This window comes from Acidobacteriota bacterium (genome assembly GCA_003225175.1).
Classification (GTDB): Bacteria; Acidobacteriota; Terriglobia; order Terriglobales; family Acidobacteriaceae; genus Gp1-AA112.
Genome location: QIBA01000036.1, coordinates 1 through 171,918, shown reverse-complemented (window position 1 = coordinate 171,918; position 171,918 = coordinate 1). Strand labels below are relative to the sequence as shown.

143 protein-coding genes and 2 tRNA genes are annotated in these 171,918 nt (G+C 56.0%); 72 read left to right on the top strand and 73 right to left on the bottom strand.

Going from position 1 to position 171,918, the window contains the following annotated elements:
• The 10 genes from tuf to DMG62_07245 form a co-directional block, all read left to right on the top strand.
• The coding region (gene tuf / locus DMG62_07290; protein ID PYY23785.1) for an elongation factor Tu at positions 1-429 on the top strand (429 nt) is incomplete at its 5' end.
• 13 nt (positions 430-442) lie between these two features.
• Positions 443-775 carry a hypothetical protein gene (locus tag DMG62_07285; protein PYY23769.1) on the top strand — a complete coding sequence of 111 codons (333 nt, stop codon included), beginning with the start codon at positions 443-445 and terminating at the stop codon, positions 773-775.
• Positions 776-780: 5 nt separating this feature from the next.
• A complete protein-coding gene (rpmG, locus tag DMG62_07280; GenBank protein ID PYY23768.1) occupies positions 781-930 on the top strand; it encodes a 50S ribosomal protein L33 in 150 nt (49 codons plus the stop codon).
• 92 nt (positions 931-1,022) lie between these two features.
• Positions 1,023-1,098: transfer RNA gene (locus DMG62_07275), tRNA-Trp, on the top strand.
• A gap of 62 nt (positions 1,099-1,160) precedes the next feature.
• The gene (locus DMG62_07270) at positions 1,161-1,409 is read left to right on the top strand and encodes a preprotein translocase subunit SecE (protein PYY23767.1); all 249 of its coding nucleotides are present in this window, start codon (positions 1,161-1,163) and stop codon (positions 1,407-1,409) included.
• Between the two features lie 73 nt (positions 1,410-1,482).
• Positions 1,483-2,103, top strand: coding sequence for a transcription termination/antitermination factor NusG (locus DMG62_07265; GenBank protein ID PYY23784.1), 621 nt, complete (start codon positions 1,483-1,485; stop codon positions 2,101-2,103).
• Positions 2,104-2,263: 160 nt separating this feature from the next.
• Positions 2,264-2,701, top strand: coding sequence for a 50S ribosomal protein L11 (rplK, locus tag DMG62_07260; protein ID PYY23766.1), 438 nt, complete (start codon positions 2,264-2,266; stop codon positions 2,699-2,701).
• Between the two features lie 84 nt (positions 2,702-2,785).
• A complete protein-coding gene (locus DMG62_07255; protein PYY23765.1) occupies positions 2,786-3,493 on the top strand; it encodes a 50S ribosomal protein L1 in 708 nt (235 codons plus the stop codon).
• Positions 3,494-3,604: 111 nt separating this feature from the next.
• Positions 3,605-4,135 carry a 50S ribosomal protein L10 gene (rplJ, locus tag DMG62_07250; GenBank protein PYY23764.1) on the top strand — a complete coding sequence of 177 codons (531 nt, stop codon included), beginning with the start codon at positions 3,605-3,607 and terminating at the stop codon, positions 4,133-4,135.
• Between the two features lie 286 nt (positions 4,136-4,421).
• Entirely contained in the window at positions 4,422-4,808 is a 387-nt protein-coding gene (locus DMG62_07245; protein PYY23763.1) for a 50S ribosomal protein L7/L12, read from the top strand.
• 189 nt (positions 4,809-4,997) lie between these two features.
• Here the strand turns inward: DMG62_07245 and DMG62_07240 are convergent, their stop codons facing one another.
• On the bottom strand, positions 4,998-5,276 hold the full coding sequence (locus DMG62_07240) for a hypothetical protein (protein ID PYY23762.1): 279 nt from the start codon (positions 5,274-5,276) through the stop codon (positions 4,998-5,000).
• Between the two features lie 205 nt (positions 5,277-5,481).
• On the opposite strand from DMG62_07240, the gene rpoB reads away from it, so the two are divergent.
• From rpoB to DMG62_07190, 10 genes are all read left to right on the top strand, one after another.
• Positions 5,482-9,951, top strand: coding sequence for a DNA-directed RNA polymerase subunit beta (gene rpoB, locus DMG62_07235; protein ID PYY23761.1), 4,470 nt, complete (start codon positions 5,482-5,484; stop codon positions 9,949-9,951).
• A 134-nt stretch (positions 9,952-10,085) separates the two neighbouring features.
• Positions 10,086-14,276, top strand: a complete 4,191-nt coding sequence (gene rpoC / locus DMG62_07230) for a DNA-directed RNA polymerase subunit beta' (GenBank protein ID PYY23783.1) — start codon at positions 10,086-10,088, stop codon at positions 14,274-14,276.
• A 199-nt stretch (positions 14,277-14,475) separates the two neighbouring features.
• The gene (locus DMG62_07225) at positions 14,476-16,164 is read left to right on the top strand and encodes a 30S ribosomal protein S1 (GenBank protein ID PYY23760.1); all 1,689 of its coding nucleotides are present in this window, start codon (positions 14,476-14,478) and stop codon (positions 16,162-16,164) included.
• A gap of 7 nt (positions 16,165-16,171) precedes the next feature.
• Positions 16,172-17,452 (top strand): molybdopterin molybdenumtransferase MoeA, encoded by a 1,281-nt coding sequence (locus DMG62_07220; protein PYY23759.1) that lies wholly within the window; start codon positions 16,172-16,174, stop codon positions 17,450-17,452.
• The gene (moaC, locus tag DMG62_07215) at positions 17,452-17,955 is read left to right on the top strand and encodes a cyclic pyranopterin monophosphate synthase MoaC (GenBank protein PYY23758.1); all 504 of its coding nucleotides are present in this window, start codon (positions 17,452-17,454) and stop codon (positions 17,953-17,955) included. The genes DMG62_07220 and moaC overlap by 1 nt, the downstream gene beginning before the upstream one ends.
• A gap of 9 nt (positions 17,956-17,964) precedes the next feature.
• Complete coding sequence (locus DMG62_07210) at positions 17,965-18,714, top strand: hypothetical protein (GenBank protein PYY23757.1); 750 nt, start codon at positions 17,965-17,967, stop codon at positions 18,712-18,714.
• On the top strand, positions 18,711-19,187 hold the full coding sequence (locus DMG62_07205; protein PYY23756.1) for a molybdenum cofactor biosynthesis protein: 477 nt from the start codon (positions 18,711-18,713) through the stop codon (positions 19,185-19,187). The genes DMG62_07210 and DMG62_07205 overlap by 4 nt, the downstream gene beginning before the upstream one ends.
• Before the next feature lie 160 nt (positions 19,188-19,347).
• Positions 19,348-19,893, top strand: a complete 546-nt coding sequence (locus DMG62_07200; protein PYY23782.1) for a TVP38/TMEM64 family protein — start codon at positions 19,348-19,350, stop codon at positions 19,891-19,893.
• A 182-nt stretch (positions 19,894-20,075) separates the two neighbouring features.
• Complete coding sequence (locus DMG62_07195) at positions 20,076-20,915, top strand: hypothetical protein (protein ID PYY23755.1); 840 nt, start codon at positions 20,076-20,078, stop codon at positions 20,913-20,915.
• Positions 20,912-21,205: a hypothetical protein gene (locus DMG62_07190; protein PYY23754.1), complete on the top strand. Its 294-nt coding sequence runs from the start codon at positions 20,912-20,914 to the stop codon at positions 21,203-21,205. The genes DMG62_07195 and DMG62_07190 overlap by 4 nt, the downstream gene beginning before the upstream one ends.
• Before the next feature lie 101 nt (positions 21,206-21,306).
• Here DMG62_07190 and DMG62_07185 read toward each other — a convergent pair whose 3' ends face one another.
• The 4 genes from DMG62_07185 to DMG62_07170 all read right to left on the bottom strand — a co-directional run bounded on the left by DMG62_07185 (position 21,307) and on the right by DMG62_07170 (position 26,236).
• Complete coding sequence (locus tag DMG62_07185) at positions 21,307-22,512, bottom strand: ABC transporter permease (GenBank protein PYY23781.1); 1,206 nt, start codon at positions 22,510-22,512, stop codon at positions 21,307-21,309.
• Positions 22,513-23,041: 529 nt separating this feature from the next.
• Positions 23,042-23,959: a CPBP family intramembrane metalloprotease domain-containing protein gene (locus DMG62_07180; protein PYY23780.1), complete on the bottom strand. Its 918-nt coding sequence runs from the start codon at positions 23,957-23,959 to the stop codon at positions 23,042-23,044.
• A 274-nt stretch (positions 23,960-24,233) separates the two neighbouring features.
• The gene (locus tag DMG62_07175) at positions 24,234-25,223 is read right to left on the bottom strand and encodes an ROK family protein (GenBank protein ID PYY23753.1); all 990 of its coding nucleotides are present in this window, start codon (positions 25,221-25,223) and stop codon (positions 24,234-24,236) included.
• A gap of 188 nt (positions 25,224-25,411) precedes the next feature.
• Entirely contained in the window at positions 25,412-26,236 is an 825-nt protein-coding gene (locus tag DMG62_07170) for a bifunctional DNA-formamidopyrimidine glycosylase/DNA-(apurinic or apyrimidinic site) lyase (protein PYY23752.1), read from the bottom strand.
• A gap of 296 nt (positions 26,237-26,532) precedes the next feature.
• On the opposite strand from DMG62_07170, the gene DMG62_07165 reads away from it, so the two are divergent.
• From DMG62_07165 to DMG62_07155, 3 genes are all read left to right on the top strand, one after another.
• Entirely contained in the window at positions 26,533-26,925 is a 393-nt protein-coding gene (locus DMG62_07165) for a hypothetical protein (protein PYY23751.1), read from the top strand.
• 146 nt (positions 26,926-27,071) lie between these two features.
• Entirely contained in the window at positions 27,072-28,409 is a 1,338-nt protein-coding gene (locus DMG62_07160; protein ID PYY23779.1) for an adenylosuccinate synthase, read from the top strand.
• Positions 28,410-28,434: 25 nt separating this feature from the next.
• On the top strand, positions 28,435-29,301 hold the full coding sequence (locus DMG62_07155) for a DUF1009 domain-containing protein (GenBank protein PYY23750.1): 867 nt from the start codon (positions 28,435-28,437) through the stop codon (positions 29,299-29,301).
• A gap of 39 nt (positions 29,302-29,340) precedes the next feature.
• Here the strand turns inward: DMG62_07155 and DMG62_07150 are convergent, their stop codons facing one another.
• Positions 29,341-29,763 (bottom strand): DUF4440 domain-containing protein, encoded by a 423-nt coding sequence (locus DMG62_07150; GenBank protein PYY23749.1) that lies wholly within the window; start codon positions 29,761-29,763, stop codon positions 29,341-29,343.
• Between the two features lie 285 nt (positions 29,764-30,048).
• Between DMG62_07150 and DMG62_07145 the strand changes: the two genes are divergently transcribed.
• Together DMG62_07145 and DMG62_07140 are read left to right on the top strand one after the other, a co-directional pair.
• A complete protein-coding gene (locus DMG62_07145) occupies positions 30,049-32,058 on the top strand; it encodes a hypothetical protein (protein ID PYY23748.1) in 2,010 nt (669 codons plus the stop codon).
• A 5-nt stretch (positions 32,059-32,063) separates the two neighbouring features.
• Complete coding sequence (locus DMG62_07140; GenBank protein ID PYY23747.1) at positions 32,064-33,695, top strand: hypothetical protein; 1,632 nt, start codon at positions 32,064-32,066, stop codon at positions 33,693-33,695.
• Positions 33,696-33,736: 41 nt separating this feature from the next.
• Here DMG62_07140 and DMG62_07135 read toward each other — a convergent pair whose 3' ends face one another.
• Positions 33,737-35,206 carry a cysteine--tRNA ligase gene (locus DMG62_07135; GenBank protein ID PYY23746.1) on the bottom strand — a complete coding sequence of 490 codons (1,470 nt, stop codon included), beginning with the start codon at positions 35,204-35,206 and terminating at the stop codon, positions 33,737-33,739.
• A gap of 131 nt (positions 35,207-35,337) precedes the next feature.
• Positions 35,338-37,938 carry a DNA topoisomerase (ATP-hydrolyzing) subunit B gene (gyrB, locus tag DMG62_07130; protein PYY23778.1) on the bottom strand — a complete coding sequence of 867 codons (2,601 nt, stop codon included), beginning with the start codon at positions 37,936-37,938 and terminating at the stop codon, positions 35,338-35,340.
• A 635-nt stretch (positions 37,939-38,573) separates the two neighbouring features.
• On the opposite strand from gyrB, the gene DMG62_07125 reads away from it, so the two are divergent.
• Positions 38,574-39,458 carry a hypothetical protein gene (locus DMG62_07125; GenBank protein PYY23745.1) on the top strand — a complete coding sequence of 295 codons (885 nt, stop codon included), beginning with the start codon at positions 38,574-38,576 and terminating at the stop codon, positions 39,456-39,458.
• A 59-nt stretch (positions 39,459-39,517) separates the two neighbouring features.
• Here the strand turns inward: DMG62_07125 and DMG62_07120 are convergent, their stop codons facing one another.
• On the bottom strand, positions 39,518-40,669 hold the full coding sequence (locus tag DMG62_07120) for a hypothetical protein (GenBank protein ID PYY23744.1): 1,152 nt from the start codon (positions 40,667-40,669) through the stop codon (positions 39,518-39,520).
• A gap of 46 nt (positions 40,670-40,715) precedes the next feature.
• Positions 40,716-41,852 (bottom strand): tRNA (adenosine(37)-N6)-threonylcarbamoyltransferase complex transferase subunit TsaD, encoded by a 1,137-nt coding sequence (tsaD, locus tag DMG62_07115; GenBank protein ID PYY23743.1) that lies wholly within the window; start codon positions 41,850-41,852, stop codon positions 40,716-40,718.
• A 12-nt stretch (positions 41,853-41,864) separates the two neighbouring features.
• On the opposite strand from tsaD, the gene DMG62_07110 reads away from it, so the two are divergent.
• Entirely contained in the window at positions 41,865-43,289 is a 1,425-nt protein-coding gene (locus DMG62_07110) for a phosphohydrolase (protein PYY23742.1), read from the top strand.
• Positions 43,290-43,707: 418 nt separating this feature from the next.
• On the opposite strand, the gene DMG62_07105 is transcribed toward DMG62_07110, so the two are convergent.
• From DMG62_07105 to DMG62_07095, 3 genes are all read right to left on the bottom strand, one after another.
• Positions 43,708-44,310 (bottom strand): superoxide dismutase, encoded by a 603-nt coding sequence (locus DMG62_07105; protein ID PYY23741.1) that lies wholly within the window; start codon positions 44,308-44,310, stop codon positions 43,708-43,710.
• 92 nt (positions 44,311-44,402) lie between these two features.
• Positions 44,403-45,170 (bottom strand): hypothetical protein, encoded by a 768-nt coding sequence (locus DMG62_07100; protein ID PYY23740.1) that lies wholly within the window; start codon positions 45,168-45,170, stop codon positions 44,403-44,405.
• 2 nt (positions 45,171-45,172) lie between these two features.
• On the bottom strand, positions 45,173-46,000 hold the full coding sequence (locus DMG62_07095) for a hypothetical protein (protein PYY23739.1): 828 nt from the start codon (positions 45,998-46,000) through the stop codon (positions 45,173-45,175).
• A gap of 344 nt (positions 46,001-46,344) precedes the next feature.
• On the opposite strand from DMG62_07095, the gene DMG62_07090 reads away from it, so the two are divergent.
• Positions 46,345-47,352 (top strand): hypothetical protein, encoded by a 1,008-nt coding sequence (locus DMG62_07090; protein ID PYY23738.1) that lies wholly within the window; start codon positions 46,345-46,347, stop codon positions 47,350-47,352.
• A 108-nt stretch (positions 47,353-47,460) separates the two neighbouring features.
• On the opposite strand, the gene fabF is transcribed toward DMG62_07090, so the two are convergent.
• The 5 genes from fabF to DMG62_07065 form a co-directional block, all read right to left on the bottom strand.
• On the bottom strand, positions 47,461-48,705 hold the full coding sequence (fabF, locus tag DMG62_07085; GenBank protein ID PYY23737.1) for a beta-ketoacyl-[acyl-carrier-protein] synthase II: 1,245 nt from the start codon (positions 48,703-48,705) through the stop codon (positions 47,461-47,463).
• Between the two features lie 2 nt (positions 48,706-48,707).
• On the bottom strand, positions 48,708-48,953 hold the full coding sequence (locus DMG62_07080; GenBank protein ID PYY23736.1) for an acyl carrier protein: 246 nt from the start codon (positions 48,951-48,953) through the stop codon (positions 48,708-48,710).
• 216 nt (positions 48,954-49,169) lie between these two features.
• The gene (locus DMG62_07075; GenBank protein PYY23735.1) at positions 49,170-49,418 is read right to left on the bottom strand and encodes an acyl carrier protein; all 249 of its coding nucleotides are present in this window, start codon (positions 49,416-49,418) and stop codon (positions 49,170-49,172) included.
• 226 nt (positions 49,419-49,644) lie between these two features.
• Positions 49,645-50,958, bottom strand: a complete 1,314-nt coding sequence (locus DMG62_07070; GenBank protein ID PYY23777.1) for an amidohydrolase — start codon at positions 50,956-50,958, stop codon at positions 49,645-49,647.
• A 305-nt stretch (positions 50,959-51,263) separates the two neighbouring features.
• Positions 51,264-52,664, bottom strand: coding sequence for an amidohydrolase (locus DMG62_07065; GenBank protein PYY23734.1), 1,401 nt, complete (start codon positions 52,662-52,664; stop codon positions 51,264-51,266).
• 170 nt (positions 52,665-52,834) lie between these two features.
• On the opposite strand from DMG62_07065, the gene DMG62_07060 reads away from it, so the two are divergent.
• From DMG62_07060 to DMG62_07030, 7 genes are all read left to right on the top strand, one after another.
• Positions 52,835-53,284 carry a D-tyrosyl-tRNA(Tyr) deacylase gene (locus tag DMG62_07060; protein ID PYY23733.1) on the top strand — a complete coding sequence of 150 codons (450 nt, stop codon included), beginning with the start codon at positions 52,835-52,837 and terminating at the stop codon, positions 53,282-53,284.
• Between the two features lie 84 nt (positions 53,285-53,368).
• Positions 53,369-54,535 carry an abhydrolase domain-containing 18 gene (locus DMG62_07055; GenBank protein ID PYY23776.1) on the top strand — a complete coding sequence of 389 codons (1,167 nt, stop codon included), beginning with the start codon at positions 53,369-53,371 and terminating at the stop codon, positions 54,533-54,535.
• Between the two features lie 384 nt (positions 54,536-54,919).
• Positions 54,920-55,267, top strand: coding sequence for a hypothetical protein (locus tag DMG62_07050; protein ID PYY23732.1), 348 nt, complete (start codon positions 54,920-54,922; stop codon positions 55,265-55,267).
• A 264-nt stretch (positions 55,268-55,531) separates the two neighbouring features.
• Positions 55,532-57,508: a hypothetical protein gene (locus tag DMG62_07045; GenBank protein ID PYY23731.1), complete on the top strand. Its 1,977-nt coding sequence runs from the start codon at positions 55,532-55,534 to the stop codon at positions 57,506-57,508.
• Positions 57,509-57,648: 140 nt separating this feature from the next.
• The gene (locus tag DMG62_07040) at positions 57,649-57,843 is read left to right on the top strand and encodes a hypothetical protein (GenBank protein PYY23730.1); all 195 of its coding nucleotides are present in this window, start codon (positions 57,649-57,651) and stop codon (positions 57,841-57,843) included.
• 58 nt (positions 57,844-57,901) lie between these two features.
• Positions 57,902-60,643: a hypothetical protein gene (locus DMG62_07035; GenBank protein ID PYY23729.1), complete on the top strand. Its 2,742-nt coding sequence runs from the start codon at positions 57,902-57,904 to the stop codon at positions 60,641-60,643.
• Positions 60,644-60,818: 175 nt separating this feature from the next.
• Complete coding sequence (locus DMG62_07030) at positions 60,819-63,623, top strand: valine--tRNA ligase (GenBank protein PYY23775.1); 2,805 nt, start codon at positions 60,819-60,821, stop codon at positions 63,621-63,623.
• A gap of 46 nt (positions 63,624-63,669) precedes the next feature.
• Here the strand turns inward: DMG62_07030 and DMG62_07025 are convergent, their stop codons facing one another.
• The 3 genes from DMG62_07025 to DMG62_07015 form a co-directional block, all read right to left on the bottom strand.
• Positions 63,670-64,191 (bottom strand): hypothetical protein, encoded by a 522-nt coding sequence (locus tag DMG62_07025; protein ID PYY23728.1) that lies wholly within the window; start codon positions 64,189-64,191, stop codon positions 63,670-63,672.
• Between the two features lie 156 nt (positions 64,192-64,347).
• Positions 64,348-65,400 carry a metal-dependent hydrolase gene (locus DMG62_07020; GenBank protein PYY23727.1) on the bottom strand — a complete coding sequence of 351 codons (1,053 nt, stop codon included), beginning with the start codon at positions 65,398-65,400 and terminating at the stop codon, positions 64,348-64,350.
• A 90-nt stretch (positions 65,401-65,490) separates the two neighbouring features.
• Positions 65,491-65,769 carry a hypothetical protein gene (locus tag DMG62_07015; protein ID PYY23726.1) on the bottom strand — a complete coding sequence of 93 codons (279 nt, stop codon included), beginning with the start codon at positions 65,767-65,769 and terminating at the stop codon, positions 65,491-65,493.
• A 92-nt stretch (positions 65,770-65,861) separates the two neighbouring features.
• Here DMG62_07015 and DMG62_07010 point away from each other — a divergent pair, with 92 nt between their 5' ends.
• Both DMG62_07010 and DMG62_07005 read left to right on the top strand, forming a co-directional pair.
• Positions 65,862-67,958, top strand: a complete 2,097-nt coding sequence (locus tag DMG62_07010) for a M13 family peptidase (GenBank protein PYY23725.1) — start codon at positions 65,862-65,864, stop codon at positions 67,956-67,958.
• A 307-nt stretch (positions 67,959-68,265) separates the two neighbouring features.
• Complete coding sequence (locus DMG62_07005) at positions 68,266-68,637, top strand: hypothetical protein (GenBank protein ID PYY23724.1); 372 nt, start codon at positions 68,266-68,268, stop codon at positions 68,635-68,637.
• 21 nt (positions 68,638-68,658) lie between these two features.
• Here the strand turns inward: DMG62_07005 and lipA are convergent, their stop codons facing one another.
• Both lipA and DMG62_06995 read right to left on the bottom strand, forming a co-directional pair.
• Positions 68,659-69,588 (bottom strand): lipoyl synthase, encoded by a 930-nt coding sequence (gene lipA / locus DMG62_07000; GenBank protein PYY23723.1) that lies wholly within the window; start codon positions 69,586-69,588, stop codon positions 68,659-68,661.
• Positions 69,589-69,720: 132 nt separating this feature from the next.
• A complete protein-coding gene (locus tag DMG62_06995) occupies positions 69,721-70,080 on the bottom strand; it encodes a cytochrome C (GenBank protein PYY23722.1) in 360 nt (119 codons plus the stop codon).
• Positions 70,081-70,257: 177 nt separating this feature from the next.
• On the opposite strand from DMG62_06995, the gene DMG62_06990 reads away from it, so the two are divergent.
• Complete coding sequence (locus tag DMG62_06990; GenBank protein PYY23721.1) at positions 70,258-71,010, top strand: hypothetical protein; 753 nt, start codon at positions 70,258-70,260, stop codon at positions 71,008-71,010.
• 134 nt (positions 71,011-71,144) lie between these two features.
• Here DMG62_06990 and DMG62_06985 read toward each other — a convergent pair whose 3' ends face one another.
• On the bottom strand, positions 71,145-71,375 hold the full coding sequence (locus DMG62_06985; protein ID PYY23720.1) for a hypothetical protein: 231 nt from the start codon (positions 71,373-71,375) through the stop codon (positions 71,145-71,147).
• A gap of 378 nt (positions 71,376-71,753) precedes the next feature.
• Entirely contained in the window at positions 71,754-72,866 is a 1,113-nt protein-coding gene (locus DMG62_06980) for a hypothetical protein (protein PYY23719.1), read from the bottom strand.
• Between the two features lie 131 nt (positions 72,867-72,997).
• Between DMG62_06980 and DMG62_06975 the strand changes: the two genes are divergently transcribed.
• From DMG62_06975 to DMG62_06945, 7 genes are all read left to right on the top strand, one after another.
• A complete protein-coding gene (locus DMG62_06975; protein PYY23718.1) occupies positions 72,998-73,891 on the top strand; it encodes an RNA polymerase subunit sigma-70 in 894 nt (297 codons plus the stop codon).
• Positions 73,892-73,961: 70 nt separating this feature from the next.
• Positions 73,962-75,236: a hypothetical protein gene (locus DMG62_06970; protein ID PYY23717.1), complete on the top strand. Its 1,275-nt coding sequence runs from the start codon at positions 73,962-73,964 to the stop codon at positions 75,234-75,236.
• A 23-nt stretch (positions 75,237-75,259) separates the two neighbouring features.
• Positions 75,260-75,427 (top strand): hypothetical protein, encoded by a 168-nt coding sequence (locus DMG62_06965; GenBank protein ID PYY23716.1) that lies wholly within the window; start codon positions 75,260-75,262, stop codon positions 75,425-75,427.
• Between the two features lie 263 nt (positions 75,428-75,690).
• Positions 75,691-76,638, top strand: a complete 948-nt coding sequence (locus tag DMG62_06960; GenBank protein ID PYY23715.1) for a bifunctional methylenetetrahydrofolate dehydrogenase/methenyltetrahydrofolate cyclohydrolase — start codon at positions 75,691-75,693, stop codon at positions 76,636-76,638.
• The gene (locus DMG62_06955; protein PYY23714.1) at positions 76,635-77,291 is read left to right on the top strand and encodes a dephospho-CoA kinase; all 657 of its coding nucleotides are present in this window, start codon (positions 76,635-76,637) and stop codon (positions 77,289-77,291) included. The genes DMG62_06960 and DMG62_06955 overlap by 4 nt, the downstream gene beginning before the upstream one ends.
• A gap of 214 nt (positions 77,292-77,505) precedes the next feature.
• Positions 77,506-78,669 carry a peptidase S1 gene (locus tag DMG62_06950; GenBank protein ID PYY23713.1) on the top strand — a complete coding sequence of 388 codons (1,164 nt, stop codon included), beginning with the start codon at positions 77,506-77,508 and terminating at the stop codon, positions 78,667-78,669.
• Positions 78,670-78,763: 94 nt separating this feature from the next.
• Entirely contained in the window at positions 78,764-81,931 is a 3,168-nt protein-coding gene (locus tag DMG62_06945) for a hypothetical protein (protein ID PYY23712.1), read from the top strand.
• 94 nt (positions 81,932-82,025) lie between these two features.
• Here the strand turns inward: DMG62_06945 and DMG62_06940 are convergent, their stop codons facing one another.
• On the bottom strand, positions 82,026-82,511 hold the full coding sequence (locus tag DMG62_06940) for a Holliday junction resolvase RuvX (protein PYY23774.1): 486 nt from the start codon (positions 82,509-82,511) through the stop codon (positions 82,026-82,028).
• Here DMG62_06940 and DMG62_06935 point away from each other — a divergent pair.
• On the top strand, positions 82,380-83,780 hold the full coding sequence (locus tag DMG62_06935) for a hypothetical protein (GenBank protein ID PYY23711.1): 1,401 nt from the start codon (positions 82,380-82,382) through the stop codon (positions 83,778-83,780). The two genes, DMG62_06940 and DMG62_06935, sit on opposite strands and share 132 nt — an antisense overlap.
• A 30-nt stretch (positions 83,781-83,810) precedes the next feature.
• Here the strand turns inward: DMG62_06935 and DMG62_06930 are convergent, their stop codons facing one another.
• Complete coding sequence (locus DMG62_06930) at positions 83,811-84,335, bottom strand: CarD family transcriptional regulator (GenBank protein PYY23710.1); 525 nt, start codon at positions 84,333-84,335, stop codon at positions 83,811-83,813.
• Positions 84,336-84,674: 339 nt separating this feature from the next.
• On the opposite strand from DMG62_06930, the gene DMG62_06925 reads away from it, so the two are divergent.
• Positions 84,675-85,178, top strand: coding sequence for a transcription elongation factor GreA (locus tag DMG62_06925; GenBank protein PYY23709.1), 504 nt, complete (start codon positions 84,675-84,677; stop codon positions 85,176-85,178).
• On the top strand, positions 85,179-85,871 hold the full coding sequence (locus DMG62_06920) for a CDP-alcohol phosphatidyltransferase family protein (protein PYY23708.1): 693 nt from the start codon (positions 85,179-85,181) through the stop codon (positions 85,869-85,871).
• A 40-nt stretch (positions 85,872-85,911) separates the two neighbouring features.
• Here the strand turns inward: DMG62_06920 and DMG62_06915 are convergent, their stop codons facing one another.
• From DMG62_06915 to DMG62_06865, 11 genes are all read right to left on the bottom strand, one after another.
• Positions 85,912-87,759 (bottom strand): hypothetical protein, encoded by a 1,848-nt coding sequence (locus tag DMG62_06915; GenBank protein PYY23707.1) that lies wholly within the window; start codon positions 87,757-87,759, stop codon positions 85,912-85,914.
• A gap of 397 nt (positions 87,760-88,156) precedes the next feature.
• Positions 88,157-89,527 (bottom strand): L-serine ammonia-lyase, encoded by a 1,371-nt coding sequence (locus DMG62_06910; GenBank protein ID PYY23706.1) that lies wholly within the window; start codon positions 89,525-89,527, stop codon positions 88,157-88,159.
• A 143-nt stretch (positions 89,528-89,670) separates the two neighbouring features.
• Positions 89,671-89,835 (bottom strand): zinc ribbon domain-containing protein, encoded by a 165-nt coding sequence (locus tag DMG62_06905; protein ID PYY23705.1) that lies wholly within the window; start codon positions 89,833-89,835, stop codon positions 89,671-89,673.
• Positions 89,836-89,915: 80 nt separating this feature from the next.
• Entirely contained in the window at positions 89,916-90,761 is an 846-nt protein-coding gene (pucL, locus tag DMG62_06900; GenBank protein ID PYY23704.1) for a urate oxidase, read from the bottom strand.
• A 3-nt stretch (positions 90,762-90,764) separates the two neighbouring features.
• A complete protein-coding gene (uraH, locus tag DMG62_06895; GenBank protein PYY23703.1) occupies positions 90,765-91,112 on the bottom strand; it encodes a hydroxyisourate hydrolase in 348 nt (115 codons plus the stop codon).
• 14 nt (positions 91,113-91,126) lie between these two features.
• The gene (locus tag DMG62_06890) at positions 91,127-92,620 is read right to left on the bottom strand and encodes a bifunctional allantoicase/OHCU decarboxylase (protein ID PYY23702.1); all 1,494 of its coding nucleotides are present in this window, start codon (positions 92,618-92,620) and stop codon (positions 91,127-91,129) included.
• Complete coding sequence (gene allB, locus DMG62_06885; GenBank protein ID PYY23773.1) at positions 92,617-93,975, bottom strand: allantoinase AllB; 1,359 nt, start codon at positions 93,973-93,975, stop codon at positions 92,617-92,619. Before allB ends, DMG62_06890 begins: the two co-directional genes overlap by 4 nt.
• A 94-nt stretch (positions 93,976-94,069) precedes the next feature.
• On the bottom strand, positions 94,070-94,927 hold the full coding sequence (locus tag DMG62_06880; protein PYY23701.1) for a carbon monoxide dehydrogenase: 858 nt from the start codon (positions 94,925-94,927) through the stop codon (positions 94,070-94,072).
• Entirely contained in the window at positions 94,924-95,418 is a 495-nt protein-coding gene (locus tag DMG62_06875; protein PYY23700.1) for a ferredoxin, read from the bottom strand. Before DMG62_06875 ends, DMG62_06880 begins: the two co-directional genes overlap by 4 nt.
• A complete protein-coding gene (locus DMG62_06870; protein PYY23699.1) occupies positions 95,411-97,639 on the bottom strand; it encodes a carbon monoxide dehydrogenase in 2,229 nt (742 codons plus the stop codon). Before DMG62_06870 ends, DMG62_06875 begins: the two co-directional genes overlap by 8 nt.
• A gap of 99 nt (positions 97,640-97,738) precedes the next feature.
• Positions 97,739-97,831 (bottom strand) — tRNA-Ser (locus DMG62_06865).
• Between the two features lie 305 nt (positions 97,832-98,136).
• Between DMG62_06865 and DMG62_06860 the strand changes: the two genes are divergently transcribed.
• Entirely contained in the window at positions 98,137-101,064 is a 2,928-nt protein-coding gene (locus tag DMG62_06860) for a hypothetical protein (protein PYY23698.1), read from the top strand.
• A gap of 129 nt (positions 101,065-101,193) precedes the next feature.
• Here DMG62_06860 and DMG62_06855 read toward each other — a convergent pair whose 3' ends face one another.
• From DMG62_06855 to waaC, 4 genes are all read right to left on the bottom strand, one after another.
• Positions 101,194-107,037, bottom strand: a complete 5,844-nt coding sequence (locus DMG62_06855; protein PYY23697.1) for a hypothetical protein — start codon at positions 107,035-107,037, stop codon at positions 101,194-101,196.
• A gap of 266 nt (positions 107,038-107,303) precedes the next feature.
• The gene (locus DMG62_06850; GenBank protein PYY23696.1) at positions 107,304-108,338 is read right to left on the bottom strand and encodes a hypothetical protein; all 1,035 of its coding nucleotides are present in this window, start codon (positions 108,336-108,338) and stop codon (positions 107,304-107,306) included.
• Positions 108,197-108,778, bottom strand: a complete 582-nt coding sequence (locus tag DMG62_06845; protein ID PYY23695.1) for an isoprenylcysteine carboxylmethyltransferase family protein — start codon at positions 108,776-108,778, stop codon at positions 108,197-108,199. The genes DMG62_06850 and DMG62_06845 overlap by 142 nt, the downstream gene beginning before the upstream one ends.
• A complete protein-coding gene (gene waaC / locus DMG62_06840; GenBank protein PYY23694.1) occupies positions 108,775-109,824 on the bottom strand; it encodes a lipopolysaccharide heptosyltransferase I in 1,050 nt (349 codons plus the stop codon). The genes DMG62_06845 and waaC overlap by 4 nt, the downstream gene beginning before the upstream one ends.
• Before the next feature lie 784 nt (positions 109,825-110,608).
• On the opposite strand from waaC, the gene DMG62_06835 reads away from it, so the two are divergent.
• Positions 110,609-111,238 carry a hypothetical protein gene (locus tag DMG62_06835; protein PYY23693.1) on the top strand — a complete coding sequence of 210 codons (630 nt, stop codon included), beginning with the start codon at positions 110,609-110,611 and terminating at the stop codon, positions 111,236-111,238.
• Between the two features lie 34 nt (positions 111,239-111,272).
• Here the strand turns inward: DMG62_06835 and lpxK are convergent, their stop codons facing one another.
• The gene (lpxK, locus tag DMG62_06830) at positions 111,273-112,232 is read right to left on the bottom strand and encodes a tetraacyldisaccharide 4'-kinase (protein PYY23692.1); all 960 of its coding nucleotides are present in this window, start codon (positions 112,230-112,232) and stop codon (positions 111,273-111,275) included.
• The gene (locus DMG62_06825) at positions 112,229-113,533 is read right to left on the bottom strand and encodes a 3-deoxy-D-manno-octulosonic acid transferase (protein PYY23691.1); all 1,305 of its coding nucleotides are present in this window, start codon (positions 113,531-113,533) and stop codon (positions 112,229-112,231) included. The genes lpxK and DMG62_06825 overlap by 4 nt, the downstream gene beginning before the upstream one ends.
• Positions 113,534-113,720: 187 nt before the next feature.
• On the opposite strand from DMG62_06825, the gene DMG62_06820 reads away from it, so the two are divergent.
• Positions 113,721-116,192, top strand: coding sequence for a hypothetical protein (locus DMG62_06820; GenBank protein ID PYY23690.1), 2,472 nt, complete (start codon positions 113,721-113,723; stop codon positions 116,190-116,192).
• Positions 116,193-116,246: 54 nt separating this feature from the next.
• Here DMG62_06820 and DMG62_06815 read toward each other — a convergent pair whose 3' ends face one another.
• Together DMG62_06815 and DMG62_06810 are read right to left on the bottom strand one after the other, a co-directional pair.
• Positions 116,247-117,554 carry an amidohydrolase gene (locus DMG62_06815; GenBank protein PYY23689.1) on the bottom strand — a complete coding sequence of 436 codons (1,308 nt, stop codon included), beginning with the start codon at positions 117,552-117,554 and terminating at the stop codon, positions 116,247-116,249.
• A gap of 161 nt (positions 117,555-117,715) precedes the next feature.
• On the bottom strand, positions 117,716-117,997 hold the full coding sequence (locus DMG62_06810) for a hypothetical protein (GenBank protein PYY23688.1): 282 nt from the start codon (positions 117,995-117,997) through the stop codon (positions 117,716-117,718).
• Between the two features lie 172 nt (positions 117,998-118,169).
• Between DMG62_06810 and DMG62_06805 the strand changes: the two genes are divergently transcribed.
• A complete protein-coding gene (locus DMG62_06805) occupies positions 118,170-118,622 on the top strand; it encodes a hypothetical protein (GenBank protein PYY23687.1) in 453 nt (150 codons plus the stop codon).
• On the opposite strand, the gene DMG62_06800 is transcribed toward DMG62_06805, so the two are convergent.
• From DMG62_06800 to DMG62_06775, 6 genes are all read right to left on the bottom strand, one after another.
• Entirely contained in the window at positions 118,558-121,239 is a 2,682-nt protein-coding gene (locus DMG62_06800; protein PYY23686.1) for a hypothetical protein, read from the bottom strand. The genes DMG62_06805 and DMG62_06800 overlap by 65 nt on opposite strands.
• A 416-nt stretch (positions 121,240-121,655) precedes the next feature.
• Positions 121,656-122,972, bottom strand: coding sequence for a 23S rRNA (uracil(1939)-C(5))-methyltransferase RlmD (locus tag DMG62_06795; protein ID PYY23685.1), 1,317 nt, complete (start codon positions 122,970-122,972; stop codon positions 121,656-121,658).
• Entirely contained in the window at positions 122,969-123,664 is a 696-nt protein-coding gene (locus DMG62_06790; GenBank protein ID PYY23684.1) for a hypothetical protein, read from the bottom strand. Before DMG62_06790 ends, DMG62_06795 begins: the two co-directional genes overlap by 4 nt.
• A 182-nt stretch (positions 123,665-123,846) precedes the next feature.
• Positions 123,847-124,698, bottom strand: a complete 852-nt coding sequence (locus DMG62_06785; protein PYY23683.1) for a type III pantothenate kinase — start codon at positions 124,696-124,698, stop codon at positions 123,847-123,849.
• 126 nt (positions 124,699-124,824) lie between these two features.
• Entirely contained in the window at positions 124,825-125,616 is a 792-nt protein-coding gene (locus tag DMG62_06780; protein ID PYY23772.1) for a biotin--[acetyl-CoA-carboxylase] ligase, read from the bottom strand.
• Positions 125,617-125,905: 289 nt separating this feature from the next.
• Complete coding sequence (locus DMG62_06775; protein ID PYY23682.1) at positions 125,906-126,397, bottom strand: hypothetical protein; 492 nt, start codon at positions 126,395-126,397, stop codon at positions 125,906-125,908.
• Between the two features lies 1 nt (position 126,398).
• Here DMG62_06775 and rpmB point away from each other — a divergent pair, with 1 nt between their 5' ends.
• A complete protein-coding gene (gene rpmB, locus DMG62_06770; protein PYY23681.1) occupies positions 126,399-126,587 on the top strand; it encodes a 50S ribosomal protein L28 in 189 nt (62 codons plus the stop codon).
• A 368-nt stretch (positions 126,588-126,955) separates the two neighbouring features.
• Here the strand turns inward: rpmB and DMG62_06765 are convergent, their stop codons facing one another.
• A complete protein-coding gene (locus tag DMG62_06765) occupies positions 126,956-128,683 on the bottom strand; it encodes an ATP-dependent DNA ligase (GenBank protein PYY23680.1) in 1,728 nt (575 codons plus the stop codon).
• 154 nt (positions 128,684-128,837) lie between these two features.
• On the opposite strand from DMG62_06765, the gene DMG62_06760 reads away from it, so the two are divergent.
• Entirely contained in the window at positions 128,838-129,209 is a 372-nt protein-coding gene (locus DMG62_06760; protein PYY23679.1) for a hypothetical protein, read from the top strand.
• A 56-nt stretch (positions 129,210-129,265) separates the two neighbouring features.
• On the opposite strand, the gene DMG62_06755 is transcribed toward DMG62_06760, so the two are convergent.
• Complete coding sequence (locus DMG62_06755; protein PYY23678.1) at positions 129,266-130,309, bottom strand: hypothetical protein; 1,044 nt, start codon at positions 130,307-130,309, stop codon at positions 129,266-129,268.
• Positions 130,310-130,519: 210 nt separating this feature from the next.
• The gene (locus DMG62_06750; GenBank protein ID PYY23677.1) at positions 130,520-130,930 is read right to left on the bottom strand and encodes a hypothetical protein; all 411 of its coding nucleotides are present in this window, start codon (positions 130,928-130,930) and stop codon (positions 130,520-130,522) included.
• 144 nt (positions 130,931-131,074) lie between these two features.
• Here DMG62_06750 and DMG62_06745 point away from each other — a divergent pair, with 144 nt between their 5' ends.
• The 3 genes from DMG62_06745 (at position 131,075) to prmC (ending at position 134,117) form a co-directional block, all read left to right on the top strand.
• A complete protein-coding gene (locus DMG62_06745) occupies positions 131,075-132,070 on the top strand; it encodes a DUF1385 domain-containing protein (protein PYY23676.1) in 996 nt (331 codons plus the stop codon).
• A 110-nt stretch (positions 132,071-132,180) separates the two neighbouring features.
• Positions 132,181-133,257 (top strand): peptide chain release factor 1, encoded by a 1,077-nt coding sequence (gene prfA / locus DMG62_06740; protein ID PYY23675.1) that lies wholly within the window; start codon positions 132,181-132,183, stop codon positions 133,255-133,257.
• 50 nt (positions 133,258-133,307) lie between these two features.
• Entirely contained in the window at positions 133,308-134,117 is an 810-nt protein-coding gene (gene prmC / locus DMG62_06735) for a peptide chain release factor N(5)-glutamine methyltransferase (GenBank protein ID PYY23771.1), read from the top strand.
• On the opposite strand, the gene DMG62_06730 is transcribed toward prmC, so the two are convergent.
• From DMG62_06730 to DMG62_06715, 4 genes are read right to left on the bottom strand one after another with little or no spacing between them, the layout of a single operon-like run.
• On the bottom strand, positions 134,114-134,659 hold the full coding sequence (locus DMG62_06730; GenBank protein ID PYY23674.1) for a hypothetical protein: 546 nt from the start codon (positions 134,657-134,659) through the stop codon (positions 134,114-134,116). The genes prmC and DMG62_06730 overlap by 4 nt on opposite strands.
• The gene (locus tag DMG62_06725; protein PYY23673.1) at positions 134,656-135,525 is read right to left on the bottom strand and encodes a hypothetical protein; all 870 of its coding nucleotides are present in this window, start codon (positions 135,523-135,525) and stop codon (positions 134,656-134,658) included. Before DMG62_06725 ends, DMG62_06730 begins: the two co-directional genes overlap by 4 nt.
• Positions 135,526-135,528: 3 nt before the next feature.
• Positions 135,529-136,629 (bottom strand): hypothetical protein, encoded by a 1,101-nt coding sequence (locus DMG62_06720; GenBank protein ID PYY23672.1) that lies wholly within the window; start codon positions 136,627-136,629, stop codon positions 135,529-135,531.
• Positions 136,629-138,398 carry a hypothetical protein gene (locus tag DMG62_06715; GenBank protein ID PYY23671.1) on the bottom strand — a complete coding sequence of 590 codons (1,770 nt, stop codon included), beginning with the start codon at positions 138,396-138,398 and terminating at the stop codon, positions 136,629-136,631. The genes DMG62_06720 and DMG62_06715 overlap by 1 nt, the downstream gene beginning before the upstream one ends.
• Positions 138,399-138,841: 443 nt before the next feature.
• On the opposite strand from DMG62_06715, the gene DMG62_06710 reads away from it, so the two are divergent.
• The 7 genes from DMG62_06710 to DMG62_06680 all read left to right on the top strand — a co-directional run bounded on the left by DMG62_06710 (position 138,842) and on the right by DMG62_06680 (position 148,660).
• Positions 138,842-143,137 (top strand): hypothetical protein, encoded by a 4,296-nt coding sequence (locus tag DMG62_06710; protein PYY23670.1) that lies wholly within the window; start codon positions 138,842-138,844, stop codon positions 143,135-143,137.
• 296 nt (positions 143,138-143,433) lie between these two features.
• Positions 143,434-144,633, top strand: coding sequence for a hypothetical protein (locus tag DMG62_06705; GenBank protein ID PYY23669.1), 1,200 nt, complete (start codon positions 143,434-143,436; stop codon positions 144,631-144,633).
• Positions 144,620-145,018: a hypothetical protein gene (locus tag DMG62_06700; protein ID PYY23668.1), complete on the top strand. Its 399-nt coding sequence runs from the start codon at positions 144,620-144,622 to the stop codon at positions 145,016-145,018. Before DMG62_06705 ends, DMG62_06700 begins: the two co-directional genes overlap by 14 nt.
• Positions 145,019-145,120: 102 nt before the next feature.
• Positions 145,121-146,428 (top strand): hypothetical protein, encoded by a 1,308-nt coding sequence (locus DMG62_06695; GenBank protein PYY23667.1) that lies wholly within the window; start codon positions 145,121-145,123, stop codon positions 146,426-146,428.
• Positions 146,425-147,159, top strand: coding sequence for a hypothetical protein (locus DMG62_06690; GenBank protein ID PYY23666.1), 735 nt, complete (start codon positions 146,425-146,427; stop codon positions 147,157-147,159). The genes DMG62_06695 and DMG62_06690 overlap by 4 nt, the downstream gene beginning before the upstream one ends.
• 175 nt (positions 147,160-147,334) lie before the next feature.
• Entirely contained in the window at positions 147,335-147,913 is a 579-nt protein-coding gene (locus DMG62_06685) for a hypothetical protein (protein PYY23665.1), read from the top strand.
• A gap of 27 nt (positions 147,914-147,940) precedes the next feature.
• Positions 147,941-148,660 carry a thymidylate kinase gene (locus DMG62_06680; GenBank protein PYY23664.1) on the top strand — a complete coding sequence of 240 codons (720 nt, stop codon included), beginning with the start codon at positions 147,941-147,943 and terminating at the stop codon, positions 148,658-148,660.
• A gap of 20 nt (positions 148,661-148,680) precedes the next feature.
• Here DMG62_06680 and DMG62_06675 read toward each other — a convergent pair whose 3' ends face one another.
• The 3 genes from DMG62_06675 to DMG62_06665 form a co-directional block, all read right to left on the bottom strand.
• Positions 148,681-150,114 carry an amidophosphoribosyltransferase gene (locus tag DMG62_06675; protein PYY23663.1) on the bottom strand — a complete coding sequence of 478 codons (1,434 nt, stop codon included), beginning with the start codon at positions 150,112-150,114 and terminating at the stop codon, positions 148,681-148,683.
• Between the two features lie 43 nt (positions 150,115-150,157).
• Entirely contained in the window at positions 150,158-152,581 is a 2,424-nt protein-coding gene (locus tag DMG62_06670; protein PYY23662.1) for a phosphoribosylformylglycinamidine synthase subunit PurL, read from the bottom strand.
• 129 nt (positions 152,582-152,710) lie between these two features.
• A complete protein-coding gene (locus DMG62_06665; protein PYY23661.1) occupies positions 152,711-153,211 on the bottom strand; it encodes a hypothetical protein in 501 nt (166 codons plus the stop codon).
• A 279-nt stretch (positions 153,212-153,490) separates the two neighbouring features.
• On the opposite strand from DMG62_06665, the gene DMG62_06660 reads away from it, so the two are divergent.
• Positions 153,491-153,781, top strand: coding sequence for a hypothetical protein (locus tag DMG62_06660; protein ID PYY23660.1), 291 nt, complete (start codon positions 153,491-153,493; stop codon positions 153,779-153,781).
• 51 nt (positions 153,782-153,832) lie between these two features.
• On the opposite strand, the gene DMG62_06655 is transcribed toward DMG62_06660, so the two are convergent.
• The 3 genes from DMG62_06655 to DMG62_06645 all read right to left on the bottom strand — a co-directional run bounded on the left by DMG62_06655 (position 153,833) and on the right by DMG62_06645 (position 155,966).
• A complete protein-coding gene (locus DMG62_06655) occupies positions 153,833-154,447 on the bottom strand; it encodes a hypothetical protein (protein PYY23659.1) in 615 nt (204 codons plus the stop codon).
• Positions 154,448-154,719: 272 nt separating this feature from the next.
• On the bottom strand, positions 154,720-155,457 hold the full coding sequence (locus DMG62_06650; protein ID PYY23658.1) for a hypothetical protein: 738 nt from the start codon (positions 155,455-155,457) through the stop codon (positions 154,720-154,722).
• Between the two features lie 95 nt (positions 155,458-155,552).
• Positions 155,553-155,966, bottom strand: a complete 414-nt coding sequence (locus DMG62_06645) for a hypothetical protein (protein PYY23657.1) — start codon at positions 155,964-155,966, stop codon at positions 155,553-155,555.
• A 202-nt stretch (positions 155,967-156,168) separates the two neighbouring features.
• Here DMG62_06645 and DMG62_06640 point away from each other — a divergent pair, with 202 nt between their 5' ends.
• Positions 156,169-156,462, top strand: coding sequence for a hypothetical protein (locus tag DMG62_06640; GenBank protein ID PYY23656.1), 294 nt, complete (start codon positions 156,169-156,171; stop codon positions 156,460-156,462).
• A gap of 186 nt (positions 156,463-156,648) precedes the next feature.
• On the opposite strand, the gene DMG62_06635 is transcribed toward DMG62_06640, so the two are convergent.
• From DMG62_06635 to DMG62_06615, 5 genes are all read right to left on the bottom strand, one after another.
• Positions 156,649-158,484 carry an ABC transporter ATP-binding protein gene (locus DMG62_06635; GenBank protein ID PYY23770.1) on the bottom strand — a complete coding sequence of 612 codons (1,836 nt, stop codon included), beginning with the start codon at positions 158,482-158,484 and terminating at the stop codon, positions 156,649-156,651.
• Positions 158,485-158,697: 213 nt separating this feature from the next.
• Positions 158,698-159,984 (bottom strand): ABC transporter permease, encoded by a 1,287-nt coding sequence (locus DMG62_06630; protein ID PYY23655.1) that lies wholly within the window; start codon positions 159,982-159,984, stop codon positions 158,698-158,700.
• Positions 159,977-160,879: an ABC transporter gene (locus tag DMG62_06625; protein ID PYY23654.1), complete on the bottom strand. Its 903-nt coding sequence runs from the start codon at positions 160,877-160,879 to the stop codon at positions 159,977-159,979. Before DMG62_06625 ends, DMG62_06630 begins: the two co-directional genes overlap by 8 nt.
• A 345-nt stretch (positions 160,880-161,224) precedes the next feature.
• Positions 161,225-162,712 carry a hypothetical protein gene (locus DMG62_06620; protein PYY23653.1) on the bottom strand — a complete coding sequence of 496 codons (1,488 nt, stop codon included), beginning with the start codon at positions 162,710-162,712 and terminating at the stop codon, positions 161,225-161,227.
• Positions 162,713-163,019: 307 nt separating this feature from the next.
• Complete coding sequence (locus DMG62_06615; GenBank protein PYY23652.1) at positions 163,020-163,259, bottom strand: hypothetical protein; 240 nt, start codon at positions 163,257-163,259, stop codon at positions 163,020-163,022.
• A 185-nt stretch (positions 163,260-163,444) separates the two neighbouring features.
• On the opposite strand from DMG62_06615, the gene DMG62_06610 reads away from it, so the two are divergent.
• The 5 genes from DMG62_06610 (at position 163,445) to DMG62_06590 (ending at position 168,620) form a co-directional block, all read left to right on the top strand.
• Positions 163,445-164,293, top strand: a complete 849-nt coding sequence (locus DMG62_06610) for a 6,7-dimethyl-8-ribityllumazine synthase (GenBank protein PYY23651.1) — start codon at positions 163,445-163,447, stop codon at positions 164,291-164,293.
• Complete coding sequence (gene nusB, locus DMG62_06605) at positions 164,283-164,708, top strand: transcription antitermination factor NusB (protein PYY23650.1); 426 nt, start codon at positions 164,283-164,285, stop codon at positions 164,706-164,708. Before DMG62_06610 ends, nusB begins: the two co-directional genes overlap by 11 nt.
• 186 nt (positions 164,709-164,894) lie before the next feature.
• Complete coding sequence (locus DMG62_06600) at positions 164,895-167,399, top strand: glycoside hydrolase (GenBank protein PYY23649.1); 2,505 nt, start codon at positions 164,895-164,897, stop codon at positions 167,397-167,399.
• A 42-nt stretch (positions 167,400-167,441) separates the two neighbouring features.
• Positions 167,442-167,870, top strand: a complete 429-nt coding sequence (locus tag DMG62_06595; GenBank protein PYY23648.1) for a hypothetical protein — start codon at positions 167,442-167,444, stop codon at positions 167,868-167,870.
• A gap of 84 nt (positions 167,871-167,954) precedes the next feature.
• On the top strand, positions 167,955-168,620 hold the full coding sequence (locus DMG62_06590; protein PYY23647.1) for a DNA-binding response regulator: 666 nt from the start codon (positions 167,955-167,957) through the stop codon (positions 168,618-168,620).
• 127 nt (positions 168,621-168,747) lie between these two features.
• Here DMG62_06590 and DMG62_06585 read toward each other — a convergent pair whose 3' ends face one another.
• On the bottom strand, positions 168,748-169,140 hold the full coding sequence (locus tag DMG62_06585) for a hypothetical protein (protein ID PYY23646.1): 393 nt from the start codon (positions 169,138-169,140) through the stop codon (positions 168,748-168,750).
• 190 nt (positions 169,141-169,330) lie between these two features.
• On the opposite strand from DMG62_06585, the gene DMG62_06580 reads away from it, so the two are divergent.
• Positions 169,331-170,122 (top strand): enoyl-CoA hydratase, encoded by a 792-nt coding sequence (locus DMG62_06580; protein PYY23645.1) that lies wholly within the window; start codon positions 169,331-169,333, stop codon positions 170,120-170,122.
• Between the two features lie 90 nt (positions 170,123-170,212).
• Here the strand turns inward: DMG62_06580 and DMG62_06575 are convergent, their stop codons facing one another.
• Positions 170,213-171,514 (bottom strand): cation:proton antiporter, encoded by a 1,302-nt coding sequence (locus DMG62_06575; protein PYY23644.1) that lies wholly within the window; start codon positions 171,512-171,514, stop codon positions 170,213-170,215.
• A gap of 178 nt (positions 171,515-171,692) precedes the next feature.
• A partial coding sequence (locus tag DMG62_06570) for a hypothetical protein (GenBank protein ID PYY23643.1) occupies positions 171,693-171,918 on the bottom strand: 226 nt, incomplete at its 5' end.

Genomic DNA, 171,918 nt, shown 5'->3' with positions numbered 1-171,918 from the left:
AAGACGGTGGTAACCGGCGTCGAGATGTTCAAGAAGCAGCTGGATGAAGGTCTGGCTGGAGACAACGCTGGACTGCTGCTGCGCGGTATCGCGAAGGAAGACGTGGAGCGCGGCATGGTGCTGGCCAAGACAGGATCGATTACGCCGCATACCAAGTTTAAGGCCGAGATCTATGTGCTGACGAAGGAAGAAGGTGGACGTCATACGCCGTTCTTCAAAGGCTATCGTCCGCAGTTCTACTTCCGAACGACGGACGTGACGGGAGTCGCCGAGCTGCCGGCCGGCACAGAAATGGTCATGCCTGGAGACAACGTAGCGCTGACCATCGAGCTGATTACGCCAGTAGCTATGGAAAAGGGGTTGCGCTTCGCCATCCGCGAAGGTGGACGCACGGTAGGCGCGGGAACGATTAGCGAAATCCTGGCTTAGTCGGGAGGAAATTGTGGCAAGAGTTCTCAAGCAACAGAACTTCTCGGCGTTCGATCTTTCGAGGCTGCAGACAAATTTGTATGACATGAAGGTCGCCTGTGGCACCGACGAATACCTGGCGAGGTTTGTTGGTTGGGAGTCGCGGAAGGAAGATCAGGCCGAATTAGCTCTATTTGCCCTCCGGACCGATCAGGGTGAGGAGGTCCGGAAGCTGGTTTTCGAAGATGGCCGACGCATTGAGGATTCGCGGCGGCTCAAGATGTTGTTTGCGCTGATCTTCTCGTCCCGCGGATTTGATGTGCAGGAATTAATGCCAACTCCGCAAGAGTTGGAGAATGTGAAATAAGGATCATGAGAGAAATCATTACTCTGCAGTGCAGTGATTGTAAGAACCGTAACTATTCGACAACCAAAAACAAGAAGACGACAACGGGTCGCATCGAGATGAACAAGTTCTGCAAGTTCTGCCGCAAGCACACGTCGCATAAAGAGACGAAGTAGGCATTCGGCAGTCGGCGCTCAGTATTCGGCCAATGTGACAGAATGGTGTTACGCCGGACAGCCGAGAGCTGAAAGCCGAGAGCCGGTTTTGTAGGGGCGTAAGCTCAACGGTTAAACTGCCGGTCTCCAAAACCGGACTTGGGGGTTCGAATCCCTCCGCCCCTGCCAGAGATTTGTTGTAGCGCGAAGAAGGAAGCAGGTATCACGTGGGTAGTACGGAAATTAAGCGAGTGAAAGCCACAACGGTGGCGGACGACGACAATCTTGGCCAGCGGCTAAAGGCCTGGCCTGATCGCACCAAAGAGTTCCTCGACGACGTCCGCGCCGAGATGAAGAAGGTCAACTACCCCGGACGCAAGGAAGTTCAGGCGACGACCACAGTGGTCATTATTACTGTCTTCGTCTTTGCCGCTTATTTTGAAGTGGTCGATAAGGTGATCGAGTTCGGGCTGAGCCACCTGTTGAAGCTCGTCCGCTAGGAATAACGTAGAGGTGCGGGCCGGAGGATCGGCTGGAATTATGATGGCAGAAGAAACCAAGAGCGACGCAACGATGCAAGCGCCACCACCCGCTGAGGGCGTGCAGGCGTCTGAACAGCCCCGCAATCCCAACATGAAGTGGTACATCATCCACGCCTATTCCGGCTTTGAGCGCAAAGTGAAAGAGTCGCTCGAATCGCGCATTCAGGCGTTTGGATTGCAAGAGAAGATTGGCCGCGTGCTGATCCCTACTGAGGCTGTCACGGAAGTCCGAAACGGGAAGAAGTACACCAGTGAACGCATGTTCTATCCCGGCTATGTGCTGGTTGAGATGGACCTCACGGGATTCAGAGCTGGTGGCACGGGTGGCGAGGGTGATCACGTTTGGCAAGTCGTGAAGTCCACTCCGAAAGTTACAGGATTTGTTGGAACAGCGAACGATCCGACACCGCTCTCCGAAGAAGAAGTTAACCAGATCGTCTATCGAGTAAATATCGGAAAAGACAAACCCAGGCTAAAGGTCAAATTCGAGAAGAACGAATCAGTTCGTATTACCGATGGTCCATTTGCGAACTTCAATGGTGTCGTGGATGAGGTGAATGAGGATCGCGAGACGCTGAAGATCATGGTCACAATCTTCGGCCGTGCTACACCAGTAGAACTGGAGTTTGGACAGGTAGAGAAAGTGGCGTAGCAATCGGGTGATCGGGCCATCGGGTGCTCGGGTGAAGTAAGAAGCTTAACGCTTTTACTCATTCAATGACGCGATCACGCAATCCCGCGATATACGAGAATTAGTTCGAAATCCGGAAGAGTTGCATAACGAGAAATCCGAAGAAGCGAGAAATTGAACAATGGCACCGCCGAAAAAAGTACAAACACAAGTAAAACTCCAGATTGCCGCGGGCAAGGCTACTCCGGCTCCGCCCGTAGGCCCGGCGCTCGGTCAGGCGCAGATCAACATTATGGAGTTCTGCAAGCAGTTCAATGCAAAGACCAGCGGCAAGGACCAGGAAGGTCTGATCATCCCCGTAGTCATAACGGTTTACACGGACCGCTCATTTACGTTTATCACGAAGACACCGCCAGCTTCGGTGCTGCTGAAGCGAGCCGCGGCCGTGGCGAAGGGGTCGGGCTCTCCGAATAAAGACAAGGTTGGCAAGGTCACCGAGAAGCAAGTTTCCGATATCGCCAAGCAGAAGATGCCCGATCTAAACGCCGCAAGTCTTGACTCGGCAATCAAGACCATTAAGGGCACCGCCCGTTCCATGGGCATAGAAGTGGTAGCATAGAAGCTTGGTAGCTGCGCACGCGGCTACTCGTCGCAAACACTACGGTCATGCAGAACAGCGCATGTGCGGTGGGAGACAGGACAAATGAGAAAAGCAGGAAAGAACATCACTAAGGCCCGCGCGGCCGTCGAGTCCCGTCCTTACAAGCTCGACGAAGCAGTGCCTCTCCTCCAAAAGGTTAAATTCGCGAAGTTCGACGAGACTGTCGAAGTGACTCTCCGTCTGGGCGTCGATCCCAAGCACGCGGATCAGATGGTCCGTGGAACCGTCGTGCTCCCTCACGGACTCGGCAAGTCGAAGAAGGTGCTGGTCATTGCTACTGGCGAAAAGCAGCGCGAGGCCGAAGCCGCAGGTGCGGACATTGTCGGCGGCGAAGATATGGTCGAGAAGATCCAGAAAGAGAACTGGACTGACTTCGACGCGGTGATCGCGACTCCGGACACGATGAAGTCCGTCGGACGCCTGGGAAAAGTGCTCGGCCCGCGTGGCCTGATGCCTAATCCCAAAACGGGAACCGTCACGTTCGATGTTGCTGCTGCCGTAAAGGAAATCAAGGCTGGTAAAGTCGAGTTTCGCACGGATAAGACTGCGCTGATTCACGTTCCGGTGGGAAAGATCAGCTTTGAACCAAAGAAGCTGATCGAAAACGCCAGCACAGTGATATCGAGTGTGATTCGTGCAAAACCGGCTGCGGCGAAAGGGAAGTACATCAAAGGCGTGACGCTGTCCTCAACCATGGGCCCTGGAATCTCGATTGATTCCGCTCCCCTTGAGGCTGCCGCAAAGGCATAAGAATTTTGTGATTTGGTGATTTCGCGATTTTGCGATGGAAAATCACCAAATCGACCAATCGCAAAATCACCCCATCATCGAGTTCGATTGGGGGACTTAAGGATTTGAACGATGGCTGTTACAAGAGCGAAGAAGTCAGAACAAGTTGAGAAGCTGGCTGCCGACCTGAAGCAGGTCAACAGCATGATTGTCGGTACCTTTGGAAAGCTCACCGTGGCGCAGGATTTCGAGCTGCGTAAGACTGTGCGCATCGCCGGCGGCAGGTACCACGTCGTGAAGAACACGTTGGCACGTCGCGCTGCGCAAGGCACTGCCGTTGAAGAGGCCCTCAAGAGCGTGAAGGGTGTTACATCGATCGCCTACACGAGGGGTGATCCGGTGGCCTTGGCCAAGGCCCTCACGAAGTATGTGAGCGACAATCCGGAGTTCAGCTTTAAGCTGGGCGTCATTGAAGGCAAAGTGATCTCGATCAACGAGGTCAAAGCGCTCGCAAGCATGCCGGGCAAAGAGGAGCTTTACTCAAAGCTGCTCTTCCTCATCAGCGCTCCAGCTCAGCGTCTGGTCACGACATTGAGTGCCGTTGGTCGCGATCTGGCTGTCGTCGTGAATCAGGGCGTGATGGAAAACAAGTTTGCCGAATAACGGTTTCCCGCAATCGGGCGATCGGGCCGTCGGTGATCGGCTGAAGTAGCTTCGCCGGCCATTGCCTTTCGTGCAGAAATGAGAATTTCGCCATCGGATTCAGGAATGCTCAGTCTGGGGCATACCGGAAACCTGAATGCGGTTGGCAACTCCTCGGCGAGAGCCGACGAGCAGCAGTAACGGGAGACTAGTCGCGCGGTGCTCGGAGCGGTGTCGCTTCGCCCGATCACCCGATGACCCGATCATCCGATTTAAGGACAGTTTTAGGAATTCGAGGAGATTGAAAATGGCGGATATTCAAGCATTGGAAGATCAGATTGTTGGGTTGTCGCTGCTCGATGCGGCGGCGCTCGTTAAAAAACTGGAAGCTCGCCTCGGCGTATCGGCCGCGGCTGCTGCTCCAGTTATGGTAGCCGGTGGCGGTGCCGGAGCGGCCGCGGCTGCGGCGGCTCCCGAAGAGAAGACAGAATTCACCGTCGTTCTCACCGGTGTTGGCGCCAATAAAATCAATGTGATCAAGGCTGTACGCGAAGTCACCAGCCTGGGCCTGAAAGAGGCGAAGGACCTGGTTGACGGCGCCCCGAAGCCCATTAAGGAAGGCGTCAACAAGGAAGAAGCCGAGAACATCAAAAAGAAGTTCACGGAAGCTGGCGCTACAGTTGAAGTTAAGTAGGAATCGCACCGGATCGTCGCAAAACTGATGTCCCAGAGGCGCCTTGAATCGAAGGTGCAGGCTGGAGCATCAGTATTGCTAGACTCATTGGGCGAAGGCGATGAAAGTTCCGCCTTCGCCGCGTTTCCCCTCGATTTCTATCACAACTTAAGCACGTTTATGCCCACACTTGCCAAGCAGTGGGTAGTGTCAGCTATAATGTATTGATTCGAGGCGGAATTCGGATTTGATCAGAGGAGTGAGCAGCCCGGGCATAGGGTCCGCTGTCTCACGTTCCTCATTGGGATAGAGTTCGCGGGCGGCGAACTTCACACAGGCCTTAAGAACTGGCGCGGGAAACTGACAAAACACAATCTTTTTTGCGCTGCCATGGCGCCTGCGCAGAGCCCTGCTCTTGCGTAGGCGCTTTTCTGTCTGTTGTGCTGCTCCGCTCCTATATAGCTCAATTCCCCCGGTTTTCAAAATCATTTTTTTCTCGCCGGCGTTGAGGGGCGGGCCGGCAGAGAGAGTAAAGAAATTCGATGCATCTGACGCAAGCAGATTTGCCTGCGTCGATTCCCGCCCCGGCGACTGATACGAACATTCAAGGTGAGCTGACGCTCGCGGCAATCGCGTAGTGCCAGCCGAGTGACTGCGGAAACGCAGATCATTCAACAGCAGATCTAGGAGTCACATGCCGAATAATAACCACCCTGCCCGTCGCACTCGTCTTGACTTCAGCAAAATTCCAGCAACGATTCAGATTCCAAATCTGATCGAAGTTCAGAAGCGCTCCTATGACCGCTTTCTGCAAATGGACAAGCTGCCGAGCGAGCGCGACGACAGCGGACTTCAGTCCGTCTTCCAGTCCGTATTCCCGATCACGGACTTTCGCAACGTATCGCAGCTTGAATTCGTTGACTACGCTATTGGCAACTGGGAGTGCAAGTGCGGACACCTCAAAGGTCTCCACCACCTTCGCACCACCTGCCGCAATTGCGGAGCCACGGTTATTACCGACCCTTTTCATCCCGGCGAGGTTCTTTGCGGAAAGTGCGGCACCTACAACGCCAACACTCCCGATTTTTGCAACAAGTGCGGCGACCCGGTCGGCCTGCAGCTCAAGTACGACGTAAACGAGTGCGAGGAGCGCGGCATGACGTACTCTGCTCCTCTCAAAGTCACCATTCGCCTCACGATTTTCGATAAGGATGCTGAGACCGGGGCTAAGAGCATTCGCGATATCAAAGAGCAGGAAGTCTTCTTCGGTGACATTCCGCTGATGACCCAGAATGGCACGTTCATCATCAACGGCACTGAGCGCGTAATCGTCAGCCAGTTGCATCGTTCACCCGGCGTCTTCTTCGAGACCGCCAACAACCGCACTTACTTCCTGGGAAAGATCATTCCATATCGCGGTTCGTGGGTTGAATTCGAGTACGACCAGAAGAACACGCTCTACGTGCGCATTGACCGGAAACGCAAGTTCCTGGGCACGATCTTCCTGCGCGCCCTTGGTCTACGTTCGGATGAGGACATCCTTCGCACGTTCTACACCGTCGACAAGATCGCAGTCCGCGACAAGAAGATTTACTGGACACTGGAGCCGAACATTGAGCGTCCGACGAATCTGCTCGGCCTCAAGCTTGCCCACAGCATCAAGACCAAGGGCGGAGAAGAAGTCGCTCACTCCGGACGCAAGATTTCTTCCTCGGTTCTGAAGGAAATTCAGAAGGCGAAGATCACCGAGATCGAGATCGACAACACAGATCTCGAAGGCGCGTTCACCGCTGCCGACGTGGTGGACACCAGCAGTGGCGAAATTCTGCTCGAAGCCAATACTGAGCTGACTGCCGACAAGCTTTCGAAGATGATCGATGCCGGCATCACCGAGCTGCATCTATTCTTCCCCGAGCGCGATGACGTGGGCAATGTAATTTCAAACACACTCCGCCGCGATTCCGTGAAGACACCTCAGGAAGCGCTGATCGAGATCTACCGCAAACTGCGGCCCGGCGATCCGCCGACGCTCGACACGGCAACCTCGCTCTTCCATGGAATGTTCTTCGACGCCCGCAAGTACGACTTCTCGCGCGTGGGCCGTTTGAAATTCAACATCAAGCTGTACGAGAAGAACGATCAGACTTCGCTCGATCACCGCACACTTGAGCCTGAGGACTTCTACGCGACGATTCGCTACCTGCTGAAGCTGCGAAAGAGCATCGGTTTGGTGGATGACATCGATCACCTCGGCAATCGCCGGGTTCGGGCGGTTGGCGAATTGATGGAGAACCAGTTCCGAATTGGTCTGGTTCGAATGGAGCGCGCGATTAAGGAAAAGATGAGTGTCTACCAGGAGATGTCGACGGCCATGCCGCACGACCTGGTGAATGCGAAGCCGGTAATGGCTGCAATTCGCGAGTTCTTCGGATCGTCGCAGCTCTCTCAGTTCATGGATCAAACCAACCCGCTCTCCGAGATCACGCACAAGCGGCGTCTCTCGGCGCTTGGGCCGGGTGGCTTGTCGCGTGAACGTGCCGGCTTCGAGGTTCGCGACGTTCACCCCACGCACTACGGACGCATCTGCCCGATCGAGACGCCGGAAGGTCCGAACATCGGCCTAATCTCTTCACTTTCCTGCTACGCGCGCATTAACGACTATGGCTTCATCGAATCGCCCTACCGTCGCGTGAGGACCGCGCGCGTTCAGGACTTCGTTCAGGTTGTGAATAGCGGGGACAGCGAATATAGAGTAGGCGATCACGTTGAGCTGCATGAGCTGGAGAAGGTCAACGAGGAGTTGAAGGCGAAGAGAAAAAAGCCAGCGGATAACGAGCCGTTCTCCTTCTATCTGTCAGCCTGGGAAGAGGACCGTCACGTCATCGCGCAGGCCAACGTCGAACTCGACGACAAGGGCCGGCTCGTAAACGAGCTGGTCAACGCCCGTAAAGCCGGCAACTTCGTGCTGGTTCCACGCGATGAGGTTGATTACATCGACGTGAGTCCGAAGCAGCTTGTATCGGTGGCTGCCTCGCTGGTTCCATTCCTCGAGCACGATGACGCGAACCGGGCGCTGATGGGTGCGAACATGCAACGCCAGTCTGTGCCGCTGCTTCGCGCTGAAGCGCCGATCGTCGGAACTGGAATGGAAGGCGTCACGGCTCGTGATTCTGGAGCCGTGGTACTTGCCCGCCGTAACGGCATTGTGGATTCGGTCGACTCCGAGCGCATCATCGTGCGCGTCGAGGGTGAGCATCATCCCACGCAGTTGTCGCGTGAAGTTGGAAGCGACATTTATCAGCTCATCAAATTCAAGCGTTCAAACCAGAATACTTGCATTTCCCAGAAGCCGATCGTTGGTAAAGGCGATCGTGTGGTGAAGGGACAAGTGATCGCCGACGGTCCTTGCACCGACATGGGCGAGCTGGCGCTCGGACGAAACGTCCTGGTCGCCTTCATGCCATGGCGCGGTTACAACTTCGAAGACGCGATTCTGGTCTCCGAGAAGCTCGTGCGAGACGACTATTACACGTCGGTGCACATCGAGGAGTTCGAGATCGAAGCCCGCGACACAAAGCTCGGTCCCGAAGAAATCACGCGCGACATTCCGAACGTCTCGGAGTCGGCGCTGCGCGATCTCGACGAGAGCGGAGTGATCCGCATCGGCGCATCGGTGCACGCCGGGGACATTCTCGTGGGCAAGGTCACTCCCAAGGGTGAGACTCAGCTGACGCCGGAAGAGAAACTGTTGCGCGCGATCTTCGGCGAAAAGGCCGGAGACGTTCGCGATGCTTCGCTTACCTGCCCGCCGGGAATCGAAGGCACGGTTGTCGACGTGAAAATCTTCTCCCGCAAGGGACAGGAGAAGGACGAACGCGCGAAGGCAATCGAAGCCACGCAAATTGAGAAGCTGGAGAAGAATCTCGCGGACGAGATCCGAATTCTCACCGATGAGCGCCTCAAGCGTCTCGACAACATTCTTGGCAGCAAAGAAGTGCAGGCCGACCTGCACGACGAGCGCACGAACAAGCGCCTCCTGACCAAGGGTGCGATCCTCGACCGCGAAACCATTGAGCGTATTTCCACGCGCAACTTAAAGCGGATCAAGTACGACAACAAGGATCCGCGTGTAAACGAACAGATCGACGAGATCGAAGAGATGACCTCGCGCCAGATCGATGTTCTGCGCAAGATCGTCAACGAGAAGATCTCAAAGCTACAGAAGGGCGACGAACTTCCACCGGGCGTGATCAAGCTGGTGAAGGTTTACATCGCCATGAAGCGCAAGCTCTCGGTCGGCGACAAGATGGCCGGACGTCACGGCAACAAGGGCGTCATCGCGCGAATTCTGCCGGAAGAAGATATGCCCTATCTGCAGGATGGAACGCCGGTTGAGATCGTTCTCAATCCGCTCGGTGTGCCTTCCCGTATGAACGTTGGTCAGATTCTGGAGACGCACCTCGGCTGGGCCGGACACGACTTGGGCAAGCGCATCTCCAAGCTGCTCACGGAAAACTCGCGCGAAGAAACGCTGCGTCGCGAATTGCGGCAGATCTTCAAGGACACTCCGTACCTGAAGTCGATCGCTGACATCGACGATGAAACCCTGGTCTCGGTGGCTGAAGGGATGAAAAAGGGCGTGTTTTTCGGAACGCCGGTATTCGACGGCGCTACGGAAAAGGAAATCAAGTCGTTGCTCGATCAGTCTGGCCTGCCGACCTCCGGCAAGACCGAATTGTTCGACGGCATGACAGGTGACAAGTTCGAGCAGCCGGTAACAGTTGGCTACATTTACATGCTCAAACTGTCGCACCTGGTCGACGACAAGATTCACGCGCGCTCGATCGGTCCGTACTCGCTGATTACGCAACAACCACTTGGTGGTAAGGCGCAGTTCGGCGGACAGCGCTTTGGAGAAATGGAAGTCTGGGCGCTCGAAGCCTATGGCGCGGCTTACATCTTGCAGGAATTGCTCACGGCGAAGTCCGACGACGTCTATGGCCGAACGAAGATTTACGAGGCCATAGTCAAGGGCGAGGCCGCGATCGAACCCGGCGTGCCTGAGTCGTTCAACGTTTTGATTCGCGAATTGCAGTCGCTGTGCCTGGACGTGGAGCTGATCAAGGCGAAAGAGCGTCCGGCATTAGCGGCGGCAGCAGATTAACGGAGCGCCCGGGCGCCCTCGCCCGGCGCTCGGGAATGCAGTTTTAGGAAATACATACGGCATGCTCTGGCGTGCCACAACTCGGTTCTTCTGTCATTCTGAATTGGGAATGGCATAACGAAACGGAGGACACTTTGTACCGTTCGAGCCCGTTCGATCTCGGCAATAACATCACTGACTTCGACAGCATCCGGATCTCCCTGGCGTCGCCAGAGCGAATCCGGAGCTGGTCGCATGGCGAGGTCACCAAACCGGAAACCATTAACTACCGCACCTTCAAGCCGGAGCGCGATGGACTCTTCTGCGCCCGCATCTTCGGCCCCGTAACCGATTGGGAGTGTCTCTGCGGCAAGTACAAGCGCATGAAGCACCGCGGAGTCATCTGCGACAAGTGCGGCGTTGAAGTTACACTCTCCAAAGTCCGTCGCGAGCGTCTCGGCCACATCGAGCTTGCGTCGCCCTGCTCGCATGTTTGGTTCTTTAAGGGACTACCTTCGCGTATCGGCCACCTGCTAGATATCTCGCTGCGTGAACTCGAGTCGGTCCTCTACTTCGAGTCCTATGTAGTGCTCGATCCCGGCGATGCTCCCGTAAAGGAAGCCGAGGTCATCAAGGAAGAGACCAAGTTCCGCGAACTCGATCAGCAGTTCCGCGCTACCGGCTTCAAGGCAATGATGGGCGCTGAAGCGATTAAAGAGCTACTCAAGCGTGTGGAGATCGAGGAACTCTCGACCGAACTGCGCGAGAAGATGAAGCACGAGACTTCTCTTCAGAAGCGACTCAAGTATGCAAAGCGGTTGAAGGTGGTCGAGGCTTTCCGTAAATCGGGCAACAAGCCTCAATGGATGATCCTCGACGTGATCCCGGTCATTCCACCGGAGCTGCGTCCTCTGGTGCCGCTGGACGGCGGACGCTTTGCGACCTCCGATCTGAACGATCTGTATCGTCGCGTGATCAACCGCAACAACCGTCTGAAGAAGCTGATGGATCTCCACGCTCCCGAAGTGATTGTGCGCAACGAAAAGCGCATGCTCCAAGAAGCGGTGGATGCGCTATTCGACAACGGCCGTCGGGGCCGCGTGCTGCGCGGAGCTAACAATCGCCCACTGAAGTCGCTTTCAGACACGCTGAAGGGAAAGCAGGGACGCTTCCGCCAGAACCTGCTCGGAAAGCGCGTGGATTACTCGGGACGTTCGGTAATCGTGGTTGGTCCCGAATTGAAACTCCATCAGTGCGGCCTGCCGAAGAAGATGGCTCTCGAGCTGTTCAAGCCATTCATCTATCACCGTCTGGAGCAAACCGGACAGTGCACGACCATCAAGCAAGCAAAAGAAATGGTCGAGCAGCAGGAGCCGGCGGTATGGGACATCCTCGAAGAAGTGATTAAAGATCACCCGGTACTCTTGAACCGCGCACCAACGCTCCACCGTCTTGGTATTCAGGCCTTTGAGCCAGTGTTGGTGGAAGGAAAAGCCATCAAGATTCACCCGCTGGTGTGCACGGCGTTTAACGCTGATTTTGACGGAGATCAGATGGCGGTTCACATTCCGCTCTCTCCAGAAGCCCAGGTAGAAGCCAGTGTGTTGATGCTGGCGTCGCACAACATTCTGTCGCCTGCGTCAGGACAGCCGATCACCGTTCCCACTCAGGACATGGTGCTCGGTCTCTACTACCTGACCAAAGGCAGACCAGGAGCGAAGGGCGAAGGCCGCGCGTTCGCAACTGTCGAAGACGTGTTGCTTGCGCTTGAGGCCCAGCAAGTGGAGACGCTGAGCCCAATCCGTTTGCGCTACACCGGCGAGGTCATCGACCTTACCAATGCCTACGACGATCAGGACATCCTCCACACCGAACCAGCAAACTACGAACGCCAGTACCTGAACACGACGGTCGGACGGGTAATTCTCAACGATTCACTTCCCAAAGGCATGCCTTTCATTAACGGGCTGCTGAAGAAGAAGGGAGTCGGACAGCTTGTCAATTACGCGTACTTGCGCTTCGGTCTCGAGACGACGGTCAAGATGCTCGACGGTATCAAGCAGCTTGGCTTCAACTACGCCACGCGCGCTGGATTGTCGATCGGCATCGATGACATGGTCATTCCCGATGACAAGTACACGCTCGTCAAAGACGCCGAGAAGCGCGTGATCGACGTTCAGCAGCAGTACCTGGACGGAGCTATCACCAATGGCGAGCGCTATAACAAGGTCATCGAAATCTGGTCGGGCATTACGGAAAAAGTTGCCGACGAGATGTTCGACGTACTCAAGGAGCAGGACAAGGCTGGCGCGATCAATCCGATCTACGTTATGGCCGACTCCGGCGCTCGCGGATCGAAGCAGCAGATTCGTCAGCTCTCCGGTATGCGCGGACTGATGGCCAAGCCCTCGGGCGAGATCATCGAGACGCCAATTACCGCCAACTTCCGCGAAGGTCTGAACGTGCTGCAGTACTTCATCTCTACGCACGGTGCGCGTAAGGGTCTGGCCGATACGGCGCTCAAGACCGCCGACTCGGGCTACCTCACGCGTCGTCTGGTCGACGTGGCGCAGGACGTGATTGTCTCCGAGCAGGATTGCGGAACGCTCGACGGCATCTACGTCGGTTCCATTGTGGAATCAGGCGAGATCATCGAGCCCTTACGCGACCGCATCGTTGGCCGCGTGTCACTCGAGAAGATCAAGGACTACGAAGGAAACGTGATCGTCGACGTAAACGGTGAGATCACGGAAGATCTTGCGATTGCGATTCAGGCTGCAGGCATCGAGCGAGTCAAGATTCGCTCTGTGCTCACCTGCGAATCGAAGCGCGGAGTCTGCATCATGTGCTACGGACGTAACCTTGCCTCCGGCCGCATGGTCGAGCTTGGCGAGGCAGTGGGCGTGATCGCTGCGCAGTCGATCGGGGAGCCGGGAACGCAGCTCACGATGCGTACCTTCCACATCGGCGGTACGGCATCGCGAGTCTCGGAGCAGTCACGACTCGAAGCCAAAAACAACGGTTCGGTGCGCTTCATCAACCTCCAGACTGTGAAGTCGAAGTCCGGAGACCTGGTGGTCATGAACCGAGCTGGATCCATCGCGATCGTTGACGAGCGTGGCCGCGAAAAAGAGCGGTACTCGGTCGTGTACGGCGCGAAGCTCAAAGTCGGCGATGGCGATCATGTACAGCTCGGTCAGGTGCTGGTCGAATGGGATCCATACACCTTCGCGATCCTCACAGAAATCGGCGGCACGGTGCAGTTCAAGGACTTGCAGGAAGGGGTCACGCTGCACGAAGAAGTGGACGAGGTCACCGGACTCTCGCGTCACGTTGTGGGCGAGTCGCCGGACGAGAAGCGTCAGCCGGCGATCGTGATCAAGGGAGGCAAGAACACTCGGCGTTACCTCATGCCAAGCCGCGCGCACCTTATGGTGCAGGACGGCGATGAGGTCTATCCGGGCGACGTGCTGGCCAAGATCCCGCGTGAAACTACGAAGACCAAGGACATCACCGGCGGTCTGCCGCGTGTGGTCGAACTCTTCGAGGCCCGCAAGCCGCGCGAAACCGCCATTATCAGCGAAATTGATGGCGTGGTGAAGTTCGGCGAAGTGGCCAAAGGACAGCGCAAGATCTATGTCACTGCGGACAACGGAACCGAAAAAGAATACTCGGTTCCGCGTGGTGTCCACATCAACGTGCAGGAAGGCGAACGCATGAAGGCGGGCGAACCGCTCATGGACGGTCCGCTCAACCCGCACGATATCCTCGCGGTGCTCGGCGAGAAGGAATTGCAGGGCTACCTGGTGAACGAGATCCAGGAGGTCTATCGGCTGCAGGGCGTGAACATCTCTGACAAGCACATCGAGACAATTGTTCGCCAGATGATGCGCTGGGTGAAAGTCGAGGATGTGGGAGACACGTCGTTTCTGCTCGAACAGCAGACCGACAAATTCCGCTTCCGGGAAGAGAACGAGCGCGTAATCGCCAACGGCGGCCGCCCGGCAACGGGACGCCCGCTGCTGCTCGGCATCACCAAGGCTTCGCTCTCGACGGAGTCGTTCATCTCGGCGGCTTCGTTCCAGGAGACCACGCGCGTGCTCACCGAAGCGTCCATTCAGGGCGCGGTTGATCACCTGCGCGGACTCAAGGAGAACGTCATCGTGGGACGCCTCATTCCAGCCGGTACCGGCATGGAGTACTACCGCAACGTGCGCCTCTCGCCAGAACTCGAGCAGGCCGCTGCCAAGGTACAAGAGGAAGTCTCGCAAGCCTACGCCGAAGCCGAGCGCGCATTGGAGATCATGCGCCAGGAAGGTGAAACGGAAGAACTGGCTGCAGAGTAGCCGCTGGCTGCTTGCTGCTGGCTAATGACGAAACATGGAAGCCGGGCATTCCTGCCCGGCTTTTCTTTTTGGCGCGGCACATAGTGGAGACGCAGCATGCTGGCTCTATACCCATGCTGGTTGTGCGTGCGTGTAAGCTAGCGGCGTTCGCCATTGCGTCGGTGTAAGCTTTAATGGCAGGCAAATTTTCAAATCAGTCATGTCCAATCCCAGCATTCCCGAATCCCAATTCAATTCCGATGCGAACGAATCCTTCGATGGATTGCTCTCGCAATACGAGCGAAGCCACCAGCGCAAACGTGAATCCGGCAACCAGGTGGAAGGCACAGTCGTCGCTGTTTCACCAGAATCCGTATTCTTCGACATAGGCTTCAAGACCGAAGGCATCCTGTCTCTGACTGATCTTCAGAAGACCGGCAAGGCCGTAAAACCCGGCGACAAACTCCACGTCACCGTCAAAGCACGCGATCCAGAAGGCTACTACCAACTCTCGCTGTTCAAAGTGATTCAGCCAACTGACTGGGCCTCACTCGAAAAGGCCTTCCTCGAGAAGGCCACCATTTCGGGAACGGTTACTGGTCTCATAAAAGGCGGTTTGAGCGTCGATATCGGAGTGCGCGCTTTCATGCCGGCTTCGCGCAGCGGAGTTCGCGATGCAGCTGAGATGGAGAAGCTGGTCGAGCAGGAAATTCGCTGCAAGATCATCAAGCTCGATGTTGCCGAAGAGGATGTTGTCGTCGACCGTCGTGCAGTCGCCGAAGACGAGGAGCGCATCGTCCGAGAGCGGCGTTACTCCGAAATGCACGAAGGTGACATCGTGCACGGAGAGGTACGTAGCCTCGCCGATTACGGGGCCTTCATCGATCTCGACGGAGTCGATGGTCTGCTGCACGTAGGGGAAATCTCCTGGAGCCGCATGAACAAGCCCGCTGATGTGTTGTCAGTTGGCCAGCAAGTCGAAGCCAAGATCATAAAAATCGATCCTGGGCCGCGGCGCATTTCGCTCAGCATAAAGCAACTCCAGCCGCATCCATGGGAGTCTGTACCCGGCAAATACAAAGTTGGCGAGCGCGTGCGAGGCGTCGTTACGCGTGTGATGGACTTCGGAGCATTCGTGGAACTCGAGCCCGGCGTGGAAGGATTGATTCACATCTCTGAGATGTCGTGGGGAAAGAAGGTCAGGAAGGCAAGCGATGTAGTGAAGCCGGGCGATAGCGTTGAGGCGGTAATCCTCGGCCTCAACCCGGCAGAACGACGAATCTCGCTCGGTCTAAAACAAGCTCTCGGAGACCCCTGGGAAGAGGCTGCGCAGAAGTTCATTCCGGGAACGGCTGTTGAGGGGCCAGTCACCAGCATCATGAACTTTGGAGCATTCGTCCAGGTTGCAGAGGGCCTCGAAGGAATGATTCACGTCAGCGAGATCAGCGCCGAGAAGCGTATCAATCATCCGCGCGACATCCTGAAGGTCGGGCAAGTTGTGAAGGCGCAGGTGCTCGCTCTCGACAAGGAGAAACGCCAGCTTCGCCTGAGCATGAAGCAACTCGTGCCAAGCAGCCTGGATGAGTACATCGCGGAGCACAAGGAGGGAGACGCTGTTACGGGCCGCGTAATTGAAGCGTCGGGCAAAGAAGCGCGGGTGGAGTTGGGGGAAGGCGTTCTCGCGACTTGCGCAGCCCCTTCAATCACAGGGCAAATACAGGAAACGCAGGCAGTAACCGGCGCTAACCTGTCGGCGCTCACCTCCATGTTGAGCGCGCGTTGGAAAGGAGTAGGGACAAGCGGGACCAGGAGCCAACAATCAGAGGCTCTCGCTGCAGGTCAAATCCGCAGCTTCCGGATAACAAAGATAGATTCAGATGCGAAGCAGATTGCGGTAGAACTCGCGTAGCGAATTCATGGCCACAAGCAAAGCTCAAATCCGGGTCGAGCGCATCCTAAGCTTTGACGAGGCGCGTGAGTGCGTATCTGGTCAGGCAGAGTCGCTGTATCAATTGCCGCGCCAAAGCGAACAGGTGCCGATCCTCAATTCGTTGGGCCGCACGCTGGCAGAGGAGATAATAGCCGACCGGGATTTCCCGCCTTTTCCCCGCGCGACTCGCGACGGATATGCCGTACTAGCGGAAGATACCCGATCAATTCCCGCCGAGCTAAGAATCGTCGGACAGATTCGCGCGGGTGGCGAACTACCTACTAATTTCGCGTGCCTTCAGCGCGGTCAAGCCGTTTCCATCATGACCGGCGCTCCTGTTCCTCGTGGAGCCGATGCTGTAATCATGGTGGAGCACGCGCAAAGCAATCGGGACGCGGTTCGGCTGCTGAAATCGGTCACAAGCGGAGAGAACATTGTGCCGCGTGGCTCCGAAGCTCGTGCAGGAAGTGTCTTGCTGAGCCCGGGAACTCGCATTGCGCATCCCGAGATCGCACTGGCGGCAGCGGCGGGTAGATCGAAGTTCAGCGTTTACTCTCGTCCTCATGTCGCGATCCTCAGTACTGGCGACGAGGTTGTTCCTATCGAATCCGCACCAGCCGATAACCAGATTCGTAACTCCAACAGCTTTTCTCTCGCAGCGCAAGTGATTGCCGCGGGTGGAGAGCCGGTTCAGCTTCCCATAGCCCCGGATGAGCCTACACGACTGCGCGAGCTGATTTCGCAGGGACTCGAAAGCGACTTGTTGCTACTCAGCGGCGGCGTATCATCCGGTGAGTACGACGTCGTAGAGGACGTGCTCTCGGATTTTTCTGCCGAGTTTCTGTTCACTGGCGTGCAGATCCAGCCAGGGAAGCCGCTTGTATTTGGACGGGCTCGTTGTCGTCATCCGTCGGAGCACTGGACGTACTTCTTCGGATTGCCTGGGAATCCCATCTCGACAATGGTCACTTTTGAACTGTTCGCAAGTATTCTGGTGCGAGCACTCTCAGGCGATACAGCGCACGACCCGTTGAGAGGAACAAAAGCGCGCTTGGGAAAAGAGCTCCGCACGAAAACGGGTCTCACGCGGTTCCTGCCTGCAAAGGTTTCGGGAAACTGGGATGATGCCACCGTAGAGCCTGTAAAGTGGCAGGGATCGGGCGATCTTGCAGCCTTCGCGCGAGCCGATTGTTTGCTCGTCATTCCTCCGGATAGTGAGCATTTCGCGCCAGGAGAGTGGATGACAGTATTACCTCTTCATAACTGATGCCCCGCACGCTGTCCCACTACGATCGCCGCGGACGTGCGAGAATGGTCGACGTCTCCGAAAAACTGCCCACGAAGCGTGAAGCTGAAGCTTCCGCGTTGGTAACGATGTCGAAAAATGTGATCGCCTCACTGCCTGCGAATCCTAAGGGCGATCCGCTCGAAGTCGCACGGTTTGCTGGTATTGCCGCAGCGAAGCGCACTTCGGACCTGATACCAATGTGTCACCAGCTTCCACTTACGTTCATTGATGTGACCACTCGCATATGCGAGAATGGCGTCGCTATTGCCTCGAAAGTAACTACCACCGCAAAGACGGGAGTCGAGATGGAGGCGCTGGTAGCAGCCAGCGTTGCCGCCCTGACGGTCTACGATATGTGCAAGGCGCTGGACAAAGGCATCGTGATAGAGCACATTCGGCTGGAAAAGAAGTCCGGAGGCAAGAGCGGCACGTTCACTCGAAAGCAGAGAAACTCTGATTCGCGACGGCCGGAGAGCGGATAGCAGCCAACTATGGCAGCCAACATTCGTGTCCTGCTGGTAGACGATAATCCGATGATCCTGGCGCTGCTGCGACGGGCAATCTCGACCTTCGCTACCGTGCAGACATTCCGAAATGCGGCGGAGGCTCTGATGCACGTTGTGGAATCGCCTCCCGATCTGCTCATTTCCGACTATTCCATGCCAGAGTTGAATGGCAAACAGCTGATCGAAAAAATTCATGGTCGAAGGCAGACATCGAAGCTTCCGGCGATCTTGATTGCGACAAAGAATGAGATCACTGAACAGCTTCGTTCTATGCACGATCAAGTCGAAGATCTAATTGAAAAGCCATTCTTCACAAAGGAGATCACCCGACGTATCAAGCGCGTCGTGGACAAGATCTCTCTCGAGAAGATGGCTCGGGAAGCTCCGGGGGAATCAGTAGTACGCGGCAATCTACAGCAGATGAACACGATGGATCTCTTTCAATCACTGGAGCTTGGACACAAGACCTGCCGACTTACACTCACCAACGCGAGCCAGCGCTGTGATCTCTATTTCAACGATGGGCAGATCAATCATGCGCGTTATGGTGGGTTGCAGGGTGACGAAGCTGTTTTCAAGGTACTCACTTGGACCGAAGGTCTCTTCGAAATTGATTTCAGCGCCAGCAGTTCGGAGCAGACCACCACACGCTCAACTCAGGCACTCCTGATGGAAGGGTTGCGCCTGCTAGACGAGGCCAGCCGCGATGCTGAAGAGAACGTGCTCGACGCGTGAAGCTCACTGCCGCCGTTCTCACCATCAGCGACTCTTCATTCCGCGGGGAACGCGAAGATCTTTCCGGACCCCGTCTCCAACAATGCCTGAAGGATGCTGGGTTTGAAATCTCGATAACGAAAACCCTGCCCGACGAAGCGCAGCAAATCGCAGCAGCACTGCGCATTGCGGCAAGTCAGGCCCGATTCGTACTCACTACAGGAGGCACAGGAGTTTCCCCACGGGACGTGACTCCGGAAGCCACTCGTAAAGTTTGTGATCGTCTACTCGACGGCGTGGGAGAACTAATGCGCGCAGAGGGGCTGAAGCAGACTCCATTCGCAGTGCTCTCGCGCGGAGTCTGTGGAACTATCGGCGTATCACTAGTGCTGAACCTCCCTGGAAATCCAGCGGGAGCAGAGCAGTCTCTGAAAGTGGTACTACCAGTGATACCTCACGCCCTCGATCTGCTGGCAGGAAAGACAGCACACTAAGTGCGAGTACCATCGCACCGCTAACTAAGCCGAGCTTTCAAGTTACAATGAGATTTCCTCCCATTTGAAAACCATCAAACACCTCCTTGCCCGTTACACGCATTTCGTGTGGTCAATCCTTGAGCCACTTGGGCCCTGGGGCATTCTCGCAGTTGCCTTCATGGACTCGGCGGCTATAGGGATCCCGCTGGATCCTGTCGTTGCCGGGTATGTTTATGCTCACCCTCCAAGCATTTGGCTGTACGTCTTCATGGCCGCAATTGGGTCGGTATTGGGAAGCTTGATCCCGTACGGGATTGGCCGCGCTGGAGGCGAACTGCTGCTCTTAAAACACGTCGATCGACAGCGGTTCGAGCGCTTACGAGATCGGTTCGAGAATCAGGAGTTCTTCGCCATGATGGTGCCGGCGATGCTGCCACCTCCCACTCCATTCAAGCTGTTTTTGCTGGCAGCCGGCGTTTTCGAAATGCGACCGCTCTTGTTCATGTCCGCCATTTTCAGCGGGCGAGTAGTTCGCTTTCTCATCCTTGGTTTCTTGGTAGTAAGGTTCGGGCCGGGAATCGTGAGCCTCATGACTGCAATTATGGCGCGGCATTTGATCTGGGTGATCTTGGGCTTCGTATTCCTGATCTGCTTGTTTGTGTATGAGTTTAAGTTCCGACGACCACGAGCAGCGCAGCGCGAAGGCCCGACACAGGCTCTCTAAATCTGCATCGTCACAATCAGTGATTCACCTCCGCTGCTCGCGTCTGCTGCTCCGCTTTTCGATTCGGACAAATACAACTGAATCCATCGCCGACGTTTTCTAACTATTCTTGACTCACCAATATACGTTTGTTCACGTCCGCGCGGCATCCGCGCTTACACAGAACCGAGAGGAGTTACTGAATGAAGGTCTCTGAGGTCATGACGACGGAAGTGGAAACCGTTCAGATGAACAGCACGTTGGAAGAAGCAGCCTCCATCATGAAGGTTGAAAACGTCGGGGCGATACCCGTGGTGGATGAAGACGATGACCTGGTCGGCATCATCACAGATCGGGACATCGTAGTGCGCTGTGTAGCCGAGGGCAAGGATCCCTCCGATACGAGCGTCGAGGAGGTGCTCAGTCACGAGCTGGAAACCATCGAGCCGGATGTGGATGTGGAGGAGGCAGCACGGCTAATGGCCGATAAGCAGATCCGTCGCCTGCCGGTGTGCGAAGACGGAGAGCTCGTCGGCATGATTTCAATCGGAGACCTGGCGGTAAAAGCCTCCCAGCCGGAAACTTCAGGCGCAGCTCTGCGTGAGATTTCTCAAGGGGTTAAGGGTGAGGCAATTTCGCAGCCTATGAGACGGGAAGCAGCAGATCGACTATCCGCTTCTGCGCACGAGGGCGGCTCACGTGCTCCACATGCTGCAACAGCAAACTTCAACGATGACGAAGACATGGATCTGGAGTTTTCCGAGGAGAAAGACCTGGCAATGTCGCAGACGCGTGAGCGCCATAACAACCGTCACCATCAAGCGTCGCAGGAGAAGAAGGGAGCAACTGCCGGGAAGAGTAAATTGCGTCCAATTTCTGAAGGGCGTCCCAAGCAGGATTTGGGCGTGCTTGGACAGAAGAAGCAGGGCCAGGGAATCTCGAATCAGCAAGCTCGCGATGAACTGAAACGCAACAATCGCGTAGTGGCGATTCGCGACGACGCCCAGACCGGCCGAAAGAGGCGCACTCGCAAGCTTGCATGAGAGCTATGAACGACTATAAGAAATACGGTGAATACACCGCCGCGCAATGTTCCATGGTGGAGGGCGCCAGAAACGCGATCGTGTATCTCGTGATCGGCGCAGGCATAGGAGCTTTGCTTTCCTTGTTTCTCGCTCCTAAATCGGGCCCAGAGTTGCGAAAGGCTATCCGCGATAAATTTGACGACGCGGTTCAGGGCTTAGGCGAGCAGACTGCCCGGCTCCGACGCCGTACAGGTCAGATTGGGCGACAAGCACGCGAAAAGATAAGCCCGATTCGAAATATGCGATAGTCCCCAAACTTAAGGGATGATCCTCTAGCGAAGCTCATCCCTCACGTTCTTTTTGCAGCCTGAGAGGGTACCAAGAGCAATCAGCAGAGCCTCGACTATGGTTACTCGTAACGAAGCGCCTCAACTGTGTCGAGTTGGGCAGCTCTGGTTGCGGGAACAGTTCCGAAGATGATGCCGACGCCCGAGGCTACGAGAATGGCGATTATCGCCGAAAGCCCCGAAACGGGAATGCGGTATTCGGTGAAGAATCGGACGGAAAATGGGACGGATAGTCCGATCACCGTCCCAAGCATGCCGCCGGTAAGCGAAATGAATACGGCTTCGGTCAGGAACTGCAGCCGGATCTCCTGACGCGTAGCGCCAACCGCCTTGCGAATTCCGATCTCTCGTATTCTCGAGCGCACGTTTGCGAGCATGATGTTCATGATGCCGACGCCACTAACCACAAGGGTGACCGTGGCAATCAGCAGCAGAACTACAGTCAGGGCATTGGCAGTTTGCGCCGCAACTGCCAGCAACTGAGTGAGATTCTCGACGTGATACACGGACTGGGCGCGATGCCTTGATTGGAGAACTTTGTGAATCTCCTCCGTGGCCTTAGGGACCTCGGTGGCATCACCCATTGAGAAGAAGATCTGCTTCACAGCGGCAGTGCCTGTGAAATATTTGGCCACAGTATAGGGAATCAGAATTGTGTCTTCCGCAATTTCCGATTGCCCGAAGGTCTCTACTCGCTCCTTAAAAGTGCCGATAATCGTGAACGGAAGATTGCTGATCTTGATAACCTGGCCCACCGCCGCGTCTTCGTTGCCATACAGCCGCCGTGCGAGCTGAACTGTGATCGCCGCTACTTTGGTGCGCGTCATCGATTCTTCTTCGTCGAAGAAGCGGCCGGAAGGGATCAACAGATTGCGCACGATCTCGTACTCGGAGGACACTCCAAGTACCAGCAGATCCCGCTGCTTGCCCTCCCCCACCGAAATGCGATCGTGCAGCTCCACCATTGGCGAGGCGGCTACGATATCTGGCACTTCCTGGCGAACCACCCGAACGTCATCTTCTGTAAGTTCGTCCTTCTGTACGGTGCTAAACGAGGAGTTGCTGCCACCCTCGTAGTAGGCGTAGATCATGTTGGCGCCAATCGCCTGAATTTGATTGAGGATGTATTGCTTTCCTGTAAGGCCAATAGTAACAACAAGGATGAGTGAAGCCGTCCCAATGACCATACCGAGCGCCGTTAGCGCAAATCGCACCTTGCTGGAGCGGAAGGAATCGACAGCGAGCTTAGCGATCTCGCTGAAGAGCATAGTCTTGGTGGCACTCTCCAAGGTCTGCTCGAAGGAGCGGATACGTTCTAGAGCGCTGTGGTGAGCGTGCTCGAGGGCGTTTTGCTCTTCGAGTTTCAGTTCTTCGGGGGACATTTCGCGGATACTGAGGAACCCGGCTGACACTACTCCAGCCATCCTAAACCCGGTGAACGCGACAAGTTTCTCCTGGGTTCGATGATTCCGTTGCTAAGGAGGGTTCGGGGAAGACAAACGCCGGAAAAAAAAACAACGAGGAAAAGGGGAAGATTCCGAATTGAAGCTCGAAGCTGTCGAATTCTGTCCAGAAATTGTAAATTCGGCTAAGGCAGGCAACAAACAAGGACCTTCCTGGATTTCCGCCTATCATTCAGAGAATAGAGCGCTTAGGTGGCATTTTCAACGCAGACAAAGAATTAGCAGGGAACCCACAGAGATCTTGCTCGCTTCTTGGCAGAGACAAAAGAACTGAAATTCAACTTTGGGTCGGCTGGAATGTGAAGCTTCGGAGCCGAAAGCCTTTTCGTCCTGCTTACCTCAGCCAAATTCCCCAGGTCACATCGATGCTCGTATGGGTAATCGCCGAAGCCATGAGGCGACGCCTTGCCATCCATGCTCTCCCATAGAAAATTCCAGCGACGGCTGCCAACAAGACATATCGCCAGTTAAATGCGCCGCTAGCGGTCCCGAGACGCTTATTAAAATGCGAGAGCCCAAAGAGTATCGAGGCGATAACGAGCGAGGCGTGCCTACCGCAGGAGCGTTCGAGAAGGTTCTGTACCAGCCCCCGAAAGAACAGCTCTTCCGGAATGGCGATAAAGAGGAACGTGAACGCCCACGCAGCAACTGGAAGCCAGAGACGCGGCATTGTCCAGTGCCAATGCAGGAAATGGAGAGATAATCCAAGGGCAATTGCGATCGGAGCGAGGAAAACAAACTCGCGCACTCCGATTACCACGTCGCTGAGGTTCGCTCTCAGATCGTAGCCAATACCTTCAAGTTGCCGTATCACGAGATACCCGTAGAGAGCCAGGTCGACCAGCACCAGCTTCGACAGTCCGCTAATGCCGGCATACGGCCATGCCGATTCAAACACCCGCAGGTCCACTGACAGTCCAAGCGTCACCAGGACAATAACGTCCTGCCACCCACCGCGTGCAGTTCCGTGCTGGCGGCGTGCCCACTCTAACAGCGCAGCTCCTGCCAGACAGATCAATAGGAATCCAAGTTGAATTCTCCAACGAAACTCGCGCGCGGGTAGTGCAAAGACTGCGTACGGCATGGCAAAGAAAGCCGCGAGAGAGACGCGCGAAAATGCAGAACTGAGAAGCACTCGTAGACGGTCCGCGATTCCAAAGCCAAAGAACCAGATTGGCATTACGAGCAGAGCAAAGCTGATATATGCGGAGAGAAGGTGCCCCTGGACGCGAGCCGCGAGTCCGCTGAGCATGACTAGTTTCCAGCCAATAGCGATAAGGACGACAAATATCGCGATTGCAAGGCGAAGCGACTTGTGAGTTGTGCTTGCGGAGACGCTCATCCCAAGCCATGAAGCAACGTGCTTCGGGTCGGCCTCGGCCGGTATTCGGTTTCCGCAGTGCGAGATATGATTCTTGTAACCATTGCGCGGTAAACCTCGGGGTCATGCAGTTGTAAGCAGAAATCCGGCTGAGGGCGGCCGATACCACCTTGCCTAATGGTGCTAATCGCATTGCCGGTGCTTTTCACATCAATGCCAATCTCGCTGCGCCAATTAGTCCCGCATCGCTTCCGAGCAATGCCCTCGTGATCATCGTGTGCTTGCGCGCAGGCAGCGTCTCATTTGGCACCGTGGCGACATAAACGTACGATCGTTTGCGCAGCTCCTCGAACATTGCCGGCGCAAACGCCTCCCATCCGCTGGCGAGTCCTCCGCCGAGTACATACATCGGTAGATTCAGTGTGTTGATCATGTCAGCTAAGACAAGACCAAGCACGCGTCCGACAATGTCGAATATCTGCTTGGCGGAGGCATCGCCTTGCAATGCGTATTGAAAGACAACCTTGGAGCTGAACTCGGGATTCTCGCTCATAGCACGCGCGAGCTCTGGAGCCTTCCCACTCGCGATCGCCTCGATCGCCATTCGCTTGACAGCCGTTGCCGAGGCGTACTGCTCAACACATCCGCGGTTCCCGCAACCGCATGGCACGCCATCCGGAAAGACTGTGATGTGGCCGCACTCGCCGGCCATGCCCGTCATGCCGTGCCAGACCTTGCCATCAAGCACGATGCCTGCACCAACGCCCGTGCCAAGCGTGAACATGCACATTGACTCGGCGTCACGGCCTGCCCCCATCCATTTTTCGCCCAGAGCCGCCGCGTTGGCGTCATTTTCGAGAATCACCTGACTATCAAGGCGCCGCTGAATCTCCTCGCGGACAGGATAGTTTTTCCAGTCGGGTAAGTTAGGCGACTGCAGCACCGTGCCGCTCTGCATATCGATGATTCCCGGCACGCCGATTCCCGTGCCAGCGAATTGCCCTCGACCGTCGAACTTCCTGCGGAGCGCGCGGATCGAGTCGCAAATATCGGCAACCACCAAATCACGACCACGTTTTACCTCCGTGCTGGTAGTGATTAGTTCGAGCTGCTTGCCACTCTCGTCGACAGCAGCAATGCGCATGTTTGTGCCGCCGAGGTCGACACCTATGGAGAAGCGATTCGGTTCAGGCATTTTCGTCTGGAACTGGATGCGAGCAAGACTTGAATTGTAATCTGTGGGGCATCTGGGGATCGGATGATTGGGTTATCGGGTGAAGTGAAAAACCGAAGTAAAGTCTGTCGCGCCAGCCTTGCCAGCCGAGTTTGCAGGAGCCATGATCGCACGGACCGGTTCCTACTTCACCCGATCACCCGATCCAATTACCTCTGGCATTTCGGGCAATAGTGCGTTCCACGTCCTCCCAGCACAAAGCGTTTGATCGGTGTCTTGCAGACAAGACATGGTTGGCCTGTCCGCAGATACACGCGATGTTGAAGCTGGAAAAAGCCCTCGCGTCCTTCCGCATCTACATAGTCTGAAACCGACGATCCGCCAAGCTTGATCGCCTCTTTCAGCACCTCTTTGATCGCAGAATGCAGGGCGTCGAGTTCCGCTCGAGTAAGCCTTGCAGCTTGCCGCTTTGGTCGAATTCCCGAGCGGAAGAGCGATTCATCGGCGTAAATGTTTCCAATACCGTGCAGTAGTTTCTGATTTAGCAGGGCAGCCTTGATCGGGGTCCTTCGTCGACGGAAGAGCTTGGCAAAATCATCGCAGCTGATCGTGAGGGGCTCGGTGCCAGGACCGGCAAAGCTCTCTTTCATGGCTACGCTCAATCGCCCAAACCGCCGTGGATCGACGAAGCGCAACTCGCGTCCTGAGGCGAGGGAAGCGATCGCATGAGTGTGTTTGGGCGTCGCTTCTTCTGGAGAACAGACGAGCATGCGTCCGGTCATTCCCAAGTGAACGATCCATTGACGCAAGGCCGTACCATTCTGGCCAATCCGAGCTTCCAGGTCGAAGACGATGTGCTTGCCAACTCGTCGCACCTGGACAATGCGCGTTCCTGTGAGCGCAGCGGAAATCTCCCGCGCAGAAGACTTAAGTGGCTCCCGATGTCTTCCTAACCAGACGGACTCAATTGCATCGCCTCGGACACGTTTATTCAAGCTCTGGGCGATCGTTTCGACTTCGGGAAGTTCCGGCACGAAATCAGTGTACTGCTTGCGAGTATCGTCATTACGTCGCGGTCAAATTCTATAATTGGCTTCCGCTGGTCAAAGGAAAGTTATGAAAGCCCTTCTCTCGTTCGCTCTCCTGGCACTCCTCAGCGCCCCGGGACGGTCAGTTGAACAACAACTCTCTACCTGAATTAAACGTTATTAGACACATATCTCTTTCCCCAAGCTATAGCTGTCGGTCGGAACAAGATTTTCAAAAGGGTTATGGATCCACAGCTCTTTACCTTTCGGCGTATTCGAGCCAAAGAAATTCTCCCGACTTGTTGTTCAATGGGGCCTGCAACTCTGAGGATTATTTTCAACGTTCGACAGCAGGTGACGACGTGAGCCTCATAGCCGATTTAGGAATAGTTTCACTCGAGGATGTCACTGCTTCTCGTGCCTTTAATTTGGAGCGCATTCGCTCGTTCGATTGCTACTCCAGATTTGTCGACGAGGCTAAAGTGCAGGCTCAGCACACTTATGCCTTGCTGATCAACAAAAGCGATGTGCGAGGGCTACTTGTGTTCTCAGTCGTCGATTATCAGCCTAACAAGCAGGTGAACCTAAGCTACGCAGTGAAGGAGTATCAGTTGCTGAATGTGAGGGCCCAGTCCAAAGGCTTCGATTCGTCCGCGGGAAACACGTCTTTGCTTTCCCACGCATTCACCTGGTAGCTCTAGAACCGCCCGATCCGATCTGTAGAGTATAATTAGGAGTACACACACCCATCGCGCCTCACGGCCGCGTCTCACATTCCAATTGACCCCGCTCCCAAGGCAGGAGCAGGTGTGTGTTCAGAAGCATCTTCGGGAGTTCTTCGTTGAAACGAGGCAATACAGCGGTTGTTGTGGGCGCCCAGTGGGGCGATGAGGGCAAGGGCAAGATCGTCGACGTGCTCTCGGAGAACTTTAATGTCGTCGCCCGGTATGCTGGCGGACACAATGCGGGTCACACCGTCATTATCGGCGGTAAGAAATTCGTGCTCCAACTCATTCCGTGCGGCGTGCTGCGTGAAGGTTGCCGCAGCGTGATCGGCAATGGCGTGGTTCTCGATCCGATTGCCTTTCTCAAGGAAGTCGACAGTCTGAAGGTATCGGGCCTCGATGTCGCCGGCCGTCTCTTCGTCTCGAATCGCGCGCACGTGATTCTTCCTTATCACCGCATGATCGAACTCGCTGCCGAGAACGCTCCGGGGCGCGTCAAGATCGGCACCACCTCCCGCGGCATCGGTCCTGCGTACGAGGACAAGATGAAGCGCGGCGGGTTGCGCCTGATTGATCTGCTCGACTCCAAGCTCCTGAGAATTCATATTGACAATGCCTGCCGAGAGAAGAACACGATCGCACATGCGCTGTTCAACACCGAACCACTTGATCCAGACAAGATCTACGATGAATATTCGCGGGCTGCCGAGCGCGTGGCTCCGTTTGTTACCGACACTGCGCTATTGCTCAATGATGCGATTGCGGCGGGCGAATCGGTGATGTTCGAGGGCGCGCAGGGTACTATGCTCGATATCGACCACGGGACTTATCCCTTCGTTACCTCGTCGAGTGCCACATCGGGAGGGGCGGTTACTGGCACTGGGGTCGCACCGAACGCGATCCGCTCCGTAGTTGGAGTGACAAAGGCCTATTGCACACGCGTGGGAGAAGGTCCGTTCCCGACTGAAATCAAAGACTCGATGGGCGATACCTTGCGCGCGCGCGGCAATGAGTATGGAGCGGTGACGGGGCGTCCGCGACGTTGTGGCTGGGTGGATCTGCCGCTACTGCGCTATGCCACGTCAATCAACGGCATCGACTGGATGGTGGTAACGAAATTGGACGTGCTCGATACGCTTGACGAGATTCCCGTCTGCGTTGGGTACAAACTTGGCGGTAAAGTCTCAGATAAGCGTATTCCTGCCTCGGCAGGAAGCTTCGAAAAGGTTGAGTGCATTTATGAAACCATGCCAGGTTGGAGGAACTCGACAGTGGGCACAAAGGAGTTCGCCAAACTGCCCCAGAAGGCGCAGGACTACATGAAGTATCTGGAGGAGAAAACCGGCGCGCGTGTGGGCATGATCTCCACTGGGCCAGACCGCGATCAGACGATCTTACTGGACGAATTCGCCGCCACACTCCGTGCGCAGGAGATGTCCGCGAAGCGGGCGTGAGCTCTTTGTGTTCAAATAACTCCGAATGTCTTCTGGACCCCTCGGTCTCATTGCCGGCAACGGCCGTTTTCCATTTTTGGTACTTGATGCCGCACGGGCAAAAGGCGAGCAGGTCGTAGTAGCGGCTATCAAAGAAGAAACCCAACCTGAGATCATCGAACGAGCCGCACTCGACTCCGGCATTCGAGTTCATTGGCTCTCTCTAGGCGAATTATCGAAGCTCATCGAGACTTTCCGGCGAGAAGGCGTAAGCCGCGCCATCATGGCAGGCCAGGTTAAGCACAAGCAGATATTCTCCAGCATTCGTCCGGATTGGCGACTCGCCAAACTGCTTCTATCCATTCGCACTCGGAACACCGACGCACTGCTTGGCGCTATTAGCAAGGTATTAGGCGATGAGGGAATCACGCTTCTAAGTTCGACCTTCTACCTCGAGCCCTTGCTGGCGCGAGCCGGAGTGCTCACGAAACGCGCACCAAATGAAGATGAACAGAAGAACGTCTCGTACGGCCGCGCCGTGGCACTCCACTTGGCGCAATACGATATCGGACAAACGGTCGTGATTGCCGAATCGGCGTGCATTGCGGTGGAGGCGATGGAGGGCACCGACGCGACGATTCTGCGTGCAGGCGAGATTATCCGCAGCCTGCATCACGAACACTCGCCGGATTCATTCCTAAGTCGCGCATTAACTGTGGTGAAGGTGGCAAAGCCAAAACAGGATTTGCGCTTCGATGTTCCAGTGGTTGGAGTAAAGACACTTCAAACCATGCGAGAGGCAGGAGCTACATGTTTAGCAATCGACGCGCAGAGCTGTCTGCTTTTGGACAGCGAACGCATTATCGAAGCTGCAGATGCGGCCGGCATCGCGATCGTGAGCTCAGACGCCTAGCGAGAGTCTTGCTTATTGCCTATCGCTTATTGCCGCTTTTTAAGACGAATGATCGTGCACAATCCGCCATCCTTCCGCCAGGCGCCTGCATAATAGCGTCGTTAATCCGTCGAGCTTCTTGCCGTCTTTCATCTCCAAGTGCCAGCGCGCAGTCACGAGCGCAGCGTCTTGACCGATGATTTGAATGTTCTCGTCCGTGAAGCTCAGTTTGCCCATCTCTGTTCCCGATCCTTGATATTTATCGCGATAGCGTTGCAATGTCGGCTGCCATCCACGAATGATCTTGTTTCCGGAGAAGAAGGTCACGTCGGGAGAGTGCCAGTAGCCCAGCATAAAACTTGTTAAATCGCCGCGATTCCACGCTGCGGTTTGTTCGTCCAGAATTCGCCGCAGGCCGGCGTCTGCCGTTTGAGTGTCGGCTAAAGGGCTTAGTAGAAGAAGCACAGCGATGATCCTGATCATGGTGAGGAGTATAGAAAACCGGCTCGAAAGCCTGCTTGGAATCGGTGCACTCAGGGCATCCGTGTATGTCAGGTCAACTCCGTTTTTTCAATCATTTCCACACACCATTGGCCTATCTCACTAGTAACCTCTGCCAGTGCCCATTTTGTTGACCTTTAAGGTAAGTTGCTGTAACTTCCGCTCGGGACCCCCCTTCTGCGCCGGAAACCGGCTGGAACCCGCCAATTCACGATAAGACAAGGCTGAAACACACAAGCAGGGAAACACTCGTTTCTGATAGGTAGCATGGTGCCCACAGTGGAAAAGGTTGGACGTTACGAGATTGTAGGCGAACTGGGCCGTGGCGCCATGGGACTCGTCTACCGGGCAGTGGACCCCAACATTGGACGACCCGTAGCGCTCAAGACCATGCGCCTCGACGTCCACGGCATGGATCACGACGAGATGCTGCGCCGCTTCCGCTACGAAGCCAAGGCAGCGGGGGCGATGAATCATCCCAACATCGTGATGATTTATGACGCGGACGAAGTCGATGGCCTCTTTTACATCGCCATGGAATACCTGGAAGGTCACACACTTCAGTCGCTGATGTCGGAGAAACGCATCATTCCGGGCGATCAGATCGTTGAAATCGCCAAACAGGTTGCTGCTGGACTGGATTACGCGAACGAGCGGAAGGTGATTCACCGCGACATCAAGCCGGCCAACATCATGATCACGCGCCAGAACGTGGCCAAGATCATGGATTTTGGTATCTCCAAAGCCGCGGGCAGCATGACGCATAGTGGCCAGGTGCTGGGCACTCCCAACTACATGTCACCTGAGCAAGTGAAGGGACTGGACCTTGACGGGCGGGCTGATCTCTTCAGTTTTGGCGTTGTGCTTTATGAAATGGCAACCGGAGAGCGTCCTTTCACTGGGCAAAACGTAACGACGATCATTTACAAGATTGTTCACGAGAACCCGATTCCGGCCAGCGAACTCGAGGTAACGGTCCATCCGGGCATCAGTTCTGTTATTTCGAAATGCCTCTCAAAGGATCCTGCTGAACGCTATCAGAGCGGCGCAGAGCTGGCGCACGATATGGAGAACTATCGCTCGATCGGCTCGGATGGAGAGATTACTTCAGTCCTACCGGACAACATTCGTGCGCAGGCTACACAGCCTGTCGGCATGTCGAGTGGAGTATTGCGAAGCGGCCCGCTATCTGTTCTCTCCTCCGGTTCATATGCGACCGGAGTTCAGCCAGCCCGGCTCGTGAGTTCGTCCGGCGCCATACCGGTAGTACCGCATCAATCGACCAAACTCGCCGGAGCAGCCGCTGCACCGCTAACGTCTGCTACCCAACTATGGGGAAAGAGAGCGAAAGTTGGGGGAATCGCAGTAGTTGTGTTCAGTGCTCTGGTGGCTGGCGCAACGCTGATTACAAATAAATATTGGAAGAAGCTGACTCAACAGCAAAGGCAATTTCAGTCTGCATCCCAGCCGAATTCCAAAATGGTTGACGTCGCGAAGAAGCCGGCACTGCTGAAGCCGGCTGTTGCTCATGCATCTCAGAAGAGCTCAGATCCCGCTTCAGACAGAATTCAGATGCGCTTCACTTCAAAGCCAGAAGGCGCAGTTGTTCAAATCGATGGGCTCTCGAGCGCAGCTTGGACTACTCCATTTACTGCTTCCGACCTTAAGCTCGGAGCGCACAACGTAGTATTCACCAAGCCCGGCTATAGCGAGGAATCCCGCAAGATCGAGTTGAACCCGAGCAGCTCGACATTTCGCATCAATTTGTCGCGAAGCATCACTTCAGTTTCGGTTACAAGCCAGCCCCCTGGAGCCGACATCGAGATCGATGGACAATCGGCGCACAAGCGCACTCCTGCACGCATTCCGGTTGCTGAGGGGCAGCATCGGATCGTGGTGCATCTGGATGGGTATCGCAACGCGCAGGTAACCGCGAAGGTCGTGAAGGCACAGATCTTTAGGTTTTCACCCGTGCTGAATCCTACAGACGCGCGGGAGGCGGGCAACTCGAGCCTCGTGGCGACTCGTTTTAGAAAGTTGTTCGGCGGGGGTATCCCTGCGGGAAAAGGCATGATAGATTTCGTCACCACGCCTCCCGGGGCGAAAATAATCGTAAACGGCAAAACAGTAGCAATCGCTACTCCGGCGCATGCCCCCTTCGCGCCGGGAGACTATCGTATTGAACTGCGCCAGTCCGGTTACAAGCCGGTCCAGCAAACCGTGCATGTAGAAGTCGGCAAGATCTCAAAGGTGGAAACAAAGCTGGATCCTCAGTAATTTTCATGAGTCGCATCATCATCTCGGCGCCTGACGGCAAGCGCGGCATGCTCGAACTGACGAAGCCACTCATCAGCATCGGGCGAGGTGCGGCTAATGACCTGGTACTGCCCGACAACAGCGTGAGCCGCTTCCATGCGGTGATCAAATGCCAGGACGGGCAGACATTCATCGCCGACCGTAACAGCACAAATGGCGTGGTAATCGAGGGGGAGAGGATCGTCGGTGAGCGAGAGCTGCATCATAACGACGTCGCGCACCTGGGCTCCTACGAACTGCGCTTTGAAGAAGTGAGGGACTCTGGAATTCTGATTAAGAGCGCCGACATTCCTCCGACGCTGAACGACGTTCTGCGCGGAGGCAGTCGTCGCGAAGGCCTCGCATCCCAATTCTCTGGGCAAATACCACAAGAACTGACAGACCAGATAAAACGTCTCGAGCGAGAAAACCATCTGCTCACGATGCTGTATGACGCCGGCATCGCTCTTAGCTCCAAGCTTTCCCTCGACGGCATCTCTGAGCAGGTCATGAACCTTGCGTTTCGCATTCAAGGAGTCGAACGCGGATTCATGATGCTGTTTAACGACAGCGGCGAAGTCACGCGACAGACTGAAGTTCGATATCGTAGGCCACAAACGGGAAGCGCCAGCCAACCGCACATCATTCTCAGCCGGGCGATCCTGGATCGGATTCGCACCGAGAAGAAGCCCATTCTGGTCACGGACGTCGCTACCGATGAGCGTTTTCGTGGTAGTGAAAGCATGCGCATTGCCGGTCTTCGTTCTGCAATGTGCGCTCCGCTGCTGGGCAGCGGAAAACTCTTCGGCATTTTGTACGTCGACAATCTCGAGAAGCCGCAGGCCTTTACTCAGGACGAATGGAATGTCTTTGCTCTCGTAGCTGCGCAGGCAGGCGCAGCCATCGATACTCTCTATGCGCATGAGCAGATTGCGAAGCAAGTAACTCAGCGCGCCGCCCTGGAGCGATTCCTGTCGCCCGAAGTCGTGGAGATGGTGGCGAAGAACCCGGAAGGCGTGCGGCTCGGCGGCATCAATCAGAAAGTAAGCATCATGTTCGCCGACATCCGCGGCTTCACTACGCTCAGCGAGAGGATGGAGCCGGAGAAGGTTGTCGAGATCCTGAACAACTACTTCACGCACGTGACCGACATCATCTTCGACCATGGTGGAACGCTCGATAAATACCTCGGCGACGGAGTGATGGCTCTGTTCGGCGCCCCACTGAGCAAGGGTAACGACGCAGAGAACGCGGTGCGTACTGCGCAGGCAATCCAGCGATTAGTGATCGAGTTGAATCGCGATGCCCCAGAGCGCCAATGGCCCGAGTTCGGAGTGGGAATAGGAATCAATACCGGGATTGTTACGGCAGGTAATATCGGATCGCCACGACGAATTGACTATACCGTAATCGGCGACACGGTCAACACGGCGGCGCGTCTGATGTCGAACGCGCCGGCAGGGAAGATCATCATCTCGCAGGCCACGGCAGCAGATCTGACTGAGAGTAGATTCGTTCTCACGGCCCTGAGCCCTCTCACCGTAAAGGGCAAGTCCGAGCCCATTCCGGTTTTTCGTGTGGATTGGGAAAACGAATTGGCCGCCACGCAGCCTAACTAGCGCTTGGTAGAGATCAGCATGCTGCGTCTCTACCAAAAGTATTACTTCCTCTTCCAGCGCAATCCATCCTTAGTGTCTTCAATGATTATGCCGGAATTTGCGAGTTGCTTACGCACCGCATCGGCTTTAGCGAAATCGCGCGATTTGCGTGCCTGCTGCCGTTGCTCAATCAAGGCTTCCACTTCAGTATCGCTGAGAGTTGATTCAACGACGGCTGCGCCGGCGGGCTTGCCTTCGGCTCGCGCCCAATGCAGCACCTGCTTGATCTTCTCGGCATCGTCATCGTTTAGCACAGAAAAGATCTCGTCGAAATCCGCCAGCGCCCGCTGCAGCGCCGGAACGTTATCGCGTAGCAGCTTGCCATTGTCACCGGCAGCATTTGCTTCTCGTACCATGTCAAAGACCGCGGCGAGCGCTTGCGCCGTATTCATGTCGTCATCGAGCGCCGCACGAACTTTTGCCCGCGCGGATTTTGCAAGGACTTCCATTTCCGGATTAGAACCCGCTGCAAATTTTCCGCTATCGAGACGCGCCTTGAAGTTGCGCAATCGCTCCACAGAATTGGCGGCCTGCCTGAGTCCATCAAAGGTAAAGTTGAGCTGCTTCTGATAGGGAACTGACGATAGCAAATAACGGATCGATGACGGCTTGTGTCCCTTCAGAATCAGGTCGCGTGGCGTGTAGAAGTTGCCGAGGCTCTTCGACATCTTCTGGCCTTCGACCAGCAGGAAACGCACGTGCATCCAGTAATTCGCGAAGGACTTGCCGGTAGCTGCTTCCGATTGCGCGATTTCGTTTTCGTGATGCGGGAAGATTAGGTCCTCGCCGCCAAGATGCACGTCCAGCGTGTCACCCAGATACTCCATGGCCATAGCGGAGCACTCGATGTGCCAGCCCGGGCGTCCTGGGCCAATCTCTGTTTCCCACTTCGCCTCGCCTGGCTTCGGAGACTTCCACAAGGCAAAGTCACGGACGCTGTCTTTTTCGTACTCATCCACGTCGACCCGGGCGCCATCGGAGATGGCTGTCATGTCCTTCTTTGAAAGCTTGCCGTATTGCGGGAATCTCGCGATGCGGAAATAGTAGGATCCATCGTCGGTCTTGTAGGCAAAGTCCTTCTTCTGAAGATGCGCAATCAGTGATGCCATTTTGGGAATGTGTTCCGTAGCCCGGGCAATCTGCTCCGGTTTCTCGAGCGAGAGCATCTCCATGTCTTCAAAAAACGCCTGTTCGTACCTTGCTGCATACTCGCGCACACCTAAGCGCTTAGCGGCAGAATTGCGAATGATCTTGTCATCGACGTCAGTGATGTTCATGACATGGTTGAGCGTATATCCGCTCTGCCGGAGGAAGCGGCGGAAGAGATCGACGAAGACAAACGTTCGAAAATTCCCGATATGGCCGTAATCGTAAACCGTAGGCCCGCAAGAGTACATCCGGATGTGTTTCTCTTCGACGGTTTTTAGCTCTTCGACGCGACCTGAAAGTGTGTTGAAAACTTGGAGCGCCATGCGTGAGATGGAGGCTGAGACAGAATCTTCGATTCTAGGGATGATTGCGAGGGAAGGTCAATTCGCGCGGCAGTGTGGTGTTATGCGCAGCGTAGAGACGCATGCTGCGTCTCTACGCTGCAACGTAAGACTCAGATGTCCAGGTTCTTCACATCCAGAGCGTTTTCCTCGATGAACTTGCGGCGCGCTTCCACATCTTCGCCCATCAGCGTGGTGAAGATCGTTTCTGTTTCCGCAATGTCTTCGAGCTTTACTTGCATCAGGCTGCGCACTTCGGGATTCATGGTCGTCTCCCAGAGCTGCGTAGAGGTCATTTCACCGAGGCCTTTATACCGTTGGACGTCGTAGTCTTTCTTGCCCTGGCTCAGCACATAGTCAAACAGCTCACGGGAAGACTGCTTCTCTACTGGCTCGACCGCCACCTTGCGCTTCGCAGTCCCTCTTTCCTGCCTGGCTGTTTCGGCTTCGAGTATTGGCGTTTCACCTTCCGCCTCGCCGGCTGCTTTGGTCTTCTCTGCACGCGGCGCGTGCTCGATGATGAAGGGCGGATCCATGTACGCGGCAATCTGCTTGTACTTGGAGATCATCTGCCGGTACTCGGGAGAGGTGACCAGCTCCCAATTAATCAGCCGCTCGGCGCCGTTGGAATCGACGAAGCTCACCAGCCAAGTATTGTGCTCTTCTTCGTGACGCGTTTCTACCGACTTGAGTCCCATTTCCTTCATCAGTGACTTAATTCGCTTTTCCACTTCTTTGACCTTTGAGGGAACGCTTTTTTCGGAACCCTCAAAATCTGCACGCGAGGTGAAGTCAATCTTCGGCAGCAGCTCGGTAATGCGTTCTTCGCGGAGATGCTTGTTGACCTTGTCGAAGAATCCGAGATACTCGTTAAGCTTGGTCATGAACTTTGTCAGCTCAGGACCTTCGAGCTTAGCTGCGCCTTCGCCGTAACGAATGGTCATGCCATCGGCCGCGCGGCGGACCATTACCTTCACGAACTCGCGATCGTCTTTGATGTACTGCTCGAACTTGCCTTTCTTAATGCGATAGAGCGGTGGCTGCGCAATGTATACGTGGCCACGCTTGATCAGCTCGGTCATGTGGCGGAAGAAGAACGTGAGCAGCAGCGTGCGAATGTGCGATCCGTCCACGTCAGCATCGGTCATGAGGATTACTTTGCCATAGCGAAGCCGTGCAGGATCGAAATCGTCTTTGCCGATCCCGCAACCTAGGGCCGTGATCATGGCGCGGATTTCTTCGTGTCCCAGCATCTTGTCGTAACGTGCCTTCTCGACATTCAGAATCTTGCCTTTCAGCGGCAGAATCGCCTGGAAGCGGCGGTCGCGTCCCTGTTTGGCAGTTCCGCCGGCGGACTCACCTTCCACGAGATAGATTTCGCAACGATCCGCACTGCGCTCCGAACAATCGGCGAGCTTGCCGGGGAGCCCTCCGCCATCGAGCGCGCCTTTACGGCGCGTTAGGTCGCGAGCTTTACGCGCTGCTTCACGCGCGCGGGCGGCTTCAATGGCTTTGTTGATAATGCGGCGCGCAATTGTTGGATTCTGTTCGAGAAAAGCCCCTAGGCGCTCGTTTACAAATGCCTGCACTGTGCCGGCGATATCTGAGTTGAGCTTGCCCTTGGTTTGTCCCTCGAATTGAGGCTGCGAGAGCTTCACGCTGACAACGGCAATGAGTCCTTCGCGCACGTCGTCGCCGGAGAGGCTTTCAGTGTCTTTGAGCAGGGCCAGCTGCTTGCTGCCGCCGGCGTAGTTGATCGTACGCGTTAATGCCGTTCTGAAACCGGAAAGATGTGCACCCCCATCGACCGTGTTGATGTTATTCGCAAAAGAAAAAACTGATTCGGAATAGCCGTCGTTGTATTGCAGCGCGATCTCCATGCCAACTCCATCGCGTTCGGCTTCCATGTAGATTGCTTTGTCGTGAAGGACCTGCTTCCCGCGGTTGAGGTGCTTCACGAATTCGGCGATACCGCCGGTGTATTTGAATTCTGCCTGCTTGGCCTCGCCTGTCTTGGAATCTGTGGCACGCTCGTCCGTTAGCGTGATACTAAGGCCCTTGTTGAGAAACGCGAGCTCGCGAAGACGCTGCGCCAGCGTGTCGTAGTTGTACTCAATACTCGAGAAGATTTCCTTATCGGGTAGGAAGTGCACCTTGGTGCCACGCTTCTTCGTGGTGCCAGTCTTTTTGAACTTCGTCGTTGGCAGTCCCTTTGTGTAACCCTGTTCCCAAACGAAACCGTCGCGCCAGATCTCGAGTTCGAGCTGATGCGAGAGTGCGTTAACGACGCTCACGCCCACGCCATGCAGACCACCTGAGACTTTGTAAGTTGACGAATCGAACTTCCCGCCAGCATGCAGAACCGTAAGTACTACCTGTGCTGCGGGAAGTTTTTCGCCGTGATACTCCATGTCGTCGACTGGAATGCCGCGGCCGTTGTCGACTACGGTGATGGAGTTGTCGATGTGGATCGTGACGTCTATGCGATCAGCATAGCCAGCCAGAGCTTCGTCAACAGAATTGTCGACAACTTCGTAGACGAGATGATGCAGCCCCATCTCTCCCGTAGATCCGATGTACATCGCCGGGCGAAGCCGAACAGCCTCTAATCCTTCGAGAGCCTTGATGGAATCGGCGGTATATTCGCCATTCGTGCCGCCATTGGCCTTTTTGGGCTTCGTTTCCTTGGCTGAGCTCTGCTCTTCTTCCACTATCTCTTGCGACCTGATCGCTGCTTCTTTCACTTGGGGACCCCATCTAAGCTGGTTTTAAGCCCTCTAAATCACGCGCTGAGGAGCGCGCCGAACCCGCTGAAGAGGCGGGAAGTTTGAGCCGGAAAATAGTTGATAATTCAGGGATTTATGGCCTTTTTCGACCTCCTCATTTTAGCATATCTGAGCGCCTGATTTCGAGTCGTAAATCAGCCTTGGGATCGCCCAAAGCCCTCGCCATTTTGTGTTGCAAATTGGAAAAATAGGGCGGAGTTTTCCACAGTTTTCCACAGAAATAACTGTTTTCAAATTCGGCACCTGTTGGTATTGTCCCAAACGAAAGTAACCAGTTACCGGATTACGTTGGTAATGAGGATTACTCATAACTCTTAGGGAGATTCCCATGAAAAAGTCGCTCCGTCTGCTGTTCGCCACTATCGTTATGGCCGCTGCTGTGGCTGCTGCTTCCACGAACAACACGAAGAGCCAGCTGGGAAGTGGCGCTGAACCCGTTCCGATGTGCCCTCCGGGCGTTTGCGCCCTCAACTAGTAACTAGTAGGTACTGGTTACTAACAGACAAGAATTTGGCTTGATGTAGGGCGGGTGAAAGGCTATCCTCCTCGCGAACAGGTGACCTATGCCCGCCCTCTCGCTTCAGTCGATCTTGATCTGGGCTGCCGCTCCAATCCTGCAGTCCTTGTGCATTTTTGCGCTCTATCGACGCAACCTGTTGAACCAATTCAGGTTCTTCGCATCGTTCCTGGCATTCCAAGTAATTAAGAACGGTGTCCTTTTTCTCTGCTACCACTATTCTTCGCAGCAATCGTGGACGTATTACGCGAGTTACTGGGTTGGTACAGCAATGGCGGATATGTTCAAGATCGCAGTTCTGTACGAGATCTTCTGCGCTGCCTTTAAACCGTTCGCCGGTTTACAGGATCTCGCTAAGGTCGTTTTCAAGTGGGCCGCAGCTTCCATCTTGTTGGTTGGATTCCTGGTATTTGTCACCACACCTGCCTCCCAGCCGATCAAATTCAACTGGCTGATTGTCGGCATCTACGACTTCGAGAAGATTGTGCGTCTGATGGAGTGCGCTCTGCTCCTGTTCCTATTCATGGGATCTCAGCACCTCGGCATGTCGAGAAAGAACCGGATATTCGGGTTTGCACTCGGGTTCGGCATTGACGCCTTCTTCCAATTGATTGTTTACAGTGCTGCCGCTACTTCTCACGTGAGTAAGCTCCACATGTGGGGCCAGTTGCCTCCAGTCGTTTACTTTGTGTCGCTTCTGGTTTGGGTGGGTTATCTCGTGCAACCGGAGCCTGCTCCCGAATCGCTGCATATTCCGGTCACTTCACCGCTGTTACGGTGGAACGAAGTTGCACTTGCACTGGGACACAGCGGTGGGCGCGTCGCACTCAACATGCCGACGGAACCATTCATGCCGAGCGTTGAGCGCATGGTTGAGCAGGTTATGCAGAAAGAGATGCTGGTCGAACGTCGCCAGCAGCGCGTCGTTTAGAGGTCCTGAGATTGTCATCAGAGAGGCCGTTCCGTCAGGAACGGCCTTTTCTATTCCAGCTATGCGCCTGTGACCACCATGAGGCTGAATACCGCGCTTGCTGCGATCAGGAAAATCGCGGTTACAGCTACGTGCCGACGAAACCGTGTAGCGCAGAAGTGCGGCCCAAGCAGGTCCGCATAGATTCCACCGACAAAAATAAGCAAAAATGGGATCGCCCAGATACCGGAACTGCCAGCGGCGAATTGTCCCGGCCACCAAGGAATCAGCAGGCTGACTATGAGAGCAGACGCATTCCCAAAATATCGTGCGCGCCTCCAAACCACAAATACAAAAACGCAGCTTACAAAAGCGAGGATCTCAAGGGTGCCCCCCGGGACGGCGAAGAGCGAGGTCATCCTCGCTGTCGTCAAACGGATATATTCCCGGTTTGGGAGAAGAGCAGCGGCCGAGAAATCTTGACTGTTAAGCCCGAAACACAACAGAAAAACAACCGCTCCAATGAAGCTGCTCACTACGAGAATCCCGAGGGTTGCTATTCTTCGCCCAGGAGCCAGATAGAGCATGAATACGGCGGCAAACGCCAAGCCTGCAAGCGCTGCGCTTACGTTCGCGGCGGCGGTTAATCCGATCGCGAGGCCGAAGAGTACAATTCGCGGCCGCCATTTCCGTGGTGGCGCGTACAGCGTATGAGCCACCCCGATCGCCGTATAAACGAGTCCGAAGAGTCCCCACGCCGCGAGAATTCCCGAGTTCACTGTCGCACTCGCCAGCAACATCGCTGCACTAGTGCAGTAGAGACCGAGGGCCACATAACCGCCTTCATTGCCAAAAATGCGGCGCGCCACCCACCACAAAGCAGCCCCGAGCCATGTGCCAAATACCACGAACGGCATTCTCACGAGCCAACGATTGGGAGCGGCATAGATGCTGAATGCCTTTTTGTTTCCAGCCCAGTTCTTCGCAAGCCACGGGAGCAAGCCAGCACATCGTAGTTCCAGAATGCTATCGCCGGGAATCAGAGGGGAACTGCTACCTGCAAGCTGTTGAGAAGACCACAGCGATTGTCCGGCCAGGGCACTGCGCGTTTCCGACATCGTGAGCGGTAAGTGCGAGACGAGCCACAGACATTGAATGATAAAGAGCATCAGCAGTGCCGCGGCTATCTTCTGCGCTTTTTGGATCTTAAACCGCGGTCTGCGGGTCGTCATCGAATTTTTTAATCTATCATGCGATATTGTGACGGCGATTGGCTGATTATCCGAGGGCAAGGGACGCCTGTGCTGAGAAGTGTTCCGCCGCAAACTCGTGCGCCAGTAGTTTCGGATAGGCAGCGGCTGCGATCATCGCCGCATTGTCGGTTGAAAGCACAGGGGATGGAAAGAAAACACTGATGCCCTCTGCCTCCCCGCGTTTGACGAATTCCGTTCGCAGGGTTTCGTTTGAAGCGACACCGCCGCTCACGATGAGAGATTCCACTTCCATGTCCTCAGCCGCTCGCAGAGTTTTCCCAACCAAATCCCTGATGACCGCATCCTGAAAGGACGCAATCAGGTCCAGCGTGAGCTGATCGAGGTGCGGCAGAAAGTCTTCGGGCCGCGGAGTAGAAGCCTTCGCGAGCGCCCGAGCGCGCTTCTCGATTGAGGCCTGCATCGCGTGCATTTCTACAAAACGTAGGACGGCCGTCTTTATGCCGCTGAAAGAGAAGTCATACCGCTGCGTTTGATCTTCTCCGCGAACCCTGCGCTTCTCCTGGGCTTTGATTTGCGATTGGGGCATCGCTATCGCGCAAGGGTTTCCGTGCTTCGCTAATGCCTCGATGATTGGTCCGCCGGGATAGCTCAGTGCGAGGAGCTTTGCCACTTTGTCGAACGCCTCCCCTGCTGCGTCGTCCAGCGTGTGGCCGACGCTGCGATATTGCCAAGTTCCCGCTTTGGAACGATGGACTGCATATAGGTGCGTGTGTCCGCCAGAGACCACAAGCGCAAGCGCCGGCAGAGAGAGGTCTCTGGTAGTGCTCTGCCGATGCTCGAGCAGAACAGCATGGATGTGTCCTTCGAGGTGATTGACGGCTATCACTGGTTTCGAGAGCGCAAATGAAAGCGCTTTGGCGTACGTGATACCTACCAGAAGCGATCCCGCCAATCCCGGACCCTGGGTTACGGCGAGGGCATCTACCTGATCTAGTCTGATTTCGGCACGGCTCAGCGCCTCGCGCACGACCGGAACGATCGCGCGTAGGTGCTCGCGCGAGGCGAGTTCCGGCACTACTCCACCATAAGGCATGTGAGTTGCGATCTGCGAGGCAACTACGTTTGAGAGCACTTGCTCGCCATCGCGCACGATGGCCGCGGCAGTTTCGTCGCACGAGCTCTCAATTCCAAGGATTAGCATCGTCGATTCCTTATGATAAAGGGCAGGAGCTGCGAAAGCAGAGTTGATAATCGTCTAATCGTGAAAACGTCGACACATTCCGCTTTGCAGGGACGAGCCGAGTCAGCGAAAGCCTCGGCCCTTGGGGTTGTACGGCAGCTCCGTGCTCGTGGCAATAGTGCGTACTTTGTTGGCGGGTGCGTGCGCGATCTGCTGCTTGGCCTTCCTCCTCAGGACTACGACATTACTACGAGCGCCCATCCTGAGCAGGTGATGGCACTCTTTCCGAACACTATCGGGGTTGGAGCTCAGTTTGGAGTTGTCCTGGTTGTCGTCGGCGCTGATCATGCCGAAAGCAACCCGATCCACATCGAGGTGGCGACTTACCGGAGCGACGTTGGATACAGCGATGGTCGCCATCCGGACGCAGTTCGATACTCCGAGACTGCGCGCGAGGACGTGCAGCGCAGAGACTTCACTATCAATGGTCTGTTGCTGGATCCCTTAAGCAGCGAGGTTATCGATTACGTTGGCGGACGTTCCGATTTGGAACGTAAGATCATCCGCACGATCGGCGATCCTCGCCAACGCTTTCGTGAGGACAAGCTGCGAATGATGCGCGCGGTAAGATTTGCTGCCCGTCTCGGCTACGAGATCGAACCGAGCACGATGACGGCTATTCAGGAGTTAGCGCGGGGGATTTATCAAGTAAGTCGTGAGCGCATTCGCGACGAACTGGATAAGATGCTCACTGAAGGCCACGCACGCCGCTGCTTTGAGCTGCTCGATGCGACCGGGCTCCTCGTGGAAGTATTGCCTGAGGTAAGCGCCCTTAAAGGTGTGGAGCAGCCGCCACAGTATCACCCTGAGGGAGATGTCTGGATTCATACGTTGATACTTCTGGAGGGCGTAGAGAATGGTTGCTCGAAGTCTCTGGCCTGGGGAGTGCTGCTGCACGATATCGGCAAACCGCCTACGTTTCGCGTCGCACCGGATCGCATTCGTTTCGATCAGCATGCCGAAGTGGGAACCCGGATGGCGGTAGAGATCTGCAGGCGCTTGCGATTCCCGAACGAAGTCACCGAGCAGGTGAGCGCACTGGTTGCGAACCATATGCGCTTCGCTGACGTAGCGAAGATGAAAGAGTCTACGCTTAAGCGATTCATTCGGTTGCCTCATTTCGAAGAGCACCTGGAACTCCATCGCCTAGATTGTTCAGCCAGCCACTGCGACCTCTCGTTATACGAGTTTGTGCGGGAGAAGCTGGAGAACACGCCAGAGGAAGAGATCCGGCCGAGACCACTCATCACAGGGCTGGATCTAATTGAGCAGGGCTGGAAGCCCGGCCCGCAATTTCGCACCGTGCTGCAGGCGGTTGAGGATGCTCAACTTGAAGGAGTGTTGCACACTCGCGAGGAGGCGATGTCGTTCGTGCAGACGAATTTCGAGAAACAGTAAAGCCGAACATGCAAGCAAACAAACTCCTGTGCCAGCAGCTCGTCTTGCATGCGCTAAATGCAAGCAATCGAGAGCTCTTGATCGAAATCACATTTCGTCCGTTACGAACTTGTAACAGCAGCTTTCAATTTTCATGCCTACGATTGAGTGACTTGGTAACTCGCTGGTGCCAACTCTCATCCGAATCAACGAATCATCAACACTTCCAATGTCTTCGGGGTAACGTTCATCATGCAGATGATCAGACAAGCGCGCAGACTCATGTATTCGTGGGTAAGGACATGGAGCCAGATTCTCCTGGGTGAGTTGATTGCACTGAGCCAGCCAAGGAGCGAATTCAGAAGATAAAACAGGGGTACAGAGGAAAAGGCCGCTCACAAGCTGAGCGGCCTTTATGCTTTCAGAGAAGGCTGCAGTCTTACTTAAATCGCTGGTTAACTCCATCCCAATTCACGACGTTCCACCAGGCTGCCAAGTAGTCGGGACGCCGGTTCTGATACTTTAAGTAATACGCGTGCTCCCAGACGTCATTTCCCATAATGGCATGATGACCATCCACAATGGGATTATCCTGATTGGCCGTGGAAATGATTTCCAGCTTCCCGGCTTTACTGCGTACCAGCCACACCCATCCGCTGCCAAAGCGCTTAACTCCGGCGTCATTAAATTGCTTTTGGAAGTCTTCAAAACTGCCGAATGTTTTCTTGATCTCCTCGCCAATGCGGCCTGTAGGAGGACCTCCGCCTTTCTGCTTCATGATCTGCCAGAACATCGTGTGATTCATGTGTCCACCGGCATTGTTGCGAACAGCGGCGCGAATATCTTCAGGAAGACTGTTGATGTCGCGCAGTAAATCTTCAATACTCTTGTTGCCAAGGTGCGGATGTTTCTCCAGCGCAGCGTTCAAATTGTTCACGTAAGCGGCATGATGTTTATCGTGATGCAGAGTCATGGTTTGGGCGTCTATGGTAGGCTCCAGCGCGGAATAGTCGTATGGAAGCGGCGGAAGTGAGTGCGCCACGGCTTTCTCCTTTATTTAACAAGTTCAGCCCGCGAAGGCCAACCGGCGATGATAAATCAATCGCAGAGTTGTCGTGCAGGTTTGGGTCGTGTTCAAGCTGCCTTATTGAGACGAGGCAACACTGCACCGATGCTCACAAGATCTTCAAGGATTCGGTTTGTTTCCGCTTGTGAGGCACCAGCACACTCGGCGATCTCCGCAGGCTGACGAGATCCATTTACCGCATGCATCACTGCGCACGCGAGGGCATCGAGCTGGACGACATAGATTGTGCCATGATGAGTTCTCGAAAACAGCAGCGTCGTTGAGACGAGTCGCGTAATTTCTGGAACCCGTCTTTTCCTCAGACTCTCAAATATCTCGGGAAGAGAAAACTGAAATTCGCGAATCACAGTTGACAGGCTGCGCTGCGGAAAGCTGCTCGCCGGAGTCGGTTCAGAAGCAGCAAGCTGTACAAAGAATGCGAACTCGTATTGCAGCAGCTCGGTCCACCAACCCTCGGATCGTTTTCCTTCGAATTCCGAGAGCACAAGGTCACCGACCGCTCTCGCTGTGACGAGCGATCCTAAAACACAGCTCTTCAGGATGAGATCAAAAGCTGGAGTTTCCATGAGGTTTGCCGGGGCGTGTTCGGATCCGAGCAAACGTGCCGAGTACCGAAATCCCCGATGAAGACGATCGCGGTAATACCGTCGCGCGAGAAAGCGCGAGAAGCGTTCTGCGCGCTCGGCTTCGTTCGCATCCAGGAAATCGACATCGTTGCTGCCAGATCGCAAGCCGGCATCGGTCAGATAGTGGATAACCTGATCCTGAAGATGGCGATCCGACGATTGACCGAATCCACGCTGCGTCGAAGACATGATTAGCTCGCTGCGGCAGTCGTAGTGAAGGCAGCCCGCGTGCGACACATGCTGTCCTCAAGTTGAGCGGCAGTTACCGTTGGAGAGAAGACGTCGACGGTCACAGCACGCAAATCGGGGGCACGCTCGGCGACCCAGCACGCAACGTCGAGAATCTCATCTGTTGGCGGAGTCGGCGCAATCCACGGGCCCTGCAAGTCACTGTTGTACTCGACGCCAGCGACGTGAATCTCAACCACACGATCCAGAGGGAAATCTTCTAGATATTGTCGAGGATCCGCGCCCCGATAGTTGGCGGCCAGCCATGTGTGCGGTACGTCGATAAGGAATCCACAACCGGTTTGTTCAAAGAATCGCCGCAGAAATTCAGCCTCGCTCATCTGCGCGCGCCGCACCGAAAAGAAACCGGGAATGTTTTCCATCACGAGAGGCGCGCTGACTGCGTCGCGCAGGATGAAAGCGTTTTCGCAAAAACGCTGCAGAAATTCTTCTGTATAGAGCGGAGGAAAAACATAATCGAGCGATCGCGCTCGCTCCTCCGTGTGCAGACATTGGAAGTGCTCGGCAATCCATGGGCCCTGGTAGCGCTGCTGCAGCTCACGCGCGCGCGCGAGTGCAAATTCGCTGAGCGGATCGGAAAGCTGTCCTAGATAGTCGTGCAGCAGGAGCGGGAATTGTCGCTGAATTTCCGGAAAGAATTCATCCTCCGCAGCCGGCGGATCTGCCATCGAAAGATGATCGATTAGCTCAAGATGATCCAGCGTAAATTGCGCAAGATGTGGATTGTAGAAGGTGCCGATCGAGAGCCGGTTTTGAGGAATTTGTGGCATGTGCACTCAGCAACCTAGAGACGCAGTCCGCCGCCACGGCGGACAGCGTCTCTAGCATGCGCTCAATCAGTGGCAGGTGGGAGCGACCTCAGTGCTCTCAACCAGCTTTAGGCCGTTGTGACAGGTCGGGGCCACCTCGGCGGTCTCAACCAGTCTTAAATTGGAGTGACTTGTCGGAGCTACTTCGCTGATCTCGATAATCTTCATTCAGTTTCTCCTTGTAATTCTCCGAATTGTGTTACAGCCAGTGACTAGATGCTTCAGAAGTCCAAACCGGTGTGCGAAATTCTCTCAGAGCGGCCGAATTTGGGCAAATTGAGCAGTTTTTACATCCCTGACTGGGATTGGCGGGATCTGGCGCCCGATACAATGCGGTTGAGATGGCTTCCAATTCGGCACCCGGTCCAACGAAATTGCCTTTCTATACCATCGTGCTGCTGCGCGAGCAGGAAATTGCTGAACAACTACAAATCGCCTTTCAGCAGCGATATCTGCCGGAGCACCTGTTTTACTGGCTGCCATCGTCGGTTCAGGCGTGGGTCGATCTGTGCCGTTCAACCGAATATGTAAACGCGAGTCGCGCACTCGAGGTGCTGAATCTGGCGGCTAGTGACCTGGGCCGACAGCTTCCTCACATTCGCACGCTCTGCGGTCTCGGATGCGGCGAGGGAAGCAAGGATCGCGTCTTGCTTGAGCAATTCGCCAACCAGGGCTATCTATTGAATTACGTGGCTGCCGATTTCAGTCAGCCGTTGCTCGAACTTGCTGCCGATCAGGTGGACGGAATTGTCCAGTCAAGTCTCGGCTGCAAGCTCGATATTTTCGATGAAGGCCATTTAGCTGCGGCGGTCGGCGCCGCCGAGAGCTTCGAGGGGCCCGTTTTGCTCTCAGTTTTGGGTAACACTCTTGGAGCATTCGATCCACACAACTTTCCCCGACGTCTGCGAACTCATATGCGCAGCCAGGACCGGTTCCTCTTTGATGGCGAGATGTTCAACGAGCAAACGCTTGCAGGCTACGATAATCCGACCAACCGGCGTTTTGCGTGGGGCCCGCTCACTGGAGTTGGCATTACGGAAAACGACGGCAAGCTGGAATTTTCTACTGCGGCAGCAGGTGACGGTCTGTTCGCAGTTACAAAGCATTTCACCGCGACCCGCGATCTGCGTGTAAACATCGGTGCTCATATCATTGAGATTCCCGAAGGAGAGACGCTGAGGATGAGCAGCTCGATCAAGTACGCGAATCGAGATGGTCTTCTCAGTTTAGTTGGGGACGCAGGATTCCGGATTGAATCTCAATGGGAGAGCCGCGATGGAAATTTCATACTCGCGTGCGCAGTGCGCTCTTAGACTTGCGGCAAAGGCAGCCTCGGCTGTCTGCTCTAACGAAGACGGCCGAGGCTGCTGTACCGCAGAGTTTGGTTCGACTTCTTTATTTTTGAGGACTAGTTGAAGATTCTAGCCAGCCCAGCGGCGGAAAATCAGCGAGCCATTAGTCCCGCCGAATCCAAACGAGTTCGAGAGCGCGATATTGACTTCGGCTTTGCGCGACTTATTCGGGATGTAATCCAAATCGCATTCCGGATCTGGATTGTCGAGATTAATCGTCGGTGGAAGCATCTGGTCGCGTAATGCCAAAACGGTAATTCCCGCTTCGAGGCCGCCGGCCCCCCCGAGCAGATGTCCGGTCATGGATTTGGTGGAGCTTACGGCAAGGCCGTTGCTGGCATGTTCTCCGAAAGCGTGCTTGATGGCTTTGGTTTCGAGCACGTCTCCCAATGGGGTCGAAGTGCCGTGCACGTTGATGTAATCCACCTGCTCCGGTTTGAGCTTGGCGTCGCGCAGCGCATTCAGCATCACGCGATACCCGCCTTCGCCTTCTTCGGCAGGTTGAGTGATGTGGTATGCGTCAGCGCTCATGCCGTAGCCGATTATTTCGGCCATGAGAGTCGCTCCACGTCGGCGGGCGAACTCCAGGTCCTCGAGAATCAGGATGCCTGCACCCTCACCAATCACGAAACCGTCGCGATCGATATCGAACGGCCGGCTTGCCTTTTCTGGACAATCATTTCGCGTAGAGAGTGCGCGCATAGCCGCAAACCCGCCAACGCCCATCGGAGTTATCGCAGCTTCGGTACCGCCGGCGATCATCACGTCCGCGTCGCCACGCGCGATGATTTTGTATGCGTCGCCTATCGAATGTGCGCTCGTCGTGCAGGCCGTGGCTGTCGCCTCGTTCGGCCCCTTGGCGTTGTAGCGAATGCTCACATGTCCAGCAGCAAGATTGATGATCGCCGCGGGAATGAAAAATGGCGAGATCTTGCGCGGACCGCCCTTGAGCAGGTTCGAGTGCTCGCGCTCGATGATGTCAAATCCGCCAATGCCGGAGCCGATGTGTACGCCTACGCGCTCGGCAATATCAGATGTGATATTTAAGCCCGACATCTTTACCGCTTCATCTGTAGCCGCCATGCACAGATGAATGAACCGGCCCATTTTGCGGGCCTCTTTTTTCTCGATGAAATTTAGTGGATCGAAGTTCTTGACCTCGGCGGCGATGGTGCAGGCGTACCCGCTGGTATCAAAACCGGTGATGGTCGCAACGCCGCTCTTGCCTGCCAGTAGATTCGTCCAAGCCTCCGCACTGGTGTTGCCCACCGCGCAAATCAGGCCCAATCCAGTGACGACGACCCTACGACTCAAGCTTACTTGCCACCTTTCGCGTGGGCGTTTATGTAGTCGATGGCGTTCTTTACCGTCTTGATCTTCTCAGCCTCCTCGTCAGGAATTTCAATGTCGAAGGCCTCTTCGAATGCCATCACGAGTTCGACAGTATCGAGCGAGTCGGCGCCAAGGTCGTCCACGAACGACGCGTTGGGGGTGACTTCACCTTCATCGACGCCAAGTTGCTCCACAATAATCTGCTTAACCTTCTCGTCTACTGCGGCCATTCGCGTTCCTCGCTCTTCTGGGATGTGACTGCAACCGCTACCACTTTTTGTTGGATTTCTTTTTCTCCTGCTCTATTTTTAACCGATCAATCAGCTGTATGGCCATGATCCATGCTTCGGACGGTTTCTATCTGATCGTCAGGAATTTCTATGTCGAAAGCCATCATCAACTTCAAACTTGAGGCCATCGAGAGAATCGTTCATCCGAATCGATTCCTATTGCTTGGCTATTTTGGAATTTTTCTCAATGTAGCTGACGGCGTCCTGCACAGTCTTGATCTTCTCGGCTTCTTCGTCCGGAATTTCGAGATCGAAAGCTTCCTCGAAGGCCATGATAAGTTCTACGCGGTCAAGCGAATCGGCGCCGAGATCGTCGACGAAAGATGCACTGGGTGTAACCTCGCCCTCTTCCACGCTGAGCTGGTCCACAATGATCTGCTTAACTTTATCTTGTACCCCAGGCATGCGAACTCCTCCTGTGTGCGCAACGTGCACATCACAAACTCCTCAGTCTATATGGCGCTGGGAAAAGCGCGCAAGACGAGGGCTATTTCACGGATGCGGAGGAACGGAGGAACGCAAGAGATGTAGGTTCAGGAAATCTGTCCGGGGGAGCCGCTCTCGAAAATTCTGCGGCTGCCATTCGAAACCGGCAGTTCTCCGTGCCTCCGTGTCTCCAGGGTGAAAAAAATTACCGGCTACCGGACTGCGGCGCGGGTGGCACCCCGCCGTACTGATCCCGCAAATGCGTCTGACGGTTCTCCATGGGAATGCTCCTGCCTTCGATGAAAACTTGTTTAACGTCGGTCTTCACATCCAGCGGATCGCCGTTGGCGATCACCACGTTTGCCGTCTTGCCTAGATCGAGCGAGCCCAGCCTATCCGAGACACCCCATATTTCTGCGGGATTAATTGTCACCGCTTTTAACGCTTCCTCATAGGGCAGACCAAAAGCCACTGAGTAACCAGCTGCATACGGCAAATTGCGATTATGTTCCACGCGATAGGAGGCAAAGGCGATCTTTACTCCCCGCTTAGCCAACTCCGCGGGCAATGAGTACACAGCGTCGTAGCGCTCGTCGCCGCGAGGAAAGTCGTAAATGGGACCAACAATCACCGGTACCTTCCAAGATGCGATCTCGTCCAGAATCTGCTGCGAATGTGTCACATGGTTCAGCACCACCTTGAGGTTGAACTCTTTGGCCAGACGCATGGCGTTTTCCAAGTCGTAGCCATCTCTTGCGCCGATGACGACGGGCTTTTGACCATGCAGATAGGGGAGCACAGCTTCTAGTTTGAGATCGCGCTTCTGACGCTCGCCTCCTCCACCGCGAGTTGCTCCTCCGCTACTGTCCGGCTTCCGATTCTCCGCCGACTTCAGCTTGGCTTCGTAATCCTGAGCGTCCATGAACGCCTGGCGCAACTGCGTCGTCAGTCCCATTCTGGTCGAGGGGAAACGGCCGCTGATACCTCCTCCACCGCCCTCCCCGCGTCCGCCGCGCCGGCGCTGGTCGCCGGAAAAGTTCAATGCCAGTGCAATGTCGCGAACCAGGATCATTTGATCGCGGTCCTTGCCATCGAGCTGAATGAAAATATCTTGCCCGGGGAGACTGTCTTCGGTTCCAGGAGCGACGATGGCATTCGTGATGCCATTTACACGCACCACAGGAATTCGCTGAGTTTCAGAATGGAACGCATCGGCGACGTGCATGTGCGGCATGATCTCGTCGCTCGGCTCGTTCATGTCGTTGCTCATCTGGTCGGCTTCGACTTCCACCAGTCCTAGATTGGTTTCCGAGTCGATGAGTCCGGGGTAGACGGTCATTCCGGTAGCGTCTACAACGGTCGCGCCGCGTGGAATGGCAGTTCCCGCTGGACCGACGGCAGTAATCTTCCCATCCTGCATCACAACCACGCCGTTCTCAATGACCCCGTGAGTGATGGTCAGCAGTTTGCCCCCGCGGATGGCGACGGGACCGGTGGCCTCAGCTTGTGAAGTGGCCATCTTTATTTTCTGTTTCGAAGCCTGCGCGAAGGACAGGCTCGCGGACAGTGCGACCACGAGTATTGATAACCATAGAAACTTAGGGAAGGGCAGCGCTTCAAGCCGTGCCATCCAACGCGCGCGAATGGATCCGGCTTTAGCCAGTGAGGTTATGTTTCTATCCGCCGCCGAAGACCTCGGGAGCCGAAGCGCAGTTATGTTTGGTTCTTCAACGCCACCGTCATAACCCGTGCTCCTCCCTGAAGCTGGTTCCCGGGAGACCCCTCTGATTCTTTTTAAGAAAATTGAATCATTCGTCGCCGTCATCAGTGCACCTCCGCTATGCCCATCTCGTCCAATTCATTGCCATCAAAATCCGAGCCTGACATCGGCGCATCTTTCCAGTGCGTCAGTCCCAGACCGGGAAGCGAATTGTCAAAGTAGACTTCGCCGTCGATGATCGTCTTCTCCACTTTGGCGTAGCTGGAGAGCGGATCTTTGTCCCAGATGCTCATGTCGCCGTCTTTGCCCACGTCAAGCGATCCCACGCGATCGTCCACACCGATGATCCATGCGGGATTCAGCGTGATCATCTTTAGCGCCTCTTCCTGCGTTGCTCCGCCGTAACGGATCACTTTGCCGGCATCCTGGTTCAGGCGGCGAACCACATCGTTCGAGTCGCTCTTGAGGGCAACGCGCACTCCGTGACGTGACGACATCACTGCGTTCCAAGGCTGCGCGTCCCAAGCTTCATCTTTGAAGCCCCACCAATCCGGCCAGGTTGCGATCGCGATTCCTTCCGCAGCGATTTTGTCCGCAACTTTGTAGGCCTCGAGAGCATGGTGGAAGGCGCGGATCTTGTATCCGAACTCGCGCGCCATCGCCATCTCAGTTAGAAATTCATCGGCACGGTAGCAATGAATCTGGACCAGGAGCCTGCCCCGCAGAACATCGGCCAAAGCTTCTAGCTTTAGATCCCGTTTTGGAGCACGGGCTTCTTTCTCACCTTTCTGAATCTTGGCGTTGTAATCATCCCAATCGCGCATGTACTCCTTGGCCTGCTGCAGCGCCTCACGCTGCACCTCGAAGTTGCCCATGCGGGTGGAAGGCGCCTGATTACGCGATCCATAGACGCGCTTAGGATTTTCGCCGCTCGCGAACTTGATCGAGCGCGGAGCATTCGGGAAGAGCATCTGATCGCGGCTCAGGCCAAACTTGTTCTTGATGACCACCGCCTGCCCGCCAATCATGTTGGCCGATCCGTGAAGCAGCAAGAGCGATGTCACTCCACCGGCCAGCGCGTGATACAGGCCTTTGTCGGTGTTGACGAAGGCATCGAGCATGTTCATCGCTGGCGTAATCGGGCTGCTGGCTTCGTTCACGTCGCCATCGAGAGCAAGGTGCGAATGGCAGTCGATCACGCCTGGCATTACGAACTTGCGCGCGGCATCAATGACCGTCGCTCCAGCAGGAGCGGCAATGTTTGTTCCTATTTGGGCAATCTTCCCATTGTGGACGAGCACACTGCCGTTCTGGATCACTCCATGAGTGACCGTCAATACAGTGCCGTTCTTGATGAGCAGATCAGGTTGCGGACTAGCAGGCTGTGCTGCCGGTGCCTGCGTAGCTCCAGGATTCTGCGAATCAGCGGAACCCTGCGCAGCAGCTGCATAAGTGAATACGAGCGCAATGAGACCCAGGCGTGACGCCCAGGAAAAGATTGCCATCGCGATTCTCCTTGATGACTTGTGAGGATTGGAATTAGACGACGAAGACACAGCAGGGTAAATGGACAAAGCGGCGATTAGCAAGAAGCGATTAGCAATTAGCTTTCGAAGAATCTGGCTTTTCTTGTAGCCAGTCGCTAATTGCTAATTGCTGCTTTATCCTTCCCGCTATGCGCGCGGTTGTTCAGCGAGTCACTCAAGCCTCAGTTACGGTGAACAACTCGATTGTTGGGACAATTGGCCTCGGGCTGCTCGTGCTGCTTGGTATCGGCAAATGCGATACATCCACTTCAGCTGACTACATGATCGATAAGTTGCTCGGCCTTCGCATATTTGAGGATCATGACTCCAAGATGAACTTTAACGTGCGCGAGGTCGGGGGAGCCGTGCTCGTCGTTCCACAGTTCACTCTCTTCGGCGATGTGCGTCGGGGAAAGCGCCCTTCCTTCGACGATGCCGCCCGTCCGGAACAAGCTCGTACTCTTTACGAATATGTGGTTAAGCAAATTCGGGAACAGGGGATCGATTGCGGCACTGGAGAGTTTCAGGCAATGATGCAGGTCTCTCTCGTTAATGATGGTCCGGTGACGATTCTGATCGACTCCGAAAAAGCTTTTTAATCCGCTAATGAACCGGCGCACTCGGTTCAATCCTGCCCAGTTTGTTAAATTGGAATTACTATGCGTAAGCTCTGGGAGAAATGGATGTTTGCGTGGGAGACCCATCTCACCACGCGCGACAGCAATCGCATCGTGCGTCCCCTGGAGTGGGGCATTGAGTGGACGCGGCAATGGCCGCAGGTAAACGGTAACTTTCCCGCCTCGCCTTCCGAAGATGACAACGCTCGAGCCCAGAGCTACTTTACCGAGTTGAATCGACGGATCGTAAGCGACAGCGATCGGTTTTTCAGTTATCAGACTCCCAGCGATTTCTATCTTGAAGAGCGGTTGCCGAAGCTCTTTCCCACCAACATGCGGCAGCAGAGGCAACTCGAGAAGCTTGAGAATATGTCGCGCACAGGCAAATTGCGTCCGGCACAGTTTTTGAGATTCACATCGCCGGTCCGTACACCCTATCCCGAAAATGACGTCGTCAATGCTCGCTGGTTTCCGGCATTCGATCGTAAAGGCAATCCCAGCAAAAAGGCGGTTATCGTCCTCCCACAATGGAACGCGGATGCTTTCAGCCACAACGCGCTGTGCGCGATCATGAATCTCTATGGAGTCTCAGCGCTCCGTCTTAGTAAGCCCTACCATGACATTCGCCGGCCCGCAGAGATCGAACGCAGCGACTACGCTGTTTCTGCGAACATCGGGCGCACGCTCGATTCGTGCCGTCAAGGAGTGATCGACATTCGGTGCTGCCTCGACTGGCTGGAGATGCAGGGCTGCCAGCGTTTCGGTATCCTCGGAACAAGCCTGGGATCGTGTTATGCGTTCATTGCCAGCGCGCACGATGCGCGGCTCCAAGTCAATGCCTTCAACCACGCTTCCACATACTTTGGCGATGTTGTCTGGACAGGACAATCCACGCGTCACATCCGCGCGGCTCTCGAGGATGTAATCGACCTCGAACGGCTGCGACAGCTCTGGCTAGCGATTAGTCCGGTTGCCTACATGAAAAAGTTCGCCGCACATCGCAAAAAAGTGCTCGTGGTCTATGCAAAATACGACCTGACGTTCTTGCGCGAGCTCTCAGAGCAGGTTGTGAAGCTTTTCCGCGACTATCAGGTCGATTTCAAAGCCGTAGCACTGCCCTGCGGCCATTACACGGTGGGAGAGATTCCGTTCAAGTTCCTCGACGGCTGGCATCTTGGTTGGTTCATCTATTCGGCCTTTAAGCAGCTGCAAGCCCAGCCATTAAGCTCCTAAGTTGCTAATCTTCTGAGCTCCTTCTGAGAGCACTTCACGTCCTCCCAAAGAATTCGGCTTCACGGACTACTGACCAAAAGGGCAGCAGACAATCAAAGCGCTGCTGCAAGAAATTCACTGCTAATTCACTGTTGTTCACTGCTCCCAAAATCGAGTTTCGCGGATTCTGGGCAGAATTCGATAACGTTCAGGTGAGATCCGGAAAAATTCACTGTTATTTTCGCTGTTCTTTCAGGTTGTGCCGTTGCAATGATAACGCGAACGAACGATCAGAAAACGCAGGATCAGCTCAGCAGCTCAGAAGCTGAGCAGCTCCGAAGGCTTCTTACAACTTCACTTTTTGCGGTCTCATCCGATTAAATTCGCACGCCATGGAGGGGAACCATGAAGCAGGCATGGGCATTTGCATTGGGAGCGCTGGGGCTGCTCGCGTTCGCCAATTACCGAAAATCCGGAACTCGGCACAAAGCTGAGCGCATCATTGAGCAGCCGAAGCCGCGGCGAGCGCGCAAGATGCGCCTGCGTCATCGAACGGTGGACGGATTACTCGACCTAAATTCCGCCACTTTGCTGGAACTTAAGGAACTTAGTGGAATTGGGGACGTCCTCGCCAACCGTATTGTCGACAACCGACCATATCTCACGAAAATAGATCTAGTCGGCCGCCGCATCATTCCTGAGGCGGTCTACGAGACGATCAAACATTCGATTACGGTCAAGCACGCGGCCTAGCAAGTCCAATTCGAGCCGGGGAGCGGTCGAGCGCGGTCGGTTCTCGGCTCTTGCCAGCCGGTCTAGAGGTATCCCAGTCGGGCTAGTCCGTTGGTAACTAAGCGATAACCCTCGCCACCTACTCAGGTACCCTTTTCATTGACTTAGCGCTTGGGACACAGTACTTTTCCACCACAGCACCCGTACGTTTTCCCGACTAGTACAAAGGACGCTTTTGTGGGTATCAAGATATTACTCGCCGATGACAGTGTCACCGCCCAGAACATGGGCAAGAAGATTCTGAGCGAAGCCGGCCACGATGTAGTCACTGTCAGCAACGGCGCAGCCGCCGCCAAGAAGATCGCGGAGGTCAAACCCGAACTCGTCCTGCTCGATGTTTTTATGCCTGGTTACAGCGGCCTGGAGCTCTGCGAGAAGCTCCGCAATTCTATCGAGACCGCCAAGCTTCCAGTACTGCTAACCGTCGGACGCATGGAGCCCTACAGTCCGCAGGATGGTGCTCGCGTCAAAGCCGACGGCGTAATCGTGAAGCCGTTCGAGGCCACAGATCTCACCGCCGCAGTTGAACGCTTTGCCCAGAAGGCCAAAGCGGCTCAGGATGAGCCACCTCCACGTCCCTACGCAAAGACCATAAAGATCGCGGCTCCTCCGGGATCGAGAGATGAGACCGGGAGAGAGAGCCAGAAGATTGCAATCGCGACGGGTGCGGGCGAGCAGCGAGTGTACGAGCAGACGATGCGTCTCGACGCCGCTCAGATCGCGGCTCTGCTCAACACAGCGACGCCGAAGAAGGAAGAACCCAAGAAAGAAGATCCGATCACGGCGAACATTCCAGCAGAACAATTGAGCGCCGCCGGGACGCCGGCTCTCGCCGCTGAAGAGTTCCGAATTGAGCCTGCGGCGACTGCGGATTTCGCCAAGGCAGAGGCAAGCACGCCATTCTTGGGAAACGAGCTGCTGCCTGAAAGGCACGCTGGCGCACCGCTGCCCCCACAAATTCCGTCTTACATGGCTCAGTATCTGGATCAATCGGCTGAAGATGCCGATACTGCTGTTACAGCGCGTCCGGCTGTAGGCCCTTCCGCTGAGTTCGACGCGGAAAAGACGATCGTAGTGCAAAGGGCTCCTACTCCGGGTTCCGGCTTCCCTGGAATCGAACAATCGTCGCCTACGATTCCCATTTCGGGCGAATTGCTTTCGCACCGTTTTCCTGGCGCGCCTCAGCCTCCGGTCGCATTGGTCGAGGGCTTGGAGCTGACTTCTGCTCCTCCGGTTCCCGATGTTGCCATACCACGGGAGAGCGCACTCGAAACGATGCAGAGCGCCGAGACTCCGACAATTATCCTGAAGGATCCGGCGCTGGTCACCGATCCGCATCGTGCCACTATGGATTTTCCGACGCAGTTCGGAACCGCTGATGCTCCGGTAGCGGATCTGACGATTCCAGCCGGAGCCGCCACCGCACCGATCGACGACTTCGAGGCGCGCCTACAGGCAGCGATGTCGAGCTACGAGCAGCGATCAGCGGATCTGCCGCTGCCAACTCCGTTGACTAATACGCCGCCGGGTCTGCATGCCGCGCCCGGAACCGATCTGCCAATTCCCGCTGAAACGCACGTGGAATTCATTCCAGAGTTGCCGGTCCCGATGCAGGCCGGCTCGCTTGAGGAAGAAGACGAGCCGTTCTTCGCCACGGCTCCGATTGGATCGACGGACCTTGCCCTTCCCGAGCCTACGCCAGCAGTAGAAGCGCCAGCTGAAGTCGTGGCCTCGGCTGAAGTTGTAGCCTCGAATGTAGTCGAGTTTCCTGCGTCTGCAATGGCTTCCGCCATCAGCGAGTCTCAATACGAAAAGGCTATCGAGGAGGCTGCAGCGGCCGTCGATGCGCATGCTCCTGAATTGACTGCGATCGCCAGCCAACACCCTGCGCCTTCGGAGACGCTTGAAACAGCCGAGGTCGTGCCGATGGCGATGGCCACAGCCGCCGCTGCTTCCGCGCCGGTAGTTGTGCCTTCGCATTCCAATCACGAAGCTGAAACGGAACTGGCTCGTGCACTTAAGGCTACCCTGGGCGAATCAGCCGTTGGTGAGGCCGCCCCCATTGGAGAATCCGAGGTTGAGCAAGCGCACTCGGCTAAAGATGCAAATCGTGTTGCTGCAGCCGTCGAGAGAGTCATGCAGCGCGAGCTTCCCGGCCTGATTTGGAAGATCATGGCAGAGCTCGATCTCACCAAGCGCTAAACCCACATTCCGTGACGGAACTTCATCCGATTCTGCCATTCGGCGTAAATTGTCTCATGCCCTAAGCAAGTGCACCCATTGCGAGAGAACCTCGTTTTGTAACATACTCTTCGGCGTTCCCCGGGAGGCCTTGCCCCGCTATGCTTCTCGTCGCCATCACCGTCTTTCCCTTTCTCTGCGCCTTGATTCTTTTCACGTACTTTTTCGGCAAGTTTGCCGGAAAATCGGACACGCCGGAGATCGCCGGCGCGATGCATCAGATGAATCAGGCCAGGATCATTCCTTTCCGGGAACCGCAGCCTGATAATGCGAGAGCCAGGGCTGCTGGAGCCTAGCCGTAGCGATAAGCCCCGGTTACGCCTAATATGATGGCGACGTTGTGTCGCTGATTGCGTGGCTAAAGTCTCCTCCATCTACTGCTCCTCGTGCGGCACGGAGATCAACTCTGGCGCAAGGTTCTGCCCCTCGTGTGGCACGGCGCAATCGCCAAGTTCCGACCCGTTGGCCACGGCTACTTCCACTCCGGCTTCATTTGGCAATGCAAAGCAGATAAGCCGGAGCACGCCTCGCTCCTCTTCATCGAGCAGTTCGATTTCACAGGGCCGCTTCTTGCCGGGAACGCTGCTCACCTCCCGTTATCGCATCATCGCGTTGCTTGGCCGCGGAGGTATGGGCGAGGTCTACCGTGCCGATGATCTGACACTCGCTCAGCCGGTTGCTTTGAAATTCCTTCCCGAAGCTGTCACGAATGATCCCGCGTCGCTGGAACGCTTTCGCAACGAAGTGCGGATCGCTCGCCGCATCTCGCATCCGAATGTCTGCCGCATTTACGATATATGTGAAGCAGACGGACTCACCTTCCTGTCAATGGAGTACGTCGATGGCGAGGATCTTGGTTCGCTGCTCCGCCGTATCGGACGCCTGCCTGGTGATAAGGCTCTGGAAATTGCGCGCAAGCTCTGCGCCGGTCTGGCCGCTGCGCACGACAAAGGTGTCCTCCATCGCGACCTGAAGCCTGCCAACATTATGCTCAACAGCCAGGGCGAAGTTGCGATCATGGATTTTGGGCTGGCTGAATTTGCCGAACTCATCACCGAGCACCAGGTCCGTCATGGAACTCCGGCATACATGGCTCCGGAGCAACTCGCGGGTAAGGAAGTCACGCTCAAGAGCGACATCTATTCACTAGGGCTAGTGCTCTACGAAATCTTCACGGGTAAACGCGCGTTTCAAGCAGACACGCTCGCGGAAATTGTTCGCACGCGAAGCGAGACTCCAACACCAGCAAGCCCGTCAAGTCTGGTGCGCGATCTCGACCCGGGCGTAGAGCGCGTCATATTGCGCTGTCTCGAGCCCGAGCCCGCAATGCGTCCGGTTACCGTGTTGAGCGTTGCAGCCGCGCTACCCGGCGGCGATCCACTCGCTGCTGCGCTTGCCGCAGGCGAAACACCGTCGCCGCAGATGGTGGCCGCCGCAGGTGAAGTCGAAGGACTCGCACCGCGGATTGCCGTGACCTGTCTCGCTGTACTGCTATTTGGAGTGATTCTCAGCTACTTTCTGGGTGTTCGCATAAGCATTTACGACAAGATGCGAACCGAGCAATCCCCCGAAGTGCTCACGCATCGTGCACAGGAGATCGCTGCCAGTGCCGGCTACACGACTCCACCGGCGGATACCGCCTACGGATTCGACAATGACGATCAATATGAGCAATATGCGAAGCAAAACGACAAGCCAGTTCCCAATTGGGATGACCTGCTGAAAAAGAGCCCTCCAATCCTGCGGTTCTGGTACCGCAGCAGTCCTCAGCTTATGGTTGCAACGGATTACAGAGAGAGTTCTCTGACTCCTGGAATCGTTACGGAAAACGATCCGCCGTTCACGGCCCCAGGCATGGTCTCGATCATTCTCGATCTGGACGGCAGACTGATTTCATTCGAAAGCATTCCTCCGCAGCGGGAAGACAGACCGGAAGGAATAAAGCCAGTGGATTGGAGTCCGCTGTTTGCCGCGGCTGGGCTCGATCCTAAAGCGCTCATATCCTCCCAGCCAATTTGGAACTCTCTCGCAAGCTCGGATACCAGGGCTGCCTGGACCGGAACCTGGCCGGGCAGCACGCGTCCACTGCGACTGGAAGCTGCCGCTCTGCATGGGAAGCCGGTATCGTTTTCGCTCTTCGGACCGTGGACGCCGGCATGGCGCCAGAATCCAGACCAGAGCACGAAGGCACAACAGGCCGGTGCCATTATTCTGGTTATTGTCGCCTGCACGGTGATGTTGGGAGCGATCTTCTTCGCTTACCGCAACTACCAGGTAAGGAGAACCGATCCTCGGGGTGCGCTCCGCCTTGTGTTGTTTGTCTTCGCGGTGCAAATGGCGCTGTGGATTTTTCGAGCGCATTTCACAATGAGCATCTCCACCTTCGGCGGCATCGTGATTGCGATCAGCACATCTCTTTTCTGGGGCGTGATGGTTGCGCTCGTGTATCTCGCATTGGAGCCATATGTCCGCCGCCGTTGGCCCCATAGCATCATCTCCTGGAGCAGGCTGCTTCTGGGCCGTTGGCGCGATCCGCTGGTAGGACGCGATGTTCTCTTCGGATTCGTGCTGGGAACTTTCTGGGTGATCGTGATCCAGTTATTCATCGCCTACTTGATTCGTATCGGTGCGGTCCCGCACATCGGGGACGCTGAGTTTCTGTTGGGTGTTCGCCGTACGTTGGGCGCAGGGCTGCTCCTCGTTCCCGCGGACATCCGCACAACACTGCTCTTCTTTTTCCTGATCTTCCTGCTGCGCCTCGTTCTTCGGAATGAGTGGCTCGCGGCGGGAGCGTTCGTAGTTCTCTTCAGCATCATGCAATCTCTGCGCGAAGAGTATTTTTGGGTAGCGTTGATCGTCTTCCTCATCATTTATTCGCTTGCTGCAATCGCACTAGTGCGCTTCGGTCTGGTCAGTTTAGCCGCAGCCCTCTTCCTAACCGATTTCCTGCTGAACGCGCCCATGACCGCCAACTTCTCCAACTGGTTTATCGGCTCGACGATCTTCGTTTACGCCAGTGCGACGGCTTTGGCGTTGATTGCGTTTTATACCGCGCTTGCGGGGCAGAAGTTGTGGAAGGAAGAGTTGTTCGAGTAAGGGGGCACTCGGCTCTCGGCGGTCGACTTTCGGGTATGGAATGGCATGGGAATTATCGCTGATATTCGTTCAAGCAGTCCTCTACAGACATTTGGTTCCCGCAAAGAACCCTGCTGAGTCCGGGCCGAAGGCCGATCTCCTGTTTCTTGCGTGTTATGGTTTAGGTACTGCCGTCATGCCCCACGAGCTTCCAAAAACCTATGACCCAAGCGCCATCGAGCCGCGCTGGGCCGAGTACTGGGTGAACGAGAGGCTTTTTCACGTTGAGACTCCGTCCAAGGACGCACCAGCGGCGTTCACGATTCTGCTGCCTCCGCCAAACGTGACCGGCAATCTGCACATGGGGCACATGTTCGAGCACACCGAGTCGGACATTCTTGTGCGTTGGCGGCGAATGCGTGGTGAAATCACGCTCTGGATTCCCGGTACAGACCACGCCGGCATTGCGACGCAGATGCTGGTTGAGCGACAGCTCGCAAGCGAAGGGACAAAACGCGCCGACCTTGGACGTGAGAAGTTCGTCGAACGCGTGTGGGAGTGGCGTCGCCTCTACGGCGGCAACATTCTCAAGCAGATGAAGAGGCTCGGCGATTCTGTTGACTGGTCGCGCGAGTACTTCACCATGAACGAAAACCTCAACCGTGCCGTGCGCGAGGTTTTCGTGCGTCTTTGGGAACAGGGACTTATTTATCGCGGTGAGTACATCGTGAACTGGTGCCCGCGATGCCTGACTGCGATCTCCGACCTGGAAGTGGTTCACGAGGAGCAGCAGGGCAAGCTCTACGAAATTCGTTATCCGTTGGCTGACGGCAGTGGCTCGATTCACATCGCTACCACGCGTCCTGAAACGATGTTAGGCGATGTTGCCGTGGCCGTGAGTCCAAATGATGAGCGATACCGCGAGTTGATTGGCAAGAAGTTGCGGCTTCCGCTGATCAATCGCGAGATCCCGATTATTGCCGATGAACTCGCGAATCCCGAATTCGGGACAGGTGCGGTGAAGGTGACGCCTGCGCATGATCCGAACGACTTCGTGATCGGCAAACGACACAACCTGCCGATGTTGAAGATCATGGACGAGCTCGCGCGCATCAACCAGAACGGTGCCACCTATGCCGGGCTCGATCGCTACGAAGCGCGCAAGCGAGTGCTCGCTGATCTTGAGATCCAAGGATTCCTGGTGAACGCCAAGGATCACGTGCTCTCGATCGGCAAGTGCAGCCGCAGCATGGATGTTGTCGAGCCCAGCCTCTCGATGCAGTGGTTCGTCAAGATTCAGCCGCTGGCAGACAGGGCGATCGCCGCGGTCATGAATGGTCACATTTGCTTCACGCCGGAGAATTACAAGACCGTCTACTTGAACTGGATGAATAAGATCTACGACTGGTGCATCTCGCGCCAGCTCTGGTGGGGACATCGCATTCCAGCCTGGTACTGCACGAATAACGGATGCGCGCATTCGAAGAGCGACTTGAACTCTCAGCCCATTGTGGGTCGCGAAGATCCATTCAAGTGCCCCGCCTGTGGCTTTGCCGTTGAGCAGGAAACCGACGTTCTGGACACCTGGTTCTCGTCGGCGCTGCTTCCGTTTACCTCGCTCGGCTGGCCCGAGCACACGCGCGATCTCGATGTGTTCTACCCGACGGCGCAGCTGGTTACCGGCTTCGACATCCTGTTCTTCTGGGTAGCGCGGATGATTATGATGGGCTGCCACTTCATGCAAGATATGCCGATGGGCGATGGCAGCAACCGTCCCGCTTCCGAGGCAGTTCCGTTTCGGGAGGTGTACATCCATGCGCTGGTGCGCGATGCAGATCGCCAGAAGATGTCGAAGACGAAAGGAAACGTGGTCGATCCCATCGACATCACGAACAAGTACGGCACCGATGCCGTACGTTTCACGCTCGCCTCCATGGCATCGCCCGGTACGGACATTGCCTTCAACGAGAGCCGCATTGAAGGCTATCGCAATTTTGCGAATAAGATTTGGAACGCTGCCCGCTTCATGTTCATGAACATCGACAAGGCAACCGAGGCGGGAGCATGGAAGCAGGAGGAACTCTCGTGGCTTGTGAGCGGCGCGTACAAACTGGATAGCTCAGCTCCGCTCGTGGATCGCTGGATCGAAGCGCGTTTTCAGCAGACGACTCAGGACATGAATGCCGCTCTCGGCCACTATCGCTTTGACGAAGCCGCGAATATGGTCTACCAGTTCTTCTGGGGCGACCTATGCGCCTGGTACATTGAGGCCGTAAAGCTGCGCTCGCATTTCTCTGGCGGCGCTCGGGCGCAAGCACAAGCTGCGCTCAATCAGCTAGTCAGGATGTTTGAGGGTTCGCTGCGGCTGCTGTCACCATTCATGCCATTCATTACTGAGGAAATCTGGCATGCGCTGTGGCAACAAAAGGCACCAGCAAAGTCCATTGCACTTACACGTTTCCCGCTTGGCGCCGAACTCGGCAAGGCAGACGTCGCGACTATCGATCAGATGGAGATCATTAAGCGGCTCATCGAGGGCATTCGCAACCGGCGGGCAGAACTGAAGGTTGCGCCAAAAGAAAAGATCACTGTGCGCATCTTTACGGAAGCTTCGACTCGAGCGCTGATCGATTCGAATCGGAATTTGATCGGACAAGGCGCTGACGTGGATCATATCGAATTCAGCCCTGAGAGCATGGCGAAGGTGCCAGGTGTGCAAACGACCAACGCCTTTGAGGTGCTTGTTGTCTATGAACGGAAGATCGATATCGCCGCTGAGCGCAACCGTCTTTCCAAAGAACTGGAAAAACTTGAGTCGGAACGCGGCAACACAGAGCGCCAGTTAAGCAACCAAGGCTTCCTCGCCAAGGCGCCAGCTACCGTTATCGAGGGCTTGCGCAGGCGCCACGCCGAACTGGAGCAACTCGTTCCCAAAACGAGGGTGGCGCTGCAAGAACTGGAAAAGAGTCCGGCGAGCGGACCTAACGGAACACACGGATAAGGGTCTACCTTCGTCCTGAAGAATTGAGGCTATCGAACTCCGGGGCTTAGCTCCGAACCCGCGATTCTGCCGCTTTCTTTTCGAGCAACGACAACGCATACGGCACGCTGAACAAAATCGGTGTGTAGATCAGGTCAGAGGCAAACGTTCCTCGGAAGAATGGAATCGCCAGCGTGTAGCACTGTACCAGCCCCGCAAGTGTCTTCGGATACATGTTCTGGAAGAGCCATGTAGCGAAGTTGCTGACCAGGAAGAACGAAATTGCAGAAGCAAGAGAGGCGCCAACCACGCGCAGAGGTTCGACTCTCCGAACGAGCGCACGTCCAATCACCATTGCCGCCACGTACCATGCCCACGTCACGATGTGATCGGCTCCGACGTGCATGCGGTAATGAACCGTGGTGAGATAGACGTCTGCCGAGGCCAGCAGAAGCAGTGGCGCGATCCACTCTCGCTTTGGACGCTTGGCGCCGAAGAACAGCAGCGCTGCGCCGAGCGGGGTGAGGTGCCAAGGATGCGGCAGTAAACGAACTACTACAGCCAGAACAATGAATAGATAAGCCAACATAGTGAGCCTCGCGCGAAGCTTTATTCTCCGTTTCGCCGCGGGAAACGTCAACTGTTTGGGTGGTGATCCGGAAGGTGCGGCGATTCTCGTCGCATCGCCAGTCTGGTTTCACCATAGGGATTCCTTGCCTGGCGGCTTGGAATAGCATCGAAAGCGTTACGGCTTCTCCTCACGGTTACCCATTCGCATCAGCACCACGTGCAGCTGTTCATTGAGAAACACATCGGCGCTCAGCGGAGGACGTCCGCGAGGCTCTCCGGGAATCTGGAAGCCAATGTAGCTGAAGCGCAGGTCGCGAAAGCGTACATCATAGCCTTGCTCCGGAGGCGGAAGGTGTTGGTTCTCAACGTAAGCAAAGCGCGCCCAATCGAGATATACGCGGCCTAAAAGCGAGCGCTTGGCCGCGAGCGTCGCCGGAGTCTCCGCCGGCTTGTACAGAATCTTGGCGTGCGCTAGCGGATCAAACGTGGTCGCGCCTAAATCAACTGGGACCTCGGCGTAGTAGTTTTCTGTTTCGACAATGCCAGCCCAGGAGAACGGATTCACAGCGTAAGGCATTGCCCCCGTTCTCTTGAGGACCTCCCCCTGGTAGTCGGCCGAATTGAGCAGCGTGATGGCCCTGCGGTGGTGATAGTCGCGCACCCACCATATTCCGCAGACTGCAAGCAGCGCGCAAATCGCGCTGCGGCGCCCACGAAACATCTCGCGATGAGCGCCGATCTCGCCGCTGACGAGTCCGAAGATTGCGGGGATCAGCAGACCAAGCAGCAATGCTGCAAGCATCACCGGCTCGAGGATGAAGACGATGTCCCACGAGTACCAGCGCCAGTTGAATGGCAGAAACGGCCGGACGCCGTAGTTGTTAGTGAAATCGAGCAGAATGTGGCTGAGAACGGCCAGAATCCCAAAAAGGAACAGCAATCCCCAGCGCGGCGCGAGGGGAGGAGATTTGCCGCGATTCACTCGCCAGCGATGAAATGCGTAGACGAAGCCGAGCACGATTGCAGAATCTACGGGTGCTCCGATGAAGGAATGGGTAAAACCGCGATGGGTAGCCATCGCTCTCACCGGTCCATCGAAACTCCAAAGTACGTCCACATCGGGGAATTCTGCGGCGAGAGTGACCATCAATGTCGCGTAACCGGTAGTCCGGTTGAGTCCTGCGCGTCCGATACATGCGCCGGTAAGAAAGTGAGTGATCGGTTCCATACAGGGACTTTCTCAGTAATCTAACAAGTCCCCGCAATTCGTGAAACTTTCGTTATGCGCAGGAGATTGGGACAGCAAACAAACCTAGAACTATTCCTGATACAGCGCAACTGCCAGCAGTGCGCCCGCGACGAAGGCGATTGCCAACACCGGCACAATGATCGCACTTGATTCCAGATGCGCGCGCGCCGGCGCTCGCCACAACCAGTGACGTTCAGTGCGCAGGATCAACGTCGGATCGCCCGGGTGCTCGATCTGCCATTGCGGTACAGCAATGAAGAAAGCTGCGGCTGGAATACAGAGAACCAGGATGAGCACCACCGATAGCGTTCGCCGGTTCACGCGAAAAAGTATCAAGCCAGCTCGCATACGTCTCGATAGCACTTTGGTGGGACCGGTCGTAAATCCGCGATTAGCGGTACACTGTTCGGTTTTAAATTCTTTCATTCACCGAGGTGGGAATGAAGCTTCGCCTGCTACTCATGCTGCTCGCCCTCGCATTTGCTGGCGTCTATTTGGCCGGACAAAGTGCACCGAAGCACTCCAGTTCGTCCCAGAATTCTTCTGGAAAGATACCGGAGATTCACGCGTTTGATCTGTCGGCCATGGATCGGACTGCTGACCCTTGCAAAGATTTTTACCAATTTGTGTGTGGCAATTGGGTCAAGAACAATGCCATTCCGCCAGATCAGGGACGCTGGGGACGTTTCAATGAACTCGCAGAGCGCAATCGTCTCATCGCGAAGGAGATTTTGGAGAGGGCGTCAGTTAACGATCTCAAGCGAGACTCGATCCATCAGAAGATTGGCGATTACTACCAAGCCTGCATGGACGAAAACGCCGTAAATCAGAAAGGCCTCAAGCCGCTGCAGCCGGAGCTGGATCGTATCAACGGCGTGAGTGATCGCGATAGCGCACTTGCCGAACTCGCGCATCTGCACGAACTGGGCGTGCGGGGCGCAGTGTTTTTCTTCACCTCAAACTCCGATCTGCACAATGCGAATAATGTAATCGCGTATGTGGATCAGGGCGGCCTTGGTCTTCCCGACCGGGACGACTACCTCAAGGACGATGCCAACTCCAAAGAGAAGCGCGAAAAGTATCTGGCTCACGTAACAAACATCCTCAAGTTGTCAGGCGATGGCCAGGCTGACACTGACGCTCAGAAAGTGGTGGCGCTCGAAACTAAGCTCGCCGAAGCATCTATGGATCGCATCGAACGGCGCAAACCTGAGAATCGCGATCACAAGATGACGCTGGCAGAATTCACCGCGATAACGCCGAACATCGAATTCACGCATTTCCTGAAAGGGACCACCGCGCCTGCTTTCGATTCGCTGAACGTTGCCAATCCCGAATTCTTCAAGCAACTGAACAATCTTGCGGATTCAGTTCCGCTGGAAGATTGGAAAGCGTACTTCCGCTGGCACCTGATCCATGAGTTTGCCGGAGTATTGTCTGATTCTTTCGTGCAGGAAAACTTCAGCTTCTATGAAAAATACCTCGGCGGTGCCAAAGAGCTCCAGGCGCGCTGGAAGCGCTGCGAGCGCCTGACCGACCAGCAGCTTGGCGAAGCGCTGGGCCAGCCATATGTGGCGCAGGAATTCACTCCGGCTGAGAAAGCTCGCATGTTGAAGATGGTGAACGCTATCGAAACGGCACTTAAACAAGACATTGAGAGTCTTGATTGGATGACTCCGGAAACGAAAAAGCAGGCGCTGCTGAAACTGGCCGCCATACGCAACAAGATTGGATATCCGAGCAAATGGCGCGATTATTCGAAGCTGAATATCGTGCGCGGCGATCTCCTTGGAAACGTGGAGCGCGCGAATACGTTTGAGGTGAATCGTCAGCTTGCGAAGATAGGCAAGCCACTCGATCGCACTGAATTCGGTATGACACCACCGACAGTGAATGCCTACTACAGTCCGGCTTATAATGACATTAACTTCCCAGCAGGAATTCTCCAGCCGCCATTTTTCGACAAAAGCGTAGACGACGCGGTGAATTTTGGCGCCATTGGAGTCGTGATCGGTCACGAACTGACGCACGGATTCGACGATCAGGGCCGCAAGTTCGATCCCGAAGGCAATCTGCGCGACTGGTGGACTCCGCAAGACGCGAAGGCCTTCGAAGAGCGTGTCTCGTGCATCGACCAGGAATATTCGTCTTTCGAGCCACTTCCCGGGCTACATGTTCGGGGCAAGCTGACATTAGGGGAAAATACGGCCGACAATGGCGGCATGCGTGTAGCCTTGCGAGCGCTGCACAACACTCAGGCCGCTGAAGGTAAGACTGGAAAAAGTGGCGCTCAGGAGGACAGCACTAAGACAATCAAAGGCTTCACTCCAGAGCAACGCGCGTTTATTGGTTACGGTCAGGTGTGGTGCGAGAACCAGACCGAGGCGGCTCTGCGTCAGCAAGTACAAACGAACCCGCATTCACCCGGACGCTTCCGCGTGGATGGCGTCATGCAGAACAGCGAAGACTTCGCCAAGGCCTTCAGCTGCCACAAGGGGCAGCCGATGGTCAGTGAGAACGCTTGTCGGGTTTGGTGAAGGTCGCCGGTAATCGATAATCATTTGGCAGTGAACCATGGTGCCCGGTCGAATTGGCCGGGCATTTCTGTTGCGGACGCGTTGAAATTTTTGCATCGTGCCAATTCCCTGCTTCATGGAATCCAGCCGGGAAGTTTTCCCGGAAGGAAAATTTCTTAACGTCAGGCCCGCATGGATACGGAAGATTCTGAAAACCTGAGGCAATTTGAGGGAATTCGAGAATCTGGCCATTGCATTTTTTCGATCATCCGTTCCCTGCAATCTGTCGATTTGCTCGTGCCCACTCGTCGTACGGGTAGGAGAGGTTATGCAATATCTGTTGCTGATCTACCAGACCGAATTGGAGTGGGAAAAGCTTGATCCGCCACAACAGGCGAGCGTTTACCGGGAGTACCGCGAGCTTATTCAGCAGCTCGCTGGAGCGGGAAAATTCATCGCTGGTGACGAGCTCAAACCTACGACAACAGCCACAACGGTACGGGTACGCGATGGGCATCAAACCATTACGGATGGTCCTTTTGCCGAAACAAAGGAACAACTGGCCGGCTACTTTCTGGTGAATGCCAGCGATCTCAATGAGGCCATTACTATCGCTGCCCAGATTCCCAGCGCACGCGACGGATCCATCGAGATTCGGCCGGTGGTAGCGCAAGAGAAGACGAGACAAGGGTCGCAATGAATCGACGGTCAACCCCAGCACTTATTGCATTAGCGAGGTTACCGCCACCAATCCCGTCGACTCTGCCTGTTCATGCGCATGATAGCTGGAGCGCACCAGCGGCCCTGACTCCACGTGGCGGAAGCCCATCTTGAGGGCTTCTTCTTTCATGAGGCGAAATTCATCAGGATGGTAGTAGCGCGTCATTGGCAGGTGATCGCGTGAGGGACGCAGATATTGCCCGATGGTGAGGATGTTGACTTTGATCGCTGCGAGATCGCGGAATACTTCAAGCAGCTCGTCCATGGTTTCGCCGATGCCGACCATCACTCCGGTCTTTGAGACCATGCTGGGCGCAAATTTCTTAACGTTTTCCAGCAGCTTGAGCGTGCGCTGGTAGCGTGCGCCGGAGCGCACGGCACGATAGAGACGCGGCACCGTCTCAGTGTTGTGATTCAGCACCTCGGGACGGGCTTCGAGAACAATGTTCAGTGCATCTTCGCGGCCCTGGAAGTCTGGAATCAGCACTTCCATCTGGCACCCAGGAGCTTGCAGTCTGATTTCGCGAATTGTATCGGCAAAAACCTTGGCTGCTCCGATATTGTCGTCATCGCGATTCACGCTCGTGATGACGGCATGTTTCAAGCCCAGTGTTGCAACGGCTTCGGCCACGCGGCGCGGCTCGTCGAAATCAATCGCTTTCGGCTTGCCTTTGGGAACCGCGCAGAATCCGCAACGGCGAGTGCACAAATTCCCAAGCAGCATGAAAGTCGCCGTGCGGTGGTTCCAGCATTCGCCGATGTTGGGACACTGCGCTGACTCACACACGGTGTGCAACTCGAGTTTGCGCGCGAGCTTTTTGAGCTCGTGATAGTTGTCTCCCATCGGCGCGCGCGCCTTCAGCCATTCAGGCTTGGGCTTCGGCACACGTGGCGCAAGATCGATTTGAACGAGTTGGGATGTCGCAGACATCGGTTGTCTTTATTGTACCTGTGGGCACTGTTGGAGCTGCTTGCAGGGGTGCAAGCGCAAACCCAAAAACTCACGCAGATGAACGCAGATTTGTGGATTCACGCAGATCAGATGGCGTTTCACGCGAGTACGCTACAAGGTGTGCAGGAACGCCATCAAGTCATTAAGCTGCTTCTCATCCAGTACAGCATTGAAGGGCGGCATGTTGCGGCGGCCCGTCATGATCGTCTCTCGCACATGTGGGTCAGTTGCCGGCATTCCGCTGGGAAGAGCTTGCTTGCGGAACATGCCAACAAGAGGCGGCCCTTGCAGTGGCTCCTCTTTGTAGGCGTTGTGACAGATGGCGCAGCTCGCTTGAAAAACCTCGCGTCCATGTTGCTCTTCGATGGTTAACGGGTGCCGGGAGGCGGAGGATGACGAATCGCAGGCTGTAAGGCTGAACGCGATGATGGAGAGTGAAGCGGCTAGTAGGCGCTTATAGTGGAGTCTCAATCATCTATTATCAACGGTGCAGCATGGGCTGCAAAGGAGTCACGTGGATGCGGCCGCCCTCGGCACGGTGTTTGCATCTGGAAACACGCGTTCTAAGGGTACCAGGATCAAGTTTCCTCAAAAGAATACGATTCGAACCAGAGTCAAAACCCGGCCGAGGGCGGCCGGATCCACGATATGGTGCTCTTTCCTATTACCGACGAAAAGCTCTCGGCAACACCCAGCGCGCCCTGGCCTGCGATTCAGTCACGGCTGAAGCAAACCGCGTCTGATTACTGGCTTGTTACGCAGCCTTCACACGCAGCTCTTGCCGGAGACTTAGCAGCGAGTCTACACGACGATTTATTCGGCCCGATTGATAAGACAGTCGCGCGTTCCATCGCGCTGCACGATACCGGATGGAGCATGGATGACGCCGAGCAGATTCAGCGCCTCCGGCTCCAGCCGAAGCAAAAGCCTTCAAGTTTTCTCGACGTCTCGGTCGATCGTTTTCTTCAGGCGTGGACTGGATCCATCGAGACTGCTGCGAAATTTGCTCCGATTGGCGGATATTTAGTGAGCCGGCATTTCGAGAGATTGTCGCTTTTTGCCGAGCAGAGAGCGGAAGCTCAGGTAGAAGCATTTCGCAAACGGGAAAAACAGCGACAACAGAAATTGAAGGCCAGGGTTGATCGAGATGAATCCTCTCTGGAAGGACTCGTCGATGCCCTGCAATTTTGCGATGCGCTTTCCCTGTACCTGTGTTGTGGCTCCTCACAAACCGTTAAGTTCGAGAAGCCGACAATTACGGTCACCCGCAAAGGAGACGAGTGCCGCCTCACTCCATCCCCATTTCGGGAATCCAAGCAGTTCAGTTTTTCCGCTTTGAGGCATCCGGTTGTGGACGGCAAAAAGGGACAATCGGGCGCCACGTTTTATCTCAACCTCTAACCATCTCCGAAGCTGTCCGTATATTAAAAATCAGCGCAAAAGCAAAGAGCCGGGCAGGTTCTCCCGGCTCGTCCTTGCATGTCCTGTCCGTCAGCCTCACCGCCAGCGGAGCGGAACAATCTTGTTTGACCGGATTACATCACCATGGCAAGGCTCTCGAGTTCGCGCTGCAGTACATCAATCGAGCAGCCCGATTCCTCGACGCGCGTAGCCGCATCAACGGCCGCATCCGAAGATACGCCGTAGCCACGGCCTGACAGAAACACGTGGAACAGCTCTGCCGCCTGCCATGAATCCAGCCCATTCTGCATTAGTTCGTTACGCAGAGCGGATAATTCGGCGATTGAGAACTTTTCCACCATCATTTTCAGGTCACCTCCGACCCTACTTTTGCTACCTGCAACATTAGACTCAGTTGGCTTGACATTTGTTGCAGATTCGTTTCCAGCTGGTCACGAAAGTAAGTATCTGTGGTGCTATGACTTAGGTTGCCTGCCTCATTACTTTCGTCCCGCTACCTCTTCGACCCGCATATTAACTGTACGTAAGCAACGCCAGCTCGGTTTCTGAAGAGCACAGCGAACAGCGGACAGGTTACAGTGGACAGGGCGGCATCTCTTGACTCCAGGCATCTCGGAAAACGCGTAACCGCAATGCCTTTCGAATCGCCGAAAGAGATTTCCTCCACGTCCTCCCTTCCGGTGCCCTGTCCGCTGTAAACCGTCCCGAATTTTCTGCGATTCTTACTGCAGTTTTCCTATTTCGGGACTGTAGCCGTTCACATCGGCAATTTTGCTGATATGAAGATCGAACCCAGTGCCCGGCAGCAACGACGCCAAAGTGAACAGCTTGAAATTCGGCGCGATCGTCTCGGACTGCCGATAAATACCGGGCTCGTTCTCGATTACCTCTCGATTGCCCTCGGTTCGATCCAGGAACTGCTGCGCGTCGGAAACCGTTGCCGGTTTGGCAGCGCGTTGAGTCGTGATGGCTTCGGCCGCGTAAGAACGCACCAGCTTTGGCCAATACTTCTCGAGCAATGCTGTGCTGGCGAAAAGGTCGGCCCATATGAGTCTTCCGCAAATCGCGACAACCACACCAACTGCGTGCTGATCGCGGAGCTGGCTGATCGAAGAGCTATAGGACTGCTCAACCGGAGCAGCTTGATCGGCGATAGCTTTGCGCACTCGTTCGTCGTTGAAGGTTTTTGCATAGGAGGAAGGAGGGTGTCCCGGCATGGCTGCAGGACTGCCGGCTAGCGCCCCAGCGATTGCGCCGTTCGCCTCACCCACCGAACTCCAGACCCGATGCTGATCCTGCGCGACCATAGCTTCCTTGCGCACGCTCGGCTGAGCCATCTGCGATTTCATCGTGGAGAACTGAGCCGACGTTTCCGTCCAGCGCCCTGGCTCGACGCAAAAAACTCCGAAATCTACGGGATCGCTCTCAGCCGGAATTACGCGATCTTTAGCAACCACTCGGTCCTGCTTTCCTCCAATGACAATCTCTCCCGCAAGCAGGATGAGCGGCCGCTTGGAATTGTTCACCAGAACGAGGGTGTTCACCTGCGCTCGGGATACAGGAATTCGGTGCTGCGGACCTCGAATAAGTCCGCTCGTGCGGCCACCCTCGGTGACGACAACCTCTCCGGATCGAATTCCCTCATCGAGGGTGATGAAGCGGCTGGTATCGTGAGTGATCGAAGTCACGACGGGAAAAATTGTGAGATTTCCGTGTGAGATTGGGTTTAAGACTTTGTAATTTGGACTTGCAGTGCCACCCCACACCAACGATGAACACGCAAATGTGACAACCAGAACCCCTAGGCCAAATCGGGAAAACGCAGACCGGGACATGGCTCTCCTCCGGTGGCGGGCAGAGGCTTTGGGGGCGAGCCCTGCGCGTCGATGAGAGAAGAACGTCGATGGAGCATGGGCTTGCAAAGAAATTTGCTACCATCCGCCTTGGCCACAAGTCTTGGTGAATCATGTCTGTAGTTCAGACCAGCAACGCCGAAGGGGTAACCAACACCCCGATCGATGCTCGCCTTGCGGCGGAGCTCTTTGCACGCAGCGGCGGCTCGGCTTATGCGCTCACTTTGGCGCAGTTTACGGTAATCTTGCACAACGTGGTGCACCGGACCGAAGGCATAGCTGGTGCCGGTAAAGAGCAGATCAGCGCGTTTCTTGGCACGCTCAAGCTTGATGAGCTTGCCTTGGCAAATGGCTGTGCCGTTGGTAATCAACACGCCTGGGATGTGTTTCTGACTAAGTACCGCGAATCGATCTACCAGTCAGCGCGCAGCATCACTCGCAACGAGACTACCGGACGCGAGTTGGCCGACTCGCTCTATGCGGAGCTCTACGGACTTGGTCCCATGGAGGATCGGCGCTCAAAGCTGGCGCTCTACTCAGGACGAGGATCTCTCGCCGGATGGCTGCGCATGGTGCTGGCGCAGAGCTACATAAATCAGATTCGTGCCGGCAAGCGTTTCGTCAGCATTGAAGAAGAGGAAGAAGAGCACGGGAGGCAATTTCCCGCAGCGCCGGGCCCGGCTGCGTCTGCGACAGACTCAAGAATTAAGGAGGCCACGGACGAAGTTCTCACGAGCCTTTCCACCGAAGAGCGTTTTCTGCTCTCCTCCTACTTTCTAGACGGACGACGGCTAGCGGAGATAGGACGAACACTGGGTGTGCACGAGTCCACAATCAGCAGGAAAATGGACAAGCTGCTCTCTGGAATCCGTAAGCGGCTTCGCAAGGGATTGGAACGGCGTGGGATGAGCCGTCGCCAGGCGGAAGAGGCTTTGGAGATAGATGTTCGTGATTTGGAGCTGGACGTGGCGGCGCGTTTACATCCGCCGGCGGAGAACAGCCCGTAATTTTGGCGTGCGCAGTTGCAAGATTTAAGTTTTTGCACGTTCCACTATCAACGATCAGAATTGAGGCAGCTTGGATCGGTTTAGTAACATACTGAAACAGCGGCTCGATGCAATGCAATCAGCGGAGGCCGCACACCCCTCGTCGAATGCCTTGATCGCGTTTGTTGAGCAGGCTCTGACCAGCGCCCAGCACGAAACTGTGCTGGCGCACCTTTCCGTCTGCCCGGAATGTCGCCAGGCAGTAGCGCTGGCGACACCGGAAGCGGCTGTGGCAAGTGCGGAGAAGGCGAGCGTCGGGCGCGCCTCTATTTTCGAATTTCCGATGGCAATGCGTTGGGCCGGGTTGGCGGTGGGATTGGCCGTAGTAGTGGGAGTTGGTGTGATCGCTTACGAGCGCGAAGCGGGTTCCAACCCGCACGCGACGCTCAAGCTTGCACAGGAGAAAGCCCCCAATCCTCCCGTGAATCCGGAACCGGGCGTTAAAGAAAACAAAACCACAGACAAGCCGGAATTGAACGACAGGTCCTCCGCGCCTGCGGTCCAGCTACATTCGACCATCGCTCAGAAACAGGAACTCAGGCGAGACCGGGCAACGAAGTCGGCGCCGCTTGCGGGAGCCATGCCGGGCGCACTTTCAACGTCTGCACCCTTCGTTGGCAGCAAAGACGAATACGACGCCCGCGCGAAGGCTCTTCCGCCGGCGCCTGAAGCTCAATTTGCGCTTAAGCGCGATCGAGCTTCCGTCGTGCAGGAAGCGTCCGCTGCCCCCGCACCACCGCCATCTACTTCTGTGACGGCTGACGCAAACGTAGCTCAGGAGTCGGGTGGCGTCGTTGCGGGGAATCCGTCGGGAAAGCCATATGGCGAGACCTCGGAAGTGGCTGGATCCGCGAACTCAGCTTCTACGCACACTCAATTCGTACCGGCCAAAGCTCTGAACGCCGCAGCGACTCCTGGATCTGTGGCAAAGACGAAGCGTGCTTACGGCATGCTGGGATTTGTGCACTGGACGATCTCGGCCGCGGGCAAGCTTCAACGCCGCGCGCTTGACGGCACCTTGACCGTTGTCGAACCCCTATCCGGGGCGATAATCCGCGCGGTCGCGGCCGAAGGTATCGAAGTTTGGGCAGCAGGCTTGCAGTTCGCTCCCACTCCCAAAAATGTGCAACCTCGTTCGCTGCTCTTTCACAGCTCAGATGCAGGAGAATCCTGGAAGACCATCGACGGCCCTTGGCAAGGATCCATCGAGCGAGTGAACCTTGCCGGTCTCGGCAGCCTCACAGTCGTCACTACAGATGGCACGTGGAGCACGGGCGATGGCGGGAAGAGCTGGAATAGGCCGTAGCGTCTGTCCGTTAGAATTCAACTATGCCCGTTTCGCAGCAACTTCTGGATATTCTCGTCTGTCCGGCCTGTAAGCAGCCCGTGAAGCTAACCGAAAAGCAGGACGGCTTGCGATGTGGAGCCTGTGGCCGCGTGTATCCGATCGTCGAGGATATTCCCGTCATGCTCGTCGAAAAAGCAAAGCAGGGTTGATAGCCCGGTCGCCGAGCTAGTCAGCAACGTGGCTCCGCCCCCTCGGCTCGTACAAGTCGGCAATCCCCTAGTTTGCAGTGATACGACTAACTCGGCATACTGCCAGATTTTTCAATTCGCATTGCGTTTCTTGCTTGAATAGATCGCGTTTATTCGTCAACGCTTGTACCGGCCGAGACTACCGGAACTACGCTGGCTCCTTGGTGAATACACGTTGGCTTTTGGATGAATACATAAGAGCTACTCGTTTAAACTGATCGTTCATGCCAACGGAGACTTCACACGCTCTAGCCGTCATACTCGACGGCACCAGGATCGCTGCGCAAATCAAAGAGGAAGTGGCTGCGCAGGTAAAGGAACTAGCGGCCCAAGGCATTCGGCCCGGCTTGGCGGCTGTCTTGGCTGGGAATGATCCTGCCTCCGAGATCTACGTTCGCAACAAGGTACGGGCATGCGAGCACCTTGGCATTTACAGCGACAGATTCATGCCGCCAGCTTCAGTGACAACCGATGAAATGCTCAAGCTCGTCAACGACCTGAATCGCCGCGATGACATTGACGGCATCCTCGTGCAGCTCCCATTGCCGCCGCAGGTGGATTCAAAACGAGTGCTGCTCGCGGTCTCGCCCGAGAAAGATGTTGATGGTTTTCATCCAGTGAACGTCGGGAATCTGTCTACGCAGCGTCCCGGGTTGATTCCCTGCACGCCCGCAGGAGTGATCGAGATCCTCAAGCGCAGCAACATCGAAATCTTCGGACGCGACGCAGTCGTGTTGGGCCGCAGTGACATCGTTGGCAAGCCGGTGGCGATGATGCTCATCAACAGCAACGCCACGGTGATGGTCTGTCACAGCCGCACGGTCGACCTTGCGGCACATACGAGACAGGCCGACATTCTCGTTGCGGCGATCGGCAAGCCAGCGCTGGTCACGCCAGACATGGTCAAGCCAGGAGCCGCCGTTATTGATGTAGGAATTAATCGCGTGATGGACAAGCAGAAGGTGCGCGAATACTTCGGCGACGATTCCAAGCGTCAGGAAGAGTTCGCGAAAAAGGGATCAACGCTGGTGGGTGACGTTCATCCGCGCGTTGCTGAAGTTGCCGGTGCTATCACTCCAGTGCCCGGCGGCGTCGGCCCGCTAACGATCGCGATGCTCATGTCCAACACCGTCAAGGCTGCGCGTTTGCGTCGCGGGCTACCGGTTCAATGAGTTTGCGCGTCGGTCTCACCGGCGGATTGGCGAGTGGTAAGACGACTGTTGCAAAAATGTTCGCAGACCGCGGGGCCCACGTGCTGTACGCCGACAAGGTTGGTCACGAGCTAATGGAACCCGGCGAACCTGTATACGAAGAGATCATTAAACTTTTCGGCAAGTCTATCGTCAATCCTGACAAGAGCATCAACCGCGCAACACTGGCTGAAATCGCATTTGGCAGCGGGCGAATCGAAGAGTTGAATCGGGTCGTGCATCCGGCAGTCGCAGCCCGGCTGGAGCGTTGGATAGAGGAGATGTCAGAGTTCGATCCACGCGCGGTGCTCATATTCGAAGCTGCGCTCATTCTTGAAGCGGGAATGGGAAAGCATTTCGACAAGCTGCTTGTCGTCAACAGCAATCCGCAGCAAAAACTCGAGCGTTTTGCGACTCGCACTGTCAGTACTGATAGCGAATTGGAACATGCTAGAGCGCTCGTCGAAGCTGAACGGCGAATCGGAGCGCAATTATCCGATCAGGAAAAGATCACAGCGGCAGACTATGTGATCGACAATTCCGGTGACTTTTCGCAAACCGAGCGCCAGGTCAGCAGGATTTACAAGGAGCTTCAACAGCTAGCAGCGCGAAGGGGAATTCACTCTTCGATTTAGTCCGTTGCATCAGATTATGTGGTTCCGGCTGCCCTCGGCCGGTACAAGGCTAGCGATTCCTATGTGTTGGAGTAACAGGACGAACTCGGCATTTTCAGCTTTTGCATGAAAGGGATCCTTTCGCTGTTACGACGCATGGGTTACGCAAACCTTGTGCCGGCCGAGGGCGGCCGAAACCACGTAACCTCAGATTGAGGTGACAAGCAGGTTTCTGATGAAAACGTTACGTCCACTAGTCTTTTCTGTTTTTTTGCTTCTTGGTTTTTATCTCGTTACCACACATGGAAATTTCGTTTTTCGCCTTCCGGTCGATAAGAGCTGGATCACGCGTCCCGATAAGGTTGAAATCACTGAGGCCGCCTCGCCCGCGAGTTTCGATCCTGAAGAGCAGAACAACATCAGCGTGTATCGCAAGGTGATTCCGACAGTAGTCAACATCACCTCGACCGCCGTTGCCTTCGACTTCTTCTACGGGACGGTTCCGCAACAAGGACAAGGATCAGGATTCATCATTAATTCGGATGGCCACATCCTCACCAACAATCACGTGATCGCCGGAGCACGTCAGGTCGAGGTCACGCTTTGGAACAAGAAGAAGTATCGTGCCGAGGTCATCGGCAGTGATCGCCAGAAGGATCTGGCAGTGATTCAAATTCCCGCCAAGGGTCTCTCGGCGGCTACTCTGGGCGACTCCCACAGCCTCGAGGTGGGACAAAAGGTTTATGCCATAGGAAATCCTTTTGGGCTCAGCGGGACTATGACTCGCGGCATCATCAGTTCCATCCGCTCGGTACGCGGACCAGAAGGAACGGGGATCGATGAAGCCATTCAGACCGATGCAGCTATCAACCCCGGAAACTCGGGAGGTCCGCTGCTGAACTCGCGTGGCGAGGTAATTGGTATCAACAGCATGATTCTGACTGGGGGTGCGGAACAGAGCGCAGGCGTAGGCTTTGCCATTCCCATTAACTCAGCAAAAGCCGTGCTCAATGACCTGGTACAGTTCGGGCGAGTCCGTCGTCCCAGTCTGGGAATCGCCGGATTGCTCCCAATTGGCCCCGAGCTGGCCGACCAAATGGGACTCGCTGCCGATTCCGGCGTGCTCATTCAACAGGTAGTTCCCGGCGGCGCTGCTGATAGAGCCGGCATACGTGGCGGTCGTGAAAGGGCCTATCTCGGGAATACGCCGATCTATATCGGCGGAGATCTCATCGTCCAGATCGATGACCAGGACATCGAGACGCCGCAGGACATCCAAAACGTACTGGACAATCATCACTCCGGTGATACTGTGAGAGTAACGGTCTATCGTGGCAAACAGAGACTCACGCTGAAGGTGACGCTTGACGAGCTGCGGGGAGCGCAGAGAGCAACCTAGGGCGCAATAATTAAGGAGCGGCGCGCGCCCTCGCGCGGGTTTTGAGGTTCGGTTAGGGCCAGTGAAATCCAAGAAGAAATAGTCACGGCTCGGGTTGGCGCGAGAGTTGCAGAAACACCCGCGCGAGCGCGGGCGTCGGCCCCTGTTCCAGGGAACTATCAGCCTCTCCTGTACAATTTCGCGGGTGACAATTCGCGCTCGTTTTCTTGTCTTTCTTCTCCTCGTCAGCTTCCTCGTTTCAGTCATAAACAGTCAACAGCTCGATCCCAAGCTCTATCAGGGGCTTCATTGGCGGCTGGTCGGTCCGTTTCGTGGTGGACGCACCGTCTCCGTCGCGGGCATTCCTGGCAATCCTAACGTCTATTACTTCGGCGCCGTTGGTGGTGGGGTTTGGAAGACAACTAACGGTGGTGTCACTTGGAATCCAGTCTTCGATGCCCAGAGCATCGCCTCGATTGGCGCCATCGCTCTCGCAGCTTCTGATCCGAACACTATCTACGTCGGCACCGGCGAGCCCGATCTGCGATCTGATCTCTCTCCCGGCAATGGAATCTATAAGAGTACCGACGCAGGCGTTACATGGCAGCACTTCGGGCTCGAGGACTCGCGGCAGATCGCGCGAATTGTGGTTGATCCGCACGATCCAGACATCGTGCTGGTCGCGGCGGTCGGGCATGCCTACGGTGCCAATCCCGAACGAGGAGTCTTCAAGTCAATCGACGGCGGCAACAGCTGGAAAAAAGTTCTGTTCATCGACAACACGCGAGGCGCGATTGACGTCACGTTCGATCCTGACGATTCGCGCACGCTGTATGCGGCTATGTGGCACGTGCAACGTCCACCGTGGAGTCAGTATCCACCCGATAACGGCAATGGGGCGATCTACAAATCAACTGATGCCGGCGACGACTGGACAAGGGTGGACGGGGGTGGACTGCCGGCCGGCGATTGGGGGCGCGTTGGGATTCGAGTTGCCGCCGGAACTGGTGGAAAGCGCATTTACGCTCTTGTGGATCACAAAGACTCAAAGCAAGCCGGCTTTTACCGCTCAGACGATGGCGGCACTAGCTGGTCCCGAATTGGGACCGACTCGCGTATTCTCGGCAGGCTTTGGTACTTCGGTGAAGTTGCGATTGATCCTAAGAACCCCGACATTGTTTACCTTCCGAACGTGTCGCTCTATCGTACGCAGGATGCCGGCAAGAGCTGGGAGGCGATCAAGGGCGCTCCCGGAGGCGATGACTATCACGCGCTCTGGATCGATCCTACGAATCCTCAGCGGATGATCACGGGTAGCGACCAGGGAGCGACGATCAGCGTCGATGGAGGCAAGAGCTGGAGCTCCTGGTACAACCAGCCGACGGCGCAGTTCTACCACGTGATTACGGACGACGAGTTTCCGTACCACATCTATGGTTCGCAGCAGGATAGCGGCACCGTATCCACCGCGAGCCGCAGCGATTATGGGAGCATCACATTCCGGAACTGGTACTCGATTGGCGCAGGGGAAAGCGGCTACATATCGCCCACTCCAGATGGCAGTACTGTCTATGGCGGCGACCCGTATGGTCCAGTGATGCGCTTTGAACGGCTCACCGGCCAAACGCAAGACGTATCGCCGCAACCCGTGCAGGCCTTCGGCACAGAGATCTTTCAGCGCAAGCTGCGCGCGACGTGGACGTCGCCAATCGTGATGTCACCGCGTGATCCGAACACGGTGTACTTCGGCTCGCAGTACCTGCTGCGGTCGACGGATCGAGGCATGAGCTGGCAACACATAAGCCCTGATCTCACGGGAGCCGATCCGAACGCATCACAGTCCGGGCCGCCAACGATTGAGAACGCGAAGACGCGGGGATACGGCGCGATCTACACCGTCGCACCTTCGACTCTTGACGGCAACGTGATCTGGACCGGCAGCGATACCGGCATGATCTATCTCACGCGGGATGATGGGAAGACGTGGGAGAACGTTACGCCCTCAGGGCTGAGCGACTGGAGCAAGATCAGCCTGATTGATGCTGGACACTTTGATGCGGGAACGGCATATGCGGCCGTGGATCGTCATCGACTGGATGACATGTCGCCGTGGCTCTATCGCACACATGATTACGGAAAGACGTGGACGAAGATCGTCGACGGGATCGCTCCAAATGCATTTGCTCGCGCGGTACGTGAAGATCAGATGAGCAAGGGCCTACTCGTAACGGGAACGGAATTCGGCGTTTATTTTTCGGTCGACGATGGTTCGCATTGGAACACGCTGCAGCAGAACCTTCCGAATACCCCTGTTCACGATTTGGTTATCAAGAATAACGATGTTGTAGCGGCGACTCATGGAAGATCATTTTGGGTGCTCGACGATATCTCGCCATTGCGCGAACTCGCTCAGAAGGCAGGTAGTACCAGCTACCTGTTTAGACCGGCGTTGGCCGTCAGAGTTCGCCGCAGCGTGAACAATGACACACCTCTTGCTCCGGAGGAACCGCAAGGCGAGAATCCTCCTGCAGGAGCAGTGATCTACTATCGGGCGGCTCCATCGCACCAGCAAGAGATCACGCTCGAAATCCTCGACCAATCGGGCCAGCTTGTGCGCCGCTATTCGAGCAATGCCAGACCATCCACTCCGCGTACACCTCCGCCATTCCCGGATTATTGGCTCCCGAGGCCGGAGACGCTCTCTGCCGAACCCGGGATGCATCGTTTTATCTGGGATTTGCGCTACGCTCCACCGGCAGCCGGTGGCGGATATGCGATGGCGGTCGCCAATATACAGACAGAATCGTTGCCGCGGGGCCCATTGGTCGTTCCGGGATCGTATCGAATTCGCCTTACAGTTGCAGGACAAAGCTACGAGCAGCCATTAGAGGTTCGTGTTGATCCCCGCGTGAAAGCGAATGCTCAAGACTACGCCCAGCAGTTCGCGCTCGCTAAGCGCATCTACGACTCCCTACGACAGAGCAGTCAAACAGTCCGCCAAATCGATGAGCGTCGCGCCCAATTGAAGCAGCAACCCAATCCCGAATTGGATCGAAAGCTCATAGCTATCGCCGGAGTCCCGCGTGGCGAGGAGGATGAAGAAGGCGCAGCCGCTGCTAATGCCGTCACACTGCGTCGAGTGAGCACATCGCTCTCGCATTTGCTCGGAGTTGTTGAGAGCGCCGACGCTCCGCCAACAAAACAAGCAGGTGACGCAACGGCGGAGGCACTTCGCCAGATGAATGACTTGATGGCGAAGGCGAGAGAGCTGGGTTTGAAGTAGAGACGCAGCACGCTGCGTTTCGACGATGAGCGTAGTTTCTCATGCAGTCGCGTCTTCCTGAAGCGCATGGTTGGAGGCGCAGCATGCTGCGTCTCTACCGGTGTCTCTGTGCCTCTGTGGTGAACTGGCTCTTTGCAGCGCGTGCATCGAGGAAGGACTGCAGGATCAGCACTGCCGCCATTTTGTCGATCACTTGTTTGCGCCGGGAATCGCGAATGCCCGTCTCATCGAGCAGACGATGGGCCTCAGCCGTGCTCAGGCGCTCGTCCCATAAGTGAACTGGGAGTAAGAACTCCTGCTCGAGATGTCCCGCAAAATCAGCCATCTTCTCTGCCTGCGTTCCGGTCTGTCCGCTCATACGCAGCGGGTTGCCTATTACTATCTCGCTGATTTCGTATTCCGCGAGGAGCTTTCGTAATGCCGCGAGATCGTACCTTCGATTGCGGCGATGCAATGTGCTGATCCCCTGCGCGGTAAATCCCAGCGGATCGGAAACCGCAATTCCGATGCGGCGAGCGCCAACGTCAAGTCCCAAAACGCGACCAGAGCTATGGGAAGTCGCATTTTCACTATGCACCATGCTGCGATTATAGGAGAGCTCGGCATCTTACCTTCATCGGAGATTGCGATGCCCTCAAAGCCGGACTGGAAAAACCGAGAAGCACAAGAAGGGCAGCGCGGCCCCATAGCTATCGAAAATCATGCTGCCAGTCCAACTGGTAGTGAGTTGCTCGACCTTGAAGAGGGCGTCCAAGGCGTCCACGAGGAGCTTCGCAAAGCCACTATTTCTCAAATCACGCTTACGCTGCTTGCTGCTCTTGCGATCTGCTACTTTGCGAAACTCGTGCTGGTAACTATTTTCACTTCAATCCTGATTGCTTTCATTCTGGAGCCTTTGGTTCGGGGCTTCGCAAAGATCCGCATCGCTCGAACCGTTGGTTCGGCTTTGGCGGTGTTACTAGTGCTGGCGATGTTTTATGGCCTGACGTACTTCTTCTACCAGCGAGCCGTCGACTTTGTTCATCAGCTGCCGAAGATGTCTGCGGAAATCAGAAAGGTGGTTGGCAAGTATCAGCAGAATGCGGTGGACATCCGCCAGAGTGCTCAGAACGTGATTCCACCCACGACGGATGACAAGAATGCTGTGCCAGTGAAGGTTCAGCAGGAGCGGGGACTTAGTTCCTTGGTCGGCGGCGCAGAGATCGCCGACTTGGGGGAAGTACTGCTTACGGTGGCCTTCATACCCTTCCTCGTCTACTTCATGCTGACTTGGCAAGAGCATGCGAGACGGTCGACAGTGCGGCTCTTTCCGCCCCAGAATCGGCTAACCGTGTATCAGACCTTAGGGAAGATCTCCGAGATGATGAAGGGCTTCATCGTCGGCAACTTCATCATCGGCTTATTCATGGCGGTCGCCACAGGAATCGGCTTTGCCTTTTTGCATTTGCCATATTTCTATTTTCTAGGCCTCATAAGCGGATTTTTGAGCCTGGTTCCGTACCTAGGTGTCATCCTCGCCATCCTTCCGCCTGTGGCGTCAGGAGCGGGAGTGTTGCATGGCAGCGGATTCGTAATAGTTGCACTGCTGATTTTTGGCCTGCACGTATTCTCAATGAACGTGCTCTATCCCAAGGTGCTTGGCGGGCGTCTGGAGCTTAATCCGCTGGCTGTGACGTTGGGGCTGCTTACCTGGGGCTGGATTTGGGGAGCGATGGGGCTGATTCTCGCCGTTCCGGTGCTCGGGTCGATCAAGATCGTGTGCGACAACGTGGAAGGGCTTCAGCCGTTCGGCCAATTGCTCGGAGAAGGATCAGAGCGTAACAAGCAAGCTAGGGAAGCTGGCAGGTAAAGTCCCGCCTTCGCAGCGGGACTCCAATTCTTACGCGTCAGCAGTCACTTCAGGGAATTTCAGCTTTACTTTGGCCAGCGCGCGATTCAGAAGCGCTTCCATTTCTGTCTCTTCCACGTTCCTGGCCATCGCCATCTCACTGACCAGCAGGTAGCGGGCGCGTTCCAGCATCTTTTTCTCGCGGAAAGAAAGAGCTTTGGTCTGGTTTAGCACCAAGAGGCTCTTGAGCACATAGGCCACGTCCAGCAGCGAACCGGTCCGCATTTTTTCGGAGTTTTCCTTGAACCGGAACTTCCAGTCGGCGTGGTTCTCGCACTTACTGTTGATCAGAATGTCGAGAATTTGGTCGATATCGGCGCTCTTAATGACTCGGCGAAGGCCAACGGCTGCCACGTTACTGAAGGGGATCGTAACTCTCAGATTGCTTGCCTTGATGTGCAGCTCATAATACTTCTGCACCATGCTGCCAATTGTCCGACTGCTGATCTGCTCTACTATGCCTACGCCGTGGTTGGGATAAACTACCTTGTCACCGATGTGGAAATCATGGTTCATTGAGGCACCTTTGGGCGGGGGAACCGGGGTACTGCTATATGTGCAAAGATACGCCCAAAGTGCCGTTAAGTCAATGTTTTCCACAGTGTTACGGACAAGATGATGCGTTTCTTGTGATAACGAGGCCGCCAATTTCTGACAGTCTAGTTAAGTCCTTTGGGATGAGTGAATGTCGGTGCGTCGCTTTGTTTATTGGCTGAGTCGCGGGGAGTATAATCGCTTGGAAATCTATCGATACTGCGTACGCCCCTCCCAGTGCGGAGGGTGAATTGTCGCTCAGATCGTCCTAATTCCTGATCCCCACCGTGTCGCTCGGGCGCGGATGGAACGGCGAGGTCCATGCCTGAACACGTAAAGAAGAAATTGCTGGAAGAAATTAAGGCTCTGGAGCATGAGCTTGCCCACGAGCTTCCAAAGGAAATCAAGAAGGCCGCAGCGCTCGGCGACCTGAGCGAGAACGCTGAGTACCACATGGCTAAGCAGCGCCAGGAGTTCGTGAACGCGCGCCTCGGCCAGCTCAAAAAACGCATGGGCGACCTGTCGCTGGTGAACCTGAGCAACATTCCCAAAGATCGCGTAGCGTTCGGCTCTATCATCGAGGTTTTCGACAATACGAAGGACGAGAAGATCGAATACACGCTGGTCACCAGCGAAGAATCCGACGTTACCCTCGGGAAGATCTCGACCACCTCGCCGATCGGGAAGAGTCTCATGGGAAAACGCGTCGGCGACGTCGTAGAGGTGGTAACTCCCACAGGCAAGCGCGAGCTGGAAATTCTGAAGCTCGCAACTATCCACGATCAGGAGCAGGCCGAAAGCAATGGCGCTTCGGGCGGACACTAGATGAGCTGGACCGGCGCATTCGGCCGAGGATGCGGGAAGCTTCTCTACGCCATCGTGCGTGGACTCTCACTCACGCGCATTTCGCCGAACATCCTTACGTTCACGGGGCTGGTCATCAACATCATTGCCGGCGTGCTTTTTGGATACGCGAGCGGCGACAGCCAGCCCAGGCTTTTCTTCTATGCCGGGCTAGTGATCCTCGCGGCCGGCATCTTTGACATGGTCGATGGCCGAGTTGCGCGCGCCACCCATCAAGTCACGACCTTTGGCGCGTTTTTCGACTCAGTGATCGACCGTTATAGCGACATCGCGCTCTTCTTTGGATTGCTTGTTTGCTACGCCCGCGCAAATCACTTTTTCTATGTTGTGCTCGTGGGAATTGTAATGACAACTTCAGTGATGGTCAGCTACACGCGTGCCCGCGCAGAGTCGCTGATCCCGAATTGCAAAGTGGGCTTTCTCGAGCGGCCGGAGCGAATCGTGCTGGTGCTTATCGGTGCTTTGTTCAACCGTATGGCTCCGGTGCTGTGGGTGATCGCAGTGCTGTCGACTATCACGGTCATCCATCGAATGTGGTACACGTACCAGCAAATGAAGCCGCTGACAGAGCAGGAACTGAAGACACAGGCAATTGCGGCCGAGTCAAAGCCGAAAGAACAGCGTCCCAAATTGAATCCCGCCATCTCTGCCTGATCTGAGTAGAGACTCAGAATCTTGCGCCTCTACGTCACCTTTACGGCAGCCCGTCATAACACGCACCAATTGGAGTTCCCGGGGGATTGCTCGGTGGCGTCTTCCACGGCGCGTTGGTGAAATCGAAGAAGTCCAACAGGTTCGACACGTACGCATCGCGCGCCGTCAAGGGCTTCAAGTTGAATCGCGTTTCCACGAATGCCAGCCATGATGTCGAATCCGTCTGTCGATGAGAGACGTAGTGTGGCCTGCTGAACGGGGAAATCACGATTGTGGGAACGCGGAATCCGAAGCGCGTGAAGTCCCCGTCGGGGTCAAATGGGGGAGTTCCATGCGTAAGGTGCGCGTTCGAACATCGTGGATCAGAAGCACTAATACAAATGTCCACCGGTTTAATGCCATCAGGGCTGGGTACATTCGTCGGAGGGGGCACGTGATCGTACAAACCGCCGCCCTCGTCGAAGGTGAGGATGAAGACCGAGTCCTTCCACGCTGAGCTGTGCATCAGCTCGTTGATAAAGTGGGCGGTGTCTTTCACGCCGGCTTGAATATTGTCGAGGACGCCGGGATGCTCGTCGTTGTCAGCGCGTTCGATGTACGCCACGGCGGGGAGTGTTCCATTCGCAACGTCGGTGTCGAACTGTGCAAGCTTGAATATGTGGGGGCTCGCGCCATTGGGTCCGAATCTACTCATAAAGCCTGTGAAGGCGGCGGCCGATGTGTACAGTTCGTCGCTGTAGATCTTCCAGGAAACTCCGGCGGCCTGCAGACGATCGAATATTGTCGGACCTTGGATGGTAGGTTCGCTTCCCGCCATGGGATACGCATATCCTCCCGAGGTTGCTCCAACGAGATAGTAGCGATTGGGATCGGTCCTGGCAGGCGCCGGAGCAAACCAGCGATCCGAAACACCGAACTGAGTGGCGAGCCAGTAGTGATACGCGAGATCCTGTGCCGTGTAGAAGCCCATGGCACGAATGCCTTGTTTGTCGGGAATTGTGGGATTCGTGCCGGGCGCTCCCGCCGTCGCACTGGCGGCGCCGATCACAAAGCCGTCCATCCGCGGAGTATCGGAGGATGGGTCTTCTGCGTTAAACGCCCAGCGGGAGACGATCCAATCTGCGCTCGTGTTCTCAATGCACATCGTCTTGAGATGAAAGGCGTAGATTGGAGTCGTGGGGAATCCCGCGGAATTCGGAGCTTTATTCATGGCTCCGCAGGGCTTAGTCCAGTCGGAGTTCGTGCTGCTGCAATCGTCCGGCAGTCCGTCCACTTCCGCGGGCAACCCGAACTTGGCCCGGTATTCGTTCAATTTGCCAAAATAGGTATCGAAGCTGCGGTTCTCCTGCGCCAGGAAGATGATGTGATTCACCGCCCTGACATCTCCCGGCGAAGTTGCAGGCGTTACCTGCACCGAAGCTTGCGCTATCGCTCTGGCTCCTTGAGCGCCGGTCACGGTTAGAACGAAGTTGACGGTTCCAACATCGTTCAAGGTGACAACGGTTGAGGTTTGTCCGGCGCCAACCATGACATCTTTCCCATTCTGGGTCAATGTGATGGAATTTGCGTTGCTCGTGGTCCACTGGAGTGTAACCGATTGTCCCGCCGTGACCGTGGTCGGAGTGGCGGTCAGAGTAGCTGTTGGTCCTTCAGGTGGTGGTGGAGCGGTTACGGTAACCGTTCCCGACGCAGTCGCAGCACTTGTTCCTGCCGCCCCTGTGGCCGTCAGCGTAAATGTCGCGGTCCCGACTGTGTTGAGTGTAAACTGCATTCCCGGCGACGACAGCGGATTACCATCGAGCCGAACGAGTGTCCCGTTTTGGGCGAGGGACACGGAAGTCGCATTCTGAGTTTGCCAACTCACAGTCACCTTGTCTCCCTGCTGCACCGTGGCCGGTGTCACCGTAATGGTTGCCGTGGGGTTCGTGGAAATTGGCGTAGGAGTTGGAGTGGGCGTTGGGTTCGGGTTCGGATTGGGATTTGGATTCGTTACGGGGTTGCCTCCGCCGTTATTGTTGTGACTGCCGCTCAATCCCAAACAACCTATTAGCAGCAGCAATGAAAGCGATACAATGAGTGCGCCCAGCGTACGACAGACTCGAAACCCAAACATATGGCCCTCTACCACCAGAATGTGACGTGCTGAGTTCTCGGATGGAGCAGCAACTTGGCAAGTTGCCAGTCGCGGGGCGCGCAGACGCCTTTGGTGCCAACTTTCCTTTTCTTCTGAGTGTGTTACGGCCCGATGAATGTGCGGGAAGAGTCGGTCAAATCGATGCCGCCTCCTAGCACTCGATAATGTTGAGTGCGAGTCCGCCGAGTGACGTTTCTTTGTAGCGAGATTGCATATCCTGGCCGGTGCGATACATTGTCTCGATTACCTGGTCCAGGGAAACTTTGTGTTCGCCGGTCTCGCTCATCGCCATTCGGGCAGCATTGATGGCCTTCACTGATCCCATAGCATTACGCTCGATGCAAGGAATCTGGACAAGTCCGCCGATCGGATCGCACGTCATCCCGAGATTGTGTTCCATGCCGATTTCGGCTGCATATTCAATCTGCGCGTTGCTGCCACTGAGCGCTGCGACTAACCCCCCAGCTGCCATTGAGCAGGCAACCCCAACTTCTCCCTGGCAGCCCACCTCCGCCCCAGAAATTGAAGCGTTCTCTTTGTACAAGATCCCAATCGCACCCGCAGTGAGTAAGTAGCGAAATATACCTTCAGGGGTACTGCCGCGAATGAAACGTAGATAATAGCGGCCAACCGCCGGAATAATGCCAGCCGCACCGTTTGTTGGAGCGGTCACGACGCGACCCCCCGCGGCGTTCTCCTCGTTGACCGCCATGGCGAAGGCGTTCACCCAGTCCATCGGGGCGAGCGGATCGGAGCTACTCTGCTTGCTGAGCTTTTGAAAAAGATGGGGAGCGCGGCGTCGGACCCTAAGGCCACCGGGGAGAATACCTTCTGTGCGCAACCCTCGATCGATGCAGGCTTCCATCGTTTGATGAATTTCGTCGAGTCGCTGCTTGATCTCTGCTTCACTTCTCCAAACCCTTTCATTCGCAAGCGCAATTTCCCACATTGAGATTCGGCGCTCTTCACCGATGCAGAGCAAGTCAGCTGCGCTCGAGAACGGATACGGTACTGCTCGTTTCACTGTCCCGATGGCATGACTCGGTTTTTCGCCCTCCCGGCTGATGAAGCCGCCGCCAACCGAGTAGTAGATCTGCGTATCGACTACAGACCCATTCGCTGCAAAAGCGGTGAAGCGCATACCGTTGGAGTGTCCTGGTAGCACCTCAGTGGTGCGAAAGACGAGGTCGGTACTTTCTTCAAACCTGATCGGATGACGATGCAGCAATCGAATCGTTCTGCCGCTGCGAACCTCGTTAACCAGAGACTCGATGTTGGCGGGATCGACGTCGGCCGGACACTCGCCGAGCAATCCAAGAATGATTGCGCGATCAGTGGCGTGTCCTCGACCGGTTAGTGCCAGGGAGCCAAACAACTCGATTCCGAGCCGTGAAACTTTTTCAAGATCTCCAGCTTGCGCGATGCGATCCACGAAATCGCGAGCAGCCCGCATCGGGCCTCCAGTATGGGAACTCGAAGGCCCTACACCAATCTTGAAGATTTCAAAAATGCTGGTTCTCACGACAGACGATCAGAGCTAGTTGCTGATCCCTTTAACGATTATTGTAGCTGCTTTGGAATTGAGACGAGGAATCACTCTCGGATTGGGGAAGGCCCCCGAATGGGACAACACATCCAGGCAGCGAGATCAGCCTGAGCAACAGCTCAGCTTTTTTTCGACGTCACGGCGAAAAACGCGGTGGCATCCTGGTGAACGTGTTGCGTGCCGCAGGTTGGGCAGTGCACGTCACCTTTCTCGTATTCGCTAAGAGTAAGAATGATTTCGAACGGCTTCTGGCAATCTTCGCAGAAGAATTCGTAGCGAGGCATACCGCACCTCCCGGATCACGGCAGAATCACAGCCCAGAAATTCTACACCCAGCTGATGCCCGATCTTTTCTCCTCGAGCCCTACGTTCTCCGTAGAGTTGCCTCGATCATACCGTACGGTTCGTCAGTCGGAACGAAAACCTCATTGCGATTATCGATTCCAAAGCGGGACACATCGAACGCCAAATGATGTTTGTTCGGCATTGACAGACGTATCTCGCTGAGTTGATCGCAGCGTTCCAGGGCGGCTTCGGCCATCGCATAAAGCGTGTGCTGCACAGATTCACTCACATGGTTCGCGAACGTCTCCAACAACGCCTCTCGGACCGTTGTCCAGCACAAGCCAAAACTAGCATCCTCAACCCGATAGTCCCACTCTGCCTTCACCACGGTTGCAAGTATGCGATCTCGAGTCTCCGGCAGAGTCGTAAAGCTATCCTTGAGGAACCCGTCAAAGGCGGAGCCTGCAGTTCTCATGACCAGGAGATCTTCGATTCCGGCTGAGAGAGTCATTCTTTCGCGACTTCCCGATGCAATAGCGGTACGACGCTCGTTGCCTCCCGAAATGAACGCTGTAGGGTGCGGCTTCGCTTCGGCTGGAATGCGCGACCAGTGATGTTCGGAGATGCTCACAGTCACCGCAGTGACCTGCGCATTGTTTGCGAGAAAGTGGGATACTAATCCCGTTCCGAAGTGTTCTATCTCGCCCACCGGATGCTGTGCTGCCAGCGCATACACGGTGTTCTTCATCGTGTCGGTGGGTAGAACCTTGCTGTTGTCTCCCTTCGTGTGCACGGCATCGAAGTCGCCCTCGAAGCGAATGTCTACAGAGATGTCTTTGATCTCGTGCTGCGCACCGCTTCGAGTAACACGCAGCAGGCGCACGCGCGACTTGCCATAGTTGTTGGCGATGAGTTCGAAGCTCATCGGCTAGCTGCCTCGATAAGTAGCGTATCCGTATGGACTAAGCAATAGCGGAACGTGATAGTGCTGCGCGGGATCGTGGATCTCAAAGATTACTTCTACCTCGGGAAAGAAGGAACCTCCCAGACCGGACAAATAGTGACCAGTCTCGAAGGTGAGCCGGTATTTTCCTCGCTGCAGCTTCGATTCCCCAAGCAAATCCATCAGTCGTCCGTCGCGGTTCGTCACTCCGCGGGCAAGCTCTCGCCATGTGCCGTCCGAGTGCAAATGAAGTGAAACCGGAATGCCGGCAGCCGGTTCTCCTCGCGCCGTATCGAGGACGTGAGTCGTAATCGGGCTGGAACGGTCGGTCATGTTATTTCAGAAGATCATGCCTCGATGAGCTTCTGCAATCGAAGTTGCGTGATCTTCTTCTGTTCACCGGCGGCGACCTGAAGCTCGCGTGCGGCATCATTGCTGAGTCGATCGGTCAGCAGCTCTAAGATCTCCTCAGCCGATTTTTCACTCGCGCACACGATGAAGATGTACCCGAAGCGCTCATAATATTCCTGATTGCGCCGTTGTAGCGCATTTCGGACTTGAAGCGAGGCCACCGCTGCTCGAGACTGCTCCTGTTGTGACCAGCGCCGTGCCTGTCCGCTACTGATGCTCTCTTTTTCTTCGCCGATCTGCGGATGACTAGCGAACGCTTCCTTCCAGTCATCAGGCGTCATTCGCTCGCAACTTGCCGCGTGCTGATCCGTCAGTTGCTTGAGATCCGCGAATGGCCGGTGCTCGGTCATTGCTACTGCCCATTTGAGCGAACCGCAGCAGTTCAGCAGGACGCTGCTCGCTGCGTAATCGGGCAATGCATTCAGCCAGCGCAAACGAGCCTTGGTCAGAGCGCATTTTTGGGGCACTCCGTAGACGCGCAGCCGTGCCACTCCCCCATCTGGATAGATGTTGAAGCGCACGTGAGTCGCTACCATTTGTCCTTCGACTTGGAAGCGATGAACAGAGTCTGCGCTAAGTGATGTGCGTGAGAGCAATTCACTCCATGAACAATTCGCGAGATCTGAGGCTCGGGATTCATGCGCGCAGATTTCCAGCGAGCAGCTCTCTGGGAAATTACCTTTGAAATATGAAGTGTCGACCTCGATTGCCTGAACCGCTCCTGCAACCCCGAGTTGAATTATTACCCAGTCGTGACCTGGGCCACGACGGCGTTTTGTCTCCCACCCATCGTGCATGCCGGAGCTGGGATCAGGCATGAGCAAGTTCTGTGGAGCGCTAAAGAATCTGTCGCTGCAATCCAGCACTCGCCCACCGTTCGTCAGGGCGGCAAGGTCGTTCAAGTCGGCGGAGTTGAGAGCACCTTCCAGTTTAGGAACAGCTTCTCCGAAGACGCGAAGCCGGGCCACACCGCCGTCAGGGTAGATATTTAAACGTACATGAGTGTAGCGATGAGGATCAGTTATGGTGAAGGTATTCTGACTGTCTCCCTGAAGCTGCGATCGAGAAAGCAGTTCAGTCCACGGCGTGCCACCAGCCAGGTCAACATTTGATTGCTCGATCGCGCAAGCTTCTAAGGAGCATGATTCCGGAAAGTTACCGCGGAAGTAGCTGGTGTCAACGACGATCTGAGAGATTACGCCTGATATTCCCAGTTGCAGAATGCACCAATCGTGTCCGGGAGTGCGACGACGGCGTGATTCCCAGCCGTCCATCCACTTGCCCCGATCACTGTATTTGTCCTCCAACCAAATCGGCTTGGCTGCTTTGATCAGATTTTCTTTGGGAGCAAAGAAATCGTCGTTCGCAGCAAGTACGCGGCCGCCAACTCGCTCCGACGCAAGGTCAAGGAAATCGGAGAATTCACTCATGCCTCTCCTCGACGCAAGACATGTCCTCGCTGCCCAAGTGGAAAGTCGCCGGAAGTATAGATCTCTTCCCCACGAAGAAAGGTCGATTGCACGATTCCAAAAAGAGTTTGTCCAGAATAGGGTGTGAGCTTGTGCCGAAAGAACATTTTTTCAGCTTGCACCTGGAACGACTGATCCGGATTCCAGACTACCAAGTCGGCATCTCGTCCGGCAGCAATTTCGCCCTTTTTCAACAATCCCGAAATCCGGGCGGGTTCTCGACACAGCCAACGTGCGATGTCCTCGATGCCGAATCCACGTTTGTGAGCACGAGTCCAAAGTAGCGGAAGCGTGAGTTGTAGCGAAGCGATTCCGCCCCACGCTCGCATGTAGTCTCCGGTATCCGTGCACTTCGTTTGTGGAGGCGCGGGAGAGTGATCGCTCGCAACAAAGTCGATCGTGCCGTCGCCCAAAGCTTTCCAGAGACGCTCTTGATTAGCAGTCTCACGAATGGGAGGCGCACATTTGTATTGAGTTGCGCCATCCGGAATTTCTTCTGCAGCTATCGTCAGGTAATGTGGGCAAGTTTCAACGGTAAGCTTCGTTCCACCAGCTTTAGCCGCGCAAATGATCGGCGCAGCTGCGGAGGATGATAGATGGACTATATGCACCCTGGCCTTGTACTCCTTCGACAGCCGAATGAGTAGGTCGATCGCCTGGTCTTCTGCTGTTGAAGGATGTGACGCGAGCCAAGTTGAATAGGACCGGGAATCTCTCCGGCTGATCCTCTGTGTCGCGTCTTCGATTGGACCGGGAAGTTCCGCATGCGCAAGCAGCAGCGCGTCGATCCGAGCCAATTCGGGGAACGCGAGCCGCAGCTCGGACTCACTAAGTGCCTCGAACTCTGGCACGCCTGAGGCAATTAGAAAGCATTTGAAACCGAATACTCCTTCTCCATACATACGCGAGAGTTCGGCCACATTTCCCGGAATCATTCCACCCCAAAAGCCAACATCGACAAACAACTTGCCCTGGGCGAACGCTACCTTCTCTCGAAATGCCGCAATAGTCGTAGTGGCAGGGATGCTATTGAGCGGCATGTCGATCAAGGTAGTTACACCGCCAGCGGCGGCGGCCATTGTTGCTGTTTCAAATCCTTCCCATTCCGTGCGGCCAGGCTCGTTAATGTGTACGTGGGTGTCAACGATTCCGGGCATGATCACTGAGTCCTCGAAATCGATAACCTCATCACACGGAATGGCTTTGTGCTCAATGATCTTGGCAATCACTCCGTCGCGCACCACGATCGCAGCCGCGCGGATGCCTTCAGGGAGCACAACGCGATTGCTGCGAAGCACGCGTTCGCTTGCCCTCACGGGCATGTCCTTGCAAAAGTTAACTCTCGCGCTGCAACGGCCACTCCATTAGCGAGAGACGCAGTTCCTGCGCTTTTATCCGGCTCTCCGGAACTCATAGCTGAAGAAGGAATTCTGCGAGCAGATTTTGCGCCACGCGCGTTCGATATTGGGCATTGGAACGGAAATCGTCAACCGGACTCATTTCCGCGGCGAGTTGCTCCTGTGCTTCTCTAATTCGAGAGGATCCTGCGCCGCCGAGTAACAACGCTTCAGTCTTCAAGCAGCGAAGAACGGTTGGTGCGACGCTCCCCAGGGCAACACGAATGTCACGGATTTTGCCATCTTCAACCTCAGCTGCTCCGGCGAAACAAACTTTTGAAATCGCCTGTGCCTTGCGGGTTCCCACCTTTCGGTAGTGCTGTCGCCATTGCTTGTTGCGGCGAGGCAGACGAATGCGAGAGATGATCTCGTCGGACGCCAGATCCATTTGCTTGTAGCCGGTATGAAAGCGCGAGTAGGGAACTCTTCTCACTCCGCGGTGTGACATGAGTTCCAACTCGGCATCGTACGCGAGCAATGCGGGAGGTGAATCCGCGGCAGGCGATGCATTCGCGATATTCCCTGCGAGCGTTCCACGATTCTGGTTAGCAATACTGCCAGTCTCACTCGCTGCTTGACACAGCAGCTGGAACTCACTTTGTAGAACAGCATTGCGCTGCAGCTCACTGTACCTCGTGAGAGCGCCGATCGTTACATGAGTGCTTTTGACCTCAATGCCACGCAGCTCCCTTACACGCATAAGATCTACAAAGTTTTTGCGATGCGCCAACTTACCTTGCTCGAGAAGCACCATCAAATCGGTGCCACCGGCAAAAGGCTTCCACTCGCCGGGTTCGGAGGACACCATTTCCAGCGCCTCGCCGAGATCTCGGGCCTGGCGCATTTGATAGCGTAGGAGATACGATTTCATTTGGCCACAGCCTGTGCCAGTCTTCCGGATGCTGTCTTGATCGCCTCAAAGATCCGTGTGTAACCGGTACATCGGCACAGGTTCCCCGCGAGGACATTTCGCAGGTCTTGATCGGTCGGGAGGGGATTGCGTTCGAGCAGAGTCCAAGACGCCACCACCATACCTGGAGTGCAAATGCCACATTGCGCGCCACCACACTCAACAAACGCCTCCTGTAACACCCTGGCTTTTTCGTTCTGAGCCAGTCCTTCGATTGTGATTACTTGGGTTTCTTGCACTTGCAGAATTGGAATCAGACAGCTATTGACGATCTCCCCGTCGAGCAACACCGCGCACGCGCCACACTCACCTTCGCCGCATCCTTCCTTGGTCCCCGTGAGATGCAGATCTTCACGCAATACATCAAGCAAGCGGCGCAAAGGATGAGCAGTTACAGACTGCGGCTTTCCGTTCACCGTAAACCGAACGTTCGGGCGGAGTTCTTCAGACAAGTGCAGCCTCCGTCGCTCGCATCAGCACTTCCGGCGTCGCCGGAATGCGGTCTATGGGTACTCCGATCGCATTTTCAATTGCGTTGACGATGGCGGGCGCGGGTCCGTCGATCGGCAGTTCACCTATACCCTTCGCACCTCCGGGACCGTGTTTGTATGGAACTTCTTCGAAGTAAACGCGAATCGGCGGAAGATCTGCTGATGTCGGCATGATGTAATTCGTCATCTGAGCGTTTACCATGCGCCCTTCTCGCCAGCAGACATCTTCATACAGCGCGTATCCGATGCCCTGCGCCACCCCACCCTCGATTTGGCCATGTGCCAGAATGGGATTGACCACTCGACCTACCTCCTGCACTGCAACAAAATCCTCGACTTGCGTCTCCCAGGTGCGCGAGTCGACGGAGACCTCGGCAACGTACACTGCCCACGCATAGGTCGCATACGCGTCCCCTTGATATTTCTCATCATCCCAAAAGATGCCCGCAGGAGTCGAGTACTTACTCTCAGCCTTGAGCATCCCATGCCGCTGAATGTATTGCCCGCAGGCCATCTTGAATTCCTCAGCCGAGTATTCGCGGCGCAATAGCTCACTGTGAACCAGGACCTCGCGAATTTGCAGACACGCCGACTCCACGAGCTTGCCGACAATCATGCAAGTCCGCGAAGCCACGGTTGGGCCACTGTTTGGGACCATCGAAGTATCCGGAGTGGCTACTTCCACTGCATCAATTTCGACTCCCAGCGCCTCTGCCGCGATTTGGCGAAAGACGGTGTTTGTCCCCTGTCCCATTTCAGTACTTGACGCGAGTACTCGGATCCTGCCCTCCTTGGTAACTTCTACGGCGAGGACCGAGCCCATGGAGCGTTCTCCGGATCCGGTGAATCCAGCGCCGTGCATGAACGATGCAAAGCCCATGCCGCGCTTGATTTTCGACGTCTGATTCTCGCGAGCAAAGCGTTCCTGCTTTAGGCGGTACTCGCTTAACTCCAAAGCTCGGTTCATGAGCTGCTCGAGATTTATTGGCTCGCGCACAATCTGGCTTACCGCAAGGCTTTCCCCTTCATGAACGAAGTTCCGTCGGCGAAATTCAGCCGGCGACATGTTGAGTCTTTTCGCGACTCGGTCCATGTGGCGCTCCAGCGCGAAGATACTTTGCGGAGCGCCAAAACCACGAAAAGCGCCATGCGGAGGATGATTCGTAGCTACAGCCTTGCTCCGAATGCGGACGTTCGGGCAGACATAGGGACCTCCTGCGTGAATTGTGCCGCGTGAGAGCACTACGGTTGAGAGCGTGCTGTAAGCGCCGCCGTCCACTGTAAATTCAATGTCCATCGCAAGCAGCTTGCCGTCGCGGCTCACAGCAGTGCGGTGGCGTGTCCGCGATGGATGACGTTTCGTTGTCGCCGCCATGTCTTCCGCGCGATCATAGATAATCTTCACCGGCCTACCGGCCTTCCTCGCCAGCAGCGCCGCATGACAAGCAATCACCGACGGATATTCTTCCTTCCCACCGAATGCACCGCCGGTCTCAGTCTGAATCACGCGAACTTTTTCTGAAGGCAAATTCAGAAGAAGTATGAGAGCCTTATGAACATAATAAGGGCATTGCATCGAGCCCCAGATCGTAATTCCCGATTCAGGACTGTACTGTGCAATCATCCCTTGAGGCTCAATGTAAAGCTGCTCTTGTGCTCCGGTGTGGTACTCGCCTTCAACGATGACGTGGGCTTTGGCCCACGCGCTGTCCACGTCCCCTTTCTCCACGAGCAAAGTCTTGAAGACGTTGTCACTGCCCCAGATGATCTCTTTTTTGGCCAAGGCATCGTCGATGTCGAAGATTGCCGGAAGCGGATCGATGTCGAGCGTCACGAATCGCCGGGCTTCTTCCAGCAATTGCTCGTCGCTATGCGCGAGGAGTAAGACAGGCTCTTCGGCATGATTAATTATCTTCTCGGAGAGACAAGGCTGATCGTCGGCAATGAGCGCGATTCGATTCCTGCCCGGAATATCAAGAGAAGTCACAATCGTGAACTCGTGCCAGGGAATCCGGGGATCAAACTGAATGTTGCGGATGCTTCCGCGGGCGATGGAGCTGCGGACGGTAACGCCATGCAGCATCTCGGGAAAGGAGAGATCGTCCACGTATCGCGCTTGCCCGGTAACCTTGCTGCGACCTTCAGTGCGGGGAAGAGAAGATCCAATCAGACGCTCTGTCATTCGGTCTCAGAGACTTTGCTGGCAAGTCATCGAAGAGGTGGAATGCATAATACCGCAGCAGGCTTACTCTTCAGAAATGGGCAATTTGAACGGGGAAACTGGCGGAGAGGGGGGGATTCGAACCCCCGATAGAGCTTTTGACCCTATAACGGTTTAGCAAACCGCCGCCTTCAGCCACTCGGCCACCTCTCCGGAGATTATGCGAGCATCGGCAGAAACATCGCATTCGCCGGGTAATCAAGCTGTTTGGATTATAACGGATGTCTAATACCGAGCTGCTCCTCAAGCTTAAAGCTCATAGCTCGTCGCACGCTTGCGTTTAAGTAACCTTCGGAGTGTCGGGAATACCCGGACAGGTTACCTGAATTGCCAAGGGCGGCCGCTTTGAGAGATGAACCCACGGCGCTGATAACTCGTACCCATTACAGGAACTTCGGAAAGATATTTGTTATATACTTCGACAACTCTCCCAGCAATCTGTACCCCGAGGCGCTTGCATGGAGCCGCGCGACCGACGACGACACGAGGACCCCACTCTGGGCGCCGGTCCCGCCGTCAAAGACGAGAGTTCGGGAACAGGAGCTCCTAGTCCGTTTGTCACTGGCGGCATTCCTACGGGCGCAGGTTCAGCAGCGGCTGCCCGCGCTGCCATCAACTCCTCGGCCATCCTTGAACCCGGTACTCTGCTCGGCGGACGTTATGAAATTATCGCCATGCTTGGGCTGGGCGGCATGGGTGCTGTTTATAAAGCATACGATCGCGACATCGAGCGCGAGATTGCCCTGAAAGTCATTCGTCCCGATCTGGCATCGAATCCCGAGCTCCTCCAGCGCTTCAAGCAGGAACTCCTTTTGGCTCGGCAGATTGCGCATAAGAACGTAGTACGTATCTTCGATGTGCGCGAATCCGGCGGCATCAAGTTCATCACCATGGAGTTCATCAATGGACGTGATCTCCGCGGCCTGCTCGCGCAACACGGCAAACTTCCCGCTGCCGAGGCGCTCGACATCATGCACCAGGTTTGCCTGGGCTTGGCCGCCGCACACGCCGAGGGTGTAATCCATCGCGATCTGAAGCCGGGCAACATTATGCGCGATCAGCAGGGGCGTGTAGTCGTCATGGACTTCGGTCTCGCTCGCTCGCTTGATGGCGGAGGCATGACTCAGACCGGCGCGATGCTTGGCACGATGGAGTATATGTCGCCTGAGCAGGCGAGGGCCGAGTCTCTCGACGAACGGTCTGACCTGTTCACGATTGGATTGATTCTTTACGAGCTGATTACCGGCCGGACGCCTTACGCGGCGGAGAGTGCGATTGCCAGCTTGCTGAAGCGGACACAGGAGCGTGCGGTCTCGATGTCAGAGGTTGATGCAAGCATTCCGCGATCAATCAGTGCCGTTGTCGCTAAGTGTCTCGAGACGGATCCCAAGAACCGCTATCAAAGCATCAACGAGCTAATCGCGGCGATCGAGGAGCTACAAGGGAAGCGTCCGTCGTCAGTTTTTGCTAAGCCGCTGCCCAGCGGCGTGAGTAAGCGGACAGTCGTGATGATCAGTGCAGCGGTGGCTGTAATCGCCGCGGCAATCGCAACTGGCGTTTGGTTCATCGGATCCAGATTATCTCCGACGACTCACAAGCCGGTCACAGTTTTGCTTGCAGATTTCGAGAACACCACCGGCGACTCGGTCTTCGATGGAACTCTCGAATCCAGCTTCGGCCTGGCGATCGAGGCGGCGCCCTTTGTAAATTCTTACGACCGTGGACAGGCACGGAAGGTACTAAAAGGCCCACTCAGCAAAGGAACAATATTGGACGAGGCGAATGCGCGCCTCGTCGCGGAGCGCGAAGGGGTCAGCGTCGTGATCAGCGGGTCGATTGGGAAAGCGGGAAACGGCTATCAGCTCACCTGCAAGGCGATTGATGCGCTCACCGGCAAAGTGATGGGCCAGAATAGTAGCGAGGCGGAAAACAAGGGTGCAGTACTCAGTTCGCTCGGTACGCTTGCCACGAATCTGCGCGACACGCTGGGCGACAATACGCCGGAATCGACCAAACTGGCGCAAAAGGAGACGTTCACTTCGGCATCGCTTGAAGCAGCGCACGCTTACAGCGTGGCCCAGGATCTGCGTTACGCCGGAAAGACTGATGAGGCAATCAAGGCATTTAAAAACGCCCTCGACCTCGACCCGAACTTCGGAACTGCATACGCAGGATTGGCAGCGATGTACTTCAATAAAGGACGTCGCGAGGAGGCCACTGAGTATTACAAGCTGGCGATGAAGCATGTTGACCGAATGACCGAGCGCGAAAAATTTCGCACTCGCGGCGGCTACTATCTCGCCAGCATGAATCCGCAGAAAGCTGTTGAGGAGTTCAGCACTCTGGTAGACCAGTATCCTGCGGACACTATGGGACACAGCTCTCTGGCCTATGGTTACTATTTGCAGCATGACATCAAACGCGCCATTGAAGAGGCACGAAAGGCGTTGGCGATTTATCCGAAAAATGTGCCGTATCACAGCAATGTCGCTTTATACGCCACCTATGCAGGGGATTTTCCTACAGCGGAGAAAGAAGCACGCGCTGCGCTGGAACTGAATTCGTCATACGCGAAGGCATATCTATCGCTTGGATTTGCGCAAATCGCGTCAGGAAAATATTCGGAAGCTGCGCAAAGCTATCAGCAGCTCGCAGCTGTGAACCCCTCTTTGGCGGCGACGGCTGAGGCGGACCTGGCTCTGTACCGCAGCAATCCCGGTGCGGCTTTGCCAATACTGCAAAAAGGCATCGCTCACGACCTTGCGGATACTCCGCAAAGAAGTGAAGACAGTGCGGCACAGAAATATGTCATGCTCGCTGAAGCGCAGCTCATGATGGGGAAGACTTCTGATGCGCTTGGGTCTCTGGACAAGGCGACTGCTCTTAAGAAGGACGCGGTGCTCTTCCCCGCAGCTCGCCTGTATGCTCAGGCGGGACAGGACGCAAAAGCTATTATCCTTGCGGGAATGTTGAGCAAAAATCTTGAGCCAGGTCCTCGAGCCTTTGCGAAGGTAATCGCGGGTGATATTGCTCTCCGACACAATCAACCGACCGACGCCATCAAGAATTTCCAGGAAGCGCAAGAGATATTCGATACATGGATTGGCCGATTTGATCTAGCTCGAGCTTACATCGCCGCGGGCGCATACACCGAAGCCGATAGCGAACTTTCGAGCTGCGTAAAACGCCGCGGAGAAGCGACCGATGTGTACGTGGATGTCGTGCCGACCTTCCGCTTCTTTCCTGCAACGTACTACTACCTTGGACGCAATCTCGAAGGCCTGAAGAGCGGCGGCGCCTCGGACGCATACAAGACCTTCTTGGGATTCAAGGTAGCCGAAGCGGAAGATCCAATGGTCGCAGACGCCAGCCGGCGAGCTCACTAAAAGGTTCCCAGCTGATAGTTTCCATTACCCGGGAGGCGACGCGCGCTCGCTCCACGAGAGAACAGGCCAGCGACAATGTGAGCCAGCTCCGCCCTGGGGAGGCCAGCCGGCACTTCGCTGATAGCATTCCTATTGTGGAACTGTCGCCACCGGATTCAAACCCACATCCGGCATTACATCCACGATTCCTGAGAATGTATTGCCACCCGTACTGAAGTCGCTCGTGACTTTGAAGTTCCACGGTCCGCTGGTTGCTATCCCCGACGTGTTGCTCGATGCCGTGTTCGTGAGCAGCGACAACGGGAAGCTCACATCCATTCCATCAACTAGAATCGTGACTGGCGCCGTCCCCAAAAACGCGAAGTTGTTGCAGCCCCCTGTGGCCTGGTAAATCGCCGCTGTGTTGACGCCGAATCCGGACTGTGCAATTACCAGATAATCCGTGCCAAGCGTCGTCGCATCGCCTGCGCATCCTGCGTCCGATCCCGCGCTTCCCGTTGCGGGATTCTGATCTGTGTCAAGCAGGAACTCCGCTTCGGTAGTTGAGGAATTAAATGTTGCTGGAGCAAAGCGAACGCTGAGTGTCACTGTGCCGTCGCTGAGTGTTGTGACTGTGCCAGACACTAAGTCCCCATTGGCAACACCAGCGTCGACAGGATCAATGGCTTGACCGGTGAAGAGAGCTGTCACCAGCTTCACGATGGTTGCGTACTGAGTCGTGTCGTTTAGCGATATCACGATGTTGTAGCAGCCGGAGGCGCCGTTAAGTCCACTCGTATCCCAGTTGAAGACAAATGCTCCTCGCGCTGGATCATAGGTAAAGGTGCTGTTCAATCCCTGGGGGATTGGGTAGAGCGTAATTCCCGGACCGGGAACAGATCCCGTGCACGCCTGATTTGGAATTGCAACGATGCTTGTCAGTGTGCTTACGTCCGTGATGGCGACTGGAGGTACGCTTCCGTCTGCCAGCGTCCAGGCAATCGGCACAGCCGAGCCCAGCGGGAAGTTGCCCGAGTTGCTTGGAGCTGCTGTCGTTCCCGCGGAGGCCAGTGGCGCCTGGAAGCCGGTGAAGCCGTAGATGACGAGATAATTCGTACTCGCCGTTGCCGGATTGCCGGACTCATCGACGGCATTCACCGTGAACGTTCCTGGTCCAATCGGTGTCGCCGTATAAGAATTAGCAGAGGGGTTGGCCAGACAGTCTACGAGATCGCCACCGCCAGCGTCGTTGCAAGTAAATGCCGGAGTGATCTGCGAGTTCAGAAGGAACGTCTGCGCAGGTGCAGGGCTGGTGATTATGATAACTGGCGTGATCTGGTCGATCTTCACCGGACCAAATGACCCATTGCCGGTATTGCCGGCGATGTCCATGCAGCTTCCCTGAATGTTCGTGTTCTGAGTCGGCCCCGCCAGAGCAGTGTTGCCAGTAGTCGATCCCGGTTTGGGACCAGACAGCGTATCGCTGCAGCTGAAGGAGACGGTTACCGGAGATTGGGCCGTCCAAGTACCTGCTATATACGGGGCATTGTTCGGTCCTGCTGTTGCGCTTCCTGTCACAACCGGTGGCGTCTTGTCGATGAGGATCGGCCCAAACGCGAGTGGCGCATTCATCGATACATTGCCTGCGTTATCAGTGCAACTGCCACTTGAGTTCACACCAGCCGCAGTGGTCTCTTGCGTAAACGTCTGCGAGCCCGTGGGCGAGCCAGGGGCAACACCTGAATTTGCGTTCGCAGCCGAGGTGTTGTCGACGCATGAGTAAGTAACCGTGACATCCTGATTGCTCCAAGTTCCTGCGATGTAGGGAGCCTGCCCGGCAGTCGCGCCAACCGAAAGGACCGGCGGTGTTTTGTCGATCATGATTGGACCAAAGGCAGTCGGAGCAGACACAGCATTCGAGGCGTTGTCGATGCAACTCCCTGTCAACGTTGTGCCTGAGGTCTCAGCGGTGAGCGTCGCTGCGGCCATGGACGTGAGCGGATCGAGCTGTGTCACTACAGCAATTACGCCAGCAGGCAGTCCGTTGATCACCGGATAAACCGCACCTGGGCCGGAGAAGTTGTCGGAACAGGTGAAGGTCACGGTGACGTTTTGACTCGTCCAAGTTCCGGGGGCATATGGAGTGCTTGGATTTCCTGCGGTCGCGGTGACAGTCGCAATTGTGGGCTTAGCCGTGTCAACCGTGATCTGCACTGACGGATCTGTGGAGAATGAAGAGCTTGCCGGTACACTCGTAGGTCCGTTGATGTAGGTTGCATTGGCGGTCGCGCTGAATTGATTCACCAAGCCGTTGCCGCCGGAGGTCGTACACGTATAGAGGAACTCCTGCGAGCTGTTGGATGCAATCAAAACGCCGGATGGGCTTGCAGGCGAGCAAGTGAGAACCGGTGTTGGGCCGCCACCACCCGGTATGGCGGTGAATGCCAGCACTGATGCCGTTACGTTGCTGGCTGCTGCCGGACCGATGTTCGACACAGTCGCCTTCACAGTGATCGAATCACCAGGATTTCCGGAGAGATAAATCCCGCCGTTGTCCGTATTTTGAGCCGTGATTCCCGTGACGGTGAATTTGTTGACGTTCAGCGTCAGGTTGGTCAGGTCGAAGCTCTGCTGACGCGGCACGACCTGTCCATTCAGTATTCCCGTAGGAGCGTCGGCAGCCTGTAGCGCCACAGGAAAGGCACCAGGAGCAGATGTCACAGGACCTGAAAACAATCCGGCAGGGTTCAGAGTGATATTCGTGGGCAACGTGCTTTGGGTGATGAAGGAAACTGGAGCGACGCCACCTACAAAAGTGGCCATAAAGCCGGCACCATTGTTGTAGTTCGTGCCGACGACGGCGACGGGAAGTGCAATCGTTGTGATCGTTAGTGAGGCTGCCGGCGTGTTCGTACCGGTATTTGCTCCCCCTGCGACCGCGACTGTCTTCACTGGCTGATCGGGCAAAGAGGTCGTCATGATCCCGAACACGCGCATCGTTACCCGGCCGGCTTCGCCTGGCCCTAGTGAGATCGTCGCATCTGGCTGAACGCCTTGCGTGTCGCTGCCATTATCCGGAACACCCGGACTGGTAGAGAGCGCCGGGTTCGGAATGCTGGCAATGGATTGGTTCTGCAGCTCCACCTTCAGATCGCAGGCGCTCGCTACTGGTGTGGGATAGGTCTTACGCGCGATTAATTGACACTTGCGCGTGTCACAGAGCGAACCGATCGCCTTCGCAAATTGCTTGGCTGTATAGCTCGAACTCGTGTTGCCTTTATTCGAGAGTTTGAAAGTGAAGTCAGTAATACCCCCACCGTCGGCGGGGTTCGTGATGTCCGGATTCGTGATATCCGGATTCGTGATGTCCGGATTTGTGATATCCGGATTCGTAATGTCCGGATTTGTGATATCCGGATTCGTGACTTGCACATTGACGATATCCGGATTCGTAATGTCTGGGTTGGTAATATCCGGATTCGTAATGTCGGGGTTGGTGATGTCAGGGTTCGTGATGTCGGGGTTGGTGATATCCGGATTTGTTACCGTCGGGTTGTAGACTTCGCTGTTCGTGATGTCCGGATTTGTGATGTCAGGGTTCGTAATATCTGGATTTGTGATATCCGGGTTGGTGATATCCGGATTGGTGATGTCAGGATTGGTGGAATCTGGGTTGATCGCTGTTGTGCTCTGCAAGCCGCCATTGATCGGAGTGCCGCCGATTCCCGTAATCTGGGCAACGTTGACACTTATGCTCGGAAACTTCAGCGACGACGTTACGAAGACAGTTCGGGAGACCGTTGTCCTCGGCAAGGCGATTACGTCGACAAAGTTCGCGCAATTGAATTGAGTGAAGGATGCGGTTGTGCCGGAGTTATCGGTCTGGCAGAGGCTAGCCCCAGGCGGGTTGAGAGGGATCACGCTGAAGCGATAAAACGTCTGCTGATTGGTTGTGTTCCTCGCGAAAACCGAAAATGCGCGTTGGATTGGTGCGTTGTTCTTGGTCGAATCCGTCAGCGGCTTGGTGTTCTCTTTTATGCCGACCATCAAACCTTGAGTAATACGAGACGCGTAGACATTCTGGTTGCGGGAACCAGCCTGTCCTGGCACGCAAGCAGGGCGTGTCTGCGTCGGGTCATATCCGCTTGTGCCCGGGCTAGAAAATCCCACTGGCGTGTACAGCTGCCAATTCTGGGTGCACACACCGTTGTTGCACACCACGGGCGGCGGACGAACGTCGCGATTGTCGGTCCAGGTAGTGTGGAATACCGCAGCGTTCGAAGGTTGGGTATTGAACAGCCAAGTGTTGTTGGGTCCAGGCAGCATAGTCAGTGCTGCGGTATCGATGTAGTCCCCGATGAATGGCTTGGTTCCTTGAGCAAACATCGGAAAGTTCGGCGGATTAAATTGCATTTGCTCAATTTGCCGCGAACCGGGACGACTACCGTACTTGTATTGCGAGATCCTGACGCTGGGGAATAATAGGTTCGTTCCCGTACTGAACTTTGCAGGATCAATGAGAGCTCCGCGCACATCGATCGTGTGGCGAATCTTCATGCCTGCGTCAGAGATTGTGGCGCTGAATACCTTCGCATAATTAGGGTTCGCGCCGTCGAGGTCGCTTCCCTGAATGGGAACTCGCTGTTCTACGAGATCGGACGTCTTGGCACAAACACTCCCTGTGGGGCACGTCAAAATTCCTTTGGTGTTGTCCTCGCGATTGTCGAGAAAGGCCAAGAGAATCTTGCCGTACGCAAAGGACAGCGAAGGCATGAGCTGATGACCAGGAACGTTCGCCGCCGTAGGATCGGCAATGTATGGTTTCGTCCAGGTTTGTGAGCCCCTAGCTAGCGTTGTGATCATGATTCGCGAAGCGCCCAGCGGGCCCATGTTGCGCTGCGAGAAGGCAAGCCAGACTCGTCCGGAGCCGTCAACTGCGGCCGCTGGCAAATCTGTCTCTCGAAAGGTTGCGCCATTCACGTCTTCATCAAATGCGGTGAAAGCCGGGAACGTATACGCCGTTCCGTTGCTGAACGTGCTTCCTCCATTCGTGGAATAAGCGTACTGAATGGCATCCGGCTGGTTAATCCTGTCGATCTGGCGCCAGAACACGTATACCGTGCCCGTGCCCGGATCGATACTAGCCACCGTTCCCTGACTCAGCTTGATGCTTTGAGCCAAGGATGTGGGATGGCTCCAGCTGGCTCCGCAATTCGTCGACGTGACGACCTTGATCTTTGAACTTGGATTAACGCTCGAGCCGGTGAACTGCGTATAGAACACGTAAACGTAGCCGCTCAGAATCGTCTTGCCATTGATGTTGCAGGTTGCAGTTCTTCCCGGCCGCGGCACGTCGACCGCAATCCAAGGTTTGTCGAGGAACTGCCCACTCGTTCCAGTATCCACCAGGTTCACGTTCAAGTATAGAAACGGACTTCCTGTCCCGTTCTTCTGCCGCTGGATAGCGCCGGCACCATTCCCTTTGTTGTTCTGGTCCTGAATGGTTGCCACAAAGACGCCACTGGGGGAATTAGTACCACGGTTAAAGACGAGACCGCTGTAATAGAAGAGCCCGTGTGTTCCAGCGCGCACAGTCGGATCTGTCGCGGTTGTGTAGTTGTGCAGCGTGGATGCCGGGCCAACTCCGCTGGTGTCCTGCGGAAATCCTGGCAGGAGCGTGCTGCTCCAGCTTTGCCCACCATCGAGTGAAGTGAAGATACTTACCCATGCGTCGCCGGTTTCCTTCCCCTGATCAGGAGGAAACGGAATGTCGACCGTGCGATAGTCGTTAGCTCCCGCCAGCAGATGCTGCGGGTTCCGAGTTGAAACCGCCATGGACGGTTCGTTCTGCCGTTGTAGGTAAGGATCACCCCCGATAGGCTGCGTGCCCGACACCATGTTGATGTTCTGTCCGGCTACTTGCGCGGACGATGACAACGATAAGACACACAGGAAAACAACAAACGCAGACAGACCCAGACAGCGTCGATTCATCAAAGATTCCTTAGCGGGATAAATTCACCAGGGCCGAGAGCAATTACTGCCTGGGAGCCGGGGGATGGCTCCGCGCGGTGTGGCTGGCCCGCAAGCCAGCAAAAATCCAAATCCCAAAATGTGGGGTCCAAGCATTCTGAGTTGGAGCGCAAAAGGAGTCAACAACTTTTCGGGACGGAAAGCTGTGAATTAGCAATGAAAACTCAACGGCTGCGCAACCTGTTTCACAGTAACTTTGGATTGTTACTGGCCCTACTTATCTCGGATTATGTTGCGCTTGGCCGCATTTGAGTAAGGCGGAACGTCATAGTTCCCCAAAATGCGCGGGCACGCATTTGTACGGGGATCCTGCGCTCGTCGTCCGAATACCACAGCCAGATCTTGCCCTTGCCCTTCTGTGGACCACTAAGGGCTTCACCAGAGACGCGAATCGTGCCGAAAGTTCCTGCCGGAGTTTTCACGGATTCGCGCGCTTCGACGGTCACTTCGATATCAGCGTTTTTGCCACCGTCACTGCTTGGGAAGGTGAACTTTGAATTGATTTGTAGCGGCTGTGAAGCGACGTAATACGGTGCCGCCAGAGTGTTCGATACGCAACTTTCAATGTCATTTTCCTCATGCTTCTGGTTCTTCGCGCGGAAGTTTTGCTCGTCGATGATGGCCTTTTTGTGAGAGTAATCGTAGCGAATTTTGCTTTCGACCCGACGGAAGCCCTCTTCTGTGTGCTTGATGAGTGACAGTGCGCAATTTCTCTGCGGATTGTAGAAGGTTTCAAGAAGGTCGTGAACGTGATATAGAAGCGCAACTGCTCCGGTGGAATCGGCATTCGCGATAATGTGATGCTCCCCGTTGACGTTGTCCAAGCGGAGCGTGGCCGTACCTGCCGTAACCAGCCGCCAGTCAACGCTATAGTTAAATGTGCCCTCCTGGAAGCGATACATCGGAGCCGGAGGATTGATCTTTGAGCCGGCAACCACTGCAGCGCCGGAGTTCTGATTCGGAACGCTCGTAGCCGCAGCCGAGGTGGATGGCCGAGTAGATGGTCCCGTTTGAAATCCGGTGGTGATGACCGTCGCGAGTAGTAGCCGGACAATCACGATGTGCTTCAGGAAAAGCGCTGTGCCGTGTCTATCGATCAGTTTTCCCTCGGACCGTCGCTCTAGACTCCCGCGCTCCCTGCTCGAAGCATTTTCACTGTAATGGCCAGCATCATTAGAACCGCGCCGATTAAAGCATTGTACTCGCGATGCTTCAAATACAACGCGCTCGAGAAGTTGGCGGTCAGACTCTCGCTTGACCACTGCGGCAGCAGCCGGGGAACGCGCTGAGCATAGAGTTCAAAAGCGGGAAATTTCGATCGCAGAAATGCCTCCTCGCTCCGAATTACTGGGACATAGATGGCTGTGAACATCATGGCCAGCAGAATCCATATCCACAGACTCCTCGCGGCCAAGGCGAAACCAATCCCGATGAGCATGGAGCCGAGATAGAGTGGATTTCGCGTGTAGCTGTAAGGCCCAGTTGTCGCGAGATCCTCGTTTTTTCTAAGTTGTCCGGAGGCGATGGCTCGAATCGCCAGCCCAGTGGCTACGATAAGCGAGCTAACCACAATTAGCATCGGGGTTGGCTGCGCGAGCCAAAGATATATCACAGCGAAGACGAACCCAAGCGGCACGCGAATGCGACGCGCAATTCGCGACCATCCGCTCGGCACAGCTTTTGCGGGAGCTTCACTATTCATGCCGGAACTCCAAGAAGTCCCAGAGCCGCTTCAGTTACCTGTCCCACAGTGATGGTCAGCAGTCCCGCTTCGGGCTTGCGGCGGCGACTGTGGTCTCTTTTGCTTTCAGGACTGCGCAGCACGACATTGCGCCCTCCGTAAGGACCATTTCGAGCCGGATCGGTCGGTCCAAAGATCGCAACTAAGGGTGTTCCCAGTGCAGAGGCAAGATGCAACGGTCCGGTATCGCCTCCGATGAAGAGCGAAGCACGGCGAGCAATCGCGATTAGCTGTGGCAGTGAGCACTCTACAACGCGTGCAAATTTCTCATTCTTTCGCACCACTTCCCGCGCCAGGTCCGTTTCGCCTGGCCCCGCATTCACGAGAACTGCGATGCCGTGTTCCCCAAGGGTTCGAGCCAATGCCGCATATCGTTCTGCCGGCCAACACTTCGCTCCCCAACCGGCTCCAGGATTAATGACTGCGAACAGACTTGAGGTTATTCCGGTCAACTGGTCAGCCCAACGCTCGGCCTCAGCAGAGACTGGAAATGATGGCGGGAGAGGATCGGTTACTCGTGCCACTGCCGCAGAAACAACTTCAGCCGCCTGATCGACAACATGGCGAGCCGCCGTGTGTGCTTTGACGTTGTACCACCAGCGTGCTGGCAATTCACGCGGATGCATAGCTCCTGCTATAACCCTGGCGCCACTCGCCTTTGCTAGTAAAGCCGAGCGGATTGCTCCCTGCAGGTCAATGACGTGGTCATAGCTCAGCTCGCGCAATCGAGAGCGCAATGCGCGCATCTCGTCGCGCGTCAGAGTCGAGAGCGGGCGTTCTCGCCATCGGCGCATGTGCACGCGATGCACCAGGTCCACCAACGGCTGTTCGGGAGAAATCGAGGCACTCAGGTCGGAGACATCTCGTGACGTTAGCAGAGGAGCCCAGCGCTCTTCGATCGCCCAATCGATGCGGCTCTCGGCAAACTGCGAACGTAACCCCGCGACGGCAGGCATCGCGTGAATCACATCGCCCATCGCGCTAAGTCGAACGATCAATATCCGCATTGCTGCTCTGTTGTCTCCGAGAGAGGCAATGTTAATTTTCTCATGCGAACGTGAGCTCCCAGGACCAAACTTCGGTGCTTATATACTGGCGAATGCGCACAAATTCGCATTTGTTAAGGCTGACTCTCGTCTTTTCGATCTCCTGCGGTACAGCCTGGAATCAAGCGACCTCCAGTTGGACAGTAAAACCCGAGTGGGTCCGTGCTCACGAAATGTTTCTTGCGAGTGATGCCATGCGGGGACGCGGCAGTGCGACGCAAGATGAATGGATTGCGGCCACGTACGTAGCTTCGGAGTTCGAGAAGTATGGCTTAAAACCCGGACTTGCCGACGGAACTTACATCCAACGCGCCGAACTCGTTCAGCCTCTCATAGAGCGTCCTGCACAAATCATCGTTTCCCATACCGGATTTACTTCGCTCGTCGAGGGCAAAGACTTCAGCCTTTTGCGAAGCAGCGGGGATAGCGTCTCTGGACCGCTGCAGAAACTTAATTCGGAGAACATAGCTACCGCGCAAATCCAACGTGGAGCAATTGTCTTGCTTGCCGACGATCTAAGCAGAGAAGGAGCCGGTTCCCTAAGGCGCGCATATGTCGCCGGCGCTAAAGCAATTCTGCGCGAAGATCCTTCGCTGAACTCCGATGCTCTGCAGCGGAATTTGCGCGAACGGCGGCCCGTAAATCCTCATGTTCCCAATGCAGAACAGTCTCTGGGTGGCAACTTCAGCATTATTGCTATTACGAAGGACGGAGCGGCAAAGATGCGAGCGCAAGCGCGAAGCTCATCCTGCTCTCTGCGCACCTGGATCATCTCGGAGTGGGACTGCCTGTCAATGGCGATTCAATCTACAACGGTGCTAACGATGATGCCTCAGGCACAGTTGCAGTTCTCGAACTTGCGCACGCGCTGACCAGTGGCCCCCCTCCGCAGCGAACCATCCTTTTTGTCTGCTACGGAAGCGAGGAACTCGGAGGCTTGGGGTCAACATATTTCCGCGAGCACTCGCCGGTTCGACTCGATCGAATTGCAGCCAACCTCGAGTTCGAGATGATCGGCAATCAGGATCCGAAAATGCCAAAAGGTAAATTGATGCTCACGGGATGGGATCGCTCAACCCTCGGTCCCACATTGTTGCAACACGGAGCGCTGCTCGGCGACGATCCCTATCCTGAACAGCATTTCTTCGAACGCTCAGACAATTATTCTTTAGCGCTTAAGGGAGTAGTTGCGCACACGGCTGGGGGCTGGGGAACGCCGCCGACGTATCACAAGCCCAACGACGATATCGTCCATCTCGATTTTGATTTCATGACGCAGGCAATCCAGTCGCTTGTCGAACCGATCCGCTGGCTCGCCAATTCTGACTTTGTTCCAGAATGGGTGCCGGGCAGAAAGCCGGACGCTGCCCGATGATTTCGTGTGCCGGTCGTTGCTCCTGTTCGTTTGATCAGTGCAATCCTGCCCGCGCGCAACGTTCTGTGAGCGTTCCGAGCAGGTATTTCACTGCATTCTCCGGATCTGCGAATCGGATGTGCATGGGAACGACGACCGGCTTGAGCGTATCGAACTGCGCGCTCAAGTTGATTGCGTCCTTCTCCGTTGTTACGAGAGCTGAGCCGTGCAGGCGAGCTCGGCTTGCGGCAAGCCTGTTCACGTCGGCCGCAGTGTACCGATGGTGATCGCGAAACGTGACTTCCTCGCGTACATCGAGTCCAGCAGATCGTAGCGCGGTGAAAAATCGTTGTGGGCGTGCGATACCGCAGAACGCAATCACTGGCACATTCAGTTCTGGAATCGTAATCTCTCGCTCGATGCGCCACACTTGAAAGGCCCCTTTTGGAAGCCAATCGAGTGGGACTGCGCCATCTATAACGACTGCATCGGCGCGTCGTAGAGATGCAGGAGGTTCTCGTAGGTGACCACGGGGAAGCAGTTCGTCATCCAGATCCTCTCGATTGAGTAGAACGATGTCGAAATCGCGATGGAGTTGGCGGTGCTGGAAGCCGTCGTCGAGCAGATGCATCGGACATTGCGAAGCTCCTATGTACTGGTGTTCCGCGTAAGTCCCAGCCGAATAGCGGTTTTCGCCCACCGTTACTGCGCAGCGCAGCTTGCGAGCAATCAGAAGAGGCTCGTCGCCGAATTTCTCTGGAGTTCCCGAAGGATCCACGCTCAGTACTCCCGAACTGGAACGCCGGTATCCACGTGAGAGGACGCTGATGTCGATTCCTCGCCCCAGAAGCAGTTCGCGGAGTGCGATCACGAACGGCGTCTTACCGGAACCACCCGCTGATATATTGCCTACGCTCACGACCGGCCAGTTCAGATGTCGAGGTTTGAAGATCCCGTGGTCATACATCGAATTGCGCGCAGCGACCACACCCCCGTAGATCCTGGCGAGAATCATGCGCCAGACACGCCCAATTGAACTGCAGTGTTGCGCCCGAGGAGTCTGCGCAGCTCCGAGAGTGTTCGTTGCGTACTGCCGCGGCCACTCTCGATGACGGATTTAGCACGCGAGCCGAAAGCGACTGCATCTTCTGGTGCTTGCAACAGGCTCAGCACTGTAGAAGTGAGTTGCTCCGCGTTGACAACGCGAACCGCGTCGCGAGCCAGGAATGTACGCACAATCTCACGAAAATTGTCGTAGTGAGGGCCGATCAGAATCGGTTTCCCGAACTGGGCGGGCTCCAGAATATTGTGTCCGCCGCGCGGAACGAGAGATCCCCCCACAAATGCCAAATCAGCGAGGGAATAGAGAGACGCAAGCTCTCCGATACTGTCGAGCAGCAGCACACCACCGCCGAGTGGGGACGAACTCCAGGAAGATCGCCGCCAAAAACTAATGCCCGAATCGCGCAGTATTTCCGCGACTGAATCGAAACGTTCCGGATGACGCGGCGCCAGAATAATCAGCGCCTGCGGCAATTCGCTGAATACCCTCTTGACACACGGAACCAGCAGAGGTTCCTCACCTTCAACCGTGCTGCCAAATACCAGCACTCGTTGGTCAGGAGCGATGGATTGGCGTAAGGCGCGTGACAGGCTGGACTCTGAGGGCGACTTGACATCGAACTTTAGATTGCCTCCAACCAGAACTTTTTCGCCCGCAGCACCAATTGCTATAAGTCGATCGCGATCGAGTTCCGTTTGCGCTAACAGCAAATCCAGGTTGCGTAGCACTTCTCGCAGAAGCGAGCGGAACCGCCTGTATCCGGGCAGTGATCTGTCAGAAATTCGCGCATTTACCACAACGACTTGCGCTTCGCCCTTTTTTGTAAGACGCAGAAGGTTCGGCCAAAACTCGGTTTCAGCCAAAATCAATATTTGAGGAGTGATCGCGTTCAAATAACGATTGATCGCGAACGGCAGATCAAGCGGCAGATAAAAGACGTTCTCTTCACCGAAACGGCGACGTGCCAATGTTTGGCCCGTGAGAGTTGTCGTAGAAACAAAGAGACGTTTTTCTGGGAACTCAGTCTTGAGTCCCTCGACAAGTCCGGCGACCGCCAGAACTTCACCGACGGAAACAGCGTGAATCCAGATGGATCTCTCGCCTGCTTTGGGAAGCTCGAGACGCTGCGCTATCGCACCGAATCGCTCCATCAATCCGGCGCGATACTTTCCTGCGCGAGCCATTCCGATCAGCCAGTAAGGAAGGCTGATCAACAGGGCGAGCCCGTATAAAAACGAATAGATCCAATACATGGGACAGACCGTGCCTGTATTGTAAGTGCCGCCAAGCCTTTCGCTCCTGGCTACAACAGATGTTCAGAATCGAACATCGCGGACCGAAGACGAACGAACGCTCTACTCTACGAGTCACGCAAGATCCCGTTTGCGCTCGACATACTGCCGATTTCTCCTGGCGTTAAACGTGCTCTGATGGACATAATTGCTCGGCAAACACCGGACGTATAAAGGATTGCGAGTGGGCAGAGTTATTCAGGAACTTCGTTATGGACTGCGCCAGTTGCGCAAGTCTCCGGCATTCACGATAACTGCGATTCTTACGCTCGCTTTTGGTATTGGCGCGAATGTAGCCGTCTTCAGCGTAATGAATGCGGTTCTTCTGAATCCCAGCGGGCTGCACAATCCACAGGGATTGGTTGCTCTCCGTGCAAAATACACGCTGGGTGGGATGAGCAATATCTCGATGTCCGCTCCGGATTTCCAAGACGCTCTCGAAGGCCGGAACATTTTCGACATGGCTGCAATTATGCGACCTGACAGTTTCAACTACACCGGGAGCGATGGGCAGCCCGTACGGCTGCAGGCGGCAAAAGTCTCCTGGCACTGGTTCGATGTCTTCCAGGTGAAACCTTATCTTGGACGTAACTTTCGGATGGAAGACGATCAGCCGAACGCAAATTATTCCGCCGTTTTGTCATATCCTACTTGGAAGCAGCGGTTCGGTGGCGATCCAAACATTGTTGGCCGCAAGCTGCAATTGAATGGGCAGGCCTATGAAGTAATCGGAGTGATGGGTCCTGAGTTCGGCTGGCCTAATCAAGCGGAGTTCTGGACCCCTCTCGCACTTCCTTCAAACCGTTTCTTCGACAAGAATTTCCGTTACAACGAAAATCTATTTGCAGTCGCACGGCTGCGTCCCGGAGCGACACTGCAACAGGGTAACGCATACCTGAATCTGCGTGCGCAAGAGCAGATCGCGAGCGAGGGACCGAATAGCTTCGGTCAGCGAGCAGGTTGGGGCATGTTTGCAATGCCGCTTGTGGACTTTGTCGCCGGCGATCTGCGCAAGCCTCTCTTGCTATTGCTCGGAGCTGTAGCTCTCGTTCTCCTTATTGCCTCACTGAACATCGCTGGACTGCAATTAGCGCGCGCGTCCGATCACGAGCGCGAAACTTCAATTCGTGTTGCGCTCGGTGCACCGAGTGGTCGTCTTATCGCGCAAGCTTTTCTCGAAAGCTTTCTTCTGGCCTGTGGAGGCTTGGCTGTTGGACTGTTGCTTGCCAAAACGGTAATTCCGCTGCTGCTGCTGTTAGCCCCGGAGAACCTCGTGCGCAACATCCAGGTGCAGCTGCAAACACCGGTACTTCTGTTCGTGAGCGGCGTTGTGTTGCTGACAGTTTTGCTCTGCGGTTCTGCGCCGGCATGGCAAATGACGCGATTCAAATGGGTGCAGGCGTTGCGCGAGAGCGGACGTTCTAACAACGCGAGCCGCGCACGACAGCGTTTACGGTCTAGCCTCGTGATATGCGAAATCGCAGTGGCGATGCTTCTGCTAGTCAGCGCTGGGTTGCTGGTTAGCAGCTTGAAGAAAGTTGAACAAGTGGAAACCGGTTTCGATCCTCATGGGCTTATGACCGGCCGCGTCTCGTTGCCGCAGAGCCTTTATTCGTCCGATGAAAAGAAATCTGCCTTCTACGCTGCTGCGCTCGATCAACTAAGAAATATTCCTGGGGTGACCGATGCCGCCTGGTCAGACGCATTGCCGTTCACGGGCCAGGGAGGCGAGTCCTCGTTTGAAATCAAGGGGCGGAAGACTGCGCCGGGCGATCCCGGTCCTCACGCGAACATCCGAGTAGTGTCTGCAGGATACTTCCGCGCCCTGCGGATTCCGATTCTGCGAGGCCGCGAATTCGCGCCTGCAGACCGGGCTGCGACACAAAAGGTCGCGATCGTCGATGAGGCTCTGGCAAAGCAGTATTTCCCACATCAGGACCCTCTGGGAAAGGAAATCGGATTCGACGAAAAGAATTACTACACGATTGTCGGATTGGTTCGACATGCGCGCGTCTCCTCTCTGGATTCCGATTCCATCGAGGGAACGTATTATTCTGATGATGCGCAGCTTCCCGATTCGGGAGCATCGCTTGTGGTCCGGACGAACCTTTCTCATCCCGAACAGCTTCAGTCACAGATTGAAAGCGCCATTCACGCCGTTGATCCCAGCCAGCCGGTCTACGATTTTCACACGATGGATGAGTGGGTTGACCAGTCGCTCGTGAGCCGGCGCTTCCTGGTCGTTCTTCTCTCGACGTTCGCCGGACTCTCCCTCTTTCTCGCAGTGCTGGGACTCTACGGTGTGGTGACCTACATGGTGAAGATGCGTGTACGCGAGATCGGAATCCGTATGGCGCTGGGAGCACAGCGCTCGCACGTACGCAGGATGATCCTGAAAAGCGGCGCGGAGCTTGCAGTGGCCGGGTCCGTTTTGGGAATCATCATTACATTCATCATCGGGCGCACGCTATCGAGCTTGCTATACGAGGTGAGCCTTTACAACCCTGCGACCTTGCTCAGCACCTCTGTGCTTCTGGCGGCGGTCGTCTTGCTCGCCAGCTACTTGCCGGCTTGGCGAGCGTCAAACCTTAATCCAATGCAGACATTGCGCGATAACTGACGTTCAGTGAAGGCGCAGTATGCTGTGTCTTCACTGGGGAGAGTCCGATCAATGTCACGGCTTCCTGTACACCTGCCCGCCCTTCATCACGAAATCGATCTTCTGCAGCATCCCGACATCTTCAAGCGGATTGCCTGGCACGGCCACAATATCCGCGAACTTTCCCACTTCGATCGAGCCAATCTGATCTGACATGCTGAGCAAATCGGCGGCGTTTCGCGTGGCCGCCTGAAGTGCCTGTGCCGCTGTCATGCCATATTTCACCATCAGCGGAAATTCGACCGCTGGATTGATCTTCCAATCGAAGCCGCCTACGTCAGTTCCAAAAGCGATCTTTACTCCAGCCTTGAGTGCGCGACGGAAGCTGTCTTCGTGAATCTTGAGCATTTGCAGCCAGACCTGCGCTCCAGCCCTGGCGCGTCCTTCCGCGACGTACTCGCCGACGTAGATGGTAGGAACGTAATAGATGCCTTTCGCGACCATGGTCTTAAGGTCAGCATCGCTGATGTAATTTCCGTGCTCGACCGAATCCACGCCCGCCTCCACGGTGTTGTGTACGCCCTGCAGGGCCATCGCGTGCGCAGCGATCTTGTGCCGCTGACGATGAGTTTCATCAACCGCGGCACGCAGCTCTTCCAGCGTGAACGTCGGAATGTCGTCAAGCACGCCGTCCGGGCGTACGTAATAGCCGCGATCGACGTAGACCTTCGTCCAGTCTGCGCCGTGTGACAATTGCTCGCGAACGGCCTTGCGCACCTCGTCCGGACTATCGACGATCTGCACTCCATGAGGAACGGTGATCTCCGGTGAATAACCGAGCAGCGGATACGATCCTGTGACGTCGAGAGCGCGGGTTGCGACTTTCATTCTTGGACCAGGAACGATGCCGCGATTGATCGCATTGCGCAGATCGACATCGGCGTATCCGGCTCCTTCGGTCTCAAGATCGCGAATTGTAGTGAAGCCGTTGTTCAGCGCCCGTAGCGCAGATTGAGTCGCCTGAATCGCGCGATAGGCAATGGATTCTTTTAGCAACTGCTTGTCATAATCTTCGGCCGTGATATCGCCCTGCAGCAGAACATGCGTGTGCGTATCGATGAGGCCGGGAACGCATGTCTCGCTATGCAGGTCGATCGTTCCTGCCGGCAGAGACCGATCAAAGAGGTTGCGCCAGTCCTGAATTGCTGCGACTCTATCATCTTTAATATCAATAAGTTGCCGAGGAATCAGCTGCCCGGAAGACGAATTGAAGACGGCTCCGCAGAACACGTGGATTGATTCTGAGACGACTGGAGATGCGTTCTGCACTGATGAGAATTGCGAGGTCAATACCAGAAGGAAGAGCAGTAGCACTTTTTGCATCAGGGTTCTTGTACTGGAAAAGGGCCAGGTTTTCAAACAGAGCACCGCAAAAACGGCAAGAGCACAGTTAAAAAAGCTCAAAGAGCCAAATACAAGGCCGAAGTCGCAGGCAGTAGAGCAGGCGAGTTCCGAAACCTGCTGAACTCGGGACGATGTACCGGCTACTGCAGCCGGAATCGCTCATTCAGCAATCTCTGAAAACGGGGGCGGTAGATTAAATCGTAGGCGAGCTCCTTGTCTGGGAACATGGCCAATGCCGCTGTCTTGGCGTTCGCAATCATCTCGGAGGCTTGTTCCAACGTCAGGTCTTCATCCTGGGCAAGGACAGACATCACCATATTCATCATTAATTGCAGCCGGCGTATCTTGCGATTCTCTTCTTCCTGTTCGATTTCGAGCTGGCTGCGTTTCTCTGGTTCCTTGTTCTGGCTGGTTTGACTCATCCGCGATATCTCCGGAAACCTGCACGGGCAAGCTCGCTCGCCTGAGCGCGACTCGTCGAAGGCCCTGATTCCACGGAGTCTACTTGGCCCAACTTTCCTTGCAGGAACATTATTAAGTTGGATGGATTTGTACTAAGGGTACGTTGCGCAGAAATTTCAGCTCGTCTGATCCATGCCTGCTGCGCTGGACGCATTGCCGGATAATACACCGCTTTTCCCACGACTTAGCTCGACGAAGTACACTGTTGGGTACTTCGGTGCATCCAACCCGCTGCACCAGTGGCACAACTTGGCTCTCGGAGCGCTTCGTCGAGGCCTCATTGGAGGAACAATGGCAACCAATTCTAATTTCGTGCCGACGCCGATCTCCGACGAGAAAGAGTTGGTAACCGTCTTCGATACGAACGACGAAACGGAAGCGCTCGTGGTTCAGGGATTGCTCGAATCTAACGGAATCGAAAGCCTTTTGACGAACTTAGACGCTCCCCAAGACGTTTTCCCCGGTGTCGGCGGAGTCGTTCTGCGAGTTCGGCAATCGGAGGCTGAAGAGGCGCAATCCGTCATCGAATCGTTCCGCAATGACCAGCCTGCTGAGGAGGAATCCAGTGAAGCGGAAATTCCATAGTTGTCCGGCGGCTCCCCCATTGAGCTGATGTCACTCCTTCCTCGTCCAGATAAAAACTGATCGCGCCTTCATAGTCCGTGCGGAAGGTGCAAGTTCCGGCTTCTCCCAAGCGCCGCAAAACCTCTCCCCGGGGGTGACCATAGCGGTTGAATTTGCCCACTGATATGAGCGCAAATTGAGGCCGAATAGCGCCAATTAAGGCAGGAATTGTGGACGTAGAACTGCCATGGTGCGCCACTTTCAGCACGTTCACGACGCCGATTTGTGGCGCGAAAAGCTTCTCTTCTCGCCGTTCCGCATCGCCTTCGAGCAGCGCTGAGGCCTTACCAAACCCGATTTTCAGCACTAAGGACGCATCATTTACACGCTTTGGCGCCATGTAAGCATCCGAAGAGGGCGCTAAGACCTCGAAATAAGCGCCTCCAAAGTCGAATTTATCGCCGGCTACGCGCTGCAAAACGGGGATTCGGAACTCCTTAGCGCGGGCTATCAGGTCGAGATAAGCCCTTACCGGAGGGCTTGGAGCCACCCATAGCTCCCCCGGATGGAAGTTTTGCAGCACGGTTTGCAGCCCTCCAAGGTGGTCTCCATGCGCATGAGTGAGCGCTACCGCGTCCAAATGCGACACTCCGCGCGCCCAAAGGTAGTTAGAAACGACCTCTTCGCCCACGTCAAAACCTGATTTAGTCGCGCCTAAAACACCTCCAGCATCGATCAAAAGCGTCTTCCCGCGCGGCGTAATTACCAAAATGGAATCGCCCTGCGCCACATCAATGGCGGTAATTTCCAGTTTTCCGGCCGCGATATCGGCCTTACGTGCCCCTACCAACGCCAAATCCGCAGCTACAAGGAGCAAGATCGAGGCAGCAAGGAGCGGAAATCTGCGCTTCGCGGTCACGAAACAAGCGACGATTGCCACGCACGAAAGCGCAATCACCCACGTTCCCGGATCCGCTACGCGCAGATCTGCGGCGCGAAAACGCGCAAAACTGACGACTCCGGCGCCCACTAAATGCAGTAGCAGCGCCGTAATAGAGCGGGGTAGGAACACAATCCAGGCGCCGATGTAGCTCAAAAGCGTGGTTGCAATGGCTACCGGAAGCAGCAGACTCATTATGGGAACCACGACGAGATTGGCGGGCAACGCCAGAGTAGTGGCGCGATGGAAATAGATCGCCATCGGCAGCGCCAACGCCGCCTGCATCAGAGCCGAGATCAGCACGAGGTCGATTGTCCGGAGCGCAAGCCTGAGTCCGCCGACAACAAGCAATTGCCCCATCCATCGCGGAAGCAGAAGCTCGATTCGGCCAAGAATCATGCGCAGCTCCAGGCGGAACTGCGCTTGTTTGGGAAGCAGATGCAAATCGTAGCTCGTGGACTCGAGATGCCTGAGCGCCTTGCGATACCCCAGGGTCGTTTGCTCCATAATGGGAATGACAATCGCAGCGATTGTGAACACGGCGAGAAAGGTCATCTGGAAGCCCGCGTCAAAGAGCGCTTTGGGATCAAGAACCAAGGCCGCCAATGCAGCAATTCCCAGCGCGTTCAGCGGATTTCGCTCGCGATAGAGCAGGCGCGCGAGCATATAGACCACGCACATCAATGCCGCGCGCAGGACCGGGGCTCCCAAATCGGTAACGGAAACGTACAAGCCAACAAAGATGACGCTCACTACAGTTGCGATTGGGTCCGGCAGACGCAGAATTCGAGCCAGCCAGAAAACCGAAAACGCCAGAATCGCTACTGCCATGCCAGAGACGACCAGCAGGTGATACGAGCCGGTACGCTGAAAGTCCAGTTTGACATTCTGCTCGAGCAGCGATCGTTCGCCCAGGATCATGGCTGCTAACAAAGCAGCATCGCTCTGACTGATGGACAAAATCTGCCAGCCGTGTCCCAGTGGCGTGCGCAATGCAAGCACATGGCGCAGTAAGCTGCGCCGCACAGCCGCGCGAAGGGCTCCCAAACGTGTTCCGCCGCTGCCCGGCAATACCTCAACCTCGGTCGACTTCGCGCTCAGTGTTGCTGCAATTCCGTTTTCCAGCAGGTAAGCACGGCGGTCAAAGACTCCGGGGTCGGCATAGGTTTGCGGTAGACGAATACGCCCTTGCATGCGAATCCGCTGCCCATAATGAAACTCGCGGGCCGAAGCGACCGTCTCTGCCTGGCCGTACAGGCCGACTCTGATTCCCAAGCGGCCGGAGAGGGCACAGGCGTCCTCAACGCAGCGAATTTGATCCGCCTCAATATCGACTTGCTGATATGTCTCCGGCGTGGTGCGTTCCGAATCGGGATCTAATGAGCTCGTCTCCAGCACAGGCAGGGCGGCGCGCGTAACAAATCCAGTCGCCTCGACCTGCTGGTTGTCGAACTCAGGCGGCAATAACTCCGTGTGGGGCGCGCTGCCGAGCTGAAAGCGCGCCATTCCCAGCATGGCGATTGCAAACAAGGCAATGAGCGATGCGGCACGAGAGCGTCGCTTAACATACAAAGTCGCGAGAATCAGCAGCAGAATCGATGCCAGAATCGGCCAGTTCGGCGGTACCCAATGCGCCGGACCAGTGGCCAAGCGCGCCCAGAGCGTTCCCAAAGCGAAACTCAAAGCCACCCACAACATCGGATGGCGCCAGGAACGGGAGAGAGGAAGAATCGACGGGGCAGGACCAGATGACGGCGCGGGAGCAATCGAGGAAGCAGCAGTAGCCAAGGCGCGGAGAGTTTACCGCATTCGCTCAAGAGCTTTCTTGAACAAAGTGTTCCGTCCGCCCTCGTAGAAGGTTAAGGACTCCAGCCTGTTAGTGATTACCAGATTCTCGATATTGAAACTTTTGGACTACTCGTCGTACTCAGTCCGCGCGGGCATCGCTTACCTTGTACCGGCCGAGGGCGGCCGGAACCACGTTGTTTCAGGGTGTCCTCGCAGAGAACGAGCTGCTCACGCGGAATATGTTGATGCGGCTGTTCGGGGGATTTGGCGTACTCGCCAATCAAACGCCAGGCCCTTCGGGCCTGGTGGCAGCGTGCGCGGCAATACTAGTTTCGGCGCAACACCGTACACGTTTCAATATGGAACGTCTGCGGGAAGAGATCGATCAAATGCATCTCCGCGATCTTCCATCCGCCGGACGTAAACTGTTTCAAATCGCGCGCCAGGGTGGCGGGATCGCAGGAGACATACACAATCTCGCGCGGCGCCAGGCGGGAGACCTGGGCCGTTACCTCCTCGCTTAATCCGGCTCGGGGAGGATCCAGGACGATCAGATCTGGTTTCAGAGTACCGGCAACGCTGCTCAGGTACGCTTCTGCGGTCTGGGACGAGACCTTAACGTTCTCAGGAATATTCGCCCGCAGATCAGCCACTGCGACTGGCGAAGATTCGACCGCGATCACACGCTCGAAGCGCCGCGCCAGCGGCACGGCAAAGAGTCCGACTCCGGAATATAGGTCAAGGGCGATTCGGCCTTTACGTTCGCCCATGGCCAGCTCAATCATGCTGGGAAGAAGAAAGCGGTTGGTTTGAAAGAACGCTCCGGCGCTCACCCGGTATATTTCCCCTGCCGCTTCGTAAGCGATCGATGCATCTCCATGCAGCGGGCAAGCTTTTGGCATTTCGGCGGTGTGCGATCGAGAGTCAACTCGCGCAAAGCTGGCTATGCCGTGAATCTCCGGCACCCCTGCGGCCAGAGCGCTGGCGAATTTGTTCAAGTCGTCGTTATTGACTCGACCGGGAAGCAAGTAGAGCTCTGCGATGAGGCGCTCGTCGTTTGCATCGGCGAACGTCTCGATCTCGCCGACCTGCTCAGGGACCTGACCCAGTTCACTTAATTTCCAGATTTGTCCCAGTGCCCGGTTAATCAGCCGAGAGCTGATCGGGCACTCGCGAACGGACAGCAGCTCATGCGAGCCATGCTTGAAGTACCCGATGGTAAAGTCGGGTTTCACCTGCAGATGAAATCTGGTGCGATTGCGATATCCGAAAGCCGGCGAAGCATGCGTCTGAATTTCGAGCTCGAGATCCAGCTTGGCGTTGCGGCGCAGCGTTTCCCGCAAGATCTCCGTCTTCAGGCGTAGCTGCTCGTCGTAGCTGATGTGCTGGTAATGGCAGCCTCCGCATTCGCCAAAGTAGGGACAAGGCGCAGCGGTACGCTTGGGCGAGGGTTGCAGCACTTTTCTGAGCTCCGCCCGAGCGAATCCCGGACGTTCTTCCGCAATGGCGGCTTCGACTTTCTCGCCGGGCAGCACATACGGAACGAAGACGGTCTTTGCGCGCGACTCGCGATCGCTCGCAAGTCGTGCCAGGCCCTCGCCGCCGTAGACCAATTTTTCAATCGTCAGTTCCACTGGCGTCACATATAGAACAGGCTGAGCCGCGGAAGGCCGTAGCGTTCCAGCAGGCGCTTGTGCAGAAACTGTTTGTGCAGCTGATCGATTTGCGGCGCGTTCATCTTTCCACGATAAGGAGCGATTTGTCGATCGGCGTCGGCGCGAATTATGAATAGTTCCTTTTCGGGAGTAGAGGTCAAGAGCGCGGCCTGGAGTTTTTCTTCCAGCACGGTGAGCCTTCGCTCCAGGTCTTCCAGGTGCAGACGTGGCGAGAGCTTCTTCTTCAGATCGTCAGAGATGGACAGCAGAGAATCCGCTGCTTCGCGCGCCGCTTGTTCTGCGACCCCCTCCAGCTCAGCCACGCGAAATAGTGCGGCGTTCTTGGTGAGGTAAGCGGAGACTTCTTCCGCCGAGAGCCCAGTATCCGAGTTGTCCTTGTCGCGTTTGCTTCCGACTGCGGCTTCCTTGATCTCTTCGGCCGCCGCGAGCACCTCCTGCGAGCAAAAGGCGAGGCTGTTCACCTTTCGTGTCTTGCTGGGCCTTCGCTCATAGCTGTCGAAGGCGGTGTCAATGCCACGCAGGACGGCTTCCAGCGGAATTCCCGCTTCCTTCCAGGTCTCGATCAGAGCCCAGTCGAGCGTGGAGAGAAGCAGCAGCGTGCCGCGCCGCCGCTGGAAGTGTTCTTCGATTTCAGTGAAGTAATTGAAGTAGTTGTGCAAGAGACTATTTGAACATGAGGAATCGGGTGATCAGGAAGAATCGGGTGATCGGGTGAAGTGAAACCCAAAAGGCTATCGGCGTTCGGCTCTCTGCCAGGAAGCTGTCCTGTGAGTTACATAGCAACCCAGAGGCCGAAAGCCGACAGCCGAGTGCCGAAAGCCTTTTTACTTCACCCGATTCTTCACATCGCTCTCTTCTCTCCCGCGCTCTGTGCTTTTTTCGCCTGCCTGGCGCCGGTGTTGCGCTCGTAGATAATGCGCATCCCGTCGAGCGTCAGCATCTCGTCGACGATGCCGATGTAGCGCGAGCCTGAAGCGATGAGCGTGGCCAGTCCGCCGGTGGAGACGATCTTTGGCTTCTTGTCGCCAATCTCTTCGATGATGCGTTCGATCAGCCCGTCGGTCAGTCCGATGTAGCCGTAGAAGAGTCCGGATTGAATGTGCGCGACGGTGTTGGTGCCGATCACGCGCGCCGGTCTGCGAATATCCACTTTGGGAAGACGGGCGGTGTGCGAGAACAAAGCCTCCGCCGAGACTCCCACTCCGGGAGCGATCACGCCGCCAAGGTATTCTCCGCGCTCTGAGATGATGTCGAAGGTTGTGGCAGTCCCGAAGTCGACGACGATGCATGGCCCGCCGTAGCGTTCGAAGGCGGCCACGCCGTTCACGATGCGGTCGGCGCCTACTTCTGCAGGATTATCGACCAGCACCGGCATTCCCGTTTTCACACCCGGCTCGATGAACAGCGGCTTGGTCTGGAAGTAGCGTTCGCTGACTTCGCGCAGGGTGGAGTCGAGTGGCGGCACAACTGAAGCAATGACTACGGCCTTCACGTCGGCAGCGTCGATCTTCTGCATCGCGAACAGATTGCGGAAGAGGACGCCGTATTCGTCCGCCGTACTGGTGCGAATCGTTCCCACACGCCAGTTTGCGACCATCTGATCGAAGCGCGGCGTCGCGCCTGACTGCTCATGGCTCGGACGATAGAGTCCCAGGACCGTGTTGGTGTTGCCGACGTCGACTACTAGGAGCATGGGAATACGCTAACATGGCGGTCGGCCATCGGCTCTCGGCTTTCGGCCAGTAAACGATTCGTATGTAAGCCAAGACGGCAAACTGGCAGAACGCCGAATGCCGACCGCCGATAGCCACTTCTCACTTCACCCGATCGCTCTCACTCCGCCAGACAACACGGTTCGCATGCTTTCTGCGGTGCGTACTCGCAGGAACCCGCGTGCGTCGAGGCCCTCGGTAATTCCGTCGTATCCTCCAGCTTCGTCCACATGCACGCGTTTGCCACGCACGTAACTGGAGATGGATTCCACTTTGCGGAGCAGCGAGTCTTGTCCCGCTGCGAGTGTGCCGCGGTATTCAGCCTCAAGCCTCTTCAGCAGCGCGATCAGCAGTTCGGTGCGCGACCATTGCTTGCCGGTTTCCATCTGCAGGGAAGTTGCCAGGCTGGCGATCTCGCTGGGGAATGACGGCTGATTCACGTTGATTCCAATTCCGATCACAGCGAAGCGAAGCTGCTCGGCGTCGGCCGAGATCTCGGTGAGGATTCCGCAAACTTTCTTGCCATCAATCAGCAGATCGTTGGGCCAGCGCAGATCGCATGAGATACCGCAGGTGCGCAGGATGGCTTCGTGCACCGCGACTCCCGTCATGAGCGACAGCCAGAGAGATTGCATCGGCAGAATCTTCGGGCGCAGCACGATGGAGGCCAGAACCGCGGTGGCTGGCTCGGAGTGCCAGTTGTGACCATTGCGTCCACGCCCGGCGGTTTGCTGGTCGGCGAAGATTACCGTTCCTTCTTCCACGCCTGCAGTGGCAGCTTGCATGGCGAGGGTGTTCGTTGAGCCCGTTTTGGGAAGGAAGTGGACTTTACCGGAGAAGAGCGTGTTTTCGAGAGCGGTGCTGAGTTCGGCCAGATCGTAGGGGACCGGGGAGTTCATCGAGGCGAAGGTGACGGTCAAGTATTTCACAGAGGCGGAGTACCGGTATTAAGGGAGTACCGGCGGCGGCAGCCGCTGGTGAAGGCGGGAACAAAGCAGAGGTCTTTACGGGCAGCCGGCGCGGTGAGGCTGGCGCGATTCGGTTATTTGATATCCTCGTGCGCCGGAGGTGGGCGCCGGGGCGCTCCGTTTGTGTTTTTTGATGATTGGACTGCTCAGAATTGTTGGTAGTGGAACAGTTTCGCTCCCGCTACCTCTCGCTTTTGGCATTCCAGTTGTGCAATCATTCTCAGCATGGCAAGCAAAAACACACCGAAGCGCGAAAAGAAAAAGCCCCCGAAAAAGAAATCCAAAACGCTGGATCGCTCGTGAGCAGAACGAGCTGTTTCGGGCCGAACACAAAGACGGAATGCAAAATCTTATCGAAAGTGTCCGAGCGCGCAATGAAGACGTGAACCGAGCTGCATTCAGAGTCATGCGCTAACGGACGGAAGGCGAACGCCTGCGATGGAAGCTGGATTAGCGGAGCGTGTCTGGACGTTGGATGAACTTGTCCGATTGTTGGGCCGCGGAGCGTGCGCCGCTTAGCCTTGTCGATTTCAAGCTGTACACTACCCAGAATTGCGTGATTCTGGCGCGTTCCGTTACAATCTAGCTTTGGACTACTCGTCCAAACCCTTCTAGAGCGTTGTCCGCCTTCGGCGGAGCCGGCTTCCTGAAGAAATCCTGGGACTTGCGGCGTTAGACGCCCGATAAAGTCTGCTGAATCTGGAGTTTGCAATATGGCACGCGTATGCGAAATCTGCGGCAAGGGGCCGCAATTTGGAAATAACATCAGCCACGCTCATAACGTCACCAAGCGGCGCTGGAACGTGAATCTGCGTTCGGTCCGGGCGGTCGTTCAGGGATCGCATCGACGCATGAAGGTGTGCGCCAGCTGTTTGAAGAGTGGGAAGGTGCAGAAGGCGTAGTCGCTGCCTGCTTAGGGTTTGCGAGCCTCCGATTTTTCGGAGGCTCTTTGTTTTTAGATGGGAAATAACGATCCAATCTGGGAAGCACCAGAATTTCAGGGCCGGAGGCCCGGTTGGCCAAACGTAGCCCAGACCCGGAAGGGCTGGGTATGCAAGGTGTGGAGACGAGCGCCATAGGCGCGACACTGCCTCTGTGGGTTTTGAATGTATCTTGATGAGTGGCGCGCCTCCGGCGCTCGGTCTCATTGCCGTTTCTACCCAGCCCTTCCGGGTCTGGGCTACGTTTGGCCAGTCGGGCCTCCGGCCCTTTCCTCATCTTCAGGTCAGAGATGCTCGCCTATCGAGACCTTCAGGCTGCTTACGCAAAATCATTCTGCGCGGTGCTGGCTCAAGTAAATTTCTTCCACGCGCTTCACAGTATCGGCCTCGTCGGGTGGTTTGTCTGGCCGCAGGCGGACTATGCGGGGGAAGCGCAGGGCGAAGCCGCTCTCGTGGCGGTCGGAGCGCATGATGTTGTTGAAGGCTACTTCGAGGACGATTTTTGCTTCTACAAGGCGGGAGTGGCCGAAGTCAGTCAGCGTGTGCTGCTTGAACCACTCGGTCATCTCCGCGATCTCGACATCGGTGAGTCCGGAGTAGGCTTTGCCGACGTTCATCAGGTCTCCATTTTCTGCGCGCACCGCGAACGTGTAGTCGCTCAGCACGCCCGCACGCTTCCCATTTCCGAACTCGACGGCGGTTACTACACAATCCAGGGTCGCCAGCTCGCGCTTCATCTTGAGCCAGGCATGGCCGCGGCGGCCGGGGGTGTAGAGGGTTTCGCGATTCTTAATCATCAGGCCTTCGTTGCCTCGGGCTCGGGCTTCCACGAAGATCTCATCGATTTCCTCGGCGCTATGGGCTTGGCATAGCGGCGCGCGCATCATGCGGGGAAAGTTGACTGTAGTCTCCTCCTGGTCAAAGGCCAGACTCGGCTGTGACGCTCGGTGCATAGAAGACGCAGCATGCTGCATCTCTGCCAGGCGCTCGATGATTTTCGTCAGCATCTCGGAGCGTTCGCGAAGTGGACGGTCGATCACGAGTTCGTTATCGGCGAAGAGAACGTCGAACGCTACATAAACGACCGGAACCTCACGCATCAGTTTGTCGCTCACACGCTTTCGTCCGAGTCGCCTCTGCAGAGCGGAGAAGGGAAGAGCGCTGCCGGTCGCGTTTTTCATATCCAAAGTTCCCCAGGCGAGAATCTCGCCATCGAGCACTAGCGGTTCTGGACTGTTTTGGAACACAGGCGGAAGCTCGGGAAATGACTCGCTGATTTCGTCCTGCGTGCGCGAGAAGATGCGGACGCGTCCTTCGCCGCAGTGCACCTGGGCGCGAATGCCGTCGTACTTGTCTTCGATTTGCGCGTCCGTGAAGTACGATGTCGCCTCTTCACTCGACTTCACTTCGGCGGCCAGCATGAATCCGAGCGGATGGAAGAGCCGCATGCGCGCTTCTTCGAGGCGGTCTTCGGCTGCGAGGCGAAGTGTTTCGCCGAGGTCGCCGAGCAGCATGTTGGCGCGACGGACGGCCAGCTCGGATTTCTCATAGGCAGCGGCGATCGCCTCTTCCACCAGGCTCTCGCGCATGCCGATACGAAGGTCGCCAACCATCATCTTGATGGCGTATTTCGCTTCCAATGCGGAGCATTGCCGCAGCAGCGCGCTCACTTGCTCCAGCTTGGCCGCAGGGCCGCGAGCTGTGGCGATGTCGTCGAGCAGCTTTGCCAAATCGGGAAGCGTGAGAACAGATCCGGTGAATTCAGCCGGCCATAGCTCGTACGCCGCTGCTCCGACGTCGCCATGGCGACGATAGGCTTCTGCCATCTCCTGTTCGGAGCGTGCGGTTAGTTGCTGCACGGCGCGCCAGACCGTCGCTCCACCGACGTTGAGCGTGCGCTCGGAAAATGCTGGATAAACGTCTCCGGAAAGGAAGATCGCTGCCAGGGAGGCGGTTTGTTCAGGCTGCTGGCGGAAGTAATCGGCGACCAGCCTGCGCTTTTCCAGCTTCTTTGTGGTCTTGGCTACTGCTTCGCAGAGCTGGGCAAAGCGCAGCATGAAGCGATGTTAGCAGGCGACCAGAACCGGAAAGCTGCCGCTATTTTATTCATGTTGCGCGACCAGCGTACTTCTGCCGTAACTTGAATCGTTTCCAAGTTGCGATAGACTCCTCGCAACAAGCAGCTACTCGTTCGTGCCAGGAGAGAGACACATGTCGAAACATTGGTTCCAAGCCGTGATCGTACTGGGCGCGTTCGCGATTGCGATTCCGCTCCACGCAGATCAGGGGAAGGGAAAAGGGAAGGGCAATCCTCACAAGAATCAAGTGGCTGACCGTGATGACGATCGCTGGGAAAGTCGCGGTGATTACGAGTACCGCAGTTACGGTCCGAATGAAGGCATGCCGCCGGGATGGAACAAAGGCAAGAAGACGGGATGGGGCAACTGTGGTATGCCGCCCGGGCAAGCTAAGAAATATGGATGCCAGAGCTATCGCTACCAGGGACGCGATTACTACTACTATCACGATGATATCGGACGCATCATCGTGCGGCGTCCGCATATCCATATTGACGTCTATTGATCTACAAAAAACAAGGCCCGATTCGGAAAGAACCGGGCCTTTGTCGCGACTGGCTCTTAACGGGGGTTCTCGTCGCCCTTCGCGACCGTCTTTGCAGTTTCACTGACTTCTTCCTTGTGGTCTGTGGTCGAGGATGCCACCTCGCCGGCTTTCGCCGCTTCGGTATCAGCCTTGATCTTTACCGAGGCCAGGATCTTTTCCAGCCGGGCAAAATCATCTTTCCTCTCAAGCTGCGAGTTTGAGCTGATCGACGCGCTCTCGCCTTCGAGCTTCTTCTCCGGCGACTTCACCGCGAGCGCGAACTCGTAGCAGGAGCTGACTTCCGCCGACTCGGGCACGAAGCGATGGTAGTACTTCGCAATGCCCTGCTCGGTTTGGCGGTCGAGCTCTGAGTATTCAATTCCGTGCACCGTTACCTTCGAGATCGGCATTGCGTCGGCCTTCTCCGCGGTTTGGGTGGAATTGCCATCGGAGATCGGCGCTGAGACTCCGGCGAACTGGTTGCACTGCTCGGCCGTCAGTCCATTGTGAATGCTCACGGCGAAGAACTCGCCAGAGAGCTTCTGCTCCTTGCTGTTGCTGGGCAGCTCAAGCATGGTCACGGTGGTTCCCCCGTTCTGGACGAAGTTCATCGGCAGCCAGTCCATTGCTATGGCCTCGAGCTCCGCGTTCTGTCCGGCTTTCAGCGCAGACTTGCGTGGATAAGCGAACGAGAAATTGGAATCGGAATCCTTGTAGAGAAGCGTGCGAGACAGCTTCCGTACTGGGCCTATCACCGATTTCTTTGCCGTCTCCGGCTGGTTTGCCGTGGCCGGCAGCGCATTGACGGGCGTCAGGGGCGCGACGCTTGCGACTGTCTGGTTAGAAGAGTTTTGCGAATTCTGGGGTTTCGATTTGGAACAGCCGAAAGTTCCCACTGCAAGTTCGAGGACCAGCAAAGCAGCGAACGCTTTGGTTGCCGCCCTGCCACTCGGAGCCACGCTGATTGGGGCGCGCTCCATTGACGTTGAAATAGAGCTCTTGAAGTTTTTCACCTGATCACCTCCGCTGCTTACGCAGTCGCTGGGCGTAAGGGCAGGTGAGGCGCCATCGGTGCGCACGTTGATTCGCAGGGAGTTAGCAGGAGCTGAAGCAGGCAGGCGCGTATCTCGGGGAACACGCTGTGGGGAGCGGGACACACCTCAAATACGAAAACCCAGAGCCAACACGAAGTCACGAAGAAGAAAGGCGGAGGTCACGAAGAACGAGAAGCTTTTTGAAATCCTTCGTGTACCTTCCTGTCCTTATGTGGTTAGTTTTTCTTGGCTGGGCTAGCTGGCTTTCTCTTCGTCCGCTGCGTCTTCGGCTGAGGAGGTGTGTCGTTGGAAGGCGGCGTCGGCGATCTCCTGGACGGCGTTCAGAAATGAAACTGTCGCTGAATTGCGTGCGAGCTGGCGTCCTTTGACCTCTTGCTGGATCGTCTGCAGCATCTCGGTAACGCGCTGGAGGCGAAGGCTGCGGGCTTCTTCGTCCACGTTGTCGCCGTGTTTAAGGCTGTCGGCCTGGAGGTAGGTCCAGAGGAGTTGGCGGACGTAGTCGATTACGGCTTTGAATTCTTTCAGCGCGACAGTGTCGATCTCGGCCAGGCGAGGTCCGGCGGCCGGTAGAGGCGATTGAATCTCCTGCTGCAGCCGGCGCAGGTCGCGCGTCGCGCTCTGAATCTTCTCAGGTAACTTGCTCATCAGAAAAGCGGATCCTGGACCGAAGTGGCGTCAGACGTTCGGGGCCAGAATGTGTACGATAATCCCGGCAGCTCTGGATGACTCACGTATAATGTAACCAGGATCTGAGTGGGTAACCATACGCAGTTACCCTTATGGCGCACTATGACTTACTGGAAGCAATATCTCCGATTAGCGGCAGCAACGCAGCTGCTCCCCGCACTTGAAAGCGGTGAGGAAACCCTCGTCGGCGGTCAGGCTGTGCTTGAGGGAGTCATGATGCGCACACCTCACGCGTGGGGGATTGCGGTACGGAAGCAGTCTGGAGAAATGGTGTCGTACTCCGATGCGCTGGAGCGTCCGTCCGACAAGCGGAAGTGGATGGGATGGCCAGTGATTCGGGGCGTCGTCACGCTGGGCTATGCCATGATGCTCGGATTTCGGGCGCTGAAGTTTTCGGTGAATGTGGCTCTGGCGGAGATGACCGGCACGGCGGAATCAAAGCCGGAAGAGAAGATAGAGATCAGCGGCTGGATGGCTGCTGCGAATGTTCTTCTCTCGGTTGGATTCTTTATCGTCGTTTATAAGTTCCTTCCTCTGCTGGCGGCGACGGGGCTCAAGCACAGTTTTCCCGCTTTAGAAAATCGAATTCTTTTCAATCTGGTGGACGGAGTGATCCGCATCGGGCTTTTCCTGCTGTTCGTGTGGGGCATCGGCCGGGCGCGGGACTTCCATCGCGTTTACGAATATCACGGCGCCGAGCACAAGACAGTTTTCGCCTTCGAAACGGGAGAGCCGGTCGACATACCGCGCGCGCAGAGCTTTGTTACCTGGCATCCGCGGTGTGGAACGAGCTTTTTGATGACGGTGATGCTCATCTGCATTGTGGTTTACAGCTTGTTCCCGATCGATAGCTTCTGGGGCAAGTTCGCGCTGCGCATCGCTGCGCTTCCGTTTATTGCAGGCGTTTCCTATGAGCTGATTCGGTACGCGGCTCGGAAGCGCAATTCGCTGTTCGCTCTGCTAACCAAGCCAGGATTGTGGCTGCAGCGGATCACGACGCAACCTCCGGCTGACGACCAGGTCGCCTGCGCGATTCTTGCTCTGGATTGCGCGCTCCAGGTTGAAAAGCAAAATGGCGGCGAACTGGTGATTGCCTAGCGGCTCCCGCCGCTCACTTTCTTTTACCTCTCTAAGTCCCCAACAGCGAATTCCCAACTTCCCAGCATGCTAGAGACGCAGCATGCTGCTTCTCTACGAGGACAGTCATCATGTTTGAACGACTTAATCAAATCGAGACCAAATACCAGGAGCTGAACGAAGCGCTGGCCTCGCGGGAGATTGTCAGCGACTCGTCTCGCTATCAGAAGACGGCGAAGGCGCACAGTGAACTTACGCCTATCGTGGAACGGTATCGCGAGTACAAGGATCTGACGCGCGGCATCGCCGACACTAAGACGATGCTGGTCCAGGAACACGATGCCGACTTGAAGGCCATGGCGGAAGAGGAACTGGCGACGCTGCAGGCGCGACTCGAGCAGACAGAGGCGGAGCTCAAGGTCCTGCTGCTGCCCAAGGATCCCAACGACGAGCGCAACGTGATTCTCGAGATCCGCGCCGGCACTGGAGGCGACGAGTCGTCTCTATTTGCCGCCGAGATGTTCCGCATGTACTCGCGGTATGCGGAATCGCAGCGCTGGAAGGTGGAAGTAATGTCAAGTTCCGAATCGGGAGTTGGCGGATTGAAGGAAGTCATTGCCATGATCGAAGGCCGCGGCGCCTACTCGAAGCTCAAGTATGAGAGCGGCGTGCACCGCGTCCAGCGTGTTCCCGAAACGGAGCAGCAGGGACGAGTGCACACTTCGGCTATAACCGTGGCCGTGCTGCCCGAGGCGGAGGACGTCGACATTAAGATCGAGGCGAAGGACATTCGCATCGATACTTTCTGCTCTTCCGGTCCGGGAGGCCAGTCGGTGAACACCACTTACTCGGCGGTGCGCATCACGCACATTCCGACGAATACGGTTGTGAGCTGCCAGGACGAAAAGTCGCAGATCAAGAATCGCGAGAAGGCGATGCGAGTTCTGCGCTCGCGTCTCTACGAAGTGGAGCTTGAGCGCCAGCAGGCTGAGCTTGCCAGGGAGCGCAAAACGCAGGTTGGCAGCGGGGATCGCAGTGAGAAGATCCGCACCTACAACTTTCCGCAGAACCGCGTGACTGACCACCGCATTGGGCTAACGATCCATCAATTGCCCGAGCTGATGGATGGCAGGATCCAGCCGCTCATCGACGCCCTGATCGCGCACTTTCAGGCCGAGAAGCTCAAGCAGGAGACAGTGGCGGTTTGAGGGAAGGAGCCTTGCGGCTCGATCTCGCAATCCGAGAAGGCACCGAACGTCTGCAGGCCAGAGCGCGGGGAGACGCTCGTCTCGACGCGGAGACGCTCATGATGCACGTGCTTGGGCGCAATAAGGCCTATCTTTACGCTCATCCCGAAGTGGAACTCGCCTGCGGTGAGCTTAATCGTTACCAGGAAGCACTTCAGCGCCGCGCGGCCGGCGAGCCGCTGCAGTACATCACCGGACACCAGGAGTTCTGGGGCCTCGATCTGCTGGTCACGCCTGCGGTGTTGGTCCCCCGTCGGGAGACGGAGCACGCGGTCGAGGCGGCGCTGGAGTTGCTGCGCGAAATCAAATCGCCGCGTGTGATCGATGTTGGAACCGGCTCGGGATGTATCGCGCTCGCGCTCGCCTCAGAGCTGCCCGGAGCAAGCCTCAACGCGGTGGATATTTCGAATGATGCGCTCGAGGTTGCGCGGAAAAATGCAAAGCGTCTCAATCTCTTGGATCGAGTGGCATTCTCGCAGAGTGACTTGCTGGGAAGTTATTTGAACGGCGCGCTAGCTTTCGATATGGTCGTCTCGAATCCGCCGTACGTCGGCGACTCCGAGGCCGATAAGCTGCAGGTGGAAGTCCGGGAGCACGAACCGCACCAGGCGCTGTTTGGCGGCGGGGTGGAAGGACTGGATATTTATCGTCGTCTCATCCCGCAGGCTGCTCGCGTGCTAAAGCCGGGAGGCTGGTTGGTGATGGAGATCGGCTACACGCAAGAGCAGGCAATTCGAGACTTGCTGAAGGATTGGAAAGATGTTCGCTGCGTCCCGGATTTGCGGGGAATACCGCGCGTGGTGATCGCTAAAGTTAGCTAGAAATCCTGCACGCCCTCCAGCACGCGAACTTTCCAACTGTCTTCTACCACCGTTACGACAGCGATGTATTTGCGTGTGACCTTCTGGGAACTCACGACATTGCTGCCATCCAGCAGCTGGATTTCGAACTGCGCGGTGTCCTGCAGTTGAACGGCAGAGCCTTCGGGCGAGTAGAAGGTTGCAGATACTTGATGTCCGTGATCGACATACCGCGTCGCCAGCCCGTTCTTCTTCTGCTCCTGCACCTGTGATAGCAGTTTGTCGTGCGCGTAGCCGACGAAGCTTTCGTCGATCAGCTCTGGACGATTCTGTTCCAGCGCGCCTTCCATATTCTTCCATGCACTTGAATAGGTTCTCGCGATCGCCTGTCCCGTCAGCTGTTCGAGGGGACGGGGCTGGATCTGCGAGGCATCGAGTCGCACCTGAACCGTATCACTGGCGGCCAGAACTCTGGAAATCAAGGGAAGCGCCACGCCGACTACCAGCGCGAAGGTAATTACGAAAATAAGAAGACGCAGCGGGATGTCAGACGCTCGCCTCATTCCCCACCTCCCCAGCGCACTTCATTTCCCAAAACGACACCAGAGGCGACCGAGATAGTCGCTCCGGGAACCGGGGGCAGCACTGCCCGGGCGATTCCCTTCTTTACGCGAGCGTCCACGGTCGAGCGACCCTTGCCAGGTTCGGCAGAGATGAATGTCACGATAGTCCCGTCAGGCACTGCATTGCCCGAGCAGTCGCGTACGGGATCAGTTGTTGCGATCAGTCCTTCTTTCTCCTTGTGCAGCTTGAAGCGCAAGTTGCAGGGCTCAGAGGCGGTTTCTTCCACCACGCGCCGTACGGAGTTATCGCCGACCCGAACTGTGAATTGTCCTGGGCCGGCTTTCGTTCCCGATCCGGTCTGGAGATAGGAGACGCCGTTCTTGGCAGTCAGGCGTTCCACTTTGGCGGGAGCGCCCGGAACGGAAAGTTCGAAAGTCACCGGGGTCGGCGCCGTGACCAGGTTCTCAAATTGGTCGAAGACGAATGCCGTGCCCGCAATTACCTTGGGCTGTCCCACGGGAACGCGGGAAGGACGCGCGAGAAAGTTGATCTTCTCGGCTGCGGCGGGTGCGACGTACAACTCTTTGCTCACGTCCGCGCCGCCTTTAATCGCGATCTGGTAATAGCCGGAGTTACGAAGTTCTTCGCCCTTAAGCTGAACGTCATCGCCAAGCTTTATCTGGCGTTTGATCGCGGTACCGGGACCAACTACGTACAGCGTTGCTTCACCGCTTCCTGAAGTGCCGATGGCAACGCTCTGCCCGGCGACTGCTTTGTCGGGGAGGCGCATATCCGCAGCGAAGCCGACGGCTCCGAGCACGCAGACAAGCACGCTAATTGTGGTTTTATGCCGCATCGTATGCATGTCCTAGGCGGTGGAACGATCCATCACGTAATGGTTCACGACAACGCGATAGCTATGAACCTTAGGCGCGATGTCATCGTTCACGGTCACAGCAAAGGGAATGGGAATCTGCGGCCGCAGCGCCTGATCGACGTAGCCGTCGGAAATCCAGATCACTTTTCCTGCGTTGTCGTAGTAGGTAGCCAGAACCTGGGGGATGTTCACAAGCTGGCCGCTCTGGTTCATCAGCTCGCCTTTGAGCAGGGTGTGTCCCGAATCGGTCTTCTCGAGTTGCTGATGCAGGACTCCAATCACCGGATCGGCTGAGGCGGGAACCAGAATCGACGTCGGGTTGAGCGTGACTTTCTTGACCTGATTCAGGTGAACACCGTCGAAGTCGATGCGGAACGGGGTGACCTCTTTGGGCAGGAGCACATGCGAGATCTTGTCAAAGCTGGTTTCTTCGCCAAGCTGTTCGTCGTTTTTCCCAATCAGGATTCCCTGCACGTCAACGTAGCCTGGGACCGTGTCTTCATTCACGAGTTCTCCCAGGATGATGACCTTGCCTTCACTCTCTACCGCATTCATGGAGGTAATCCGCACATGCGGACTCTCCGCGTTTTGCGCGCCCCACTCGTTGGCTTCGGAGTCGCTGTGGATGATGTCCCAACGCAGGTAGTTCACTGGAATCACCTGCGGCGCCAGATTTTGCTCGTGGCGCTTCGGCCAGACGATCTGCCAATTGCCGTTGTCGTTGACGAGTTTGAGATCTTTGTTCTCGAAGAGTTCTCCGACAGCCGTCCGCCACTCCAGGCTGGCGCGCACCAGGGCTTCGTTGCCGTGATTCGCGATCACGCGGGTGTCGGCGTTCTGCAGTTGCGAGAGCGTCTTTAGACTGCCGTCTCGACCAGCGATATCGCGGTGTGCGGTAGCAAAGTCAACGTTGCTCGAGGGCGCGATCAATGCATACGCGCCCTGGTAATCATCGGCTCGTACGCGGTCGTAGAAGGCCCGCACCGTGCCTTCGGGCGAAGTAGTCTTTTCTTTCTGTCTCGTGGGAGCTACACCGGCGGCGATCAGCACGCCTGTGATCACGGCCATGATGATGGCAAGCAGACGACTCATTACTGGGCCTCCCGAAGAACGACCGGCTCGGCCGCGGCAGTTGCGGGAAAGTTGATCGTCTCAGCCTGACGACGGCGCTCTGGGAACAGAATCAGCAGCGCCAAAGCGAAGACCACTGTGGCCATCGGCAGCGTTCCCCAGAGCAAGCTAAGAAACGGACTTGGCACTGCTCCCGCAGGCGGAGTGATCTTGTGCGCGGGCGGAACACTCTCCTTCGTCCACAGAGTGATGTTGCCGTTGTCATAGACTTCGGCCTGCCGCCATCCCCCGAATGCCAGCAGAGGCTCGTAGTAGCGATCGCGGACGAAGATGTATTTCAGCCCATAATGGTCTGCGTGCTTCAGCATGGAGCGCAGCGCTTCCATGCCGTTGCGGAAATATTTTGCGTTGGTGAGCTGGGCGGAGCCTCCGGCCATCAGCTCCGGCAGCAGCCGCCCGGAGTTGTAATCGCCGTCCACTGAACTTGCATTGGCCAGCACGCCGACGCGCGCGAGCTGCATTCCAAATCCGAGCGTAATGTAACGGAATTTGGCGTGATCGTCCCGATTCAGGAAGCCGATCACGTCGTCAATGCTGAAGCTTCCCGATTGAATGGGATTGGCATGCAGCCATGCCAGCGCTCCAGCGCCCGAGAGCACGGAAGCGAGAGCGAGACCGGCAATGGCTTTTCCGCGGAAGCGATCAATCAACCATTCTGCAATCAATCCGGCGAAGGGAAGCGCCATTAGCGTGGCCCAATATGTGAAGCGCTCGTAGGTCAGAATCTCCCAGATTCGGGTACCGAAAACAATCTTTGGAATCGGGGTCGTGCCGCCCAATCCGATCATGGCTACCAGCCACCAGAATAGGAACAATGGACGTAAACGCTTGTCCGTGGCACCACGCCAGAAGATGAACGGTATAGCAAGTATTAATGCCCCGGTCGGAATAACCCAGAAGTTCATTCCCAGAGTGGGCTCGAGGATGTAGTTGGCACGGCTCTCGTGGTAAATCGGAGCCTGCTTGATGGGGTTGTAATAGAACTCGACGAAGTAGGGCAGCAGAACCATCAAAACCCCAATGGCGGCGATGCCGGCAAAGATCGCGGTTCGTGCGGCTACCCGGCCAAGAGTGGCATCAGCCCGGTCTTCGCGGTGATCGATGAAGGCCAACCAGATAATTGGCAGTGCGAAGAACGGCGTGGCGAAGAACATACTGACGTGATGTCCTGCGCAACCTACAAGGAAAATGGCCAGGCCCTTGCAGAACGCGAGCAGACTCCCTTCACGAATCCATATGTAAAAGAACGGCAGTGAGTTCAGCAGCATTACCGAGGCGAAGGTGGTATTGATCTGCCCACTTTGGTACACCATCTGGACGAGCGATCCCAGGAAGATGCTGCCGATGGCAGCATAGAGCGCAGCCCGCTCGCTTACCCAAAGACGCGCGTAGCGATAGACGCCGATCGGCAACAGCAGGATGATCAGCATCTGCACGATGGTGTACGCGAAGTTTAGTCCAACGAGGTGTGAGAACAGAGCGATGAGCTGATGCACCAGCGGGGGATATGTCGTCTGCGAGAATCCCGCAAACCACTTCTCATTCCAGGGATTGAACCAATGGTGAGCATAGTGATCCGCGAAAAACATGTGCGTGTTCGCGTCGAACGAGCCTTGCGGCAACTGAAACAGCAATAGCGGCGCATGGGCAGCAAGCGCGAGCAGAAGCAGCCATCCGAAGACCGGCAGACGTTTAGTAGTAACGGGGAAAGTGGTGGAACTTAAAAGCAACACACGCCTCCAGAAGAGTGCTTACAGGGTAAGTTTTGATTCCATTTCGGCAGCTCGGGTTTTCCGGCAGCTCTGGTGGGAGGGCAGCGATTAGCAATTAGCAATTAGCGATTAGCAACGGCAGCGAAAAGGCAGCGATTAGCAATTAGCGAAGAGCGGGGGAGCCTGCGCCGTCCCTCACTGCTAGTGTGTATCTGCCGTTCGTGGCAGACTGATGGGGAGCTTAAAGCAGATTTGGGTTGGCTAATTGCTAATTGCTAATCGCTGCCTTTCCCGCTGCCTTTCTGCTGCTTTTTCACCTTAGCTGCTAACTCTTAGAGACTCTGCCTGCATCCAAGGAAGTTGCCGGCAGAGCTGCTGCACGAGCGACGTAGCCAAATCTGCCGGTCGGTCTGCATCAGCCAAGCAAACGATCAGCCAAGCAATACGCACCTCAAGCAGAGATGAAGAAGAGCAGTTACATAAATCCCATTTTCGCGCCCACTCTCATGTTCCCAAGATTTGCCCCGGTCTTTCGAAGAGCTCTCATTTTACTTTTTGCGTTCGCTGTTTCCATGTCGGCCCAGACATGGGAAGTTGGCGGTCAACAGACTCAGCCGCAGCAGCAACAAGCGCAAGCGCCACGGAAGAAGGCGGGCAAAGGCGCCTCTGTGCCGATGCAATCGACACAGCAGCAGGAGTCCGGTATTGGCACGTTCGGCGAGAGCATTTCGGTGCAGCGTGAGCAGCGTGCTGCCGACGAGGCGCTTCGCCATAACAATGCTGCGGTCGCATACGCGCATGCCAAGCGCGCAATTGAAATGGCTCCAGGAGATCCGGGAAGGTGGTTCACTTTGGGATACGCTGCCCGGCTCTCTGGGCACCTCTCCGATTCTGAGAATGCTTATAAGCGCGGATTGCAGATCTCTCCGAATGCTGCTGAAGGTCTCTCTGGCCTCGCTCAGACTTACTTTCGCCAAGGACGTGTTAACGATGCCAAGCGGATGCTGCTCGACGTAATCGCGAAGTACCCGAACCGCGTCGACGACCAGATGATGGCCGGCGAGCTCTTCATGCAGAGCGGCGATATTCGGCAGGCGCTCCAGATCCTGCAGCATGCCGAGCAGATCAAGCCTTCAGCTCACTCCGAATTACTGATGGCGATCGGCTATATGAAGCTGAAGGATACGGCCAAGGCGAAGGAGCTACTTGATCTGGCTCGCCACCGCGATCCGAACAACATCGACATCTTCCGCGCAGTCGCGAATTTTCAGCGCGAGTCACACGACTACCAGGGAGCCATTGCCACTCTCAGAAGCGCTCCTTCGCAGAAGCCCGATCTGCTCGCGGACCTCGGATATACCTATGAACTCGCCGGCATGAAGAAGGAAGCAGCGGAGACTTATGACCGCTATGCGAATGCCGATCCAAAGAACATCAACGCGCAATTAAGCGCGGCCCAAGCCTGGATGCACTTGAACGATTCCGCAAAGACGGAGCAGTTCATCGAACGCGCCGCCACCATCGATCCCAATCACTACCGCTTGCACGCTGTGCGCGCGGGGTTCGCCAAAATGCAGAGCAAAGATGCCCTTGCCGCCTCTGAGTACGAAGCTGCATTGGCACATATGCCGGAAGATGTACCCGAAGGCCAGATCTTCCCGATCGAACTTCGGCTCAACCTTTCTGAGATCTATAAAGGACTGGGAAACCGTGCCGCGGCACAGCAGCAGATCGCTCTAGCGGAGCAAGAGATCAACAAGATCCAGGTTGAGGGGCCGCAGAGGGCCGAATTCCTGCGGGTGCGGGCTTCCATCGCGATGGGCGGCAATGATTACAACGCCGCCGAAAAAGACCTGCAGGACGCGATGAAGCTTGATCCCAACAATTCCAATATCGAACTGCAATACGCCAACCTGCTATGGATCATGCAAAAGAAAGCTGAAGCAGAGCAGGCGTATCTTGCAGTGCTGAAGCACGACCCGAAGAACCGTTATGCCTATGAGAGCCTCGGATATCTCATGCGCGACTCCGGTAAGGTCCCGCAAGCGGAGCAGTACTTCCATGAGATGGCAAAGCTCTATCCGGACGATTACATCCCTTATCTGGCACTGGGCGACATGTACACCTCGCTCGATCGCCTCGATGAGGCCGAGGTGGCTTATGAACAGGGCTACAAACTAGCTCCGCAGAATGCCGCGATTATCGCCGGCGGTTCCAACGCGGCCATTCAGAATCACAAGTTTGTTTTGGCTAAGACGTGGGTTCATCGCAGTACCCCGGCGATGATGGACGATCCCCGCATCCAGCGGGAGTGGGAGCGCTCGGTATTCTTTGAAGGTAAGTATCGAGAGTCGGCCCAATTCGGATACAAGGTTCTGGCTCAACGTCCCAACGATCTCGATGGCGCGGTCTACCTGGCATATTCTCTCTATAACCTCGGCCGTTACGACGATACCCTCGCGCTGGCATCACGCTATGAAGTCGTACTGCCAAAGGAGCCAAACTTTCCGCTGCTCGCGGGCCATGTTCACAAACAGCAGGGCTTGCTCGACAAAGCAGTCGATGACTATGGTCGCGCACTGCAACGCGATCCCAAGATGGCCGAAGCGTACGTGAACCGCGGTTATGTCTTGAACGATCTGCAGGATGCCGAGGCCGCGATCGTCGATTTCGATCAGGCACTCAAATTGCAGCCGAACAATGGCAGCGCGCGTTTAGGCGCAGCGTTCTCGAATTTGGAGCTGCACCGTGCTCATGCTGCACTTGATCAGGTGGGACAGGCGGAGAAGCTTCTTGGTACCTCAGCGCCGATTCACGAGGTGAAGGCAACTGCATATCGTCAGCTCCGCCAGTTGCAGAAGGCCGAGACCGAATATCGCGCAGCAATTGCACTGGCTCCCAGCGACGTTTCGCTTCACATTGCCCTCGCCGATACGCTCTATTACGAACATAAGTATCGTCCGGCCATTGACCAGTTAACGATCGCTATCCGTGAACAGCCAGATGATCCGTTCCTGTACGCGCAGCGCGCTCATGCTGAAGCCGAACTGAAGATGCGGGCGGAGACGCTCGAAGACGTGAAGCTCGCCGAAGAGCAAGGCCCGGACCAGGGCGCCGTGCTGCTTGCTACTGGCGATGCTCTCCTATTGCTTGGAGAAAGGGACGCAGCGCAGCAACGTTTCATGCGCGCTCTCGATGCTCCGGATGCGAATCGCGTAGAGACGCGGCTGGCCTTCGCGCGCCTGTTCGCAAATCAGCACAAGTATGACGACGCTCGCCAGCAGATATCGCTGGGATTCACCGAGGCGCGCGTAGGTGAGGCTGCTCCGGCGACCGCCGATGATCTGGTTGCCGCCGGCAACATATTCCTCTCGATGAACGACTTCGATCTGGCGCAGAAACTGTATGAACGAGCGAAGGAATCAGGGGCCGCCGAGGAGCAAGTTGCCATCGGAATGGCCAACGTTGCGCTGGCCCAAGGCGACGATCGCCAGGCCGAGCAGTATCTCGCGAGCCTCGGCAGCCGCGATCAGTACGTGGACAACTACGACTACATGCTGGCCGAAGGCGCGATTTACCGCATGCGCCATGACATGCCAAATGCCGTCAATGCCTTTGCGCGCGCGAACGCGCTGGCGCCGGAGAACGAAAATCTTGAAGTGCAGCGAAGCCTGCATGAAGCCGCAGGCGAACAGGGCATTCCGCTCAACAGCAAGGTGAATGTGCTATCGGATTTCTCCGTGGCGCCCGTTTTCGATGACCTGACCATCTACGTGACCGACGCCAAACTCTTCGGACTCAGCGGGAACAGCGCGCAACTGCCGAGCGGCCGACGTCTTGTCGAGACGCAGTTTACGCAAGGCTATCGCTATCATCCGGAGGGAATTCCGGTTGTGGGTGGGTTCTTCCAGCTCGACCATTACTCCGGCAACTATTCGCTGCCGTTTGCCGCCCGTGTGGTCGATACAAGCACCAACAATTACAACTTCAACGCTGGAATCAATCCCGTTCTGCGCCTAGGCAGCGCAAGATTCGACTTCAGTACCGGACTGCAATTTACCGTTCGTCGCGATTCGAACGAGCGTTCGAAGTTCGACGTGAATCAGGATCTGTTTCGCCAGTTCCTGTATTTATCCAGCAGCCCGTTGTTCAATGCGCTCACGATCCGCGGGCAGGCGTACCACGAGGCTGGCCCGTTCACTTTGCAAAATTTGAGCTCCGGAGAAAAGGGAGCCCGCATCGACTTCACCGTTGGCCGTCCGTGGGGCAAGAATGCACTAGTCACGGGATACACAATTCGTGACCTGCAGTTCAGTCCCGTGGTAAGCGAGTTCTTCTCCACTTCGTCATACATCGGATTCGAGCGCAAGTTTGGACAGAAGTGGACGCTCACTCCGATGGTGCAGATGATCCGCTCGTGGAAGGTGCAGGCGCCGCAATATGCACGCGCCCAAGCCTTTATCCCGGCCGGCAGCTTTGAATATCGTCCCACTGAAAAATGGACGGTAAATGGAAATTTTGCATGGCAGTCGGGGCGGGGTAAGGACCCGTTGTTACACGCATATGACAACGTGCAGAGCGGAATCTACATCTCTTACCTAAAGCCGTTACGCCAGAACCAGCGTGACGGAGCAGGTGAATTTGCCGTCGAGTACCCCATACGGTTCTCGGCCGGCATCCAACAACAGAACTTCTTTAACTTGGCTGGCCACGGACAGACGGAGATTGTACCGGTAATTCGTCTGACGCTTTTTTAAGACCAGAAGGGCTCGATGGAAACTAGAAGTGATCTCATAACTGATGCACCGCCGTCGCGCGTACCGGCTGCCATTCTGCCAAGTGCGGCATTATGGGGGGGCACCGGCTTTAGCCGAGCCGTTAATAAAGGCTTGAATCATTCGCCTTTAGCCTCTGAGGCAGGCCTTTCTTCCTGCAGCAATCGAATCGCGGCGGTTCTTCATTCGCGCTGCGCTACCAGACCGCAGCGGCTAAAACCGGACGCATTGCGTGCGACTTTAACGGCACGGCTGAAGCCGACAGCCTTCCCGAAACCATGCGCTACTGCGCGGCGGTGGCTGCGATGGATGTAAGAGCAATTGTTCTGCTCGGACTGGCGGGCGAAGGGAACGATCGCGCGACCCCTGTCCTCGATTCTTCAGAAAACTTTGCTGGAACGCCGCTCGCTGTTCTTCCGGTATTAGGACAGCCGGTGCTGCATCGCGTTGTCGATCGCTTGAAATGCGCCGGAGTCGATTCGGTTTCGGTGCTCAGTGCGGCACGCGCGCCATTGGTCGATGATTGCTATCCTCCAGGGGTCAAGTGGCAAAACGTTGCGGATACTCAGCTCTGGCGAGCCTCAGAGGAGGAGTTCGATCACCTGGCTCATGATGGCGCTGAGCTCGTCTTGGTCGTGCGCCTGGGAGCTTATGCAGAAGTGGAAATTGATCCGCTGCTCCAATTCCATCTTGACCAGCGCAATCATATTACGCAGGTCGTCGATGCTGACGGCCCACTCGACTTTTTTGTTCTCTCCGGCTCGCGGCGCAATGATGCCGCTTTTTTGTTGCGCAACAAGCTGGGAAAAGTGCGCGTGCAGTCGCGTTCATTCGTGACCAGCGGATACGTGAATCGACTGCAGACCCTTGCCGATCTGCGCCGGCTGACGCTCGATAGCCTCTTACAGAAGACCTCGATTCAACCACAAGGCGAGCAGTTTCGCCCCGGCGTTTGGGTGGGGCAAGCAGCCAAAATCGAGGGCGACGTTCGCCTGGTCGCGCCGTGTTATATCGGACCATTCACGAGAGTTCGTTCAGGCTCGTTGATTACTCGTGGCAGCTCACTGGAACATCACAGTGTGGTGGATTGCGGGACTGTGGTGGAAGCAAGTACGTTGCTTCCGTTTTCCTATCTCGGAGCCGGACTTGATCTCGTGCACTCGATTGTCGGTTCCAATCGCATCGCAAGCCTGAAGCACGCGGCGGAACTCGAGATGGAGGACAAGACCCTGGTTTCAGTTGTTCCCGCGTCGTCGTTCTGGCGGACGGTTCGCGATGCTTCGCGCCTTGTAAGCTTCGTGCCGCACCAGATGTTCGCGAAATTGTTTGGCGAGCGCAAGATCAAGGAAACGCGGCCCTGTCCGGAGAGTGGGGAGAGCGGCTTCGATCCGCGTGCCGTAGCGCGGCCGGTAACACAGGAGCGTCAGCCGTTGACTCCAAGTGTCGTCACACGAATGAGGGAATATGGAAACCAGTAGGCCAGTAGTCGTGAAGAGGATGCCGGAAAGAGTGAACCGCCACGAGGCGCAAAGGTTCTTTGCCGATGTGCAGCCCTTCGTAACCTCAGACCGTCCGCAGCTTGTCTTCGATCTGTCGCAGGTAAAGCAGCTCGATGCCGCGGGTGTCGAAATGCTGCTCCGGTGTGTTGCGGAGGTAATGAAGCGCGATGGCGATCTGAAGCTGGCGTCTCCTTCGCGGCAGGCAAGCATGGTGCTGGAGCTGACGCGCACCGACCGCCTGTTCGAGATCTACGCGAACTCAACTGAAGCAGCTCGAAGCTTCTCTGGATTTCTGCCAAATGCGATGCAATCGATTTCGCCTTATCCCAAGCGAGCCGCCGAGGAGCTTCCGATGGCCGCTTGAGTCAGACCTCTTCTGGGAAGATTTCGACATCCAAAGCAGCAGCACCGAACGATGCTGGCACACAGAGCAAAGGGCTAAAACACGCGCCGGCATCTCTCCGCAATGAATTCAGGTTCCGACACAATTTCCCTACCGCTTCGCGGCGGATGGCGCGTGCGTTGCGCCGACTGGATTGAGAGGGGAGCCGCGTCGCGCGTGCTGGGCGGAAGCATCGTGATGCTGGCCGGCTCAGTGCTCGTCGCCAGCATCAACTTCGGATTCAACGTCAGTATGGCGCGCCTGCTTGGACCAGCGTTATTCGCCCAGGTCGCTGCTGTAGTGACTCTGCTCATGCTGCTTTCCTCGGTGAGCCTGTCATTTCAGCTGGTGTGCGCGAAGTTCGTCGCACGCAATGCCGTCATGTCCAGCAAAGTCGCGGTGTTCCGTGATCTCAGACGGAAAGCATGGATGGTTGGCGCAGCCATCGCAATCGTCCTCACAATTGCCAGGCAGCCAATCGCCGAGTACCTGCGGATGTCTGACTCGTGGCTCATTGCAGTGTTTGCGCTGGGAATGACGTTTTACACGCCGCTTGGCGTGAAGCGCGGCAACATGCAGGGACTGTGCGAATTTGGATCGCTCTCTCGCAACTACATTTTGGAGGCGGCTTCCAAACTGGCTTTGGCCATTCTGCTGGTGGAACTTGGATATGGGGTAATGGGAGCGGTTGGCGCGATCTCTGCGTCCATTGTAGCTGCGATCCTGATTCCCGGAGCGAAGGTTCAGAAGGCCGGCAATCTTGAGGAGGGCGAAGTTATCCCCGCATCTTTCGGAGAAGGCATTCAGGCGATTGTCTTCTTCATCGGGCAGGTAATCATCAACAACATCGATATTATTTTGGTAAAGCACTTCTTTACCGCCGAACTGGCAGGTCTTTATGCCGCGGTTGCGCTCGTGGGCAGAGTGTTGTACTTCGCCGCGTGGTCGATCGTTAGTGCGATGTTCCCCATCAGCGCCGCCGCAAAGGACGAGGACAGGAGACAAGTGCTGCTTTTACCACTGCTGATCGTACTGGGAATTTCGATTGGATTCATCGGCGTGCTCGCGCTGTTTCCCGGCTTCATCATTCACTTGATCCTGGGCGAAAGTTTCCGCTCCGCCGAACCGCTCCTGAGTCTGTACGCCTCAGCAACCGGACTCTACGCTCTTTCCGTTGTTCTGATGACTTATGAAATGTCGCGAAAGATCGCCAATACTGGCTGGCTGCAACTGCTGATCAGCGGGGCGCTGGTCTTTCTGATTTACACGTTCCACTCCAGTTTGCGACAGGTGATCGTTGTGCAGATCGCGCTGATGGCGCTGATGCTGCTGTTAGTTTCACTCCCATTTTTGCGTTCCATCAGACTTCTCAGATGGAAGGAGTCCCTATGATTCTTAAGCGCCGTGTTACTGAAGCACAAGTCATTGCTGAGTTTCTGAAAAACGAGTTCTATCAGAAGGAGTACGACAAAGACCGAAGAGAGTTCGAGTCGATCGTCCTCAATCCGGACATCACCGATGATGCGCAAAACATCGTTCGGCGAGCCTTGCTATACCGCCGTCGTGGACACATGCTTCGCGAGATTCCTACCGACACGGTATGGCAGGAAGCCGAGATCGACGCAGAGGATCTGAAGCGCATCCGTGTGTTTCCCCGTGCGCACTGGCGCAAGATCTCGGATGGAAGTTTCCTCCTGAGCGAGATTGTCAGGCGAATTCGCGAGTCGGCGATCGGGAAGAAAGATCCGGCATTCCTGAAAATTCAGCAACTGCGTTACCGGCTGCAGTCTGAACCGCTAACTTCAACGGTGTTGCTCATCGGCGTCGACGAAGAGTTGCCACTCACAATTCTGGAAGGAAACCATCGGCTGGCGGCTGCGATGCTGGTCTCACCCCACCTGGTGCATACCGGATTCCGGATGATCTGCGGCCTGTCGCCACGGATGTATGAGTCGTGCTGGTACGACACCAACATCCCGACTCTTTGGACTTACATCAAGAATCGACTCAACAATCTCGTAGATAAAGAAGCGAACGTAGAGCGTGCGCTGGCAGTGGGTAGCGACAAGACATCTCTACCTTTCGCAGAAACTTTGAAAACGGAGAAGGCGCGGGCGAAGTAGCAGCATGAAGCTTCTAAGCTCCTAAGCTCCTGAGTTGCAGAGCTACTAGCCGTAGATGGGATTTGAATTAAGAGCTGAGGATCTGAGCAGCTGTAGCTCTGCTTCCAACCTGCAGCTCTCCTGCCGCATCTCTCCTAAGGAGCGCCTGATTTGCAGTCCATCCCACGGAGTAGTTATGACACTGAAGCAACTTGCTTTGCGCTTCCTGGCCTTATTTCTATCGGTTCTGTTGTGCAACGTATCGCAGTTTGCAGCGGCTCAGAATACTGCTTCAGCGCCGCAGACATCGTCATCAGCACAAGATCAAAGTTCGCAAAGCGCAAATACGCCGGCTGAGCAGCAAAGTAATCAGGCGCCCGATGCCCGCAGCGGTCCTGCACGATACGACCCGGCTCAAGCTCCGCTGGCGCCTGTACCAACGAAGCGCCCTGCTGAAACGAATGCCACCCCGCCTGATGCGCCCAGCGAAGTGCAGCGTGCTCAGCAAGCGCAACCGGCACAGAGCACTCCTCAACCAGCGCCGGCGCAATCCGAGCCTGTGAACCCGCTCGGCACGGCCACAGCACAACAAGGAGCTACACGCGGCGGAGTTGCGTCGCGTCCGGCTGGTGAAGCAATCGCTCCAGCTAAGCAGCGCCAAGTCCACTCTGTGCTGATTAAACTCGGACTGGTGGCCGCGGGAGCAGTCGCTGTGGGCACTGTGGTCGGTCTAACTCGCGGGACATCGAGTGTTCCTCCCGGAGCAGCGCGTTAGCTCAACCGGTTACAAGTCTCTCAAGGAATTGGGCCAGTGAGTATCAAACGTCCGCTATTGATTAGCTTCTCCGGACTCGACGGCGCCGGTAAGAGCACGCAAATCGAAAATCTTCAGGAGCGCTTGACCGCGGCTGGGCTGAAGGTTCGCCTGCTCACTTTTTGGGACGACATCGTGGTGATGACACGATACCGCGAAAGCTTCGTCCACAAAGTGTATGGAAGTGAAAAAGGCGTCGGGGCGCCGAATAAACCCGTAAACCGGCGCGATAAGAATGTTCGCGCCTGGTATCTGACGATCCTGCGCCACGCGCTCTATCTATTGGACGCACTTCACCTGCGGACAACAGTGAAGAGACTGCTGAACTCAGGGGTTGACGTTGTCATTGTCGATCGCTACGTCTACGACGAGCTGGCGAACCTGCCACTGGAACGTCCGATGACGCTGAAGTTTGTGCGTTTGATCCAGAAGATTGCGCCTCAGCCGGACCTCGCGTATCTGCTCGATGCTGATCCCGAAGCTGCGCACAAGCGCAAGCCGGAGTATCCGGTCGATTTCATGCACAAATGCCGTACAGCTTACTACCGCTTGGCAGCCGTGTTAGGCACAATGACCATCATTCCTCCGCTGCCGCTTGCTGAAGCGAAGATGGCGGTGGTCACAGCCTGTGACAAGACCATTTTGGCACGGGAACTCGAAATTGCCACGCGGCCTCCGAATCTCGGAGTCGGTGCCCCGGCAGCGTAGCCGGCGCCTTCAACTGGAAATTATTTCAGCGCCACTGGCGCCGGCTCAATCTCTTCAACATCCACAATAGGAGTCGGGTACTTACCCGTATAGCAAGCTGTGCAGTAGCTGAGCTGGTCTGTTTCAGCGCAGGCGCGCCTGAGACCTTCCAGTGAGAGATATGCGAGGGAGTCCGCGCCTATGTACTCGCGAATCTCTTCGACGGACTTGTTTGCCGCGATCAGGTGCTTCCTGGATGGAGTATCGACGCCGTAGAAGCATGGAGAGATCGTTGGGGGGCAGGAAATTCTCATGTGAACTTCCGTTGCGCCCGCGTCGCGCACCATGCGAACGATCTTGCGGCTGGTGGTGCCGCGAACGATGGAGTCATCGATCAGTACAACGCGCTTGCCCTTCAGCAGATGCTGAACCGGATTCAACTTAAGGCGGACGCCGAAGTCGCGAACGCGCTGCTCGGGCTCAATGAATGTGCGTCCTACGTAGTGATTGCGAATGAGTCCAAAGCTGAACGGGATGCCGCTTTCATTGGAGTAGCCGACGGCCGCGGTAACTCCCGAATCGGGAACTGGAACCACGAGGTCTGCAACTACCGGAGCCTCCCGGGCAAGTTCGCGTCCGAGCGCCTCGCGGCTCTCCTGCACCGGACGGCCAAAGATTACGCTATCAGGACGCGAGAAGTAGACATGCTCGAAGATACAGCTCGACTGTTTTCGTGGCGGGGCAAAGATGCGCGAGTGCACGCCTTCACTGCCGACAATCACCAGCTCTCCGGGTCGAACATCGCGCTCATAGTGCGCGCCGATCAGATCGAAGGCGCAGGTCTCCGAAGCAAAGACAACCGATGGCCGCCCTGACACACTCGGCATCGTCGCCATCGAGAGCGGACGAAATCCGTGGGGATCGCGGGCGGCGAAGATGCGATCGCGCGTCATGAGCACCAGGGAAAAGGCGCCTTCGATTCGCCGCAGCGCGTCGGCGATTGCATCCGGCAGAGTCTGTTCTTTGGATTGCGCGATCAGATGTACGACCACTTCGGTGTCGCTGGTGGTCTGAAAGATCGAGCCGTTCTGTTCGAGCTGCCGGCGCAGAGTGTGCGCGTTTACCAGATTCCCATTATGGGCCAGGGCGATGGCGCCTTTGTTGCACTCCACGCGAATGGGCTGTGCATTCAACAGAGCGGAGTCGCCGGTGGTCGAGTAGCGCGTGTGGCCAATTGCCAATGATCCAGGCAGCCGGCCAAGAACGTCTTCGGTAAAAATGTCGGCTACGAGTCCCATGGCCTTGATATTGTGCAGGCGCACGAGATCGGAGCTGGCTATCCCCGCTGACTCCTGTCCGCGATGTTGGAGCGCATAGAGGCCCAGATAGGCGAGCTTGGAGGCTTCCGGGTGCCCGTTCACCGCAATCACGCCGCATTCGTCGTGGAACTTGTCGGATTTTTCGATGATCGACATTCAGTTCGAGGTCCCAAAGCTTCGTCGCTGCGTAGTTCCGAAGCTACTTATCGAGAGTGTCGGGCACGATGCGCTCCGGCACGTCCGAGTGTAAGGCGCATTCCAGAGCCTGAGCCCATACATTTTTTATATCGCCGATATAAACGGAAACCGCGTCGGCAGGGCCACGCCGGATGACGAGCTTGTCGCCACCGGTTCTGCCCAGGAACTCTGCTCGAATTTTGTGGTTTGCCGCTGTTTCTTGGATGGGTTGCCGGTCCCCTGGGACGCAGGAAACGAGCACTCGGCTTGCCTGCTCGCCAAAGAGAGCGATCTCCAAAGGCTCCGAGCCTTGGGGCAAATGCAACTCTGCCCCGATTTCGTGGCGGAACGTCGACTCTGCAGCCGCGACTGCCAGCCCGCCGTCTGAGCAGTCGTGTGCGGACTCGATCAGGCCTTTTTCCACCAATTCCAACACGCATTTCTGGAGCGCGGACTCGGCTGCGAGGTCCAGTGCTGGCGGCTCTCCCCAAAGAGCCCCGGCGATTTCCTTCGCGTACTCCGATGAGCCGAGCTGGCGATCATCATAAGGAGCTGTGGCGCCGGAGAGCAGGATCACCTCGCGTCCTGGGGACCGGAAGTGAGGAGTGGCGGTGCGCTCAATGTTCTCCACAATCCCGACAACGCCAAGTACGGGAGTGGGATAGATTCCTTCGCCGAGAGTCTCGTTATAGAGACTTACATTGCCGCCTGTAATCGGAGTGCCGAGCGCAGTACACGCTTCGGCCAGGCCGTCGATCACCTCGGAAAATTGCCACATGATGTGCGGCTTCTCCGGGTTCCCGAAGTTCAGGCAATTTGTGGCTGCAACGGGCAGACCGCCGGCACAGGCTACCTTGCGCGCTGCTTCAGCCACGGCATGCATAGCTCCCAATTTGGGATTCAGGTAGCACCAACGTCCATTGCCGTCAAGCGACATGGCCAGTCCGCGCTGCGTCTCCTTGATGCGCATGACGCCGGCATCGCCGCCGGGACCTTGCACAGTGTTGGTTTGCACCATGGAGTCGTACTGCTCGTGAATCCAGCGCTTGGAGCAGATGTTCTGCGAGGAGAGGAGTCGCTTTAGAACTCCGGTCAAGTCAGCAGTGGAGCCGAGCGTAACAGTCGGCGGTTTCTCTTTCGGCACTGGAGCCGTCCACGGCTGCATCGGACGGCGGTACACAGGAGCGTCGTCGGTGAGGGAGGTGTTCGGAATATCGGCGACGATGTTTCCATGCTCGAGCACACGCATGCGCGGCTCGTTGATCACATGGCCGATGGTGACTGCGTCGAGTCCCCATTTCTCGAATACGCGGAAGACTTCATGTTCGCGTCCGCGCTCGGCGACCAGCAGCATGCGTTCCTGCGACTCGCTGAGCATGATCTCGTAGGCGGTCATTCCGGTCTCGCGCTGCGGCACGTAATCAAGTTCAATCTCGATGCCTACGCCGCCACGCGCGCCCATTTCGCAGGTGGAGCACGTAAGACCGGCAGCGCCCATATCCTGAATGCCGACTACCGCGCCGGTTTGCATGGCTTCAAGGCAAGCTTCGAGCAGCAGCTTCTCCAGGAAAGGATCTCCGACCTGAACGTTCGGGCGTTTCTGTTCGGATCCTTCTTTAAACTCCTCGCTGGCCATGGTGGCGCCATGAATGCCGTCCCGTCCGGTCTTGGCGCCAACGTAAATGACCGGATTTCCTTCTCCCGACGCCTTGGCATAAAAGATCTCGTCCTTGCGCACGAGACCCAGGGCAAATGCATTCACCAGCGGATTCCCGAAATAGCACTCCTCGAACTTCGTCTCGCCACCAAGATTCGGCACACCAAAGCAATTGCCGTAGGAGGCAATACCACTGACGACGCCTTCCACTATGGAATGATTTTTGTGGATCAGCTTCTTCGCTTCTGAGCCCCTAAGCTTCCGCGCTGGAGAGTACGATGAGGCTGGCAGCTGACTTTCGCCTCTTCCTGTCGCCTGTCCCTGGTCCCCTATTCCCTGCGGTTTCCTGCGATCCACAATTCGCCCAAATCGCAGTGAATCCATCACAGCGAGCGGACGCGCACCCATGGTGAAGATATCGCGCAGAATTCCACCAACGCCGGTGGCCGCACCCTGGAAGGATTCGATATACGAAGGATGGTTGTGCGATTCGATCTTGAATGCGCATGCCCAACCGTCGCCGATGTCGATGATGCCGGCGTTCTCTCCCGGTCCCTGCACTACGCGCTCGCTTCGGGTGGGCAGGCGCTTCAAATGAACTTTCGACGACTTGTACGAGCAGTGCTCGCTCCACATCACACTGTAAATGCCAAGCTCCGTGAGCGAGGGCTCACGGCCTAGCGCCTGCACGATGCGTTCGTACTCTTCAGGGGTGATTCCGTGCGTCTTCAGCAGCTCAGGGGTGGCACGACAGGGAACCGGAGGAGTTTGGAGCGATTGAGTGGCCATTTCGGGGATAAGTCTATTTTCTCACGAAGACGCGGGTTGGCACGAAGGTCACGAAGGCAGGAAGAGGTTAAGCTCCGTGGTCTTCACTTTTTCGTTTGTGACCTTCGTTTTCGCTCCAGCCTTCGGCGCTCAGAAGCTCGTAGCCTGCTTCTCCACTTCAATCTTCAGATCAGGACGGAGGCGAAACAATCCTTCGAGGTGGTATGCCACTCGCTCCAGGGGAATTGAAAGATACTCTCCGGTTTCAAGGAATCCTCGCACGTATAGCTCCGCGAACCTCCGCACACCCAGCTCCCTGTACTGCACGACATGAACCAGCTCATGGAAGAGCAACGAGGGAGTGAACTCATGCTGGGCAACGATGATATCTACGAATGTAACCGCTGCCATCCGTCGAAACTGCGGCAGGTTCTGAAATCCCATATTTTCCAGTCCCGCATAAAACGGCGGATTCTGCAGGTGTTTCACCCGGGTCAGGCGCACTTGATCGAGTACGTCCGCAGGGAAGTGAACCGCCAGGGAAGTGCGCTCAGCGTGGCTCAATTGATGCGATGCCGGCTCGTGTGTTCGCCGCTGCTCCTCGATGAATATTGCGACGTTGGAGATGAGCTCTGTGATCTGCCCGGGCATGAGCGGTAGGCGGGTCATGCACTGAATATAGCTTGTTCCTGTTCGTTGAGAGACACATCCCGTTTTGGGATCGTCCGGTGACGATGCCCTTCGCTTCCATAAAGATGCCTGCCCAGAGTTGTCGTCCAGCCGCATGGAATTGTGACCGGTCACCGAGAATTATTTACCGCTTCCGGAGGCAGCACGGGATTATCTCTCGCGAACTCAGCACGTTTCATTGGCATCGTCGTTGCACGTTCAAACGGTGTTCCGCGAAACCGATTTGCCTGTGGAGAACGCATGTCTCAGTCAACTTCGAAATCGGTGAGCTGTTTAGAAATTTTGGGTACGCTGCAGGTCAGCGTACATCCGGATTCAAACCCCTGTTTTAGCGCATGGTCAACGCTTGCTCTGTTCGATTATTTACAGAGTGACATTCCGCTGAACAAAAGTGAACTTCCGCTGAACCAGCGTGACCAGACAGAGCCAGATCATTTCGAGAACAGAACTCTGGATCAAACTGACGGTGAAAGCGTTCGTGCCGAGCTTCAGGAATTGCTACGACGCGCATACTCACAATTGCCAAAGTAAAAGGCGACAGGGACAACAACAAGCATTAGTTGAGGTCGTTAGGAGCAGGCATCAGGCTCCAATCTCCTTATTCAGTGCAGTTCTTCTTCGCAACGCGATGCACGCGGCTAGTGCCGCAGCCTTGTGATCAGCAGTCCAGGGCGGACCTATCAATTTGCCGGCGCTTGCGAGCCTCTGCTTCGCGTCTGTCAGAGAGTCAGCCAGAGCCGGCTTCGCGAGCTCTTCCAAGTCGCACTCGCGATAACGCTCGACTGGAATCCTGAGTCCTTCGCACGCGTCGCTCACAACTTCACGAAACAATTCTCCTTCAGCAGTATGGATCAGAGGATGCGAAGCCAGAATTTGCGGCAGCGCGGGAAGCGGTCTTCCTGACGCAAGAAGCAACGCTGCAGCTACCACGTTGCATCCTCGCGCGGATATTGCTGCTGTAGCAGCTTCCAGCTCTCTTCGAGCGAGGCGTTCCGAAATGGAACGATATTCAGCCAGAAATCCTTCGGCTTTTTCGAGACTAAGCTCTTGAGCATGATGAAAGGGTTGATTGCCTCTCGGCCCGTGACCCTCTGTGATAACGATTCGGCGACGCTCGATGATCTCGATTTCATGGTTAACTGCGACCAGGATTCCCCACCCGGAGTGCATGCGAATACCGAGGGCTGCAGGCTTCATGAGCTACTCCTGTTTGGGGAAGTCTATCCGGAGAGGAGGAATGGCTTAGAAAAAAACGAAGCGGGCAGAAGCGAAGAGATTGGATGCATAGTCTTCGTGGGATCAGCAAAATCATTCGCTTAGTTGCGACGCATGCAGCTTTCGAGAACCTCGAGTTTCTCGAGCTACCACCTTCTACCCGGCCGGGGCGGCCGGAACAACGTAAGCTCGGTTCGTAGCACGCGAGCGAGGCCGCGAGTGCTGATGCCCACAGCAGCGCGAGCTCCGCAATTTTACTGCGCCGCAGAAGCCGCCATATCCAGAGATTCGAGTGCTGGGTTTAGCCTTGCCTGGCCGCCGCTAATACGCATCTTGCGCCGCCAAACGCGATACCCAGTCTTCCGCAAGGTGACTGTGTGATCTCCGGGCTCAAGTTCAAGCACAGCGGGAGCGTTTCCCATAAAAGCTCCGTCGATTTCAATTTCTGCTCCCGCAGGGTTCGACGCAATACTGAGTTTTCCGCGTCCATTAAGGTCGGCAGAACGCATTTCAGCTCCATGTTCCTGCCAGTGCTTATTAATCGCCTCGCAGGCGTCCTGCACAGAATTGCCCAGGGATCGCGTTGAGCGGCTGATGACCAGGTCTCCTGAGCGGCGATCAAAGACGGCGATCTTGTTCTTGCGCAAGACGATGGATTTGCCGCCCTCATGATCAAGAACGACAACATAGTCAGCTACTTCTTTCTTATTGTTGATCACCACCTGATTGCAGCGCTCACCGAAGGTCTTGATAATTTCGGCCGTTTGTGGACGAGCGCCACCGCCGCCCTTGGCACCAAATCCATCGGCGGAGCCTCCGCTAATCCCGTTGATCGCCCAGGATTGGCTGTCGGTAATGAATACTCGAGCCGCTCGGTCTGACGCGGATTGTTGTTCGGCTTTGGTTTCAGCAGCGGAAAGTGAAAGACAGAATGCCGCGACGGCGACGGCTGGTACGAGAAACCTGGATGGCATGAGCTTCTCCTCGTACAACAGTTAATTTGTGAAGACACAAGTCTCCTGATCCGCGTAACACGACTGAAATGAATTTGTTTCGCCGAGCTTCGCCTGCTAAATGTGAGCCAATTTTAGGCTGCTGTATGGCGTGGAGGCGAGAAGTCTTCGTGCGGAGTCCCCGGCAGGATTTCACGCAGTGCCCAGTCGATCCGGTTCACTGCATCTCGAATGGTATTTAGCTGCTGTTGCTGGTCCTGCGAGTAAGGAATGTACATGACGGGCTGCAGAGCATTGCGTACGTGATGGTTCATCAATTCAATCATGCGGAGTTTTTTGACCAATTCTCTCTTTTGGCGGCGCTCATAAAAAAACACCACTAGCCCAAGCAGCAAGGCGGCCGCGATGTTGTCGATCCAGAGGGCCCAGCCACTAATGCTCTCGTGGCGCTCCAGTGCTTCGATCAAGATCCCGAGGAGAAAGGAGAGTAGCGGCAAGGTAACGCTGAAGAGCGCTTTACGGTTCGCGCGAGCTCCGTTTGAGGACATGCGAACTATTATCTGGGAAGTTACTTGGAACGTGCGAGCTGTGTTTGTGGATATCAGCGTTACGAATAGGCCCTATACCGATTTCCATAGACTCGTCCCTGCATCCCTCCAAGAATTCGGAATTCTTAACACTTGAAACGTAATGTTTTGTTAAAGATGCGGCTGGCCTTTCACTTGCTTTCATTGCGGCAAAGGGAGGAGCATGAACCAGGAGATCTCCATCTCGTACAGGGCAGTCAAGTCAAAGATCTACAAGCTGATTGATGCCTTGGTCGAAGGCGAAAAGAACGAAGCCGAAGTACAGGAATCAATCCAGCGATGGTGGAAGATGGTCCGGCCAGATGACCGTGCCGTCGCCGAAAAGTATCTGGCGATGGTATTGAACCGGTCGAATGCCAGCCTGCTCGCGATCAGAGACGGCGTTCACTCCTATGAGCACTTTGGGGTGCGGCACAACTCCGACTCACGTGTTGGGAATCGGCTACCGGCAGCCTAGAAGTCTTAGTTGTCAGAAATCATAAGGCGAGCCAAACGGCTCGCCTTCTTCGTTGCTCGTGCACGCACTGGAGCACTCAGGTAGAGATGCAGCATGCTGCCTTTCCACGATGCTGGTCGCTAATACCGTCTAGCCAGAGTCAAGCGCATGGCGGAGACGTCTGTCGTGGTGTGCTGCGTTTCTACTTCAGCTTGCCAGCCTTCCAACGGGGTGCTCTTCGCCCATCTGTAGCCGCTCCAACTCTGCATATACACCACTCTTGCGCAACAATTGATCATGCGTGCCGCGCTCGACCAGCCTTCCATTTTTGATCACGAAGATCACATCTGCCGAGCGAATCGTCGAGAGGCGATGGGCGATAGTGATTACCGTTTTTCCAGACATGAGGCGATCCAGCGCCTCGTAAACCAGCTTCTCCGATCCGGCGTCGAGATCTGAAGTGGGTTCATCGAGAATCAGAATGGGCGTGTTCCGGATCACCGCGCGCGCAATGGCAATGCGCTGGCGTTGGCCACCGGAGAGCGTCATGCCACGTTCGCCGACGATGGTGTTGTACCCTTCCGGCATACGATCGATAAATTCCGAAGCGTTTGCGAGTTCGGCTGCGCGAATGATCTCGCTGCGTGTCGCCTCCGGCTTGCCATAGGCGATGTTTTGCCAAATCGGTCCGTGAAAGAGCACCGTCTCCTGAAGGACGAAGCTAATTTGCTGCCGCAGTGATCGCTGCCTAAATTGGCGAACATCGACAGCATCAATCTTCACGACTCCCGACGTTGGATCGTAAAAGCGAGGAATCAAACTGATAATGGTCGTCTTTCCTGCTCCGGTAGGCCCGGCGAATGCGGCGACCTGTCCGGGTTCGATGACAAGACTCAAGTCCTCGAGGATTGGTGACTCCGGCGCGTACGAAAAGCTCACGTGATCGAACGCGATCTTGCCTTTGAATCGCGGAGCAGGCTTCGCCTTGGGCAGATCTTTTACTTCGCGCTCGGTTTCAAGGATCTCCTGGATCCGTTCATAGCCGACCAGAGCTTTTGAATAGGAGTCGGTCATCTTCGACAGCTCCTGCATCGGCTTGTACATCTTGCTGAGGTACTGGATAAACACCACAAGTGAGCCGGCCGTGATAGCGCCGCTCAGGACCATGCGGCCACCGAACCACAGAACCAGGAACGTGCCTACTGCGACGATGATCTGCACAATGGGGGCAAGCTTCGCCTTCAGGCTTCGGGCGCGTAGTGCGATCTCCACGCTTTCGAGGCTCTCTTCTTCAAGCCGCCTGGATTCATAGTCTTCGCGCGCAAAAGCCTTCACCACGCGGATCGATCCCAGCACCTCTTCGATCACCGATACAATCTCGCTCTCTTTCTTGCGAACCTCGCGCGAGGCCTTCTTGATGCGACGCGTGTACGTGTACACGATGGCGAACAGCACTGGTGAAATGGAGAGAGCGATCAGGGTGAAGCGCCAGTTCAGGAAAAACATCACAACCACCATCCCGACCAGCGTGATCAGGTTGATAAATACTCCGAGCAGTCCGGAGGTGATGAAGCTCTGAATAGAATCGATATCACTGGTGACCGTGCTGATCAGATCGCCCGTACGTTTCTGGTCGTGGTAGGCAAGCGACAACTTCTGCAGATGCGAGTACAAAGCCCGGCGTAGATCGTGAGTTACCCATTGGCCGACGCTGGTGGTGAGGTACTTCTCGGCATAGGAGGAGATTGCGTCGAGGATCGCGATCCCCACGACTGCAACACAGGCAAACTTCAGAATGCCGAGCGGATCGTAGCCGGCAGCTTTATGAATAAATCCGCTCAGCCATCCATTCGAGGCCTTGCTACGCAGGACATTATCGAGAACGATCTTCAGCGGCCAAGGTTCAAGCAGATTGGCAGCCGACTCTCCAATCACCGCCAGAAAGCCGAGGATGAGCGCGCCAGTGTGTGGGCGCAGTAGCGTGCGAATGTTCAGATGCTTTGGCGGTAGGGGCTTACCGGAAAACTTGGCGGGTTGGACCAGTTGAGTCGTAGACACACGAAATTCCTGCGCCTCCAACGCAGAACTGGAGGGCTTCTCTGATCGCGAACTGCTGCTCCGGTTAGATGCAGTTTAGAAGACAGGCAGCGGACGGGGAGCATGCTTGAATTCTCAGATCGGATGCATGGAGACGAGGCTGGCGCCCGGGCGCTCCGGTTTCGGCTTTAGCTTATTGCGAATTGCTTATTGCTGCTTTCAGGCGTATTTCATCCACTTCATGATTTCAGGCAGCGTTGGGCGTTTTCCGTACATGAGAATACCGATGCGGTAGATGCGCGAGCAGATGGAGAGCATTGCGTAGATGGCGCCGACCAGAAGCACGAGGCTGAGTCCTATCTGCCATGCCGGAGGCGTTTCCACGAGGATGCGCGTGAACATGATCAGCGGCGTGCAGAACGGAATCAGAGAGAGAACGGTTGCCAAGGTTGAGTGTGGCTGCTGGATTACAGGCGTCAGGAAGATTGCCGAGATGATCAGCGGCATCATGATTACGAACTGGAATTGTTGTGCTTCCTGTTCGGAGTTCACAGCAGATCCCAGGGCCGCACCCAGGGCGGAGTAGAGCAGGAATCCAAGAATGAAGAACACGCCAAAGAAGATCATGTTCTTTAATGTGAGGCCTAGATGCACGTTCTCGCCGTACATCATGATTGATTGCGCTGCCAGGGGCGAAGTCACGGCGGTCCAAATGCCAATTTGAGTGAGCCCTACGGCAGCGGCGCCGAGAATCTTGCCGGCCATGAGTTCTTTCGCAGTGGCAGCCGAAAGCAGCACCTCAAAAATGCGCGAGTTCTTTTCTTCCAGCACCGAACGCATCACGCTCATGCTGTACATCAGGATGGTCACGTAGAGAAGGATCATCAGCAGCAGGGCGGTGAAGAACAGAGCCAGTCCGCCGGCGTCGGTCACCTTGCCGTTCTCGACCTTTTTGGTATCAATGTTCACAGGCTTAAGAACATTGGTTACTTCCTCCGCTGAGACTCCATGGTTGCGGAATGATTGGCGGAGCAGCGCTTCGCGCACTGCACCGCTCAGAGAACCGAGCGTGTCGAAGTCACTCGAACTCCGGGAGCGATAACTGATCTTCCTCTCGGCGAGAGCGTCTGCCGGAGCCCACAGATACCCATCAATTTCGTGAGAGCTCACCTTGCTGGTTAGAGCCGCTTCCTCGACGGAAGAAACATTTGTGTCGACCTCGACGTCGAACGTGCGTGTAGAGGAATCGGGGTTACGCCGTTTTCCGGAGACGGATGTCTCCTTCGCAGGCGTCATAAATTTGTCGCGCACGTCGTTGCCGAACTGCTGATCCGACGTAGCGATCACAATTTTCTGAGACTCACTGGACTTCTTGGACGCAATCATGCTGGGCAGTACGGTGAAGCCGAACATCATCGCCGGTAACAGGATGGTCATTACAATGAACGACTTCTTGCGCACGGTCTCTAGATACTCGCGCCGGGCAAACAGCAGGATGTTATGCATCGGATTTCCCTACGACGTCGATGAAGATGTCTTCGAGCGACGGCTCGACTAGTTCAAATTTATTCACGCGTGAGCGTTGAGCCACCATGTGCAGCAACTTCTGGGAATCTGCTCCAGGGGCTAAGCGCACCTCGACGTAATTGCCGTAGTTATTGAAGGATTGGATGAGGCCGTTCTCGTGCAGAAACTCGTCCGGGCCTTCGTATTCGATCTGCACGTTGCTGCGACCATAGCGTCCTTTGATCTCCTTCAAAGTGCCTTGAAGAACGGCTTCGCCGCGGTTGATCAGGCAAATTGCACTGCATAGCCTCTCGACCTGGTCCATGCGATGAGTCGAGAAAAGAATGGTGCGGCCTTGTTTATTCAGTTCGAGCAGCACATCTTTGAGGAGTGTGGCGTTTACCGGATCGAGCCCAGCGAAGGGTTCGTCCATGATGAGAAACTCAGGTTCATGCAGCAGGGTGGCGATAAATTGCATCTTTTGCTGCATTCCTTTGGAGAGTTCTTCGGTCTTTTTGTCGATCCATGCAGCGATCTCCATGCGCTCGCACCACTTCTTAGCGCGGGAAGCGGCGTCAGCCGCTGTGAGTCCGCGCAATTGCCCGAACAGCACCAACTGCTCGCTGACCTTCATCCTCTTATATAGGCCGCTGGTTTCGGGTAGGTAGCCAATGCGCTTGAGATGGTCCCGCCTGAAGGGCTCGCCAAACATACGCACTTGACCCGAATCGGGAACGGTGATTCCAATCATCATGCGAATGGTACTGGTCTTCCCCGCACCATTCGGGCCAAGCAGGCCAAAGATACTGCCTTGCTCGATTGTCAGGGAGAGGTCTTTGACCGCAACAAACTTGTCGTAGCTCTTGCGAACTTGCAGCAGTTCGACTGTGGCCATGCTAGTGGGTACGCTGAAATTCAGATTTGGTTCGAGAATGTTGGAACTAAACCGAGGATAACGTTTTCTACGTCGGGTTTCATCCTTGCCTCCTAACTCCTATTTTCCGCCCGATTTTGCGCGATGGACATCGCGCAAATCCCATAAGCCACCCATGCTTTGTAACGGCTGTTTTGGGCCCCGAATGAGTCTTCTGTTCTGACCACTCCAGGCAAAATCGAACTCATCGGTCAAAGAGCCTGGCAAGCAGCATTAGTTGAGGTATTCCGGGAGATCCTTCGCTCAAAAGAGGGGCTTAGGATGACAATTTAAGAGCAGTCTTAGAAGCACGATCGCGAGGCAAGGCTACGCACTCGTCTTGCGCGCAGCTGATGCTGCCGAGACGCGATTGCGTCCAGCTTCCTTGGATACATAAAGCGCGGCATCCGCTGCTGCAACCAACTCATCCCGCGTCTGGCCGTGAACTGGGAACTCCGCTACTCCGGCGCTGATAGTTACTTTGCGTGGAACGCCTGGAAAACGGTAGGCCTCGACCATTCTGCGCAATTTTTCGGCGACCTCTACGGCGTTGCCACCGGCGGTTTGCGGCACCACAATGGCAAACTCCTCCCCGCCATAGCGGCACACCACATCAATCTTACGAATTTGTTGGCTGAAGACTGCGGAGACCTGACGCAGGACTTCGTCACCCAGCAGATGCCCGAACTCGTCATTCAGGCGCTTGAAGTTGTCGATATCGATCATGATGATCGCCAGATGCCCGTTATAACGCGATGCGCGCTCGATTTCCGAGCCGATCTCCTTCTCGAAGTAGCGTCGGTTATAGATACCGGTGAGGCCGTCGATGTAAGCCAGCTGCTGCGCTTTCTCGAAATAATGTGCGTTTTGGATGGCGCCAGCGCAGATATCGGCGACCGACTCGAGCGGGGCAACGTCCTCGTCCGGGAAGTTATTGGGCTTCGCGCTCTCCAGCATGAGGACTCCGAGCTTCTCGCCGAAGAAGATTAGGGGCACGCACATCTCGGAGCGCGTCTCCACGAAGCTCGCCGTGTACTGAGGCACGAACGTGACCTCATTCTCAACGACTGTCTTGCTTTGTTCGAGTGCGCGAATTCCCATTCCAGTCCCGACGGGAAGCAGGGTGCCTTGTGTAAGGATTGGAGTTAGTTTCCCCTTATGGGCACGCGTCGAAAGGCGGCCGTCTCCATCCAGGAGGAGGACGACGACATGGTCGACAGGAAAGGTCTGCAATACCAAATCGCAGACTTTTCCCAGCAGCTCATCGAGATCCAGTAAAGCTGTCGTTTGCCGCGCAATGGCATTAATGGCCTCGAGCTGCCGCGAGCGGCGCTGCTCCAGCGTATACAACCGGGCATTTTCCAGCGCGATCGAGGCCTGGGTTGAGAACAGCGTGAGCAAGTCCAGCGTCTCAGAGTCGAAAGCGTCGAGTTCATCGCTTTGGATATCGAGGACGCCTACCACCTCGTCACGCACCATTAACGGGATCGCTACTTCCGACTTCGTTTCGGAGAGATGAGCGATATAGCGCGAATCCTGGCTGACATCCGGTGCATAAACTGGTCTCTTCTGCTGGGCTGCGGTACCGATCAGGCCCATTCCTGGGGCAATCCGTCTCTTGGCTCCCTCAACTGGGCGTCCAATTGAGGTGCGAACAACGAATTCGCGGGTACCAGGGTCCAGTAGAAGGACTGCGGAGTTGGTTGCGTGGAAGTAATCGCGCACGATCGAGAGGATTTGCTCTAGCACTTCGTCCAGATTAAACGTGGAAAGGACGGCCTGGCTGGCGTCATAAAGTAGTGCAATCTTTTGCATTGGGCGCGATAAGTTCAACAGCCTAAAGTCGTTCCGGCGAATCTGCTGCCAGGGGGAGGCATAGCCAGAGCGTCAACCAGACGGCGCTCAACGGCACAACAATGCCTTCATTAAGCCCGATTCATGCGAAATTGACAAGGATTTTCAGGGCCGTCGGAGGTGCCAAAAGACGTATTTTGGGCCAGTTTTCGTCGAAAAAACGGCATTTCTGGGGCATATCCCCGGGACGAGCGGGCCGCTAACGCAACCGACCCCCACTGCGTGGAATCGATCGTCGCCAAACTGGAATGCCTCGGGGGGACTGCAGTCAGCGTCGCTGTTCAGTCGGAGGACGCTCGGTATGTGGGCGAAAGAGAAGAGCGAGCAAGCCGTACATGACCAGGCAAATCCAGAAGTCAATCAGTAACCCGAGGTCCGGCCATAGGGAGACACTCCGATGCCTGGCAGCAGGCGGCAGATAGGGCATCAGCACAAAGTAAATGACATTGCCCAACAGCACTGCTGCGAGAGAGATCGCGAAGTTCCTCGAAAGACTCACTCTGCTCATTAGACACCCAAAGCCTCCGCGCAGGTTTCCAGTGGCTACCCCACTGCGACTCGCAACGCGTTCAGGCAAACGCGAACCCGACACGATCCTAAAAACCAACGGACGGGAGTCGCCGGAATTATATTCGCGGGCAGAGTTCCTGACTCGTTTCGTCCGGTCAAGGCCATTGTGTAACACTGGAATCGATGATCCGCAGTCTCACCCTGGTTCGGCGCACATCGCCAGAGAAGTTCGAGCAGCTGTCTGTCCTGCTGCGCGCACTTGGATTTGAAGGCGGCGCGGGTTGGAGCGACGAGCATAGCCGCGGTGCTCCCTTTCTCGCTCCAGTCGGATCTTTGGAATTGGTAGATGGTCGGAAACTCACAGAACCTGACCTCTTGATAGAAGTTCGGGACCTCGATACTGCGAACCAAATCGCACGCAAGCACTTCCGCGATGCGGCAGGCGAGATCGAAGAGACAACTTGGAAATCGCGAATCTTCTCGCTCCAGCTGGATCCAGACTTTCGCATCGGATTCTGGGCATTCAATAATCCGGAGAAATCGTCCCGCGCTGCCGTTGAAGGCGATCTGAACGCAAGTGGGATGCGCTTCGGCATCGTCGTCAGCCGATGGAATTCCTTCATCACCGAACGCCTGCTCGAGGGAGCCTTGGATTGCCTGCGGCGCAGCGGCGCAAAATCCTCCGACATGCGCATTGTGCGCGTGCCGGGTTCGTTTGAAATTCCGTCGGCGGCACGGCTTCTGGCGGAATCGGGAACTGTGGACGCTGTCATTACGCTCGGATGCTTGATCCGCGGAGAGACCACGCACTACGAGCACATCGCCACCGAAGTGACTCGAGGCATAGGACAGTCAGCGCAGGAGACTGGAGTTCCTCACACCTACGGAGTGCTCACCTGCGAAAACCTCGAACAAGCCATCGATAGGGCGGGACTCAAGAGCGGGAACAAGGGCTGGGAGGCAGCGATGACCGCGGTTGAGATGGTGTCGCTTAAAAGTAAGCTCAAGCGTGGAGCCTCCGATGGCCGCTAAGTCAGGCAAGCGGCGCAAGTCACGCGAGATGGCGCTGCAGATGCTGTTTCAGTCGGATATGGGCAAGCAGAATGAAGACCATGTTCGCAAGACCTTCTGGGCAGAACGTTCGACTGTGGACCAGGAAACTCGTGAGTTTGCTGATGATCTGTTTCGCGTAGCCTCGGATCGCAATAAAGAGATTGACAACTTAATTCAGAAGCACACCGAACACTGGCGTATGGACCGCATGCCTGCTGTCGATCGCAATTTACTGCGCCTCGGGGTCGCCGAATTCCTCGGCTTCCCAAAAACTCCTCGCGCGATTGTAATCAACGAAGCGCTGGATATCGCGCACCGCTATTCGAGTCCCGAATCGGTCCAGTTTATTAATGGCGTGCTGGATTCGGTCGGCAAGGAGTTGGAGAGAAAGTAGCCTCGTTCGAGTCTTCCTCGTTCCTCACCCCGCAATCACTGATACGGTCATAACTCGCGCCGCAGCGACGACGCTTAAGCGAGGAGAAATCTGTTGTGCGGGCGCCCTTGACCAAAGCGTTACAATGCCAAATCGATTTAATAGGAGGGTTTTGCCTTGTTTCGAAGGATCGCTCGAACGCTTTGGATGGGTGTGTTCGCCACCACGGTCTTGTTTGCTCAATCGAATTCACAAAAGAGTGCCACTGCTCCCGCCAGCGATCCTGAAGTTGAAAAGCGCGTCGATTCCATTCTCAGCCGAATGACGCTGGAGCAGAAGATCGATCTGCTCGGGGGCATCAAAAGCTTTTACATTCGCGGCTACAAAGAACTCGGACTGCCGGAACAGAAGATGTCCGACGGCCCGGTGGGCGTTCGCAACTATGGTCCCGCAACCACGATGGGCGGCATTGCCCTGGCAGCCTCCTGGAATCCGGAACTCGTGGAGCGGATGGCTAGAGTCTACGGGCAGGATGCGCGCGCACGTGGCGTACATTTCCTGCTCGGTCCCGGCGTGAACATTCATCGCGCTCCGCTGAACGGGCGCAACTTCGAATATTTCGGCGAAGATCCGTTCCTCGCCGCGCGGACCGCCGTGGCCTACGTGCGCGGCGTGCAGAGTCAGGGCGTGATTGCTACGATCAAGCACTACATGGGCAACAACTCCGAGCACGATCGCCATAACACCGACTCCGAAATCGATGAGCGCACGATGCGCGAGATCTATCTGCCTGCCTTTGAGGCCGCAGTGAAGGAAGCGCACGTTGGCGCCATCATGGACTCCTACAATCTGATCAATGGCGAGCACGCTACACAAAATGCGTTTCTCAACAATCAGATCGCCAAGAAGGACTGGGGCTTCGACGGCATCATCATGTCGGATTGGGACGCCACTTACGATGGCGTGGCAGCCGTGAACAGTGGACTTGACCTGGAAATGCCGTCAGGCAAGTTTATGAATCGCGAGACTCTGTTGCCTGCAGTGAAATCCAGCAAAGTCTCGCAAGCGACGATTGATGATCATGTCCGACGCATCCTGCGCGAAGCCATTCGCTTCGGATTCTTCGATCGCAATCAGACCGAGTCCTCGATTCCTTTTTTGAATCCCGAGGGTCAACGCGCGGCGCTCGCGGCAGCGAGGGAGAGCTTTGTTTTACTGAAGAATGAAGGCAACATCCTTCCGCTAAACAAACAGGACATCAAGACGATTGCTGTAATCGGTCCCGATGCCTATCCCGCACAGCCAGTTGGTGGCGGTAGCGCACACGTGCAGCCTTTCCATGCAATGAGCTACCTGGAAGGTTTCAGTAAATACGTGACCGATTCGGGCCAATCGATCAAGGTTCTCTATCACCCAGGCTTGAAGTCGTACCGCGACATCGCAGAGGCAACCGAGTTCACGACCGCTGAGAGCGGCGGGGAAGCTGGCCTGCGGGTGGAAGAATTCGAGGGCACCGATCTAAGCGGATCGCCGACGCGCACTCATGTCGATCGTCACGTGAACTTCGGCACGGACAACTATGATGCGGCAATCGGCAAAGCATCGATTCGCTGGTCTGGATACTACACAGCTCACACCGGCGGACAGCATGACTTCTTCGTGCTTGGGCCCGGCGAAAACGGAGGCTACCGTTTATTTGTGGACGACAAGCTTGTCGTTGACAACTGGGAACGAGCCACCGCGATCCTGAACTTTGCGACCTTGCAGCTTGAAACGGATAGCCGGCACAAAGTTCGGCTTGAATATTTCCGCAACCGCGGCTGGGGACCGAAACGGGTCTCGTTTGGCGTGCTGCCGGAGTCCGAAGCAGTGGATTCCGGTGCGAAGGGGATGGCGGCACAGGCAGATGTTGTGCTGCTGTTTCCCGGCTTCGCCGACACCATCGAAAGCGAGGCTGGCGATCGAACCTTCCGCCTACCTCCGGGCCAGGATGAGCTGATTAAGGAAATCGCTGCAGCCAACAAGAAGAGCATCGTAGTGCTTACGGCTGGCGGAAACGCGGACATGACCGCGTGGATCGATGAGGTGCCGGCACTCCTGCACGGGTGGTATTCCGGCGAACAGGGTGGCACTGCGCTCGCGCAACTCGTCTTCGGCGACTACAGCCCCTCGGGACATTTGCCGATCTCACTCGAGCGACGCTGGGAAGATAACGCGACGTATAAGAGCTACTATCCGAACGACGGTCCGAAGCGCATCAAGTACACCGAAGGGATCTTTGTCGGATACCGCCACTTCGATCAGGACAAGATCAGGCCGCTGTTCCCGTTTGGTTTTGGTCTCTCATACAGCGCATTTGCCTACAAGAACCTGACCATCTCTCCAGCCTCCGGCTCCGACGCTGTGACGGTCAGCTTCGACATTGCCAATACGGGAAGGCGGGCTGCGGCCGAAGTGGCGCAGGTTTATGTTGGAGACACGCACAGTTCGGTCCCACGTCCACCGAAGGAGCTCAAGGGATTTTCGAAAGTCTTCCTGCAGCCCGGCGAAACCAAGCGCGTTTCCATCCCGCTTGACGCCCGCTCATTCTCCTATTACGACGTAAAGTCCCGCGCCTGGAAGGCAGAGCCGGGAAGCTTCAACATTTTTGTGGCAAGTTCCGCGGCGGACATCAAGCTCGAAGGCAAACTGAACTATCGTCCGGTACTTTAGTAACTAGGGAACAGCTAGGAGTAATGCTGAGAACCAAGGCTAATATCCCCTATTTGTGCAAGAAAGCGGGCTCTTCATGGTATAAACCGAGTTGCCCCACACGGTGCGCTGGTCAAAATTCCCTCTAACAGCGGACTTGCAAAAGGAGATGACAGCTTGTCTGACGCGAGAACAGGCAGAAGGTTTCCTCTCAATCTGCCGATAACTATTCGGGAGGGGGAGTCTGCCGACCAGACTTCAGGAACCACGCAAAATGTGAGCGCCGCAGGTGTGTATATCCGTGCCGATGCGGAGCTCGAGGTCGGATCGCAAATCGAATTTGAAATTACCTTGCCGTCGGATGTAATTGGCGGCCATCACGACGTACGAGTGAAATGTCAGGGCCGCGTGGTTCGCCGCGAGAGCGACAAGACCTCCAACGGTGGCGTGGCTTGCGTAATCGATAACTATAAGTTTGTTCGTGGCGCATAGTACGCGCTGAAGATTCCGGGGCATCGTCGTGATCCTATGCGCTCGATGCAGATAAGAAGGACAGCGATATCCGCTGGATAACACATGCTTAAGATCATCCTGGCAGACAGCCAAGCGATATTCCGCGCCGGCGCAGCCAAAGTGCTGGCCGTGGAAGATGACTTCCGAATCGTCGCGCAGTGCGAGAACACCGATCGCATGCTGGCGGCGGTGGAAAGCTTCCGCGCCAACGTCCTCATCTTCTCGACTGCGATGCACGTCGACATTCGCGCTCTGGTCGAACTCTCGAAAAAAACCAAGACGCGGCTGATCATCGTGATCGAAAGCGGCGATAATAGCGCGCAATACCTGCAGCTCGGCATCGCCGGCGTGGTCTTCCGCAACGTGAGCGGAAATTCGCTGGTGGAATGCGTACGCAAAGTAGCGCGCAACGAGACTTGGGTTCAGGACACCGGCGCCGCTGCGGAAGCTACCGAGAACGACATTGTCGGAGCCCGCGTGCGTGATCGCCTTACGCCGAAAGAGCTGCGCATCGTTGCCCTAATCGTTCAAGGCTTCAAGAACAAGGAAATCGCGGTTCAACTTGGGACGACAGAGCAGGTGATCAAGAATTATCTGCGAAATGTTTACGACAAGATCGGCGTTTCGGACCGCCTCGAACTGGCTCTCTTTACCATTCACCACCGCATTCTGAACGAAGCCGCGGCCGCGCTGGCTGGGACTGCAACTACTAATCAGATGACTAACTGAAAGCGGCAATAGGCGATAGGCTCAAACGCCGGACTGAATGTCCGGCGTTTCTATTTCTCGGTCCCAGGAAGACGCGAAAAAAACCGCGCGGGTTTTCGCTCTTAGCCCATCGCCCGTCGACGGTCTTCTACGAAGGCCTTCGCCGCTTCTGACCCTCTTCGTCACGTTCCTGACTCTTGAGCAGTTCGTTCACGATGGTGACGAGCTCTTCCGGATTCACCGGTTTCTCCAGATAGAGATCAGCGAGGGGTTCAGCGGCCTGGAACGCTTCTGCCACATAGCCGGAGACGACCACAACCGGCATGCTGGAATGGTCTTTCGCGGCCTGTACCACAGCGCGACCGTTGGCGTCGCCCAGACGCCAGTCAGTTACGACGGCATCGTAGGCGTTGTGGCGCAGTTTCTCGATGGCATCACGCGCGGAGGTGCACGCGGTCACAGCGTGTCCGGCAGATTCCAGAATGGCGCGCTTCAGAGTTACAACGTGGGGCTCGTCATCCACGCAAAGGATGTTAGCCATACCGGGGGATCCTTCCACAGCGTATCGGCGAGCAGAACTAGCGCCGGGTAGCGCCTATGCAGCTATTCTCAGTCAGGCTTGGGAATGTGTCAATTCGAGTGCAGACCCTCGGGGTCACACCCCATTGGTACAGTCATCTGGCCTGTACCCTGTGCCATAATCCCCTTTCATCCGATCATCTGAGGTTTCAATGGCTACCCCCACCACGCTGACCGAACAGCTAAAGTTTATCCAGTTCGACGTTGCCAACAACATCGCCCGAATTACGCTGAACCATGCTCCGTATAACGTCCTGACCGTTCCGATGATGACGGAGCTGGCGCAGAGCATCGAGAGCCTGAACGGACGTGGAGACATCAAGGCCATCCTGGTAGGTTCGGCGCAGAAGACGTTTTCGGCCGGCATCTCTCTCGAGGACTCGAAGCCGGACCGGGTCTTTCAGACGCTGGAAGCCTTCAATCGTGTCTTCGCCGCCATCCGCGAGATTTCGAAGCCGCTGATTATGGTCGTCAATGGCCCAGCCATCGGAGCAGGATCAGAACTGGTGGCGTTTGGCGACATGGTAATCGCCACACCTCAAGCCAAATTCGCGCAGCCCGAAGTAAAGTTGGGGGTCTTCCCGCCGTTCGCAGCCGTCATGCTTCCACAGTTGATTGGGCCCAAGAAAACCTACGAGCTGATTCTCACTGGCGAAGCGCTTACCGCCGAGGACGCATTGCGCCTTGGCTTCGTCAACAAGGTCGTTCCCGAAAAGGATCTGGACAAAACCGTAGATGATGTCCTGGCAAAAATCAGCGAGTTCAGCGCTCCAGTGTTGGAAGTCACCAAGAAAGTAATCGGAAGCTCTATCGGCCTGCCGCTGGATGAAGCCATGAAGAAGTCTCAGAACATCTATCTCAACGAGCTGATGAATTTGCAGGACGTTCAAGAAGGCTTGCGCGCGGTGCTGGAGAAGCGAAAGCCGGTTTGGAAGAACAAGTGAGAAGGCAGCAATAAGCGATAAGCTAAGACGGAACGCCGGCGTCCTCAACTGGCGTTTTACATTTCCGTCGACAGTACGAGTCCGTTGGCCTTAGGCCGCCAGGGTCTCCACTTCACCCGATGACCCCATCACTCGATCATCCGATTCTTGTCTGGCCCGATCTTTTGGCTCTTCCGTCAGCAGCGGATTGCCTTTACGCAACACATGTTCGAGCCACGCTCCTGCGGCCTGTGATGTGATCACGGCTAACAGGATCAACGTCGTGTAGAACGGCGCATTGATAATTCCTGCCGCATAAGCCACGCTGGCGAGCACGATCCCTGGACCGCCACGAGCGTTCGTTGCCACTGCAAGATTCACACAGCTTGGAATTGAGAATCCGGCAAGCCTGGCTCCTGCCAGCACCGAGACTAGCTTGATCAGGCATGCGGCTCCGAGAAATTCGGCGACCATCGTCAAGCTGAAGCTCTTGCCGAGATCGAGCTTGTAGCCGACCAGCGCGAAGTACAGCGGAACAAAGCACCCGAACGCAACGCCTTTCACTTCGCTCAGCGAATGAGTCATGCGCAATGATTCCCGTGGAATCGCGAATCCAGCGAGAAACGCCGCGAGCACAAGGCTTACATTCATTGCTGCAGCCAACGCTACGTACGCGAACAGCAGCAGGATCAAATAGGCAGTCGTCGAATGCCGAATGAAGACATTCCAGCGCGCCTCATGCAATCGTCGTGCAAGCCGTGGAAAGACCGCCAGACCTGCAATGAAGTAGCTCAGGGTGAGCGTGACTCGCTGCGCAATCACATGTGTGGGCAGCGCTTTTGATTCTGCCAGAGCTGTGGCTACGGCCAGTACTGCCCACAGCATTACATCTTCCATGACTGCAACGCCCAGAATCAGCTTGGCGAAGCGTGTATGCAGAATGCGCAGGTCGTGAAAAATCCGCGAGATTACCGGAATGGAAGTTACTGCCGTGCCAATGCCGATGACCAGCACCAGCGCGATGCGGTTCTGCGCCGTTCCCATTAGGGAACTGAGGTCCAGGCGCGTGCTGAGCAGCAACGCGATCACGAAGGGCAACGCAGTTCCGACGACTCCGATCCAGGCAATCGGCTTGCGCTCTTCCCGGCGAAACAGCCCTTGCGTTTCCGCGCCGGAGAGAAACATGAGCATCAGCAGGCCGATCCAGTAGAGTACATCCAGAGCTGGTTTAGCCAATGCCGCTTCTGATCCGGCAGAGAGGTTGAGCAGAGAAGGTCCGGCAAGGAGTCCACCAAGAATTTCTCCAATCACACGCGGCTGTCGCAACCGCGTAAAGAGGCTGCCGAAAAGATGTGCGGAGGCAAGAACGACAAGGACGAAGAGGATCAGCTGACCAACTGCGGATTCCGGCATTACCTGGGGCCTTGGGAAATGAACTCAGCGCAAGCGGAGTTCCTGCGCATTCATGTGATGTTCACCAGAGCTGCCGTGCTGCCTTAAAGGCGGCGATAAGCGATAAGCAATAAGCAAAAATCAAAAGAAAACGAAGGGGCGACAGTCTGGAGGACCGTTTTTGCTTATCGCCTATTGCCTATTGCCCCTTCACTGCTGCCAACGCGGGTTGAGGCCCCGATTTCCCTGTCATCTCCATCGACCAGATGGAACCCGGACGCATGTACATGCTGGCGCGAAAGAGGCCGCGCGAGTCATACGCTTCAGGCGTTCGGAAAAAGTACCCGCGATCTTTCCATACGACGTTGTATACCCCCTCGGCGGTCTTGAAGGCCTGATCGCGCATTCCTTCGGACAGCATGTGC

Excerpts from the sequence above, each read along its gene's own strand:
- rpmG (PYY23768.1), top strand. The coding sequence starts at position 781 with ATGAGAGAAATCATTACTCTGCAGTGCAGTGATTGTAAGAACCGTAAC.
- DMG62_07265 (PYY23784.1), top strand. The coding sequence starts at position 1,483 with ATGCAAGCGCCACCACCCGCTGAGGGCGTGCAGGCGTCTGAACAGCCC.
- rplK (PYY23766.1), top strand. The coding sequence starts at position 2,264 with ATGGCACCGCCGAAAAAAGTACAAACACAAGTAAAACTCCAGATTGCC.
- DMG62_07255 (PYY23765.1), top strand. The coding sequence starts at position 2,786 with ATGAGAAAAGCAGGAAAGAACATCACTAAGGCCCGCGCGGCCGTCGAG.
- rplJ (PYY23764.1), top strand. The coding sequence starts at position 3,605 with ATGGCTGTTACAAGAGCGAAGAAGTCAGAACAAGTTGAGAAGCTGGCT.
- DMG62_07245 (PYY23763.1), top strand. The coding sequence starts at position 4,422 with ATGGCGGATATTCAAGCATTGGAAGATCAGATTGTTGGGTTGTCGCTG.
- DMG62_07240 (PYY23762.1), bottom strand. The coding sequence starts at position 5,276 with ATGATTTTGAAAACCGGGGGAATTGAGCTATATAGGAGCGGAGCAGCA.
- rpoB (PYY23761.1), top strand. The coding sequence starts at position 5,482 with ATGCCGAATAATAACCACCCTGCCCGTCGCACTCGTCTTGACTTCAGC.
- DMG62_07225 (PYY23760.1), top strand. The coding sequence starts at position 14,476 with ATGTCCAATCCCAGCATTCCCGAATCCCAATTCAATTCCGATGCGAAC.
- DMG62_07220 (PYY23759.1), top strand. The coding sequence starts at position 16,172 with ATGGCCACAAGCAAAGCTCAAATCCGGGTCGAGCGCATCCTAAGCTTT.
- moaC (PYY23758.1), top strand. The coding sequence starts at position 17,452 with ATGCCCCGCACGCTGTCCCACTACGATCGCCGCGGACGTGCGAGAATG.
- DMG62_07210 (PYY23757.1), top strand. The coding sequence starts at position 17,965 with ATGGCAGCCAACATTCGTGTCCTGCTGGTAGACGATAATCCGATGATC.
- DMG62_07200 (PYY23782.1), top strand. The coding sequence starts at position 19,348 with ATGGACTCGGCGGCTATAGGGATCCCGCTGGATCCTGTCGTTGCCGGG.
- DMG62_07195 (PYY23755.1), top strand. The coding sequence starts at position 20,076 with ATGAAGGTCTCTGAGGTCATGACGACGGAAGTGGAAACCGTTCAGATG.
- DMG62_07190 (PYY23754.1), top strand. The coding sequence starts at position 20,912 with ATGAGAGCTATGAACGACTATAAGAAATACGGTGAATACACCGCCGCG.
- DMG62_07185 (PYY23781.1), bottom strand. The coding sequence starts at position 22,512 with ATGCTCTTCAGCGAGATCGCTAAGCTCGCTGTCGATTCCTTCCGCTCC.
- DMG62_07180 (PYY23780.1), bottom strand. The coding sequence starts at position 23,959 with ATGCTCAGCGGACTCGCGGCTCGCGTCCAGGGGCACCTTCTCTCCGCA.
- DMG62_07175 (PYY23753.1), bottom strand. The coding sequence starts at position 25,223 with ATGCCTGAACCGAATCGCTTCTCCATAGGTGTCGACCTCGGCGGCACA.
- DMG62_07155 (PYY23750.1), top strand. The coding sequence starts at position 28,435 with ATGTCTTCTGGACCCCTCGGTCTCATTGCCGGCAACGGCCGTTTTCCA.
- DMG62_07150 (PYY23749.1), bottom strand. The coding sequence starts at position 29,763 with ATGATCAGGATCATCGCTGTGCTTCTTCTACTAAGCCCTTTAGCCGAC.
- DMG62_07145 (PYY23748.1), top strand. The coding sequence starts at position 30,049 with ATGGTGCCCACAGTGGAAAAGGTTGGACGTTACGAGATTGTAGGCGAA.
- DMG62_07140 (PYY23747.1), top strand. The coding sequence starts at position 32,064 with ATGAGTCGCATCATCATCTCGGCGCCTGACGGCAAGCGCGGCATGCTC.
- DMG62_07135 (PYY23746.1), bottom strand. The coding sequence starts at position 35,206 with ATGGCGCTCCAAGTTTTCAACACACTTTCAGGTCGCGTCGAAGAGCTA.
- DMG62_07125 (PYY23745.1), top strand. The coding sequence starts at position 38,574 with ATGCCCGCCCTCTCGCTTCAGTCGATCTTGATCTGGGCTGCCGCTCCA.
- DMG62_07120 (PYY23744.1), bottom strand. The coding sequence starts at position 40,669 with ATGACGACCCGCAGACCGCGGTTTAAGATCCAAAAAGCGCAGAAGATA.
- tsaD (PYY23743.1), bottom strand. The coding sequence starts at position 41,852 with ATGCTAATCCTTGGAATTGAGAGCTCGTGCGACGAAACTGCCGCGGCC.
- DMG62_07110 (PYY23742.1), top strand. The coding sequence starts at position 41,865 with ATGATAAAGGGCAGGAGCTGCGAAAGCAGAGTTGATAATCGTCTAATC.
- DMG62_07100 (PYY23740.1), bottom strand. The coding sequence starts at position 45,170 with ATGTCTTCGACGCAGCGTGGATTCGGTCAATCGTCGGATCGCCATCTT.
- DMG62_07095 (PYY23739.1), bottom strand. The coding sequence starts at position 46,000 with ATGCCACAAATTCCTCAAAACCGGCTCTCGATCGGCACCTTCTACAAT.
- DMG62_07080 (PYY23736.1), bottom strand. The coding sequence starts at position 48,953 with ATGGCCGCAGTAGACGAGAAGGTTAAGCAGATTATTGTGGAGCAACTT.
- DMG62_07075 (PYY23735.1), bottom strand. The coding sequence starts at position 49,418 with ATGCCTGGGGTACAAGATAAAGTTAAGCAGATCATTGTGGACCAGCTC.
- DMG62_07070 (PYY23777.1), bottom strand. The coding sequence starts at position 50,958 with ATGGCCACTTCACAAGCTGAGGCCACCGGTCCCGTCGCCATCCGCGGG.
- DMG62_07065 (PYY23734.1), bottom strand. The coding sequence starts at position 52,664 with ATGGCAATCTTTTCCTGGGCGTCACGCCTGGGTCTCATTGCGCTCGTA.
- DMG62_07060 (PYY23733.1), top strand. The coding sequence starts at position 52,835 with ATGCGCGCGGTTGTTCAGCGAGTCACTCAAGCCTCAGTTACGGTGAAC.
- DMG62_07055 (PYY23776.1), top strand. The coding sequence starts at position 53,369 with ATGTTTGCGTGGGAGACCCATCTCACCACGCGCGACAGCAATCGCATC.
- DMG62_07050 (PYY23732.1), top strand. The coding sequence starts at position 54,920 with ATGAAGCAGGCATGGGCATTTGCATTGGGAGCGCTGGGGCTGCTCGCG.
- DMG62_07045 (PYY23731.1), top strand. The coding sequence starts at position 55,532 with ATGGGCAAGAAGATTCTGAGCGAAGCCGGCCACGATGTAGTCACTGTC.
- DMG62_07040 (PYY23730.1), top strand. The coding sequence starts at position 57,649 with ATGCTTCTCGTCGCCATCACCGTCTTTCCCTTTCTCTGCGCCTTGATT.
- DMG62_07030 (PYY23775.1), top strand. The coding sequence starts at position 60,819 with ATGCCCCACGAGCTTCCAAAAACCTATGACCCAAGCGCCATCGAGCCG.
- DMG62_07025 (PYY23728.1), bottom strand. The coding sequence starts at position 64,191 with ATGTTGGCTTATCTATTCATTGTTCTGGCTGTAGTAGTTCGTTTACTG.
- DMG62_07020 (PYY23727.1), bottom strand. The coding sequence starts at position 65,400 with ATGGAACCGATCACTCACTTTCTTACCGGCGCATGTATCGGACGCGCA.
- DMG62_07015 (PYY23726.1), bottom strand. The coding sequence starts at position 65,769 with ATGCGAGCTGGCTTGATACTTTTTCGCGTGAACCGGCGAACGCTATCG.
- DMG62_07010 (PYY23725.1), top strand. The coding sequence starts at position 65,862 with ATGAAGCTTCGCCTGCTACTCATGCTGCTCGCCCTCGCATTTGCTGGC.
- DMG62_07005 (PYY23724.1), top strand. The coding sequence starts at position 68,266 with ATGCAATATCTGTTGCTGATCTACCAGACCGAATTGGAGTGGGAAAAG.
- lipA (PYY23723.1), bottom strand. The coding sequence starts at position 69,588 with ATGTCTGCGACATCCCAACTCGTTCAAATCGATCTTGCGCCACGTGTG.
- DMG62_06990 (PYY23721.1), top strand. The coding sequence starts at position 70,258 with ATGGTGCTCTTTCCTATTACCGACGAAAAGCTCTCGGCAACACCCAGC.
- DMG62_06985 (PYY23720.1), bottom strand. The coding sequence starts at position 71,375 with ATGATGGTGGAAAAGTTCTCAATCGCCGAATTATCCGCTCTGCGTAAC.
- DMG62_06980 (PYY23719.1), bottom strand. The coding sequence starts at position 72,866 with ATGTCCCGGTCTGCGTTTTCCCGATTTGGCCTAGGGGTTCTGGTTGTC.
- DMG62_06975 (PYY23718.1), top strand. The coding sequence starts at position 72,998 with ATGTCTGTAGTTCAGACCAGCAACGCCGAAGGGGTAACCAACACCCCG.
- DMG62_06965 (PYY23716.1), top strand. The coding sequence starts at position 75,260 with ATGCCCGTTTCGCAGCAACTTCTGGATATTCTCGTCTGTCCGGCCTGT.
- DMG62_06960 (PYY23715.1), top strand. The coding sequence starts at position 75,691 with ATGCCAACGGAGACTTCACACGCTCTAGCCGTCATACTCGACGGCACC.
- DMG62_06955 (PYY23714.1), top strand. The coding sequence starts at position 76,635 with ATGAGTTTGCGCGTCGGTCTCACCGGCGGATTGGCGAGTGGTAAGACG.
- DMG62_06950 (PYY23713.1), top strand. The coding sequence starts at position 77,506 with ATGAAAACGTTACGTCCACTAGTCTTTTCTGTTTTTTTGCTTCTTGGT.
- DMG62_06935 (PYY23711.1), top strand. The coding sequence starts at position 82,380 with ATGCAATGTGCTGATCCCCTGCGCGGTAAATCCCAGCGGATCGGAAAC.
- DMG62_06940 (PYY23774.1), bottom strand. The coding sequence starts at position 82,511 with ATGGTGCATAGTGAAAATGCGACTTCCCATAGCTCTGGTCGCGTTTTG.
- DMG62_06930 (PYY23710.1), bottom strand. The coding sequence starts at position 84,335 with ATGAACCATGATTTCCACATCGGTGACAAGGTAGTTTATCCCAACCAC.
- DMG62_06925 (PYY23709.1), top strand. The coding sequence starts at position 84,675 with ATGCCTGAACACGTAAAGAAGAAATTGCTGGAAGAAATTAAGGCTCTG.
- DMG62_06920 (PYY23708.1), top strand. The coding sequence starts at position 85,179 with ATGAGCTGGACCGGCGCATTCGGCCGAGGATGCGGGAAGCTTCTCTAC.
- DMG62_06905 (PYY23705.1), bottom strand. The coding sequence starts at position 89,835 with ATGCCTCGCTACGAATTCTTCTGCGAAGATTGCCAGAAGCCGTTCGAA.
- pucL (PYY23704.1), bottom strand. The coding sequence starts at position 90,761 with ATGAGCTTCGAACTCATCGCCAACAACTATGGCAAGTCGCGCGTGCGC.
- uraH (PYY23703.1), bottom strand. The coding sequence starts at position 91,112 with ATGACCGACCGTTCCAGCCCGATTACGACTCACGTCCTCGATACGGCG.
- DMG62_06890 (PYY23702.1), bottom strand. The coding sequence starts at position 92,620 with ATGAGTGAATTCTCCGATTTCCTTGACCTTGCGTCGGAGCGAGTTGGC.
- DMG62_06880 (PYY23701.1), bottom strand. The coding sequence starts at position 94,927 with ATGAAATCGTATCTCCTACGCTATCAAATGCGCCAGGCCCGAGATCTC.
- DMG62_06870 (PYY23699.1), bottom strand. The coding sequence starts at position 97,639 with ATGACAGAGCGTCTGATTGGATCTTCTCTTCCCCGCACTGAAGGTCGC.
- DMG62_06860 (PYY23698.1), top strand. The coding sequence starts at position 98,137 with ATGGAGCCGCGCGACCGACGACGACACGAGGACCCCACTCTGGGCGCC.
- DMG62_06855 (PYY23697.1), bottom strand. The coding sequence starts at position 107,037 with ATGAATCGACGCTGTCTGGGTCTGTCTGCGTTTGTTGTTTTCCTGTGT.
- DMG62_06845 (PYY23695.1), bottom strand. The coding sequence starts at position 108,778 with ATGAATAGTGAAGCTCCCGCAAAAGCTGTGCCGAGCGGATGGTCGCGA.
- waaC (PYY23694.1), bottom strand. The coding sequence starts at position 109,824 with ATGCGGATATTGATCGTTCGACTTAGCGCGATGGGCGATGTGATTCAC.
- lpxK (PYY23692.1), bottom strand. The coding sequence starts at position 112,232 with ATGATTCTCGCCAGGATCTACGGGGGTGTGGTCGCTGCGCGCAATTCG.
- DMG62_06825 (PYY23691.1), bottom strand. The coding sequence starts at position 113,533 with ATGTATTGGATCTATTCGTTTTTATACGGGCTCGCCCTGTTGATCAGC.
- DMG62_06815 (PYY23689.1), bottom strand. The coding sequence starts at position 117,554 with ATGCAAAAAGTGCTACTGCTCTTCCTTCTGGTATTGACCTCGCAATTC.
- DMG62_06810 (PYY23688.1), bottom strand. The coding sequence starts at position 117,997 with ATGAGTCAAACCAGCCAGAACAAGGAACCAGAGAAACGCAGCCAGCTC.
- DMG62_06805 (PYY23687.1), top strand. The coding sequence starts at position 118,170 with ATGCCTGCTGCGCTGGACGCATTGCCGGATAATACACCGCTTTTCCCA.
- DMG62_06800 (PYY23686.1), bottom strand. The coding sequence starts at position 121,239 with ATGTTGTGGGTGGCTTTGAGTTTCGCTTTGGGAACGCTCTGGGCGCGC.
- DMG62_06785 (PYY23683.1), bottom strand. The coding sequence starts at position 124,698 with ATGCTCCTAGTAGTCGACGTCGGCAACACCAACACGGTCCTGGGACTC.
- DMG62_06780 (PYY23772.1), bottom strand. The coding sequence starts at position 125,616 with ATGAACTCCCCGGTCCCCTACGATCTGGCCGAACTCAGCACCGCTCTC.
- rpmB (PYY23681.1), top strand. The coding sequence starts at position 126,399 with ATGGCACGCGTATGCGAAATCTGCGGCAAGGGGCCGCAATTTGGAAAT.
- DMG62_06765 (PYY23680.1), bottom strand. The coding sequence starts at position 128,683 with ATGCTGCGCTTTGCCCAGCTCTGCGAAGCAGTAGCCAAGACCACAAAG.
- DMG62_06760 (PYY23679.1), top strand. The coding sequence starts at position 128,838 with ATGTCGAAACATTGGTTCCAAGCCGTGATCGTACTGGGCGCGTTCGCG.
- DMG62_06750 (PYY23677.1), bottom strand. The coding sequence starts at position 130,930 with ATGAGCAAGTTACCTGAGAAGATTCAGAGCGCGACGCGCGACCTGCGC.
- DMG62_06745 (PYY23676.1), top strand. The coding sequence starts at position 131,075 with ATGACTTACTGGAAGCAATATCTCCGATTAGCGGCAGCAACGCAGCTG.
- prfA (PYY23675.1), top strand. The coding sequence starts at position 132,181 with ATGTTTGAACGACTTAATCAAATCGAGACCAAATACCAGGAGCTGAAC.
- DMG62_06730 (PYY23674.1), bottom strand. The coding sequence starts at position 134,659 with ATGAGGCGAGCGTCTGACATCCCGCTGCGTCTTCTTATTTTCGTAATT.
- DMG62_06725 (PYY23673.1), bottom strand. The coding sequence starts at position 135,525 with ATGCATACGATGCGGCATAAAACCACAATTAGCGTGCTTGTCTGCGTG.
- DMG62_06720 (PYY23672.1), bottom strand. The coding sequence starts at position 136,629 with ATGAGTCGTCTGCTTGCCATCATCATGGCCGTGATCACAGGCGTGCTG.
- DMG62_06710 (PYY23670.1), top strand. The coding sequence starts at position 138,842 with ATGAAGAAGAGCAGTTACATAAATCCCATTTTCGCGCCCACTCTCATG.
- DMG62_06705 (PYY23669.1), top strand. The coding sequence starts at position 143,434 with ATGCGCTACTGCGCGGCGGTGGCTGCGATGGATGTAAGAGCAATTGTT.
- DMG62_06700 (PYY23668.1), top strand. The coding sequence starts at position 144,620 with ATGGAAACCAGTAGGCCAGTAGTCGTGAAGAGGATGCCGGAAAGAGTG.
- DMG62_06695 (PYY23667.1), top strand. The coding sequence starts at position 145,121 with ATGAATTCAGGTTCCGACACAATTTCCCTACCGCTTCGCGGCGGATGG.
- DMG62_06690 (PYY23666.1), top strand. The coding sequence starts at position 146,425 with ATGATTCTTAAGCGCCGTGTTACTGAAGCACAAGTCATTGCTGAGTTT.
- DMG62_06685 (PYY23665.1), top strand. The coding sequence starts at position 147,335 with ATGACACTGAAGCAACTTGCTTTGCGCTTCCTGGCCTTATTTCTATCG.
- DMG62_06675 (PYY23663.1), bottom strand. The coding sequence starts at position 150,114 with ATGTCGATCATCGAAAAATCCGACAAGTTCCACGACGAATGCGGCGTG.
- DMG62_06670 (PYY23662.1), bottom strand. The coding sequence starts at position 152,581 with ATGGCCACTCAATCGCTCCAAACTCCTCCGGTTCCCTGTCGTGCCACC.
- DMG62_06665 (PYY23661.1), bottom strand. The coding sequence starts at position 153,211 with ATGCCCGGGCAGATCACAGAGCTCATCTCCAACGTCGCAATATTCATC.
- DMG62_06660 (PYY23660.1), top strand. The coding sequence starts at position 153,491 with ATGTCTCAGTCAACTTCGAAATCGGTGAGCTGTTTAGAAATTTTGGGT.
- DMG62_06655 (PYY23659.1), bottom strand. The coding sequence starts at position 154,447 with ATGAAGCCTGCAGCCCTCGGTATTCGCATGCACTCCGGGTGGGGAATC.
- DMG62_06645 (PYY23657.1), bottom strand. The coding sequence starts at position 155,966 with ATGTCCTCAAACGGAGCTCGCGCGAACCGTAAAGCGCTCTTCAGCGTT.
- DMG62_06640 (PYY23656.1), top strand. The coding sequence starts at position 156,169 with ATGAACCAGGAGATCTCCATCTCGTACAGGGCAGTCAAGTCAAAGATC.
- DMG62_06630 (PYY23655.1), bottom strand. The coding sequence starts at position 159,984 with ATGCATAACATCCTGCTGTTTGCCCGGCGCGAGTATCTAGAGACCGTG.
- DMG62_06625 (PYY23654.1), bottom strand. The coding sequence starts at position 160,879 with ATGGCCACAGTCGAACTGCTGCAAGTTCGCAAGAGCTACGACAAGTTT.
- DMG62_06620 (PYY23653.1), bottom strand. The coding sequence starts at position 162,712 with ATGCAAAAGATTGCACTACTTTATGACGCCAGCCAGGCCGTCCTTTCC.
- DMG62_06615 (PYY23652.1), bottom strand. The coding sequence starts at position 163,259 with ATGAGCAGAGTGAGTCTTTCGAGGAACTTCGCGATCTCTCTCGCAGCA.
- DMG62_06610 (PYY23651.1), top strand. The coding sequence starts at position 163,445 with ATGATCCGCAGTCTCACCCTGGTTCGGCGCACATCGCCAGAGAAGTTC.
- nusB (PYY23650.1), top strand. The coding sequence starts at position 164,283 with ATGGCCGCTAAGTCAGGCAAGCGGCGCAAGTCACGCGAGATGGCGCTG.
- DMG62_06600 (PYY23649.1), top strand. The coding sequence starts at position 164,895 with ATGGGTGTGTTCGCCACCACGGTCTTGTTTGCTCAATCGAATTCACAA.
- DMG62_06590 (PYY23647.1), top strand. The coding sequence starts at position 167,955 with ATGCTTAAGATCATCCTGGCAGACAGCCAAGCGATATTCCGCGCCGGC.
- DMG62_06585 (PYY23646.1), bottom strand. The coding sequence starts at position 169,140 with ATGGCTAACATCCTTTGCGTGGATGACGAGCCCCACGTTGTAACTCTG.
- DMG62_06580 (PYY23645.1), top strand. The coding sequence starts at position 169,331 with ATGGCTACCCCCACCACGCTGACCGAACAGCTAAAGTTTATCCAGTTC.
- DMG62_06575 (PYY23644.1), bottom strand. The coding sequence starts at position 171,514 with ATGCCGGAATCCGCAGTTGGTCAGCTGATCCTCTTCGTCCTTGTCGTT.